Origin of the sequence: Bradyrhizobium sp. WSM3983 (genome assembly GCF_000473045.1) — a bacterium.
GTDB lineage: Bacteria > Pseudomonadota > Alphaproteobacteria > Rhizobiales > Xanthobacteraceae > Bradyrhizobium.
Map to the genome: position 1 here is coordinate 1 of NZ_AXAY01000004.1, position 230686 is coordinate 230686.

A 230686-nucleotide genomic window follows, 5' to 3' on the forward strand; every position below is an offset into this window, starting at 1 on the left:
GTCCAAACTGGCGGTGTGATCTGCCACGCGCCGACGAACGATCTTCGTCACCTTCGCCACGCCCTCGGTCAGGAACCAACATTTGTGGTGCCCGTCCATTCGGTAGACCCAATGCTGGCTATCGGGAGTCGAGTTGCCGGGGCGTCCCAAGCATTCCGCTTGCGGCGGAGAGGTCACCGTAGGTTGTGGGGCAGCAGTATTGAAGATATCCGCAAGAGGATTGGCGGACGCGTGCTCCGTCGAAAGAGTTTCAACAACAAGAACCAAACTGACGAAGCACAATCGCAAATAACCGGACATCGAAAACTCCCGGTGTCGCGCCCCCCGGCATGACCCTTCGTACCGACATAGGCGGCCATGCGGCTCAAATCTGGCGGCGCCATGGATTCATTGTGCTCCTGACGTGAGCCACGGGCCCGAATGCAAATCCGGTCCGTCCGCTCAAGGTTGCAAAACAGGGCCCCACCGTCATGGGGTCGAGTCCCGGCGGCCGCCGGACATCACTCCTTCGGTTTTCTGCGCGATCAACCGCTGTCATATTCGTGCTGGGGTGCATCGGTCGTTAAGGGTTGGTTTAGTTCCCGGCATGATCATTGGGGACCACAAGGGACCCGAGCATGCAATTGCACCATGCCAATACCTTGGACGTGATCGAGACGGTCGTGTGGCCCGTCACGCTCGACCGATCGGATTTCTCGACCTCCAATCGAGATGAGGTCCTGGCGCTATTGGCGCCAAGCGGTCATTCAAAACCCACTATTTGGCTCGTCGCGCTCGCATTGGCTGGAGGTTTTGGATTGGGATGGGCTGGTGCCCGGTATGCTGCTCCTGCAACCATCTCGGCTCTCAATCCAAATGCTCGGATAGAACCGGCTTCGCGCCGCATGCCGGACACAAAGTCAGGCGGTAAGGCCGAAAGCGCCCGAAAGATAGCATCAGTATCAAGCTCGCGAACACCGCCCGGTTTAGGTCAGCCGTCCACAGTCGCGAGCCTTGCTCCGAAGCTTCTGGCCAAAGCGTCGAGTGGGGTGCAATCGGCGGAAGCTTCGAACCCAGTCTCTTCGGTTATCGAGGCGGACATGTCTGTGACCGGCTCGCTCGAGCCTGCGGGGCCGCTCCTGTCCGTCCCGGAGACAAGACCAACGACTATTGGGGGGTGGGCAGTCCTTGACGTTCGCGGCGGAACGGCGGTGCTCGAAGGGCCCGATGGGATTCGAATGGCAGCACGGGGGGACGTGGTCCCCGGCATCGGGCGAATCGATTCTATCGTGCGTTGGGGCAACCGCTGGATAGTTGCAACAGCTCGTGGATTGATCTCGACGCCGTAGGCGGAAACGCTTGCGACGAAGAGGCATGCATTCGTGTTGTTCCTCGCCGCGGTTGGCGGGCCCAGGTCTTTGCAACTCAATTTCCCCGTGCATCTAGCCAAGCTTCGCACGAGGCACGCGGTTTCGGCGCGAATGCCATCGCTTCATGGGTCAGAACAGCGACAAGACGACCGCGCCGGCAAAAATATATCTCTGAAACTAACTGGCGGGAAGGAGATTCCATGTGAGCGTCCGTGGGGGCTGAAATGCAAACGTATCCCCCGACGCAGGGCCGCCCGAGTCCTGCTTTTGATTAAACAGGAAAGCGACAGCCAATCGCACTCTTTCGTCCGCCGATGCTTAGTCCCGGGCACGCCGCAGCGAGGCATGCAGCCGCTCCCTTACCTTGTCCCACCGGTCGTCCTCGGCGCGCGAACGCTTCTCGAGAGCCTCGGCCTCGTCCTGGATGGCGGCGGCCCTCTTCCGCGTGCTCGCGCTCGGCCTTGTCCAGAGCAGCTTGCGCTTTGGCCATCGGCTTCTCGCGCCGTTCCCGCCCCCTTTGCCTGGCGGCCTCTTCGCGCCGGCGCTCGGCGTCGCGGCGCTGCTGCTCCTTCCGAAATCGGCGGCGGACTTTCGGGCATCCCGCTCGCTGATCTCGGGCGCGCATCGCTTCGCCCGCTTGCGCCACGAAAACTGTGCAGGCGGCGAGTCCGGCAATCGGACGATGACTTTGCCCCCTTCGGGCGGCTGGACGAGACGCCGGCCGCAGCAAATCATGCGGCCACCGTCATTATTCACCTCTCCAGCGGACGCATTCAAGGATGTGCGTACGACAGCCGCAGCAACGTCAGCATAGCGTCGTCGAAGGCGGGACGCGGACAGACCGCCCCCGGCGAGCGAGTCAAGAGCGACTTCGGCGACGCGTTGGTATCAGTTTTGCATTTGTGATATCGTCTCAGCGTTGCGCAAGTCGATGCACGGCGTGCGCACGTTCACTGAGTCGGTTTTTTTACAGAGGACGACATGGCCAAGAAAGCGAAGAAGGCAAAGAAGACCGCGAAGGCAGCCACCAAGAAAGTGGCAAAGAAGACCTCAAAGAAAAAGAAGTAGTCGCGACCCGCGACTGAGACATTGCCACCTCGGGGTTACAACCCGGGCGCAAAGCGAAACCTCTCCAAAGGATCTGAAGTGTCCTTTGCAACCGTTCGGCATCGCGGCAAGTAAGATAAGGCCGGGCCTTTGTGCAGGTGGCTGCTGCATAACGGCCCGGTCTTTGTTTCTACCCCGGCCAAAGGCATGAGCTGCTCGCACCCCAGCGGCTCGGTTCGCGAGAGCCTGGACGGCGAACGCCGACGCGCATTATCCTCACACAAGCTCCGCATTGCTGTACCGTAGATGACGCGAGAAGCGAACCCTTGACCCGCACGACCGGGTTCATCGGTCGTTGCAATCCCGCAGTGGTGCGAGGCCCTTCCGAGATGACTAGTCGAGGACGTCAGCCGCCACGGGCCCCTCCTCGTAGACCTGCCCTTCTTTTTCGAGGGTTCTCCGACGAGCGTCCGCAACGGCAACAAAGGAACTGAGCTTGTCGAGGTCGGCCTTAATATCCGCGAATTTTGGAAGACCAGCCGGCACTCCGGCTGACTGGTCATGGCCCGAAAACTTCGAGCATCGCGTCATTCCAGCGAGCACTGTCTCGTAGTCGGCCTTGTTCACATGGGCAGCCCTCAGTCTCAGAGTAGCAATGTTTGGGCGAAACCGTCCTACCACCCCGGCGAAGAGGATTTCCTCTACAGTATGCTCCCACGTCTCGCGCATCTTTGTATAGGCGTCCGTCACAAAGGAGCGCTTTGCTTCGTCAGTTTCGGAATATATCTCCTTCTCCCTCTGAAGCAGGCCATCAATGATTGATATCCGCTTGGTGACACGCATGGAAATCCACGGTTGCTGCTTGTCATCGACAATACCGAATCGCCCATCACCGTGCTTGGCGATCCATTCCTCCCGCACTGCGACCTTCATTTCCCGCGCCGCTTCAAGCACGGCGTAGTGAAAGAACAGATTGTGAGTGAAGATAATAACCTGGCGCCCCGCCGCGGCCTCCTTCACCAGACGTTTCGCGACCGCCTCCATCCGGGCATGATCCAGCGACGATACCGGATCATCGACGACGATCCCGTGCTTCGAGCCGAGCTCCTTCAGTTCAGCAAGGAAGCCTGCCAAAGCTAAAGCCCGCTTCTCGCCCTCACTCAGGATATCGCTGTTTTTTGCGATCTTCTGCTGGGCCTCTAGCCCGATATGAACCTTGCTTTTGCCGACCTCACCCCGATCAGCAAGCTTTAAGGGCAGATGCCCGAGGTCAAGAGCGATGATTTCGTCCTGAAGACTAGCTTGCAGCGAAGGCGTGAGAACCTTCCTTCTCAAGCGCGTAATCTGGGCTGTAATGCCGGCGAGAGAGCAGGCGGCCGTGCACGCCTTGGTCTTCATCAGCAGTTCCAACGAGTTTCGCCGTGCCACAAATATTTCGACATCGGCCGAAAGCTTCTTCTGCGCCTCCAGTTCGCAGACCTGCCGCTGACGCTGCAGACGCTTATCAGCCTCGCCTGCTGTCGCCTTTAGCTGTTCGATCTCCATCTGAAGAGCAGGCACTTCGCACCCAAGCTCGTCGACCACAGACCTGTCGAGATCCACCAGGTTGTCGAGGCTCTCGTAGTCGAGGGCCTGGATGGCCCTTACCAGCACAGCGTGGCGCTCGCGGCAGGACTCGTAGAACGCCTTCAATTTTTCGGCCAAAGCTTGGCGGTCGCCGTGTCCTTCTACAAAGTTGACAAGCCTCGTCGTAATTTCCTGAGCATCGACGACCTTGAGATCGAGGATGGCCCGAGCAATCTCCGCAAAACGGTGTTTTGCTTTCTCGGCGTCCGCACTGGCGCGACCTTCGACATATTCATCGAACGCAGCCAGGCGGGCACGCGCCTGCGCATCGAGAGGCTGGTGGCACAGCACACAGGTACCCGCGGTAACCAACTGGGGCGGGTTCAGAGCCGGATACGCTTCCGCAGCGAAGTCGCGCGCGTACATCAGCATCTGGCGCCAGGTCTCACTGCCTAGCTGCGGGACTGCTGAATCCTCTGCCAGGCCGGTAGCGGCCGCCTTGGCAGCATCGCGTGATGCAGTCGCCTGCCGCCGAGCTTCTTTCAGTGTCTCTATGCCGGCGTTTCCGATGAAATCGAAGATCGTGTTTGCGTCGCCAACCAATGTGTCGACCGTTGATCTGGTCGCTTCCTTCACTTTCGACAGGAGGATCGGGTCCTTGCTGAGCTCCAGCTTAAGCCCAAGCAATTCGGCCTCGTCCTCTTCGTCCCAGATCGCCTGCGCTCGCATGCTGGTTTCGCTAGGGAGAGGTTGATTCGCTTTTAACGTGGCGATCATGGCCGATACTTCGGTGTCTTCCACATAGCCCAGCGGTAGAGCCGCTTGGTGCGATTTGTTGAGGTGCGCCTCTTCCGCCCGAAAGCGAGCGTCCAGCGTACGTAGAGCTTCAGCCAAATTCGTCAGCAGCGCGAGTTCGAAAGGTAAGAACTCGATGTTACGCTCGGCATCCACATACAGGCCGGCCGCATCGCTATCGAACACCGAAATTCTTCCCAGTTCGGGTGGAGGTGCGCTTTGATCGTTCCAGACTACTGTACGCTTCTCCTTGTCACCATCGACTTTGAAGGTAAGCGTGATCTCCCGCGGGTCGAGCGATTGGGGCTCAAATATATTTCCTCGCAGGGTCACATCGTGCAGACAGTGGCAGATCTTTTTGGCAATACGACAATAACCGCTTTTGCCTGAACCGTTCGGGCCGTAGATGAGCGTCAGGCCATTGATCGCAAACTTAAGTGGCGGCTGATCTGTAGCCAATCGATCAATGTTGCGAAGCGGTCCGATCGAGCCGAGAACAGTGACGGGCGCAAACTTGTTGCCCGCTTTTAGGCTGGCCTTGGTGAGGTCGGCCCACGTCGGAGGTGTGCCGTCGAGGTCTCCCGCTTCGATTCTGATAGCGGCCTCGAGTGCGCCAAGTTCGTCCTCGTCCAACTTCGGCTTGGCAGTCAGAAGACGTATGGCCTCTTGCTGCCAGCGGGGACGTGTGAGGCACCATTTAAACAGATCGCTATCGCCAGTCATTCGTACTCCAGGGCAATTGTATATCAGGCAATGCAAAAACTATTGATTGCAGCAATGGAAGGGGGCCGTTTGGGTTGTCAAGAAGCCCTTGCCGCTCTCCGATGAAAGTCGTTGATACGCTTCCTATGGGAGTATGGTGGCCTGATGATCTGACGCGCAGCTATTACCCCAAGGTTTGCGGCTTCGAGCAAGAAGGGCCCCTGCCGGCTTTTTCTGCGACCGTCCGAAGCGAGATCGGAGATCCTTTGTTTGAAGCGCGCGTGGCGAATGTTCGATTCGCGACAATCTTGACCTTGATGCCTACCGCGCTGTCTGGACAAAGGGCCTAGAGGTCGTTCTGTACGTCGCCCACGCATTCCAGAAGACTCCAGCAGCGAGATTGCCTCCCGCAGCGACACATTGCGTCGGTCGATGGCGCTCGCGCGACGCCGAGCCCATCCACAACGCAAAAAAGCGAGAGTGTAATGAGCATAACGAAGGTACTGAAACCATAGCATGGGCTCCGGCACCGTTTTTCGCCGATCTAGGCCTATCACGCGCCGAAAAACATCGACTGAAAGCGGCCCTCGTTGTCCAACTGTAGCCGCTAGTGGCGGGGCGAGAGATAACGCGGGCTGAGGGCGTCAAGCTGATTGAGATGGAGCAACCTCGCCTGTCAAAGCTGCTTCGAGCGGATTTCAAGTTGGTTTCAGTGGAAAAGCCGCCGCACATGCCGACGGCGTTCGACCGGAGCGTTGAAATAGCGCTAAGGCATATCGCAAGGCTAAGGAAGCTGGCCGGATCACGGCTATCGCGGCTTGGTGCCACGGAATGGGAGAGTTCATGACATTCAACGCGACCGCGGCTGGTGCGGCACATGAACCCACCCTTCATTGCCCGAATTGCAATCACGAGATTCGGTTGACGGAATCGCTTGCCGCGCCCCTTCTTGCGGAAACACGTCAGAAGTTTCAGGAACAGCTGGCCAACAAGGATGCGGAAATCGCACGTAAAGCGGAAGCCCTCCGAGCGGATCGCGAACAGCTCGAAAAGGATCGCGAGCAGGTCGAAGACCAAGTGATGCAAAGATTGGCCCCCGAACGCAGCCGGCTCGTCGCCGCGGAAGCCAAGAAAGCCCGGGACGCTGCGGCGGCAGAGTTGCAGGCGCGAACAGATGAAGCGACGGAGCTTCGGCTGGCGCTTGAGGCCAATAACGTCAAGCTGGCTGAGGCGCAACAGGCACAGGCTGAACTCATGCGCAGGCAGCGGGCTCTCGACGAGGAGAAGCGAGAGTTGGACTTAACAGTTGAGAAGCGGGTCCAGGCCTCGGTCGATCAGATACAGATAAAGGCCAAGCAAGAGGCTGACGAGGCGGCCCGGCTGCGGGTCGCGGAGAAAGATCAGACGATTGAATCGATGTCCCGAACGATCGAGGAGCTGAAGCGTAAGGCCGAGCAGGGATCACAGCAATCACAGGGCGAGGTCCTGGAACTTGAACTCGAAGGGCTTCTGCGCGGTCGTTTTCCGACTGATTTGGTCGAGCCCGTGGGAAAAGGTGAGCTTGGCGCTGACGTGATTCAGCAAGTCAATGGGTCGCTTGGACAGCCGGCGGGCATTATTCTCTGGGAATCGAAGCGTACCAAAGCATGGAGCGACGGATGGCTCGGCAAGCTTCGGGACGATCAACGCCGGTGTGGGGCTGATGTTGCTCTCATAGTATCGCAGACACTTCCCAAGCAAGTTGAGCACTTCGACCTCGTCGACGGCGTATGGGTGACGCACCCCCGCTGTGCACTGCCGGTTGCCGTTGCTCTCCGTCAGGCGCTCATTGACATCAGCGGTTCGCGACTCGTCCAGCAGGGCCAGAAAACCAAAATGGAGGAGGTTTATCACTATCTGACGGGCACAAAGTTCAGGCAGCGGGTGGAAGCCGTGGTCGAGAAGTTCAACGACATGCGGGAAGATCTCGACAAAGAACGCAAGTTCCTGGGCCGACAGTGGGCCAAGCGGGAAACCCAGATATTGGCTGTCATCGACTCCACCGTGGGAATGGTGGGAGATCTTCAGGCCATTGCCGGCAAGGCGATGCCGGACATCCCAAGTCTGGACATGCCGCTGTTGGAGAATGGGGGCGACCCTGGTCGCAAGGCGGGGTGAGAAATGACAGCCAGTCTCGCAGGGCTCATCCCTATCTGTGGCTGGCCAGTCCGGAGCACGGAAGACCCTACTTTACATCCATCGATTTGACCGTCACACCAGCTCGGTATCAATCGTGACCTTATGCTTTTGGATAGAGAGGTACATGTAAGTGAGCCAGCTTCTTCGGACTGCTGAAGCTCCCGGCACCCTCGATCTAAGCTCCAACATTATTCGATCTTCCCAGAGATTAGCTTGTAAATATGCTCGAACTGGGCGAGCAATCCACTTATAATAGCGTCAAAAGAGTGCGTGGGGGCATTTGGTTTTGAGCGGCCGGTAGGGGCCAGATCGCTGTACGATATAATGCAATCGGGTTCTTTGACCTATCCATTTGATCCGTCGTGTAGAATATCCGGCGCCTCCCATACACGAAACAGCTCATGATCGGACCACACCAGCGATGCTCTCAAGCACGTCAGGTGCCGGGCGGGCACGAGTTGCATGGGGCTTTCTGAGGGCGAATCATGCTGGAGCGGATCCAATCAGAGAACACGGTGAGCGGAGCCGTAAAAATCGCTTGCTCCGCCGCTGATAACGTCAACGTCGCGTTCTATCAGAACGCCGTGCCCATCATCCGGGATCTCGCGGTCGAAAACGCGCTAGGCAGTGATCTAACGGAAGTTGCGGTCCATCTTACATCGGAGCCGCCATTTCTTACCCCCGGGGTATGGCGCATCGATCGTATTGCGGACCAAACTGTCCACCATATTCGCAGTCTTGATCCGAAGCTTGATCCTGCCTTTCTCGCCGGCATCAACGCCTCACGGCGCGGCGAACTTCGCATCCGGGTCGAAGCGGCGGGGACTGTGCTCGGCGATCACGCTGTCGAAATCAATCTGCTGCCGCCTTCGCACTGGGGCGGCCTCAATTCAGCGCCGGAACTGCTGGCGGCCTTCGTCCGGCCGACCGATCCCAGCATCGATGTCATCCTGCGCGAAGCCTCCAACAAGCTTGCATCCGCCGGTCGCGACGAGGCCCTGGATGGCTACCGCAAGGGGACCAAGGCTCGCGCCTGGGAGATCGCCGAGGCGATCTGGGCGGCGCTGGTGTCACATTCGATCGCCTACGTCTTGCCGCCGAAAAGCTTCGAACGTTCTGGCCAGATGGTCCGTGGCCCTAGCGAAATTCTTTCACGCAAGGTCGGCACCTGCCTCGACCTGACGCTGCTGTACGCGTCGTGCCTCGAACAATCGGGCCTTAACCCCGTCGTTGCCCTCACCGACGGCCATGCATTTGTCGGCATCTGGCTGGTGGACGAGGATTTCTCTGGCCTCGTCGTCGACGATCCCCAGATGTTGCGCAAGCGCGTGCAACTGGAAGAAATGGTCGTGGTCGAGACAACCCTGCTCACGGGTGCGCACCCGGCGCGCTTTAAGCAGGCCGTCGAAGCGGCCAAGAAATTGATTGCTGAGGACGCCGCCTCGCCCTTCGAACTCGCCGTCGACGTCCGTCGGGCGCGAAGTGCCAAGATCCGTCCTCTCGACCTGTCGGGCTTGGCCGAACCGGCAATCCGGCCCGTCACCGACACTGCGACGATCGCGCAGGAAGTCGGCGAAGTTCCACATTTCGAAGAGGATCTCGACAAGCGTCGTGAGCCTGCACCCGAAAAGAACCTCGACAGGCTCGAGATCTGGAAGCGCAACCTACTCGACCTCTCGCTGAAGAACCGGCTGCTCAATTTCAAGGATGCAAAATCGACCATCGCAATCGAGTGCCCTGATTGCGCGTTTCTCGAGGACAGGCTCTCCGATGGAGAACGCTTCAAACTGCTGGGCAAGACCACGGTGCTCGACGGCAGCGACGGGCGCGATACGACGCTACTCGCTGACCGCCAGAATGAGGACGCACGCAAGGACTTCATCCTGGACGCGATGAAACGGGGCGATCTGCACACAAACGTTGCCGACACCGAACTGGAAAGCCGGCTCACCGATCTCTACCGGGCATCGCGACTCGCCTTCGAGGAAGGGGGCGCGAACATCCTCTATCTGTGCCTCGGCTTCCTGAAATGGACGCCGCAGGACGGGGCCGGGCCCTACAGAGCGCCGCTGATCCTGGTACCCGTGCAGCTCGAGCGCAAAAGCGTGCGCTCTGGTTTCCGCCTCGCGCTGCACGAAGACGAAGCGCGCTTCAATCCGACACTCCTGCAGATGCTAAAGCAGGATTTCGATCTGTCGATGCCGGAGTTCGATGGCGAACTGCCGCAGGACGCCTCCGGCATCGATGTCGGTGGGATCTGGAAATCCGTCCGCCGCCACATCAAGAGCATCAAGGGCTGGGAGGTCACCGAGCAGGTTACGCTCTCGACCCTCTCCTTCACCAAGTATCTGATGTGGAAAGACCTCGTCGACCGTACCGATCTGCTGAAGCGCAACCCGGTGGTGCGCCACCTGATCGATACCCCGACCCACAGCTACGAGGGATCCGGAGCGGGCTTCATCGACGCGCGAACCATCGACGAAACCATCGAGCCGGCTGAACTGTTCGCGCCGCTCTCGGCCGATTCCTCGCAGATCGCCGCCGTCGTCGCCGCCCAACGAGGCGCGGACTACGTTCTGTTCGGCCCTCCCGGCACTGGCAAGAGCCAGACCATCGCCAACGCCATCACGAACTGCCTTGCCCACCAGAAGACGGTGCTGTTCGTCTCACAGAAAACTGCAGCGCTCGAAGTCGTCAGGCAGCGCATGCAGGCGATCGGACTCGGCAACTATTGTCTCGAGGTGCACTCGACCAAGGCCCAAAAATCCAGCGTGCTGGAGCAACTCGCGACCGCCTGGCGCGAGCGCAATCACGTCACCGAAGAGCACTGGTCGACGGCCGCTGGCGACCTGAAGACGAAGCGCGATCAGTTGAACAGGCTGGTCTCGGCGCTGCACCGCAGGCGCGCGAACGGCATGACGGCCTACGAGGCTTTCGGACGCGTGGTCGCGGATCGCGGCCGCCTCGCCGACATCGAACTCACATGGCCGGCTGGAACGGTGCATTCCCCGGAGCAGCTTGCCAGGATGCGTGAGAGCTGCGCGGACATCCGCATTGCATTGGAGGCGGTCGGAGACCCGTCCGTCCATCCGTTGCAGGGCATCGAGCAAACCCGCTGGAATCCGGCCTGGGCGCAAGCCTTGCAGCAGGCGATCGATCGGCTGCAGAACACGCTGCAGCAAATGCGCGAGGCGGCGGACGCGCTCGTCACCTCCCTTGGACTGACCGAGGTCGCCGACGACAGCTCGTTGCCGCAACTCGTCAAGTTGGTTGCGCTGATGATGAACCCGGCCGCCGCAGACGGTGCGCTGCTGCTCGGCGAAGAAGCTCACCATCGTATCCGAGCGCTGACCGCCCTGGCCGACGTGGCCCTCCGCATCCGCGACAAGGCGTCCGAACTGTCGGCCGAATATGATCTCAAGGCGGCGCTGCTCGACCTGCCGACCCTGCAACGGGAATGGACCGAGGCTTGCGCATCCAACGTGCTGGTGCGCGGCGGCCGCAAGAAAAAGATACGTATCCATCTGCAGCCGTACTGCCCGAGCGAGGTGCCAGACGAGATCGGGCGTGACCTCATCGTCTTGCAAGATCTTTGCGATCTGATTCGCGGACTGGAAGCACTGAGACCGCATTTCAGCGGTATCGAGCGGTTGTGGCGGGGATTGGATAGCGACCCGGCGCGCATCGCAACTCTCATCAAATGGGCTCACGACCTGCAAGCTGCCGTCGACGCCTTCCAGATCGACGACGTGCCGCCAGAACAGATAACCGCGCACGTCACCGCCCTCCTCACCCAGGACATCTCACGCTTTCGTCCCGGGGGTCAGGTACGCAGGGCGTTTGACACCATGCAGCAGGCTTTCCCGGCCATGCATCAGGCGGCTAAGGATGTTGGCACGTGTATCGGCCTCGACCACCCCGAAGAGATCATCCAGCTGGAGCCCGGCTGGATCAACGAGTTGCAGGAACGGACGGCAAGGTGGAAGGCCAACATCATCAAGGCGCCGCAATGGGCGACATGGCGGGCGGCTGCAAAAACTGCGCGCGCCGCCGGACTATCGCCGCTCGTGGATGCCGTCGAGGACGGCCGAGTTACTCGCGACGAACTTGCCGGCGCGTTCGATTTTTCTTACGCGCGTTGGGTCGCGGAGACCATCGTGAACGAGGACGAGGTGCTGAGCAGCTTCCTGGCCGAAAGGCATGAGGCCCTCATCGAGGCCTTCGTCGCCGCCGACCAGAAGGTCTGCGAGCTCGCCAGGCAGATCGTCAAGGCGCGGATCGGGGCCTCGGTGCCGACACAGACCAATTTCGGCAAGGATCCGGAATGGGGGACGCTAGCGCGTGAGATCAACAAGAAGGCGCGCCACATACCGCTGCGCCAGCTCTTTGGGCGGATCCCGAACGTCATGACCCAGCTCGCACCTTGCATCATGATGAGCCCGCTTTCGATCGCGCAATACCTTCCGGCGCAAGCGAAACCGTTCGACGTCGTGATCTTTGACGAAGCATCGCAAATTCCCGTTTGGGACGCCATCGGCGCCATCGCTCGCGGCAGCCAAGTGATCATCGTCGGCGACCCTGAGCAGCTTCCGCCAACCAGCGTCGGCCAGCGCGGGGTCGAGGATGAGGACGATGACGGTTCAACAGTTCAGAGCCAGCAGAGCATACTGGACGAATGTCTCGCCTCGAATATCCCGAGCATGCGACTGTCGTGGCACTACCGCAGCCGCCACGAGAGCTTGATCGCGTTTTCGAACGCAAAATACTACCGCGGCGAACTGATGACCTTTCCGTCACCGGTAACCCGCGACACCGCGGTTCGCTACGTGCATGTCGAGGGCGGCATCTACGAACGCGGCGGTGCCAAGGTAAACCGGAAGGAAGCCGAAGCGGTCGTCGCCGAGGTTCTCCGACGGCTAAAGACATCGTCAAAATCGATCGGAGTGGTCACATTCAACGGCGACCAACAGCGCCTGATCGAAAATATGCTCGATCAGGCCCGACGCAGCGATCCCGCCCTGGAGCCACATTTCGACAAGAACCAAGCTCGCGAGCCGATTTTCGTCAAGAACATCGAGAACGTGCAGGGGGACGAGCGTGACGTCATCATCTTTTCGGTCGCCGTCGGTCCCGATAAGACCGGTCGAGTTACTGCGCAAATCTCCTCGCTCAACGGCGAGGGCGGCCACCGCCGACTCAATGTCGCAATCACCCGTGCACGCAGCGAGCTTTTGGTCTTCGCGACACTCCGCCCCGAGCAGATTGACCTAGGGCGCACCAGAGCCAAAGGCGTGGTCGACTTCAAGCACTTTCTGGAATTCGCCGAGTACGGCGCACGCGCGATCGCCGAGGCGTTCTCACCGACCGGTCGCGGGACGGATTCGCCGTTTGAGGATGCCGTGATGGACGCGCTGCAAAAGCGGGGGTGGGAAGTCCATCCACAAATAGGCGTTTCGTGCTTCCGGGTCGACCTTGGCGTCGTGGACCCGGACTTTCCGGGCCGCTATCTCGCCGGGATCGAATGCGACGGCGCCACCTATCACCGCTCGGCTACCGCCCGCGATCGGGACCGCCTCCGCGAGCTGGTCCTGACGGACCTCGGTTGGCGTATCTTGCGTATCTGGAGCACCGAGTGGTGGATGGACAGCTCCTCGGCTGCAGAAAAGATCCATACGCGGCTGACATCCGATCTTGAAGCGGACCGCGCGTCACGCCCATCTGCCACCTCCCCGGAAGAGGTCATCGATATTGGTGCGCTTCCGTTCATGGGGGAGATGTCGGTCAGTGCTCAGGATGCCTCGGAAACAGCGGAGGCTGCACCTTCTGATGAACAGACGGAACCGGCTCCTACCGGCAAGAACGATCTTCCGAACTCGCAGCCGCTTCTCCCTGTTCCCGCAAACGGCAGCAAGCCTGACGAGGAGCCGAGGGTCTACGCGCGCGGACCAGGGTCGGCTGCCGCCGATCCTGCCGTGATGCCGAGGCTGTACACGAAAGCTGACCCCAGCATAGTCGCGGCCCCCGACCGAGAGCGCTTCTACGACGTTGGCTACCGGGGCAATCTCCGCAACATGATTGACCATGTGATCGAAATCGAAGGTCCGATCTATTTCGATGTTTTGATCGACCGCGTCGCACGCGCACACGGCTTCCAACGTTCGGGCGAGACGGTGCAGCGAATCATCCGAGCAGCACTTGGTCGAGACCGCTTCCCCACAAGCCGAGACGGCGATCGAGAGATCATTTGGCCGCAAAACACGGCGCCCAGCGCTAGGTCGCCCTACCGCGGCGGCGGCGGCCGCGAGCACGGCGATGTGCCGCTGCCCGAACTGGCGGGCCTTGGCGATGTTCTTCGTGCCCAGGGCCTCGAGGAGGATGAAGACTTGATCCGCGGCATGCAGGAACACTTTGGACTTGGCCGGCTCGCGATCTCCACGCGTCAACGCTTCGAGGCGGCTATAATGTTTGATGAGAACTGACCAAGAGCCGAGGCACGTTTGGAACAACACGCGGACAAAGCGGCGTCGGTCCAGCTTCCTCCAGCGTCGAGGTGACAAAAATGATCGGTTTAGTTTGGAAGTCCCAGGCTCACATAGGTAACCAGAACCGCTTGAGATGTGCTTGAAACGATCACCGTGAGATGCGGACGCATACCCTGATCTGAAGCATGGGAAGATGCTTCTTTAGTGCTTCTCCACCCGCTTTGGCGCCGTCTCTGGTTGCAAACCCGGATTCCGCTGGCGCATTACGGTCGACTTGAAGCCAGTCAGGTGCTTCCTGGCTGTTTTGCGGAATTGTCTCGCTGCGGATCATTAGGTAGACGTGTTCTTTGTCTGGACTTTCACTCGCGTTCTGGTTGCGAAATCATACGATCGCGACTCGGGACGTCCGCTGCTCCGTCCGTTTCAAGCGTAACCAGAGGCAGCAATCCACGACTGGCTGCAACCATTTCATTCCCATTGTGCGGTGAAGGTGGTTGGGAATGATGGGTAGCGTGAGTCGCCAGATCCGCGATCCCTATCAACACGACTCAGCAAAATTCGGATACTCATTGACGAATCGGGGAGCGCCGAACCGCAGGTGGAAAATGACCTCATCGAAATTCAGAGCCGAAGTTAAAGAACGGGAGGCTGGTGAGCCCTGCTTTGTCGTACTCAACATGGATCAATCTATCGGCCTTGATCCCAAGCAGATCGTTTTCGATCTCCCTAGTGGTACGGGCCTTCCGGAAGCTCGCCAACTTGCAACTGCTCTGAGTGGCCTAACCGTTTCCGTCCGATAGCACGGATAACCTACCCAAGTTCGAGTTAGGCCTCGATGCGTATGATTCGGAGACGCGCCGCCCAACTGCGATCGTCTCAGCCCTTCTCGGGTGAATCGCGCGCTTGCCTAGGGATTCAAGAGATTCTTGAACTCCACGTAGATGACGGCGGCGATAATCAGCACCGCAGCCTGGGTGAAGTGATCGCCAAACAGCGGAAGGCCCCAGCCCTCAGGCAAGACCTTCTCGAGCAAAAGCAGAACAAGCTCCATGGCCAAAGCCAACCGCAACGCAAAGGGCATCATCGCGCTCCATAGACGAACCTAAGATGGTTCGTTCTGGACGACTGCGTGCCGCTCGAAAATTGGTTTGATGTTGCGTGCTGCGGCGGCGATCTCATTGCAGCTGCTGCTCGCCGCCAACAGCTTTTGCGGGCAACGGCACATGCGGGCAATTTCAGATTAGGCGCAGTCGGCGAAGGAGCCCCCTCGGCAGCCTCAACCCCGGTCGAATACCTTTATCTATATTCAGCCACAGATTGCCACTGGTAACCACTTGTCACTGGGGGTTGACCATGATAGCAAGTGAGGTTTGCTTCTTACAGGCAATTTCCACACAAGAAGCGTTGCGGGGGTCGAAGTGCCGGACTGGGCTGATGTATACGAGCCGGATCTAGATGCTCGCCTGGATCTTCAACCGAATGCGCTATTCTTCATTCCGACGGGCCGGACGGTGCTCAATGGCGAGAGCGTTGCAAGTCTTTCTACCCACTCCGGTACCTTGAAGCGGGCGAATCGCACGGGCCTGGCGGGAAAGGCCGCCATCAAGAAGGTCTGGAATTGCGAACCCGTCGTCTATGCGTCGGCGCTGGGATTTATCGCCTTAGCGAACAACCTCACGGAGGCAGCAACCTTTTCAACCGCCGACATCGTAGCGTGCATCTTCAAAATTCCCACGCTTAAGGCGGCCGCAACCACCAAGAACCTGCTGACAGCAGCCGCTATCGCGACTGCATCCGGTGTTCCTGAAAGGATCGTAACCTCTGCGCTTGAGGGTTACCGCATGAGCTTCAATCACGCGGAAGCATTGTTCAAAGTCTGCGCCGATCCGGCCACCAGATTGGACGATTTCCTGGTAACACAAGCGCGAAATGACAGCCGCACTAGCATCAAACAAGACGCAAGCGGGTATGTTTATCGACGCACCGACCTAATGCCATCGGCGCCGCCGGCAAGGCACCACTGGGCGATACAATAATTGGAAAAGCCGGCTTTCGCCGGCTCATCCCTTTACGTTGTCAGATCATACACGCTTCCGCCGATTTCCGCTGCCCGAGGTATCCGGCGAACGGACGTACCGAAGAGATAGATATCGCCGCGCACAACTAATCGTTCCGGCAATTCCTTGAGATTCGAACACAGTTCCAAATCCAAGTCGCCGCCGACGACGATATCTTCGGCGAGCCTCTGCAATGACGTGCATCCCTCTAACTCGACGGCACCACCAACCCGAAGCTGCGTTGGCAAAGCGCGAATCCGAGTCCCTCGCAATAGCAGCCGCCCTTCGACGGTGAGCGCTGCCGGCAAGTCGGTGAGTGCAGATACGCCCTCCGCGTTCAGATCGCCCTCGATGACGGCGTTGAGAAGGAACGGGAGCGTTCCGTTGGATACACGAAGTGAAAGGCTCAGGACACCAGATGATCCGGACATTCGACCGTCCTCCTTGCCTCCACCCATCGCCGGAAGGCCATGGCGAGGCGGGTCTGAAGAGACGCGTTCCTTCGACTACTATGCAACCCAAACGCCAGGCAACGAAATGACCTGCTGCACAATTGAGCAACTGATCGATGTCTGATTCGTTTTAACAATTCCTCTTTGCCGCACTGAGGGTCTCTCCCGCCTTTTCCACTGGTTTGAGGTTGGGAGGAGAGGCGATGGCAGCAGCCGTGCCGCAGAGTTGAGCGGCATTCCCGTCCCTGAAAGGCAGGACGCGTCGGGAAGCCCTTGATTTCTATTTCCGCTCTCAAGGACATAGGGCATATCGCGGCGGTACCTTCGATCTTGCTCTCGCAGCCGGTGGTGACCTGACAACCCCTCAAGACGCCCGTTGGTCCCAACGTGGAAATACGAGGTCTCCTGACTATCGGCCCAGGCAATGGTAACTGTCGCAACGAACCGCTCAACGCTCTGAATTGTCAGCGTCTGATCCGCTTCCAGCGTCTCGACCACACCAACCCCGTCCTTCTTGAAGCCTTTTCGCACCGTTCGTCGGCTGCATGGCTGCAACCGGTCACGATTCCTAGTCGAGCTCGCGGGGATCCGCCTGGAGTGTGGGAAGCCGGCCCTGGAGCTGCTCGATCGCTTTTCGGCATCAGAGATCGAAGGCATTCGCGATGCCATGAGGATCATTGGCCCCGAGGATTGTACTGGCCTGTCGTGGGTCGGACGAATGCAAGACCGACGGCTCCGGCGGACTGACATCGGGGGCGGAACGAGGACGGTCGCGCTCCAGCCGGCGAACTTAGATCTTCGGCAACACGCCCGAATGATTCGACGCCGTGATCGGCGAGACGCGCGGGGTCTCAAATGCCAAGGGGTACGGACCTTGGATGCCGCAGCGGCGCACCTGGGACAACATCGCTTAACTTCATCATCGAGATCTGAGCGAGAAAGGCTCGTTAGCTTGCTTGCGCTGCCCAAGCCTAACCTTCCATGACTCTTTCGGCCGGGTCGTTCTGAACGACATCACCTCCAATGGGGGGCGGTGGGCGGCGGCGATCAAGGTGAGACGTTAGCGACGATCGGATGTCGTGGAATCAGAAGCCCAGCACCTTGGAGATGATCGTAACCGCACCGGACGCAATCAGATTTCCGGCCGCGCCAGAAAGCGCGTTTCTCAAATCGGTCAAAGCGCCCCGGATCGCAGATTGCTTCGGCTCCCTGGCGGTCGATTGCGCAGATAACCTCGCAAGGGCCTTGTCCAGCTCTGCGCCATCTGCGCCAGCCTTCTTGATTTCGCTCAGGTGGGGCTGAAGCTGAGTCAACAGATCGTGCAGTTGTTGACTGGAAATGTCGGACGCTATGATGTCGCCCGAGGTGTTATGCGAACCGAGATTTCCTACCATGGAGCCGATCGAGCCGATATTTATCGTCGTCGAGGCTTCCTTTGCCAATTCCTTCTCCCGATTGTTGAAACTTATTCCGGACCCATGAATACCCGCTCGTTCGAGCTTAAGGGCCCAATCCAGCACCAGGTTCCTGACGGCGTCGAGCAGCCCGTGAACTTGGCTGGGCGAAATGTGAACCGCCATAGTGCCGAATTGAATACCCATCAGCCGGTTGATATCCATGATCATCGCTGGCGGAAGCGGAAATTGAAGATGATCACTTTCGCCGTTCGCAACCAGAGCTTCCAAAGATGCAATGGATTGGGCAACAGGACACCTGGCAAGCGTCTGATTGAGTTCGTCCTCTTGGAAAATGATGGGAATCCAACCGCGAACGGGATTCAACGCCTTTGGTTTGCCGAACAGGATACGATACTCGGGTGGGTTTCCCTTGTCGTAACCGTTCAACTCGTGTTCGACCCATTTTTCGGTCGGCGGCAGATTCAGCTTCGAAGCAGCCGCTTTCACTTTCCGGAGCAATACCGAAACTGGCAGATTCTGCTCGAACGCGTCGTTTTGGATCTCTTCTATAAGACCGGCCATTTCATCAAACCGGTGTCGAACTGACCGAACTGCGGAAGACCGTAGTCTCTCTGGTGTCACATGTGAGATGCCGCAACGCAAGATGATGGTTGGTAGGCACGTCCACCTAGGTCTCCTCTTCGAAGCGTTCGGCCCATTCTCTGTCGGCCTCCGACCGTTTGAGACGATCAAACTCGTCGGTCAGCTTCTTTAGCGTCGCGGCCTTGGCAGTCATGTCGTACTCGTCGGAAGCGAGTTGTTCCGGATCGAAGAAGATGAATTTGTCGGGTAGTTCCGACATCCCGATGCCGAGCCGCTGGCACGTCGAACGCATCTCCTCGCGTTGCGCGTAGCCGACCCGACTCGTACCGAGCGCCTTGTGCATTCCAGCCTTGCTGATGCTGAAAAACCGCTTATCGGTCGAGCGGCGGGCCTGAACGTAGAAGCCTTGTAGCGCGTATTCGACGAATGTCTTGGCCTTGGACATGGCTTGCCTCGTAAATCCTGTCCTTTAAGCCGAAACCCCTTGTTTGTAAACAAGGGATTTCAACTGAATTGGGTCGGGTGCGCTAAAACCCGTAGACGATTGCGGAAATTTGATCTCGGATTAACGAAAGTGCTCGTCTTCGAGCGGGTGTGCAGGTCGCCTGGCATCCACCGCTGGCTGCCACCACGAACGATTGCCGGGGTTGCCGCATCTCGGCGTTCGTTGAGCGTCACCCACACGTGGGGTGCGCTAACGCAATCTTCGGAAAGAGGAAGACAATCAAGAAAGCGAGGGCGATTCGATCCGGTTTAATCGCAGCCGAACGGGAAGCGTGCACCCCAGATGTGTTCCCCGGCTATGTAGGTCCTATATACCGGATCCCGATAGGATCACAGCGTCCCTGATCGAGAAAACTACGTCGCTTAGCGACGAGGGTGGTAATGGCGCCAAGGCTGAGATCCGGCAGGGTCCATCGAGAAGCAGGACGCCTGAACATTGAAATCATGCTCCAGGCGTTTTGCTACGGCTCCGTCGGCTTATGCCGCGCAGCCTGATATCTTCTGACCATTCGCTCGAAGATGTCCTTGGATACCTTTAGTTCGTCCTCAGCGCTTCCAAGGACATATGCATCCTTCAATCGTCGGAACGCCGCGTTGCCTCCGCTCTTCCACGGAACGCGCACACCGAGGTTCAGCGTCATGTTGGGCATATAGAGAACTTCTTCACCCAAACGCTGCTTTGCCGCACTGGTACCTACGATCACCATCGCGCGAACATCTGCCGAAGGATACCTGGCACACACAAACTGCCGAACCTCGGAAATCGCTTCGCCGCTTCGTGCGATGTCGTCGACGATGACTATTCGCGCCGGCCTGGCCTTGCTGTTTCTAGTTTCGGAGAACTGCAAGCCATCGAAGCGACTGACAAGAGCGTGGCCAAATTTTAGATCTTGTCCGAACTCGGCATCCAGGAGCTTACCAACGACTTGCCCTCCTCGGTCCAGGCTCACTAGCAAGTCCGGCTTGTAATCGAGCAACCGACTTCCAAGGAGCGCGAGTCCATCAATCGCGCGCGTCTCGATGACTACGTCTTCGTGCTCCGCCAAAAGGTGAGGATCATAGACGGACGGTTTGTGCGCGATCTCATTGCGAGCCTCCCGCATGACGGCTTCGAACTGAGCCTCAAGCAGTAGAGATTCCGCGTCGCCGTCTTTGAGGCGGCGCTCCAAAAGCAAATCCCAGGACTCCAACAGCATGGATGTCGTGCGCGCCTTCAGAAACTGATTCATAAAGTTAGTGTCGAAAGCGGATTGCAAGAAGTCGCGAAATCGTACGCCGATGAAACCCGTGTTACCGAGCGTGACTTCTATCTCGGCCAAGCAGTCGACGAGCAGGCCACCCAGCTTCAAGGCGGCCTTCTCCAAAAGCTGCTCGGACAACCGGGCGCTGGCAAAATGCGCGCTTGCCGTTTCGATGGTTGGAGCAAAGGGTACTTCCCAACCTTTGTGAACAACAGGTCGGACCAGCGGAGCTTTATCCAACTGTTCAGAAGCCTTTCGGGCTTGCAATCGACTGTTCGCCTCCGCGAGCAGTGTCCTAGCCTCCCGAATACGCGCCGTACCATTGGTTAAAGCGGCTTTGGCGGTGGTTTCCGACACCTCCTCGCGCAGCAACTTGCGGGCATGCGCCGCGGCGTCCGCGACCCCCTCCGCCAGAGAAGTGAGTTGTCCTTCCGACAGGCGCTCGAGATTTTCGCGAGCCTTGTCGTCGAGGCGGCGCGTTGCCGGCACAAAAGTAAGAATGGTATCTATCAGGTCGGACTTGGACATTAGTTAGTGCCTCACGTCCTCGGCTGCTGAAAACAGCCCGTCAATCATATCATTCAGAGCGGCTGCCGTCAGTGAGGCGCCTTGCAACACGAGATCTCGTTCATTCTGATCGAGCATAATGCCCGCAAACCCTAATTTTATCCTATCTATTTCGTCCAAGGCGGCCTTCCTAATTGCCGCATCCGCATCCCGGGCCAGCTCCGAAAGTTCACCCAAGCGCTTTTCCACGACGATCCCCTCGACGGCGGGGCTGACCAAATCGTCGATTAAGCCTTCGAGCTCACTATGCAATTCCTGGTCCTGCTCGGCACCTATCAGGAGTAGCAGTGACAGAGCCCGCTTCATCGCTTTAAGCGAATCCGCGGAGCCTCCAGCGGTGCCGCTCACGACGAACTTGGCTATGTCCTTCTTCAAGAACTTAAGATAGCGGGAAATTTCCGGGATCCCAAACAGGTTGCGGGGAGGACCGGCCGCGGATATGACGGCCTCCTGATGAACGTGGCTCCGTTGAAGCGCGCGTCCAGAGAAATTCTTGTTTACTTTCAATATCATAGTCGTTGTCGGCATCATCCCGTATTTGGGAACCGACCACAGGAAGTCAAGCTTCACATAGGTCACAGTCTCGTTGGCGAGCTGTCCTAAGGCTCCCTCGAGGTCCGTAAAAGGCGCAGTGAAACGGGTGCCATTCCAATTCACTCGAACCAGCAGTTTGTCCAACGGCGCGCCAAGACGAGCAGCAATGAGCGCCGGCATCGAGGCAATCGCCGAGGGGAAATACTCGCAAAAGTCCAAATCGGAAATCGGGACGGATTTACCTAGAAACGTCGCACTACCGCTAAGGCAGATCGGATGGGTTTCGCAAAGCAGAACCTGTCTTGCAGTCGCGACTAGATCCTCCAAACGCTCTGTACCAGGGAAGACGCTCACCAGGTTGAAAGGTACATAGATCTCGACTTCGCCGACAGAGCGCTTGAGATAGCCTACATTGTTAGGGTCCGTCAGAAACGCCTTATCGACGTCCGTGCCTTGGGCCAGCGTCGCCCGAACGTTCACGATCGACGCGACGAGATCGCGATCGTTGGGAGATGGACTGGACTTCAGCGCCGCGCGAAGGAATGCGACTGGAGAAATTGGAGCAGGATTGTGATCGCTGGAAGGCACGTTGCTCTCTCCGGATGGCAGGTTGATACGGCTACCGATCGGTTGCCCGGTCGATATTGATCCCGGACGACGTGACGGAGCGCCACTAGTGATATCCCTAGTAGAGAAACCAGAAAAGGCTGGACGGCGTCCTCGGAGCCCCAGGCCGCCAATGCTGGCCGGGGCAAGCATACCCTCAGCCTCGCGTTATCTTCGGGCCAACTGGATAATCTCATATTCTGACTGAGGGGCGAACCTGGAATAGGCCATCCGACGATCTGACCACCTTCGCAGTCGCACTGCGGGCTCCCGGTCTTGACGGAGATACCTGTGGCCACAATCGTTCTCGTACACGGCATCAACCAGCAATTTGAATCCGCGGACCAGCTTGAAGCGGCCTGGCGCCCAGCGATCGCGGGTGGCGTACGGGAGGCAGGCGGTGCCCAGCTTGCCGATGCGATATTGCGGGGCGAGCTAAGCATGCGCATGGCGTTTTACGGAGGTCGTTTCCGTCTGCGTGCCCAAGGTGGCGGATCTCAACTCTCGGAATTCGAAGGAGATCCGTTGGCTGAAGCCATCGCAAAGGAATGGCTGAACCGCGCGACCCAATCCGATCGAGAGAACGTCCGACTGGTTGCCGAACGAGAACTCGGAGCGATGTCGGCACATGAGGCCGGCCAACAGGGCACCGGGAGCCTAATCAGGTCGGCAATCGCCGCTCTATCGCAGGTCCCTCTACTTGCCGACACCGGTTTGGCCTTCGCAAGCAGCTTCCTATGGAGCGCCCTCGACCAAGTCACCTCCTACTTCAAGAAACCCGAGCTGCGCGACTCGATCATCCGCGATGTCCTCTCCCTCGTGACGACCGAAACGCGGGTCATAATCGGACACCCCCCAGCTCGGGACGGACGAGATGAACGAGAATGCAGATGACTTCCTTCTCTTTTCCGGCACTCGCCAGAGCGATCCGGCTGCGGTAGACGTCGTCGAGAGTCGGGAATAGAGTCGTCGCACTACCGCTTGAGCGGGAAGGATGCGACGCAGTCGACGGCTGACTGCGGCAATGGACGGCTGAAAGAACCACGACGCTTGACAGTGACTATCTCTGCTGGAATCGATCATAGGTAGATTTACGCGCGGAGGTTATTATGCCTGCGAAAACGCCGTGTTTTATTTCGTTCATTTCGTTCGTCCTGACAACTGCAGCGGCAGCACAGGGCCTTCAGGTCATAGGAAACGGTCCACTCGGTCCGATATGCGCGGGTCCATTGGGGCCAGGCCCGTGCGCGCAGGTCCAGCAATGGATCATGACGCATCCCGTGCCTCCGCCGGCCATCATGCCTCTTCCCGGCCCAGCGGTTGCGCCGCTCCCTCCCCCGCCGCCCATGCTTCCGCCGGTCGCTCCCGCTCAATCCGTCGGCGGTTCCGGCTTCACGCCGCCTCAACCAGGCGCATCATCACAACAGATCGCCGTCGCCTGCGCCCGCGCTCGGGGTGCCGATGTCGCCGGCTTCGTAGAATGCACGGGGGCCGAGGTCATACTACAGCAACGCGATCACTCGGTCCTCGATTGCGCGGTTTCGTCGAGAACGAATGCGGATTTCGCCCAGTGCGCCGCCACTAGGGCGGGTATCACTCTAAACAGAGACCAACGCATTTTGGCAAGCTGTGCAATGAAATCGGGCGGAGAGGACGACGATTTCATTTCGTGTGCGAGCTCGATCGGCGGAAATCATATCACGCCTCAGCAAAGGCAACTTTTGGACTGCGCTGCCGACGCCAACGACACGTCCGATTTCGCATCTTGTGCCGCCCGAAATTTCATCGGTTCAAGACTGACAAAGGAACAAGCCGTCGCGGTCGAGTGCGCGGCGGACTCAGGGGCGGACTTTCAGCAATTCGCCACGTGCGCCGGCACCAAATATCTCAAGATGAACCTCAATCCCGAGCAGCAGATAGCTCTCCAATGCGTTGCTACGACGGGTGGCCAGCCGTATGCAGCGGGCGGTTGCATGGTCAGTAGGTGGACCGCCAGAGAATTGCAAAAATGCTTCCAGCACGGCTTCGGCGGCAGCGACGGTTGCTTCGGAGACAACAACGACCTGGTTGGCAGGAACGGTTGGATCGCGCGCACATTCGGTGAGATCGCAGGCGGCCCCAATTCAGTAATTCACAACCCTTCTCAAATTTTTGGAGGTCCGAACTCGGTCTTCAACAATCCGTCCCAACTCGCCGGTGGTCCGAACTCCATCATCAACAACCCGAGGCAGATCTTCGGTGGACCAAACTCGGTCATCAACAATCCAGGGCAGATTACGGGTGGTCCGAACTCCGTGATCAACAATCCGGGACAGATCACAGGGGGCCCCAACTCGATCATCAACAATCCGGGTCAAATCACGGGCGGCCCCAACTCCGTGATCAACAATCCTGGTCAATTGCTACCCAAGATAAAGTTCTAAGACACTAAACTGACTCGATCGTCGTCCGGCAATCCATGTGGCGCGACCGAGGACCGCTTGCGGCTGGCTACTCGCAACCAGCCAGCGCCGAGGTGGGTGCGGCGGCAACGCGCCTCTGTCGGGTACCGACAATCATGTCGATCCAGCCGCGTCTCTGATCGAATATCGGGCCGCTAAGAAGGCTGTAGTCGAAACTCATCGACTTCTTATCCGGCGAAATGACCGGCGTCGGAAACTGGAGGCTCGGCGGATTCAGGCTTTCGCGCCCAACCCCCTCGATCGCCTCGATGACGAACCCGTCACGCGCCGGAATGACGTCGTGGTAAGACTTCACGGTATCGTTCAGCAGGTCGTGATCCGTTTGTGTCCGGGATAGAGCATCCGAGACATGGATGATATCGGACGCCTGCGCGTGCTCCTGAACGCCTGTAGTAGATACGTCCGGGGGAAGAATCCCACTTATCGAAAGCACCGGCACCGCGAATTTGATCCCGTTGACGGGTTGTCCTTCCCGGCTTGTGATCGCGCCGTAGACAATTCCGATCACGCATCCACGCGCATCGACGACCGGACCGCCACTATTGCCCTTATCGACGAGGGCGTTCGTGGTTATGGCATCTTTCGCGACGGATCCGACCCGTCCATCCAAGAAATGCGCATCCGGAAGACCCAACGGATAACCGAGCACGAAAAGCAACTCGCCCACCTTGGCTGGGCTGCGTCTCAAGGGGAGAACCGTGAGGGCCGGAGGCGGCGTCACGAACCGCAACAGGGCGACGTCGTAGGAATCGCTTCGCTTGACCAGTTCGAGACGGGAAGGCTTCGCATCCGCGGTCGCCGGACCCAACGTCCCACCCAGGATCAGCGTCTTGTATTTGGCATCGTCCGGGATCACGTGGCTCGCCGTCAGCACGTAGCCGCTTCGGCTGATGACGAAGCCCGTTCCGTCCTCACCGCCCATGGACCCGTCTTCGGTCACCCCGACAGCATGAATGCGGACGACTCCGGGAGCCTCTGTCGCGTAAATCACCGGTCCCGTGTCGCCGTTCTGCTGCGCCCATGCAGGCTGCGTCAGGCAGATAGCCGCAGCGGCAATAAAGCCGATCCGAATCAATCGAGGAGTCCTGCGTCCCTCACTCACCTGCTCCGACATGGTCGCGCCTACTTTAGCGAACTGGCGAAAGACGCGGCGTCCCCAGCGAAAACATCGGCATCGACCGCATGCCCTGGGGGCAGCCCTCCTTTTTCGGCCGTCGCCGTGAAGCTGAACTGCCAGAGATGCCAGTTGCCCTTGTAGTTATATGGTTCTTCGACCTTCAGCCCCTTCGAGGATAAGTCGCTGATCCACACCCGGTATTGAGACAGCGATTGCTCGATCGTACCCGCCTTGCCAATGCGCTCTTTCCACCAGAGAGGGTTCGTGTAAACGATCGGCACTTTCTTCGTTTGCGTCTGAACGACCTTCAGCCATGCCTGGACGCGGCTGAGTATCACGCTCCCGTCGGTGCCTTCCCAAAAGTCCTTCGACTTTCCATCGGCTCCGACGATGACTTTCCCCGACGCGTCGGTGCGGACATCCCACTCCACGTCGAGTGAAGGCGTGAGATCGTCCTTGCCCAATTTCGAACCGACCACATCAAGGAAGTTCTTCGCCTGATCCTCGCCGGACCCGTCCGCCGAAAGGAAGTGAAAAGCGCCCACGTCAATCTTCTTCCCGGCCGGAAGCGCTCGAATGCCTTCGAGGTTGGGGTCGAAGGATCGGTCGTAGTAGCTAACGCCCTGCGTGGCCTTGAGGTAGGCAAACGCGACCTTCTGATCGGCAAGCGAGGTCCAATCGACCTTGCACTTACATTTGTCGGTCAAGTGATGCGAGATGTCGATGCCGAAGATCTGATTGGAGCGGGGGTCTTCGTCGAGCACCGGGCTGCGCCAGATGGCATCGTGAGCGAAGCGGAAATTCGCCCGAAAGGCGAACTGGCTGAACTCTCCAGACGGGATCTGTCCTTCGACGATCTGTCCCATGAGCTCAAAGAGCTCTCCGCGCGACGCGTCGTTGGTCAGCGGCGTCTTGCCGTCCTGAGCCGAAGCGGACAGCGCGCTCGCGCCGGCGAAAGAAATTGCAACGATGAACGTACGGATCGGGCTACCCCGACGATGAAAATTATCAAACACGATCGCCTCCTGAAATAAGGTTGCATCGTACTGAAACTGCAATGTCTGGGCAACAAGCGGATTGATTTTTTTGCTAGAGCGCCGAGTGCGATGACCGGTCGGCCCAGGAAGCCGCCTATTCAGCTTTGAAGGTCAAGACCTTACCGTCATCGACATTTTTGCCGCCGGCCAAGAACACCTCGTCCGTGCTGAGATGGGCACCGCTGCCGACTTCGTCCGTTGGGCCGCGTCTATAGTAAAATAGCGCGTCGCGTCCGAAGACTTGGTCGTTACAGTTGCTTATGAGCAAACTGTTGATCCCCGCGACCGTTTCTCTGTCCGCTTCGATCGCATTCTCCTCGCCATCGAAACGGCCATGGAGCGCGAGCTTTGGCGAAAGCGGGAAAATAACTTCCGTGCCCGGCAAACTGAAACCGGGCGAAACGTTGCCGTGATCTTGACCATCGGCCCACCGCAAGCAGACGGGATGATCGCTTGTGACGAAGCCTCCCGAATCGTCATCGGCGACAAGCATCTGCCATTTCCTGCCGTCGTATAGCTTCACCAGCGGATCGTGCCACTGGAGTTCGACGAGAATGTTGAACTCCTTCGGCGGCGCTGGAGGCTTGAACAATTCCGGTTCGTTCTTGAACCATCCCTTCATTTCCTCGTATGCGGGCGCCGCAAGTCCGTCCGCTGCCATCGCCGCGACGAACTCGGCGTACTTGTCCTTCGTCTCCAGCCCAGCACCTGCGACGAGTTGTCCCGCGCCACGATATATCTCGCCGACCGCGGCCCGCTGCTTCGGATTGCGCAGCGTAACGGATGCGATGAGGTTCAGTATCGCGTTGCGGTCTTTCTCGTCTCCCAGCGACCGGGTCGACTTCACCTTATCGAGGACAGGTGCCATTTGGCCTTCCATTTCGGAAAGCGCTTCTTCGACGGCGAACGGATTAATATCCTTGATCGCGACCAAATTGAAATAAAGTTCACCGCCGACTTTGTTCGCGGGCACACGGAAGAATTTGGCACGCTGCCGATCAACAACATAGAGTTGCTTTCTCTGGTTCACAAATCCGCGCAAATAATACTGGGGCACGTAGTGCTGTATCTTTGCGTTCGCCTTCCTCGCCATAGCGCTAGTCTTTCATTCCATGCGCGCGACCCAATAGACGCTCGCCGGGTGTTTGCGGGAAGTATCAGGCCGGACGTCTTCAAGGCAGCTCCACGGCGTCGCGGCCGGGCCGTGACGCCAGGTTGCGCGTACTCGATATAGGGTGCTGGACGGCCTACGCCACGTGCTAAGGCCTAGTCGTCGTCGATGCAATCCATGCGCAACCGGACCACCTTGGTCGGACCGCGTGCGTTCACGCACGGAACCGTCGACATCGCGAAGGCCGATCCCGACCGTAAGGCGGACTGGAAGCTGCTCAACAAGCTGCGTAATGATCTGACGCACTGCTTGGCCGACGAGAACATCGTGGCACCAAAGCGTCCACCCATCGCATGCCGGTGAATAGACGGCCGAAGCGAAGCGGAGGCGGAAGGATGGCACCCGCTTTCGAGGCAGTGATAACGACGCCGGAACGCGAGACCCGACAGCGAGTGCAGTTGCGAGACCGCGGCTGGTTAAGCTCGGGCATAGGTCAGGCGGGTTTGGGCTGGTTGCAAAGGCGCTATTGAACGTTTTACGAGGTAATCTGACTAACAAGGGCAGTCATCCCGCAATCGCGGAATTTCTCGATGCCCCTTCCGCCGCTATATAAGTACCTGGATGTTGACGGAGCGAAGAAAACGCTTGGCGGCCAGTGTTTCAAGCATGCAAAGCCGTCCACGTTCAATGACAAAGAAGACTTGACCGTAGCCGGCGTGTTTCCTGGAAACCTCGCCGATGCGCTCAAGAGCATCCAAGCGAACCTTGGAGAGATGATCCTGACGAATATCGACAGGCCAGTGGCGTGTTCGAGCCCGTCCATGCGGCAGACCGTGACCAAGCTGCAAGATATCTTTCGGGCCAATCCGAAGGCCGCGCCGATTTTCGTTCAAGAACTCAAGAAAACGCCGGAGCTGCTAAAGCTGGATGTAAGCAACGTCGAGCAGCTCGCACAGAGCACCATCGACGGCATAAATGAAATGATGCAGAGGCATCGCGTGTTCTGCGTCACCACCGAAAAGGATGCGGAGAAAATGTGGTCCGGGTATGCACAGGACCATATGGGTATTGCGTTGCGTGTCCTGGCCGGGCCCGGCAGGGACTCAAAGTTTGAGCTGTTTCGGCCTGTGTCATACCAAGAGAAGCGCCCGACAATATATCGCGATGGCGGGCACTTTATGTCCTGGACCTTGTTCGAGGATCAAGAGGCTTCGGCTCGTGCAGCTATGCACGACATAATCTACACAAAGACATTGGACTGGCAGCACGAGAAGGAGTACCGGCTCGTCATTCCGCTCGATAAGAACGAAGAAGATTGGAGCCTGCTCAAATTTCATCCCGAGGAAATCACCGAGTTATATCTCGGCCTTGCGATTGACGAAACAGACAGAGCTGAAATCGTAGAGAAAGCTGTTGCCATCAACCCAGCTATCGCCACGTTTCAAATGAACCGTGATGCGGAAGGGCGGCTGGTGCCTGAAGTTGTGACGTGACACCCGAATGTATATTCGCGTGCTCGAGGTCCAGCAGTAGGGCGCTTTGAAGTGTGCTTCGCTTCAAATGACCAGGGGTTGCGGTATCTCGCAGTCTCGCGCAGAATGACCCTGAAATTCCTGCCGGGGGCTATTAATGCGTTTGCCGCAGCCTACTCACCTCAATTATTCGGCTTTGACTGCTGACATCGAGCGGGGCCGGATCAAGATTCCGCAGTTCCAGCGGGATTTCGTATGGTCGGTCGAGCGCTCGGCCAAGCTCTTGGACAGCGTCGTCAAAGGGTATCCGATCGGCACCATGATATTCTGGGCGACGCGGGACCGACTGCGCAGCGTTAAGAATATCGGCGGCATCGATCTGCCTCCTCCGAGCGAGGGCGAGGTTGTTAAATACGTTCTCGACGGGCAGCAGCGACTGACGAGCCTGTTTGCGGCCTTGAAAGGACTGTCGGTTGCGCGGGCGTCCGGCGCACTCGATGACTTCTCGGCGATCTATCTCGATTTGGCCGCATCGGAGGATCAGCAAATCGTTGTCACCGACCTCACGGGCCGGGACGCCGCTTTGTGCATTCAGCTTCGCGATTTGCTGGGCGGCTCGCTGAAAAAGCTCGCCTCGTATCCGGAGCATACGCACGCGAGGCTCGATGAATATAAGCGCCGGATCGAAGCCTACGATTTCGCGATCATCGAAGTTCAAGACGTGCCGATTGACGTAGCAACGGAGATATTTACCCGGCTGAACGTCGGCGGACAGGCCCTCTCCCTGTTCGAGATTATGGTAGCCAAGACCTACGACGAAGCCAGGCAGTTCGACCTCGCGGAGAGATTCGAAGAGCTTGTCGGCCGGCTGCAGACAATCGATTACGAGACGGTCTCGGCGGCGACGCTTTTGCAGCTGGTGTCGCTGCTGCTCAAGAAAGATTGCAAACGCCAGACCGTGCTGAATCTCGCCAAGGGCGAATTTATCGATACGTGGCCCCGCGCGGCGGATGCGGTTGAGCGGGCGGCAGAGTATTTGCGAAACACCTATCGCATTCCTGTGTCCAAACTTCTCCCCTATAGCGCCTTGCTCGTGCCGTTCGGGTATTTCTTTTTTCATCACCAGGACAAACCTGCCGGAGAGCAAAAGAAGGAGCTTGAGGATTTCTTCTGGCGATGCTCGCTTGCGGGGCGGTATTCGTCTTCGGTCGAGAGCAAGCTTGCGCGGGACGTTCAGCGCATCGATGATATTCTCGCGAACAAATTGCCCGAGTACGACTGGGCAGTCGATCCGTCGCCTGCGTTTCTCTTGAAGAACGGTTGGTTCAGCACCAACCGCAGCTTCGTGAAGGCGCTTCTTTGCCTTTACGCATATCACGAGCCTAAATCGTTCAGCGACGGCGCGGCCGTTCGGATCAGCAACGATTGGCTAAAGCAGGCCAACAGCCGCAACTACCACCACTTCTTTCCGAGAGCCTACTTGGGCCGAAAGGGCATCGAAGAGATAGAAGCCAACAACGTCTTGAATATCACGATCGTGGATGACTACTTGAACAAGCGCCGCATCAGGGACAAGCCGCCGTCTGAATACATGCAGGAATTCAAGGACGAGAATCCGGCTCTCCCGGCCACGATGGCGACCCATCTCATCCACGACATGTCCGCGTTCGGCGTGTGGAGCGACGAGTACCGAGTGTTTCTTCAAAAGCGCGCCGACGCTGTGAGTCAGGAGCTTTCCAAGAGGATCATTCCCCGAGAATCCGATAAGCAGGGACAAGCCTTCCGAAGCGATGACGTCGAGGAAGAGACGGCGGGATTTGAATAGCTGCCGCCTCATCTCGGTTCAGAGTGAGCCTTCGGTTTCGATGATACGTGTTCCGTCACCAACGCCAGAACCGCACGCTGTCACATGCGCGCCGCTACTGCAAAGCAGACTCCAAGCTGCATATACGCAAACTGGCGCCGTTTCCTTGAGGGCAGAGCCGGCCGGAGACCACCGAGGCCACGCTGTTTACGGACACGTGGATTACCGGCGAGGTGCCCGACCTCGGGCCATATGCGCTGATCAACACGATCGCCCATGCGGGACAGCACGGCGGCCGCGCTCTTCGCCCAGCGGTCGTGCTGCGGGTTGTTCATCATTACGATCCGGCGAAAGACCCTGCGTATCAGTCGCCCATGCAGAATGATTTCGATCATTATCATGGTGGCGATTCCACGGACGAGATTGCGGCGCTTGCGGCGCTATTCCTTGGCATCAGGCTCAAGGCAGGCGGAGTAAATCGAGAGTTCCGCGGCGAAGACGACCGATTTGGGCGTCCAACTCAGTTTGGCGGAAAGCCCGATCCGCTGCTCTTGTTGGAAGGCCGGCCGCAGATTCCCCGGTTAGCGCTTCCGGCAAATCTGAATGAAGGGCTCGCGCCGCTCCATGGCTTTCAAGACCGCAGCATCGAGCATACAAACGCTCTGATCAAAGCGGCCCGGCAGTACCAGCAGGCGGTATGGATCGCAGACTCCGATCCCTCGCTTGCGTGGCTGATGCTGGTCTCCGCTATCGAGACGGCTTCTCTGAGTTGGTCTTCTGCAGTATCTGCCGTCGATCAGCTTGAAACGGCCTTTCCGGATTTAGTGGAGCTTATCGCAAGCAGCAATCCGGAGCTGATTGGCCCCATCGCGGATGCCTTGAAGCAGCTGACGGGTTCGACGAAGCGCTTTGTGAAATTTATCGAGGCCTTCGCGCCGCCGCCTCCTGCAGCGCGGCCGGAGACTTATTTGCGCTTTCCGTTTGAGCCCGGCGACCTGCGCAAGGCCACGAGCTTGATTTATGGACACCGGTCGAAGAGCCTGCACCAAGGCACAGCGTTTCCTTTGCCTATGTGTGAAGCGCCGCAAATCACACGGGTATCGGAAACCGAGTTGCAGGTTCAAGAGAAGCCGCAGGGCGTTGCGATGTATTCCCGCAACGCGCGCTGGAAGGCAGACCAGACGCCTATGCTGCTCAATACCTTCGAACACATCGCCCGCGGCGCATTGCTGAACTGGTGGAAATCGCTCGCGGTGGGCGCCGATGAGCGGCCCGTTGCAGTCTAATGCCGAACGCGCCGCCGCGCTGCTTTGCGCCTGGTACCGCTGGATTTGGATTTGGCTTTCCTTCGGCGGCTTTCAATATGGGAAAGCGCAGCCGTGCCTACGGCGCGCGCGACAGGAACCGGCACTGCGTTTCCTACCTGCGTGTAGTGGGCGCCCAAGCTCGAGCCCGCAAAAATGAAACTGTCGGAAAATCCCTGCAGGCGCGCGGCCTCGCGCACCGAAATTGTGCGCTGCTGCGTGGGATGGATGTAGGCTCCCCAATGCGGATCGCACTTGGTGAGCAGTGTGGAGGCATGGCCTTTGCGGGACAGCCGGCCATAGCGCTTCGTATGATCGTTCGGCTCCGCGCGCTGCATGCCCGCTGGCAGAAGCCTAAAAGGAATGTTGCGCCAGTTTCCGCCCTCCGGCACATGGCTGATTCTGGCAAGCATGGGCTCTGTTAGGGCGTGGCAAATGTGATTGTGAATGGATCTGATGCGACCGCGTGCCTTCCGCTGGTAGCTGCTCTTGGCTTTTCTCTTGAGCGGTACGCCGGGAATCTTGCCGCCTCCGCTTCGAAGCACGGGCAGGTCGCCGATCGCTTGTTCGACTGTCACCGTGTGCGCACGGCCCCGCTGCTGTTCTTTGTCGTCAGCCTCGGGACGCCTCACGCCAGGCGCCGGGCGGTGCGACGGTTTGGGCAGCAGTGCAGCGGCTTTGCCGACGCGGCTCGCAACGATGAATACGCGGCGCCGAACTTGGGGGGTGCCAAATTCCTCAGCGGACAGCACGCGAACGGCGATGTCGTACCCCAGGCGCGAAAGCTTCTTCGCGATTTCCGCGATGACGCTGTTGTTTCCAATCGTGAGGATGCCGGGGACGTTTTCCATCACGAGCATTTTCGGCTTCAGCTCTTTCACTAGCCGAAGGTAATGCCTGAAGAGGCCGGCGCGCTCGTCGTCCGCCGATCGCTGGTGGTTGTTGTAGCTGAAGCTCTGGCAGGGCGGTCCGCCGATAAGGCAATCAAGCTGGCCCTTTCGGAGGCCGCACTCATTCAAGATGTCTTTTGCCTTCAGCTTGGAAATTGGGCCGTGAAAGAAGGACGCTTCAGGGAAATTGAGCCGGAAGGTTTCGGCCGCGTCAGCATCAGCATCGTTCGCGGCCAGGATCGCCCAGCCCGCGTCGCGGAACCCGGCGGCTAGGCCGCCAGCGCCAGCAAACAGGTCAACGCAAGTCGAGCCACCCGCCTTCTTAGCAGTGCGCTTATGGAGGACGATTTTAGGGACAACAGGCGGCATTGGCGATCCCGGCAGGCAGCAATGCCCAAAAGATAGGACCGATTCGCCAACGCTTGCTGAAGGATAGCACGAATCCCCCAAACAAATAACGGCTACCCGGGCAGACATTGACTCCTGAGCTCTCTTGCTTCATCTTGCTACGAGTTGCTGGAGCAAGATTTTGGAGAACATATCATGATCAATAGCACAGATGCAAACGGAAAGCGCACATATTTTGAACGGATCGGCAGCCAGGACTGGGAACTGACCGAGGAACTACTCAACGTCCATGACGAGGTGTCGCTCTGGCCGGACAACCCCCGCCTGCAAACTTGGCTCCCGGTGGCCGGGGTGCGTTCCGAGCCGGATCTGGAAGCGGCGCTGGAGGAAACCAACGGCTACGACACGCTCAAGAAGTCGATCCTCGACCTCGGGCAGATGGAGCCGATCTACGTCTGGCGGCCGAACCCGCAGTCGAAGTTCCTGGTTCTTGAAGGCGCAACCCGCGTGTCGATTTTGCGTCAGCTCGACCGCAAATACACGACCGGCCTGAAGGAAGGCACCTTCCGCCGGGTGAAGGCCAAGGTGCTTCCGCCGAACTTCGGCGAGAAGGAGCGCGCGATCCTGCTCGCGCGCATCCACGTCCGAGGCTCGGGCGTGCGGGAATGGGGCCGCTACATCGAGGCCAAGTTCATCTATGAAACCGTCGTCGGAAAGAACGGTCAGGCGCCCCTGATGAATCAGGCGCAGATGGCGCAGTACATGGAGAAGTCGGAATCGTGGGTGAACCGGCTCAAGAACGCCTATGAGTTCTCGCTGCAGTTCATCGAACACATCGACGACGAAAACGGCCCGAAGATCGCGGCCAAATCCTTCAGCATTCTGGAAGAGCTCAGCAAGGCGAAGGTGATCGGCTCCCAGCTCCGCGAATACGACAATGCCCAGCATGACACTCTCCGGCATGACGTCTTCGAAATGGTGCGGAACGACGTCTTCAAGGAATACCGCGAAGCGCGCTTCCTGAAGGAGTTCTATGACGACCACGACAAGTGGGAACAGCTCAAGGGCGGCGAGCGGCACATCGCCAGCCGGCTTGCCACCGAAGTGAAGTCGAACGCGAGCAGTCCCAAGGCGAAGATTTCGACCATCCCGCAGATGATCAAGCGCTCCATCGAGCGCGGCGAAACGGAATTCGGTGAGGACGATGTCGAGGCGCTGCAGCAGGCTCTCGACCAGATCACTGACCAGATTCACCCGGGTGTGCGACCGTTCCGTGTCGCGCTGAAGAAGATGACACGGACGCTGACGGAGGCAAGCCTTGCCGACGTCAAGGCGCTGCCGGCTGACGAAGTGTCTGAATTCCGGGAGGCGCTCGATTACTTCAACGACCTCATCGGCAAGCACTCGAAGGCCGCTTGATGCCTGTGGAGCTTATGCAGCATCAGCGCGACGGGTCCGCGTTCCTGGCCGATGCCAGGAACGGCTTGCTCGCCTTCGAGCAAGGGCTTGGAAAGACACTCGTATCAATCGACGCCTTCAGGACGGTCTTCAAGGCTACCCGTGCGGATAGGCTGCTGATCATATGCCCCAACTCGCTGAAGCGGAACTGGGTTGCTGAGTTCGAGAAATTCGCGCCAGAGTTCGAGGTTGCAATCGCGGAAGGATTGCCCCGGCAGCGAAAGAGCGTTTTTTTAAGCTCCAGGGCCCCTGTGGTGATCACCAGCTACGAGACGGCGCGGTCGGAGGTAACGGCTCTGCTCGCCTTCGTGCAGCGTCAAAAGACGGCGCTTGTGCTGGACGAGTCGCATGCTGCCAAGAATTGGAAATCCCTTACCTCGGCGGCTGCGCGGCAAATTGCGCCGCACTGCGCGTTCCGGTGGCTTCTTTCCGGCACGCCGGTGACCAACTCGCCGAGCGATCTCTTCACCCAGATCGAAATCTTGGCGCCAGGTGAGCGGCTCTTGGGATCGCAAGAAACTTTTCTAGCCCGGATGGAGGAAGATCCGAAGGCCGGCTTCGCAAAGCCGATCTTCGACAAGATGATCTTGCGGCGGACGAAAGAAGACTGCCTCGATCTGCCCGAAAAAACCTTCGTCGACATCCGTGTCGAGCTGCCCCGTTGGCAGCGCAAGCTGTACGACGATATGCGGCATGAAATGATTTGCGAAATTCAGGCCATGACCGGAGAGCAGTACAAGGTGTTCGCGTCGACGGCCTTAGCGCAGCTCACGCGGCTGATTCAAATCGCAAGCAACCCCGCGCTGCTCGTGGAGGGGATGGAAGGCGTCCCGGGCAAGTTTGAGGTACTGGATGGAATTGCCGCCGACATCCTGTCGGTCCCTGGGCGGAAGATTATTGTTTGGTCGAATTACGTTAAGTCGGTTGAATCCTTGCTGGACCGGCTTGGCAAGTTCGGCGCCGTCGCGATTTATGGGGGCACGCCGAACAACGAACGGCAGGCGATCGCCGGGCAATTCCAGAATGATCCGGCGACAAGGATCATGGTCGCCAATCCCGCGGCCGCCGGCACCGGATTTACGCTGACTTCTGCCGCCTACACCATCTATGAGACCCTCTCTTGGCGATACGATCACTATGCGCAAAGCCAGGACCGCAATCACCGTATCGGCCAGACAAATCCAGTCACCTATCTTCGCTTGCTGGCTGCCGACACAATTGAAGATGCAATCGTCAGAGCGTTGGACCGAAAATCAGCCATGGCGCGAAGCCTGCTCGGCGACCGCGATGACGAGCCGGCGGTGTCGAAACTGACGAAGGAAGAGATGTGCGAGCTTTTGCTGTCCAATAAGGTGCCGGAGCGAAACCACTAGCAGGAATTGCCGAATGGATATCTTTACGCCAGCCAGGCGCTCGGAAATTATGTCCCGGATACGCTCAGTTGATACTTCGCCGGAAGTCAGGCTTCGAACCCAGCTTTATCGGCTCGGTCTGCGCTACCGGAACAACGTGCGCGAGCTTCCAGGCAAACCCGACATTGTTTTTCGCAAGTACAAGTACGCCGTTCAGGTTCGCGGCTGCTTTTGGCACGCCCACAAGGATTGCGGGCGCTCGAACCGGCCGGCAACGAACAAAAGCTATTGGCTTCCCAAGCTCGCCCGCAATGTTGCTAGAGACAAGAAGAACGACGCGGCCCTTCGTGCATTGGGCTGGAAGGTTAAAGTTGTGTGGGAGTGCGACATCGCTTCGGCGTCGTCGCTCGAAAAGGTCGCTCGAAAGATTTCAGACGAGGTAATTTCGCGCGCATCCAAGCAATGAGGTGGAGACGCAAAAGATATTGTTATAACTGCGCCGCCTATCGCCGTTTTCGCGCCGCCCAGAGTCTCATAGGACTTCCGGCAGGCAGGGACTTCGCAGCAAGAGCCTCATCCGATGGAAGCATTACTCCGAATCATTCCGGAGACGGAACAACCGATGAACGCGTTCGGTCGAATGGCGGGAAGGGCCCCTCAAAATTCACGATAGAGGAAGTTAACGTTGGGCTCTGGTCCCTCGCCCCTCCGCGGCTGCAAGTATAACAACAGAGCGCGAGGGAATTTGCTTAGCTCAGCAACGTCGGTAAGACCAATTCGCTTCGTATACTTCTGTCGCACGGCAAGTTGTCGTTCGCCAGGCGGCTGAAAGCACGGCATCGTGAAATCTTGCGTCGCTTGCACCATATCCGTAACAACTTGTCTTAATCACGACTTTGTCTTTCTTTTTCGAATTCCAGATTTCTTGACGCGCTTCTTCTTAACCTTGGGCTTCTTAGTTTCCGCGCCAGGCCTTAGGACAAGGTCGCAGAGCGCTGGCAATTTCTTCTCCCACTTTTCGTATTCGGGATCGGTAAGGCCATCATGCGCAAGGATGGCAAGCCGTGCACGATCAAATACCAATCCTGCCAAACGCTGCGCATCCCGCAACATACCTTCTGACATTTGAAAGGGCGTGGTGAAAGACCTCACGGGCGTCACATGCGACAGCGGCCTCATCCACTTCTTGAGACGCTCGAGGTCCAAATCATTGAACTTATTCGGCCAATCATTTCCACACGCGCATTGGCCTAGAACGAAAAGATGCCCCCGTCTCGCGTCCATCGCATCTGCCCAGACGATGAAATCCACGCCCTCATCCCCGCCAACCGACGTGTCAACGGGCATGCCCTGCTCGGGGTCCCATATCCACTCCCCCGTTTCCTTCTGCACGCTTTCCATCGCCTGTTGGAAAGTCTTACCGACAACATCATCACGCGGTGCGCCAACGTGTATCGCCTTGGCGTGCTTGCCCAAGTACGTCCGCACAAGCACCGCACAAATTCGCTCGAAGCTTCGAGGTAATTGGGTGTATTCACCCGTCGTGATGTCCTTCGCCAGGGTTATAAGAAGGCAGAACTCGTAGAACCGACTCTTGCGCGGCTGATACACAAGCCGACCATCTTTTATGTCGAAAGGATAAGCGCCTTTCAACATCGCTGACCGTTCACTTAGAACATTGCTTACGTCGCCAACAGCCGTATCAAGCTTCAGATCACGGCTTTGCCACGCAGATAGATGGGTTAGTGCAGGGTCGTAATCGTCCAAGGCATCCGCAATACGATCATCTTGAATGCCCGAGTCGATTACCACGGATCCAAATTTAATCGCACTCAGCTCCGTCTGATCCGCGTTACTTATTATGCTTTGATGAAAGTTGCGGTTTGTATGAATATCTCTACTCATCGTCGCCGTTGCTTATCTCTTGGAGCCGCTTTTCTAACGCTCCTGCCGACTGTCGATTCATACCGGCAGGCCGGAGAAATCCTGTTGCAACCGAAACAGGAATCGTTTGCTCGCTTAGTCCGGTGATCAAGTCGGATTGTATCTCTCGAATCGTCGCTAAGCCTCGCCTCAATCGTTCTTCTAAAGGCTGAGTTACACGATCAATTTGCGCGATAGTCTTCCCTTGCTCTAGGAGGGTCACCTTTTCTGGATCAGCCAGAGCGGCCGCCAAATTCCCTAGCTCGCGCGAGTCGTCGATGGCCGCACTTTGCCCTTTGCTCTTGTCGCCAAACATCGCACTGGCTACGAGCGCCGCCTTCGCAAGGTTCTTTTTTGCTACGGGCTTAGATCGATCTTTCGATGCGTCCAAGTCGAGAAAGGAGCGAGTGGCAGAATACCCAAGGAGCGTGTAGATCCAAGAAAATGGGTATTCCGAAACGCTGCCACGGCCTCGACGCTGACTGTTCTCAGGAATGAACTTTCCTTCGTCGATCAGTTGATTGACGAAGTAATATCCTTCCAAGAGGCGCTCCGTAGTCCGATACTGATCTCCAATCATTGCCGTCACGTCTTCTAGGCTGAGTTGACCGTCACCAACCACCTTCGCAATCCATGCGGCCTTGGCGTAAGAATCCCAAGGTTGAGAGCCGGCGATATGCCGAACTCCCAAGTAGGAGAGAAGCTCGGTTGAACTTGCCTTCGCGGCAAACTCAATTACGGGTACCGGATCAATCGACTTTTGGCCGTGCTCATTCCAAACCTTCTGCGCTTCCTGAGTCCGGTTCGCATGACGAGATGCACGGGGGTCGCCAGCTAAGATGAGACACGCGGCGAGCCGCCGATTCCCTTCGATTACAACCGCCTTGCCCTTGTCCCCGGTCCTGCAAACCATCGGCTCGGCCTCAAAGTAGCCGTTCACCGAAAGCGAGCTCAGAACGTCATCGATTCCAAACTTATCGACAATGTGGTCAAGCACTGCGCTCTGAGTACGGAGTTTCCCCTCTGGAAATCCAAAACGGGGGTTCAACGCATCGAGCTGGAGGTCGGCCAGAGGCCTCTCCGTCGAGACGCCCCCCGCCATCGGGGCTGATACTGGCTTCTTTGACATTACGGACGTCCCAGTGGATGCAGCATTTTATAGCTAACACCTTACTGGACAACTACCCTGGAGGAAATCGAACAGCCGGCCCAGTAAGGCGCGAGCCACCATCGACCACAGATGCGGATGAGGAGGCCAGCAGCCTTCCCCGGGACGCCGGTATGCGTTTGGAGGTTTCGCAGTCTCACGACGCCGTCGACCGCCCCGGCCGATAAAGGTCTCGGGGTCGCAAATGCAAGAGGTGACCTCGTGACGGCGGCTGTAAGGTTTCCCCGTCCCCCAAAGCCGATTCACGACGTGGGGCCACTGTGCTCGGGTGTTTGCAGATGCCGCCGGTCATCGCCATCCGTCCGCTTCGGCCTCATACACCGGAAGTTGCCCAGTGGGAGCAGTTGAGTACCTGGCGGCAGGCTACGAGCTTGCAAATAGCGCTTCCGGTCCGTCGATTTGCACGCTACAGCGCGCGGGAGTCAGCGGGAGCGTCACAATCGCTGGATAAATGGCCGACTATAGTTTAATGCCAATGTCGAACACCGCAGCATGAAGGCGAACAATCCAGATTGGACCGCGCCGCGCGACAACCAGGATTGGCGCGATGACGAATTACTGCTGGCAGTTGCCTGGCTGAAGTCGTTCGTTCCCCGCAAGGAGATGGAGCAGAGGCTAGACGTCGCGAGGACCAATCTTCTTGCTGCCCAAAACCGCATGCGCGCCGGCGCAATGGGACCATTGTTTGACCCGGTGGATACGGCCGCTTGGTACATACTGTAAGCAGAGACCTTTGCCACCGACCGGGCTCTGTGGACGCCTGACGGCACAATGCGAGTTGTGCCCTTGCCGCCCAGCGGCTGATGGAGCTGGAGGTCGAAGGCCAGACCGGAGCGGCCTACGGCGAGAAGAACCCCGAGCGTCTGGCCCAGCGCAACGGCTACCGCGACCGGATCTGGGAGAACCCGTGCCGGCGCGGTCGAGCTGCGCATCCCCAAGCTGCGCAAGGGCTCCTACTTCCCCGGCTTCCTGGAGCCGCGCCGCATGGCCGAGAAGGCGCTCACCGCAGTGGTGCAGGAAGCCTATGTGCAGGGCGTCTCGACCCGCTCGGTGGACGATCTGGTGCAGGCGATGGGCATGACCGGCATCTCCAAGAGCCAGGTGAGCCGGCTGTGCGGTGAGATCGACGACAAGGTGAAGGCGTTCCTCGCCCGGCCGATCGAGGGCGACTGGCCGTATCTGTGGATCGGCGCCACCTACGTGAAGGTGCGCCAGCAGGGGCGCATCGTTTCGGTCGCGGTGATTGTCGCAGTCGGCGTCAACAGCGATGGCCGGCGCGAGGTTCTCGGCATGGACATTGGTCCCTCCGAAGCCGAGACGTTCTGGACCGCGTTCCTGCGCAAGCTCGCCCGACGCGGCCTGCGCGGCGTCAAGCTGGTCGTCTCCGACGCCCACGAGGGCATCAAGGCCACCGTGGCCAAGATGCTCAACGCCACCTGGCAGCGCTGTCGCGTGCACTTCATGCGCAATGCGCTGGCGCATGCCGGCAAGAGCGGCCGGCGCGTCGTCTCCGCCTTCATCGCCACCGCGTTTGCCCAGGACGACGCCGAGGCTGCGAAGACGCAGTGGCGCAAGGTTGCCGACCAGCTCCGCCCCAAGCTGCCCAAGCTCTCTGGCTTCCTCGATGATGCCGACACCGACGTGCTGGCCTACATGACCTTCCCGCCCCAGCATCGAACCAAGCTGCACTCGACCAACCCGATCGAGCGCCTCAACGGCGAGATCAAGCGGCGCACCGAGGTGGTCGGCATCTTTCCCAACGAGGATGCCATCGTCCGCCTCATCGGTGCGATCCTGCTCGAGCAGAACGATGAATGGGCCTTCCAGCGTGCCCGCTACATGACGCTGGAAACCATCGCGCCGTTGAGCGATGATCCAATCGTCAGCCTTCCGGCTATCGCCAGCTGACCAGTCCGGCCCTTGCCGGCGAACGCGGTGTCCCACCGCCAGCTACACCACTCTCTGGGACACGATCCCTACGAGCCCAACGGCACTCTTGAACGCCGTTTTGACCGAGCTTACAGGCCTTCGGTTGTACTCGACAAAATGCTTCGCTTCGATCAATCCGGTGCCGGCGCCGCAGATGACCAAGCAATCGGAAGGGAATCGGGACCGTCGGTTGCCGCTTGTTGGTTTTCGCGCTGCCCTATTTCAGACGGTAGGAGCGGCCGCGCTCTATCTAGGTGTGGAAGCGGGGATCGGGTGTAATTTTAGGTTGCGTACGATCTGCCATCGACGCTCTTCGGATCTGTAGAGGCAGAGGCTCTTGTGAGCGGTGTGGCGAGGGTGGCAAAAGACTGCGCTTGGCACCTTCTGATCGAACGATTGGAAATGTAATCGTCACTCGCGCACGTATGGACGTTCTTCAAGCCGGTTTTGTTGGCTTCGGTGCCTTTTACATCCCTGCGCCAAGAGGATCCGGGGGATGAGACATCTGCATCCGTCGTCAATCCTCGGATGGGACCTCAACTGGAACGGCAAAGCCCGCCTTTACACGATCCATTATGACCATCGTCTTGAAGCCCTTAATGTCCGGGTTCTGATAGAAGAATCGCCGGGTGAACTGCTCATAATCGTCCATGGTGCACGCGGTAATGTAGAGGACAAAGTCAGCGTCGCCCGTGACGTAGAATCCATTGACGACTTCAACCGACGATTTGATGGCCTTCTTAAACCTATCAATTATACCCGAACTTTCCCGCTCCAGGCTCACTAACGCAAGCACTTGAATAGGTCTTCCTACCGCCTTCGGCGAAACGATTGAGATATCGGCTTAGATGATGCCTTCCGAGCGGAGCCTCTTCAGTCGTCGTTGACATGCGGTCGCAGAAAGCCCGGCTAATTCGCCGATCGCCTCGGAAGTTAGACGGTTGTTCTTTTGCACAATTTCGAGAATGCGGGCGTCCGTTCGGTCGTATCGCACAATCGGCTCCTCCCTTTGAGGTGGATTCCGACGCCAGATGCGCATGCGATGCAGAAACTCCTCCGAATGACAGGAAAATGCAACGAAAACAGTTGTACGACCCCAGTATGCTGAATGACAGTTTTACGACAGTTCTGCTGCTGAATGATGGCAATTAGGACATCAACCCAACCACCCGGCGGTCGCCACTTTGCAGATTCGACCCCACAGCAAACCGGGAAACCAAAAGCCATGACAACCACCGTGCTTTCAGATCCTCGAGAAATCCTTGCAGAGGACGTGAAGGAAGCCCTTCTGAGATACTATTCTGGGCGGCGCAAGGTCGCGATTTCTATCAGCAAGCCAACCAGCGACTGCCCACAGCTATCTATCTTGCTGGAGGGTGGGCAGAGGCTTCATCTCAGCGTGACGGGGGCGCGGTCATGATCCTGTTTCCGCGGCGACCCGAGCGTGACTTGCGTATCCCTCCAGCGGCGACGCCTTGTCGAGGGTATTTCATGGGCAATCATGACCTTGTCTCCGACAGCTTCCTGGCACTGACCGGAGTCGGTCTCGTGCTGCTCAGCTCAAGCCTGCTCGCCTTTGCCTTTACTTAAGGCGAACGCGTTGGTGCGTTTCGCGCTCTTGTCATTCACGCTTCCGTTTGAGGATGAGATGCTCGGCAACTCGGAACGATGATCATGCTCAAATTTTTTCGCGAGCGGTCACAATGAGCAATTTCAACCAGGAAAGCGTGCTGAGCGTTCATCACTGGACCGACAATCTCTTCAGCTTCACCACCACGCGGAATCCATCATTCTGCTTCCGCAGCGGCGAATTCACGATGATCGGGCTCAAGGTCGACGAGAAGCCGTTGTTACGTGCCTACAGCCTCGCCAGCGCCCATTACGAGGACCGGCTCGAATTCTTCTCGACTAAGGTACCGGATGGTGCCTTAACCTCGCGTCTGCAGCATCTGAAGAAGGGTGACGAGATCATCGTCAGCCGCAAGGCGACAGGGACGCTGGTCATCGATAATCTCGAGGACGGGCGCAATCTCTATCTGATCGGCACCGGGACCGGGCTTGCGCCGTTCCTGAGTGTGATCAAGAATCCCGAAACCTATCTGCGATTCGAGAATGTCGTGCTGCTGCATGGCTGCCGCCGGATCGCCGAGCTCGCCTATGGCGAGATGATCACGGAAAAACTGCCGAGCGATGAGCTGGTCGGCGACTTCGTGCGGTACCAGCTGATCTATTATCCGACCGTGACGCGCGATCCCTTCCACAACCGCGGTAGGATCACCGATCTGATCGCGTCAGGCAAGCTGTTTACGGACATCGAGCTGCCGGAACTCGAGCCGCAGCATGACCGCGTCATGATTTGCGGCAGTCCTGCACTGGTGCGCGATGCCCGCGAGCTGTTGGTGGCGAGGGGCTTTGTCGAAGGCAATCACGGCGAGCCCGCGCAATTCGCGGTCGAAAAGGCGTCTGCCGAACGCAATAGTTTGAGCCCTTCGCGGACAAATGGTTCTACATGAATCATGATGCAAGGAGGAATCGCCATGAAGCACCGGCGATGACAGACGAACAGCGCGAGCTGGAGCGCTGCAAGCAAGAGATTGCGCATCTCAGACAGCTGGTTGTGCAGCTTTCTGAAATTGTCTTGCGCAACGTCGTAGAGAGCGACGAGGGGCGACAATCGGCACGCCCGTGGGTCTCTGAGTGACCCCGAAGAGACGCGCTGTTTCCCAGCAGCGCGGCTTCCCGTCTTGGGGGCATGGGAAGCGGCTCCGCCCTTGTGCTCCAGGAGGCCGGGCTCCTAATTTTTAGTTGGAAGCGCGGGATAGGTCAGGAGACGCATTGATGACCGGCTGGACAGAGAAAACGCGCCTTGTTGTAGGCGATGGCAGCAATGGCTTCTGAGCTTCAGTGGCGCGCCAATGTTCAGCCGTGACGGTGAATTCTGGTCTCAACTTGCAGCCTATCTCTACGCTGTGATTGTTGCGTTGTCGGTGTTGTACGGCATTGGTCAACTTCTAACAGGGGACACTCTTGACCTATCTCTTAAACTCGGATGAGCGAGCATCGGATATCTTTTTTTGGATGGATTGCATGCGGCCGAATGAGTGGGGCAGCGGTCGAACGCCAATGTTCCATCCGACAAAATCGCGTTCTTTATCGACGGCACCAGCCTGTACCTGGAACGCGCGGTCCCGTCGCGAGATTGGTTGGAATTGAAGGTGGCGTAGTTTCCGAGGTAATCAACCTCGAATCATCCGCCGTTGGAGCGCCGGATCGGAGACCACGCCATGAGCAGCAATATCACGAAGACACATTCTCCGCAGTGTGAAGGGAGACGGCTCCCAGCTTTTCGACGATTGGTTCGATCCGATTGAAAGTGCGGTGCGCGAACGAGCGTGGGAATTCATCGACAAGGCCGGAAACGGATGGTGCGACCATCGGTCCGCCATCGAGAATTGCATCTCACTAAACGGATTTCCCAAGTTCCGTCAAATGCTCCCGCACACGTTCCAGCGCAGCTTCCGCCGCGAGCCGCTCGCCGGCCATTCCAGCACCCGCAAAAAGGGCCTCGATCTTCCACAACGTCTCGCGCAACCGGGATTCGATAGACATCGGCAGGGTTCGGTTGACTCGAGATCCACGCCAATCCCTCCCCGCGGCAAACGATCGCTATCCCCAAACGGTCTCAGCTCGACGCTACGGCTCGCGCGCGACTACGAGAAGGGCATCGATGTCGTTCACGCCATGATTCTCGTCGCAATGAGTCGAAAACGGCTTTGATCGCGTAGCACCACACCTAGCCGCTGTTGGACTGGGTGACGTAGAGCCCGGTTGGGGCACAGATCGACGCTTGGTGGAGCACCCATGGTACGCGGCGCGATCATGACCTCGCCATGCCCCGTCAACAGTGCGTGCGATTCCGAGTATGATCAACTCGCCCCATAGAAATGGTCACGACCTAAGGCCTGGTCAGACAACCTGCGCTGACGAAGTCATCCCCGGAATCGCAAGCATTGTTGGCTCGGCGGTGCGCCCCGAAGATTCCATACCGGGCCGTTCAAGGCAGCACGTCAGGCCGAACCGAAAGGTGCAGCGTCCGGAATTGTACCCCACCAAAACAAGGAGGCGACGGCATGTTTGGTGTGTGGCAAACTTCTTTACCAACATTTGGAAGGACAATTCGTCAAACAGAGCCGCTCGCAGCGCTACGCTTAGGAGCAGTCGGATGATCACGCCGCTTCGACGGAACTGGAGTCCAAAAGAATTGTTCAATGCTCTTACGCCGGCGATGTTCAGCGGCGAACCGTCGGTTGTGCGCGCCCGTTGGAATAAATTGTGGCCTGACCTGTACACGGAATATGACGCCAGACATTTGAAAGCCGAGTTATCCGTCCGCAATCTGATTGCCACCGATGAAGCTCGGGCATTTTTTACTGTCTGGGCCGCGGACGAAGAGCGTCACACCGATGGCTTTGTCCGCATCATTGAACTTGTCGCCGATGGATCCGAGAGGAACCTCCGAGAGAGATTGGAGGCTCGACCGCATGATTTCGGTACGATCAATGACTACCTCACCGACGAATTCTCTGTGATGGTTATGATCGCATTTGATGAGATGTGCACCTGCCATGCCTATGCCGCAGAGAAGCCGTTCTATACCGAACTTCGCAACGACATCTTCCTTCATTGGCTGCGAGAGGTGGTTGCCGACGAGGCGGTTCACTCGATGAACGCCGTTAACGTGATCCGCGCACGCTATCGCGACCGCGTTGGAGAAATTGGTGCAATGCTCGATAGGATAATCAGCCACCTTGACGATCTGAGCTACGCTGGCACCTTCCTGCTGGACTATTTCGGCGCCGTATACACGAAGGAGTTGCTCGACAAATGCCGCGTCGCGATCCTGAGAAATGTCGAAAAACCTCTCCAGGCCGAAGAGCGAGACAGATGGAGTCACCGCCCGAATTCAGGTCGACGCCGTGACCGCGTTGCGGAGTGATTCCGGCACCGAGCGCCCAGGGGTGCCTTTCGAGTCGCACACGATTGGTGCGAGCGATCAGGCACGTCGGCAATGGTCACGCCTTGCTCTGACGAGAATGCCTTGTGATTTGTGTCTACCGTCACGATATCGCGGAACGTAGCGATGGATGCCGAATCCGAACGAGAGATGTTGCCGCACATTCTTGCGGTCGATGGGTGAACCAGAACGAATTGCGCCTAACTTTGTGGCGGTTATTTCGCACTCCCAGTGCAGATTGCAGCTTAAGCTGTGGTGTTCTGACTTGGGCTGGAGCCGGCACGATGAACTGGAGTCTCGGGATCAACGCGGCGCAACTCCTTTCTAGGAGCGATCTCGTCGTTATAGAGCACTTTCAAACAATGGATATCCTTGATCGCGCGGTTGTGAGCTGGGTTGGCACAGCAGCTGGAACTTCTGTCGAGATGATTGGAGATGCGCTGGTCGACGATTCGCAGAGAGCCGGGCGCTGCACGGGATACGATGATCGGCCGGTAACGGCTCGACCTTGACTGCCTTTCGTGCGCTGCAGCTCTAAGCCCACCCGCAGCAAGCCTCGAGAGCCGCGGCATGGCCACGAGTCACTCGAGCACGATGATGTCCTGATCATGCTGCCTAACGCCCACAATTGCGCTCTTAAGCGTCGACCATTGGACGGAGATTGCAACTTCGAGCAGCTTCCAATTCCGGCTGGAGGACGTTGAGAGCAATGCGATGGCTTCCGCAATGATATTGAACTCCAGTTGTAAGAGGCAGCCCTGGATAAAATTTTAATATTGGAAGGTACCTTTCACCTTGCGAGTCAGGCGATGAGCTCAACATTGATAATTGTGGCGGTGGGGGCGATTTTCTTTGGAGAAGCCCTTTCGATAATCGCCGAGTTGATTGCCTCAAGGTAATTTGGGAAAGCTGGCGGGCATCTCACAACGCTTCTGCCGATGTTCCTGCTGGTATCAGTCGGCGGTATTCTGCTCGTCTGCGGATACGCACTCGGCTACATGTATCTCAAGAGTATCTGGATCATTGCCGCAATATCGGTGGGAGCAATTTTAGTGATGGAACCGATTCTGGCGCTTCTGCTCTTTCGAGACGTACCGACAGCCGGTTCGCTGATCGGGCTGGTATTCGGCGCGCTTGGCACGCTAGCTGCGATAATTTTGTGAGACGCGTTCAGCTCTCTTCTCATACCTAAGGAACGCACACGACGAAGACCGCCTGATTGACGCGTGCACGCGGGCACGGCGAGCTCTATGAGAGCTATGCGTGAAGGTCAGGCGGCTTGCTGATCGGCGGGCTTGTTGGCTTGACGCAGAAGCTTCCATTCCCAGGACAGCAGTTCGTGCAGACGCGAAGCGGGAAGATCGCGATACGGGGAGGACGTCGGCGGGCCAGGCCTTGGACAGAAGCAGTGAGGACAGCGCCACTCTGATGGTCGTCACCAACCTTGTCATGCTCTTCCCCTTCTTTAAGCAGCCATCACCTTCAGACTACAACTGCAGACTAATGGGATCGGAGGGCGCTTTCCATGTAGCTTATTGGTGACCAGCGGCCCTCCTGTGCGCGGGGTGATGGCATGCCCCAGCGCATCAGTGTCATCTCAGTCCCGGCTTCCGTGTTGCGGATCACGGGAGCTGGATAGTCCGGGAAGACGCCGGGCATTGGCTGCAAGTTGCCGACGTAGCGGTTGACCACGCGGAAGAGTGCGAAGATGGCGGCTTGGTTGGTGGTGATTGAATAGAGGTTGCACAACGTCCAGCCTCAAAACGATTTGTCCGGTTCTAGTGAACCGAGGATGGTGCTAATGTTCGTCGCGACAATTGTTCTCTCTTGACGTCGACGTTCGAACAAGATCCCGGCCAGCTTTGGCGGGTCTGTCCAATCGGGCGAGACAGCGATCATTCTGCCGAGGTCGAAGATGGCGCCACCGCTGATGCCTCTTGGATCAATCGAATTGACAATATCGCCATCCCTCGTTCGCGAATGTCTTTCATACTTGATACGCAAGAGGTGATCTCCGAGAGCGGTAGACCCGTTGTTGGTTGCCTGATCAGGCACGAAGAGCGCTCCACCGTAAGCAAACCGCTTCGAGACTACTTTTCGTATCTGGTGATCGATCTTTTTGTTCTGAGAGTTTGGATATCCAAACGCCATATACGGGCGTCCAGCGATAACGTCACTTTGCAGTTCGTTTTCCTGGACGTAGCGGATCGGACCAAGAGCGTTCACGAGGTGGGGCGGAAGTTCGATGATCGAAAAATCGAACTTGTCGCGGTCCCGTATGCCAGAAGGCGCAACGGTCGCGAGACCCGCTCCTTCTAGTTTTCGCTCCAGTCTCCCCCGGACGGGAATATAAAGCGAGCTTACCTTGTTGGCATCGATAACGTGTGCGGCTGTAAGGAGCAGATGACGCGATTTATATTTCACGAGAACGCACGATCCGAGGTGATGCGCTCTGCCGTCGTCTTTGGCGAAATAGATGGGCTGCACTGCCCTTGCAATATCCTCCGCTGCGGCACTACTCATAAGTCCGTTGAGAGTGTTTCGCGTAAATTCACTTATCGTCACAATCATGATTGCCTATCGCTCCCCCGGCCACCAATGCGGCGGCGGGTCGCTCGCCGAAATCTTCGTCGGCCGCAGCGCGACGAGATGGCTCCGCTTGTACGGATGGCCGCGCATATCCGAGCAGTCCTTGCACCGCATGTAGCGCTCCAACTCGTGTATCGGCGTCGTCTTTGGTCGCCGCACAATATCGAGCGCGACAGTCTGATGGGTGTCGCAGCCGGGGCATTTCATCTCCAGATAACAAATACCCGGCGTTGAGGGCGTCCCGGAGCGGGCTTGCCGCAGGCCCCTTGGACTACTGCCTGCAAGATTGGGGCATTGCCGCATCGTCCCGCAAGCTGTCTTACAATGGTAATAGTTACAGCTGCAGACGTCCATGCATTCGGAGTAAGCTCTTAGCAGGAGGTTCTTGCAAGCTGATGCACAGGTATCGGAAACCTTCTGACAGGTTCGCCCTTGCTCGATCGTGCACGCCACATATTGCAGGAGGTTAGGCTTGTGATTAAGGCGGCCGTTAATTAGATGCGCTTGCTTCCATCCTTCGATAGGCCCGTTGGCGCCGCCAGTCGTGGAAACGCTAAGTGCGAGCAAGAATGCGAGAGTAAATGCTCCGGGCCTCGTCATCGGCTGCTCCAGAATTGGCGCTTGAGGTTTGCAGGTCGAGTTGTGCCGGGTTAGGCAACTATCGGATGCCACGCCAGCGTGCCTGCTCCGGCGGCAAGCACGCCGCACGTACGTGAACCCTAACCTAGTATACTCGGCGATTGTCTAAAGCGGCGCGAGCTACTGCCATAGCAATCCTACGGTAGGACATTCAGGGCTCTACACGTGATCGTTCCACGTCCAACAAATCCTGCATTGTTAATTACGGGGTTCGAATAGCCCGTCGCGTACATGCCTGGAGGGCATTGCTCACCGCCAGTGTGTACATTGCCGGACCAAGTCGCGAGACCGGCCATATTCTTTTTCAAAGCAGCAATTTCCGATTTTGCGGCTTCCTTTGCGCTCTCGATCTCTCTTTTAATCTGATCAAGGGCAGACGAGGTATATCCGGCAAGTGTTATCGGAAATGAACCCTCCGCTACTCGCAAGATGAGCGTGGCCTCCGGAGCTGAGGTGAACGTCACACCATCGACAACTTGTGCAGTCGGTTTTCGCGAGCAGGACATCGCAACCACATCCGTCGAGGTGATCCTGGCCGGAAAAGATTTTGGCTTATCGGTGCAATTGAGAGAGTTTGCGTCAGGCAGTATGTCAATGCCAAGTAGGTTATTCCCTCCGCCGCTCTGGTTACTGATATTGATGCTCACCACGTCCTTACTGACCGGACGCATGTCGATTATCCATTGCCGTCCCGCTAGTGATAGACATTGATTGATTGTGTTCAGCGCCGGCGCAAATATGTTCTTAGAGAAACTGTAATCAGTACTTTCAATGTCGTAGTCAGCAAACGATTTTGAGCAAAACTGTTTCCTCTGCGCTTCGTCCATTGAGATCCCGAGACTAAACGCGCTGTAGCCGATATTAAAAGCAGTTTTGTCCGCCGACTGCGATGCCTCGCAGAGAGCGTAGTATTGCATTGCTTTGAATTGCTTATTTGAGAAGTTGGACGTGTAACTAACCGCCACGGTTTGTGCGAGCCCCTGACAAGTTTGCCCGGTTACCCCTGGAGCTTGACCAAAGGCATTCTCATTCAGCAACACGGCCGCCATGCTGGCTAACAGCACACGCTTTACTCTCCTTATCGTCATCGCAATCTCCCTTGGTTGCTATTCTAAAAACTCAATCAAGACATGCTTGGAAAAAAAAGACAACTCCCGAGAAAGAAGAAAGTCTTCCGTTAAGGCCCCCCATGGGGTAGCCCGGCAAAACACTTGGCGGAGGGGGCCGCTAATTCGCCCGAAGGCGACGGGGTTCGGAAGGCGGCAGAGGTCCGCTGATCAGCTAGGCCCGGACATCGGTATGGCCCCTCTTTGAACCTTGGAGTCCCTGGCACCGTTTAGGGACCTAGCCGCACCACGCGATTTGCGCCGCGGGCGACATCACGCCCGGCTACCGATAGCGCTCGATCATAAAGAGGCTCATCATCCGATTTGCTGTATTGGCCCACGAAGTGCCGCTTCCAACCGAACAAGCGTATCAAGTATCGCATCCTGCATCGCGGGCCATTCAGCTTCAGGCGTCCGCCATCCTCCATTGAGGTCTTTGCAAATTCTGCAACCCTTGCGGCCAGGCAGTTCCTGCCAATCAAGCGGTTCTCCAAATTTCGCTTCTAGCATTTCTCGCTGGTCGTAAAGTTTCTTGAATGCAGCGAGGCTGGCCTGCTCGCCCTCCTTCACACTTATGTAGCACTCCACCCGGGAGCGATCTTCCGTAAGGGAAATGCTCAGCCAGAAGCCGGCTCGGCCGATCCCTGCAGAAATCCAATGATCGGTCGATGTACTACGATTTGCTAATAACGGGATTTTCTTGGCAATGGATCGCTCAATTATCTGCGACCAGAACTTCTTAAATATCTCCTGCCGTGCCGTTTTGACCTTGCTCTTCTCTCTGCTCTGCTCACGAATTTTGATCGTGTAGTCTATTGCCTCGGGCAGCGGCACAATCTGAGTGGCGTCAATCAAGACCTTTCCGTCCAACTTATATGGCTTCAAGCGAATGCAAGCGATGTCCAGACCGCTCTTGTTCAGCCACATGACCGACGTGATGAGTTCGGCTGAAAAATTCGACGCGGCAAGAATGATCTTAACATCCCCGGAAAGTTCGACTTCCTCGATGGTATCAAATTCTAAAAATTCCAAGATTTCTTTTCGTGCTCGCTCGGGATCATCCTTCAGATAATGAGAATGCGCGATCACAGCCTGTTCAAGGGTCATGCTGGATACCATCGCGGCGTAGCGGATAGCCTGAAGCTCCATATGCCCGCCATCCTCGCTGCGCTTGAGTTCGATCACCGCCAACTCAGCATCCTTAGTAAGACAAAGGATATCGATGCGACGCGAACTATCCTGCCAATTTGAGAACTCCTCACACAGAACCATCAAGTCGTCACCGAGCGGCGCGATATGTTGCTTTAAGAGGCTCTGAAGATGCTTCCGCTCCAGAATGGCCTCGTCCGCGTAGGTGGTCTCAGAGACCGGCTCAAGCTGATTTTGATTTACAGCAAACAGGGCCATCGAAAAGCGCTCCGTCCCGCCCCAGCAGTTGCGCTGCATGCGAAGCGCTCAACCTAAACGGTAAGCCAGCAAGCTCAAAGGCTTTTCGATTTTGTTCGAGGATACCGGCGGGCAAACTGGAGGTAACTCTTGAGGCGGATTTCGGCGAATGGCCCCGACGATACTTCACGTCGGGCCATCGCGATCATCGGGCCGGTTACCTCCCGCCGTGCTTTCAGATCACAACGTCGCTGATCACTGCATCCAAAGTCTGTTTCGACCGCACGACATCGAGTTGATCGCACTCCGCACGAAAGCGCGCAGCCGCCAACTCCGACTTGCGCCACTCAGCTCGCCGCCGCTGCTCCATCGCGAACGCCTTGCGCGTCTCCATGTCGCAAATGATCTTGTCGATTTCGGCACCATCCAGCGTCCGCTTGATCCGCAACACGATGGACAATGTCATCAGCACGTCGCCATAGGGCATCAGCAGATCGCACGCTGCGATGTCGCAATGCGCAATGAAGCTCTCGACTGTTTCCTCGCTCTTGCAGATGAGCAGCGCCAGTTCGCGGGCCTGCCGCAAATCATCGACGGCGGACCGGACATTATCATCACCTAACAGCATACGTTCGGCAGCATGACCGGCTGCCAGTTCGATGCAATGGCCGTACACGTTGGCGAATACGTCAGAGACCGAACTGACGTCCTCGCCCGGCTTTGATCGTGTTGTCCAAAGCCGCTTGCGCTGCCGCGCGTTTGGCAGAGAGCTGTTCGCCGCGCTTCGCAAGCGAGGCAATCGTGGTTTCGAGTTGCTGCACGGGAGCTTTTCGGAAGGGGTTGCGCATCATGATTTCAGTTTATGCCGCAGCAGCATGATTGCGTAGACCGGACACGTGGTGCGCTCCACATTCGGGCGCATTTTCGAGCGCTAGCGCGGCAGCTTTGCTCTCAGCAGCTGCCCTTCCGAGAGCAAAGCGAGACGTCCGCCATTGCGCCAAAATCGCAGATGTTTTGCTCGCTACCTCGCTCAACGGCGAGGCTCGCCCCGTTAAATAAAACCGATAGCTCGAATGTGGGCCTTGGCAAGGAAGCGTACTAGATGAGACCAGCGACGGCACCGGGCATCGACTTACACAAGTCGTTCGGCCCGTCGACTTGCGTCACCGACGCGCGGAACTTCGACATTAGGCCCACTTGGCGTTCTGCCGAGGGCATGGTTTCGTTCGAGTAGAAGTCAATCACATTGACCCGCTTCTTCTTAAAGAGATATGAGACGCAAACGACCATTTTTCCTGTTCCAAAGGGGGCCTTCATGAAATCGGAACCTGAATATCCGCCTTTCGCCATATAGGGCGTTCTGCGCTCGTCGAGCTGGACAAGCCTTCCGTTCGTCCATGCCCAGAGCGAGTATTCGACGTTGGTCATATCGTCGGCCCATCCAAGATTGCTCACAGAATATTTGACCTGCCCAACAAAGGACTGCAAAAATACCTGTGTCTGAGCGGCGGTTGTCACGTCGGGCGTCAAATCGACCACGGGCGGAGGAATTGCGGGCAAAAGAGGTCTGCGGAATTCCTGGATAAGCTTGATCTTATCGACAGCACTCAATTTGCGGTCGTCCATGAGAGCCACACAAAAGATGTAAGCAAGATACGCGTCGGATCGAGCCGCTTCGGCGGCGTCGGATGATTTATACAACTCACGACGTTCGCTCTCGATCTTCCCGGACAATTCTACCGATCCGAGCAGTCGGACCAATGCTTGCGCCTTGCCCGTAAGATCACCTTTCAATGTTTCGACGTTTTGCAGCCGGTTGTCGAATTCCGGGGGCTTTCCGCACGTCAGATGCTGTGCTTGTGCTGTCGTCGAGACGAATACGGCGAGAAGTGTAAAGTAATATCGATGCATGATTACCCCCCTGCAAGAACTGCACTTATCCGTGATCGCTTCACTCTCTCGCTGTTCGCTTTCGAAGAGCAGCCCCCTTGCGGAGAGTGAGATAGTCATCCCTCAAGGAGCCAATTCCCGAAGCCTTGCACACGCGTCGTCGACCACCGCGTTCTGATAAACGGAGCAAAGTAACTCTCAATCTGGCGATGCGGGCGGTGGAACCTTATCTCAGTAATAGAGACCTTTGAAGCTAGGACTTTGGCATCTCTCCCTCTCATCCGAGCGGAGGCTCTTGCGGCTCAGACCACATCGGCCAGAATTCCCGTAGGCGGGCCTGCGCCTTCGCGCGCGTGGACGGTCCACCACGATGCTTCTCGACGTATGCGAAGAGCCGTGCTGTATCAACGATCCACACATTTGCGCGCTTCTCCGCTAACCGAATTCGAGTTTGGCAGCGCGGGAAATCACGGGCAAGTCGTGACCGATCGAGGCTGTTTTCCCACGGAAAAGCCGCAGCGCGGTCCAGCCCCACTGCGGCCATCCCGGACCAACTAAAAATTGGTGCTCAAATCTCTCCGGTGTTCTCACAGTAGAACACCCCGTTCCGAAAATGGATTCCGTATAACTACCGCAACTCGACGTCACACTATTGTAACTCAAGCCCTAAGATGACACGGATCGCTCTCCAGCCCCAATGCTCCCGGCTGCCGATTCAATTGCGGATCAGAGCGCCGGGAGTTCTAGGCCGCGCAGGCTTGGTGCAGACCTTAACGGGCCCGGACATTTCCGTCGACGTTGAGCTTTTCTTGAGTTCCTCGACATTGAGTATCCCCAATGATTTAAGCCGGGAGCCGGAACGTGTTCATTTCGATATCCCAGGCTGTGGCTGGCCCCGAGCGGGCGATGCGCCCGCCGAATCTACCCTCCTTTGTTTAGCAAATCCCCGCCCGCCCACGATCATCTTCGCAGCAACACCCTGGCGCCTGACATTTGAAAAGTCTCATTTTCATTCACTACCGCAGCAGTCAACATGAACGGACTCGCCATCGCAGATCGAGACTTTTATGAGCGGTTCAAAAGCAAAAGTGATTTGTAGCTTTGTCGTGATTCTTGTCGGGTCACGGCGCTTGCCGAGTGAAGCCGCCGCTGAAGGGCGATCTAGATCTGGCGAGCCACTTAAAATCACAGAGGAGCTTCGATCGAATCTTCGACTGGAGGATGCGAACGCCGCACTCGATCCCTGCGACCTGTCGGTAGCGCAAGACAGAAATTTCCGCTAGCTTCTGAAGGCTTTGCTGTGATGCGTACCCGAATGCGATTGCCTCGGGGCCAAAAGGCGATCATCCGACCGCTTGATCCTTCCCACCCTCAAAGTTGGGACAATCCCGACAATGAGGAAGTTTGGCTTGAGCTGGCGCGTGCCATCGGACGGCAGCTTGCGCGGGATGAAAAAGGCGGTTTGGAGCAGCGGATAGGGGAACGGGATGGCGATAGCGTCACCAAAAAAGAGGGCCGTGATATACGCGCGCTATTCGAGCGACATGCAAAAAGTGACCTCGATTGACGGTCAGCTATTACTCTGCCGGAAGGTCGCCGCACGCAATGACCTAGATGTCGTCGGTGAATTTGTCGACGCTGCAAAGTCTGGCCTTACCGAGGATACCCGCGATGGCTATCAGCGATTGCTCAATGGTGTGCGGAAGCAAGACTTTGACGTGATCATCGTCGAGCATTTCGACCGCCTGTCGCGCGATCCCGCCACCATCCAGCGTCTCAAGCAGGTGTTTGAGTTCAACCGCGTTGAGCTGATGGATCAGAAAGGCGTTTATGCGACCGCAACTGACATCAGCATCGCGAGTCTCTACAATACGATCTACAAGCCGCAGCTTGCTGACAAGGTTCGGCGCGGGCATGATAACGCCGTCAACAGCGGAAGAATTCCTGGCTCGTACGCCTATGGTTATCGGCCAAGGCCGGGCGTGCCTGGCGAGCGGATGATCGATGAGAGCGAAGCAAAGATCGTGCGCCGCATCTTCATCGAGTATACGGCAGGCCGTTCAACGCGAGATATCGCCGCCGATCTTACCCGTGAAGGCGTACCCTCGCCTGGGGCTACCCGTCACAAGAACAAGGCTGGTCGCACCACCTGGAATCATCAGTGCTTCACTGGCGGTCGCCATGGTCGCGGCATTATCGGCAACGAGCTGTATATCGGCGAGATACATTGGAATGTTCGCTCAACAATTCTCAATCCGGAAACGCAGAAGAAGCAGAAGCGCCGCAATCCCGAAGAACGCCACATCATCGTCAAAAACGCCGAGCTGCGGATTATTCCGCAAGCGCTCTGGGATAGCGCGCAGAAGGTTCGCAATGAACGCGCTATCCATATGTTCGGGCCGTCCGGCAAGCCGCGGCGCCGACCTGTGGTCCCGCGCAACAACGAGCACCCGCTTGCGGGAGTCCTTCGGTGCGGTGTCTGCAACGGCCGCATGCGAATCGCTCAATCGTCCCGGAATGGAGGGCCGCGTGCCGCATGCGCCAACGCGCATCAGCGAGGCACCTGCGAGCATACCCGCAGCTTTGACATGGACGTTCTACTGAAGGATGTTGCCGAAAAAATGGAAGTAAGATTGCTTTCGCCGAAAGCCATTGAAGAGGCGATGCGTGCCTGGAAGGAGGAGCGGAAGAGCGATCAGCGAAAGGACAGCGAACGCTCTAGCCTGGAGCGTCGGCGCCGTGTGCTGAATGCCGAGATCGAACGCCTGTCATATGCGATCGCAAACAGCCGTCGCAAACCGAATGAGTTGATCAAGCGGATAGATGACTGCGATGTGGAACGGGAAACTGTCGAGGAACGCTTGCGCTTGCTCGGCAATGGTGGCGAAAACGTGATCTCGTTCGACCACCCGAAGTTCGGTGACCGATACCGTTCGGAAGCTAAGAGACTGGTCACCGGGCTCAAGATAAATCCGAAGGCGATCGAAACTCGCATCGCTTTCCGTAACTTGGTCGACTGCATTATAGTGCATCCCGTGCGCAAGCGGATGCCCTACGAATACACACCGTACCTGAACGCCGCTGCCCTTTTCAGCATGAAACTCTTAGAAGATCGTGAGAAATCAGGAACGATCAGCACTGCCTATTACGACACCGTCCAGTCAGGGAAATCCGTGTCCTCGTAATAGACGCGGACCTGCATGTGATGGCGGCCATCGCGGATCTCGCCGTCGAGATGAGCTGTCACGTCGCGAGCCTCTTCGCTTGTCGCTACCAGCCCGTTTTGCGCAAAAACGGCCGGCCGCGCAAGCGTGGCTAGGACACAGTTGTCACCGGCGTCCGCCCCAGCGTCACCTCGACGATCTCCGGCGGCATGCCGACGCGGACCGGCATGATGCTGCAACCGAGGCCGCCGGAGATGATGACGTCGCACTTCAGCCGCAGATGGCCGTAGACGAGCGGAACGCCGTGCTGCGGCGGAAGCGCCGGCGACCAGCCGAACAGGCGGACCTGACCGCCATGGGTGTGGCCGGAAAGCTGGAGAGCGACACGCGCGGGCACGCGCGTCGCGATATAGGGCTCATGCGCGAGCAGGATGATTGGCGCGTCGTCGGCGACCTTTGCGAGCGTCGCGGTGAGATCGTCGGCACCGAAGCGCTGAGCGCGGCCGTAGCGCTGCGACGGCGCATAGGCGAGTTGATCGCCGAGGCCGGCGAGCCAGAACGGGCGACCATCCTTGGTGAGACGCACGACGTCGTTCTCGTAGACGGGAACGCCGGCCGCTTCCAGCGCACGGTGGGCGACCGTCGGCCCGCGCCCGGCCCGCTGCACGACCTTGTCGTCCCAATAGTCGTGGTTGCCCATGACGGCATGAACGCCGAGCGGCGCCCTGAGGCCGGTCAGAACCCCCGCCCATTCATCGGCCGGGATGATGCGCGTGACATGGTGGTGACCGGCGACATAGTCGCCGAGCAGGACGACGAGGTCGGCGTTCAGCGCGTTGGTGCGCTCAACGATGGCCTCGATCCGATCCAGCGACATCCAGGGATCGCAGGCATGGATGTCGGCGATGACGGCGATCTTCAGCGGAAAATCCATTGGCCATTGCCGCGGCATCGGATGATATCGGGTGATGCGCGGCCGCAGCTCCGGCTCGACGCCAACGCCATAGGCGGCCGTCGAGATGCCGAGCGCGGAAAGTCCGCCGACAGTACGAATGAGATGACGCCGAGAGATCATGGGAGCCCGCTGCTGATGCGCTTCCGTGATGCGGCCCGATTGGAGCGGAATTGGGGTGCGCTTGTGCAGATCATCTGCACGGAGATTACCGGAAGTTCATGACAACAGAGCAATGCGCGCTGGCGCGGATCACTCGTCGCTTTCGTCGGTGCCGAACAGGCCGAACTGGGCCGCCGCATCGCGCGACGGTTCGGCGATGCCGAGATGGCGGAAGGCGTGCGAGGTGAGCAGACGGCCGCGCGGCGTGCGCTGGAGATAGCCGCACTGAATGAGATAGGGCTCGATGATGTCCTCGATCGCATCGCGCGGCTCTGACAGCGCGGCCGCCATCGTCTCCACGCCGACCGGGCCGCCGCCGTAGTTTTGCGCGATAGTCGTGAGGTAGCGGCGGTCCATGGCGTCGAGACCGGCGGCGTCGACCTCGAGCGCACTGAGCGCGTGGTCGGCGATCTTGCGGTCGATCTTGTCGGCATCGGCCGCCGAAGCGAAGTCGCGCACGCGGCGCAACAGGCGGCCGGCGATGCGCGGCGTGCCGCGGGCGCGGCGCGCGATCTCGTTGGCGCCATCCGCACTCATGCCGACATTGAGCACGCGCGCGCCGCGGGTGACGATGCTCTCCAGCTCCTCGATCGTATAGAAGTTGAGGCGAACCGGAATGCCGAACCGATCGCGCAGGGGATTGGTGAGCAGGCCGGCGCGCGTGGTGGCGCCGACGAGGGTGAATTTCGACAGCTCGATCTTGACCGAGCGCGCCGCCGGCCCCTCGCCGATGATGAGGTCGAGCTGAAAATCCTCCATCGCGGGATAGAGCACCTCTTCCACCGCGGGACTGAGGCGATGGATCTCGTCGATGAAGAGCACATCGCGCTCTTCGAGATTGGTCAGCAAAGCGGCGAGATCGCCGGCCTTGGCGATCACCGGCCCCGACGTGGCGCGAAAGCCGACGCCGAGCTCCTTGGCCACGATCTGCGCCAGCGTGGTCTTGCCGAGGCCAGGCGGACCGACGAACAGCACGTGATCCAGCGCCTCGCCGCGCTTGCGTGCCGCCTCGATGAAGATCGAGAGGTTCTTGCGCGCCTGCTGCTGGCCGACGAAGTCGGACAGCGATTGCGGACGCAGCGCGGTGTCGCCGACATCGTCGCTGCGACGCTCGGGTGTGACCATGCGGTTGGCCCTGGGATCGCTCACTCAGCGAACTCCTCGTAGGGTGGGCAAAGGCGCCCTTCGCGCCGTGCCCACCACGTCTCCGATCGTTCCACAGATGGTGGGCACGCTTCGCTTTGCCCACGCTACGAGACTGACCATTGACGCGCTCACTTCGCGAGCTCCTTCAGGCCGAGGCGAATGAGCTGAGCCGTCTCCGCATTCTCACCCGCGCTGCGTGAGGCCGAGGCGATCGCCGCGGCGGCCTGCGGCTGGCCGTAGCCGAGATTGACCAGCGCCGAGATCGCGTCCGCCACCGGTCGCGGCGCGCGCTGCTCGTCGACGGCGCCGGCGAGATGCACGACGGCGGGATCGACATTGGCGAAGGCCGGCGCCTTGTCCTTCAATTCGGTGACGATGCGCTCGGCGACCTTGGGGCCGACGCCGGGAGTGCGCGCCACCGCGGCCTTGTCGCGGAGGGCAATCGCATTGGCGAGATCGGCCGGCGCCAGCGTGCCGAGCACCGCGAGAGCGACCTTGGCACCGACGCCCTGCACGGTCTGGAGCAGGCGAAACCATTCGCGCTCCTGGTCGGTGCGGAAGCCGAACAGCTTGATCTGGTCCTCGCGGACATAGGTCTCGATCGACAGCACGGCGGCCTCGCCGGGCGCCGGCAGATGCTGCAACGTGCGCGCCGAGCAATGCACCTGATAACCGACGCCACCGACTTCGAGGAGGACATAATCCTCTCCGTAGGAATCGATCAGACCCTTGAGCTTGCCGATCATAGTCCGGCTACCTTCAGCCGAAGCGCCGTGCTCTGGCGGTGATGGGCGTGGGTGATGGCGATGGCGAGCGCGTCCGCCGCGTCCGCCGACGGCGGCTCGGCCTTGGGCAGCAAGATCTTCAGCATCATCGCGATCTGTTGCTTGTCGGCGTGACCGGCGCCGACCACCGTCTTCTTCACCTGGTTCGGCGCGTATTCGGCGACAGAGATGCCGAACATTGCGGGCGCCAGCATGGCGACACCGCGGGCCTGGCCGAGCTTCAGCGTCGCGACGCCGTCCTTGTTCACGAAGGTCTGTTCGACCGCCGCTTCCATCGGCTGATGGTTGGAGAGAATGGCCGCGAGCCCCTCATGGATCGCCAGCAGCCGGCTCGACAGCGGCAAATCGTCCGGCGGTTCCACCGAACCGCAGGCGACGTAGATCAGGCGATTGCCGTCGGCCTCGATCACCCCCCAGCCGGTGCGGCGCAGGCCGGGGTCGATACCGATGATGCGAACAGGTTGGCGAATCGGGAGCGCGGTCATGGGCCAGTGATAGCGGTTGGCCCATGATAGCGAAACAGAAACAGAACAGAAGTCCCCGGAGAAAGGCGGTCGCGCGGCCCTAGCCGCCCATCTTCGCGACCAGCGCGTCCGAAATCTCGAAATTGGCGTAGACGTTCTGGACGTCGTCGTGCTCGTTGAGCAGGTCCATCAGCTTCAAGAGCCTCTCGCCGGTCTCGTCGTCGACCGCGACGGTGTTTTGCGGCTTCCAGATCAGCGCAGCCTTCCGCGGCTCGCCGAACTTGGCTTCCAGCGCCTTGGCGACATCGCGATAGCCTTCGGTCGAGGCGTAGATTTCGTGACCGCCCTCGCCTGAGACCACATCGTCGGCGCCGGCCTCGATCGCGGCATCCAGCACCGAATCGTCATCGGCGACGCTGCGGTCGTATTCGATGATGCCGGTGCGGTCGAACATGAAGGACACCGAGCCGGTTTCGCCGAGATTGCCGCCGGATTTGGTGAAGAAGGAGCGGATGTCGGAGGCGGCGCGGTTGCGGTTGTCGGTCAGGGCCTCGACAATGACCGCGACGCCACCGGGGCCGTAGCCCTCGTAGCGGATCTCGTCATAGTTCTCGCCCTCATTGCCGAGCGCTTTCTTGACGGCGCGCTCGATATTATCCTTCGGCATGTTCTCCTGGCGTGCCGCGATGATGGCCGCGCGCAGGCGAGGGTTCATGTTGGGGTCGGGCGTCCCGAGCTTGGCCGCGACGGTGATTTCCCGCGCCAGCTTGCCGAACAGCTTCGACTTCTGGGCATCCTGCCGCCCCTTGCGGTGCATGATGTTCTTGAATTGGGAATGTCCGGCCATGCGTATCTTCTCTAGGGATTCGTGCGCCAAAGGTGAGCGTGGGGAAGCGCGGCCTTATAGGCCGCCAACCCACCGGAATGAAAGAGCCTCTCATACTTTAAGGTAATACCGTAGTGAGCCCGTGCCCAGAAGTCAGGCATCGTTAACCCTGATTTCATTCCGGCCTGCGAAAATAGCGTCCGCCCATCTGTCCACAAGAGTAGACCCAATGGCGTTCGCATTATTTCGGAAGCGCCGGCCGGACATGGCCGCACCAGCGGCAGCCCCGCGGGCCGCGCAGCCGGCGGCCGCGCCCGCTCCGGCCGCCGAGGTCGATTCGGCCCGGGAAATCCTGGAACTGCTGGAACTCGAGCTCGGCGCCATGATCCGCCAGCTCGAGCGCGCCGCCAATTCGGTGGCCGGCGGCGCCGAGGCAACGGCGGCGACGCTCGCCGATATCCGCCAGCGGACCGACGCGCTGACCGGGCGGACCAATGCCGCCCAGTCGAACGCTTCGAGCTTTGCCCATGCCGCCGACAAGTTTACCCAATCCGCGCAAGGCATCGGCGCGCAGGTCCGTGAGGCCGGCAAGCTCGCCGACCAGGCCAGCGCCGCCGCGCAAGAGGCGCGCGCCAATGTCGACCGTCTGCGAGAGTCCTCCGCTGCGATCGGCAATGTCGTCAATCTGATCGCCCAGATCGCGCGGCAGACCACGCTGCTCGCGCTCAACTCCACCATCGAGGCCGCGCGCGCCGGTGCCGCCGGCAAGGGCTTTGCGGTCGTTGCCACCGAGGTCAAGGCGCTCGCGGTGCAGACCCAGGGCGCGACCGAGGAGATCTCCAAAAAGATCGACGCCCTCCAGCGCGATGCCGCAGGCTCCGCCGACGCCGTGCACCGGATCTCGCAGGCGATCGAGGCGATCCGCCCGGTGTTCGACACCGTCAACGGCGCGGTGGCCGAGCAGAACGCCACCACCAGCGAGGTCTCCGGCAACGCGACCAGCGCATCGCAATTCATCGTCTCGGTCGGCGAAAGCGCGGCCGAGATCGACGCCGCGACCAAGGCGGCCGAGACCCATGGCGAGAACGTCGCCAGCGCCGGCAAGGCCGTGACGACTTTTGCCCAGAAGCTGAAATCGCGCTGCGCCGTACTGCTCCGCCAGAGCGAGCACGACGATCGCCGCAAGACCGAACGGTTGCCCTGCCATCTCAAATTCGAAACCCCGCGCGGCGTGCTGCCCGTCTACGAGATCGCGATGGACGGCGTGCTGATCGGCGGCACGGAGGCGAGCCGGCTCGCATTGCAGGCGATCATCGACGGCACCCTCGATGACGTCGGCGCCTGCCGCCTGCGCGTGATCGAGCAATCCAGGGCCGGCGCCCGCACGCAATTCGTCAACCCCAATGCCGCGCAACGCGAGAAGGTCGAAGACAAGCTCTGGTCGATTCACGAGGAGAACACGGAGTTCGTCACCCGCGCGATGGAGGCGGGCACCGCGCTGACCCGGATTTTCGAGCAGGCGGTCGCGCGCGGCGAGGTCAGGATCGATGACCTCTTCGACACCGACTACGCGGAGATCGCCGGCACCAATCCGCAGCAATACCGCACAAAATATCTGGACTGGGCCGACCGCGCGCTGCCGCCGTTCCAGGAAGCCTTTCTCGCCAAGGAGCCGCGCATGGCGTTCTGCGCCATGGTGGATCGCAATGGCTTCCTGCCGGTCCACAACAAGATCTATTCGCATCCGCAGCGGCCGGGCGACACCGCCTGGAACATGGCCAACAGCCGCAACCGCCGCATCTTCAACGATCCGGCGGGGTTGGCCGCGGCGCACAATTTGCGCTCGTACCTGATCCAGAGCTATGCGCGCGACATGGGCAATGGCAACACGGTAATGATGCGTGAGATTGACGTCCCGATCCGCGTGCAGGGCCGGCACTGGGGCGGATTTCGCACGGCTTACAAGCTGTAGTGCACGCTCAGGCAAGACGCCGGGCGCGAATCACGCCTTTAGGTGAAGTTGGAATGGGAATGCCGCGGAGGGCCGGCGAACGGCTCCGACTGGAGAAAGCCCGTAAATGTCCCTCGCCCAGCTAGCAGTCATGGACACTGGATCCAACCGGACGCTCGCCGAACGGCTGATCGACCAGCTTGCCGACCGCATCGGCGGCCTCGGCGTCGAGCTCGCCGACATCGCCGGCAACGTCCAGGAGGTCGCCAACCGCGTCGCCAACCAGTCGGAGCGATTCCATCACCTTCAGAAGACGGCGGAGACCATGGTCTCCGCCAACCACGACATCGCCAACGCATCGCAGGCGGTGCAATCGACCACATCAGCGGCAGTCGGCGAGATCGCACAGTCGCGCAACGCGGTCGACACCGCGGTCAGTCACATCTCCGAGCTCGTCGCGGCGGTGGAGCGGATCGAGGCGCGGCTGAGCGCCGTCGGCTCGGCGCTGGCGCAGGTCGCAAAGGTCTCCGGCTCGATTGAAGCAATCGCCAAGCAGACCAATCTGCTTGCGCTGAACGCAACGATCGAAGCAGCGCGTGCCGGCAATGCCGGACGCGGGTTCGCCGTGGTCGCAAGCGAGGTCAAGAATCTCGCGGAGGCCACCCGGCAGGCCACGCACCAGATCTCCGACACCGTGCGCGATCTCGACGGCCAGATCGAGGGCCTGATCAGCGAGAGCAGCGATGCATCCCAGCGCGCGAAGACCGCCGGCGAAGGCGCCCAGCAGATCTCCGGCATCATCTCGCGCGTCCAGCAGGGCTTTGCCTCGGTGGAAGCCGAGATCGACAGCGTCACGCGCGCGGCGACCTCCAATCTCGGCCATTGCGACACCGTCATCAACGAGCTCAACGAGCTCGCCAGGGGCGTCGACCTCTCCTCGCGCGATCTCAAGAACGCCGATCAGCGCGTGACGAAACTGCTCGACACGTCCGAAGCGCTGATCGCACTGATTGCCGACAGCGGCGTGGAGACGTCGGATGCGCCGCTGATCCGCGTCGTCGTCGACACCGCCAAGCGGATCTCGGCCGAGTTCGAGGCCGCGGTCGATCGCGGCGAGATCACGCTCGACCAGCTCATGGACGAGAACTACCGGGAGATCGCCGGCACCGATCCCAAGCAGTACAACACCGCTTATGTCGACTTCACCGACCGCGTGCTGCCCGCCATCCAGGACCCGATCCAGAAGTCCGATCCCCGCATCGTATTTTGCGTCGCCTGGGCCAAGGGCGGCTACCTGCCGACCCACAATCCGAACTACCGGCTGCCGCAGGGCAAAGACCCCGTCTGGAATAACGCCAATTGCCGCAATCGCCGCCTGTTCACCGATCGCGCGGTGAAGAAGGTCGCGGCCAACACAAAGCCCTTCCTGTTGCAGACCTATCGCCGCGACATGGGCGGTGGGCAGTTCGTGCTGATGAAGGATCTGTCGTCGCCGATCATGGTCCGCGGCAAGCGCTGGGGCGCGTTCCGGATGGGTTTTCGGCAGGGCTGAATCAAAAACCTCGAAAACAACCCCATGCACAGTAGCCGGGGCGCGTGGAATCAATGGCTTATCGCGCATGATGCGATGAGACTCGCCTAGCACCCCTGAGGAACGGAGAGAGTCGTGCGATCGGCCAAACTCGATCCCGTTCAGCGCATCTCGCTTCAAGGCACTGAATGTAGCCGTTGACCCGTCGGGCAAAACAGGGGCACGATGCCATCATCGCACTTGTTGGTTATCCGGCGGCTGGCCGTTGCGATTGATCCCGTCAGCAGCGCTGCGGTGCTCGCATCACCCGACTTTCGCAATCGCACGACTTTCGTCTTTGCACGGTTTTGCGCAATCGCACGATCGTCTGCGGCGATCAATGACGTACGTGATGAAAATGCGTCAGAAAATGACGCTTATCATATCAAATAACCCAAAAGCGCCACGCTGATCGTCGCACAAATTCGTGAACGTCATGGCCTGACGCGTGGCCAGCGCAAATATGCATCGCCAGAAATTTCGACGCTTCATCGTTTGCCATCGGTATGACTATTGTCGCGCGCGAGTTCGCCAACTAGATCGCCGTAAGCGATCTGGCGAAGAAGGGGATGCATATGGCAACTAACCTCACCATCAATGGCGAAACGAAATCCTTCGACGCGCCACCCGAAATGCCGCTGCTGTGGGTGCTGCGCGACATCCTCGGAATGACCGGCACCAAATTCGGCTGCGGCATCGCGCAATGCGGCGCCTGCACCGTGCATGTCGACGGCAAGGCGGTGCGCTCCTGCGTGCTGCCGGTCAGCGCGGTCGCGAACCGCGCCATCACCACCATCGAACATGTGGGCAGCACGCCGTCAGGCGCGAAGGTGCAGAAAGCCTGGCTCGAAGCCGAGGTGATCCAGTGCGGCTATTGCCAGTCCGGCCAGATCATGTCGGCCGCAGCACTTCTGGCGACAACGCCGAACCCCGATGATGCCGACATCGACGCCGCCATGGCCGGCAACATCTGCCGCTGCGGCACCTATGTGCGCATTCGCGAGGCCATCAAGCAGGCCGCCAGCGGCCGTCAGTCGTGAGGTCCGCCATGATCACCGAGAAGATTCTTCCAAACGTCTCCCGCCGCGCGCTTCTGACCGGCGGCCTCGCCACGGGCTTTCTGCTCGCCTTCCATCTGCCGCTGCGCGCCGCCGTCAACGAACCGGAGCAGCCGAAGGACACGACCGACGGCAAGTTCGCGCCCAACGCCTTCATCCGCATCGACGAGACCGGCCGCACCGTCCTGATGATGCCGCAGGTGGAGATGGGCCAGGGAGTCTACACCTCGATTGCGATGATCCTGGCCGAAGAGCTGGATGCCGATTGGGCAAAGGTCTCCGTGCTGCATGCGCCGCCCAACGACGAGCTCTACGCTAATCCTGTGTTCGGCTTGCAGGCCACAGGCGGCTCGACCTCGATTCGCGCCTGGTGGAAGCCGCTGCGCGCAGCGGGCGCCAGCGCGCGCGCGATGCTGATACAGGCTGCCGCCGCGCAGTGGCAGGTCGAGCCCGCGAGCTGCACGGCGTCGAAAGGCGAGGTCGTGCACGCTGCAAGCGGCCGCAGGCTCGGCTATGGCGGACTGGCACTGGCCGCACAGAGCCAAACGCCGCCGAAGGATGTCCCGGTCAAGGACCCCAAGGATTTCGTCTATATCGGCCAACCTCTGAAGCGTCTCGACACGCCGGACAAGGTCAACGGCAAGGTCGTCTACGGCATCGATGCGATCCTGCCGAACATGAAGATTGCGACAGTCGCGACATGCCCCGTGTTCGGCGGCAAGGTCGGCAAGGTCGACGACAGTGCGGCGACGAAAATCCCGGGCGTGCGCAAGATCGTGGTGCTCGATGACACGGTTGCGGTCATCGGCGACCACATGTGGGCGGCCAAGAAGGGGCTCGAAGCGCTCAAGATCGAGTGGAACGAGGGACCAAACGCTGAGATCAGCACCAAGGACATCTGGCAGGATCTGCGCGCCGCCAGCGCGAAGGACGGAGCGATCGCAAAATCGATCGGCGACATCGCCAAGGGGCTCGCGAGCGGCGACAAATTCGAAGCGAGCTTCGAATTGCCGTTCCTGGCGCATGCCTCGATGGAACCGGTCAACGCCACCGTTCACGTCAGGCCGGATGCCTGCGAAATCTGGACCGGCACGCAGATCATGACGCGCGTGCAGGCCGAAGCGGCGAACGCCGCCGGCGTTCCCGTCGACAAGGTGATCGTCAACAACCACCTGCTCGGCGGCGGTTTCGGCCGCAAGCTCGAGCCGGACATGGTCGTCACCGCGGTGAAGATCGCCAAGCAGGTCGACTATCCCGTCAAGGTGATCTGGACTCGCGAAGAGGACATCCAGCACGACGTCTACCGCCCGGTCTATCGCGACCAGGTCACCGCGACATTGGTCGATGGCAAGGTGTCGGCCTGGAAATACAAGATCGCCGGCTCGGCCGTGATTGCACGCTGGCTGCCGCCGGCATTCCAGAAGGGCATCGATATCGACGCAGTCGATGCCGCGGCGGACATGCCCTACGACTTTCCCAACTTCCACGTCGAATACGTCCGCGCCGAACCGCCAGCGGTGCCGACCGGCTTCTGGCGCGGCGTCGGCCCGAACAACAACGTGTTCGCGTTCGAATGCGCGATGGACGAGCTGGCGCGCAAGGCCGGAAAGGACCCAGTCGAATTCCGCCGCGCCAATCTGACAAAGAACCCACGCGCGCTGGCTGTGCTGAATCTTGTCGCGGAAAGATCCGGATGGGGCGAGCCGTTGCCGCCGCGCGTCGGCCGCGGGGTCTGCGTGCAGCCGTCGTTTGGGAGCTATCTCGCGACCGTGGTGGAAGCAGAGATCGACGACATCGGCGAGATCGTGCTGCGCCGCGTCACTTCGGTGGTCGATACCGGCATCGCGGTCAACCCCGATACGGTGAAGGCACAGATCGAAGGCGGGCTGATCTTCGGCCTGACCGCAGCGCTCTACGGCGAGATCACCATCGACAAGGGCCGCGTGCAGCAGTCGAATTTCCACGATTATCGCATGATGCGTATCAACGAGACCCCGAAGATCGAGGTCATCGTCGTCAAGAGCGGCGAGGCGCCCGGCGGCATCGGCGAGGCCGGCGTCAATGCCGGACCGCCGGCACTACGCAACGCGATTTACGCCGCAACCGGCGTGGCGCTGCGGCGCCTGCCGATCGATCGGAAACTGCTGGCTGCCGGGAGGAAAGCATGAGCAGGGCAATGCGTATCCTCGCAAGCCTCGTCGTGATCGCCATCGTCGCGGTGGCGCTCGGCGTCTTTATCATCCGCGGACCTGGTCCGCTCGATTTCGCCGGCGGCACCAAGGTGGCGCTGGCCGATTACCGCGCCGGCAAGCCTACGGGCGTGCCGGCCAAGCTCGAGAAGGCAAGCCTGGTCGAACGCGGCGAATATCTGGCGAAGGCGGCCGACTGCATGGTCTGCCACACCAAGCCCGGCGAGAAGGATTATTCCGGCGGGCTCGGGTTCAAGCTGCCGTTCGGCACGCTCTATTCCACCAACATCACGCCGGACAAGGACACCGGCATCGGCAATTACAGCGACCAGGACTTCCTCAACGCCGTCCAGCGCGGCAAGCGTCATGACGGTGCCCGGCTCTATCCGGCGATGCCCTACACGTCCTACACCTACATGAGCGACGAGGACGTGCTGGCGGTGAAGGCCTATCTGTTCAGCCTGCCGGCGGTGCGCGCCAAGGCACCTGAGAACACGCTGTCGTTCCCGTTCAACCAGCGCTGGGCGATGATGTTCTGGTCGGCCGTGTTCAACCCGGACACGCGCTTTGCACCTGATGCGTCGAAGAGCCCGGAGTGGAATCGCGGCGCGTATCTGGCCGAAGCGCTGGCGCATTGCGGCGAATGCCACACGCCACGTAATCTCGGCTTTGCGCTCGACAACCGCAAGAAGTTCGCCGGCGCCATCACCGCCGGCTGGCACGCCTTCAACATCTCCTCCGACAAGGCCACTGGCCTCGGCAATTGGCGTGATGAGGATCTGATCGCGTATCTGTCGCTCGGCCACGCGCCGGGCCATGGCTCGGCCTCGGGTCCCATGGGCGAAGCGGTCGACCACAGCTTCAGCCAGTTTGCGCCGGAGGACATCCGCTCCATCGTTGCGTATTTGCGTAGCGTGCCACAGGTCGCCTCGCCCGACCTGCCGGCCACCACGGCGCCCGTCGCGCCCGCCTCGCACAAGGACGGCGTCACGGCGGACGCCCGCGGCAAGAAGGTGTTCGCCAGCGCCTGCGCCAGCTGCCACGGCTGGAGCGGCGAAAGCCCGGTGTCGCCGACGGCGACGCTGACCGGCACCTGGGCCGTCAACGACCCCGCCGCCACCAACGTCGCGCAGATCGTGCTGTCAGGCACCAAGCGCCACACACCCGACGGCGCGCTGTCGATGCCGGCGTTCGGCGAGGCCTACACCGACGACGAGATCGCAGCGGTGGCGAACTACGTCACGGCGCGGTTCGGCACGAAGGGCTCGAAGCTCACGGCGAAGGATGTGGCCGAGTTGCGGGAGCAGACGGCGGAGTAGTGTACGACGAGATTGACGCGTAATCGTGCGCGTCGTTCTCTCTGGGTCGTCCCGGCGAAGGCCGGGACCCATAGCCACAGGCAGCCGTTTGGCGAAGACTGGTCGTTAGGGACTGGCACCATCCGCGATCGATGGATCACGCGGTATGGGTCCCGGCCTTCGCCGGGACGACACTGAGTTTTTGGGCTAGCTCAACCAGAACCTCGGCGTCGCCGGCTCGAGCCGGCCGCCTATGCGCACAGGCGCAACCCGTAGCGCAAGCCCAGTTGCATCATCAGTCTCCACCGCGACGCCGCTCAGTGTCGCGACGCCCGCGGCCGGCTCGAAGCGGCCCGACGGAATCCCCGACGTGAACCGCCGCAGCGGCTCTTCCTTCTGCATGCCGATGATGGAGTCGTAGTCGCCGGTCATGCCGGCGTCGGTCATGTAGGCGGTGCCGCCGGTGAGAATCTGATGATCGGCGGTCGGCACATGCGTGTGCGTGCCGACGACGAGGCTGGCGCGGCCGTCGCAGAAGAAGCCGATGCCCTGCTTCTCGCTGCTCGCCTCGCAATGGAAGTCGACGACGATGGCGTCCGCAGCAACGCCGAGCGGACAGGCGCCGAGCTCACGCTCAAGCGCGGCAAAGGGATCGTCGAACGGGGTCATGAAGACGCGCCCCAAAGCGTTGACGACGAGCGCATGCTTGCCGTTCTTGGTCTCGACCAAGGCGGCGCCCCGGCCGGGCGTGCCGCGCGGATAGTTCGCCGGCCGCACCAGGCGCTCGGCGCGCTCGATGAATACGAGCGCCTCGCGCTGGTCCCAGGAGTGATTGCCGAGCGTCACCGCATCGGCGCCGGCATCGAGAAATTCCTGATAGATCGCCTCGGTGATGCCGAAGCCTGCGGCCGAATTCTCGCCGTTGACGACGACGAAATCCAGCGACCAGTCCTTGACCATGCCGGGCAGATATTCGGCGATGGCGTTGCGGCCGCTACGGCCGACGACATCACCCACGAAGAGAATGCGCAACTTCAGAACTCCGGAAATCGAAAACGTCCGATTCCGTTAGCACATAATCCAGCGCCACGTCGTGGGCTAGTGCCGGAACCGCCTTGATCTCTTGCGCGGCAAAAGCGAGCCCGATGCCGACGATATTCTTGGCCTTGCGCAGATGCGCGAAGGTGAAGTCGTAGTGCCCCGCGCCATAGCCGATGCGATGGCCGAGACGGTCAAACGCCGCGAGCGGCGTCAGCATGATGTCGGGAATGACTTCGGCGGCGGCCGGCGAGGGCTCGGGAATGCCGAGGGGGCCGAGCATCAGGCGGTCGTTCGGATGGAAGATGCGGAAGATCAGCGCCTGGCCGCGCGCGGTGATGCAGGGCAGCGCCAGCCTGGCGCCCTCTTCGGCGAGCTTCTTCATCAGCGGGATCGGATCGATCTCGCTGCGGATCGGGGAGTAGCCGGAGACGATGCTGCCGGGCAACAGCTCGAATGGCAGCCCGCGCTTGGCGAGTTTTGTCGCGGCCGTGGTGCGCTTCTTCTCGCTCAGCGCGTCGCGCGCCGCGAGGGCCTTGGCACGGAGTTCGGATTTCGAATTGGACATGCGCGCTTGCTCCGAAGGCGGAGCCTTGCTCCGCTGTCATCGCCCGCCTTGTGCGCAATTGCGCACTGGGGCGAGCCGATCCAGTATTCCAGAGACGCCAGTGCTTAGACCTCGACGCCGCGGCGTACTGGATGCCCCGGTCAAGCCGGGGCATGACACCGAACCTTGAGCTGAACCGCAAGCGTATCAGGGACGCAATTCGACGGCCACGAACCAGAAGCAAACAGAAGCGCGAAGCCGCAGACGCCGTTGAAGCACTCGATCCCGGAGTTCCCTACGAAAGTAGGTGGGCACCATATGTCCGGGCCCACGGGCCCGGCCAGGGACAGTTCCCTAAAGGATCGATAAGGCCCCGGGGATATATGGCTCCGGACGCGCGTCGCAGCCTCGCTTGCGCAATGTAACAACGATACTGACGAATCGCCAGCACGATCGCAAAGGCGGAGCTTCGCAATGAGATCAGACTTCCCTGCCGCCGCGGCGGAAGTGCGCTCCCTCCCCCGCTTGCGGGGGAGGGTTGGGGAGAGGGTGTCTCCTCGGGCGAGAACCCCCAAGAGGTGAGAGCCCTCACCCGGCGCTCTGCGCCGACCTCTCCCGCAAGCGGGAGAGGTTGAGCCCGCAGCTCCATCGAGGACCACAATTGATCGCGTCTTGGCGGCGCTTACCCGATGGCGATTCCGTTGCCGACGGTGCGGTTCAAGACCTGGGTCGACTTCTCGATGCGTTCGGCGGCTGCGTTCAGCGCGTTGACCACCGCGGTCTGGGTCATCCGGGCACGCTCGACGGCGGCGTTGCGGAAATCCCGCAGCTCGGTCAGCTCCTGCTCCATGGTGCGGATGCGGTTGCCGGCGTCGACCAGCTCGTCGCAGACGGTGAGCGCCGCCATTACGGTGAGGCGCGCATCGCCGATCTCGCCGAATTTTCCGCGCAACGACTGAATCCGGGTCTCCAGGCTTTCGGCGAGCTTCAACAACCGTACTTCCTGGCCTTCCTCGCAGGCCATGCGGTATTGCCGGGCGTTGATGGTGACGTTGATGTGGCTCATCCGTCCTCTCCGGTATCGAGCACCGAACGTATCGTGACGATTGCGGAATCCAGCCGGTCGGAGATCTCGCGATTGGTGCGCTCGAGCTTGCGCGCCTTCACCAGCGCGCCGTCGAGCTCATCGGCAAGCCGCGAACGGTCTGCGCCCAACGCCTGAATCCGAGTCGCGAGCTCATTCTCGTCGCGGTCGGCATCGCGTCGTCGCTCGACCGCGCTCTCGAGCGCATCGAGCGCCGCCGTGAGCCTGCGGGTCGCGATCTCGATCTCGACTGCAGAGGACTCCGTCATGGCAGAGCTGTTGGAAACGCGATCGTTCATGCAGTCAGCGGCGGAACCTGTGGCCTTGCCCGTGGGGCTTTTCCTGGAGCTTGCCGCCCGGCAAAAGACTCGGTTCGGCAAGCGGTTAGAAGCAGAAATTTACGTGGCAAGCTAGCCGAGCGCAACGCCGCCGCGAAACTATGCACTGCTAAGCAACTTTTACGGCGAAACCGGCGTTTGATTGCCTTGGACTCCCGGAACCGAGGTGCTATCCCAGCCCCGATCTTCAGCGGCCGCCAGCCTTCCCCGCGCGGCCCGCACCACCGCCAAGCGCCTCATTTCAGACGGATTTCAGACATGACGCAAGTCGACCCCAACCGCATGGCCAACGCGATCCGTGGCCTCTCGATGGACGCTGTCGAGAAGGCGAAATCGGGCCACCCCGGCCTGCCGATGGGCGCCGCGGACGTCGCTACCGTGCTGTTCACGCAATTCCTGAAATTCGACGCCACTGCCATCGACTGGCCCGACCGCGACCGCTTCGTGCTCTCGGCCGGCCACGGCTCGATGCTGCTCTACTCGCTGCTGTACTTGACCGGCAACGCCGACATGACGCTGGACCAGCTCAAGCAGTTCCGCCAGCTCGGCGGACTGACGCCGGGCCATCCCGAGAACTTCCACACCAAGGGCATCGAGACCACCACCGGCCCACTCGGCCAGGGCATCTCGACCGCAGTCGGCATGGCGCTCGCCGAGAAGATGCTTGCCGCCGAGTTCGGCAAGAAGATCGTCGACCACCACACCTACGTGCTCGCCTCCGACGGCGACCTGATGGAGGGCGTGTCGCAGGAAGCGATCGCGATGGCCGGCCACTGGAAGCTCGGCAAGCTGATCGTGCTCTACGACGACAACGGCATCTCGATCGACGGCCCGACCTCGATCGCCGACTCGGTCGATCAGGTGAAGCGCTTCAAGGCGTGCGGCTGGGCTGCGGAGAAGATCGACGGCCATGACCAGGCCGCGATTGCCGCTGCGATCACCCGCGCGCAAAAATCCAACAAGCCGACGCTGATCGCCTGCCGCACCACGATCGGCTTCGGCGCGCCGCATAAGGCCGGCACCGCGAAGGCGCATGGCGAAGCGCTCGGCGCCGATGAGCTCAAGGCCGCCAAGGAAAACCTCGGGATCTCGCTCGAGCCGTTCTCGGTGCCTGATGACGTGCTGAAGGCCTGGCGCGCAGCCGGCTCGCGCGGCGCCGCGGCACGCCAGGAATGGGAGGGCCGGCTCGGGGAGCTCGGCAGCCGCAAGCGCGCCGAATTCGAGCGCCGCCTGCGCCATGAGCGTCCGGCTTCGCTGGCAAAGGCCGTGCGCGCGTACAAGAAGGAGCTGCTGGAAAAGCCGATGATTGCGGCCACCCGCAAATCCTCGGAAGCGGTGATCGAAGTCATCGCCGGCGCAATGCCGATGGAATTCCTCGCAGGCTCCGCCGACCTCACCGGCTCCAACAACAACAAGGCGAAGTCGGCGACTGCCTTCTCCGCCAAGACGCCGAAGGGCCGCTTCGTCCATTACGGCATCCGCGAGCACGGCATGTGTGCTGCGATGAACGGCATCTTCCTGCACGGCGGCTTCGCGCCGAACGGCGCGACCTTCCTGGTGTTCACCGACTATGCGCGTCCCGCGATGCGCCTTGCCGCGCTGATGGGCGCCGGCGTCGTCTATGTGATGACGCACGATTCCATCGGCCTCGGCGAAGACGGTCCGACCCATCAGCCGGTCGAGCACCTCGCAGCGCTTCGCGCCATTCCGAACATGCGCGTGTTCCGTCCCTGCGATTCCATCGAAGTCGCCGAGTGCTGGGAGCTCGCGCTCAACCGCATCGACGGTCCGACGGTGCTGGCGTTGACGCGGCAGAACCTGCCGCAGCTCCGCACCACCGCCAATGAGAACGCCTGCCAAACCGGCGCCTACGAGCTGGTCGCAGCCCAAGGCGAAGCCAAGGCGACGCTGTTCGCGTCCGGCTCCGAGGTCGAGATCGCGGTGGCCGCCCAAAAGCAGCTCGCCGAGCGCGGCATCCCGTCGCGGGTGGTCTCGGTGCCCTCGCTCGAGCTGTTGTTAGCGCAACCAGAGGCCAAGCGTGCCGCCATCATCGGCAACGCGCCGGTGAAGGTCGCGATCGAAGCCGCGGTGCGCTGGGGCTGGGATGCCGTGATCGGCCAGGATGGCGAATTTATCGGCATGCATTCCTTCGGCGCGAGCGCGCCGGCGAAGGACCTTTACAAGCATTTCGGCATTACCGCCGAGGCTGCGGTTAACGCTGTGCTGAGGCGCGTTTCCTAAGAGTTGAGCTTGCCAAAAAAAAGGACTACCTAACGTCTCATATGATCAAGCACCGCCCGGCCGAACCGGGCGTCCGCCCTAAAAAACCCTCGCAGGCGCGCTAAGCGCGTTGTGCGGGATCGTCGGGGTTATTGAACACATCATTGAACGGTCATAAGGAGACGAAACATGGCAGTCCGCGTCGGAATTAACGGTTTTGGCCGCATCGGCCGCAACGTCCTGCGGGCTATCGCCGAGTCCGGCCGCAAGGACATCGAGGTCGTCGGCATCAACGATCTCGGCCCGGTCGAGACCAATGCTCATCTCCTCCGCTTCGACAGCGTCCATGGCCGCTTCCCCGGCACCGTGACCGTCGATGGTGACTCGATCAGCCTCGGCAACGGCAAGATCAAGGTGACCGCCGAGCGCGATCCCTCGAAGCTGCCCTGGAAGGAACTCGGCGTCGACATCGCGCTGGAATGCACCGGCATCTTCACCGCCAAGGACAAGGCCTCCGCGCATCTGACCGCCGGCGCCAAGCGCGTGCTGGTCTCCGCGCCGGCTGACGGCGCCGATGCCACCATCGTCTACGGCGTCAACCACGAGACGCTGACCAAGGATCATCTGATCATCTCCAACGGCTCCTGCACCACCAACTGCCTTGCGCCGGTGGCCAAGGTGCTGAACGACCTCGTCGGCATCGAGACCGGCTTCATGACCACGATCCACGCCTATACCGGCGACCAGCCGACGCTCGATACGATGCACAAGGATCTCTATCGCGGCCGCGCGGCTGCGATGTCGATGATCCCGACCTCGACCGGCGCCGCCAAGGCGATCGGCCTCGTGCTGCCCGAGCTGAAGGGCAAGCTCGACGGCGTCGCGATCCGCGTGCCGACCCCGAACGTCTCGGTCATCGACCTCAAGATCATCGCCAAGCGCGCCACCGACGCCAAGGAAATCAACGCTGCGATGAAGCGCGCCTCCGAGCAGCAGCTCAAGGGCATCCTGGGCTACACCACGGCGCCGAACGTCTCGATCGACTTCAACCATGACCCGCACTCCTCGACCTTCCACGAGGACCAGACCAAGGTGCAGAACGGCACGCTGGTGCGCGTGATGTCCTGGTACGACAACGAGTGGGGCTTCTCGAACCGCATGGCGGACACCGCCGTTGCGATCGCGAAGGTGATCTAAGAACGCTCTCGTGTCCCGGACGCGATGCAGCGTGAAACGCTGCGTCGCAGAGCCGGGACCCATTTAACCGCGGGACTCGCCGCAACGTGGGTCCCGGTTCTGCACAGCGGCACTGCGCGCCGCAGTGCGCCCGGGACAAGGGCCTCCAATGACGAAATCATTCCGCACCCTCGACGACGTCGACGTGAAGGGCAAGCGCGTACTTCTGCGCGTCGATCTCAACGTGCCCATGGACAATGGTCGCGTCAGTGACGCGACCCGGCTCGAGCGCGTCGCGCCGACCATCACGGAAATCTCGGACAAGGGCGGCAAGGTCATCCTGCTTGCGCATTTCGGCCGGCCGAAGGGGCGCGACGCGAAGGATTCGCTCAGGCCGGTCGCCGAGGCGCTGTCGAAGGTCGTGAATAAGCCCGTCGCCTTCGCCGATGATTGCATCGGTGAGCCCGCAGCCAGGGCTGTGGCGGACTTAAAGGATGGCGACATCCTCTGTCTGGAAAACACCCGCTTCCACAAGGAAGAGGAAAAGAACGATCCGGCTTTCGTCGCGGAGCTGGCGAAGCTCGGCGACATCTGGGTCAGCGACGCGTTCTCCGCGGCACACCGCGCCCACGCCTCGACCGAAGGCCTCGGCCACAAGCTGCCGGCCTATGCCGGCCGCACCATGCAGGCCGAACTCGATGCGCTGGAGAAGGCGCTGGGTTCGCCGACCAAGCCGGTTATCGCGATCATCGGCGGCGCAAAGGTCTCGACCAAGATCGACCTGCTCGAAAACCTCGTGAACAAGGTCGACGCGCTCGTGATCGGCGGCGGCATGGCCAACACCTTCCTGCACGCCCAGGGCGTCGGCGTCGGCAAGTCGCTGGCCGAGAAGGATCTCGCGCCCACGGCGCTGCGCATCATGGAGAAGGCGGAAGCCGCCAACTGCGCCATCATCCTGCCGGTCGACGCCACGGTCGCCTATCATTTCGCCGCCAACGCGCCCTCGCACGCCTACGGCCTCGATGCGATCCCGGCCGACGGCATGATCCTGGACGTCGGTCCGCAATCGATCGCGCGCATCCACGCCGCCATCGACGATGCCGCGACGCTGGTCTGGAACGGGCCGCTCGGCGCCTTCGAAATGCAGCCGTTCGACCGCGGCACGATGGCGGCCGCCAAGCATGCCGCCGAGCGTACCAAGGCGAAACAGCTGATCTCGATCGCCGGCGGCGGCGACACCGTTGCGGCCCTCAACCAGGCCCATGTGGCCGGTCAGTTCACCTATGTCTCGACCGCCGGTGGCGCATTTCTTGAATGGATGGAGGGCAAGCCCCTGCCCGGCGTCGAAGTTCTGCGCACGAAGTAATTGGACCGGCAAGAAACAAGCGGCCCTTAGGCCCAAACGGAGGTAAAGACAGATGGCTCGGATCACGTTGCGTCAATTGCTCGACCATGCGGCGGAGAACGATTACGGCGTACCGGCCTTCAACATCAACAACATGGAGCAGGCGCTGGCGATCATGGACGCGGCCAATCAGGTCGACGCGCCGGTCATCATCCAGGCCTCGCGCGGTGCGCGCTCCTACGCCAACGACGTCATGCTCAAGCATATGATGGACGCGGTCACCGAGATCTACCCGCACATCCCGGTCTGCGTGCATCTCGACCACGGCAACGAGGCCGCGACCTGCATGACCGCGATCCAGGCCGGCTTCACCTCGGTGATGATGGACGGCTCGCTCAAGGCCGACGGCAAGACCCCCGGCGACTGGGGCTACAATGTCGGCGTCACCAAGACCGTGACCGACATGGCCCATCTCGGCGGCATCTCGGTCGAGGGTGAGCTCGGCGTGCTCGGCTCGCTCGAGACCGGCATGGGCGACAAGGAGGACGGCCACGGCGCCGAAGGCAAGCTGAGCCACGACCAGCTCCTGACCAATCCGGACGAGGCCGTGAAGTTCGTCCAGGAGACCAAGGTCGACGCGCTCGCGATCGCGATGGGGACCTCGCACGGCGCCTACAAATTTACCCGCAAGCCGGACGGCGACATCCTCGCCATGAACGTGATCGAGGAGATCCACCGCAAGCTGCCGAACACGCATCTCGTGATGCACGGTTCGTCGTCGGTACCGCAGGACCTGCAAGACATCATCAACGCCTATGGCGGCAAGATGAAGCCGACCTGGGGCGTGCCGGTTGCCGAGATCCAGCGCGGCATCAAGCACGGCGTGCGCAAGATCAACATCGACACCGACAACCGCATGGCCATGACCGGCCAGATCCGCAAGGTCCTGAACGATAATCCGGAAGAGTTCGATCCGCGCAAGTATCTGAAACCGGCGATGGAAGCCATGACCAAGCTGTGCAAGCAGCGGCTCCAGGAGTTCAATACCGCCGGCCAGGCCTCCAAGTTCAAGAAGATCCTGACCCCCGCCGACATGGCCAAGCGCTACGCCAAGGGCGAGCTCGACCCCCGCGTCGCGTAGCGATCGCGCGGTGGCTTGAGGCCGCAGGCACCTTCTTCCGTCATTCCGGGGCGCGCGGAGCGCGAGCCCGGAATCCATAGTGCCACCGTCGACGCGGATCAATGGATTCCGGGCTCGCGCCACGGGGCGCGCCCCGGAATGACCGATAGCCCCCCTTTACCCTGCGACGAACGTTAACTCGGCAATTGCCCGAGAACCGTCTATTTTCACAGGCAAGGGCAGAATCGTTTTGGGAGGACCTCTCGATGAATCTGACTGAGCTCAACAGGATCGCGACCGCCATGGTCGCGCCCGGCAAGGGCATCCTTGCCGCCGACGAATCCTCCGGCACCATCAAGAAGCGGTTTGACGCGATCGGCGTGGAATCGACGGAAGGCAACCGCCGCGACTATCGCGAAATGCTGTTCCGCTCGAAGGAGGCCATGAACCGGTACATCTCGGGCGTGATCCTCTATGACGAGACCATCTGGCAGGACGCGAAAGACGGAACGCCGCTGGTCAAGCTGATCGAACAGAGCGGCGCCATTCCCGGCATCAAGGTCGACGAAGGCACGCAAGGCTTGCCGATGTGCCCGGGCGAAACAGTCACCGTCGGGCTCGACAAGCTCGCCGAGCGGCTGAAGAAATATTACGAGCGCGGCGCACGCTTCGCCAAATGGCGCGCGGTGATCGATATCGGCAGCGGAATTCCCTCGATGACCGCGATCAGCGTCAATGCGCACGCGCTGGCACGTTACGCCGCGCTGTGCCAGGCCGCGCAGATCGTGCCGATCGTCGAGCCGGAGGTGCTGATGGACGGCGATCACGACCTCGATCGCTGCTATGAGGTCACCGAGCGCGTGCTCAACAAGACATTCCAGGAATTGCGCGTGCAGCGCGTCGCGCTCGAAGGCATGGTGCTGAAGCCGAACATGGCGATCTCAGGCAAGAAATGCGCAAAGCAGGCCTCTGTCGAGGAGGTCGCGGAGAAGACAATCCGGCTGCTGAAGGCTTGCGTGCCGGCGGCAGTGCCCGGCGTCGCCTTCCTCTCCGGCGGCCAGTCGGACGAAGAGGCAACTGCGCACCTGAACGCCATGCACAAGCTTGGCCCGCTACCCTGGGGCCTGACCTTCTCCTACGGCCGCGCGCTGCAGGCCGCGCCGCAGAAGGCCTGGTCGGGCAAGGCCGAAAATGTCGTGGCCGGACAAAACGCATTCAGTCATCGTGCGCGCATGAATGGCCTCGCCTCCAAGGGCGAATGGCAAAGCAGCCTGGAAAAGAAGGCAGCCTAGATCTTGTCGAACAAATCGCCTCCGCCGCGCCCGGCGCCGCGCCTCTATCTCGCGACGCCTGTTGTCGATGATCCCGCGTCGATTCTCGCCGAATTGCCGGCTCTGCTCGCGACAGTCGATGTCGCCGCCGTGCTGGTGCGGCTGAAGGAGACCGATCAGCGCACCATGATCTCGCGGATCAAGGCCCTGGCGCCGGTCGTGCAGAATGCGGGGGCGGCCCTGCTCGTCGATGGCCATCCTGAGATCGTCGCACGCGGCGGCGCCGATGGCGCGCACCTCGCGAACATCGCCGCGCTCGAAGAGGCGATGCCGTCGCTCAAGCCTGATCGTATCGCCGGCGTCGGCGGGCTCGAGACGCGGCACGAGTCCATGAGCGCGGGCGAGATGGGCGCGGATTACGTGCTGTTCGGCGAACCCGACGCGAAAGGCCAGCGACCGTCATCCCAGGCGATTGCCGAACGGCTGGACTGGTGGGCCGAGCTGTTCGAGCCGCCTTGCGTCGGCTTCGCCATATCGTTCGAGGAGGCCCACGACTTTGCCGCCAGCGGCGCCGATTTCGTGCTGGTCGGCGACCTCGTCTGGGCCGATTCTCGCGGGCCGAAGGCCGCGCTGATCGAGGCCGACGCCGCGATCAAGAAGGCCTACACGGCTGCTGTTGCCCTGGGCCAGGGCTAGCGCCCGCCATGACACTCCCGCGCATCACCCTTCTGGCCACGCTGCTGCTGGCGACGCCTGCGGCCGCGCAGCTCCAGATCACGCCGCCGGGCACGATCCCGAGCCCTGCGCCCGAAAAACAGAGGCCCAAGGAAGCTGCAAAGGAAGCTGCAAAGGAAAAGCCGAAGGTCGCGCCGCACGCGATCACCAAGAAGAAGGAGACCAAGCCGTCGGCCTCGCCGAGCCCGACGTTGCCGGCAACCGTGATCCCGGCGCCGGCGACCGACAATTCCAACGTCGACCTGGTGTTCGGCGCCTATCAGCGCGGCCAGTACAAGACCGCCTTCGACCTCGCCAGCGCGCGCGCCAAGAGCGGCGATGCCAAAGCCATGACCATGCTGGGCGAGCTCTATTCCAACGCCATGGGCATCCGGCGCGACTACGCCAAGGCAGTCGAGTGGTACAAGCGCGCCTCCGACGCCGGCGACCGTGAGGCGATGTTTGCGCTCGCGATGCTGCGCATCTCCGGCCGCGGCGGTCCGGTCGACAAGGGCGAGGCGGTCAAGCTGATGGCCTCTGCCGCCAAGCTCGGCGAACCCAAGGCGGCCTATAACCTCGCTCTGCTCTATCTGGACGGCCAGACCCTGCCGCAGGACGTCAAGCGCTCCGCCGAGCTGTTGCGCCAGGCGGCCGATGCCGGACTGCCCGAGGCGCAATACGCGCTCGCGACCTTCTACAAGGAAGGCACCGGCGTGCCGAAGGACCCCGAAAGGTCGGTGCGGCTGCTGCAGGCGGCATCGCTGGCGGACAATGTCGATGCCGAGGTCGAATATGCCATCGCCATGTTCAACGGTACCGGCACGCCGAAGAACCAGCCCGCGGCCGTGGCGTTGCTGCGCAAGGCATCCCGCCAGGGCAGTGCGATCGCGCAGAACCGCCTCGCCTGGGTCCTGATCAACGGCATGGGCACATCCGTGGACAAGGTCGAGGGCTTCAAATGGCATCTGGTGGCCAAAACCGCCGGCAAGGGCGATCCCGAACTCGACAAGCAGCTGGCCGATCTGCCCGCGGACGACCGCGCCAAGGCGGAGGCCGCCGCCAAGAAATGGCTCGGAAACAAATGACCTGACGCCAAATGGCGTGAATGACTTGACGTTTGGCCCCTCGCGGGGCACCCAATCCCCTCAAATGGCGCGGTTCTGCGCCCCTCCCCCAATCAAGACTGATCTCATGCTGTATTCCGCTACTATCAACGTCATGGTCAAAGCCGCGCGCCGCGCCGGCCGCAGCCTCAAGCGCGATCTCGGCGAGATCGAGCATCTCCAGGTCTCCCTGAAGGGGCCGGCCAATTTCGTCTCGCTCGCCGACAAGCGCGCCGAGGAGATCCTCTACCAGGACCTCTCCAAGGCGCGGCCCGGTTACGGCTTCATCGGCGAGGAAGGCGGCACGCGGGAAGGCTCGGACAAGAGCCACACCTGGATCGTCGACCCGCTCGACGGCACCACCAACTTCCTGCACGGCATCCCGCAATTCGCGATCTCGATCGGTCTCGTGCGCGAGAGCACCATCATCGCCGGCGTGATCTACAATCCCGCCAATGACGAGCTCTACATCGCCGAGCGCGGCAAGGGCGTCTTCCTCAACGACCAGCGCCTGCGCGTCGCCGGCCGCCGCCAGCTCAACGAATGCGTGGTGGCCTGCGGCCTGCCCCATATCGGCCGCGGCGACCACGAGGAATTCCGCCGCGAGATGACCGCGATCCAGGACCGCGTCGCAGGCCTCCGCCGCTTCGGCGCCGCCTCCCTCGACTTAGCCTTCGTCGCTGCCGGCCGTCTCGACGGCTACTGGGAGCGCAATCTGCAATCCTGGGACCTGGCCGCCGGCATGCTGATGGTGCGCGAGGCCGGCGGCACGGTGAGCGACATCAACACGCCCGGCGATGCGCTGGTCACGGGCGACGTCGTGTGCGGCAACGAGTTCGTGCACAGCGAACTGGTGAAGATTTTGCGGAAGTAGGAATCGCGATCCACTCATAATCGGCGCGTTTGTAGCGCATGATTCGAGCCCCAGTTTGGGAGCTGGAATCAAAAGGGTCTGGCAAGACGCAACGCTTCCGGGGCAGGTCCCCGGTTGGACGCTTACGGGATAGAAGCGGACATCAGCCAGCCGACATCTCCGCTGAAACCGTCGGAAATGACCCGTTGCCGACACCGCAAGTCTCGTCGATGCAATCCCTGAGAGAGTGGACAAGGTCGATCTCTTCAATCTAGACTTGAGGCATTTGATTGGAGGGTCGTTTTATGAATTTTGCTCTTGGAGCCGCTTGGCTAGCCTTCACCACTGCGCTGCTAGTGACCCTGGGCAGCACAAGCGCGCATGCGGAAGATTGTTCGCAATACCCACCCAGCTCATACCGCGCTCATTGCGTCTCTGCTCAAAATCCGAAATTCGCAGCAAAGATAGAACGATGTAGAGATGAAGCTCGCGCAATGGGTCTCCGTGGAGGCAGAGGTGACGCAAGGGCTTTCAATGGCTATGTGGAGGCGTGTGTAAAACGTCGATAGCAACTGCGAACGCGAGGGCAGCGAACCGATAGCCCTGACGGAGTGGACGGTAACCTTGCCTTGTTAGGTTAATTCCTACGCACGTTTGCAACTTGCCGGCGTCCAGCAGCAGTATCACTGCCGCCAGTCGTCTGACTACGAAGGCCAGAATTTTCAGGATTGGCACGGACCGCCAGTGGAGACTGGCTGGAAAGCTGGCGGTCCACAATCCTGATAGGGTGAAGGCGAGTGAACGTCGGCTTGTGGCCCATCGCGACATACTGCAATGCCGCACAAACTTGGTCGCGATAGGAGCAAAGCGGACGTGCATGACGCCGCCGGCTTTGTAGGCACACGGCCTCGCACGGCGGCTCGACCTGCAACGACTAAGAATCGTCTTCGTCGGATTCCTCGTCCCGATATTCACCGCCAATGGTCAGGCCCTCGATGGTCGTGGCGCCTTTTGGCTTGATCACCCGGCGAAGCGGGACCGAACTCTCGCTTCGCAATGCCTCCATCAGTTGTTCCGAATGGGTGACAATCCAGATGTCGGCACGGCGTGATGCCTTGGCGATCAGCCGGGCCAATGGTGCCAGCAGCGACGGATGCAGGCTGGTCTCGGGTTCGTTCAGCGCGATGAACGGCGGTAGTCGATAGCCCATGAACACCGCGAGCAGGCAAATGTATTTCAGCGTCCCATCGGATAATTCGTGAGCCTTGAACGGCCGCGGCATATCCATCAGTTGCAGATCAAATTCGCACAAACCGCTTTCTTCCCATGCGCGGAGCTCAGCGCCGGGGAATGCGTCCTGGATTGCTTCCTGGATGTCGGTGGCGTCTTCCCGAATGGTATAGAGTGTCGCCAGGGCCGCAGCCAAATCGCTTCCATCGGCACTGAGCGAGGGCGTCGTGATCGCCAGACAGGGCTTTCGTATCGGTGACGCCGGATCGGTGCGAAAGTCGTGATAGAATCGCCAGCCCAGCATTGCGTTTCTGATCAAATCGATTTCGGGGCATTGTTTGCCGTCGGAAAAACCTGCAAGCGCTGTCTCGGACGGCAGCACCGCATCCTTGTGGCTGCTCCATGCACCGCTCTCGCCGCGAACACTGACGAGCGAATTTTTCCGCTCCATGAGTTGAACCGCTCGTTTGCCCTGCGTCGCCTCGATGCTTTCGGCCTTGATCATCGGCTCGCCGGAAAACGCCGCCTCAAGCGGGCCAGGAAATCCGAGCTCGATGGAATATCTCATACGGTCGAATTTGGCCGACAAGCGCAGTCGCCCATCTTCGCCGCGTTTACGAATGCCGGACCAGCAGACCGAATTCAATCCGCCTTCGTCGGCGATTGTGCGCGTGATCCGCCCGGTTGCCGCGTCGCGCAACAGCGACAACGACTTGTAGAGATTGGATTTGCCGACACCATTCTCGCCCACAAATACCGACAAGGGGTGGATTGGTATAGAGAGCCGCCGAATGGAGCGATAGTTCGAGATCGCAATTTCGGTCGGCCGCATCACATGCTCTCAATCGGCAGGCTCTGTGTGCATTCGCGGGGCAGAGCAAATACACATTTCTTCAATCCAGGGATGCAGTCTGGATCGATGCCTCCGAGAAAGCAAGCCGGATGCCTGTTTGACGTCGCACCGAGTGGCATCAGTTCTGAAGCAATCAGGACCGATCCGGCATTCAGTGGCCGGCTCTTGCCGGCGCGGGTGGCCCGTACCTCTCGGCCTTCTCCTCTGCCTTCTCCCGATCTCCCGCCAGCACGCGTTGCACGGAGACGAAGAACACCGGCACCATCAGCAGCGCCAGGATCACCACCGCGATCATGCCGCCCATCACGACGGTGCCGAGCGATTGCTGGCTGGCGCCGCCGGCGCCATGGGCGATGGCCATCGGCAGCACGCCGCAGATGAAGGCAAGGCCGGTCATCAGGATGGGGCGGAAGCGCAGACGGCAGGCCTCGATGGTGGCCTCCACCAGCGGCTTGCCTTCCTTGCGCAGATCCTTGGCGAACTCGATGATCAGGATGGCGTCCTTGGCCGCGAGCCCGATGATGGTGATCAGGCCGACGGTGAAATAGACGTCGTTGGGCAGACCGCGCAGCATGGCGGCCACTACCGCGCCGACGATGCCGAGCGGCACGGTGAGCAGCACCGCGAGCGGAATGGTCCAGCTCTCGTAAAGTGCGGCAAGACACAGGAACACCACGAACACGGAGAGCGCGAGCAGGAACGGCGCCTGCGAGCCCGACAGCTTTTCCTGGAGCGACTGTCCGGTCCATTCATAGCCGAAGCCGCGCGGCAGTTTGCCCGCGAGCCGCTCCATCTCCGCGATGGCGTCGCCCGAGGTGAAGCCGGACCTGGCTTCGCCCGATATGCGCACGGCGGGATAATAGTTGAAGCCGGCGATCTGCGTCGGGCCGCGCGCCCATTCGACCGTGGCGAAGGACGAGAACGGCACCAGCTGGCCGCGGCTGTTCTTGACGTTGTAGTTGAGGATGTCCTCGGTCCGCATGCGGTCGCGGGCATCGGCCTGCACCACGACGCGCTGCATGCGGCCACGGTTCGGGAAGTCGTTGATGTAGTTCGAGCCGAGATCGGTCGAGATGGTGTTGTTGATGTCCTCGAAGGTGACACCGAAGGCGCCGGCCTTTTCGCGGTCGATCACGAGATTGACCACGCCAGCCTCGGGCAGGCCCTCGACATAGACCTTCTGCAACACCGGGCTCGCATTGGCGTCCGCGATCAACTGGTCGGCGGCGCGTATCAGGGCCGGATAGCCCTTCTGGCCGCGGTCCTGGAGCCGGAACGAGAAGCCCGAGGAGTTGCCGAGATTGTCGATCGGCGGCGGCTGCAGCGCCGAGATTTTTGCGTCGCGGATCGACGACGACAGATCGCGATTGATGTCATTGACGATCGCGGCAGCAGATTCCTTCGGCCCGCGCTCCGACCAGTCCTTCAGCGTGATAAAGGCCTGCGCGGTGTTCATGCCCTGCCCGGAGAAGCTGAAGCCGGTGAGGAAGGTGACATCCTTAACGCCGGGGCGTTCGGCGAGATATTTCTCGACCTTCTCGATCACGGCTTCGGTGCGAGGATAGGACGAATCCGACGGCGTCTGCACGTCGGTGGTGACAAAGCCCTGGTCGTCGACCGGCAGGAAGCCGCCGGGCAGGTTGACGAAGGCCCAGGAGAGGCCGGCCAGCAGCGCGACGTAGACCAGCATCAGTCGGCCGGTGCGCTTCAACGAGAAGCCGACGGTGCGGGAATAGCCCTCCTTGCCGCCTTCGAGCATCCGGTTGAACCAGCCGAACACGCCCTTCTTCGCGTGGCCGTGACCAGCCGCAACCGGCTTCAGAATCGTCGCGCACAGTGCCGGCGTCAGCGAGAGCGCCAGGAAGGCGGAGAAGCCGATCGCCGCGACCATGGTCACCGAGAACTGGCGGTAGATGATGCCGACTGAACCGGGGAAGAACGCCATCGGCACGAACACCGCCATCAGCACCAGCGTAATGCCGATGATGGCGCCTGATATCTGCGACATCGCTTTCCGCGTCGCTTCCTTCGGCGGCAAGCCCTCCTCGGTCATGATGCGCTCAACGTTCTCGACAACGACGATGGCGTCGTCAACGAGGATGCCGACCGCGAGCACCATGCCGAACATCGAGAGCATGTTGATGGAGTAGCCGGCGAGCAGCAGCGTGGTACAGGCGCCCAGCAGCGCCACCGGCACCACGATGGTCGGAATGATGGTGTAGCGGATGTTCTGGAGAAACAGGAACATCACCACGAACACCAGCACCACGGCTTCGACAAGCGTTGTCAGCACCTTCTTGATCGAGGCCTCGACCACCGGCGTGATGTTGTAGGGGATTTCGTAGGAGATGTTGGCCGGGAAGAAGCGCGACAGCTCCTTCATCTTCTCCTCGACCGCGCTCGCAGTCGCCAGCGCATTGCCGGTCGGCGACATCAGCACGGAGAGACCGGCAGTCGGCTTGCCGTTCAGGCGCGTATTGAACTGGTAGCTGAGACCGCCGACCTCGACCCGCGCGACGTCGCGCAGCCGCACGGTCGAGCCGTCGGCATTGGCGCGCAAGATGATGGCGCCGAATTCATCCGGCGAAGACAGCTGGCCCTTGACCAGCACCAGCGCCGAGGTGCGCTGGCTGTCCGTCGACGGCTCGGCACCGATGCTGCCCGAGGCCACCTGCGCGTTCTGAGCGGCAATCGCCTTGTTGACGTCGTCGGCCGTCAGCCCGTAGCCGACGAGCTTTGCGGGATCGACCCACACACGAAGACTGCGCTCGGTCGAATAGAGCGTGGCGCGGCCGACGCCCGGAATGCGGCGGATCTCGCCGAGCACGTTGCGGATCATGAAATCGCCCAGCCCAACCTCGTCGAGGCTGCCGTCGGTCGAGTTCAGCGTGATGATCTGGAGCACGGCACTGGAGGCTTCCTCGATCAGGATGCCCTGCTGCATTACCGCGCGCGGCAGGCGCGCCTCGACGCGCTTGATGCGGTTCTGCACCTCGACCGAGGCCGCGCTGGTGTCGGTGCCCGGCTGGAAATTGGCGATGATCTCGACCTGGCCAAGCGAGTCGCTGGTCGATTCGAAGTTGAGGATGCCGGAGGCGCCGTTGAGCTCCTCCTCGATCAGCCGGGTGACGCTGTTGTAGAGGTTTTCCGGCGACGCGCCCGGGTAACTCGTCGAGATCGAGATCGAGGGCGGCGCGATGATCGGATATTGCGCGATCGGCAATAGCGGGACCGAGATCGCGCCGATCAGACAGATGAACAGCGCGACGACCCAGGCGAAGATCGGCCTGTCGATGAAGAAGCTGGCCATGACGCGTTACCGCGTAACCTTAAGGGCGTGCCGGTTGTCCGCGCTCGCCTCTGCCTCGGACCAGGATTGCGGCTTGACCTTGTCGCCGGCCGCAAACTTCTGGAAGCCTTCGACCACGACCTTGTCGCCGGCCTTCAGGCCGTCAGTGACGAACCAGACGCCGTCCTGCACCGAGCCGGTGCGCACCGGCTGCACGGCGATGCGGTTGTCGTCCTTAACGACGAACACCTCGCTGCTGCCGCCGCCATTGCGCTGGACCGCCTGCTGCGGCACCGCGATCGCGTCGGAGTCGAGGCCCTGATCGATGCGGACGCGGACATACATGCCCGGCAGCAGCTCGCGCTTGGGATTGCGGAACTCGCCGCGCAGCGTCACCTGGCCGGTATGGGCGTCGACCTTGGCATCGGAGAACAGCAGCTTGCCGTCGAGTCCATAAATGGTGTTGTCATCGAGCACGAGCCGCACCTTGACGGCATCGGCCTCGATGCGATCGAGATCGCCGCTTTCGAAGGCGCGGCGCAGCTGATTGAGCTCGGTCACCGACTGGGTGAAGTCGGCATAAATCGGATCGAGCTGCTGCACGGTGGCGAGATTGGTCTCGTTCTGCACGACGAGCGCGCCCTCGCTGACCAGGGCCGCGCCGACCACGCCGTCGATCGGCGCACGCACGGTGGCATAATCGAGATTGAGCTTTGCCCGCGCGAGCTCGGCCTTGCGGCCCTCGACTTCGGCCTTGGCCTGAAGCTCGGCGGCGATGGTCTTTTCGTTCTCGGCTTCGGGAGCAGCGCGCTGGCTGGTCAGCGTCGCGATTCGGCGCGCCTGCTGCCTGGCCTGCATCAGGGCGGCGTCGGCCTTGGCGAGCGCGGCCTCATTGGCCATCACCTCGACCTCGAACGGACGCGGATCAATCCGATAGAGCGGATCGCCCGCCTTCACTTCACTGCCCTGGCGGAACAGGCGCTCGACCACGATGCCGGAGACGCGCGGGCGCACTTCGGCCACGCGTGTCGGTGATATCCGGCCGGGCAGCTCACGCACCACGGCGCGGGCTTGCTGCTTGACGATGACGACGCTGACATCGGGTTCGATGGGCTGGGCAGCCGAAACGGCAGAACTGGATTCATCGCAAGCGCCTAGCAGCGGCGCAAAGGCCGCGAGCATCATTGCAACGCATGCCGATCGCGCTCGAAGTCCTGACATGAAGTGGGGTGCCCCAAAATTGTTGAAACGGATCACGCTTCTCGCGCAACGCCTGTCCTGGGCGATCCGCGCGGCTGGTGCGGTCAAAATAGAAGGGACTTGCTGCGACGCAACGCATCGCGCGGGCGGCTCAATGTCACATGAGCTATCGCGCTGAGTTCATGCTGATTTTTTGGACTCACCAGATTGTGAGTCCAGTTCCATCGTCTCGCTCTGCGACAGAACATCGCAATTAGTCCGCGGCTTTCATCCGAAAATGGCTCACGCCCCACTCGGTCTCGGGCATACGCAAACAGACCTGCGGTCGCGAGACGAGGCCGGCGACCAGCCATTGCCGCTCATTAGGCCGCTCGCCCCGCTCCGACCAGCCCGACCGCGAAGATCCAGATCGTATCGATCCAGCCGGAATTGCCGGTGCGTTGCTGCACAACCCAGGCGAACGCCATCAGAACCGCGAGCGAGAGCGCGATGACCGCCAGTCCCCAAGAAACATCGCCATGCAAAAAATCCGACCTAAGCCTGTGGAATGCCGAAGTTTTGCAAAATACGTCTGCAACCAAGCCCGGTTTCAGCTTTGGGTTCCCGCCCGTTCCCGAAATCCGCACATCCGGCGCTTTTTTTGGGCGAGCGCTGTGCCATAGTGCGCGCTGCAAGCAAGCTTTCGTAACGGATGATCCCGCCCATGCCGTCAGGCGCCTCGCCCCGCTCCCCCATGGATATCGAATACACCAAGCTCTCCTCGCCCAGCGTCTTCCTGGTGCGGATGCTGGTGTTTCTTGTGCTCTGCACCCTGGTGGGCGTGGTGCTCTACAAGCAGATCATCCAGGCCTTCTTTGCCAATCCGGGGCTCAATGCCCTGATCGGCGGCGTGATGTTCATCGGCATCATCCTGGCCTTCCGCCAGGTGATCCGGCTCTATCCTGAGGTGTCCTGGGTCAACAATTTCCGAATCGCCGACCCCGGCCTGGCGCCGGCCCGGCACCCGAAGCTGCTGGCGCCGATGGCGATGATCCTGGGCGGCGAGCGCACCGGGCGGATGTCGATCACGCAAACGACCATGCGGCATCTGCTCGATTCGATCGCGACCCGCCTCGACGAGGCCCGCGACATCTCCCGCTACATGACCGGCCTGCTGGTCTTCCTCGGCCTGCTCGGCACCTTCTGGGGCCTGATCGAGACGGTCGGCTCGGTCGGCAAGGTGATCGACGGGCTCAAGGTCGGCGGCGATGCCGGCGCGCTGTTCGACACTCTGAAGGAGGGCCTGGCTGCCCCGCTCGGCGGCATGGGCATCTCGTTCTCCAGCTCGCTGTTCGGCCTCGCCGGCTCGCTGATCCTCGGCTTCCTCGACCTGCAATCGAGCCAGGCCCAGAACCGCTTCTACACCGATCTCGAAGACTGGCTCGCCACCACCGTGCGCGAATATGGCACCGGCGAGGCCGCCGCCGTCGCGAGCAGTGGCGGCGGGGTTGCCAGCGGCGAGCTCCAGGCGGCCGTCGAGCGCTTGCGCTCCGCGCTCGATGAAGGCAGCGCCAGCCGCGGCACCACGGCGGCGATGGCGAGCCTCGCCGAAGCGATCCAGGCCCTGGTCTCGCACATGCGGACCGAGCAGCAGATGATCCGCGAATGGGCCGACGGCCAGGGCGAGCAGAACCGCGAGATCCGCCGCCTGCTGGAGCGCATCGCGCGCCAGCCCGAGAAGAGTTAAGCAATCTAACGTGTGAGAGGCGAGCATGGCTCTAGCCCGCGGCCGCCGCAGCGAAGGCGCCTTCAACTACTGGCCCGGATTCGTCGACGCCCTGTCGACGCTGGTGCTGTCGATCGTATTCCTGCTCTCGGTGTTCCTGGTCGTGCAGTTCTTCCTGTCGCAGGAGGTGACCGGCAAGGACAAGGCGCTGGAACAGCTCAACGCCAAGATCGCGCAGCTCAACGAACTGCTCTCGCTGGAGAAGCTTGGCAAGCTATCGCTCGACGACCAGGTCTCGTCGCTCAAAGCCGGCCTCGCTTCGGCCGAGAGCGAACGTGACCGCATCAAGGGCCTCTATGAGGGGCTCGCCGCCGCCGGCAACGACGCGCAGGGCAAGACCTCCGAGCTCGGCAAGGCGCTCGACTCCGAGAAGGCAGTCTCGGCGCGGGCGCTGGCGCAGATCGAAGTGCTGAACCAGCAGATCAGCGCGCTGCGCCGGCAATTGGCAGCACTCGAAGAGGCGCTCGACGCCTCCGAGAAGCGCGACAAGGAATCGCAGAACCGCATCGCCGATCTCGGCTCACGCCTGAACGTCGCGCTGGCGCAGCGCGTGCAGGAATTGTCGCGGTACCGCTCGGAGTTCTTTGGTCGTCTGCGCGCCATTCTCGGCAACCGTCCTGACATCCGCGTGGTCGGCGACCGCTTCGTGTTCCAGTCCGAAGTGTTCTTCGACACCGGACAGGCAACGCTGCTGCCCGAGGGCCGCGCCGAGCTCGACACGGTCGCGGCCGCGCTGATCGAGCTCGACAAGAAGATCCCGCCCGAGATCGCCTGGGTGCTGCGCGTCGACGGCCACACCGACGTGCGACCGGTGAATGGCCCGAACTTCAAGTCGAACTGGGACCTGTCCGCGGCGCGCGCGATCTCGGTGGTGCAGTACCTGATCTCGATCGGCGTGCCGGCCCAGCGCCTGGTGGCCGCCGGCTTCGGTGAATTCCAGCCGCTTGACACCGCCAACACCGAAGACGCCTACAAGCGAAACCGCCGCATCGAGCTGAAGCTGACGGAGCGGTAGTGAGCGCGCTCCACCTCCGCCCCTACGTGGCCGCCGACGAAGCGGCGGCGATCGACCTCTGGCATCGCACCTGGCAGCAGGCCTATCCGCAGATCGACTTCGCTGGGCGGCTGGACTGGTGGCGCGAGCGCTGGCGCAACGAGCTGGTGCCGAAAGCCGCGATCGTGGTCGCCGAACAGGACGGCGCCCTGACCGGCTTCGTCACCATCGACGGCGACGGCTATCTCGACCAGCTCGTGGTTGATCCCAACCATTGGGGCTCGGACGCGGCAAGGCTTCTGGTCGGCGAAGCGAAGCGCCTGTCACCATCGGGCGTCACGCTGCTCGTCAACAAGGACAACAGCCGCGCCATCCGCTTCTACGAGCGCAACGGTTTTGCCCATGCCGGTGACGATGTGAATCCGACGTCGGGTCGGTCGGTGCTGAAGATGGATTGGCGGCCGTGACAGACGTCACGGAGAAGCCCGACGCGGTTTGCTAGCGTGGCAACCAGCAAGCGGATGGAGAGGATCGATGCGGCTGAGCGATCTGGCCAAGGGGTCTTCGGTCTTTCTCGGCGTCATCGTCGCCGGCTATGTGTCAACGATCTATGTCGACCAGCGCCTCGCGCCGCCCAAGACGGCGGATGAGACGACGGGTTTGCCTGCGCCAACTGGCACCCCTGCTCCGACAGACAGCCCGGCTCCGGCCAACGGTGGCTCGGCCTGTATCGGCGAGGGCGGCAGCTGGAAGAACTGGCCGTGGCCGAACGTGCCGATGGGCTCGCCGAAATGCCCGTGAGCGCGCGAAGCGCCACCTCACGCCCCCTCGAACTGCAGCCTCGCCAGCCTGGCATAAAGCCCATTCACAGCCACAAGCTCCGCATGCGTGCCCTGCTCGACGATCTTGCCCTGGTCCATCACCAGGATGCGGTCGCAGGAGAGAACGGTGGCGAGGCGGTGCGCGATCACCAGGGTGGTGCGGTGGCGCATCAGCTCCTCGAGCGCGGTCTGCACCAGCGTCTCGCTTTCGGCGTCGAGCGCGGAAGTCGCCTCATCGAGCAGCAAGAGCGGCGCATCGCGCAGGATCGCGCGCGCGATCGCGATGCGCTGGCGCTGGCCGCCGGAGAGCGTCACGCCGCGCTCGCCGAGCGGGGTCTCGAAACCTTCGGGCAGACGGCGGATGAACTCGGTGGCATGCGCGAGCTCGGCGGCGCGCTCGACCTCGGCGTCGGTCGCATCGGGCCGGCCGAAGCGGATGTTTTCGCGGGCGCTCGCGGCGAACACATTGGATTCCTGTGGCACCAGCGCGATGCGCGAGCGGAAATCGCGGGGGTCGGCAGATTTCACCGGCACGCCGTCGAGCGAGATTGCGCCGCTGCGCGGATCGTAGAAGCGCAAGAGGAGATGGAAGATCGTGCTCTTGCCGGCGCCGGACGGGCCGACGATCGCAACCTTCTCGCCGGGCCGCACGGTGAACGATACGGCGTCGAGCACGTTGACGTCGGGCCGGGCGGGGTAAGAGAAGCTGACGCGGTCGAAGCCGACCTCGCCGCGCCCCGGCACCGGCAGCGCGCGAGGCGACGCGGGTGCTGCGATCTCAGGCTTCACATGCAAAATCTCGAACAGGCGTTCGGCAGCGCCGGACGCAGCCGACACCTCGCCCCAGACCTCGCTGAGCTGGCCGAGGCCTGCGGCCGCGAAAGCCGCGTAGAGCACGAACTGACCGAGCCGGCCCGGCGTGATCGCGCCGGTGAGCACGTCATGCGAGCCGATCCAGAGGATTGCGACCACGCTGGCGAACACGATGAAGATGACGATGGCGGTCAGCACCGAGCGGGCCTGGGTCGAGGTGCGCGCGGCCTCGTAGGCCTGCTCGACCTCGCCGCCAAAGCGCTTCGCAGCCAAGCCCTCGCTGGTATAGGCCTGCACGGTGCGGATCGCGCCGATCAGCTCGCCGGCATAGGCGGACGCATCGGCAAGCGTGTCCTGTGCATTGCGCGACAGACGTCGCACCCAGCGCCCGAAGGCGACCAGAGGCAGCACGATCAGGGGAATGGCCAGCAGCACGAAGCCGGAGAGACGGGGACTCGTAATCACCATCATGGCTGCCGCGCCAAAAAACATCATCAGATTGCGCAGCGCGATCGAGACGGAGGCGCCGACCGCGGATTTGATTTGCGTGGTGTCGGCGGTGAGGCGCGACACCAGCTCGCCGCTGCGCGCGGAATCGAAGAAGGCCGGCGAGAGCGAGAGCAGATGCGCGAAGACGTCGCGCCTGAGATCGGCGACGATGCGCTCGCCGATCGTCATCACGAGGTAGTAGCGCGAGGCGCTCGCGAGCGCGAGCACGGCGACGACAGCAATCATCACCGAGAAGTAGCTGTTGATCAGCGCGATGCCTTCCGGCGTCAGGCCGAAATCGATCATCCTGCGCACCGCGACCGGCACCAGCAGCGTGGTCAACGCCGCGACCGTCAGCGCGACGAAGGCGAGCGCCGCCCGGCCGCGATAGCGGGCCACGTAAGGCGCGAGCGCCATCAGCGGCCGCAGCTTGGCGCGGCCTTTCTCAGGCTGCTCGATCAGTTCGACCTCAATCGACGGGGCCTCTGCGGGCCCAGTTTCAAGCCGTTCTACTGCGCTCATTAGAATCCGACCAAAAGAGAGACGTTGACTCCACATAGGCCGCGGCAGGGGGCGAGGCAAATCCGGGATGTCCCTTAGGGGCCAGCCCGGTTCTCCTTTGCCCACAATGGCTTGTTTTGAAGGGGCCTCTGGGGTATAGACCCCGCCAAATCCGTCATTCGATAGTCACTCGAGCGAGGCGCCGGGCGCCCTAGGAATTGCCATGAAAGCCGAAATTCATCCGGATTATCATACGATTAAGGTCGTCATGACCGACGGAACCGAGTACCTGACCCGCTCCACCTGGGGCAAGGAAGGCGATACGCTGAACCTCGACATCGACCCGAAGTCGCACCCGGCCTGGACCGGCGGCAACGCCCAGCTGATGGATCGCGGCGGCCGCGTCTCGCGCTTCCAGAAGAAGTTTTCGGGCTTCCTCAAAAAGGATTGATCCGGCCGCAAGGCTGGAGACGAAAAACGCCCCCGGAGGACCGGGGGCGTTTTTGTTTTTGGACCCGTCATCGGCGGCGATAGCGCTTACCGCTCGAACGCGGCCTTCAGCGCGTTGAGATGCGGCACCAGCGGATTGCCGATCGCGGGGAGCTCGGCCGGCGGGGTATGGATGGTGGTGTCGAGGCGGCGGACACGGGTTTGCAGGCTCATCGAGCGATGGATCAGCTCCTGGAGCAGCGACGGCAGCTTCTCGATGGTATCGGCGGGGCCGGGATCGGCGGCGGAGAGCTTGACCTTGGTCTTCTCGCGATTGGCCTGGACCAGCGTCATCTCGCCTTCCTTCACCGCTCGGTGCAGCAACAGCCACGAGGCGAGCTGCATCAGGCGTGTGGTGAGGCGCATGCTTTCGGTCGCGTAGGTGAGGCTGACGGCGCGATCCAGCGCCTTGGCCTCGTTGCGGCCGGCGCCGTCGAGATAGGCTGCGGTCTCCTCGACGAGATCCATGCCCTCGCGGAACAGGGCGCCGAACGCCGCAGAATTGGTGAACCGCTCGCTGAGTTGAACGAGAGCGCCGTCGGCTTGCAAACGTTCCATGGTTAACGCCCCTTACGCAACTGTTTATCCGTCCGGCTTTGGCGCCGGCTTATGATGAACAAATCATTGCGCGCTGGGACCGCGGAGTCCAGCGACAAGCGCAGATATGGTTTCCGCGGGTCATTCCTCGGAATTCAACCGGGACGAGACGCAAAAAGCAGGAATGAGACGAAAAAAGAGCCGCCGGAAAACCGGCGGCTTTGAAAGTTGATAACAGGGAGGCGTCAAACAGAGTGGACAGGAGCCACTCGGTGTCCAAACGAGGACAGTTCCAGTCATAAACCCGAAAGCTTAATGTGGAGTAAACGAACGATTATTTTGAGGGTTCGTTAGCCATGTCGGTCAGTGGCCGAGGGGGGAACAACCTCTTCGTCGTCGCCCCCAGCGAGAGCTCAAACCAGACCCTCATGGTGAGGAGCGCGCCCTTCGCGCGCGTCTCGAACCATGAAGGCCCCGCTCTCGTCCGCGGCCATCCTTCGAGACGCGCGCAAGAGCGCGCTCCTCAGGATGAGGACTGTGCATACGGCCAGCTCCGCTCCAGCACCGGTCCCTACGACTTGAACACGCTGTTCGCCGCGTCGCGCGAGGCGCGCTTCCTGGTGGCGGCTTCTTCCAGTCTGCCGATCTCGGTCTTCAGCAGGGCGACGCGCTCGGTCAGTTCCTCGACTGACAACAGTGAGAGATCCTGTCCGATCTCGTGGGTGACCTTCTTGCGCGGGCGGTCGTCGTCTTCCATCGGCATCGTCGTTCCTCCGATCAGGTCCGCTAGGCGGTCAAACCAAGTTGAAGCGGTTGCCAGCGCCAGGCGCTCTGGTTAATCAACTGGCCTGTTCAATCCTGCCCTCTTCTCCAAGGACAAATCATGGAAAAGCTGCCCGCGCAAATGACCGTGGTCGCCATCTCCAAGCCCGGCGGACCGGAGGTGCTGGTGCCGGAACAACGGCCCCTGCCGCAGCCCGGTCCCGACGAGATCCTGGTCAGGGTGCAGGCCGCGGGCGTCAACCGGCCCGACGTGGCGCAGCGCTCCGGCGCCTATCCGCCGCCGCCCGGCGCCAGCGACCTGCCGGGTCTCGAGATCGCCGGCGAAGTGGTCGCCGTCGGCAGCAACGCCAAGCGGCACAAGATCGGCGACAAGGTGATGTCGCTCGTCGCCGGCGGCGGCTATGCGCAGTATTGCATCGCGCAGGACGCCCAGGCGATGAGCGTGCCGCCGGCGCTGTCGATCGCGGAAGCCGGCGCGCTGCCGGAAACCCTGATGACGGTCTGGCACAATGTGTTCGAGCGCGGCGGGCTGAAAGCCGGCGAGACGCTGCTGATCCATGGCGGCTCCTCCGGCATCGGCACCATGGCGATCCAGCTCGCCAAGGCGTTCGGCGCAAAAGTGTTCGTCACCGTCGGCTCGCAGGACAAGATCGATGCCTGCCTCAAGCTCGGTGCCGACCGCGCCGTCAACTACAAGACCGAAGACTTCGTCGCCGTAGTGAAGGAAGAGACCGACAAGGTCGGCGTCAACCTGATCCTCGACATGGTCGCGGGCGAATATGTCGACCGCAACTATGACGCCGCCGCGGTCGACGGACGCATCGTGCAGATCGCAACCCTCAACGGCCCCAAGGTCAGCGTTAACATCGCCAAGGTGATGGTGAAGCGGTTGACCCATACCGGCTCGACCTTGCGCCCCCGTAGTAATGCGGACAAGGCGGCGATGGTGGCTGCGATCGAGGCTAAAGTGATGCCGCTTTTGCGGGAAGGCCGCGTCAAACCGCTGATGGACAGCGCTTTCCCGCTGGAAAAGGCATCCGACGCACACCGGCGCATGGAGACCTCCGCACATATTGGCAAAATTGTGTTGGAGGTCTAGGCCGCTGGCCCACCAGACGAGGCGGAAACCCTTTGATTTTCTTGGGTTTCGTGGCATCTATCGCCACCTGCCGAACCACTTCTGTTCGGTCTGAAATCGTCTTTACAGAGTTTGCGTCGAACGCGGAGAACTGACCTTGCGTCTGATCAGGTGCCTCGCGCCCATCGCGCTGGGCCTCATGATTCTTGTCGCCGCGTCCCCTGCACGCGCGCTTGACGCTGTCAGCGTCCGTGGCGATGCGCCCGCGATCGACCTCACCGGCGTGCTCGAGCATCAGCGCAGCGACGCCGACCGCATCCAGGTCTCCACCGCGCCCGGCACCGACGGCATCGTCCGCCGCATCGAGGTGCGCGCCCGCGAAGGCGGCCAGAACTGGGTGGTGTTCGCGCTCGCCAACAATACCGACGACCAGCTCGACCGCCTGATCGTTGCCCCACATTACCGCATCGTGTCGTCAGGCCTGCTGTGGCCCGACCTCGGGCTGTCGCGCATCGCGACCATCACGCCCTCGACCGGCGACCGGCCGGAACGGCAGGAAAGCCCGACCGCCGACGTCTTCCGTATCACGCTCGATCCCGGCGCCGTCGTCACCTTCGTCGCGGAGTTGCGCACCGACAAGCTGCCGCAGCTCTATCTGTGGGAGCCGGAAGCCTACAAGGACAAGGTCAACTCCTTCACGCTGTACCAGGGCATCGTGATCGGCATCTCCGGCCTGCTGGCGCTGGTGCTGACCATCCTGTTCGTGGTGAAGGGCAGCATCATGTTCCCGGCGGCGGCGGCGCTGGCCTGGGCGGTGCTCGTTTATATCGGTGTCGATTTCGGCTTCTGGGGCAAGGTGCTCGACATGTCGAACAACGCCGAGCGCATCTGGCGCGCGGCGGGTGAAGCGATATTGGCGGCGACGCTGCTGGTGTTCCTGTTCGCCTATCTCAATCTCAGTCGATGGCATGTGCGCTACTCCCACATCACGGTGGGCTGGCTTGCATTCCTTGGCTCGCTGGTTGCGCTCGCGCTGTTCGACCCGGCCGTCGCCTCCGGCATCGCGCGCATCTCGCTGGTGCTGATCGCCTTCGCCGGCTTTGCGCTGATCGTCTATCTCTCGACCCACGGCTTCGACCGGGCGGTGTTGCTGATCCCGACCTGGTTCCTCCTGGTGGTCTGGGTGGTTGCAGCCGGCATGACGGTGGCCGGTTCCGTTACCAACGACATCGTCGGCCCGGCGCTGCTCGGCGGCCTCGTGCTGATCGTGATGCTGATCGGCTTCACGGTGATGCAGCACGCCTTTGCCGGCGGCGGCGCCACCACCGGCGTCGTCTCAGATATCGAGCGGCGGGCCCTGGCGCTGGCCGGTTCCGGCGATCTGATCTGGGATTGGGACGTCTCCGCCGATAAGGTTTTCACAAGCCCCGAGACCGAGGCCCTGCTCGGCCTCAAGCGCGGCACGCTGGAAGGTCCGGCAGCCTCCTGGCTCGAAGTGCTGCATCCGCTCGACCAGGACCGTTTCCGCGCTGCGCTGGACAGCGTGCTCGACCAGCGCCGCGGCCGGCTGGTGCAGGATTTCCGGCTGCGCACTCCCGACGGCCACTTCATGTGGTTCGCGCTGAAGGCGCGCCCGGTGGTCGGCTCCGACGGCGAGGTCTCGCGCGTGGTCGGCACGCTTACCGATGTCACCGAGCTGCGCAACGCCGAGGAACGCCTGCTGCACGATTCCGTGCACGACAATCTCACCGGCCTGCCCAACCGCAAGCTGTTCATGGACCGGCTGGGTGCGGTCGCGCATTTCGCAAAATCGATGCCGACGCTGCGCCCGACGCTGATGGTGATCGACCTCGACCGCTTCAAGCAGGTCAACGATTCCGTCGGCATCGCGGTCGGCGATTCCATCCTGCTGACGCTGGCCCGCCGCCTCACCCGCATCCTGAAGCCGCAGGACACGCTGGCCCGGCTTGCCGGCGACCAGTTCGGCCTGATCCTGCTGTCGGAGCAGGACCCGGCCCGCATCACCGCCTTCGCGGAAACCATCCGCAAGACCATCCGCGCCCCGATCGCCTTCAACGATCGCGAGATTTTCCTGACTGCCTCGATCGGGCTCGCCCTTTCAGATCCTCAGACGCAACTGACCGACGAGATCATCAAGGACGCCGAGCTTGCGATGTATCATTCCAAGCGCATCGGCGGCGACCGCATCGATGTCTACAAGCCGGCGATGCGCGCGCGAAAGACCGATCGCCTGACGCTGGAGAGCGAACTGCGCCGCGCCATCGAGCGGCAGGAGCTCACCATCCTGTACCAGCCGATCGTGCGGCTGGAGGATCGTTCGGTCGCCGGCTTCGAGGCGCTGGTGCGCTGGGATCATCCGAAGCTCGGGCGCATGGCGCCGTCGGAATTCATCACCATCGCGGAAGAGACCGGCCTGATCGTCGACCTCGGCATGTTCGTGCTCGACCAGACCGCAAAACAGCTCTCGATCTGGCAGCGCGCGATGCGCTCGCGCGAGCCGATCTTCGCGAGCGTCAACGTCTCCTCGCGGCAATTGCTGCGCCATGACCTGATCCACGACATCCGCACGGTGCTGTCGCGCTCCTCGGTGGCGCGCGGCACGCTGAAGCTGGAATTGACCGAATCGCTGGTGATGGAGAATCCGGAGCACGCGGCGCAAATGCTGACGCGGATTCGCGAGCTCGGTACCGGGCTGTCGCTCGACGATTTCGGCACCGGCCATTCGTCGCTGGCCTATCTGCAACGCTTCCCGTTCGACACCATCAAGATCGACCAGTCCTTTGTCCGCACCACCAATCGCGGCACGCGGCCGGTGATCCTGAAGTCGATCATCGCGCTCGCGCATGATCTCGGCATGGACGTGGTGGCGGAAGGCGCCGAGACCGATTCCGACGCGGTCGAGCTGTATCAACTGGGCTGCGAATACGCGCAGGGCTTTGCCTTCGGCGAGCCGATGGACGCGGACGCCGCGATGCGGCTGCTGACGGAAGTGCGGCTGGAAGCGGCGAGCTAGACTGCACGTCTTACCCTCCCCTGGAGGGGGAGGGTCGATCGCGCGTAGCGCGAGCGGGGTGGGGTGATCTCTCCACTCGGGCACTGTTGGATGTGGAGAGACCGTCACCCCACCCCGTCGCACATTTCGCTGCGCTCAATGTGCGCCGACCCTCCCCCTCCAGGGGAGGGTAAGCATCATAGCCGGCCGCGCTACCGCCTCCGGTCGCTCTTCATCTTCGTGAACCGCACGGTCTGCCCGTCCGGCATCCGCATGGCCTTAAAACCCGCAGCGAGGCAGGCTTCGCGCTGCGGCATCTGGATGTCGGGGCTGCGCGAGGTATCCCACCATGAGGCACGATTCGCCGCACGCGGGAGTGCCGCGCCGATGATCTCCTCGATCTCTTCAAAGCTCAGCACGAATTCCATCTGCTTCTGCCGCAGCAGGTAATCGCGTAGCGCGTCGTAATCGTTCACCGCCGTCCTCTATCGCTTCGTCCGCGGCATGATCTGCGTAAAAACGAGGCTCGCGGAAACCAATCCTTAACTGATTGCGGCAGCGTCGTCGCGGCTTAAACACTACGCAAGATTTCAGGCGCATCCATCAGGGTCGGGAGCAAAGGATGCTGTCTGGATCGCGCGACACCACGGCCCGCCGGCCGTGGCGTATTTCGGCGAAGCTGCTGATCATCTCGTCCGTCGTGACGGTGATCGGCTTTTCCGCCATTTGCGTCAACGTCATGCTGGACATGCGCCACGGCGAGGAGGCGCTTGCCCGCCAGACGCTGGAAAACCTGGCCACGTCGATCGACGCAGACATCAGCCGCAATATCGAGATCTACGACCTGTCGCTGAAGGCGGTCGCCAGCAACATGATGCTGCCCGAGCTCGCCACGGTCTCGAAGCCGATCCGCCACCTCATCCTGTTCGATCATGCGACGACGGCGCGGCATTTCGGCGCCATCCAGGTGTTCGATGCCGACGGCAGGCTGACCATCGACGCCTCCACGCTCGATCCACAGCCGGAGAACCGCGCCGACGAGGACTATTTCAGGATTCACCGCGACAACCCCGAGGCCGCGCTGTTCATCAGCCGGCCGATGCTGTTCCGCGGCGCTTATTCAATCGTGCTGAGCCGGCGCATCAGCGACACCGACGGCGGCTTCCTGGGGGTCGTCGCCGGCTCGATCCGCTTCGGCTATTTCCACGAGCTATTCGAGCGACTGAGCCTCGGTCCCAACGACACCATCACCGTGCTGAAGCGCGACCGCACCATCATGATGCGGCGACCGTTCGACCTCGACGTCATCGGCAGGAACCTGGGAACGCAGCAGGAGTGGAAGCCCGACAATCTCAAGGCCGGCGGATCCTACACCGGCAAGGGGCCGGTGGACGTTACGCCGCGCCTCTACGTGCGCAGCAGCGGCTCTGGTCCGCTGTTTGTCGTGGCGGGCAAACCGCTGGATACCGTGTTCGAGCTCTGGCAAAAGGAGGCGCTCCGCATCGGCGCCGTGGTCCTGGTGCTCTCCCTGTTCGTGCTGGGCTCGGCCATCGTGCTCGCTCGCGAGATCGGCCGCCGTGCGGATGCCGAAAGCAAGCTCGAGGAGATGGCGACGACGGACGCGCTCACGGGCCTGCGCAACCGCCGCAAGTTCGACCAAGTCATCGACATGGAATGGCGCCGCGCCATGCGTCAGAGGATGCAGGTCGCGCTGTTGATGATCGATGCCGATCACTTCAAAGCTTACAACGACACCTTCGGCCACCAGGCCGGCGACCAGGTGCTGGTCGGCATCGCCATCTGCATCTCCGATTCGGTGGGCCGCGCCGGCGACTGCGCCGCGCGCTATGGCGGCGAGGAGTTCGCCGTGCTGCTGCCGAACACGTCCGCCGCCGATGCCTTCAAGATCGCCGAGACCATCCGGACCAAGGTGCTTGGCTGGTCCGAGGGCGGGACGGGATCGACCGTCTCCTGCGGCATCGCCAGCCTTGCGCCCACGGCCGGCATGGACTGGGCCATCCTGGTCGCCGCCGCCGACAAGGCGCTCTATGCGGCGAAAGCCGGCGGCCGCAACCAGTCGGTGGTGGCGAGCTTGCCGAAGCTGTCGCTGGTGGCGTGAGGCGCGGCTGCGGTACTGCGCACCACAACCACGGAGTCGTCCCGGCGAAGGCCGGGACCCATAACCACAGGGAGTGGTTTGGCGAAGATTAGTAGTTCGGTACGCTTACCGATCGCACTTGATAGATTCCGCGGTATGGGTCCCGGCCTTCGCCGGGACGACATTGGGGGCCTACTGCCCCAGATACTTCTTCATCTCCGCGATCAGCCCCTCACGCAATTCCGGGCGCTTCAGCGCGTAGGCGATGTTGGCGCGGAGGAAGCCGGGCTTGGAGCCGCAATCATGGCGCTCGCCCTCGAACTCAACGCCGTAGAATTTTTGCGATTTGGCAAGGCCGATCATGGCGTCGGTGAGCTGGATCTCGCCGCCGGCGCCGCGCTCCTGGGTCTCCAGGATCTTGAAGATCTCGGGCTGGAGAATGTAGCGGCCGGTGATCGAGAGGTTGGAGGGCGCGGTGCCCTTGGCCGGCTTCTCGACCATGCCGTCGACCTCGAACATCTTGCCGGTGCGTTTTCCGACGCCGCAGATGCCGTATTGATGGGTGAGATGGTCGGGCACCGCCTCGACCGCGATGACGTTGGATTTTTCGCCGAGCTTGCTGGCCGTCTCGATCATCTGCTTCAGGCAGCCGGGCGTGTTGAGCACGAGCTCGTCGGGCAGCACCACCGCGAACGGCTCGTCGCCGACGATGTCGCGCGCGCACCAGACCGCGTGACCGAGGCCGAGCGGCGCCTGCTGGCGGGTGAAGCTGACGGCGCCGGCTTCCGGCTGGTTCTGTGCCAAAATCTCCTGCTCGGCCTTCTTGCCGCGCGCAGCGAGCGTCGAATCGAGCTCGAACATCTTGTCGAAATGATCTTCTATGACATTTTTGTTGCGGCCGGTGACGAAGATGAAGTGCTCGATGCCGGCTTCCCTCGCCTCGTCATAGACGTACTGGATCAGCGGCTTGTCGACGATGGTGAGCATTTCCTTCGGCATCGCCTTCGTGGCGGGCAAGACGCGGGTGCCGAGGCCGGCGACGGGGAATACGGCTTTGCGGATTTTCATGTGATTGATCGAATACCTTGGGACACATGTGACGAGAGCAATGGCATCTTGCTAGCCGGTTTGCAGCCGGTAACAAAGGCGGATGTGGGGCCTCGTCCGCATAGAGTTAAGAAAAAAGCAGCCAATAAAATTTCACCTTTGTTAAGTTATTGGCAACCGTAACAGGGCCTCCTGATGGCGGATTTTCGGCCGGACAGGTGGGACATGATGCAATCGGTGGCAGGGTTGGCAAGACGCACTGGATCGCTGACCAGCACAACATTGATTGCGGCCACCTTGCTGTTCCCTGTCTCGGCGCAGGCCCAGACGCAAAACGGCCTGTCGAACCTGTTCGGCGGGATTTTCTCCGGCCCGAATCCGGCACCCTCGCAAGCCCCGCCCGGCCCCGGCGGCGCCCAAACGGGAGCTCAGCCTTGGAGCGGCGAGGACGGCGCCTCCGGCCATCCGCTGATGACCGCGGCCGCGATCCGCGAAGCCGCCGGCAATTTTGACAATTGCGTCGCGGGGATGTGGCCTGATGCCGCACGGCGCAACATCACGCAGGACAATTTCCAGCGCTTCACCGCGGGCCTGTCTCCCGATCTGCGCATCATGGACCTGATGGATTCGCAGCCCGAATTCACCAAGTCGATCTGGGACTATCTCGACATTCTCGTGAACGACAACCGCCTCGCCAAGGGCAAGGAAGTCCTCGCCAAGTACAAGGCGCAGTTCGATGCGACCGAAAAGGCCACTGGCGTCGATCGCTATATTATCGCGGCGATCTGGGGCATCGAGTCCAACTATTCGACGCAGATGGGCGACCGCAGCGTGCTGCAATCGACCGCGACGCTCGCCTGCGTCGGGCGCCGCCAGGCCTATTTCAGGGACGAGTTCCTCTCCGCGCTGGAAATCCTCAACCGCGGCGATCTCAGGCCTGAGCAGATGCGCGGCTCCTGGGCCGGCGCGTTCGGCCCGACCCAGTTCATGCCGACCGCGTTCAAGCGCTTTGCCGTGGACGGCGACGGCGACGGACGGCGCGACGTCGTCGACAATCCCACCGACCTGATCGCCTCCACCGCCAACAATCTGAAAAAGGACGGCTGGCAGAGCGGCCAGACCTGGGGCTACGAGGTCGTGGTGCCTCAGGGCTTCAACTACATGCTGGCCGACCGCGCCAAGGCGATGACGGTCGCGCAATGGGAGAAGCTCGGGCTCAAGCGACCAACCAACCAGCCCTTCCCGCATCCGGCGGAAAAGGCCTATCTGCTGGCGCCGGCCGGCGCGCAGGGCCCGGGCTTCCTGATGCTGCAGAACTTCCGGGTCATCATGAAATACAATCCGGCCGAGGCCTATGCGATGGCGATCGGCCATTTCGCCGACCGCCTGCGCGGCGGCCAGCCCTTCGTGCAGCCCTGGCCGCGGCAGGAGCGGGAATTGTCCCGGGGCGAGCGGCTGGAACTCCAGCAGCTTTTGGCCCAGCGGGGCTTCTACAAGGGCACCCCGGACGGCCAATTTGGCGGCCAGACCCGGGACGCGCTGCGCAATTTCCAGGCCTCGATCGGGGTGCCTGCGGACGGGTTTGCCTCCTCCGACGCGCTGGACCGGCTGCGCGGGCGGTAAAAAGTGCCGAAAGTAACCCTGAGCTGGGATTTTGGCCGATCCCCGGTATTGCCCCAAGAATCTGCAAGAGAATTTGCCCGTTTGGCGCCCAATTCCGTTATTATATTCTGGCAATCCCAGACCCCGTTGCGCGCGCCCGAGATCGCATGTCGAAGCCCAAATCCTTTTTCAAGGCGCTCACCGAGACCGGCCCGCTGATCGCGCTGGGGACGGCGCTCGCGATCCTGGTCTCGATCGCGGGTCCGGCTTCGGCGCAGTTCTTCAACTTCCCTAGCTTCGGCGGTCCGCCGCAGCGCCAGGCTCCGCCACCACGAAATGGCGGCGGTGGCGGCTGGTTCGGCGGCGATTTCTTTGCGCCCTTCCAGCAGCCACAGCAGCAAGCGCCGCGTCAGGATTTTTCGCGCGCGCCGGCGCCCGCCAAGCGCGACACCATTCCCGACAAGAACGTGCTGGTGATCGGCGACGCCATGGCCGACTGGCTCGCCTACGGCCTGGAAGACGCCTATACCGAGCAGCCCGACATGGGCGTGATCCGCAAGCACAAGACCACATCCGGCCTGATCAAGTACCAGCCGAAGGGCGAGCCCTCGGATTGGGTGGCCGCCGCGAAGGGCATTTTGGAGACCGAGAAGCCTGACGTCATCGTCGTCATGCTCGGCCTCAACGACCGCATCGCGATCCGCGAGCCCGTCGCCGACAAATCCGACAAGCCGGCCGACAAGGACAAGAAGAACGACAAGGGCGCGCGCGCGAAGCCGCAAGGAAAAGGTGACGCCAAGCCCGGCGATGCCAAGCCCGACACGGCCGCGAAGCCCGACGACAAGCCGGTTGACACCGACCTGCCGCAGGACGACGCCGACAACGCCGATACGCCCGCCGCTGCGCCGGAAAAGACCGCGCGCAACCCGAACGGCCTCTACGAATTCCGCGACGACCGCTGGGTCGAGCTCTACAGCAAGAAGATCGAGGAGCTCGCCAACGTCCTCAAAGCCAAGGGCGTGCCGGTGCTCTGGGTCGGCCTGCCTGCGATCCGCGGACCGAAGGGCACCGCGGACATGCTGTTCCTGGATTCGCTCTATCGCGAAGGCGCGGCCAAGGCCGGCATCACCTATGTCGACGTCTGGGACGGCTTCGTCGACGAAGCCGGCCGCTTCCTGCAGAAGGGTCCGGATTTCGAAGGCCAGATCCGTCAACTCCGCAGCTATGACGGCGTCTATTTCACCAAGCCGGGCGCGCGAAAACTCGCGCATTATGTCGAGCGCGAGATCACGCGCCTGCTGGCGGGCCGCTCCGGCCCGATCGCGCTGCCGAGCGAACCGGCGACGCCCGACACCAGCGCCGAGCCCGGCAAGCCGGCGCCGCGGCCGCTGGCGGGTCCGATCGTGCCGCTGGTTGCGGCCTCGATCTCGACCGATCAGTTGCTGGGTGGACCGGGCACACGCCCCGCCGCCGTCGATGCGCTCGCCGCCCGGACGCTGGTGAAGGGCGAGCCGCTCGCTGCGCCTGCAGGCCGTGCCGATGATTATTCCTGGCCGCGTCGCGAAGTTGGTCGCGAGCAGGCCAAGGGCGATACGCCGGTGGCGGCGACGACGCCCGATGGTGGCACCACGGCTCCCGGTGTGGCCGGCCCGCCCGGTGCTGCCGCCGCGATCACGCCGCCCAAGCCGCTCGCGCCGAAGAAGCCGACGCCGCCGCAGCAGCCGGCACAGGCCACGCCGTCATTGCGCGATTTCTTCGGCTTCGGCTCGCCGCAAGCACCGCCGCGTCAACTGGCGCCGGCGCCGCGCAGCCCGTATCCCAATCCCGCGATCCCGCGTCCGCCCGGCAATGTCGGGCGCTCGGCGGAAATGGCGCGGTAGTCGCTGCTCTGAATTAAGGTGTCATTCCGGGGCGCGCAGAGCGCGAGCCCGGAATCCATCGCGCCACGATCAATGTTGATAAATGGATTCCGGGCTCGCGCCAAGAGGCGCGCCCCGGGATGACGACCTAGCGGTAATAGCGCCAGCGCGGCGGTGGACGGCGTGCGGGGCGGGACATCAGAAGCGCGAGCGCGAAGCCGATGCCGCCGGCGACCAGAAGCGCGCCGAGCGGATTGTCCTGCACCTTCTTCGAAATCGCCTGCGTGCCATCGCGAAAAGTGTCGCCGCTGTTGTCGTAAGCGTCCTTGGCGTAGCTGGTGGCGGTGTCCGTGGCGTCGCGCACGGCATCCTTGGCCTGGCCGTAGAGATTTTGCACGGTGCCGGCGGCTTCGCGCGCCTTGCCCGACGCCTGTGTCTGCGCATCGCCTGCGAGATCGCCGACCGCGCCTTCCGCGCGTCCAGCGAATTCCTTGGCCGATCCGACAATCCTGTCGTTGTCCATGATGCTCCTCCTCGGGGTCTGCCGGAGTAACCGATCAGGAGCAGCGCAGTTCCAATGCGGCTCAGAGTTTGGCCTAGAGAATGAGCCCGCCATCGACGACCAGCGTTTGCCCAATGATGTAGGACGACAACGGCGAGGCCAGGAACAGCGCCGCACCCGCCATATCGGCCGGCGTGCCCAATCGCCGCAGCGGAATGCGTGACAATGCACCTTCGAGCCGCTTCGGATTGTCGGTCGTCACCTTCGTCATCTTGGTGTCGACGAGACCGGGCGCGATGCCATTGACGCGGATGCCGTCTTCCGCCCAGGCCTCGCCCAGCGTCCGCGTCAATCCGACCGCGCCGGTCTTCGACGCATTATACGCGGGATTGCCCATGGTGGAATGATAGGCCGCAGTCGAGGACACCATGATCAGCGCGCCCTTGGAATCCCGCAACATGGAATGAAACCGCGTCGCGCACGCCATCAGGCTCATCAGATTGACCTCGACGACCTTGCGAAAGCCCGCCATCTCGAACTCGCCGCGGCGATAGATCACCGCGCCCTGCGCGAGCACCAGGATATCGAGCTTATCACAGGAAGGCTTGAACGCTTCGATGGCACCGGGGTTGCTGACGTCGAGCTGCGCGTAAGCAAGACCGGTGAGATCGGAGCCCTGCTCCGCTGAATATTCCGTTGCAAGAGCACGCGTGCCGCACACCGCAACATGCGCGCCTCTGGCGCGAAAAGCTTGCGCGATGCCGTTGCCGATGCCGCTGGAACCACCGACGACCAGCACCTGCTTGCCAGAGAAATCGAGCTCGTTCGCCATCGCGGCCTCCTTTTTGTTTTGCTTGTTTGATGTCTGCGGATCGATTCCAGCCTTGTCAATCTCAGCGCTTAAGAGATATGCGCACCGAGCGTTGACAACGAGGAGTGCAGGAGTAGCTTTTTCACCGGCAGGGCGGGACCAACCGCTCGCGGTTCGCGGGAGATGCGCCATGACGATCGCCATCCGGCAGCTTCAGAAGCATTTTGTCGGCGAGGTCTCCGGCCTCGATCTGCGAAAGGCTCTCACACCGGATGAAGCCCGCGAGGTCGAGGCCGCCATGGACAAATACGCGGTGCTGATCTTCCACGACCAGGACATCACCGACGAGCAGCAGATGGCCTTCGCGCTGAATTTCGGTCAGCGCGAGGATGCGCGCGGCGGCACCGTCACGCAGGCGAAAGACTACCGGCTCCAGTCCGGCCTCAACGACGTCTCCAATCTCGGCAAGGACGGCAAGCCGCTCGCCAAGGACAGCCGCACGCACCTGTTCAATCTCGGCAACTGCCTGTGGCATTCCGACAGCTCGTTCCGCCCGATCCCGGCAAAATTCTCGCTGCTGTCGGCGCGCGTGGTGAATCCGAAGGGCGGCAACACCGAATTCGCCGACATGCGCGCGGCCTATGACGCGCTCGACGACGAGACCAAGGCCGAGATCGAGGATCTCGTCTGCGAGCACTCGTTGATGTATTCGCGGGGATCGCTCGGCTTCACCGAATACACCGACGAAGAGAAGGCGATGTTCAAGCCGGTGCTGCAGCGACTAGTGCGCATCCATCCCGTGCATCGCCGCAAGTCGCTGTATCTCTCATCGCACGCCGGCAAGATCGTCAGCATGAGCGTGCCGGAGGGACGGCTGCTGCTGCGCGATCTCAATGAGCACGCGACGAACGCAGAATTCGTCTATGTCCACAAGTGGAAGCTGCATGATCTCGTGATGTGGGACAACCGCCAGACCATGCACCGCGTCCGCCGCTACGACCAGTCGCAGCCCCGCGACATGCGCCGCGCGACGGTGGCGGGGACCGAGCCGACGGTGCAGCAGCAAGCGGCGGAGTAGCTTGCTGTCGTCCCGGCCCCCGTGCGCAATTGCGCACTAGGCCGGGACGACATGGGAGAGCGTCGCACCAAACTACGCGTGCCCCGCGTCGTTCGACAGCATCCCGGGATCGATGCCGATCTTGCGCAGGGCGCGGCCGTATTTCTCGTCGACATCGTCGCCGAAGATCAGATCCGCATCCGCGTCGCAATGCAGCCAGCCGTTGCTCTGGATCTCAGTCTCGAGCTGACCCGGCGCCCAGCCGGCATAGCCGAGCGCGAGGATGGCGTGCTTGGGGCCGGAGCCGTTCGCGATCGCGCGCAGGATGTCGACCGTCGCGGTGAGGCAGACGCCGTCGTCGATCCGCAATGTCGCGTGCTCGATGTAGAAGTCGCTGGAATGCAGCACGAAGCCACGGCCGGTGTCGACCGGGCCGCCGGCCAGCACTTTCATGCTTTCGGCATTTTGCGGCAGCTTGATGTGCTCGCCCTTCTTGACGATGCCGAGCTGCTCCAGCAGTTCCGGGAAATCGATGCTGCCGGCCGGATGATTGACGATGATGCCCATCGCGCCCTCGGCCGAATGCGCACAAAGATAAATCACCGAGCGCTCGAAGCGGGAGTCCCCCATGACAGGCATCGCGATCAGGAGCCGGCCGTCGAGATAACCGGCCGAATTGGGGAGCCCAGCGCCCGCGCTGCGGGTGCTTTCGCCCGTCCTCTTGCCTGTGGGAGCCATGGATGAAGCACTCCGGTTTCCATTCCTATCCTGATGTCGGGCCGGGCTGCTGTCAAATCAAGGCTTGCAGAGACTTGATTCAAGTGCATCCATCACAAGCAATTCAATGGTTTGCCCCGGGGGTACCCTGTAAAGACGTACCATGCTGACAAGAGTTCCCCTGCATGCGGCGATTGGCGTCGCGACCACCTTGCTTACGTCGCCGCTGACGATGGTGGCCCATGCCGACGATGCTTCATTGTGGCAGCGCGACGGCCATTCCGCGGTGCGGCTGCTCGCGGGATCGCGCACCGGCGCGGTGCTGCTCGGCGGTATCGCTTTCCAGCTCCAGCCCGGCTGGAAGACCTATTGGCGCATGCCCGGCGATTCCGGTGTGCCGCCGCGGTTCGACTTCTCCAAGTCGGACAATGTCGAAACGGTGACGGTGATGTGGCCGGCGCCGCTGAAATTCGACGACGGCGCGGGCGGCCATTCGATCGGCTATCACGACCAGATCGTGCTGCCCTTGCGTATCGTCGCCAAGGCCGCCGACAAGCCGGTGACATTGCGCGCCGAGATCAATTACGCCGTCTGCGAAAAGCTCTGCATTCCCGTCGAGGCCAATGTCGAGCTCGGTTTCAACAACGTCGCCTCGACCGAAGATGCCAATCTGCGCGCGGCGCTCGACACCGTGCCGAAGCCCGCCACCATCGGCGATCCCAATCCGCTGACCATCCGCGACGTCAAGCGCGACGGGCCCAAGAACGTGGTGGTGGATGTCGTTGCGCCCGAGAACAGCAAGGTCAATCTGTTCGTGGAGGGGCCGACACTGGAGTGGTCGCTGCCGATCCCGGCGCCGGTAGAGCACAGCCCGCCCGGCGTGAAGCGATTTTCATTCGAGCTCGACGGATTGCCGCCGGGCGTCAAGCCCGATGGTGCAGCGCTAAAGTTCACGCTGGTGGGGCCGGAGAAATCGTACGAGTTCAATACGAATTTGGAGTAGTTCGTCGTCCTGGACAAGCGCAGCGAAGCGGAGCGCAGATCCAGGACCCATTACCCCGAGAGGTACTGGCGGCGCGCAACTGGTAACCCCGAGTCTTCGTCAAACTTCTTCCAGGGATAGTAGGTCCTGGCTTTCGCCAGGACGACGGATAGCCACCCAACTGAATCTTAACGAATGGTTGCTAATCCCGACCTACCGCTGCATGCGGGATGCCCGGGGATTCTTCGAATTGGCCGTGATGGATGCAGAACCCGCAACGACCGGACCGGCCGGGCTGATCGCGCGGCTGCGTGCCAGGCTGACGGGCGGATCGAGCGAAGCGTCGCTGACGCGGCGGCTGGCCGGCACCATCTTCGTCATCCGCGTCATTAGCGCGGGCCTTGCGTATTTTTCGCAAGTGCTCCTCGCGCGCTGGATTGGGACATCCGACTACGGCATTTATGTTTATGTCTGGACCTGGGTGCTGCTGCTCGGCAGCATGATGGATTTTGGCATCTCGGCCTCCGCGCAAAAGATCATTCCGGAATATCGCGCCAGCGGTGATCACGCGCTATTGCGCGGCTTTCTCTCCGGCAGTCGCTGGCTCACCTTCGCAATCTCCACGCTGGTCTCTCTGGCGCTTGCCGGCATCGTCAAACTGCTGTCGCCCTGGATCGACCCGGCCGAGGAGCTGCCGCTCTATATCGGCTGCATGACGCTGCCCGCCTTCGTCGTCGCCAACACCCAGGACGGCATCGCGCGCTCGCATGACTGGATGCGGCTCGGCCTGATGCCGCAATTCATCATCCGCCAAGCCTTGATCATCGGCATCACCGCTAGCGCCTTCCTGCTCGGTTATCATCTCGGCGCGATCGCCGCGATGGTCGCGAGCGCCGGCGCGGTGTGGATCGCGATGACCGGGCAGATGGTGGTGCTGAACCGTAAGCTCGCCGATCACATCGAGCCAGGCCCCAAGGCCTATGACATCAGTGGCTGGCTCGCCGTCTCGCTGCCGATCCTGCTGGTCGAAAGCTTCTACCTGCTCTTGTCCTACACTGACGTGCTGGTACTGCAGCAGTTCCGCCCCTCCGACGAAGTCGGCGTCTATTTCGCTGTCGTGAAGACGCTGGCTCTGGTGTCCTTCATCCACTACGCGATGTCGGCAACGACGGCGCATCGCTTTGCCGAATACAACGCGCTCGGCGACAAGACGCGCTTGTCCGCCTATGTCGCGCACGCCATCAACTGGACGTTCTGGCCGTCGCTGGCGGCGACCGCCGTTCTGCTCACGCTGGGCAAGCCGCTGCTCTGGCTGTTCGGACCGCAATTCGTTGTCGGCTACGACATCATGTTCGTCGCCGCGGTCGGCCTCGTGGTGCGCTCTGCGATCGGGCCCGTCGAACGCCTGCTCAACATGCTCGGCCAACAGAAGATCTGCGCGCTGGCCTATGCGCTCGCCTTCGTGATGAATCTCGTGCTCTGCATCGCGCTGGTGCCGCGCTTCGGCGGCCACGGCGCCGCGGCCGCGACCTCGATCTCGCTCACCTTCGAGACGGTGCTGCTGTTCTGGATCGTGCGGCAACGGCTGGGGCTGCACGTGCTGGCGTTTGGTAAATAGGTCTAGGGACCCATCCTTGCTCGCCCCCTCGGGGAACGACTGTTTCCCAACGAGCCTGAGGACAAGGCGAAACGCCTCCCTGGTCCCGCCTTGAAGCACAATTTTTCTTATTCCACCCAAGCGGTTGCGCTCCAGGGGAAATTTATTCTACGTCGTATTGCCCAAATGACGAGATAAACCTAGATTTTCCCAACCATGATTGATCCGCTTTACGTCGCCTCGGGATTCGGCGTCGGCCTGCTTGTCGGGCTGACCGGCGTGGGAGGCGGCTCCTTGATGACGCCGCTGCTGATCCTGCTGTTCGGAATCCACCCGACCACCGCCGTCGGCACCGACCTGCTGTATGCCGCCGCTACCAAGACCGGCGGCAGCATCGTGCATGGCTGGTCGCGCAGTGTGCACTGGCCGGCGGTGCTGCGGCTTGCCTGCGGCAGCATCCCGGCGAGCGCGCTGACGCTGCTGGTGCTGTGGAAGCTCGACCTCAGGGGCGATGCCGAGCGCAACCTGGTCAATCTGGTGCTATGCTTCGCGCTGATCCTGACCGCAACATCGCTGATCTTCCGCAAATCGATCATGGAGCGCTATCGCCGGCGCATGGAGCAGGTCAGCGAGCGCACCACGGTGATTGCGACTGTCATCACCGGCATCATGCTCGGCGTGCTGGTCTCGATTTCGTCGGTCGGCGCCGGTGCGGTCGGCGTGACCGTGCTGCTACTGCTCTACCCACGCCTGCCGATGGCGACCATCGTCGGCTCCGACATCGCGCACGCGGTGCCGCTGACGCTGGTGGCCGGCATCGGACACTGGATGCTCGGCTCGGTCGACTGGGCCCTGATGGGCGTGCTGCTGCTAGGCTCGCTGCCGGGCATCATCCTCGGCAGCTACAGCGCGACGCGCGTGCCGGAGACGGTGCTGCGCGTGGCGCTCGCCAGCGTCCTCATCGTGGTCGCCGGCAAGATCATGTTCGCGGAGCTGAACCTGCAATCCGCGATCGTGACGGCGTTGGCCTGGAGCCATTGAGCGGGAAGAGGCCGCCGCGGCCTCGGTGTCGTAAAGGTAGGCAAAGCGGAGCGTGCCCACCACTTTTTTTTCGATCAGGGAGAGATGGTGGGCACTGGGCTGACGCGCCTTTGCCCACCCTACGGCATCGTAGCCGTTACTCCGCGGTCCAGCCGCCGTCGATCGACAGGTTCGTGCCCGTGATCTGCGCGGCATCGTCGCTGCACAGGAACAGTGCGAGTGCTGCGACCTGCTCGGAAGTCACGAACTCCTTGGTCGGCTGCGCGTCGAGCAGCACGTCGTTGATGACCTGCTCGCGGGTGAGGTTGCGCGCCTTCATCGTATCGGGGATCTGCTTCTCCACCAGCGGTGTCCAGACATAGCCGGGGCTGATGCAGTTGGCGGTGATCTTGTGAGTTGCGACTTCCAGCGCCACGGTCTTGGTCAGGCCGGCAATGCCATGCTTGGCTGAAACGTAAGCCGACTTGAAGGGCGAGGCGACCAGCGAGTGCGCGGACGCGGTGTTGATGATGCGGCCCCAGCCCTTCTTCTTCATGCCGGGGACGGCGGCGCGGATGGCATGGAAGGCCGAGGACAGGTTGATCGCGATGATCTGGTCCCACTTCTCCGGCGGGAATTCCTCGATCGGCGAGACGAACTGGATGCCGGCATTGTTGACGAGGATGTCGACCGAGCCGAACGACTTCTCGCCCAGCGCAATCATCCCGGCGATCTCGGCCGGCTTGGTCATGTCGGCGGGCGAGTAGACTGCCTTGACGCCGAAATCGGACTCGATCTTGGCGCGTTCCTTCTCGATATCCTCGGGTGAACCGAAACCGTTGATCACGACATTGGCGCCGGCAGCCGCAAAGGCGCGCGCATAGGCGAGCCCGATGCCGCTGGTCGAACCGGTCACGACGGCGTTCTTGCCTGACAGAGTACCCATATTATTCGCTCCTTTTTGGCGGGGGCGCGGTGACGTCCCCGGTGAGATCGTAGGTCACCATGGTCTCGCCGGACTGCGGCCTCTCGAGCCAGTCCTTGTGGCGCATCGACAAATGCACATCGCGCACGCCGCTTTCCCAGTGCTCGACCATGGCGACATGCGAGAAGTCGTAGTCCTTGGACGAGGATTCGTAGTTCTTGCTGCGATAGATCAGGTGCACCACGGTGACCGTGCTTTCGCGCGAGATCTTCGCGAGGAATTCGACTGACGGGTCGTTCTTCAGATAGTCCGGCAATTTGCCGATCAGGTCGCGCACGGCACGGCGCGCGTTGTGGATCTGCTTGTTCTTGTCGGTGTTCATCCGCGTGCGGCTGGAGAAGCGGATGTCCTTCTCGCGCTCGGTGGCCTCGAGCAGCGAATTCGGCAGGTCACCGCGGGCGCTGAACAGATCGACCTGGAAGATCAGCATGTCGCGATTGACCTCGGCATCGAGCACGAAGTCGAGCGGCGTGTTGGAGGCGATGCCGCCGTCCCAATAATGCTCGCCGTCGATCACGACCGACGGAAAGCCCGGCGGCAGCGCGCCGGAGGCCATGATGTGCTCGGGACCGATTTTCTTGCCGAGCTTCTTGAACTCGTAATTGTCGAAATATTTGAAGTTGCCGGAGGTAACGCCGACGGCCCCGACCGACAGGCGCGTCTTCAAATCATTGATGCGGTCGAAGTCGACCAGATGCTCCAGCGTCTTCTTCAGCGGCGCGGTGTCGTAATAGCTCTCGGCCTGGGGGCTGCCCGGCGGCCAGAGCGGCGCAGGCGGAATGCGCGGCGTGAAGAAACCCGGCACGCCGAAGGTGGCGATCAGCGCAGCGCTGGTGGAATTGAACAGCTCCCGGCTGTGGTCACTCTTGCCGAGCGGCTTCCATGGCACCGGCTTGGAGACCATCTCCCAGAATTCCTTGAGCCGCTTGACGCGGGTCTGGCCCTCATTGCCGGCGATGATGGCGGCATTGACGGCGCCGATCGAGATGCCGGCAACCCATTCCGGCTCGAAGTCGAAATGGCACAGCGACTGATAGGCGCCTGCCTGATAGGAGCCGAGCGCACCGCCGCCCTGGAGAACCAGGACGCGCTGAGCCTTCGCGGGGACTGTTGCGACTTCCGGGCTGTGATCTGTCATGCAGGAACAATAGCAAAAGGCGAGCCACCGTGGCGACAGTCTGCCGCGGCGTCAATGCATTCCGGGATCAAGTCTGGCTTATCGGGGGTCCGTCGAAGCCAGGATCATGGTCCAGAACACCTTGTACTTGGTGCCTGGAGCATAGCCCGCCGCTATGCCCAATTTTGTGACACCGCTCTTGAGCATATTGGCGCGGTGGGGCGGCGAGTCGCGCCAGCCGGAAAACGCTTCCGCCAGCGTATGATAGCCGGCCGAGACGTTCTCGACCGCCACCGTCGCAGGGTAGCCGCCGGAAGCAAGGCGCTTGGCGAGCGGCGCGCGGACGTCGTGGTCCATCTTGTTGGCCGCCGCCATGGCTTGGGACTGGGATTCGGCGAGCCGCATCAGATCGGAGTCGATGACGACGGTGCCGAGCCCGTTGTTCTGGCGGTATTGCGAGATCATGATCGCGGCCGCCGGCGCATCAAGCTTGGCGCCCGGGACCGACATGTCGGCATACATCGACGGCTGCTGGACCGGCGCTTCGTTGCCGGCACAGCCGGCGAGAAGCAAAGTGATGAGAATTGCGGCCGCAGCGCGCATGAATCGAGGCCCCCAGAGGAAGGGCCGTTGTTGCATACCAACCGTGGCTGAAAGGTGAATTTTGAGGAAAATTCGACCCGATAAGGCCGCTCAGGCGTTCGCAAAAATGCGGTAGCGGCGGGGCTCGAGGCCAATGGTGTCGCCGGCGCGCAGTTCCCGGTCGCGGGGGGCGTCGATCTCGATGGTCTCGCCGCCGGACAATGCGACCTCGGTCCGCTGCACGGGGCCGAAATTCCGGACGTGCTGGACCGCGCCCTCGAAGGCGCCCGAGCCGGGCGGACCGACCAGCATGTCGTGTCGCCGTACGAACAGTTTTGACGCGCCAGACGCCAGGCCGTCTGCTGCAAGATTGAGCTGGCGGTCGCCGAGCCTGATCACGCCGCCCTCGACCTGAACCGCAAGCTCGACGGATTCGCCGATGAAGCCGTGGACGAAGGCGGTCGCCGGGGTCTCGTAGACCTCGTCGGGCGAGCCGATCTGCTCGATCCTGCCCTTGTCCATCACGACGACACGGTTGGCGACTTCGAGCGCCTCCTCCTGGTCGTGGGTGACGAAGATCGAGGTGACATGGATCTCATGGTGCAGCGAGCGCAGCCATTTGCGCAGCTCTTTGCGCACCTTGGCATCGAGCGCGCCGAAGGGCTCGTCGAGCAGCAGGATGCGCGGCTCAATCGCGAGCGCGCGGGCGAGCGCGATGCGCTGGCGCTGGCCGCCGGAGAGTTGACTCGGATAGCGGTCGGCGAGCCAGTCGAGCTGCACGAGGTCGAGCAGCTCCTTGACCCGCCTGCGGATTGTCGCCTCGTCCTTGCGGACCGCACGCGGCTGCACGCGCAGGCCGAAGGCGACGTTCTCGAACACGCTCATGTGGCGGAACAGCGCGTAGTGCTGGAACACGAAGCCGACATGACGTTCGCGCGCGCCCTGCGCCAGTGCGTCCTCGCCGTTGAAGGCGACCTCGCCGGAATCGGGCCAGTCGAGCCCGGCGATGATCCGCAGGAGCGTGGTCTTGCCGGAGCCGGAGGGACCGAGCAGCGCGAGCAGCTCGCCGTCATTGACTTTGAGGTCAACGCCGTCGAGCGCGGCAAAACTACCGAACTTCTTGACGAGATTTCTGACTTCAATCGTCATTGATGTCGTGTCCTTCGTCGAGGTGACGTTCGAGAATTGTCTTGGCGATCAGCGTGATCAGCGCCAGCATTGCGAGCAGCGAGGCGATCGCAAACGCCGCGACGAACTGGTATTCGTTGTAGAGTATCTCGACCAGCAGCGGCATGGTATTGGTCTCGCCGCGGATGTGGCCGGAGACGACGGAGACCGCACCGAACTCGCCCATCGCGCGCGCGTTGCAGAGCAGGACGCCGTAGAGCACGCCCCATTTGATGTTGGGCAGCGTGACGCGGAAGAAGGTTTGCAGGCCGGAGGCGCCGAGCGAGATCGCGGCCTCCTCCTCCTGCGTGCCCTGCTCCTGCATCAAGGGGATCAGCGCGCGCGCCACGAAGGGGAAGGTCACGAAGGTGGTGGCGAGCGCGATGCCCGGCACCGCGAACAGGATCTGGATGTCGTGATCCCTCAGCCAGCCGCCGAAATAACCCTGTGCGCCGAACAGCAGCACAAAGACCAGGCCCGAGATCACCGGACTGACGGAGAACGGCAGGTCAATCAGCGTGATCAGGAAAGTCTTGCCTGTGAATTCGAACTTGGCGATCGCCCAGGCGGCGACGAGACCGAAGATGAGATTGAGGCTCACCGAGATTGTGGCGACCACCAGCGTCAGCTTGATCGCAGCCAGCGCCTCCGGTTCTGCGAGCGCGGCGAGATAGGCCAGAATGCCTTTCGAGAAGGCTTGCGCGAACACCAGAACCAGCGGCAGCACGATGAAGACCGATAGGAACACGATCGCCAGCGCGATGATGGCGATGCGCACCGCCTTGGGCTCGGTGCGGAGATTGTTGCGCGCGGCGGCGGCATGCGCGCGCGCCTTTGCGGCGGATTGTGAGAGCGAGACTGGCTCTGCAATCTGCATTGTCATGCTTCGCCCTCAGCGCGCCGGGACCCGGTTCTGCGCCCAGCGCTGCAACCGGTTGACCGCGAAGATGATGACGAAGGAGACGACGAGCATGACCGCCGCGATGGCGGTCGCATCGGCACAGCGGAATTCGGAGAGCCGGATCACGATCAGCAACGGCGCGATCTCTGAGACATTTGGCAGATTGCCGGCGATGAAGATCACCGAGCCGTATTCGCCGACCGCGCGCGCAAAGGCGAGCGCGAGCCCGGTGAGCAGCGCCGGCGCGAGTGAGGGGAGGATCACGCGGATGATGGTCTGCCAGCGGCTGGCGCCAAGGCTGCCCGCAGCCTCCTCGATCTCGGGGTCAAGATCCTGCAGCACCGGCTGCACGGTGCGCACCACGAAGGGAATGCCGATGAAGATCATCGCGACGAAGATGCCGACCGGCGTGAACGCCACCTTGATGCCGAGCGCCGCAAGCGGCGCACCTAGCCAGCCCTTCTCGGCGAACAGCGCGGTCAGCGCGACGCCCGCAACCGCCGTCGGCAGCGCAAAGGGCACATCGACGATGGCATCGAACAGCCGCCGGCCCGGGAAGCGGTAGCGCACCAGCGCCCAGACGATGATGCTGCCCATGACGAGATTGACGCAGGCTGCAGCAAAAGCGAGGCCGAAGGAGACACGGAGCGCGTTCAGGGTGCGGCGGCTGGAGAGGATGTTCCAGAACTGCTCGGGGCTGAGCTCGAGCGATTTCAGGAACAGCCCGGCGAGCGGAAGCAGGATGATGACGGACAGCCATGTCAGCGTCAGTCCCATCGTGAGACTGAAGCCCGGCAATGTCCGTCGTCGTGCTGCGATTACGCTCACCCGGCCCCCTACTGCCCCTCCGACAGCGCCAGATCAGTTCTTGTAGATCTGATCAAAGACGCCGCCGTCGGCAAAATGTTCCTTCTGCGCCTTGGTCCAGCCGCCGAACAATTCGTCGATCGTGAACAGCTCGACCTTCGCGAAGGCGTTTTCATACTTTTTTGCGATCTCGGCATCGCGCGGACGGTAGAAGTTGCGCGCGGCAATCTCCTGCCCTTCCTTGGTGTACCAGTACTGGAGATAGGCATCGGCAACATTGCGGGTGCCTTTCTTATCGGCAACCTTGTCGACGATCGCGACGGGCGGTTCCGCGAGGATCGAGAGCGGCGGTGCCACGATCTCGAATTTCTCCGGGCCGAATTCCTTCAGCGCGAGATAGGCCTCGTTCTCCCAGGCGAGCAGCACGTCGCCGACGCCGCGCTCGACGAAGGTCACGGTCGCACCGCGCGCGCCGGTGTCGAGCACCGGTACCTGCTGATAGAGTTTTCCGATGAAATCCTTGGCCTTGTCGGCCGAGCCGTATTTCTTCTGCGCAAAGCCCCAGGCCGCCAGGTAATTCCAGCGCGCACCACCCGAGGTCTTCGGGTTCGGCGTGATCACGGCGACGCCCGGCTTGAGCAGGTCGTCCCAGTCCTTGATGCCCTTGGGATTGCCCTTGCGCACCAGGAAGACGATGGTCGACGTGTAGGGTGATGAATTCTGCGGCAGCCGCTTCTGCCAATCTGCCGCGATAAGGCCCTTGCCGGCGATGGCGTCGATGTCATAGGCGAGCGCGAGCGTCACCACATCGGCCTGCAATCCGTCGATCACCGCCCTCGCCTGCGAGCCGCTGCCGCCATGCGACTGCTTGATCTCGACGCTCTTGCCGGTCTCCTTCTGATAGGCGTTCGCGAACGCCTTGTTGAACTCGACATAGAGCTCACGCGTCGGATCATACGACACGTTCAAGAGGTTGATATCAGCAGCGAGAGCCGCGCTCGCCAAGAATCCCGTCGCGAGAAGCGCTGTTGCGAGAAGTCCTGCAGCGAGCGGAACGATACGACGCATCATGTCCATCTCCATTCACTTCGACGACGTCAATGTCAGCGAAGGCATGCAGGCGAAACTCGCGGCGAAAGGCTCTCAAGTCAACGGAACCGGATTTCCTTGTTCGTAGCCGCGCAACTCGACTGTGCTACGAAGTCTTCATCGTGTGGATGCCGCATTCTGTCTTGGCGCGGCCGCGCCAGCGACCGGCGCGCTCATCCTCGCCCTCAGTCGTTCTGCTCGTGCAAGGCATACACCCAACCGAGCGAAAACCGGACGCCGCAAGTGGATGACGCGGCAATTTGGCGCGGACGAAGATCGCTTCGAGTTCCTCACGCGAGACATTGGCGAACGGGTTGAACTTCAGCCGCGCACCATCGTCCTCGACGACCGGAATGTCGGTGCGCGCATTGCCCTGGAAGCGCTTGCGGCCGTTGAGCCAGGCCGAAAACGGCTTCAGCGCACGCGCCAGTGGCTCGACTTTACGAATACGGCAGCAGGCGTCGGGATCGGAGAACCAGAGGTCGCGGTCGGGATCTTCGCGCGACAGCGTCTGCTCAGCCGGCTTGACCGAACGAACGTCCTTCAGCCCCAGCATTGCGACGAGCGTGTCGCGATAGGCCAGCGTCTCCTCGAACAGCCAGCCGGTGTCGAGAAAGATCACCGGGATTGCCGGATCGACATCGGCCACCACCTTGAGCAGCGTCGCCGATTCCGTGCCGAAGGACGACAACAGCGCGAGATTGTCGCGCCCGACAGCCTTCAACGCGGCCGCGACGACCTCCGCGGGAGACGCATCGCGCAAGGTGCGATCGAGCTCTGCCGCGGAAGGCAGTGTGGAAACAGACGAGATCTGAGGCGCGATGGCGTTCACGTGCCGACCCCCTCGGAGTGACGCAGCTGCATGCGCCGGTGCAGCGCCGTGATGCGGCCGTCGCCGGTCGGCTGGTAGAACACCGAATAGCGCTTCGCGGTCTGCATGAAGGCTTCCGCGTCGGCCTGCTTCTTTACCTCGAAAGAATCGAAGCCGGCACGCAGCATGAACACGAACTGGTCGCGCAGGATCTGGCCGGTCGCGCGCAAATCGCCCCGATAATTGTAGCGCTCGCGCAGCAGCCGCGCCTGGCTATAGGCACGTCCGTCACGGAAGGTCGGGAACACCAGCGCAACCGTGGCGACCTTGCCGAGATAGGGCACGAGCCCGTCGATATCGCGGTTGTTCGGCCAGATCACGCCGACTTTGCCGGCGCGCTTGAGCAACGCCTCCGCCTCGCCGACGAAACGCTCCGCGGGAACCAGGATGTCGCCAGCTTCAGGCAGCGGCGTGTCGACCGCGAGTTTGACAAAACTGTCGTCGACGATTTTCCCGCCGTTAACGAGTGGCATAGACGCGCTCCTTGAAGGGTTCGACGCCGAGGCGCTTCACCGTGTCGATGAACAGCTCCTCCGGCCGCTCGCGCAGCGCCAGATAGGCTTCCACGACGTCCTCGATGACGTCGGCGACTTCGTCGAACTTGACGCCGGGGCCGATCAGATTGCCCAGCGCAGCACCCTCATCGGCGCGACCCCCGATGGTGATCTGGTAGACCTCCTCGCCGTTCTTCTCGACGCCGAGAATGCCGATATGGCCGACATGGTGATGGCCGCAGGCGTTGATGCAGCCGGAGATGTTGATGTGGAGCCGGCCGATCAGATTGGCGAGCTCATGGTTGGCGAAGCGCCGCGTCAGCTCCTGCGCGATCGGGATCGAGCGCGCATTCGCCAGCGAGCAATAATCGAGCCCCGGGCAGGCGATGATGTCGGTGATCAGGTTGACGTTCGGTGTCGCCAGCCCAAGCTTGTCGAGCGCCTTCCACAACGCCGGCAGATCGCGCTTGGCAACATGCGGCAGCACCAGGTTCTGTTCGTGGCCGACGCGGATCTCACCAAAGGAATATTTGTCGGCGAGATCGGCCAGCGCATCCATCTGCTCGGCCGTGGCGTCGCCTGGAGGCGCGCCGATCGGCTTCAACGAGATCGTGACGATGGAGTAGCCCTGCACCTTGTGCGGCGACACCGAATTCTTGCGCCACGCCTCGAAGTCCGCGTCCGCCGCGGCCTGACGCAGCTCGTCCGGCATGTGCGGCAGCTTCTCGTAGTTCGGATAGGTGAAGCGCGAGCGGATGTCCTCGATCACCTCGTCATCGATCTGGAGCGAGGAATTGCGGATGTGCTGCCACTCGTCCTCGACCTCGCGCGAGAATTTTTCGATGCCGAGCTCGTGCACCAGGATCTTGATGCGCGCCTTGTAGATGTTGTCGCGGCGGCCGTACTGATTGTAGACGCGCAGGATCGCCTCGATATAGCTGAGGATATCGCGGCCGTGGACGAAGTGCTTGATGGTCTTGCCGATGAATGGCGTGCGGCCGAGACCGCCGCCGACCAGCACCTCGAAACCGGTCTCGCCCTTCTCGTTCTTAATCAGCTTCAACCCGATGTCGTGGATCTTGATCGCGGCGCGATCATGATCCGACGCGGTGATCGCGATCTTGAACTTGCGCGGCAGGAACGAGAATTCCGGATGCAGCGTGGTGTGCTGACGGATCAGCTCCGACCAGATGCGCGGATCCTCGATCTCGCCGGGCGCGACTCCCGCCCACTGGTCCGAGGTGACGTTGCGCATGTTGTTGCCGGACGTCTGCATCGCATGGATGCCGACCTCGGCGAGATCGGCGAGCGCATCCGGCAGCTCGGCGAGCTTGATCCAGTTGAACTGGATGTTCTGCCGCGTAGTGAAGTGGCCGTAGCCGCGGTCGTATTTGCGCGCGACATGGGCGAGCGCCCGCAACTGGTTCGAGGCCAGCGTCCCATAGGGGATCGCGACGCGGAACATGTAGGCGTGCAGCTGCAGATAGACGCCGTTCTGAAGCCGCAGGATCTTGAACTCGTCCTCGGTCAGCTCGCCCGAGAGGCGGCGCTTCACCTGGTCGCGGAACTCCGAGACGCGCTCGTTGACGAGCGTGCGGTCGATTTCGTCGTAAGCGTACATAAGTGAATGCCTTAAACTTGGGCCGGCTGTCCGATGGTGACGCCCGTTTGGCGTATCTGTTCACGCAGATTGCCGGGTTCGATCTTGCCGTCCGCGCCAACCTGCACCGGGGCGATATAGGGACCGATCGCGCCGACGTCATCGGCCACGGACTCCGCGAGCAAGGCCTTTGCCTCGTCGGAGTTGCGCACGATCGCGGCTTCCGACAGGTCCGCGGACCAGCTCTTGGCGGCGGTGCGATACACCACGATACCGTCCCAGGTGCGGTTGGCGGTCACGACCGAAGGGCCGGCGATTTTGATCTTCTTCTGTTCAAGCGGGGAGGTCATTCGGCTGCATCCAATAGGTCAGAGATGATTTGCTTTGGGGATTGACGGCGCAGAGACCCGGCATGCCGGACCACATCGCCGATGATGAGAATGGCGGGACCACCATTGGTCCGCTTTACGAGCTCGGGCAGGTCTCGCAGCGTGCCGATCGCGCCCTGCGCGTCCGGCCGCGTGACGCGGGCGAACACGCCGACCGACGTCTCCGGCGAACGGCCCGCGGCAAACAGGCCGGCGCGAACGGCGGGCGCAGCGCTCATGCCCATGTAGACCACGACAGTCATCTTGGTGTCGGTCAGTGTCGACCAATCCACCGTCTCCGCGTCGCGCGCCTTGTGCGCTGTGAGGAAGGTGATGCGGGTTGCTTCGTGACGATAGGTGAGCGGCACCTCGAAATCGGCGGCGCCGCCGAGTCCCGCTGTAATGCCGGGGATGATCGAATAGGCAACGCCTGCCGCGCGGAGGGCTTCCATCTCTTCGCCGCCGCGGCCGAACACGAAGGGATCGCCGCCCTTCAGCCGCACCACGCGCTGGCCAGCTTGCGCGGCCTCGATCATGCGCTTGTTGATGGCGTCCTGGCCGATGCCGGGCTTGCCAACGCGGCGGCCGACGGCAACGCGCGTGGTGTCGCGACGGATGCGGTCGAGAATTTCCGGAGAGACCAGCTCGTCATGGAAGACGATGTCGGCATCCTGCAATGCGCGCAGCGCCTTGATGGTCAGAAGATCGGGATCGCCGGGGCCGGCACCGACCAGCGCGACCGAGCCTTCCGGCTTCTCGGCGCGCGCGAAATCGGACGGATCTGAGATCGCCTTGAGCGCTGCGTCCGCTTCGCCTTTGCGGCCGGCCAACACGGCAGCGCCGATCGGACCGTCGATCACGAGCTCCCAGAAGCGGCGGCGCAGCGGAAATTCGGCAATGCGCTCATTGATGGACTTGCGGAAGCCGCCGATGAACTCGGCAAGCTCGCCGATGCGCGCCGGCAGCAGCGCCTCGATCTTCTCGCGCACGCGCCGCGCGACCACCGGCGAGGTGCCGCCGGTGCCGACCGCGACCACGACATCGCCGCGATCGACGATCGCCGGGAAGATGAAGCTGGAATGTTCGAGATCGTCCATGACGTTGACCGGCAGGCCAAGCGACTTCGCCCGCGCCGACATCGCCACGCCGACATCACCCGCGCCCGCACAGACAATAGCGATGACACCGGCAAGATCGGCCGTCAGTGGATCGCCCGTCGCAAACTCAATACGCGCCGCATCATCGGAGCTCAGGCCCAGCTCATGATTGCCGTCGATCGCATGCACGCGGATGCGCGCACCGGCAGCGGCGAGCACGCGCAGTTTTGCGCGCAAAAGCTCACCCCCGCCGATGAGCACCACCGGACCGTTACTGAGATCGAGGAACACCGGCAAGAACCGCATACGATACTCGCTTGCCCCACATTCGGGGTTGACTGGAATTATTTTCTATATATGTGTCGTTTCGAGCGCGCAAAGAGAAAATTTTTTCTTCTCTTCTGCATCGCAACTATAGAAAATTCGCCTCCAAACGCAAAGTGGCAGAGATGCATCTTCTCAGGACCGATTCTGGTGCAGATGGCCGGGACTCCCGCGCCGCCGTTTCCGAGCAAATTCCCGTCGCGCTGACCGCCCCCAGCATGGACCATCTCGACCAGCTGGAAGCGCAGAGCGTCTACATATTCCGGGAGGCCTTCGCCCGCCTGAAGAAGATCGCCCTGCTGTGGTCGCTCGGCAAGGACTCCAACGTCATGATCTGGCTGGCGCGCAAGGCGTTCTTCGGCCGCCTGCCGTTCCCCGCCCTCCATGTCGATACCGGCAAGAAGTTTCCGGAGATGTATCGGTTCCGCGATCACTACGGGAAAGAGTGGGAGCTCGATCTGCGCGTCGAGCCCTGCCCGCCCATCGATGCCGTCGACCCAACGCTGCCGCCTGCCGCCCGTTCCGCCGCGCGCAAGACCGAAGGCCTCAAGATGGCGCTGGCCAAGTACGGCTTCGACGGCCTGATCGCCGGCATCCGCCGCGACGAGGAAGCCACCCGCGCCAAGGAGCGCGTGTTCTCGCCGCGCGGTCTCGAAGGCAATTGGGACGTGCGCGACCAGCCGCCGGAGTTCTGGGATCATTTCAACGCGTCGCCGCCGCAGGGCGCTCACTTGCGCATTCACCCGATCCTGCATTGGACCGAGGCGGACATCTGGGCCTACACCAAGCGCGAGAACATCCCGATCATCCCGCTATATCTCGCCAAGGACGGCAAGCGCTATCGCTCGCTGGGTGATCAAGACATCACCAATCCGGTCTCATCGACCGCGACGAACATCGACGAGATCCTGATCGAGCTCGAACAGACCAAGGTGCCGGAGCGCGCCGGCCGCGCGCTCGACCACGAGACCGAGGACGCTTTCGAGCGCCTGCGCGTCGCCGGTTATCTCTGATCCAAGGACGCATCGCGGCTATGAACATGCTCGTCACCCCCGCTTCGCCTGCCACGCCGAATGGCACCACGTCGATGCCAAATGGCACGACGCGACCGCAGGTCCGCATCGTCATCGTCGGCCATGTCGACCACGGCAAGTCGACGCTGGTCGGCCGCCTCTTGCACGAGACCGGCAGCCTGCCTGACGGCAAGCTGGAAATGCTCAAAGCCGTCAGCGCGCGGCGCGGCATGCCGTTCGAGTGGTCGTTCCTGCTCGACGCGCTGCAGACCGAGCGCGATCAGGGCATCACCATCGACACCACGCAGATCCGCTTCCGCACCAATTCACGCGACATCGTGCTGATCGACGCGCCCGGCCATGCCGAATTTTTGCGCAACATGATCACCGGCGCCTCGCAGGCCGACGGCGCGGTGCTGATCATCGACGCGCTCGAGGGCGTGCGCGACCAGACCAGGCGGCACGGCTATCTCCTGCATCTGCTCGGCGTGAAGCAGGTCGCTGTCGTCGTCAACAAGATGGACCGTGTCGATTTCTCCGCCGATCGCTTCAAGGAAATCAGCGACGAGATCTCCGCGCATCTCAACGGCCTCGGCGTGACGCCGACTGCGATCATCCCGATCTCCGCACGCGACGGCGACGGCGTCGCCGACCGCACCGACCGCATCGGCTGGTACAAAGGTCCGACCGTGGTCGACGCGCTTGATCGGCTCGAGCCAGCGCGGCCGCTGGAAGCGTTGGCGCTGCGCCTGCCGGTGCAGGCGATCTACAAGTTCGACGACCGCCGCATCGTGGCGGGCCGTATCGAATCCGGCAATCTCATTGCAGGCGACGAGATCGTGATCATGCCGGCCGGCAAGATCGCGAAGATCAAGACAGTCGAGAGCTGGCCGGTGACGCCGATCGCGGGACGGCAGGGCGCCGGCCGCTCGGTCGGCATCACGCTGGACCGCGAATTGTTCGTCGAGCGCGGCGACATCATCGCGCATGCCAGCGCCGCCCCGCGCGAGACGCGCCGTCTGCGCGCACGCATCTTCTGGCTGCACGACAAGCCGCTCGCCAAGGGCGATCAGCTTCTGGTCCGCTGCGGGCCGAAGGAAAGCCGCGCCACTGTCGTCGCGATCGAGAAGGCCGTCGACCCCGGCGAGCTCGAGAGCCGCGAGAACAAGGCGATCGGCCGCAACCATGTCGGCGAGATCGACATCTCCCTGTCCAATCCGATCGCGACCGATCCCTGCACCGAGAATCCGCGCACCGGCCGCCTCGTGATCGAGGTCTCCGGGCGCATCGCCGGCGGCGGCCTGGTGCTATCGGTAGATGCCGGCCAGCGCGCCGTGCCGGTCGACATCGTGCCCGTGGAATCGGCGCTGCGGCCCGACGAGCGCTCCGCGCGATATCGCCACAACGGGGCCGTGGTCTGGCTCACCGGCCTGCCGGCGTCCGGCAAGTCAACACTGGCGAAGGCGCTGGAGCGGCGACTGTTCACCAATGGCGGCTCGCCGATCCTGCTCGACGGCGACACAGTGCGGGCCGGGCTCAACAGCGATCTCGGCTTCTCCGCCTCCGACCGCAGCGAGAACATCCGCAGGCTTGCCGAGGTCGCGACGCATCTCGCCCGCAACGGCCATATCGCCATCGTCGCCGCCGTCTCGCCCGCCCGCGAGGACCGCGCCACCGCACGCCGCATCGCCGACACCGCGTTCCGCGAAATCCATGTCGCGACACCGGCCGAGATCTGTGAGGAGCGTGACCCCAAGGGCCATTACAAGAAGGCCCGCGCCGGAGCGCTTGCCTCCTTTACGGGCATCGGCAACGACTACGAGGTGCCACAAGCGGCAGAGCTCGTGATCGATACGTCGACGCGGACGGTTGCGGACGCGGTCGATGAGATCGAGCAAATGCTGAAGACGACCGGCGTATTGTTCGACGAGCTCGTGGATCTCGCGGCGAATATTTGAATCCGCCTATTCCCCCGCTGTCGTCGCCCGGCTTGACCGGGCGACCCAGTATTCCAGAGACGGCGTTGGGATACGGAGAAGCTGCGGCGTACTGGATTCCCCGCCTTCGCGGGGAATGACAGCGGTGCGCTGGGCCGCCACCCTTCTTGACATTTTGACAAATCCTAGGGGTCTTCTCACCGCCCCGATTTTGGGGCTAATAGGTCTCGAAAGCCGTCCCTCGTGGCCGCATTTTGCTGCTGTCGGGTCAAAAGCAGCCAAAAACAGCCATTTCCAACAAGAAAGACCATCATGAAACGCGTCGACGCCCACGGATTGAAGATCGCCCCCGTCCTTTTCGATTTCATCGCCAAGGAAGCGGCCCCGAAAACGGGGATCGCGCCGGATGCGTTCTGGGCCGGGGTTGCCGCCATCATCAGGGAGTTGGGGCCGAAGAACCGGTCGCTGCTCGCGTTGCGCGACTCGCTGCAGGCCAAGATCGACGACTGGCATCGCGCCAACAAGGGCAAGACGTTCGACCTCAACGCCTATACCGCCTTCCTGAGGGAGATCGGCTATCTCGTCCCTGAACCGGCGACGCAGAAGGTCGAAACCGCCAACGTCGATGAGGAGATCGGCACGATCTGCGGCCCGCAGCTCGTCGTGCCCCTCACCAATGCGCGCTACGCGCTGAACGCGGCGAATGCGCGCTGGGGCTCGCTCTATGACGCCTTCTACGGCACCGACGCGATCCCGCACGATCCGTCCGAGAGCGGCAAGGGCTACAACAAGGCACGCGGCGACAAGGTCATCGCCAAGGCCAAGACTTTCCTCGACGCCGCCGTGCCGCTCGCAACCGGCAGCCACACCGACGTCACCGCCTATAGCGTCGTCGCGGGGCAGCTCGCAGTGAAGCTCAAGAGCGGCAACGCCACCGCACTGAAGAACGCCGCGCAGTTCGCCGGCTTCCAGGGCGATGCGGCCGCGCCAAGCGCGGTGCTGCTCGTCAACAACGGCCTGCATGTCGAGGTGAGGATCGACCGCAGCAGCACGATTGGCAAGGACGATCCGGCCGGCGTCGCCGACATGATCATGGAATCTGCCGTGTCGACCATCCTCGACATGGAGGACTCGGTCGCGGCCGTCGACGCCGAGGACAAGGTGTTGGTCTATCGCAACACGCTGGGCCTGATGAACGGCACGCTGTCGGCGGACTTCGAAAAAGGCGGCAAGACGTTGACGCGTTCGCTCAACGCCGACCGCTCCTACAAGACGCCGGACGGCAACGGCGAGGTCAAGCTGCACGGCCGCAGCCTGCTCTTGATGCGCAATTGCGGTCACCACATGTTCACCGATGCGGTGCTGGACGAGACCGGCGAGGAAGTTCCGGAAGGCCTGCTCGATGCCGCCGTCTCCGGGCTTCTTGCCATTCATGACTTGAAAGGCAACTCCAAGGTCAAGAACAGCCGCACGGGATCTGCCTATATCGTCAAGCCGAAGATGCACGGCCCGGACGAGGTGTCGCTCACCTGCGAGATCTTCGATCGCGTCGAGAAGATGCTGAGCCTGCCCGAGAACACGCTCAAGGTCGGCATCATGGACGAGGAGCGGCGCACCACGGTCAATCTCAAGGCCTGCATCCAGCGCGCCTCCAAGCGCATCATGTTCATCAATACCGGCTTCCTCGACCGCACCGGCGACGAGATCCACACCTCGATGGAAGCGGGTCCGATGATCCGCAAGAACGAGATGAAGGCGCAGGCCTGGATCAAGGCCTATGAGGACTGGAACGTCGACATGGGCCTGATCGACGGCCTGCCGGGTCACGCCCAGATCGGCAAGGGCATGTGGGCTGCCCCCGACAAGATGGCGGACATGCTGCAACAGAAGCTCGCCCATCCGCAGGCCGGCGCCACCACGGCATGGGTCCCCTCGCCGACCGCCGCGACTTTGCACGCCCTGCACTATCACCAGGTCAACGTGACCGCGCGCCAGCAAGAGCTGACCAAGGGCGGTCCGCGCGCGAAACTCTCCGACATCCTCACCATTCCGGTGTCGAAGTCGAACTGGGCGCCCGACGACGTCAAGCAGGAGATCGACAACAACTGCCAGGGCATTCTGGGCTACGTGGTGCGCTGGATCGACCAGGGCGTCGGCTGCTCCAAGGTACCGGACATTCATGACGTCGGCCTGATGGAAGACCGCGCGACCTTGCGCATCTCCAGCCAGCATCTCGCCAACTGGCTGCACCAGGGCGTGATCACCGAGGCGCAGGTGATGGAATCGCTCAAGCGCATGGCCGTCGTCGTGGACAAGCAGAATGCGGGCGACGCCATCTACAAGCCGATGGCGCCCGCCTTCGACGGCACGGCCTTCAAGGCCGCCTGCGACCTGATTTTCAAGGGCCGTGAGCAGCCGAACGGCTACACCGAATACATCCTCACCGCCCGCCGCCGCGAGGCGAAAGCGGCCAGCTGAGCTCGATCAATCCAATGCCAAAAGCCCCGGCGCAAGCCGGGGCTTTTTTGCTGGGGATCAGATCGCCCGCTAGAACACCGCGAGGTATTTCAGCAGCGACACGATGCCGATGATGATGACGACGACGCGCGCGATCTGCTTGGCGCGGCCGTCCATCGGCAGCATGTTGATGAGATAAAGTACGAGGATGATGACGAGAAAGGTGACGAGTACGCCGACCAGCATCGCAGGGCCCCCTTCAGGCAAATTGCTAACGAAGTCCTAACGCCTGCCTCGCGCGTCGGTTCCATTCGCGCAACCCCTTACAACTTCTGGTAAATGCGTAATTCTACCGGCGGCCCCTCAGCCTAAAACTTTACCCTTTTCGTTTCAGATATCGAAACCGTACGGCCTGCGCGCCGCGATCGGCATGCGATTGCCGATGCTGCCGTCCCCCGTTTCTCGATTTTGCCGGGGCGTTTTTGACGAGCTTTTGAAATGGGAATTTGGGGGGACTTCGATGCTCAATCGTCTGACCGTGTCCGCGCTGTTGAAGACAGTGATCGCGATCACGTCGATCTGCGTGGTGATCGCACTCTCGCTCACCGCCTACGAGTCCTGGGATCGCCTCAAGACCGCCAACCGCATCTCGGCGATCGCCGACGCCTCCGCCGATCTGTTCAAGGCGATGCACAATCTGCGCACCGATCGCTCGACCACCTCGCGGCTGCTGAACGCCACCGAGCCGATGGATTCCGAGATCGAGAAGTACCTCCGTGCGCTACGTGATGCGCAGATGCCGGCAATGGCACGCGCGCTCGAGCTGCTGCCGAGCATGGACTTCCCGCGATCCGGCACGCTGGTACCGGAGCTCGCGCGCCTCAACAAATTGCTGATCGAGGAGCAAAAGGAGTTCTGGGAGAACGTGGCCAAGCCCAAGGACCAGCGCCGTGCCGGCCTGACCAAGGAATACATGGAGACGACGCAGGGCCTGCTCGACGTGCTCGACAATCTCTCGAACGCGCTGGCCGCGACCGTCAACCACCTGGATGCCGAAATCGACCAGCTGCTGTCGATCAAGCAGAACGCCTGGCTGCTGCGCAACACCGCTGGCGAAGCCTCGCTGATCGTCTCGACCGGACTTGCCGCCGGCAAGATCACGCTGGAGGGGCGCTACAACTATACCCAATATGTCGGCGGAACGAGCGCGATGTGGAAGGCGCTGGAATTGTCGACCTCGGGCATGCAATTGCCGCCCGCGCTCGCCTCCGCCATGGCCGGCGCCAAGACCGCCTATTTCGAGCCGCAATATCTGAGCCTGCGTGATCGCCTCGCGGACACGCTGGCCAAGGGCGAGAAGGCCGAGCTGACCGCCAACCAGTGGAGCCCGCTCACGGTCGGCCGCATGGCGAGCGCGGTCGCGGTGGCCGAAGGCGCCCTCGACGCGGCACGAGCCCATACGCTGGAGCAGCGCGGCGCCGCTCAGCGCGCGCTGATCGTCCAGCTGGTGCTGCTGGCACTCGCCATCGGGCTTGCCGTCGGCGCGATCATGCTGGTCAGCCGCCGGGTCATCACTCCGCTCAACATAATCCGTGATGCCATGATGAAGGTCGCCGGTGGCGACCTTGCGATCGACAGCGGCTATCTCGACCGTCAGGACGAGATCGGCTCGCTCGCCGGTGCACTGGAAACCTTCAAGCAGCAGGCCACCGACAAGTTCAAGATTGAGGAACACGAGCGCGAGCGCAATGCGGGCGCCGCCGCGCGCCAGCGCGCAGTGGAAGCCTATGTCGGGGAGTTTGAGGGCGCGGTGCGCAAGACGCTGGGCGAGCTGAATGACGCCTCCGGCCGCATGCGCAAGACCTCGGGCGATCTATCCGCCGTCTCGCGCCAGACCAACGATCGCGTCCAGGTCGCCGGCAATGCCTCCAACGACGCCTCCATGAGCGTCGACAGCGTCGCGGCGGCAGCGGAGGAGCTCTCGGCCTCGATCAACGACATCAGCCAGCAGGCCGCGCACGCCGCCGGCATTGCCAGCCGGGCCGTGACGCAGGCGCGCGAGACCGACGGCACCGTGCAGGGCTTGCAGAAGTCCGCAGGCCGCATCGGCGAGGTCGTCGGCCTCATCAACACCATCGCCGCGCAGACCAATCTGCTCGCGCTCAACGCCACCATCGAAGCCGCACGCGCCGGCGAAGCCGGGCGCGGCTTTGCTGTCGTCGCCTCCGAAGTGAAATCGCTGGCGAGCCAGACGGCGAAAGCGACCGAAGAAATCTCCGAGCAGATCGCAGACATCCAGAAGGTCGCCGGCGATGCCATCCACGCGATCCAGACCATCGGCGGCATCATCGGCGAGGTCAACGAGGTCGCGACCGCGATTGCGGCCGCCGTGCAGGAGCAGGGCGCGGCGACGCAGGAGATCACGCGCAGCACCCAATATGCGGCGCAGGGCACCAAGAACGTCTCGGACAACATCACCGGCGTGAAATCGGACGCGGACGCCGCAGCCGCGGCCGCGGACAATGTGAAGAGCGCCTCGGAGATGCTCGAGACCCAGAGCAACCAGCTCGGCCACGAGGTCACCGATTTCCTCGGCAAGATCCGCGCGGCATAAGGCACGCTGCCACTGTCGTCCTGGCGAAAGCCAGGATGACGTGGAGATGCAGTGGATCCCTGCCTACGTAATTTTACGGCAGAAACACTGTCTAAGTTTTTACCCTTTTCAGGCCAAATGCGATCGGAGCGCCTGCCGGAGGCAGGTGCGCCTGATTGCGCGCATCCCTCTGGTTTCGAAGTTCGTGGGGCTGCCGTTCTGGGGCCATGAACTTCGAAACGCGTACCGGGGTGTCCGATGCTCAACCGCTTGACCGTATCCACGCTGCTGAAAGCGGTAATCCTCTCCACCGCCCTGGTCGTCGTCATCGGCTTCTCGATCAACGCATGGAGCTCGCGGGGCCGGCTGCAGCAGGCCAACCGGATCGTCGCGGTTTCGGCGGCTTCGGCCGAGGTGTTCAAGGCGATGGCCAACATCCGGGCCGACCGCTCGACCAGCAATCGGCAGCTCACCTCCGACGTCCCGATGGACAAGGACATCGAAAAATACATCCGCGATATCCGCAAAGCGCTGATGCCCGCGCTGGCCCGCACGCTCGAGATCCTGCCGACCACCGATCTCGCCCAGCGCGATTCGTTCCTCGCCGATCTCGGCGGGCTGAACAGGACGCTGCTCGCAGAGCAGGTCGAGTTCTGGACCGAGGCCGTCAAGCCGCGCGCCGATCGCCGCGCAGCCCTTGCCAAGGAATATGTCGCGACCGAAGACGCGCTGATGGCGCAGCTCGAAAAGCTGGCCGGTGCGCTCGCCGCAAGCGTCAACCATCAGGACGCCACCATCGACCAGCTCCTGACCATCAAGCAGATGGCCTGGCTGTTGCGCAGCAACGCGGGCGAATCCTCGCAGATCGTCGGCAACGCGCTCGGCAGCGGCAAGATCACGCCGGAATTGCAGCTGGCCTACACCAAATTCGTCGGCGGCACCGACGCCGCCTGGACCGCGATCGAGCTTGCCGCCTTGAGCATGCAGCTGCCGCCGGCACTGGCGTCCGCGATCTCCGAGACCAAGTCGACCTATTTCGACCCGCAATATGCCGGCACGCGCGACGGCGTCATCGCGGCGATCGCCAAGGGCGAGAAGGCGTCGATGACCGCCAACCAGTGGAGCCCCTATTCGGTGCCCCGCATGATGACAGCGGTGAAACTCGCCGATGCCGCCCTGCAAGCCGCCAAGGATCATTCCGCGGCCCAGCGCGCCAACGCGGTTCAGTCGCTGATCATCAACTCCGCCCTGCTCATCGCGGCCATCGTCCTGACCAGCGCCGCGATGCTCGCGGTCAGCCGCCGCGTGATCTCGCCGCTGCATCGGATTCGCGACGCCATGCTCAAGGTCGCCGGCGGCGACCTTGGCGTCGACAGCGGCTATCTCGACCGTCACGACGAGATCGGCTCGCTCGCCGGTGCGCTGGAGACCTTCAAGCAGCAGGCGATCGACAAGCTCAAGATCGAGGAGCAGGAGCGCGAGCGGAATGCGGGCGCGGCTGCACGGCAGCGCGCGATGGAGACGTATGTCGGCGAGTTCGAAGGCGTGGTGCGCAAGTCGCTCGGCGAGCTGAGCGATGCTTCGGCCGAGATGCGCAAGACTTCAGGCGATCTCTCGGCGGTGTCGCGCCAGACCAACGAGCGCGTCGAGGTCGCCGGCAAGGCCTCCAACGACGCCTCCACCAGCGTCGAGAGTGTCGCGGCGGCCGCCGAGGAGCTCTCGGCCTCGATCAACGACATCAGCCAGCAGGCAGCGCATGCCGCGGGCATCGCGAGCCGCGCCGTCAACCAGGCTCGCGAGACCGACGGCACCGTGCAAGGTTTGGCGCAATCCGCAGGCCGCATCGGCGAGGTCGTCGGCCTGATCAACACCATCGCGGCGCAGACCAATCTGCTCGCGCTCAACGCCACGATCGAGGCCGCCCGCGCCGGCGAGGCCGGCCGTGGTTTTGCGGTCGTTGCATCCGAAGTGAAGTCGCTGGCCAGCCAGACCGCGAAGGCGACGGAAGAGATCTCGGAACAGATCGCCGACATCCAGAGGGTCGCGGGCGATGCCATCAACGCGATCCAGGCGATCGGCGGCATCATCGGCGAGGTGAACGAGGTCGCCACCGCGATTGCCGCCGCCGTGCAGGAGCAGGGCGCGGCCACGCAGGAAATCACCCGCAGCACGCAATACGCCGCGCAGGGCACCAAGAACGTGTCCGAGAACATCACGGGTGTGAAGGCCGACGCCGACACCGCAGCCGGTGCCGCCGACAACGTCAAGCAGGCCTCGCAGATGCTGGAGACCCAGAGCCGCCAGCTCGGCGATCAGGTCAGCGATTTCCTCGGCAAGATCCGCGCGGCGTAGGGGCCCTACTCCTTCGCCACCACCGGCATCTGCCGGAATTTTGCGCGGATCTTGTCCGGCAACGGCGAGAAGTTCATCGCGACACCGCGGCGATCGTCGGCGTTGCGGTTGGCGACGACGAGGCCATCGCTACCTGCAACGATATCGCCCTTGCGCAAGGTCGGATCGTCCTCGGCCTTGAGCGAAGCGAGGCCGGCCGGATCCTTGCCGTTGCAGGTACACCCTGAAACGATCTCGTTGCGATAGCGGAAGGCATTCGGCAGGTCGGAATAGGACTTGCCGCTGTCGGTCGTGGCGTCGTCGATATTGCTGCCATAGACCAGAGAGGTCTCTGACGCCGGGCAGAAGCTCTTGCAGGATTGCGCCTTGCTCTCGGCGTCATTGCCTTGCGCGGGGAAATAACGCCCGTCACAGCCGCGCACGCAATAGGCCGGGCCGCCACCATAGGACGCGCGCTGGCGCGGGGCGTCGTAGCGCGGCATGTCGTCGTTGGGGAACGGCATCCGGATCTCCGGCGGCGGCCGCATGCGGAAGCCACCGAACAGCGCCGAGAAGAAATCCTCCGCATGCGCCGCAGGGGTCAGCGTGAGGCCGAGGCAAGCGATCGTGACGAACGCGGCCGTTCCGCCCACAAGCTTGCTGATCGAACGTCTCATCATGTAACCTCACCTAAATCTCTTAGTCCACCGACGCCGCCGCCGAAATGTTCAACGCCTGGCGGCCCGTGGGCAGCGTCGTCACCGTCGGCCGCTTGCGCACGGGATCACCGCCGCGCGCCATCAGCGGCGCATTCTTCGGCAGCACCACAACCCTGGCGCCGACACTGACGCGGCTGAAGAGGTCGCTGACATCTTCATTGGTCAGACGGATGCAGCCGGAGGAGACGAACTTGCCGATCGTGGTCGGATCGTTGGTACCGTGGATGCGGTATTGGCTGGAGCCGAGATACATCGCGCGCGCACCCAGCGGATTGCCGGGGCCACCGGCGACGAAGCGCGGCAGATAGGGCTGACGCGCGATCATCTCTGCCGGCGGATGCCAATCCGGCCATTCCGCCTTGCGGGTGATGCTCTGCACGCCCGACCAGGTGAATCCCTCGCGACCGACACCGACGCCGTAGCGAATGGCGCGCCCGTTACCAAGCACATAGTAAAGATAGGTGTTGGCGGTATCGATGACGATGGTGCCGGCAGGCTCGTTGCGATCGAAGCTCACGATCTGCCGGCGCAGCCGATCCGGCAGCGCCGCATCCTCGTCAGCCGCCTGCGGCGCCGCGCTCGCATAGCCCTGCGAAGAGTAGGTCGGGTCCTGGGGATAGGCCTGCGGCTGCATCGGCGCGAAGCCAAGCGTTTGCGCCTGAGCCGCGAACGGCACGGTCAGCAAAGCTGCCGCAAAGGCACAAGCGGAGACGACGCGCGGCGAGAAGCTGCGACGGATTACGGAGAACTTGATCATGTGCTGCCCCGTTGGATGTGTGCATCTGGGTGATGCTGCAGTCCCGTAAACGCAGCATTCTCGACTCAAGTTCCGCCCTCGCGCGCGGCCGTGATGTCACAGTCAAGCGAGCGCAACTTCACGAAGGCGCGATGGAACCGCCGCGCCATTGGGACGTTTTCCCGATCAACAATGGGCACTGGGCGTACGGGTAGGGCCTCCGTGCGGGGAGAGAGATTGTGCGCGTCCTTCCCAGTGAACGCCTGATTTCCGGCAACAGCGAAGGCGTCCCGCTTCCCGAAAGCCGCAGCGAGCTGCCACCAGTCATCCGGCGCACCGAGTTCGTTGCCTTTGCGCTTGCCGGTCTGCTCCTGATCGCCGTCGTCGCGGTGCTCTATGTCGCCAAGGCGTTCTTCCTGCCGGTCGTGATGGCCATCGTCGCCGGCACCATGCTGTCGCCGGCCGCGACGTTCCTGGAAAAGCGGGGGGTGCCGCGCGCCGTCGGCGCCGTGCTCATCGTGATCGCGGTGACCGCGCTGGTCGCGTTCGTGTTCGCGCTGATCGCTGCGCCGGTCATGGAGTGGAGCTCGCGCCTGCCGGAGCTGGGCGCGCAGCTCAAGGAAAAGATGCACGTCTTCGACCGGCCTCTGGCGCTGTGGCAGGAGCTTCAGACCATGGTCGGCGGCTCCGACGGGCTGCCAAGCGTCCAGCTTCCCAAGATTGAATGGGTGCAACCGACGCTGGAATTCCTGTCGCCGACCTTCGCTGAATTCCTGCTGTTCTTCGCCACCCTGATCCTGTTCATTGCGAGCTGGCGCGATTTGCGGCGCGCGCTGATCATGACGTTCGGCGAGCGCGATGCGCGGCTGCGCACATTGCGGATTCTGAACGAGATCGAAGTCCATCTCGGCAACTACCTGCTGACGGTGACCATCATCAATGTCGGTGTAGGCGTCGCGGCCGGCCTCGTCTGCGCGGTCACCGGCATGCCCAATCCAGCCGGCCTCGGCGCGCTCGCGGCGACCCTCAACTTCATCCCGATCATCGGGCCGGTCGCCATGTTCGTCGTGCTGGTCGTGGTGGGGCTGGTCGCCTTCCCGACAATCGGCGGCGGCCTGATGGCGGCGCTCGCCTTCGGCGGCATCACCTTCCTGGAGGGGCACTTCGTCACGCCGACCATCATCGGCCGCAAGCTGGCGCTGAATGCGCTCGCCGTGTTCATCGCTCTCGCTTTCTGGACCTGGCTGTGGGGGCCGCTGGGCGCGTTCCTGTCGTCTCCGCTGCTGATCGTCGGGCTGATCCTGAAGGAGCACCTGTTGCCGGAGAATTGGCCGCAGCTACCGCAGGAGTGACCGGTTTCCACGGACGGAACTTACCCGATGACGAAACGTTTTCCGGCTATCTCAGCCGCCAACAGTTCGGAGCTCCTGATGTCAATAGCCGATGGCGAAGCCAAGATGAGAGACTGGCCCGACAAAGCCACCGCAGAACGCCTCGAGAAGGATGTAGCAGCCGTGAAAAGCGATATCGCAGCCCTCACCGACCAGATCACCGACGCGCTCAACACGTTCGCCAGTTCCACGGGCAAGCAGGCCCGGCGTGGGTACAAGCAGGCGCGCGACAACATGGATTCGACGCTCGACGACTTTTCGGAGCGCGGCAACGCCATGATGGACGCGGCGCAGGATGCCTATGGCTCAATCGAGGAGACGCTGGAAGACGCGATCACCCAACGGCCGCTCGCGACCGTCGGTGTTGCGCTCGGCATCGGCTTCCTGATCGGCTTCGCCTGGCGCCGCTAGGACAAGCGATGGGTTTCGAGGTCACGACGGCCTCCGCCGCCGTGACCGGCACGTGACGATTGGCCTGTGGGGATCTGAGGAGCAAGACCGTGTTTCAGCGCATCATCGACGGCATCAGCGCATCGACGGGCACGACAATGCGGCTGACATCGCTGGCGGCAGGTGCGGCGTTCGCCCTGTTCATCACCACATGCTTCCTCTGCGCCGCCGCCTTCATCTCGGTGCTGGAAAAATACGGCCCCGTGCAGGCCTGCCTGACAGGTGCCGGCATCTTCTTCCTACTGACGCTTGCCGCAGCAGGAAGCTATTGGGGCTACAAGCGGGAAATGCGGACGCGCGCGCGCATTGCCGCCGAGCGCGCCGCAAGGGCGGCGCCGAGCTTGCTCGCCGATCCCATGCTGCTCGCGACAGGTTTGCAGCTCGTCCGCGCCATCGGCATCAAGCGGCTCTTGCCGATCCTGGCCATCGGCGGCGTCGCGCTCGGAATCATGGCAAGCCGAGCCGGCACTGCGGATGAGACTTCGGCCGAGCCGGCCGAATAAGAGGCGCGACCGCATTAAGAAAGTTGCGCTGCCGACCGGACGAACAAGCTGGCAGGAATTCAACGGCCCATCTCTGCGCATTTTTTCATCAGGCGCGGTAAATTCAACCTCCTTCACGCAATCGCTACTCGGATAGGCAGGCGGTTGCCGCTAAAAGCATCGCCCTGATTCCAAATGAAATAATTAGCAATGAAGCCGTCTGTTAAGGCGAATCTCGCCGCATTCCACCACGACGCAAGGCTGTATTTGACGCTCGGCATTGCGACCTGGTCGGTCTTCGTCGACCACATCCCGAACAATGTCGTGAACCTGCTGACGCTGCGCAATTTCGGCTTCAGCGGCGCTGCCGACCTGTTTGTGTTCGTGGTGGGCTATGGCGTCGCCATCATCCACGGCAAGATGGCGCTGGAGCGCGGTTATGTCGTCGCCGCGACGCGCATCTTTCGCCGTGTCTGGCGGCTCTATGCCGCCTATGTCGTGCTGTTCGTGATCTACATCGACACCATCGCCTATGTCGCCTCGCAATCGATGGCGCCGGAGATCATCAGCGACTACAACATCTCGGGGATACTCGAGCATCCGCTGCGCATCCTGGTCCGCGGCCTCGTGCTGCAGGAGGAGCCGCTGAACCTCGACCTGCTGCAATTGATGATCCCGCTGATGGCGTTCTTTCCGTTTGCCTTGTGGGGGCTGTTGCGGCGGCCGAACGTGACGCTGGCGCTCTCTGTCGCATTCTACTTCGCGGCACGCTGGTTCGACTGGAATTTCCGGACCTATCCGGACCAGGAGTGGGCGTTCAATCCGTTCTGCTGGCAGATGATGATGGTGCTGGGCGGCTGGTTCGCCGTCACCGGCGCGTCAGGCCACGCCTTGCGTAACCTGTCCTGGCTCCGCGTGCTGGCGGGCGCCTATCTCGTGTCGGCGATGTCCATCACCTTGATGCGCCATTCGCCAACGCTATCGGTCTACCTACCGGATGTCGTGCTCAACGGCATCTCCCCGACCGACAAGGAAAACCTCGCGCCCTATCGCGTGATCCACTTCCTCGCGCTCGCTTTCATCGCGACCCACCTCATTCCGCCCGACCATCCGGGCCTGCAATGGAGGTCGCTCCAGATGGTGATCAAATGCGGCGAGGAATGGCTCGCCGTGTTCTGCGTCGGCGTATTCCTGTCCTTCGCCGGTCATCTCATCCTGATCACCGGCGCCAATCTGGTCGTGATGCAGATCGGGGTGAGCCTCGCCGGTTTCGCGGCCATGACCGCGGTGGCCTACTATATTTCCTGGTCGAAGCGTCAGGACGAGCCGGCGGCTGTGCGGCAGCGAGCCTAGCCGGGACGACCACACGCGATTCCACTAGGCCGGACGCCGCACCTGCGCTAAGCGGGACGGAGCGGCCTACGGGAATGGCGGCCTCTGCGCAGGGAGAGACCGGCTTGGTCATGGCGAAAGGCACGAACGATGCGGCTGCCCCCCGGCGCGGCCGGCCGCGCTCGATCGAGACGACCAACGCCATCCTCGAAAGCGCCTATGCGCTGATGGCGACGACCGGCCTCGCCGCGACCACCATCGATGCCGTCGCACGGCACTCCAACGTCTCCAAGATGACGATCTACAAATGGTGGCCGTCGCGCGAGGCGCTGCTGATCGATGCCTTCCTCCATCATGCCGCGCAAATGCTGCCACTGCCGCCGGTGAGTGCGGGCACGCCCGCTGCGCGCGCGCGCCGCCATGCCGCGGCCTATGCCGAAGCCCTCCAAGGCGAGTTCGGCAAGGTGCAGCTTGCGGTCATCTCCGAATGCATCTCCAAGACCGGCTCGGCGGAATTGTTCTATGCCCGCTATCTCCAGTTCCGCCGCGATGCGCTGGTGGAGATGATTGCGACCGGCCAGCGTGACGGCAGCATCCAGGCTGAAGGGCCGGCGGAGGATCTCTACGACGCCATCTATGGCAGCCTGTTCTACCGCTACGTCTTCGGCATCGCGCCGATCACGCCGGCCTATGCACGGAATCTCGTCGACCTGGTGTTGCGGCCAAAGGGTTAACGCACCGGCTTCACCGGTTGCGACAGCTTTTCGGTGCGGTCGCGCTCGGTCATGTCCACGACCGTCTCCATCGGCGCCGTCAGCTCGTAGACATAGGAGACATCGGTGAAGTAGCGCTTGGCTGTGCCACCGAGCGCTTCGGGCGCGACGCGGTCGAGCAGGATCAGGCCGAAATCCGAATCCGGCCGGCGCGTCGCCTCGCTGGTGTTGAACTCCTCCCAGCGGAAATGAAACACCGTCTCGGGCTCCTCGCCCGTGACCGTCCAGTTTGCCGTGATGTGCGGATGCTTGCCGACCAGCGACAGGCCTTCGTCCGAGTGCGAGGCAAGCTCGAAGAACAACAGCGACAGGCTCTGCGCGGCGCGTGCACTCACCGCGATGTCCGGGCCGCTGACGGCGATGCGATCGGCGTGCGGAATGGCGCGCGCCTCGAACAGGCCCTTCAGCTTGACGCCCTGCCACTGGCTCTCGCTGAGCAGCGAGACCACGTTGGACATGGCGTGGATACGGCCGATCAGGAGCTCGCGCGCGACGTCGATGTCCGAACCGTGGCGCAGCGTGCGCGTCACGATCGACTGGATCACCGCAAGGATGTTCTTGACCCGGTGGTTGAGCTCGTCGATGACAGCCGTCAGCCGCCGCTCGAAGCCGATCCGCACCTGGATTTCGCGGCTGAGCCTCAAATTATTGTAGGCGACGTAGCCGAACAGGCCGCACACCATCGCGGTGATGGCGAAGCCGATCGCCGCAACGATGATCGCGGTCTGCTCGGCGCGCCGTGCCGAATTGGTCTTGGCGTAATAGCCGAGATGCCAGTCGCGGCCACCAAAGCTCACGGTGCGCGTCGCCGACGGGGCCGGCCCATCCGGCGTCGTCATGCGCGTGGACACGACGCCCTGATCGTTGGCAACGAGCTCGCTGCCTTCCTTGCGCGGGTCTTTGAGCGCGACCGAGAACAACGACAGATCGTCATTGGTCAACATCAGCGACGCCAGCTCGTAGGAAAAGGTGACGAAGCCGACCGGCTCCGTCGCGCCCTCGGGAATGACGGGGGCGGCCACGATAACGCCGATCGGCCCGTCCCCGCGCAGGAGCGGCACCGGGTCGGAGGCAACCGACCGCTTCTCGACCCTGGCCCGCGTCAGCATCGCGTTGCGAACAGGGTCGTTATCGTAGCTGCGGCCCGGCAGCGCCTTGGTCTCGTCGCTGCGCGGCTCGAGGTCCATCAGCACGTCGATCGGCTGGGTCAGGCTCGCCGGGTCGATCGGCTTGTCGCTGTAGTCGCGGATCTGCGGTTTCGGGAAGCCGGCGGCCGCAATCGCGGTCTGCGCCGCGGCGAGCTCGCTCGGCTGCAACCGGGCGACCCAGCCGGCCACCACGAAATCGGTCTTGAAGGCGTAGATCGCCGAGCGCAGCGGCTCCAGCATGTTGGGCTTCAGCACCGACGGCGCGCGGAACAGGCCTGAGGCGACACGGGCCAGCAACTCGCGCTCGGTCGACCTGTCCTGGACGAGGCTCGCATGAACGTCGATCGCGCGCGCCAGCGCGATCCGGTCCAGCGCCAGCTCCTGATCGTGGACGCGATAGGCCGCAAGCCCGGAGAGCAAGGCTCCGAGCAGAGCGATGAAGCCGATGATGAAACCCAGCCGGACCACGCGACTACTCAGGCGAAGGCAGGAGGTCGGCAATAAACACGGAGCATATCAACGCCGCTCGAACGGCCATGTGCCGAAACAGGGTGGACCCCAGTGGCAGAGATAATGACGGAGGAGGCATCTGTACGCAACTTCGGTCGCCCAAAAAGCTTAATCCGCCCGGCCGATCGTCCGGCCAACGAGGGCTTTGCTCCGGGCACCGGAGGTAGATAATCGCCGTGTCCAAAATTTGTTCCGCTGATGCGGATTTGCCTCAGACGTTAACGGCGGAAGATGCCTGCGCCACGTCGCCGCGGCCGGTCAGCCCGCCCGTTTCAATCCGCACGTTTCAGTCCACCTTTGGTCTCGATGAAGCCGACGATGCGGTCCAGCCCCTCGCTCTTCTTCAGATTGGTCATGACGAAGGGGCGCTCGCCGCGCATGCGCCTGGCATCCGTGTCCATCTTCTCGAGGGACGCGCCGACATGGGGCGCGAGGTCGATCTTGTTGATGACCAGAAGATCGGAACGGGTGATGCCGGGGCCGCCCTTGGACGGAATCTTGTCGCCGGCGGCAACGTCAATGACGTAGATGGTGAGGTCGGCCAACTCTGGGGAAAAAGTGGCAGCCAGATTGTCGCCGCCGGATTCGATCAGCACGAGGTCGAGCCCGGGGAATTTCGCGCGCATGTCTGCCACCGCCGCCAGGTTCATCGAAGCGTCCTCGCGGATCGCGGTGTGCGGGCAGCCGCCGGTCTCGACGCCGGCGATGCGGTCCGGCGTCAGCGAGCCCGACCGCACAAGGAATTCCGCATCCCATTTGGTGTAGATGTCGTTAGTGATCGCGGCGATGTCATAACGCTCGCGCATGGTCTTGCAGAGCAGGTCCATCAACGCCGTCTTGCCCGATCCGACGGGGCCGCCGACGCCGACACGCAAGGGGCCGTGAGATTTCGACATTGAATCTTTCCTATCGTCGTCCTGGCGAAAGCCAGGACCCATTGCCACCGAAGCTCGTTGTCGCGCCAAACTGGAGCCACAGCCATGCATGACCACAGGCACTCGTGGTTATGGGTCCTGGCTTTCGCCAGGACGACGGCGGAGGGCGACGCAACGCCCTCATGACCTGAACAGCCGCGTATATTGTGTCTCGTGCCGCAGGCTGGCGAGATCGGCGCGGAAGGTCGCGCTGCCGAGATCATCCAGTGTCGCGTTCAGCGCCCGATTGGCTGTTATGGCGACGGCGGCTTCCAATCTCACCAGCACGCGCTGGCTGTCGGTCTGGCCGAGCGGAATGAGCCGACTCGCCGCCGAGATCCAGTTCGAGACCAGCGCATGCAGGAAGGCGTGAAGTGTCGGCGCCAGCGGCACGCCGTGCAGCGCGGCGACGACGCCGACGGCAACGGGATAGACCAGTGGCGTGCGGCATGCCGCGACCACGGCGTCCAGGCCCTCGGCATCCCACGCCGCGCGGGAGATGTCGATGAAGGCGCGGCCCTGCGAGGTCGTCTCGAGCTGCCGTTCGCGCGACGGCACGAAGGCCGCGGCAAGCTCGGCGATATCATTCAAGGCGGCGTCTTCGCCGGCCTCGGCGGCGCGGTAAGCATGGACCAGAAACGTCGCATCGCAAAAGCCCGAGCCGTCGCCGAGCATCGCATCGAGCCAATCGGCGAGCGTCGCGATGTCGGTGATGTCGCCCGCCTCGACCGCCCACTCGATGCCGCTGGAATAGGAGAAACCGCCAACAGGAAACGCTGGCGACAGCCACGTCATCAGCCGGTACAGCGCCGCCGCCTCGCGCTCAGCGAGGTCGCAGACCGTGACCGGCTCATTTGTGGTCATGAGCATGCTTGTGGCCGTGGCGATGGTCGGGATGGTCGCAATGCCCGTCGTGATGATGGTGATGATCATGCCCGTGGCCATGGTCATGGGCATGATCATGCTGGTGGTCGTGGCCGTGATGATCATGGTGATCGTGGCCATGATCATGATGACCATGATCGTGATGACCGTGATCGTGATGCGCGTGGTCGTCATGCCCATGCGCATGGCCGGCCTCGGCATAGGCCCCGCCTTCGGGATCGAACGGCGCCTCGATCTCGACCACCCGCGCGCCAAGCCCTTTCACCATGGCTTCGATGACGTGGTCGCGGCGAATCCGCAAGGCTTTGGCCATGAGCTGCGTCGGCAGATGGCGGTTGCCGAGATGCCAGGCGACGCGGATGAGATGCTGCGGATCGCGGCCGCGGATCTCGAGCAGCGGCTCGGGCGCCGCGACCACCTCGACCAGCCTGCCGTCCTCCAGCACCAGCGCATCGCCGCCGCGCAGCGCGACGGCGTTCTCCAAGTCGAGCAGGAATTCGAGGCCCCGCGTCCCGTTCATCGCCATGCGGCGTCGGTGCCGATCGTCGAAATCGAGCACGACGGTATCCGCCGGCGTTTCCGTAAAGCGGTGCTGTCCCTTAACCTGCGTCGCCCGGATCATGCGCTGTTACCTCGTCTCGACCTTCTCGGGCGTGATGACTTCGATCTTCGGCGGCGCTGTGAAGCATTTCACCGCGACGCGGCCGAACGTCTTCATGTGCTCCTGGCCGCGATGGGGCACCAGCGCCTCGGCGTTCTCCCACTGCTCGACGAACACCATCTTGGAGGGATCGGTGACGCTCTCGTGCAAATCGTAGGCGATATTGCCGGGCTCTTTCCGCGTCTCCTTGATGCAGGCCGTGGCGGCTGCAATGAATTCGGCTCGCGTTTCGGGCTTGATGGTCAGGGTGGCAACGACGTAGATCACGAGAAATCCTCCAGGCTTTTCTTCTAAAGGTTAGATACCGGGCGGGACATTAGACCAGCCGGGATCGAACGCAAAACCGGAAAAGCCGCCCCCGGGCATGCTGTGAGACATGCGCCGGGAGCATGCGTTGAGGCGCTATTTCAGTACATGAAATATCGCTGCGCCATCGGCAGCACCTCGGCGGGGGGACAGGTGAGCAGCTCCCCGTCGGCGCGCACCTCATAGGTCTCCGGATCGACCTCGATATTGGGCGTGGCGTCGTTATGGATCATGCTCTTCTTCGAGATCTTGCTGCGGGTGTTCTGGACCGCATAGAGCTTCTTCTCGATACCGAGCTTTCGCGCGAGACCGCCGGTGATGGCTGCCTTTGAACTAAACACCACCGAGGACGCCGTCCGCGCCCTGCCGAAGGCGCCGAACATCGGTTGATAATGCACCGGTTGCGGCGTCGGGATCGAGGCGTTGGGATCACCCATCGGCGCTGCCACGATCATGCCGCCCTTGACGATGCAGTCCGGCTTAATGCCGAAGAAGGCCGGCGACCACAGCACGAGATCGGCGAGCTTGCCCTTCTCCACCGAACCGATCAGCTTCGACACGCCATGCGCGATCGCCGGATTGATCGTGTACTTGGCGATGTAGCGCTTGACGCGAAAATTGTCGTTGTCCTTGCCCTTGTCCTGCGGCAACGACCCGCGCTGCTTCTTCATCTTGTCGGCGGTCTGCCAGGTCCGGATGATGACCTCGCCGAGCCGGCCCATGGCCTGGGAGTCCGAGGACATCATCGAGAGCGCGCCGAGATCGTGCAGGATGTCTTCGGCCGCGATGGTCTCCTTGCGGATGCGGCTTTCGGCGAACGCCAGATCTTCCGCGATCGAGGGATCGAGGTGGTGACACACCATCAGCATGTCCAGATGCTCGTCGATGGTGTTGCGGGTGAAGGGCCGCGTCGGATTGGTCGAGGACGGCAGCACGTTCTTCAGGCTCGCGACCTTGATGATATCAGGGGCGTGACCACCGCCCGCGCCTTCGGTGTGGAAGGCGTGGATGGTGCGGCCCTTGAACGCCTTGATCGTGTCCTCGACAAAGCCGGACTCGTTCAGCGTGTCGGAATGCAGCATGACCTGGACGTCGTAGTCGTCGGCAACCGACAGACAATTGTCGATCGACGCCGGCGTGGTGCCCCAGTCCTCGTGCAGCTTCAGCGCGCAGGCACCGCCCTTGATCATCTCGACCAGCGCGGCGGGGCGCGATGCGTTGCCCTTGCCGGAAATGCCGAGATTGACCGGGAAGGCGTCGAACGACTGGATCATCCGTCCCATGTGCCAGGGGCCGGGCGTGCAGGTGGTGGCGAAGGTGCCGTGCGAGGGACCGGTGCCGCCGCCCAGCATCGAGGTGACACCGGACATCAACGCGTGCTCGATCTGCTGCGGGCAGATGAAATGGATGTGGCTGTCGAAGCCGCCGGCGGTGAGGATTTTTCCCTCGCCCGCGATCACGTCGGTGCCGGGGCCGATGATGATGGTGACGCCCGGCTGGATGTCGGGATTGCCCGCCTTGCCAATGCCGGCGATCATGCCGTCCTTGATGGCGACGTCGGCCTTGACGATGCCCCAATGGTCGACGATCAGCGCATTGGTGATAACGGTATCGGCCGCGCCCTGCTTGTTGGTGACCTGCGACTGCCCCATGCCGTCGCGGATCACCTTGCCGCCGCCGAACTTCACCTCCTCGCCATAAATGGTGAAATCCTTCTCGACTTCGATGATGAGGTCGGTGTCGGCCAGCCGTACCTTGTCGCCGGTGGTCGGGCCGAACATGTCGGCATAGACGGAACGCTTCATCTTGACGGACATCACAAGCCCCGTTTGCGTTTGAATTTCTGATCGGCGTTCACAGCGAGGCCCTCGCTTTTCGCGCCATGTCGTCGAATGTCGTGTCGAGCCAGGCATTGCCGCCGCGGCAGCCCGCGACGACCTGCTCGGCCCAGCCGGTGTAGTCGGCGAGGTCGTCGCGCTCCTCAGTGGTCGGATCGGAATGAATGCGCGCGCCGATATTGCTGATCTTGTCGGCCATCTTGATCAGTTTTGCGCTTGCCGATTTCTTCGGCGCCTCGACCACCTGCAGGCGTCGTCGCTCCGCCTTCGGCAAGCTCATATCGTCGGTACATTCGACGACGAGAGAGGCAACGCGTTCGGAGAGTCTTTGCACGAGCTCCTCCCGTGTGGTCTCGGTGTCCTCGATCACATCATGCAGCCACCCGGCCGCGACCAGCTCGGCATCGGCCCCATCGGTCGCGGTCGCGAGCAGGTTCGCGACCTCCGCGAGATGGTTGATGTAAGGCTCCCTCCCCCGCCCCTTGCGCGCCATGCCATTGTGCCGGCGCGCGGCCAGTTCAGCAGCTTCGGAGATGAGGCGGACGGGCAGCAGCATGACGGTCACAGCGCTCCTCGATGACGACATCCGCGATCTGCGCAGCCTCGCAAAATTACTCGCCTCTGAGTTCGCGGCCCACCCCTCTCCCCAACCCTCCCCCGCAAGGGGGGAGGGAGCCTGACCAATGTGCTCACCTGACGATGTATCATGGCTGCTCCGGTGCGTCGGTATCAGAGGTAAGGGACGCACTGGCAGTAGGGTTCCCTCCCCCCTTGCGGGGGAGGGTTAGGGAGAGGGGGGCCGCTTGCTCCGCTGCCTCGACAATAGAGAGAACAACGCCCTCAAGATTCTTCATCACGTCGTCATTGGTAAAACGCAGCACGCGATAACCGCGGGATGCGAACCATTGGTCGCGCCGTTCATCGTGGCGGATACGCTCTTCGAAATCGTGGCTCTCGCCATCGAGCTCAACGATGAGCTTGCAGGAATGCGCGACGAAGTCGGCGATGTAATGGCCCATCGGAGTCTGGCGGCGAAAGGCCAAGCCCGCGAGACGATCGGCCTTCAGGTAGCGCCACAGCAACGTCTCCGCACGAGTCATCTCGCGCCTCAATCGTTTGGCGCGATGGCGCTGAATCTCGCTGACCTCGTCGTGTGGCATACCCCTCTCCCCAACCCTCCCCCGCAAGGGGTGAGGGAGACCGACCGGCGTGCTCACCTCACTGTAGATCACGGCACTCATCTCGGCTTACGTCACAGCTTGCCCTGTACCTCACCGCGAAAACCGTAGATCGTCTTCTTCCCGGCCATGGCGACAAGCTGGACGTCGCGGGTCTGGCCGGGTTCGAAGCGGACGGCGGTGCCCGCAGCGATGTCGAGGCGCATGCCGCGGGCTTTCTTGCGATCGAACTTCAGCGCCGGATTGGTCTCGAAGAAATGATAGTGCGAACCGACCTGGATCGGGCGGTCGCCGGTATTGGCCACCGTCAGCGTCACGGTCTTGCGGCCGGCATTGAGCTCGATCTCGCCGTCCTGGATGAAGAGTTCGCCGGGGATCATATGCGCTCCTATCGGATCGGTTCGTGCACGGTGACGAGCTTGGTGCCATCAGGAAACGTCGCTTCGACCTGAATGTCGTGGATCATCTCGGGGATACCGGACATCACCTGGTCGCGGGTGAGGACCTGTGCGCCGGATTGCATCAGCTCGGCGACGGTGCGGCCATCGCGCGCGCCTTCGAGGATGAAATCGGAAATGATGGCGATCGCCTCCGGATGATTGAGCTTGACGCCGCGGTCGAGCCGGCGGCGCGCCACGATCGCCGCCATCGAGATCAGAAGCTTGTCCTTTTCGCGGGGAGACAGGTTCATGCGAAATCTCTTCCGTTCAACGCGTCAATTCAGCCACAACCGCGGCAAGGCCGCACCGGTGCGCGCCAGCACGGCCATCATGTCGGCCCGCAAACGCGCCGCATCTTGGGCACAGAACCGCGCCATTGCAAAGCCGTTCCAGGCCGAGATTCCGACCTCGCCCCTGAAAGATTCCGATGCCTCGCGAATACGCTCGACGAGCGCCTCATCGCCGGGCACGATCAGGGCCGTGCCGATCGCAGCACCCGCCTTGGCGACTGCCGATCGCGCGAGTTTGGCGCCGATATTGCCGTCGAGCCTGATCGTCTCGGCAAAGACCAGCCTGCCGCCACGGCGCAACCGCCAGCGGTCGACGAATTCGCCCCGCTCCATGCGCTCGCCCATGGCGGTGCGACCGAATACGACAATTTCACAAAGCAGGAGCGAGGCGGCATCATCGAGTTCGATGTCGAAGCGGCGGTGAACCCGGGCGCGGTCGAACAGGATCGTCTCCTGAGGCAGCCAGCCGAGATGCGCGCCAGCGGCGACCTTCAAGGAAATGTTGAGCTGCGCCGCGGCCCCCGCCGCGCGATAGACCTTTTCGGCGGCCGCCGTTGTCAGCGTCAAACGCGCAGCGTCGGCGGCCGCGATCTCGATGTCGAAGCGATCGCCGCCGGCGACGCCGCCAGCCGTGTTGACGAACACGCCGGACAGGCCATCGTCCTCCGGCGAGGGAAAGCGCACGCGGAGCGAGCCGGATTCATGCAAAGCCCCCCGTCGCGTCACACCGTCGCGGGCGTGCACGTCGAAGCGCACCGCGCCGCGGGCGCGATTGGCTTCGAACACCGAAGATGTCGCCAAAGAGGTCACCAAGGCGTCGCTGCGCATCCGTCTCCCCTAGCCAGCCGCGGCGGGATTTTTTCGAGCCTACAATTTCACGGCTTACAGCGCCATCTGGCGGCTGATCTCGCTGGCGTCGAGATTGGCGCGGTCGCAGGTGAACTTCACCGCGCCGCGATCCATCACCGCGAAACTGTCGCCGAGCTCGCAGGCAAAGTCGAGATATTGTTCGACCAGCACGATGGCGATGTTGCCGAGGTTGCGCAAGTAAGAGATGGCCCGGCCGATATCCTTGATGATCGAGGGCTGGATGCCTTCGGTCGGCTCGTCGAGCAGCAACAGTTTCGGCCGCATCACCAGCGCACGCCCGATCGCCAGTTGCTGTTGCTGGCCGCCGGAGAGATCGCCGCCGCGCCGGCCGAGCATGGACTCCAGCACCGGAAACAACGAGAACACGTCGTCCGGGATATGCTTGTCCTCGCGCTTGAGCGGGCCGAAGCCGGTCTTGAGGTTCTCCTCGACCGTCAGCAGCGGAAAGATCTCGCGGCCTTGCGGCACGAAGCCGATGCCCTTGCGCGCCCGCTCATAGGGCTTGAGGCCCGTGATGTCGTTGCCGTCGAACACGATCGCGCCCGAGGAGATCGGATATTGCCCGACCATGGCGCGCAACAGCGAGGTCTTGCCGACGCCGTTACGCCCGAGCACGCACGTCACCTTGCCGGGCTCGGCCGCGATCGACACACCGCGCAGCGCCTGCGCCGCACCGTAGAACAGGTTGATGTCCTTGACCTCAAGCATCGCTCAGCGTCCCAGATAGACTTCGATGACCCGCTCGTTGGACGAGACCTGGTCGATGGTTCCCTCCGCAAGCACCGTGCCTTCATGCAGGCAAGTGACCTTGACCCCCAGCTCGCGCACGAACGTCATGTCGTGCTCGACCACCATCACGGTGTGGGTCTTGTTGATCTCTTTCAGCAACTCGGCGGTGAGATGCGTCTCGACGTCGGTCATCCCTGCGACGGGCTCGTCGACGAGGAGCAATTTTGGATCCTGCGCCAGCAGCATGCCGATCTCCAGCCACTGCTTCTGGCCGTGGCTGAGGCTGCCGGCGAGGCGGTTGCGGGCGTCGGTGAGGCGGATCGTCTCCAGCACCCTGTCGATACGCTCCGACTCCGCCCTGCTGCCGCGCCAGAACAGCGTGCCCTTGACGCTGTGATCGACGTTGAGCGCCAGCAGAAGATTGTCCTGCACGGTCTGGCTTTCGAACACCGTCGGCTTCTGGAACTTGCGGCCGATGCCAAGCTCGGCGATGCGAGTCTCGTCCAGCCGCGTCAAATCGGTGACGCCGTCGAACAGCACCGTTCCCTCGTCCGGCTTGGTCTTGCCGGTGATGATGTCCATCATCGTGGTCTTGCCGGCGCCGTTCGGACCGATGATGGCGCGCATCTCGCCGGGTTCGAGAGTCAACGACAGATTATTGATGGCGTGGAAGCCGTCGAACGAGACGTGCACGCCGTCGAGATAGAGCATCGCGGAGGTCGCGCGGGTGTCCATGACGTTCATGACCGCTTCTCCGCCATTTTCGATTCGGTGACGCCGTCGTCGGCCGCCGCACTCGCGTGGGCCTGCGCAGGACGCCTCTCTCTCGAAGCCTCCCGCCATGCATTGAAGGTGCCGACGATGCCCTTGGGCAGCAGCAGCGTCACCAGGATGAACAGGGCACCCAGCATGAACAGCCAGTACGGCGCCAGCACGCCGGACGTGAAGAAGGTCTTGGCGTAGTTGACGACGATGGCGCCGAGCGCCGCGCCGACCAGCGTGCCGCGGCCGCCGACCGCGACCCAGATCACCGCCTCGATCGAATTGCCCGGCGCGAATTCGGACGGGTTGATGATGCCGACCTGCGGCACATAGAGCGCGCCGGCGACGCCGGCCATGCAGGCCGACAGCGTGAACACGAACAGCTTGTAGGATTCGACACGGTAGCCGAGGAAGCGGCTGCGCGATTCCGCATCGCGGATTGCGATCAGCACCTTGCCGAGCTTGGAGGACACGACGGAGCGGCAGATCAGGAAGCTGAGGATCAGCGCCAAACAACTCAACGCGAACAGCGCCGCGCGCGTTGCCTCGGCCTGGACGTTGAAGCCCAGAATGTCCTTGAAGTCGGTCAGGCCGTTGTTGCCGCCGAAGCCGAAATCGTTGCGGAAGAACGCGAGCAGCAGCGCGTAGGTCATCGCCTGCGTGATGATCGAGAGATACACGCCGGTGACGCGGGAGCGGAAGGCAAGCCAGCCAAAGCAGAAGGCGAGCAGCCCGGGCACGAGCAGCACCATCAGCGCCGCGAACCAGAACATGTCGAAGCCGTACCAGGACCAGGGCAGCTTCGAATAATTCAGGAACACCATGAAGTCCGGCAGGATCGGATTTCCGTAGACGCCGCGGGTGCCGATCTGCCGCATCAAATACATGCCCATGGCGTAGCCGCCGAGCGCGAAGAAGGCGCCGTGGCCGAGCGAGAGAATGCCGCAATAGCCCCAGATCAGGTCGATCGACAGCGCCAGGACGGCGTAGCAGACATATTTGCCCCAGAGCGCGACCAGATAAGTCGGCACCTGCAGGAACGAGCCCGCCGGCAGCAGCAGGTTGGAGAGCGGAATGAGGATGCCGCAGGCAGCGACGACGGCGAGGAAGATCGCCGCGCCGCGGTCCAGCGATCGCGTCAGCATGTGAGGGGTCATGCTTCCACCGCACGGCCCTTGAGCGCGAACAGGCCGCGCGGCCGCTTTTGAATGAACAGGATGATCAGAACCAGGATCGCGATCTTGCCGAGCACGGCGCCGGCGACCGGCTCCAGGAATTTGTTGGCGATGCCGAGCGTGAAGGCGCCCACAAGGGTCCCCCATAGATTGCCCACCCCGCCGAACACCACCACCATGAAACTGTCGATGATGTAGCTCTGGCCGAGATTGGGGCTGACATTGTCGATCTGCGACAGTGCCACGCCGGCGATGCCGGCAATGCCCGAGCCGAGCCCGAAGGTCAGCGCGTCGACGCGCGAGGTGGCGATGCCCATCGAGGCTGCCATGCGACGGTTCTGCGTCACTGCGCGCATCTCGAGGCCGAGCGCCGTATAGCGCAGCATCGCGAGCAGGATCATGAACACCGCAAGCGTGAAGACGAGAATCCAGAGCCGATTATATGTGATGGTGATCTGGCCGAGGTCGAATGCACCGCTCATCCAGGAAGGATTGCCGACTTCACGGTTGGTCGGACCGAACATGGTGCGCACCGCCTGCTGCAACACCAGAGACAGGCCCCAGGTCGCGAGCAGCGTCTCCAGCGGCCGGCCATAGAGGAAGCGGATGATGCTGCGCTCGATCAGCACGCCGATGGCGCCGGCGACGAGGAAGGCGAGCGGCACCGCGATCAGCAGCGAATAATCGAACAGAGCGGGATAGCGGGTGCGGATCACCTCCTGCACCACGAAGGTGGTGTAGGCCCCGATCATCACCATCTCGCCATGGGCCATGTTGATGACGCCCATCACGCCGAAGGTGATGGCGAGCCCGATCGCGGCGAGCAGCAGCACTGAACCGAGCGACAGGCCGTACCAGGCGTTCTGCACCATGGACCAGACCGCAAGCGAGCTCTGGATCGAGCCGATCGCGCTCGTCGCGGCCTTCGCGACGGAGGCAGGCTGGTCGGAGCCAATGTCGGACAGCAGCGCCAGCGCTTCCTGATCGCCGCGCGCCTTGATGGTGGCGACAGCCTCGAGCTTCTGCACTTCCGTGGCGTCGGACTTGAACAGCAGGATCGCGGCGCGCGCATCACCGAGCGCGGTCTTGACGGATCTGTTGGTTTCCTTGGCGAGCGCGCTTTCGACGGGCTCGAGCGCGGTCTCCTCATGCGACTTGAAGACGGACTGCGCGGCCTGGAGGCGCGCACCGAGATCGGGCGATTGCAGCGTCAGGCTGCCGAGCGCAGCGTCGACGCTGCGGCGCAGGCGGTTGTTGAGGCGAACGGCGCTGGCGCTATCGGGCACGCTGGCCACCGGCTGGCCGGTCGCGGCATCAATCGACTTGCCGTCGGTGCCGGTGACGTAGACCTTCTTGCTATCGAGGTCGGCCATCAGGCGGCCGTCCTGGAGTGCGCTGATGATCGGAAAAGCCAGCGCATTGCCGCTGCTTGCGACCACGCCGATCGCTTCGTCCGTATCGGAATAATCGTCGTTGGCAAATTTGGCGACCGCATCCTCGAACGGACCGGCAAAGGCCGGCAGTGCGAACGCGAGCAGGAATAGCGAGAGGACAAAGGTGCAGAGACGAGCGGATAAATTGGTTGGCACTGTGGATCACCCCGGCAGAAGTGGGGAGAAGACGGCGGAATAGCCGTCTTCTCCCATTGTGCAGTCGAACGTCAGATCCGGATCAGGAGCCGGAGCCGAGGCACTTGTTGGTCTTGGTGTTGAAGTTGCCGCACTTCTTGCCGACCCAGTCGCCGATCAGGTCCTTGGAGCCGTCGAGCTCCTTCGACCAGGCGTCGCCAGCGACGAGACCCGGGGTCTTCCAGACCACGTCGAACTGGCCGTTGCCCTTGATCTCGCCGATGAACACCGGCTTGGTGATGTGGTGGTTCGGCAGCATCTTCGAGGTGCCACCGGTCAGGTTCGCAGCCTCGATGCCGGGAAGCGCGTCGATCACCTTGTCAGGATCGGTCGACTTCACCTTCTCGACGGCCTTGATCCACATGTTGAAGCCGATCACGTGCGCTTCCATCGGATCATTGGTCGTGCGCTTCGGGTTCTTGGTGTAGGCCTGCCAGTCCTTGATGAACTTCTCGTTCGCCGGGGTCTTGATCGACTCGAAGTAGTTCCAGGCGGCGAGATGGCCGACCAGCGGCTTGGTGTCGATGCCGGCGAGTTCTTCCTCACCCACCGAGAACGCGACCACCGGGATGTCCTTCGCCTTGATGCCCTGGTTGCCGAGTTCCTTGTAGAAGGGGACGTTGGCGTCGCCGTTGATGGTCGAGACCACCGCCGTCTTCTTGCCGGCCGAACCGAACTTCTTGATGTCGGCCACGATCGTCTGCCAGTCGGAGTGACCGAACGGCGTGTAGTTGATCATGATGTCTTCCTGGGCGACACCCTTGGACTTCAGATAGGCTTCCAGGATCTTGTTGGTGGTGCGCGGGTAGACGTAGTCGGTGCCCGCGAGCACCCAGCGCTTCACCTTCTCGTCCTTCATCAGATAGTCGACGGCCGGGATCGCCTGCTGGTTCGGCGCCGCGCCGGTGTAGAACACGTTACGCTCGGACTCTTCACCCTCGTACTGCACGGGGTAGAACAGGATGTTGTTGAGCTCCTTGAACACCGGGAGCACCGACTTGCGCGACACCGAGGTCCAGCAGCCGAACACGACCGAGACCTTGTCCTTGGTGATCAGCTCGCGCGCCTTTTCGGCGAACAGCGGCCAATTCGAGGCGGGGTCGACGACAACGGCCTCGAGCTTCTTGCCGAGCACACCGCCCTTCTTGTTCTGCTCGTCGATCAGGAAAAGGATGGTGTCCTTCAGCGTGGTTTCGCTGATGGCCATGGTGCCGGAGAGGGAGTGCAGGACGCCGACCTTGATGGTGTCGTCCGCGGCCTTGGCACCGGAAATGGACGCCAGACCGAGCATCAGTCCAGCGGTCGCGGCGAGAACGCCGCGGCGGCTAAATGACGCCGCTATATCGTGAATGGATTTGGTAGGCATGGATGTATCATCTCCCTGACGCAGACGTGAAAAACGCTGCGAAACGGCCCCACGGCCGCCTGCGATTAACGGAATCGCAAGAACCATGCCATGGGCTGGGCACCTGCCAAGTGATTGGTCAATCTAGATAATTTTGCCACAATCAAAGTTTGGCCGCAGTCAAACTGCTCAAAACTTATGCGGATAAAATGTATGCTTATGCGGCAGTCAGTCTATTTTGTGAGCAAATCGTCATCTCTGGCTAAAAATCCGGCATAACTTTTTTTGCACCGCAATCGACGCCAGGTGAACACCTGCCTTGAAAGCGCCGCGTCAATGTTCCATATGGAGGCGGAGATCGCTTGCGAATCGAGCGATCGTTGCGAGCCGCGTGTTCTTAAGCCCGTACGGGCCTCTGGCTTGCCCCATATCTCCCAAGCCAACCGACACCCCAAACACGCAGGTGTCTTCTCGACACCCTTATGCGCGTGCCCCGCTGATTGCGCCGGGCGCCCGCTTTCGACATGGAAAGAACCCATCTTTTGACTTCCTTTCAGGACTTCGGCCTTGCCGAACCCATCGCGCGCGCTCTTCAAGAAGAGAATTACGTCACCCCCACCCCCATCCAGGCCCAGACGATTCCCACGGCGCTGACCGGCCGCGATGTCGTCGGCATCGCCCAGACCGGCACCGGCAAGACCGCGTCCTTCGCGCTGCCGATCCTGCACCGCCTGCTCGAAAACCGCATCAAGCCGCAGCCCAAGACCTGCCGCGTGCTGGTGCTGTCGCCCACCCGCGAGCTCTCGGGGCAGATCCTCGACAGCTTCAACGCCTATGGCCGCCACATCCGCCTGGCCTCAACCCTCGCCATCGGCGGCGTGCCGATGGGCCGTCAGGTCCGCGCCCTGATGCAGGGCGTTGACGTGCTGGTCGCCACCCCCGGTCGTCTGCTCGACCTCGTGCAGAGCAACGGACTGAAGCTTGGCAGCGTCGAATTCCTCGTGCTCGACGAAGCCGACCGCATGCTCGACATGGGCTTCATCAACGACATCCGTAAAATCGTAGCCAAGCTGCCGATCAAGCGGCAGACGCTGTTCTTCTCGGCCACCATGCCGAAGGACATCGCCGAGCTCGCCGATTCCATGCTGCGTGACCCCGCCCGCGTCGCGGTGACCCCGGTCTCCTCGACCGCCGAGCGCATCAATCAGCGCATCATCCAGGTCGATTTCTCGGCCAAGGCCACCTTCCTGACCAAGCTGCTGAAGGACGAGCCGATCAACCGCGCGCTGGTGTTCACCCGCACCAAGCACGGCGCCGACAAGGTCGTGAAGACGCTCGAGAGGGCCGGCATCGCTGCCAGCGCCATTCACGGCAACAAGTCGCAGAACCATCGCGAGCGCACGCTCGCCCAGTTCCGCTCCGGTGAAATCCGCACCCTGGTCGCCACCGACATCGCTGCCCGCGGCATCGACGTCGATGGCATCACCCACGTCATCAACTACGACCTGCCGAACGTGCCCGAGACCTATGTCCACCGGATCGGCCGCACTGCGCGCGCCGGCGCCGAAGGCACCGCGATCTCGCTGGTCGCAGGCGGCGAGGAGCTCAGCTACCTCCGCGACATCGAGAAGCTGATCCGCGTGGCGCTGCCGCGCGAAGACCTCCGCACCGATGCCGGCCGCCGCGATGCGGGGGCTCCCCCGGCGCAGCAACGGCAGGGCCGGCCGGGTGGCCGCCCGGGCCAGCGTCCGCAAGGCGCACGGCATGGTGAGGGACGGCGCAACGATGAACGGCATGGCGATGGACGCCACCACAGCGCCGGCAAGCAGGGCGACGGACGTCCCGGGGAAGGCCGGCATGGCGACGCGCGGCATGCTGACGGGAGGCGTGTTGACGGAAGGCCTGGCAACGGCCCAAAGGCCTCGAACTCGAAAGGGTCTCGCAGCCGTCGCTCCGGTGGAAAGATGCATTCTTCGTCGACCGACCGCCCGGAACAGCGTTCCGCGCATAGCGCGGGGGCGTCTGATGGGATACAAGGCGTGGCCTTTTTGCGCCGTGAGAGTCGGCCGAACGGCCACCCGAACCGCAAACCCCATTCGCACTAGCCGTCCACGACCTGGAGAAATTCATGGCTAAGGAAGAGCTGATCCAGTTCGAAGGACTGGTCACCGAAATCCTCCCCGACGCACGCTACCGCGTGCAACTCGACGCCGGACACGAGATCGTCGCCTACACCGCCGGCAAGATGAAGAAGAACCGCATCAAGACGCTGGCGGGAGACCGCGTGACGGTGGAGATGTCGCCCTACGACCTCGAAAAGGGCCGGCTGATTTTCCGTCACAAGGACGAACGCCCCAGCGGGATGGGCGGACCTCCCCGTCCCGGCCAGCGCGGCGGCCAGTTCCGCCGCCGCTGATCTGCTTCAAGCACGCGAGCGTGAAGTAAAATGCTGACCTGTATGCTGATCCGCCGTGACATCACGGCGGATCAAAAAATCGTGCGCCTCAGGATTGTTTTGGGGCCCTATTTCCAATAAAATGAATTAATCGATTTTCGGCCGGACGACATTAGCATCCACCGGTACAGCCGGTTCAGACACGCTGACGACCCTTCCAAAAATTCGATCTAACCGGTCCGCGCGAGCGGACTCTTACATTGTGTTATCTGAGAAGGGACTACCCCATGAGCATGGGAACCGTGAAGTGGTTTAACGCGACCAAGGGCTTCGGCTTCATCCAGCCCGACGACGGCGGCCAGGACGTTTTCGTTCACATCAGCGCCGTCGAACGCGCCGGCCTCGGCTCGCTGCGTGAAGGCCAGAAGATCTCCTACGAGATCGTCGCCGATCGCCGCTCCGGCAAGTCGGCTGCCGACAACCTCCGCGACGCAGGCTGATCTCCAGCGCGCGCACCAAACAACGAAAAAGGCCGTGCGTGATGCACGGCCTTTTTTTGTGCGGTACCGACGACGCCCGACCCTCTCGGCTGATCTTGCTAGTTTGTCTTGTTAGTTTGTCTTGGCAGCCGCGGCGCCGTTGCCGCTGGCACTGCTGCTCAGCGAGCCGGCCTGACCCATCGTGGTGCTGAAGTAATTGTCGCTGTCGCCGAGCGTGACGCGGCGCTGGCAGATCGGCAGGCAGCTATAGGACTCCCGCTCGATCCCGCGAAAGACGGTGACGAGCCGGTCGCTCGGGCCTTCGACCTGGATCTGCCGATCGACCAGGATCTCGCCGCCGCGGTCGAGCGCGATGAAGTTGGTGGCGCCGTAACCCTTGCCGGTGACGACGATCATCCCGCCGGGCTGCAACGTCACGTCGGCGATCAGCGGATTCCCGACCACAATCGTTGCCACCTTGCCCGGCAGCCGCACGAGCTTGGCCTGGTCGACATTGACCGCGATGGTATCGGCGGTGGGCTCGGCAAGGCCAATGGCCGGCGACGCCAGCATGGCAGCCGCAGCCAGGAGACAGATGCGCGCATGACGGCGCAGGAACTCTTTACGCATACTCTTACCCCGGGACGTCACAAACCGGCAGAATCGATCAGCAGACGGAGCCGGCGCCCGACCCGGTTAACCTGCCTGTAATTCGTGAACGTTCCGCAAACTCGGCAAGTATTGTTTGAACGGACTGCGTTTTTGTCGCCCGTGCCGGATGCAATCCTATTGGCGGAACGGATAGGCGAGCTGGCCGCCGATCTCCTTCGGCATGGTCGCTTCATCCTTGCCGTAATCCTGCGGCAGCTCGCCCTTCGGCATGCGGAAGGTCCCGAACAGCAGGTCCCAGATCGGAAAGGTGCCGGCAAAATTGGTGTCGCCGCCCTCTTCGAGCGAGGTGTGGTGCCAGCGGTGGAACACCGGCGTCGCCAGCAAATATCTGAATGGCCCGAAGGTCCAGTTCAGGTTGGCGTGCACGAAGGCCGAATGGAAGGTCGTGAACGGGCCGACCCAGATCATCACGTTCGGCGAAATGCCGGCCATCAGCAGCACGACGTCGACGCCGATGGTACCGAGCATCAGATTGACCGGATGGAAACGGGCCGCCGAAATCCAGCTGATCTCCTCGGACGAGTGATGGATCGCATGGTACTTCCAGAACCCGCCGCCGTGAAACAGCCGATGTAGCCAGTACAGCATGAAATCGGCCAGGACCAGGAACAGCACGCCCTGCACCCACAGCGGCAGTTGCGACAGCGGGCCGTGGCCATTGTCGTAGAAGGCGATCAGCTGGTCGGCGTCGTGGATGTTGAAGACGACGCCGGCGGTGACGATCAGGAGTCCAATCCGCATGGTGCGGGCGAACACCGGAACGAAGAACCAGTAGCAGATGTCGGTGACGATCTCGCGCTTGCGCCACCATGACGGACCGGCATTGCAGGCCCAGAAATGCTCAAGCACGGTGAAAACCACCGCGAGCATGAGAGTGACGGGGATCACCTTCTCGATGGTATCGCCGAGCATCAGGGCGACTTGCATGGGTAGGCTCGACATCATCGCTACTGTTCCAGTCTGCTGATCCCCCTTACGCCTACTCCGCGAAATTTAAGGGAGGGTGAAGTTGACGGCGCGTTCGGAGCGGGGCCGAATTGAGACGGCCGCCTTAAGGCGAAATTCACTCTGGCCAAAAGCATCGCGCGAGGCGCGGGTTTGACCGATCGAATTAACTCTACCGAAAGAGCTCGGCTCACATGGTCGTCGTGTCAAGTCAGCGCCGATCGAGGCGACCTCACCCAGATGGAGTTTAGTTCATGAAGAACCTGATTGCGCGTTTCGCGAACGATGAGTCCGGCGCCACCGCCATCGAATACGGTCTGATCGCCGCCGGCATCGCGCTGGCCATCATCACCGTCGTCAACAACCTCGGCACCACGCTGAACGCCAAGTTCGGCTCGATCAGCTCCTCGCTGAAGTAAGCCGACCGGCAGGCGATGGCAAAAGCCCCGGACCTCCGGGGCCTTTGTTTTTCGGGACAGTGCGAGCTCCAGTGGCGTTGCGTAAACACACAACCGATGCCGCGGTTGCGGCGAACGAGGCGGACACGGCGCGAGGCGACGCGTCGGCCTATTGGGTCTGCCTTGCGCTGCTGCTCGCCATGGCCACGCTCGCGATGCGCATCGCCAGCATGTGGTGAGGCTGCCGCACCGGATTGCCAGCCCCCGGGGCTGCTGCGACCGTTGTCGGTTTGTTTAGCACTGCCCCCTAGCATGCGCCGACGCCCCGATCCGTGCGACAGACCCAGGCCTCAAGACGCAGCCCATGATCCTCGACCTCGCGCGCCTTCTGCTCTTCCCGGCCCTGATGGCGTTCGCAGCCGCAAGCGATCTCTTCACGATGACGATCTCGAACCGCGTGTCGCTGGCGCTGCTGGCAGGCTTCTTCGTGCTCGCCTTTGCCGGTGGCATGGCACCTTACGAGGTGCTGAGCCATGTCGGTGCCGGCGCGCTGCTCCTCCTCGTGGCCTTCACGTGCTTTGCGATGGGCTGGATGGGCGGCGGCGACGCCAAGGTCGCGGCTTCCGTGGCGCTCTGGTTCGGCTTCGCCCCATTGATGGACTTCCTGCTCTACGCTTCGCTGTTCGGCGGCGCACTGACCCTGCTCCTGCTCCAATTCCGGCAATGGCCGTTGCCTTACGGGCTTGCCGGCCAGGCCTGGCTCGCACGGCTTCATGCCAAGGAGAGCGGCATTCCCTACGGCATCGCGCTCGCACTTGGCGCACTGATGGTCTACCCCGAGACCGAATGGGTGAAAGCGATCGACCTCGCTCGCCTCGCACTGCGCTGATCGCCCCGGATAACCCTGCGTTAACGCGATTTAGATACGCCTCATTAACCATGCTTTGACGAATAGCTGGTCAACTGCCGATTACGGCGGCGTCAGCGTCGCGGCGTTCTGTGGAAAGTGAAGCGTATGAATAGGGCACGCATAGTCGTCCTGACGGTCGCCATCTGCGCCGGCGGCGTCGCCGCGTATCTGGCGAGCGGCTCTGACTCTGCGCCGCCTCCAGCGGCTCCGGTCGCGCAGCTCCCCACCACCGACGTACTGGTCGCCAAGAACGACATCGGCCTCGGACAGACCGTGAAGCCGGAAGACGTGCAGTGGCAAACCTGGCCGACCGCGACCGCCAGCGCCGCCTTTATCCGCCGCAGCGAGCGCCCCGATGGCGCAACCCAGGTCACCGGCTCGATTGCGCGCGCCCCCTTCATCCAAGGTGAGCCGATCCGCGACCAGAAGCTGGTCAAGGCCGATGGGTCCGGCTTCATGGCTGCGATCCTGCCGACCGGCATGCGCGCCATCTCCACCGAAATCTCGCCGGAGACCGGCGCGGGCGGCTTCATCCTGCCGAACGACCGCGTCGATGTGCTGCTGACGCGCCGCCTCAAGAACCCGGACCAGAGCGCCGGCGCCCAGGATATCGTCACCTCCGAGGTCATTCTGGTCAATGTCCGCGTGCTCGCCATCGACCAGGCGCCGAAGGAGAAGGACGGCCAGAACGCGGTGGTCGGCAAGACCGTGACGTTGGAGCTCAATTCCGCACAAACCCAGCTGCTGTCCTCGTCCCGCCAGGCTGGAACGCTGTCGCTGGCGCTGCGCAGCATTGCCGACGTCAAGATGAGCGAGATCACGCTCGATGAATCCGCGCAGAAGCGCGATGGCGTTTCGATCATTCGCTACGGCATTCCGACCCAGGCGGCGAAGGCACGATGAGGACAGTCGAAATGAAATGCAGGGCAGATCTGGCGACGATGCGGACCTCGATGGTTCGCGCCCTGTCGTTCTCGGCCGCTCTCGCGCTGACGCTCAACCCCGCGCTCACGCCCGTGATCGCAGCAGATTACCGTCCCGCGGCGCCGGTTGCAGCCGACGGCCAGATGAACGCACGCTTCCTCTCGCTCGGCATCGGCAAGTCGATCGTGATCGACCTGCCGCGCGACATCAAGGATGTGCTGGTTGCCGATCCCAAGATCGCCAACGCGGTGGTCCGCTCGTCCCAGCGTGCCTACATCATCGGCGCCTCGGTCGGCCAGACCAACATCGTGTTCTTCGATTCCGCCGGCCAGCAGATCGCGGCTTATGACATCGCGGTCAAGCGCGACCTCAACGGCGTGCGTGCGGCGCTGAAGCAGATACTGCCCAATTCCGACATCCAGATCGACGGTCTCGGCGACGGCGTCGTCCTGACCGGGAGCGCGGCCAACCCGCTCGAAGCACAGCAGGCCAACGACCTCGCCGCACGCCTTGCCGGCGGCCCCGACAAGGTGGTGAATTCGATCGTGGTCCGCGGCCGCGACCAGGTGATGCTGAAGGTGACGGTCGCCGAAGTCGCGCGCAGCGTCATCAAGCAGCTCGGCATCGACCTTACCGCGAACCTGAACTACGGCACCTCGGTGGTGACCTTCAGCAACTCCAACCCGTTCTCGGCGCTTGGCAAGAATCTCGTAGACGGCAACGCCCTGACCACCAAGTTCGGAGCGACGCCGTCGGTGCAGGCCACCCTGCGTGCGATGGAAACCGCAGGCGTGATCCGGACGCTGGCCGAACCGAACCTGACCGCGATCTCCGGCGAGGCCGCGACCTTCATCGCCGGCGGCGAATTCCCGGTGCCGGCGGGCTATGCCTGCGATCCCACCACGCATGTCTGTACCACCCAGATCAGCTTCAAGAAGTTCGGCATCTCGCTCAACTTCACCCCCGTGGTGCTGAGCGAGGGCAAGATCAGCCTGCACGTGATGACCGAGGTCTCGGAACTGTCGAACGAGAATGCGATCACGCTGTCGCAGGCCGTGACCTCGACCTCGGTCAACTCGCTGACGGTGCCCTCGATCAAGACCCGCCGCGCCGAGACCTCGCTGGAAATTCCCTCCGGCGGCGCGATGGCGATGGCCGGCCTGATCCAGCAGCAGACCAAGCAGGCGATCAGCGGGTTGCCGGGGCTGATGCAGCTCCCGGTCCTCGGCACGCTGTTCCGCAGCCGCGACTTCGTCAACAACACGACCGAGCTGGTCGTGATCGTAACGCCCTATGTCGTTCGCGCCGCGGCGCCAAAGGACCTGTCGCGGCCGGATGACGGCTTCGCGGCGCCCGCGGATCCCCAGGCCGAACTGATCGGCAACATCAATCGCATCTATGGCGTGCCGGGCCGGACCGAGCCGGCAAAGAACTACCGCGGCACCTACGGCTTCATCACGGACTGATGGCGGAACGGGGACATAGTATGATCACAACACGACCCCAGACCCGCTACCGCGCCGGCCTCGGTGGCGCGCTGGTCGGTATCGCGCTCGCGCTCGGCGGCTGTCAGCACGACGAGGTGGCCACCGCGTCCATTCCCGACGACTACAAGCAGCGTCATCCGATCGCTATCGAGGAACAGAACCGTTCGATCGTCGTGTTCGTCGGTCACGCCCGCGGCGGCCTGACCGCAGCCCAGCGCGCCGACGTAATGGGCGTGGCCTCGACCTGGATGCATGAGGGCACCGGCGCCATCCACATCGACGTGCCGTCCGGAACGCCCAATGCGCGTCCGGTGGCAGAATCGATGCGCGAGATTCAGGCGATGCTGGCGGCGGCGGGCGTTCCCCCGCGCGGCATCATCGCCCGTCCCTACCAGCCAGAAGACAAGCGCTTCCTGCCGCCGATCCGGCTGACCTACTCCAGGATCGCCGCGGTCGCGGGCCCCTGCGGCCTGTGGCCGGAGGACCTCGGCCCATCGATGAAGAACAAGAGCTGGTTCGAGAACAAGGACTACTACAATTACGGCTGCGCCTATCAGCGCAATATCGCGGCCATGGTCGACAATCCGTCGGACCTCGAGCAGCCGCGGTCCGAAACTCCGGCCTACACGGCGCGCCGAACTACCGCCTTCGAGAAGTATCGCAAGGGAACTCCGACGGCGGTTGCCTATCCCGAGGCCGATAAGGCCAAACTCAGCGACACGGGCAAATGATCAACTACGCGCGCCAGACTCAAGAAGAGCAGCCGGAGGCCCCTGGGCCGGTCGAGGAGCATATTGCGCCCGCGCCGCGCGTCTCGGTTCAGGCCTTCTGCGAAACCGTGGAGACTGCGGCCGCCGTACAATCGGCCGGCGAAGATCGCCGTCTCGGCAAGGCCCATCTGAAGATCCAGATGGGCGGCATGGCGGCTGCGATCGAAGCCTATCGCTCCGCACCGACGCCGAACGTGATCGTGCTCGAGAGCGACGCCCGCCATGACCTGTTGGCCGGGCTCGACCAGCTTGCCACCGTCTGCGACGCCGGTACCCGGGTGGTCGTGATCGGCCGCATCAACGACGTCATGCTCTATCGCGAGCTGGTGCGCCGCGGCGTCAGCGACTACGTGCTCGCGCCGGTTGGTGCGATCGACGTCGTCCGCTCGATCTGCAACCTGTTCTCGGCACCGGAAGCCAAGGCGGTTGGCCGCATCATTGCCGTGGTCGGCGCCAAGGGCGGCGTCGGCGCCTCCACCATCTCCCACAACGTCGCCTGGGCGATCGCACGGGACCTCGCGATGGACGCGGTGGTTGCCGATCTCGACCTCGCCTTCGGCACCGCCGGGCTCGACTACAACCAGGACCCTCCGCAGGGCATCGCCGACGCCGTGTTCTCGCCGGATCGCGTCGATACCGCCTTCATCGATCGCCTGCTGTCGAAATGCACGGATCACCTCAGCCTGCTGGCGGCGCCAGCGACGCTCGACCGGGTCTATGATTTCGGCAGCGACGCCTTCGATTCGGTGTTCGACACGCTGCGCGCGACCATGCCCTGCATCGTGCTCGACATCCCGCATCAATGGTCGGGCTGGACCAAGCGCGCTTTGATCGGCGCCGACGACATCCTGATCGTGGCGGCGCCGGACCTCGCCAATTTGCGCAACACCAAAAACCTGTTCGATCTGCTGAAAGCCGCGCGTCCCAACGACCGTCCGCCGCTGTACTGCCTGAACCAGGTCGGCGTTCCCAAGCGGCCGGAGATCGCGGCGACCGAATTCGCCAAGGCGATCGAGAGCCAACCGGTCGTCTCGATCCCGTTCGAGCCTCAGATCTTCGGCGCGGCCGCCAACAACGGCCAGATGATCGCCGAGATCTCCGCCAACCACAAGTCGATCGAAATGTTTCTCCAGATCGCCCAGCGCCTGACCGGCCGCAGCGAGACGAAGAAACAAAAGTCGTCCTTGCTTTCACCGCTGATTGAGAAGTTGCGGGGAAAATAGGTCGCCGCATGGAGTTGTTAAGTGTTCGGTAAGCGTAGCGGAACAGACACCGACCTTCGGGCTCCCAAGCCCGGCGCCGTGTCGCCAGAGCCTGCCCAGGCTCCGGCGCCGACGATGTCGCGCGCGCCGCCCCCGCCGGCCGTGGCCTCCCCGCCGCTCGCTCCCTCCCGGCCCGCGCCGGCCATGGAGACCCGCCGCTCGGACAATTATTACGAGGTCAAGGCGACCATCTTCGGCGCGCTGATCGAGGCCATCGACCTCGCCCAGCTCGCCAAGCTCGATTCCGAGTCCGCGCGCGAGGAAATCCGCGACATCGTCAACGAGATCATCGCGATCAAGAACATCGTGATGTCGATCGCCGAGCAGGAAGAGCTGCTCGACGACATCTGCAACGACGTGCTCGGCTATGGTCCGCTCGAGCCGCTACTCGCCCGCGACGACATCGCTGACATCATGGTGAACGGCGCCGGCACCGTCTTCATCGAAGTCGGCGGCAAGATCCAGCGGACCGGAATCCGCTTCCGCGACAACCAGCAGCTCCTCAATATCTGCCAACGCATCGTCAGCCAGGTCGGCCGGCGCGTCGACGAATCCTCGCCGATCTGCGACGCGCGCCTCGCCGACGGCTCCCGCGTCAACGCCATCGTACCGCCGCTCGCGATCGACGGCCCCGCGCTCACCATTCGTAAGTTCAAAAAGGACAAGCTGACGCTGGATCAGCTGGTCAAGTTCGGCGCGATCTCGCCGGAAGGCGCGGAAATCCTCCAGATTATCGGGCGTGTCCGTTGCAACGTGCTGATCTCCGGCGGTACCGGTTCGGGCAAGACCACGCTGCTCAACTGCCTGACCAACTACATCGAGCACGACGAGCGCGTCATCACCTGCGAAGACGCCGCCGAACTCCAGCTCCAGCAGCCCCACGTGGTGCGGCTCGAAACCCGGCCGCCCAACATCGAGGGCGAAGGCCAGGTCACCATGCGCGAGCTGGTGCGCAACTGTCTGCGTATGCGTCCTGAACGCATCATCGTCGGCGAAGTCCGCGGTCCGGAGGCCTTCGACCTCCTCCAGGCCATGAACACCGGCCACGACGGCTCGATGGGAACGCTGCACGCCAACAATCCCCGTGAAGCGCTGTCACGCTGCGAATCCATGATCACGATGGGCGGCTTCTCGCTGCCCTCGCGCACCATTCGCGAAATGATCTGCGCCTCGATCGACGTTATCGTCCAGGCCGCGCGCCTGCGCGACGGTTCGCGGCGCATCACCCACATCACCGAGGTGATGGGCATGGAAGGCGATACCATCATCACCCAGGACATCTTCCTTTACGACCTGGTCGGCGAGGACGCCAACGGCAAGATCATCGGCAAGCACCGCTCGACCGGTATCGGCCGCCCGAAATTCTGGGAACGCGCCCGCTATTACGGCGAAGAGAAACGCCTTGCCGCTGCGCTCGACGCCGCGGAATCGACACCGAAGGCATGAGCAGGTCGGCGCAGTCATGAACATTCAGGTCCTCGCCCTCGGCTTCCTCGCCACCGCCGCTGTCGGCGGCATCGCCTGGGTCTTCCTCTATCCGCTGCTGTCCGGCGAACGGAAGGCCGAGAACCGCCGCGCCTCGATTGCGCGCGCCGAAGCGCCCACGACCAAGCAGGCCGAGAAGACGCAGCGTTCGCGCCGCGAGCAGGTCGAGAGCTCGCTCAAGGATCTCGAGGCGAGGCGAACGCAGGAAAAGAGCGTTCCGCTTCACATCCGCATTTCGCAGGCGGGGCTCGACTGGACGCCGCAGAAATTCTGGATCGCATCCGCCGTCGTGGCGGGCGTGTTTTTCTTCGGCGCACTGTTCGGTGGCGGCGGCCTGATCGGCGCGGTCGGTCTTGCCTTTGCCGGCGGCTTCGGCCTGCCGCGCTGGGCGTTGGGCTTCCTGAAGAAGCGCCGCGAGAACAAGTTCCTGGCGGCGCTGCCCGACGCCGTCGACGTCATCGTCCGCGGCATCAAGGCCGGCTTGCCATTGTTCGAATCCATCAAGGTCGTCGCGGCCGACGCGCCCGAGCCGCTGCGCAGCGAATTCCTCCAGATCATCGAGACGCAGGCAATCGGCATGCCGCTCGGCGAGGCTTGCACGCGGCTCTACGATCGCATGCCGCTGCCGGAGGCCAATTTCTTCGGCATCGTGATATCGATCCAGCAGAAGTCGGGCGGCAACCTCTCCGAAGCGCTGGGCAACCTCTCCAAGGTGCTGCGCGACCGCAAGAAGATGAAGGAAAAGATCCAGGCAATGTCGATGGAGGCCAAGGCTTCGGCCGGCATCATAGGCTCGTTGCCGCCGATCGTGATGTTCCTCGTCTATCTCACGACGCCCGGCTACATCTCGCTGCTGTGGACCCATCCCACCGGCCAGCTCATGCTGGTCGGCTGCCTCGTCTGGATGTCGATCGGCATCATGGTGATGAAGAAGATGATCAACTTCGATTTCTGACGGTGCCGTATGGTCGATTTCCTCGTTACGAAACTGCATGACCCACACTTCATGACCATGCTGCTGGCGGCCATCGCCGCCAGTGCCACGGTGTATACGCTGGTGATGCCGCTGTTCGCCGGCGAGGGCCTCTCCAAGCGCATGAAGGCGGTGGCGAGCGAACGCGAGCGGATCCGGCAGCGCGAGCGCGAACGACTGAACAAGAGCGAAAAGGTCTCGCTGCGCCAGACGCCCAAGCAACTCGTCTCCAGGGTTGTCGAGGACTTCAACCTCACCAAATGGCTGGCGCAGGAAGCTGCGCGCGACAAGCTGATCATGGCGGGCTATCGCGGCCAGGCGCCCTACATCACATTCCTGTTCGCCCGCATGGTGGCGCCGCTCGTGCTGTTCGTCGGCTCGGTCGTCTACGTGTTCCTGATCGCGCACATGGAGAAGTCGATGCCGATCAAGATCGGCATGTGCGTCGGCGCCGCCTATGCCGGGCTTCAGGCGCCGATGCTGTTCCTCAAAAACGCGATCTCCAAGCGCCAGCTCTCGATCAAGCGCGCGTTTCCCGATGCGCTCGACCTGCTGCTGATCTGTATCGAATCCGGCATGTCGGTGGAAATGGCGTTCCGCAAGGTCGCGACCGAAATCGTGGGCCAGTCGATCGCGCTGTCCGAGGAGTTCACCCTGACCACCGCCGAGCTGTCCTATCTGCAGGACCGCAAAGTGGCGTACGAAAACCTGGCAAAGCGCACCGGCCTCGAAGGCGTCAAATCGGTGTGTCTGGCGCTTCAGCAGGCGGAACGCTACGGCACCCCGCTCGGCCAATCCTTGCGCGTCATGGCGCAGGAAAACCGCGACATGCGCATGAACGAAGCCGAGAAGAAGGCCGCCGCACTGCCGCCGAAGCTGACGGTGCCGATGATCCTGTTCTTCCTGCCGGTGCTGTTCGTCGTCATTCTCGGACCGACCGGCATCAAGATCTCCGAGCTGCACTGACGCCGGAGATTGCGGACCGCACGCGGTCCGCAGCCAATTTCAGGATCAGAAGATCGGGTCTGATCAGTCGGGCTGGCTGAGCGAGGCGACCGGCGTTCGCTTCGACGCGCCGCGCGGGCCGTCGTTGCGGTTCAGCATTTCCTTGAGATACGCGACATTGGCCGCAGCCTGGTCCGGCGGCAGGTCCGCCTTCACGATGGTCTCGGCCTCGGCGAAGCGACCCTGGAGGCCGACCACCAGGCCGAGATTCTGCCGCACCCGGGAGCTTGCACGCGGTGAAGCATAGGCTTGCCGCAGCGCCTCTTCCGCCTTCGGCAGGTCTCTCGACAGCATATAGGACAGGCCGAGATTGGAGAGCACGCCGGGATCGCCCGGCGCGATCTTCAGCGCGCTCGCATAGTAGGCGCGCGCTTCGTCGTGACGGCCCATCTGGTCGAGCGCGGTGCCCTGCACGGAGAGCAGGCGCCAGTCCGGATTGTCCGGCGAATGCGCCTTCGACAGCACGTCGAAGGCCTGCTGGAAATTACCATTGTCGGCGAGCGCGCGGCCGTATTGGGCAAGCAGCGGCTTGTTGCCGGGATTGGCGATGGTCGCCTGTTCGAGCACGGCGGCGGCCTGGGCGCGCTGGCCGTTGGCGCGCAGGGCCTGGCCATAGGCCAGCGCCACGTCGGGATCCTTGGGATTGGCGCGGTAGCGCTCGCTATAGGTCTCGATGGCGCGCGCCGGATCGGCCGGGGTGGCTTCCGCCTTCGGACCGATCGAGCCGGTCACATCGGAGAGTTTTGACATTGCCGTGCAGCCGCCGAGGCTCGCGGACGCCAGCGCGATCAGCGAGGCGGAGGCAAGAAGCCGGGCAGGACGGGACCATTGACGCATGACGCTTTGACTCTCGAGCCGATTGATCGAGCCGAACGCGCCAGCAATAGACTGTTAACCCTAATGGCCGGTTAACGCGGAGGATCGCCGCCTTGTGGCGCCATCTCACCGCCGAGGTGCGAGGCAGATGCGGATAGTCGTACGCGTCGTGCCGGCATCAACCGAGATTCAAGCGGCGCTCCTGCGCTCGATACGTGCAGCCGCGCGCAAAACGACCTAAAAGTATCCAACAATAATGCCACAACCGCAGCGCTAGGAAAGCCCTGCGACAACGCGCTCGTGAACGGCAGTTCGCAAACGAGATACGAGCGCAATCAGCAGATGGTTTCGCGAGCCCGATCAATATTCGATGGCGAGACGCTTGCGGATTTCGTCAATGCGCTTGTCGAGCGCATCGAACCGCGCATGAATCGAACGGTCATGGAGATAGAAGACGTATCCGCCGGCGAGGAACGCGAAGACCCAGTGGTGATGCTCGACATAGCCAAAGACAGCCTCGATCGCCTGGCCGATGAATGTGATCACGCCCCACACAAATTCCATTGCAATTCCTCCCGGCACGCTTCGTCTTCGGTCACCGGCGTTCTCTGCGCAACCTGGCAACCGCTGCCGGAACCTAGCATGGCTGCTTCTCTGCGAGTAGCGGCTCCCTGAGCGGTGACCGCAAAGCCGATTGCAGCCACCGCAAAACTCTGCGAAGTCTCCTCCAGCCGAATGATCTTGCGGACCCGCCAATGCCTTCCGTCTTCGAGACGTCCACGACTGCCACCCCGATCACCTTCGTCACCAAATCGAGCTGGGATACCGTGCGCGAGACGCTGCCGCCGGCGCAACGCCAGTTCGCCATCGCGAGCGCCTTTGCCGCCAAGCCGGGCGGCTATCTCGCGCTGCCCGCGCCCGACGGCGCCATCGCACGAGTGCTGTTCGGGCTCGATGACGACGGCGCCAGATCGCGCGATCCGTTCCGGCCGGGTGCCCTGCCCGGCCTGCTGCCGCCCGGCACCTATCGCTTCGCCAATGCACCGCACGATGCACGACTGGCGGCGCTCGCCTTCGCGCTCGGCAGCTACCGCTTCGCCCGTTACCGCAAAGCTGACCGCCCCGACGTCCGGCTGGTGCCGCCTGACGGCGTCGACCCCGCCGAGATCAACAGCATGGCGGATGCCGCAATGCTGGCGCGCGACCTCATCAACACGCCGTCCAACGACATGGGGCCGGAGGAGCTGGCCGCGGCCGCGCAAGAGCTCGCCGCTGAGTTCGGCGCAAGCTACGCATGCACCATCGGCGAAGATCTCAAAGCGAACTTTCCGCTGATCCACGCCGTCGGCATGGCGTCAGACCGTGCACCGCGGCTGATCGACGTCGTCTGGGGTGATCCCAGCCATCCCAAGGTGACGCTGGTCGGCAAGGGTGTCTGCTTCGACACCGGAGGGCTCGATCTGAAGCCGTCGAGCGGCATGCTGATCATGAAGAAGGACATGGGCGGCGCCGCCAACGTGCTGGCGCTGGCGCGCATGGTGATGGATGCGAAGCTGAAGGTCCGGCTGCGCGTGCTGATTCCGGCCGTCGAGAATGCGGTTTCCGGCAATGCTTTCCGCCCGCTCGACATCTTCACCTCCCGCAAGGGCATCACCGTCGAGATCGGCAACACCGACGCGGAAGGCCGGCTGGTGCTCGCCGACGCGCTGGCGCTGGCCGATGAGGAGAAGCCCGAGCTGCTGATCGATCTGGGCACGCTGACCGGCGCCGCGCGCGTCGCGCTGGGACCGGATTTACCGCCCTTTTACACCAATGATGAGACGCTGGCCGCCGACGTCGCGCGCTGTGCGGTGAAGGAGAACGATCCGTTGTGGCGCATGCCGCTGTGGCCGCCTTACGATGCGTGGCTGGACTCGAAGACCGCCACCATCACCAACGCACCGTCCGGCGGCTTCGCCGGCTCGATCACCTGCGCACTGTTCCTGCAGCGCTTCGTCGAGCAGGCCAAAAGCTGGCTGCATGTCGACATCTATGGCTGGACGCCGTCGGCCAAGCCGGCGCGGCCCGAGGGCGGCGAATGCCAGGCCGCGCGCGCCATCTACAAGGTGCTGAGCGAGCGCTATGCCTGATCCAAAACACGATCCAAGACACGATCCAAGGCTGACACCGGCGCGCGGCGACCTCGCCGCGACATATCTCAAGGGCGAGGTGCAGGCCGATCGCTTCGTCACCGGCGAGGAATTCGAGGTGGTCGCACCGATCGCGCCGGTGCGTGAGCAGCCCTCTTCGAACGCGATGCTGATGACGGAAGCGCTACGCGGCGAGCGGGTCATTGTCTACGACCGCGACGGCGAGGGCTGGACCTGGGGCCAGCTCGGCGGCGATGGCTATGTCGGCTGGCTGCCTGACGCGACGCTGATGAAGCCGACGACCGTCCCGACGCACAAGGTCAGCGCGCTGCGGACACTCGCCTTCCCCGGTCCCTCGATCAAGCTGCCGCCGGCCGACACGCTGGTGCTGGGATCGAAGCTCACGATCGTGCGCGAGGATGGCAGTTTCGCCGTCACGCACGAGGGTACCTTCCTGCCGAAAGCCCACCTCGCGCCGCTCGACCATCGCGAGCCGGACTTCGTCGCAGTCGCCGAGCGCTTCGTCGGCACGCCCTATCTCTGGGGCGGCAAGAGCAGTCTTGGCATCGACTGCTCCGGCCTGGTCCAGGTCTCGCTGACATCAGCCGGCACCGGCTGCCCGCGTGACAGCGACATGCAGCAGGCGGGACTTGGCCGCGCGTTGGAGCCGCATGAACGAAGCAGACTGCAACGCGGCGATCTGATCTTCTGGAAGGGCCACGTCGCCATCGTTCGCGACGGAAGCACGATGGTTCATGCCAACGCGCATCACATGACAACGGTGACCGAGCCGATCGAGCCCGCCATTGCGCGGATCAAGGCAGCCGGTAGCGACGTCGTCGCGATCAAGCGACTCTGACGGGATTTACGTCGCCACCGAGCCGTTGCCCGCTGTCTCCAGGCGGAAGGCTGCTGCAAACAGCGCGCGGGTGTAGTCCGTCTTGGGATTCTTGAACAGCTCTGCCGCCTGACCTTCCTCCACCACCTTGCCGCCGCGCATCACGATGAGATGGCTGGCGAGCGAGGCGACGACACGCAGATCGTGCGAGATGAACATGTAGGTGAGATCGCGCCTGCGCTGCAATTCACGCAGCAGGTCGACCATCTGCGCCTGGATGAGCATGTCGAGCGCGCTGGTCGGCTCGTCGAGCACGACGAAATCCGGCTCCAGCACCACCGCGCGCGCGATGCTGATGCGCTGGCGCTGGCCGCCGGAGAATTCGTGCGGATAGCGGAAACGCGTGTCCGGCTTCAGCCCGACGTCCTCCAGCGCCTTGACGACGCGTGCCTCGCGCTCCTCGCGCGACAGCCTTGGCTGATGCACGGTGAGGCCCTCGGCGATGATGTCGTCGATCGACATGCGCGGGCTGAGCGAGCCGAACGGGTCCTGGAACACGATCTGCATGTCGCGCCGGAAAGGCCGCATCTCCTTGAAGCGCAGGCCCTGGATGTCCTTACCCAGGAACACGATGCGTCCATTCGACGAGATCAGCCGCATCAGCGCCAGCCCGAGCGTGGTCTTGCCCGAGCCGGATTCGCCGACCACGCCGAGTGTCTCTCCCTTGCGCACGGCAACGCTGACGCCATCGACGGCCTTGATGTGGCCGACCGTCTTGCGCATCAAGCCGCGCTTGATCGGAAACCACACCTTGAGATCATCGGCCGACATCACCACCGGCGCATCCGGCTGCGGCGGCGCCGGATCGGGCTTCGGCTCCGCCGCGAGCAGATCGCGCGTATAGGGATGTTTCGGAGTCTTGAAGACCTGCTCGACCGGCCCCTGCTCGACGATCTCGCCGCCCTTCATGACACAGACGGTGTCGGCGATGCGGCGCACAATGCCGAGATCGTGGGTAATGAAGAGCAGGCTCATGCCGAGCCGGGCGCGGATCTCAGCGAGCAGCGTCAGGATCTGCGCCTGCACGGTGACGTCGAGTGCCGTGGTCGGCTCGTCCGCGATCAACAAATCCGGCTCGTTGGCGAGCGCCATCGCGATCATCACGCGCTGACGCTGACCGCCGGAGAGCTGGTGCGGATAGCTGCTCAGCCGCGTCTCCGGCTCGGGAATGCCGACCTGCGTCAGCAGCTCGAGCGTCCGCTTGCGCGCCTGCGCGTTGCTGGTCGGATTGTGCAGCTGGATGATCTCGCCGATCTGCGCCTCGATCGTATGCAGCGGATTGAGCGAGGTCATCGGCTCCTGGAAGATGATGGAGATGTCGCTGCCGCGAATTTCCCGCATCTGCCGTTCGGACTGGTCGATCAGCTCTTGTCCCTTGAAGCGGATGCTGCCCGAGGGATGCGAAGCGCTGGGATAAGGCAGCAACTTGAGGATCGAGAGCGCGCTGACCGACTTGCCGGAACCGGATTCGCCGACCAGTGCGACGCATTCGCCGCGCTTGATCTGGAACGAGATCTTGTCGACCGCAAGCGTCGTGTTGCCGCCCTGGTGGAAGGCGACCGAAAGGTCGCGCACGGCAAGCAGGGGCTGGTTGATCGCGTCCATTACGCCCTCACTTGAACGTCTTGCGCGGATCGAAGGCGTCACGCACGGCTTCGCCGATGAAAATCAACAGCGACAGCATGATCGCGACCGAGAAGAAGCCGGAGAAACCAAGCCAAGGTGCCTGCACGTTGGACTTGCCCTGCGACAGCAGCTCGCCGAGCGACGGCGAGCCGGGCGGCAGGCCGAAGCCGAGGAAATCCAGCGCGGTCAGCGTCATCACCGAGGACGACACAATGAACGGCAGGAACGTCATGGTTGCGACCATCGCGTTCGGCAACAGATGCCGGAACATGATCACTTTATTCGACACACCAAGCGCCCGCGCCGCCTGGATGTATTCGAAATTTCGTCCGCGCAAAAATTCCGCGCGCACGAGACCGACCAGCGACACCCATGAGAACAGCAGCAATATCCCGAGCAGCACGAAGAAGCCGGGCACCAGCACCGATGACAGGATCAGCAGCAGATAGAGCGAGGGGATCGCGGTCCATATCTCGATGAAACGCTGGAACAACAGGTCGACCCACCCCCCGAAATAGCCCTGAACCGCTCCGGCCGCGACGCCGATAACGGAGGAGATGATGGTCAGGGACAGGCCGAACAGCACCGAGATGCGGAAGCCGTAGATCAGCCGCGCAACCACGTCGCGGCCCTGATCGTCAGTCCCGAGCCAGTTGTATTCGAGATCACGGCAGCTTTTGAGGCCTTTCTTCTCGACGACAGGCTTACATTGCGCCTCCGTCAACATCCAGGTTGGCGGCGACGGCGCCGGCGTCGGCAGATCGAGATTGTGGGTGTCGTAGGAGTAGCGGATCAGAGGCCAGACGATGCTGCCACCTTTGTCCTTGATCAGCTTCTGCAAATAGGGATCGCGGTAGTCGGCCGCGGTTTCGAAGTCGCCTCCGAAGGTCGTCTCGGAATAGGTGACGAAGGCCGGCCAGTAGAGATGACCGTCATATTTGACGAGGAACGGCCGATCATTGGCGATCAGCTCGGCGAACAGCGACACCACGAACAGGATCATGAAGATCCAGAACGACCAGTAACCGCGTCGGTTCGCCTTGAAATTCTGCCAGCGCCGCCTGTTGAGCGGTGATGGCGCAAACGACTTGCGCGTGATCGGCACGACATCGCCGAGCGGCGACTTTGCGGTGGTTTCGATCGGAGTGGGGGCGGTCAGTGTCATCAGACCTCCCGCGCCTCGAAATCGATCCGCGGATCGATCCACATATAGGCCAGGTCGGAGATGAGGTTGACCACGAGGCCGACGAGCGAAAAGATGAAGAGCGTGCCGAACACCACAGGGTAGTCGCGGTTGAGAACGCTCTCGAAACTGAGAAGCCCCAGCCCGTCCAGTGAGAAAATGGTCTCGATCAGAAGCGAGCCCGAGAAGAAGGCGTGAATGAAGGTGCTGGGAAAGCCTGCGATGACGATGAGCATCGCGTTGCGGAAGACGTGGCCATAGAGCACTCGGTTCTCGCTGCAGCCCTTCGCGCGCGCGGTCATCACATATTGCTTGCGAATTTCGTCGAGAAACGAGTTCTTGGTCAGGAACGTCATGGTGGTGAACGCGCCGAGCCCCATGGCGATCAGCGGCAGCGTCAAATGCCAGAAGTAATCGATGATCTTCCAGTACCATGGAAATTGCGACCAGCCGTCTGACGTCAGTCCACGCAGCGGGAACCAGTTGAAGAACGAGCCCCCGGCAAACAGGATGATCAGGAGGATCGCGAACAAGAAGCCGGGAATCGCATAGCCGAGCACGAGCACGGTCGACGTCCAGGTGTCGAAGCGCGTTCCGTCCTTGACCGCCTTGCGGATGCCGAGCGGAATCGAGATCATGTAGGTCAGGAACGTCAGCCAGATGCCGAGCGAGATCGAGACCGGCAGCTTTTCCTTGACCAGCCGGAGCACGCTGACATCACGAAAATAGCTGTTGCCGAAATCGAAGCGGGCGAAATTCCACACCATCAGCGCGAAGCGTTCCGGTGCCGGCTTGTCGAAGCCGAATTGCTTCTCCAGCTTCTTGATGAAGTCGGGGTCGAGGCCCTGCGCGCCGCGATATTTCGAATTGATGGCGTCGCCGCCGGCGCCGAGCTGCCCGGGCGCGCGTTGCGCAAAATCGCCGCCGCCCGAGATGCGCGAACTGCCGCCGGTGTCGGCGCCCGAAAGCTGCGCGATCACGCGCTCGACCGGACCGCCCGGCGCGAACTGCACGACGACAAAGGACACGAAGAGGATTCCGAGCAATGTCGGGATCATCAGGAGGATGCGGCGGGCGATATAGGCGCTCATGCTATTTCGCCTGCTCGAGCTTGGTCGCCTTGGCGGGGTCATACCACCAGTTTTCGGGGGCCCCGACGCCTTGCGCGTATTTGGGCGGCTTTCGGGGGTGACTAAACTGATCCCAATAAGCCACACGATGGAAGTTGGCGTACCACTGCGGCACCCAATAGCGCCCGGCCCGGAACACGCGATCAAACGCCCGGCAGGCCGTAGTCAGCTCCGCCCGGGTCTGGGCGGCGATGATCTTGTCGACGAGCGCGTCGATGATTGGATTGGAGATACCAGCGAGATTGTACGACCCCTTGGTTTTGGCCGCCTGGGAGGAGAAGAACGCTCGCATGGCATCGCCGGGCGTCGCTGACATCGAGAAGCGTTCGATCGTCATGTCGAAATCGAAATCCTCGAGTCGCGCGCGGTACTGCACGGCATCGACCAGGCGGAAGGTCGCGTCGATGCCGAGCGTCGCGAGGTTCTTCAAGTAAGGCCCGTGATGCGGCTGGATCGACTGCTCGTCGTTCAGGAACTCGATCGTGAAGGGCTCGCCATTGGGCAATACCCGCTTGCGATCCTTGATGACATAGCCGGCTTCATTGAGCAGTTCGCCGGCCTTGCGCAGCAGACTGCGATCCTGCCCCGATCCATCGGACACCGGCGGCACGAAGGGCATGCCGAACACCTCGTCCGGGACCTGGCCACGGAAGGGCTCGAGAAGAGCCAGTTCCTCGGGCGTCGGCGGACCGGAGACCATCATGTCCGAATTCTGGAACGGCGAATGGGTGCGCGCATAGGCGCCATACATGATGGATTTGTTTGTCCACTCGAAATCGAACGCGTAGATCAGGGCCTCGCGCACACGAGGATCCCTGAACTTGTCCCTGCGCAGGTTGATGAACCAACCTTGCGCGCCGGAAGGAGTCTCATCCGGCAATTGTTCACGCTTGACGCGGCCATCCTTCACCGCGGGAAAGTCATAGCGCGTGGCCCAGATGCGTGCCGTGAGCTCTTCGCGGAAAAGATAGTTCTTGCCGGTGAAGCCTTCGAAGGCGACGTCGCGATCCCTGTAGTATTCGTAGCGCACGGTATCGAAATTATAGCTGCCGCGGCACACCGGCAGATCGGCGCCCCACCAATCCCGGACACGCTCGTATTCGATGTAGCGGTTGACCTCGAACTTGCCGACCTTGTAAGGGCCGGAGCCCAGCGGCGTATCGAGCGTCGATTCATCGAAGGCGCGCGTGGCATAATACGTCTTCGAGAAGATCGGCAGGCTCGCGACATAGAGCGGCACGTCGCGCGCGCGGTTCGGCGCAAAGGTGACGGCCACCGTGGCGTCGTCGAGCGCTTCGGCCTTCACGAAATCGCGGAGCTGCACGACGATCAGGGGGTGGCCCTTCTCCTTCAGCGTATTGAGCGAGAACGCGACGTCATGCGCGGTGAGCCTGGAACCGTCATGGAAGCGGGCCTCGGGGCGCATCGTGAAGGTGTAGGTCAGCTTGTCCGGCGAGATCCGCACCGATTTCGCCGCAAGCCCGTACATCGCGTCGGGTTCGTCATTGGCGCGCGCCATCAACGGCGCAAACGTCATGTCCATGCCCTGCGCGCCCTCGCCCTTCAGGATGTAGGCGTTGAGCGAAGAGAACGTGAAATAGGACTGATTGTAGGCCCGTACCGAGGGGATGAGCGAGAACGCGCCCCCCTTCGGGGCGTCGACATTGACATAGCCGAAATGGTGGAAGTCGGCCGGATATTTGAGATCGCCAAAGGCCGACATGCCGTGAGCCTCGGTGACCACCTCCGACGCCCGCGCGCCGCGCAACAGCGGCGCGCTCAAGGCGCCGACACCCAGAGCCAAGACATGCCGGCGTGAAAGCTGCGCCATGCGCAATCGCTTCCTCAAGAGCGTCTTCCGATGCGCGCCGCCTTTTCAGCGTCGTACCACCACAGCGTCGGCAGGCCGGAGCGGCCATATTTCGGCAGCGGCTCGGCATGGCCAAAGCGGTCCCAGCGGGCATAGCGCGAGAAGCCGTAGGTGAATTGGGGCACGAGGTAGAAATTCCACAGCAGCACGCGGTCGAGCGCGTGGGTCGCGGCAACCAGCTCGCCGCGGTCCTTGGCGTAGATCACCTTCTCGATCAGAGCGTCGACCGCGGGATTCTTGATGCCGATGGTGTTGCGCGCACCCGGTATGTCGGCAGCCTGCGAGCCCCAGAACTCGCGCTGCTCGTTGCCGGGCGAGAGCGACTCGCCCCATTGATCGATGATCATGTCGAAGTCGAAGCTGCGCAGCCGGTTCTGGTATTGTGCATCGTCGACGACGCGGATCGAGGCGCTGACGCCGATGCGCTCCAGCGACGGCTTGTAGAACAGCGCGATGCGCTCCGATGACGGATCCTGCACCAGGATCTCGACCGAGAGCGGCTTGCCGGAGGCGGCATCGACCAGCTTGTGGTCGCGCACCTCGAAGCCGGCCTCTTTCAGCAGCTTTGCCGCCTCACGCAAATTGGCGCGCACGGCCTCCGGATTGCCGCTGACCGGATTCTGGTAGGCCGTGGTGAAGACCTCCGGAGGCACCTTGTCCTTCACGGCTTGAAGGATCGCCAGCTCCTGTCCCTCCGGCAAACCGGAAGAGGCCAGCTCGGTGCCCTCGAAGTAGCTGTTGATGCGCTTGTACTGGCCGTAGAACAGTTGCTTGTTCATCTCCTCGAAGTCGAAGGCGTAGTTGAAGGCCCGGCGCAGCCGCGCGTCCTTGAACTGGTCGCGGCGGATGTTGAAGGCGAAGGCCTGCATGCGGCCGGAATCGTTGATAGGGAATTCTTCCTTGACCACCCGCTTCTCGGTCACCGCCGGGAAATCGTAGGCCGTGGCCCACTGCTTGGCGGAGTTTTCCGCGATCCAGTCGGCCTGGTCGGCCTTGAAGGCTTCCAGCGCGACGAGGTTGTCGCGGAAGAACTCGAAGCGCAGCTCGTCGAAATTGTTGGTGCCGATCTGGCTCGGGACGTTGGCGCCCCAATAAACCTTCACCCGTTCGAGCTTGATCGAGCGTCCGGCCACGAATTCCTTGATCTTGTATGGCCCGGAGCCGAGCGGCGGCTCCAGGGTGGTCGCGCCGATGTCGCGCTTGCGGCCCTGCGCGTCGGTGCCCTCCCACCAATGCTTCGGCAGCACGGTGAGCTCGCCAACGATGGTGGGCAATTCGCGGTTGCCGGGCGCGTCGAAGGTGAACTTGACGTCGCGCTCGCCGCTCTTCTCCACCTTCGCGACGTGGCGATAGTAGGAAGCGTACATCGGGCTCAGCTTCTTCAGGGACTCCAGCGAGAAGATCACGTCCTCTGGCGTCACCGGCTTGCCATCGTGCCAGCGCGCCTCTTTCCGCAAGCGGTAGGTCACCCAGGAAAAATCGTCCGGGTGCTGCGCGGATTCGGCGAGCTCGCCATATTCGGTGGCGACCTCGTCCTGGGCACGCGTCATCAGCGTTTCGTAGATCAATGCCGCGGCCGGCGCGAGCGAGCCCTTGATGCCGGCGACCGCGATGTTGAAATTGTCGAAAGTGCCGAGCGAAATCAGCCGCGCCACGCCGCCCTTGGGCGCATCCGGATTGACATAGTCGAAGCGCTTGAAGTCGGCGGGGTATTTGATGTCGCCAAACAGCGACAGCGCGTGGCGCCAGGGTAGCTCACCGGCCGATTCCGCCTCTGCCGTGCGGACGACGGGCAGACCCGCCACGGAACCGAGGGCGGGGAGCGCAGCAATGGCCGCGCCAGTGAGCAGGAGATCGCGTCGGGTAATGGCCAAATCAACATCCCAGTCTTGAAGGAGGTTACCCCTTTAAGTGCTCAATATAGGCGAGGTTTCGACGGAATATGTTGCTTTTTCCTCATCTTGGAAGGCCGGACGGCCTGTCAGATGCGGCCAAACGCCCCGATAACAACGCCGCGAGGCCCGAATACGGAAACGGCCAGGCTTTGAAGCCTGGCCGTACATCCAAGATCGAGACCAAAGAGCCTTATTTCGCCGCGGTCGGCAGCGGCTTTGGGCTATCGGAGAGGCTGTTCAGGTAGGCGATGACGTCGGCGCGCTCGCTATCCTTCGGGATGCCGGCGAAACCCATCGCGGTGCCCGGAATGGCGCCCTTCGGATTGGCGATGAACTTGTTCAGCTCGTCGATGGTCCAGGTGCCGCCCTTGGCCTTCATGGCTGCCGAGAAGTTGAAGCCGTTGCGGCCTTCGCCGCGGTGGTCGTCAACAATGCCAAAGAGATTTGGACCGACGCGATTCGGGCCGCCCTTCTCGAAGGTGTGGCAGGCGGCGCACTTCTTGGCGGCGGCGGCGCCCTTCTCGACGGACGCGGTCTGGAGCAGCTTTTCGATCGGCTCGGAGGGCGCAGCAGCAGCAGCGCCACCTTCCTTGTCGCCAGCCACTTCCTTCACGGCGATCTCGAAGCCCGGCTTTTCCGGCATCTTGGGCGAGAACAGCGCGCTCGCGGTGAAACTCGTCACCAGCAGAATGAGACAGGTGCCAAGCACGGCACCGAGGATCTTGTTGAGTTCGAAAGAGTCCATTTCCGGCCAGGCCCCACACCGCAAGAAGGATTAGCGGCCGTGTCGACCGCCAGGACGAGCCTCGGGAGAATCAAACGTTCCTTATTGTTTCCCCGAGTTTTGCCATTCAGATATCGGTTTGCCCAGGGTCTGGCAACCCGTATAAGCGATGCGGCTTTCAGCCCATCCCCACCCCATTTCTCGGTGCGGAAAACACCCCATTTCCAGGCTCTTGAACCGATGATCGATCCCCGCATCCTGGTGCTGATACCGGCCCGCATGGCCGCCACCCGCCTGCCCGGCAAGCCGCTCGCCGATATCGCCGGCCTGCCGATGATCGTGCACGTGATGCGGCGGGCAGAGGCCGCCGGCATCGGCCGGGTCGCGGTCGCAACCGATACGGCGGAAATCGCGTCCGTCGTGACCGCCCACGGCGGTGAGGCCGTGATGACCGGCTCCGAGCACCCCTCCGGCTCCGACCGCATCCACGAGGCCATGCAGAAGCTCGATCCGGATGGCAAGGCCGAGATCGTGGTCAATCTCCAGGGTGATTTCCCGACCATCACGCCGCAGACCATACGCCAGGTGCTGCCGCCCTTTGACGATCCTGCCGTCGATATCGTGACGCTGGCGTCACAGATCCACACCGAGGAGGAGGACCTCGCCCCGAGCGTCGTGAAGGCCATCGGCTCGCCGATCGGGCCGCGACGGATGCGGGCTCTCTATTTTACCCGCGCAACCGCCCCCTACGGCGACGGACCGCGCTACCACCATATCGGCCTCTATGCGTACCGCCGCGCGGCACTGGAACGATTTGTGTCGCTGCCACGGTCTCCCCTGGAAGTTCAGGAAAATCTTGAGCAGCTCCGGGCGGTAGAAGCCGGCATGCGCATCGACATCATGATCGTCGACAGCGTGCCCCGCGGCGTCGACACGCCGCCCGATCTCGAAACCGCCCGCAGCATCCTTTCCAAATCCTGAGCCGCTGCTACAAGGCCCGTCATGAGCAAGCTAAAAATTGCATTCCAGGGCGAACCTGGCGCCAATTCCCATATCGCCATTGTCGAGGCCTATCCCGACGCCGAGCCGATGCCTTGCGCCACCTTCGAGGACGCGCTGTCGGCAATCTCCTCGGGCGAAGCCGATCTCGGCATGATCCCGATCGAGAATTCGGTCGCCGGCCGCGTCGCCGACATCCACCATTTGCTGCCGGCCTCTGGCCTCTTCATCATCGGCGAATGGTTCCTGCCGGTCCGGCACCAATTGATGGCGATCAAGGGCACGAAACTGTCCGACATCAAGTCCGTCGAGAGCCATGTGCATGCGCTCGGCCAGTGCCGCCGCATCATCCGCAAGCTCGGCATCAAGGGCATCGTGCACGCTGACACCGCCGGCAGCGCCCGCGACATCTCGGAGCGCAAGGACAAGACGGTCGCCGCGATCGCCTCGCGCCTTGCCGCGCAGATCTATGGGCTCGACATCCTTGCCGAGGACATCGAGGACGAGGCCCACAACACCACACGCTTCGTAGTGCTGGCCCGCGAGCCGAAATGGGCCGTGCAAGGTTCGGGCCCGCTGGTCACGACTTTTGTCTTCCGGGTGCGCAACCTTCCCGCCGCGCTCTACAAGGCGCTCGGCGGCTTCGCCACCAACGGCGTCAACATGACCAAGCTCGAAAGCTATATGGTCGACGGAAATTTCTTCGCCACGCAGTTTTATGCTGACGTCGACGGCCATCCTGAAGACAAGGGTCTTGCGTTTGCGATCGAGGAGCTAAAGTTCTTCTCGCGCGAATTCCGCATCGTCGGCGTGTATCCGGGGCACCCGTTCCGCGCGACGTTCAGCGAGACGCAGCAGGATTGATGGTCGCCCCGGCGAAGGCCGGGGCCCATAACCACCGATGCATGCTGTTGCGAAAGGTCTTTGACACCGAGTTTCCCTGGAGAGATTCCGCGGTATGGGTCCCGGCCTTCGCCGGGACGACGATCTACGCTACGCTTTTCGCCAGCCCAAACGCTTCCGCCAGCAGCGAATATGATTTCTTTCGCGCCTCGTGGTCGTACACGGCCGTGATCACCATCAACTCGTCCGGCTTGCTCGCATCCATCAACGGCTGCAGCTTCTCCTGCACCGTCGCTAGATTGCCGACGAACAATCGCGAGCGGTTGCGCGCGATCGAGACGCGCTCCGAGTCTGTATAGGGATAAGCCAGCGCCTCCTCGACGCTCGGCAGCGGCAGATATTGACCGCGGTCGCGGCGCAGCCGATTGAGGTCGAAAGACGTGGCGAGCTTTTCGGCCTCTTCGTCGGTATCCGCCGTGATGACGGCGACCGCAAGGATCGCGTGCGGGCTCGCATTCCAGGTTGAGGGCTGGAAGCGATTGCGGTAGCGCACCATCGCATCGATCGCGTCATGAGACGCGAAATGATGGGCGAAGGCGAAGCCCATGCCGACTTGCGCGGCAAGCTCCGACGAATAATCGCTGGAGCCGAGCAGCCAGATCGGTGGCAGCTTCGTATCGTCGGGCATCGCGACGACGTTGTGGTAGGGATGGCCTGCAGGGAATTCGCGGGTCTCCCACAGGATCAATTCGTGCAGCCGCTCCAGAAAATCATCGCCCTCGCGGCGATCGAGCCGGCCGCGCAGCGCATAGGCCGTGGCTCCGTCGGTGCCGGGCGCGCGACCGAGGCCAAGGTCGATGCGGCCGGGAAACAGCGCCTCCAGCATCTTGAAGCGCTCGGCCACGACCAGCGGCGCGTGGTTGGGCAGCATCACGCCGCCGGAGCCGACGCGGATGTGCTTCGTCACCGCCGCGATCTGCCCGATCATCACGTCGGGCGCCGGGCTTGCGACCGAGGCGAGGTTGTGATGCTCGGCAAGCCAGTAGCGGACATAGCCGAGCCCATCGACTTGGCGCGCCAGGTCGATGCTGTTGCGCAGCGCCGCGGCGGGCTTTGTGCCTGTGGTGACGACGGAGAGGTCGAGAACTGAAAGCGGGATCATGGCGCGCTAACCTAGTGGAGGGCCGCGCCGCGGCAATGGGCCAACAGCGCAGGTCTGGCGTGCGCGGGCGGAGAGGTCGCGCGGCGGCAAGAGGGGCGTTGGGACGCTTGCAGGTCATGTAACACCAAATTCATCTTGCCCACCCAACACGAATCGACTCTATCGGCCACCTAAAAATAGCTATATTGCTGATATTATTTGAATATATATCTCCTTAAGCCACTTCCCACCCTCATCCTCCACATCGCAATATTCGATGTTATTCTACAAAAAGTGGGCGATTTCCCATCCTCGATGGGCTGTCGAGAAACCCGCTTTTGCCCTATCTTAGCCTCTCCGAAGCTAGATCCGACCGCCGGCCACCAGACTGCTGACGGCCCCCTGGAGTGAGTGGTGCCATGACCGATTTGACGACGCCTGCCCACACTGACGGGCAACACGGGCACCTCCAAAACGGCCTCTCCTCAAAGCGGCCAGCGATCTCCTTCGAGTTCTTCCCGCCTAAGACGGAAGATATGGAGCGGAATCTCTGGGAAACCATTAACCGGCTCGCCCCGCTCGACCCGAAATTCGTCTCGGTGACCTACGGCGCCGGCGGCTCAACGCGTGAGCGCACCCACTCCACCATCTCCCGCATCCTCAAGGAGACTGCGCTGCTGCCGGCCGCGCATCTAACCTGCGTCGGCGCCTCGCGCGGAGAGATCGACGAGATCGTCGACCGCTACCACGAGGTCGGCGTCCGCCACATCGTCGGCCTGCGCGGCGACCCCGCCGGCGGCATCGGCACGCCGTACTCTGCTCATCCCGACGGCTATCAGACGTCTGATGCGCTCGTCGCGGGAATCAAGAAGCGGCATGCGGATATAGAGATCTCGGTCTCGGCCTACCCCGAAAAGCATCCCGAGGCGCGCGACTTCGACGCCGATATCGATACGCTGAAGGCCAAAGTCGACGCTGGCGCGACGCGCGCGATTACGCAGGTGTTCTTCGATAACGACCTCTACTTCCGTTATCTCGATCGCGTCCGCGCCCGCGGCATCAACATCCCGATCGTGCCGGGCATCATGCCCATGCACAATTTCAAGCAGGCCCGCAATTTCGTCACCCGCGCCGGCACCACCGTGCCGGACTGGTTCGCCGCGAAGTTCGAGGGCCTCGATGACGATGCCGAGACCCGCAAGCTGGTCGCCGCAACCGTCGCGGCCGGCCAGGTGCAGAAGCTCGCCAAGCACGGCGTCGACACCTTCCATTTCTACACCATGAACCGCGCCGATCTCGTGTTCGCGATCAGCCATTTGCTCGGCATTCGCGCCAAGAGCGCGCAGAAGGCGGCTTAAGACAACATGACCGTGTCCACCTCTCCCAAGCGAACCGCCCTCATCAACGCCGCGCGCGAGCGCATCCTCGTGCTCGACGGCGCCATGGGCACGATGATCCAGAACCTGCAGTTCGACGAAGCCGCCTTCCGGGGCGAGCGCTTCAAGAACTTCCATCGCGACCTGCGCGGCAACAATGACCTCCTGATCCTGACCCAGCCGCAGGCGATCGAGGACATCCACGCCGCGTACTTGCGCGCCGGCGCCGACATCGTCGCGACCAACACCTTCTCAACGACCTCGATCGCGCAGGCCGATTACGACCTCACCGACATCGTCTACGAGATGGCGCGCGAAGGCGCCCGCCTCGCCGGCAATGCCGCCAAGCGTGTCGCGGCAGAGGACGGCAAGCCGCGCTTCGTTGCCGGCGCCATTGGACCGACCAACCGCACCGCCTCGATCTCGCCCGACGTTTCCAACCCCGGCTATCGCGCGGTCACTTTCGACGATCTGCGCAAATCCTACGGCGAACAGATCAACGGCCTGCTCGACGGCGGCGTCGATTTGCTGCTGGTCGAGACCATCTTCGATACGCTGAACGCCAAGGCGGCGCTCTATGCGATCGCGGAAATCACCGAACAGCGCGGCATCGATATGCCGGTGATGGTGTCGGGTACCATCACCGACAAATCCGGCCGCCTGCTGTCGGGCCAGATGCCGGAAGCGTTCTGGAATTCGGTGCGGCACGCAAAGCCCGTGACTATCGGCTTCAACTGCGCGCTCGGCGCCGAAGACCTGCGCGCGCACATCGCAGATATCGGCCGCGTCGCCGAGACGCTTGTTTGCGCTTATCCCAACGCCGGCCTGCCTAACGAATTCGGCCAGTATGACGAGACGCCGGAATACATGGCGCGCCTGATCGGCGAGTTCGCGCGTGATGGCTTGGTCAACATCGTCGGCGGCTGCTGTGGCACCACGCCGGACCATATCGCGGCGATCGCGGCCGCCGTCGCCCCGCACAAGCCGCGCATCGTGCCGGAGATCGAGCCGCGGCTGCGGCTCTCGGGCCTCGAGCCCTTCATTCTGACGGATGCGATTCCGTTCGTGAACGTCGGCGAGCGCACCAACGTCACGGGCTCGGCGCGGTTCCGCAAGCTGATCACCAATGGTGACTACGCCGCCGCTCTCCAGGTCGCGCGCGACCAGGTCGAGAACGGCGCGCAGATCATCGACGTCAACATGGACGAGGGGCTTCTGGATTCCGAAGCCGCGATGGTGACCTTCCTCAACCTCGTCGCCGCCGAGCCCGACATCGCCCGCGTCCCCGTGATGGTCGATTCGTCGAAATTCTCGGTGATCGAGGCCGGCCTGAAATGCGTGCAGGGCAAGCCGGTCGTCAATTCGATCTCGATGAAGGAAGGCGAGGACAAGTTCATTCACGAGGCCAGGATCGCCCGCCGTCACGGCGCCGCGGTCGTGGTGATGGCGTTCGACGAGGTCGGCCAGGCCGACACGTTCACGCGCAAGACCGAGATCTGCAAGCGCGCCTACGACATCCTGGTGAACCGCGTCGGCTTCCCGCCGGAAGACATCATCTTCGATCCGAATATATTTGCGATCGCGACCGGCATCGAGGAGCACAACAATTACGGCGTCGACTTCATCGAGGCGACGCGCTGGATCCGCAAGAACCTGCCGGGCGCGCACATCTCGGGCGGCGTCTCCAACCTCTCCTTCTCGTTCCGCGGCAACGAGCCGGTGCGCGAGGCCATGCACTCGGTGTTTCTGTACCACGCCATCAAGGCCGGCATGGACATGGGCATCGTCAATGCCGGCCAGATGATCGTCTATGACGACATCGATGCCGAGCTGCGCCAGGTCTGCGAGGACGTCGTTCTCAACCGCGATCCGGGGGCGTCCGAGCGCCTGCTGGCGCTCGCGGAGAAATTCCGCGGCAGCAAGACCCAGACCAAGGAAGCCGATCTCGCCTGGCGCGAATGGCCGGTGGCGAAGCGGCTGTCGCACTCGCTGGTGCATGGCATCACCGAATTCATCGAGCAGGACACCGAGGAAGCCCGCAAAACCTCCTCACGCCCGCTCGACGTCATCGAGGGGCCGTTGATGGCCGGCATGAACGTGGTCGGCGATCTCTTCGGCGACGGCAAGATGTTTCTGCCGCAGGTGGTGAAATCCGCGCGCGTGATGAAGCAGGCGGTGGCCTGGCTGATGCCGTTCATGGAAGAGGAAAAGGCGCGCAACCTCGCCAACGGCATCGGCACCGAAGGCTCCTCGTCCGCCGGCAAGATCGTGCTCGCGACCGTGAAGGGCGACGTCCACGACATCGGCAAGAACATCGTCGGCATCGTGCTCCAGTGCAACAATTACGAGGTCATCGACCTCGGCGTGATGGTGCCGGCGGCCAGGATCGTCGAGACCGTGAAGGCGGAGAAAGCCGACATCGTCGGCCTGTCCGGCCTGATCACGCCGTCGCTTGACGAGATGGCGTTCTTCGCCGGCGAATTGCAGCGCGAAGGCTTGAAGCTGCCGCTCTTGATCGGCGGCGCCACGACGAGCCGCGTGCATACCGCGGTGAAGATCGACCCGAGCTATCGCGCCGGTCCGGTCGTGCATGTCAACGACGCCAGCCGCGCCGTCGGTGTCGCGTCCTCGCTGCTCTCGCCCGAGAAGCGCGAAGCCTATGCCGCCGAGGTGCGCGCCGAATACGCCAAGATCTCGGACGCGCATCTGCGCGCGCAGGCCGACAAGAAGCGGCTGAAGCTGGAGGCTGCACGCAAGAACCGCGTGCCGGTCGATTTCGCCGCCAACAAGCCGGTGAAGCCGACCTTCCTCGGCACCAGGAGCTTTGACGAATACGACCTCGCCGAGCTCGTACCCTATATCGACTGGACGCCGTTCTTCCAGACCTGGGAGCTCGCCGGCCGCTTCCCCGCAATTCTCGACGATGCCAAGGTCGGCGAGGTCGCGCGCTCGCTCTATGACGATGCGCGCAAGATGCTCGACACCATCGTCAAGGAAAAATGGTTCCGGGCGCGCGCCACGGTCGGCTTCTGGCCGGCGAACGCGCAAGGCGACGACATCGTGCTCTATGCCGACGAGAGCCGCACCAGGAGCATCGCGACGCTGCACACGCTGCGCCAGCAGCTCGAGAAGCGCGAGGGCCGTTTCAACGCGGCGCTCGCCGACTTTATCGCGCCGGCGGGCGTGCCCGACTATGTCGGCGGCTTCGTCGTCACCGCAGGGATCGGCGAGGATGCGGTCGCCGACCGCTTTAAGATGGCGAACGACGACTACTCCTCGATCCTGTGCAAGGCGCTGGCTGACCGGCTGGCCGAAGCCTTCGCCGAGCGCATGCATGCTCGCGTGCGCCGTGAGTTCTGGGCCTATGCGCCGGACGAGGCGCTTTCACATGACGATCTGATCCTCGAGAAGTATCAGGGCATCCGCCCCGCGCCCGGCTATCCCGCGCAGCCCGATCACACCGAGAAGGCAACGCTGTTCGAGCTGCTCGATGCCGAGAACACCGCGGGCGTGAAGCTGACCGAGAGCTTTGCGATGTGGCCGGGCTCATCCGTATCAGGGCTCTATTTCGCGAACCCCGAGAGCTATTATTTCGGCGTCGGCAAGATCGAGCGCGACCAGGTCGAGGACTATGCCGCGCGCAAGGGCATGAGTGTCGCGGAGACCGAGCGCTGGCTCGCGCCGGTGCTGAACTACATTCCGTCGCGCGAGGAGACCGACAAGGCTCTTGCGGTGACGCCCGCGAACGACGAGATCCCAAAGGATCTCGCCTCGCATCCGCCGGGCTGCACCTGCGCGGTGCATCTGGTCTGGCAAAAGAAGCGCGCGGGGGCGGGGTAGGTTTCTCACTGTCGTCCCGGCGAAGGCCGGGACCCATACCGCGTGATCCATCGATCCCATTCGGACGTAGTACCGGCGAACAAGCCGCAACTGACAGTTTTCGCCAAACCCCTCCCTGTGGTTATGGGTCCCGGCCTTCGCCGGGACGACGACGGGAAGAGCGGGCGCAATTGCAAAAAGCGAAAACAACCCCATGCACAGTAGGGATGGGGTTGAAGGGCCTGAATAATTTTCGGTGTTGCCGAAATCGCTTGCTCCGTCGGGCAAAACACCTGTATCAGTGCATGATCGCGTGTCGTGCCTAATCCATTGAGCGGCATCTCATGCGGACAAACGGATTCCGGGCTCGCGCTTCGCGCGCCACGGAATGACAGAGTCACCCCTTCGGCGGCGCCAGCGGCTGCACGATCTCCTTGAACGGCGCCAGCGCCTCGCAATGTTCGGCGTGGGCCGCGAGCGCCGGATAACGCGCCGTCTCGAACAGCTGCGGATGCGCCTCGCGGGTGAAGCGGGTGACGCAGGCGACCGCGATGTCGGCATGGCCGATGCGGTCACCGAGCCAGTACGGCGTCGCGACCTTGGCGCGCTCGGCCTCCAGCGCGGCGAGCACGTCGCCGATCTGGGCCTGGCAACGCTCGACCCACAGCGCGAGCTGCTCCCTCCGCAGCACGCGCTCGTAGAGCAGGCTGACCGCCTTGTCGCCGAGGCCGGAGGCGAGCGCGCAGATGCGCAGGTGCCGGCGACGCTCGACGCCGCTTCGCGGCAGCATCGCCTTCTCAGCGCCGACGAGCTCGTCGAGGTAGTCCAGGATGATCGTGCTCTCGATCAGCGGCTCGCCGTCGTCGAGCACCAGGGTCGGCACGCGGCGCAGCGGATTGTACGGCGCGATCTTGTCGGCATCGCCAAAAGTCGACCACGGCCTGTGCTCGAAGGCGAGCCCGTAGAGCCGCAGCGCAATCGCGACGCGACGGACGAAGGGGGAATCATATTGGCCGATCAGGAACATGGTTCTCGCTCTTCTCTGGCGTTGGACAAGGCAGGGCCGACCAGTTTCCACGATGAGATCGCAGCGGCGCAAGGATAATCCTGGACATGGAGCATTGCGCCGAATGCAACGACGCCGCGACAATAGCTCCCGGATGCGCTATCAAGGACGGCATCATGACAGCGACATCAGACATCAATCGGGAGCGGATCGCGGCGACCGAGTGTCGCAAATCCAGCGAACCCACCAATTAAGCTAAGAATCTTTATCGTATGATCAAAGTCCATCGATCAATCTCTAAGGTTGAACTTCTTCGGCTCGCGATTGTATCTTTTCGACATCCAGAGCGTTTGTCACGATACTGAACCGATAGCCCGTTCCCTCAAAGTCAAGATATCGACTTACGCTTGTCTCGCTTCCATCGTGAAAGACAATTCGAGCTTCACAGAGTGTCGGACCATAGGCGTTTGTTTTAACCGCGAAATTGTCCGTCCCATTCTTGACAACAAACGTTGTCCCATACTCATTTTTCTTAAGACCGAAGTGTTGACCGAAGTAGTACTGAACTTCCCTAACGTCATTCAAATGACCAAAGTTCTTATGTGAAAGAAGGTAGACGGTAATGTCGTAGGTCGGCAACTTGTTGAACGGATGAAATTGTCCAGATGGCCGGGATCTATGCACTAAAAAGAGATTCTTATTTTCTCTGTAGCTCTTGTGCCGCTTCTCGAACAGCATCTTATCTGCGGGGATCTGCGTGTATTCGTTGCATCCAACAGCAAAACAATCCTCCGCAGCCTGGATTGCTTCGTCGCAAGAGCTCCTCGCAATGACGGTGGAAGGAGCCGGCGCTAATCGATGATCGGCACATGCCTCGCCGCAGTCCGCGACAACGTGCCGTCGAGGCGCGGATCGTCGGCCACCTCGATCTGCCGCCGAAACGGACGAAAGCCGGAGCGCTGATAGAACGCAACGGCTGACGGATGATCGAAAGTGCAGGTGTGCACCCAGACGCGACGCACGTCGCCCAGCCAAGCACGCTCCAGCGCGCGGTTCATCAGGAAGCGGGCGGCGCCGGTGCCGATCAGGCTTGCGGTGACGCCGAAATAGACCAGCTCGCACTGGCCGGGGTCGCGGAAGTCCAGCTCCAGCAGGCCTTCGTCGCGGCCGTCTACGACGAGCGCGTAGACCTCGATGCCTGCGGCATGGATGATCGCGGCGAGCTCAGTGTCGGTCATGCGCGCCCGCGAAAACCACAGCCATTCCTCGCCGACGCGGCTGTGGAGGTCGCGATACCAGTCGAGCGCGGGGGCGTCGGCCTTGCGCAGGGTCCAGGTGTCGCGTGGATCGTCACGGCGCGGGGGGCGTGTGGTCATTTCGAGATGGGTGACGACTGCGGCGATCTTGCCAGCGGGGATGTCGGAATAACCGTCGGGGAGGATCATGGGGCTGGCTCGTTCAGTTTGGGCCAAGTGCAAACTACACATTCAGTGTCGTCCCGGCGGAGGCCGGGACCCATAGCCACGAATATAAATTGCTTTACGATCTTGGAACGACGAGTCCAATTCCCAACATCTGCTGCGGAGTATGGGTCCCGGCCTTCGCCGGGACGACGGTGTGCTTGTGGAGGCGCGACGCGCGCCCGCTATTCCCCCTCGTCGCTCGCCAGCACGCCCTTTACCGCGCGGGCCCAGCCGGCGAGCTTTCGATCGCGCGTGGCCTCGCTCATGTTCGGCTTGAAGCGGTGCTCGAGCCGCCAATTGTCGGCGAATTTCGTCGGTTCGGGATAGACGCCGGCCTGGAGGCCGGCGAGATAGGCGGCGCCGAGCGCGGTGGTTTCCTGAATCACGGGGCGGTCGACCGGCGCGTCGAGGAGATCGGCGAGGCGCTGCATGGTCCAGTCCGACGCGGTCATCCCGCCGTCGACGCGGAGCACGACGCTTGCGGTTTCCGAGCTCGGCCAGTCCGCGCGCATCGCGGCCCAGAGGTCAAAAGTCTGGTAGCAGACGCTTTCGAGTGCGGCATGCGCGAGCTCGGCGGGGCCGGTGTTGCGGGTGAGGCCGAACAGCGCGCCGCGAACCCGCGGATTCCAATAGGGCGCGCCCATACCGACGAAGGCGGGGACGAGATAGACGCTCTGCATCGAGTCCGACTGATCAGCAAGAGGTCCGGTTTCAGCCGCGTGCTTGATGATGCCGAGGCCGTCGCGCAGCCATTGCACCGCGCTGCCTGCGACGAAGATCGAGCCTTCGAGCGCGTAGGTGCGTTTTCCCGCGAGCTGGTAGGCAATGGTGGTGAGCAGCTTGTTCTTGGAGACGACAGGCGTGGAGCCGGTGTTGAGCAGGGCAAAACAGCCGGTGCCGTAGGTGGACTTCATCATGCCCGGACGGAAACAGGCTTGTCCAATGGTTGCGGCCTGCTGGTCGCCGGCGATGCCGGAGATCGCGATCGCACCGCCGAACAAATCCGGCGTGCTCTCGCCGAAGCGGGCCGAAGAGTCCTTCACCTCGGGCAGCATCGAGCGCGGCACGCCGATGATCTCCAGCAGCTCGTCGTCCCACTGGCCGGTGTGGATGTTGAACAGCAGCGTGCGCGAGGCGTTGGTGGCATCGGTGGCGTGCACCTTGCCGCCGGTGAGGCGCCAGAGCAGGTAGCAATCGACGGTGCCGAACATCAGCTCGCCGCGCGCGGCGCGCGCCCGTGCGCCGGGGACGTGGTCGAGGATCCAGGCGACCTTGGTGCCGGAGAAATAGGGATCGATGATCAGGCCGGTCTTCTGCGAGATCACGGGCTCGCGGCCTTCGTGCTTGAGCTTGGCGCAGACATCCGCGGTGCGGCGGTCCTGCCAGACGATGGCGCGGTGCACGGCCTGGCCCGTCGCGCGATCCCACACCACGGTGGTCTCGCGCTGGTTGGTGATGCCGATCGCGGCGATGTCCTTGGCGGTGATGCCCGCCCGTTCGATCGCGTCGCGGCAGACCATCACGGTCGAGGTCCAGATGTCCTCCGGCTCGTGCTCGACCCAGCCCGAGGCCGGAAAATGCTGCGGAAACTCCTGCTGCGCGCGGGCTGCAATCGAGATGTCGCTGCGAAACACGATCGCACGCGATGAGGTGGTGCCCTGGTCGATGGCAAGGACGAAAGACATGGAAGCTTACCTTCGCGTTTTCTTTGGCGTTTTCTTTGGCGTTTCCCGGTGACGGGTGATTGTGTCGCGCCAAAAGGAGCGGATTAGGGCGGCAAGGTCAAGCTGGCTTGCGGGCCGCGATTCTTACTCTCCCCTGGAGGGGGAGGGCAATCGCATATGAAAACTTGTCCCTGCGGCCATCCTTCGAGACGCCCGCTTTGGGCGGGCTCCTCAGGATGAGGGCGGAGTATGCGGCAGCAGTTTCAAAGGGGCACTGACGCTGGTTAGCCTCATCCTGAGGAGGCGCGTAAGCGCCGTCTCGAAGGACGAGGCGTGCGCGCAGGTCGCCGCAACGAGTCATATGCGATTACCCTCCCCTGGAGGGGAGGGTTAGAGAAGAGCGCCCCGCCGCTATGCCCTACGATGTTTCGACAGTGCCGTTTCTGCTTCGCTAGATGGATCCCGGGCTCATCGCTTCGCGATGCCCCGGGATGACAGTCGTTAGACCAACCCACCCGCATCCGCGACGCGGCGCTGGTGGTAGTCGGTGTCGCCGAAGGTGTTCTCGATCATGGTCAGGCGCTTGAAGTAGTGACCGATCTTCGCCTCCATCGTCATGCCGATGCCGCCGTGGAGCTGGATCGCCTGCTGGCCGACGAATTTCAGCGACTTGCCGATCTGCACCTTGGCGGCGGCGATGGCGTTGGAGCGCTCCTTGGCGTCCGTGAAGTCGCTCGCCATGGTCGCGAACATCGACATCGAACGCGCCTGCTCGGCGGCGACGAACATGTCGGAGGCGCGGTGCTGCAGCGACTGGAACGAGCCGATCGCGACGCCGAACTGTTTTCGCGTTTTGATGTACTCGACCGTGGTCTTCAGCGATTCATCCATCAGGCCTACCGCCTCGGCGCAGAGCGCGACGCGGGCTTCGTCCACCACGCGCTCGATCAGCGCGAGCGAGTCATCGGGATTGCCGATCGCAGCACTCCCGTCGACCTCGACACCGGTGAAAGTGATGTCGGCGGCGTGCAGGCCGTCCTGGGTCGGGTACGATTTTTTGGTGACGCCCTTGGCGCTCGCCGGCACCAGGAACACGCCGATGCCGGTCGTGTCGCGGCGGTTGCCCTTGGTGCGCGCGGTGACAATGAGGGTATCGGCGTTCTCGCCGTTGAGCACGACGAATTTCTCGCCGTCGATCACCCAGCCGTCGCCCTTCTTCTTCGCCGTCGTGGCGACGTCGAACAGGTCGTAGCGCGAATTCTTCTCGAGCTGGGCGAACGCCAGCGTCTTGCTGCCGTCGACGATTCCCGGCACATGCGCGGCCTTCTGCGCATCGGTCCCGGCATGGCGCAGGAAGCCGCCGCCGATCACGACGGTTGGGAGATACGGTTCGAGCACCAGCGCCTTGCCGAGCGCTTCCATCACGATCATGGTCTCGACGCCGCCGCCGCCGAAGCCGCCATCGGGCTCCGCGAAGGGCAGACCGAGCAGGCCCTGCTCGGCGAGCTTGCCCCAGACGGCCTGGCTCCAGCCGCCCTTCTCCTTCATGTACTTCTTGCGGCTTTCGAAATCGTAGGAATCGGTCAGCAGGCCGTCGATGCTGTCCTTCAGGAGCCGCTGCTCCTCGGTCAAATCAAAATCCATGGTTCTCTCCAAATCGGCGGGAATTGCCCTGCCGTCGCCTTATCCCTCAGACGTCATCCCCGCCTTGTGCGCAATTGCGCACTGGGGCGGGGATCCAGTAAACGCAGCCGTCCGTTCGTACTCACGACCGCCGCGGCGTACTGGGTCCCCCGCCTTCGCGGAGGACGACACCGTCATTGTTGCATCACAATCCCAGCACCGCCTTGGCGATGATGTTGCGCTGGATCTCGTTGGAGCCGCCGTAGATCGAGACCTTGCGGTTGTTGAAGTAGCTCGGCGCGATCTGGGCGGTCCAGTCCATGGCTTCGTTCGAGCCGTCGTCGCCGTGCACGTCGTAGGGCGCAGCGAACGGGCCGATCACTTCCATGAGCAACTCGGTGGTGGTCTGCTGGATCTCGGAGCCCTTGATCTTCAGCACTGACGACGCCGGATTGGGCTTGCCCTTGCCGTGCTTGCCCTCGTCGGCGACGACGCGGAGCTGCGTCAGCTCGAGCGCCTTCAGCTCGATCTCGCAGGCGGCCAGTTTCTCGCGGAACGCGGCGTCCTGGATGATCGGCTTGCCGCCGGATTCGACCTTGGAGGCCAAATCGCGGATGCGGCGCAGCCGTTCCTTGGAGACGCCCACGCGCGCGATGCCGGTGCGCTCATTGCCGAGCAGGAATTTTGCGTAATCCCAGCCCTTGTTCTCCTCGCCGATCAGGTTCTCGTAGGGAACCTCGACGTCGTCGAAGAACACCTCGTTGACCTCGACGCCGCCGTCGATGGTCTGGATCGGTCGCACGGTGACGCCCTTCGACTTCATCGGGAACACGATGAAGGAGATGCCCATCTGCTTCTTGGCGGACGCGTCGGTGCGGCAGAGGCAGAAGATCATGTCGGCGTGCTGGGCGAGCGTCGTCCAGGTCTTCTGGCCGTTGATGATCCATTTGTCGCCCTTGCGCTCGGCTTTCGTCTTGAGCGAGGCAAGGTCAGAGCCGGAACCGGGCTCCGAAAAACCCTGGCACCACCAGTCGTCGACATTCGCGATGCGCGGCAAATACTTCTTCTTCTGCTCTTCGTTACCGAAGGTGTAGATGACGGGGCCGACCATGCTGACGCCGAACGCGAGCGGCTGCGGCGCCGGATAGGACTGCAGCTCCTCGTTGAAGATGTAGTGCTGTACCGAGGTCCAGCCGGTGCCGCCATACTGCGTCGGCCAGTGGCTGGTACCCCAGCCCTTCTTGTTGAGGATGCGCCACCACGTCACCATCTCGTCCTTCGAGAGGTGGCGGCCCTCGACCAGCTTGCGCCGCGTATCCGGCGGCACGTTGTCGCGGAAGAATGACCGCACTTCCTCGCGAAACGCCTGCTCTTCCCTCGTGAATGCGAGATCCATCGGATCCTCCTACCCTTGTCGTCCCGGCGAAGGCCGGGACCCATAACCACGAATTTTCATTGTCTTGCACAGGCCACTATCGTCTGCGTCCCACACGCCTGCTGCGGCGTATGGGTCCCGGCCTACGCCGGGACGACAGAAAACTACTGCAAAACCTCGAACAAGCCGGCTGCGCCCATGCCGCCGCCGACGCACATGGTGACGACCGCGTATTTCGCCTTGCGGCGGCGGCCTTCGATCAGAGCGTGACCGGTCAGGCGCGCGCCCGACATGCCGTAGGGATGGCCGACCGCGATCGCGCCGCCGTCGACGTTGATCTTCTCGGGGTCGATGCCGAGCTTGTCGCGGCAATAGAGCACCTGCACCGCGAAGGCTTCGTTCAGCTCCCACAGGCCGATGTCGTCGACCGTCAAGCCATGACGCTTGAGCAGGCGCGGCACGGCGAAGACCGGGCCGATGCCCATCTCGTCCGGCTCGCAGCCGGCGGAGACGAAGCCGCGGAAAATGCCGAGCGGCTTGAGGCCGCGCCTGGCCGCTTCCTTGTCGCTCATGATGACGGAGGCGCTGGCGCCGTCGGAGAGCTGGCTGGCATTGCCGGCGGTGACGGAGAACCCCTCGCCGCGCACGGGCTTGAGGCCGGCAAGCCCTTCGGCCGTGGTCTCCGGGCGCGGGCCCTCGTCCTGCGACAGCGTCACCTCCTTGAACGAGACGGCGCCGGTTGCCTTGTCGGTGACCGCCATCTGCGTGGTGATCGGCGCGAGCTCGTCCTTGAACTTGCCGCCCTGCTGGGCAGCGGCGGTACGGCGCTGGCTCTCCAGCGAATATTCGTCCTGCTTCTCGCGCGAGATGCCGTAGCGCTTGGCGACGATTTCGGCGGTGTCGATCATGGGCATGTAGACCTCGCCCTTGATCTTGAGCAGCGCCGGATCCTGGGCGTGGAAGCCGTTCATCTTGTCGTTCTGCACCAGCGAGATCGACTCGCCGCCGCCGCCGACAGCGATCTCGACACCGTCGAAGATCACCGAGCGTGCGGCCAGCGCGATCGCCTGCAGGCCCGAGGCGCACTGCCGGTCGATGGTGGTGCCGGCGACGGTGACGGGCAGACCTGCCCGGAGCAGCGCCTTGCGCGCGATGTTGCCGCCGGTCGAACCCTGCTGGAGAGCCGCACCCATCACGACATCCTCGATCTCCTTCGGATCGACCTTGGCGCGCGCGACGGCTTCGCCGATGGCGTGGCCGAGCAGCGTGGCGCCTTCGGTGGCGTTGAGCATGCCGCGATAGGCCTTGCCGATCGGCGTACGGGCGGTGGAAACGATGACGGCGTCGGTCAAGAGCGACCTCCTGGTTGCTTGGATTGTGATGGTTTTTGCTGCTGGCGCAATTCGTGGCGTGACAGCTTTCCGACCGGCGTGCGCGGAAGGTCGTCGACGAACTCGACCTCCGCCGGCAATTCGTGCTTGCCGACCTTGCCGGTGAGCTGCGCACGCAGCTCGTCGAGCGAAAACGGCTTGACGTCCGGCTTCAGCTTGATGAAGGCTTTTGCGGCCTCACCGCGATACTGGTCGGGAATGCCGAGCACGATCACCTCGTGCACACCTGATATGGTGTAGATCGCCTGCTCGATCATCTGCGGATAGACGTTAAAGCCGCCGGAGATGATCATGTCCTTCTTGCGATCGACCAGGAAGAAATAGCCGTCGGTATCGACATAGCCGATGTCGCCGGTGAGGAAGCGGCCGTCAGAGAAATACTCCGCGGACTCCTTCTGCTTGTTCCAATAGCCCTTGGTGACATTCGGGCCCTTGATGCGGATCTCGCCGACTTCGCCCGGTGGCAGCACCTTGGTCGGATCGTCCAGCGACACGACGTCGAGCTCGATGCCCGGCAGCATCAGGCCGATCGAGCCAGGCTTGTCGGGACCGACAGGCGGATGGCCGGTACCGGGCGAGCAGGTTTCGGTCATGCCCCAGCCGCTCTTGAGCTTCTTGCCGACCTTGCGCTCGAAGAAGCTCGCGACCTCCACCGGCAGCGGCGCGCCGCCGGAGCCGATGGCGTTGAGCGAGGAGAAATCGCGTTTGTCGAGATCGGGGAGCGCGGCGATCGCGATCCACATCGTCGGCACACCCGGGAAATAGGTCGCGCGCTTGACCTCGATGTCGCGCATCACCGCCTCGACGTCGAAACGCTGATGGAGCGAGATCAGATTGCCGCGGCTGAGCGAGGACAGCAGCACGACGGTGAGCGCATAGATGTGGAACAGCGGCAGCACGCAGATCACGCGCTCGACGACGTCGCCGCGCGCCGCGCGCGTCGGCAGACCCCAGACCTCGTAGATCGACACCGCGGAGGTGAGATTGCCGTGCGTGAGCATGGCGCCCTTCGGCAGGCCGGTGGTGCCGCCGGTATATTGCAGCAGCGCGACGTCATCGACCGCAACGGCCGGCCATTGCGCCGGCAGCGGCGCGCCCTCGACGAATGCCTTGAAGGTGACGATGCGGGGATAATCAGGGATTGGAGCCTGCGGCGTGCCGACCTTGCCCCAAGTGTCGTCCTCGCAGACGACCAGGCGATCGATCAGCCCCTTCTCCAGAAACTTCAGCGCGGTCGGCAACAAGGCCTGGAGGTTCGAGGTGACCAGCAACCGCGAGCCGGAATCGGAAACCTTGTGCGTCAGCGCAATCTCGCCGTCGAGCGGCGAGAGATGCGCGACGCGGCTGCCTGCCTTCAGCGCGCCGAAGAAATTGACGGGATGATCCGGCGTATTGCCGAGGAACAGCGCGACAGAGGTGTTCTTGCCGCAGCCCGCGCGCAGGAACGCAGCCGCCGCGCGCTCGGCCATCGCGGCGAGCTCGGTATAGGTGATCGGCCGATCGCGAAATTCCAGCGCGGTGCGCGGACCGTAATTTGCGGCGGCCGTCGAGAGCAGGTCAGGCAGCGTGCCCTGGACGATGGTGTCGTCCCAATGCACGCCCTCGGGGTAAAACTGTTCGCCGGGATGGGTCATTGCTTCCTTAAACCACAGACCGTCATTCCGGGGCGATGCGAAGCATCGAACCCGGAATCTCGAGATTCCGGGTTCGCCCTGTGGGCGCCCCGGAATGACTGAGAATTGGAGCGCAAGGCACCATCACGCCGCCTTCGACGCCGCAGCCAGCGACGCGAACGTCTTGCCTTCGGCCGCGAGCTTCTTCAGCAGCGGGGCGGGCTCGAGGCTCGGATCGCTGGTCTCCTTGGCGTAGAAGGCGAGGCGATCGGCGATGTGCTTGAGGCCGACGGTGTCGGCCCAGAACATCGGGCCGCCGCGATAGATCGGCCAGCCATAGCCGTAGAGCCAGACCACGTCGATGTCGGAGGGCCGCGCCGCGATGCCTTCTTCGAGGATCTTCGCGCCCTCATTGATCATCGGATACATCATGCGCTCGAGGATCTCGTCGTCGCTGACGATTCGCTTCTTGCGGCCGAGACGGAGCAGCGTCTCGTCGATCAGCTTCTCGACCTCCGGATCCGGCAGCGGCGCGCGGGAGCCTGCCTCGTACTTGTAGTAGCCCTTGCCGGTCTTCTGGCCGAAGCGGCCGGCTTCGCACAGCGCGTCCGCGATCTCCGACTTGATGCCGCGATCCTTGCGCGAACGCCAGCCGATGTCGAGACCGGCGAGATCGCCCATCGCGAACGGCCCCATCGGCATGCCGAACTTGGTGACGACCGCATCGACCTGCTGCGGCAAGGCACCTTCGAACAGCAGCTTTTCCGACTGCTTGCCGCGCTGGGCCAGCATGCGGTTGCCTACAAAGCCGTCGCAGACGCCGACCACGGCCGGCACCTTGGCGATCTTGCGCGCGATGGTGACGGCGGTCACCAGCGCATCCGGCGCGGTCTTGTCGGCGCGCACGATCTCGCACAGCTTCATGACGTTCGCGGGCGAAAAGAAGTGCATGCCGAGCACGTCCTGCGGACGCTTGGTCGATTTTGCGATCTCGTCGATGTTGAGATACGAGGTGTTGGAGGCGAGCACCGCGCCCGGCTTGACGTATTGGTCGAGCTTGCCGAACACTTCCTTCTTCACCGCCATGGTCTCGAACACGGCCTCGATGACGAGGTCGGCATCGCCGACGTTCTCGATGCCGACCACGCCGTTGATCAGCGCCATGCGCTTGGCGGGCGCGTCAGCGGGGATGCCGCCGCGCGCCGCGGTCGCTTCCCAGTTCTTCTGCATGATGCCGAGGCCGCGCTTGAGCTGCTCCTCGCCGGTCTCGATCAGGGTGACGGGAACACCCGCATTGGCAAAGGACATCGCGATGCCGCCGCCCATGGTGCCGGCGCCGAGAATGGCAACACGGTTAACGGGGCGCGACTTGGTGCCCTCAGGCACGCCCGCGATCTTGGAGGCTTCGCGCTCGGCGAAGAAGGCATAGCGCTGCGCCTTGGACTGGTCGCTGGCGACGAGCTTGAGGAACCCCTCGCGCTCCTTCTTCAGACCTTCGTCGAACGGCAGGTCGATGGCGTAGCCGACCGCATCGGCCGCCGCGAACGGCGCTTCCAGGCCGCGCGACTTCTTGGTCATGGCAGCAACCGCATTGGTGAAGATCGAGCGGTCCGCCTTGGCAGCTGCGATCTTGGAATCGTCGTCGCGCAGACGGCGCAGCGGACGCTTCTCGGCCAGCAGCTTGCGGACAAAGGCTTCGCCGCCGGAGGCCGGGCCTTCGACGATCTCCTCGATCAGGCCGTGCTTGAGGGCCTCGGCCGCACCGATCGGATCACCACCGACGATCATCTTGACCGCGAGCTCGGGACCAACCGCGCGCGGCAGGCGTTGCGTGCCGCCGGCGCCCGGCAGCAGGCCGAGCTTCACCTCGGGCAGGCCGAGCTTTGCCTCCTTAACAGCCACGCGGAAATGACAGGCAAGCGCGACCTCGAGGCCGCCGCCGAGTGCGGTGCCGTGGATCGCGGCCACGATCGGCTTCGGCGAATTCTCCATTTCGGCCAGCACCTCGTTGAGGCCCGGCGGCTTCGGCGGCTTGCCGAATTCGGTGATGTCGGCTCCAGCAATGAAGGTGCGGCCGGCGCAGGTCAGCACGATGCCCTTGATCGCGGGATCGGCGATTGCGGCCTTGATGCACTCCAGAATACCACTGCGGACTGCGGCACTCAGCGCATTGACCGGAGGGCTATTGACCGTGACGATCCCGACTTCGTCATGACGCTCAAGCTTGACCACTTCGCTCACGGTTTCCCTCCTTGGTGGGGATTTACTTTTGTTCGATTTCGCGGTGCGGAATTTAATTCCGCATCTTGACGGCAGGGTTATTTTGAAGCACGTGGCTTGTCAACGACTCCGCGCAAGAGCAGATCAGGGATGAAGCGTACAGGAAAGAAGACAGCGACCGATCGGAATTTCGTCGTCGCGCTTTCCCGCGGACTGGATGTATTGCGCGCATTCCAACCCAATGACGGCCTTCTCGGCAATCAGGAGATTGCGGCCCGCACCAATCTGCCGAAGCCGACCGTGTCCCGGCTGACCTACACGTTGACCAAGCTTGGCTATCTTGCGCCGGTTCCCCGGTTCGAAAAGTACCAGCTCACACCTGCCGCGATGTCGCTTGGCTATGCCGCGCTGGCCAATCTCGGTGTTCGGCATTTGTCCGAGCCATTCCGCGAGGAATTGATGCGCGCGACCGGCGGCGCCGTCGCCGTCGGCGGCCGCGACCGTCACAGCATGATCTATTTCGGGCAGAGCCGCGGCAGCGAGACGGTTGGCGTTCAACTTGACGTCGGCTCTCGCGTGCCGATTGCAACCAGCGCGATGGGCCGCGCCTATTTCTGGGCGCTAGACGACGAGAACCGCGCTGAAGTCACGCGCATCCTGCGCGAACATTACGGCAGCCGCTGGCCCAAGATGCGCGACGGACTGGAACGTTCGGGCGAGACGGTCGCGAAATACGGCTTCGCGATGTCGGTCGGCGATTGGCACGATGACATCGGCGCCGCTGGCGTCGCGCTCAAGCTCAACGACGGAACCGGACCTTACGCCTTCAATTGCGGTGCACCCGCATTCCGTTTTACGGAAGAGCGCTTGATCAACGACATTGGACCGCGACTGCTGGCGATGGTAAGGAACATCGAAGCGGCACTTGGGGGTCTGATGCCGCAATCCAAAAAAGAAGTCAGCAAAAAGCTGAAATCAGGAGGAAAAGTTGCGCGTGTGGCCGAGGGGATCAGATAGCCTTTGTCATCATCGGGAGCGGTTTGCATCGCCCCATCGCCCACCGACGTGTGTGGGCGAGACGACATGACGCAGGCACAGCTCGCGCAGGGGACATCGCCCCTGCTCGCCGTTCGCGACGTCAGCGTCGTGTTCGGCGGCATTGTCGCGCTCAACGGCGTGTCGTTCGACATGCACCAGGGCCAGATCCTCGGGCTGATCGGCCCCAACGGTGCCGGCAAGACCACGCTCTTCAACTGTCTCTCCCGTCTCTACCAGCCGTCGTCCGGCGACATCCTGATGGAAGGCGCGAGCATCCTGAGGCGCCCGCCCCACCGGATCGCCGAGATCGGCATCGGCCGCACCTTCCAGAACGTGGCGCTGTTTCCGAACCTCTCGGTGATGGACAATGTCCGCGTCGGCGCTCATTCGAAGACCTCCAGCGACATCATCAGCGACTCCCTGAGGCTGGCCTGGGTCCGGCGCAGCGAGACCAGCGTCAACAAGAAGGTGCACGAGATCCTCGCCTATCTCGATCTCGAGGACGTCGCCCACACCACCGTCTCCGGCCTCCCCTTCGGCACCCAGAAGCGCGTCGAACTGGCGCGGGCGCTGGCGGCGGACCCGAAGATCCTGCTGCTCGACGAGCCGGCCGGCGGCCTCAACCACGAAGAAGTCCACGTCCTCGGCGACCTCATCCGACGCATCCGCGACGACCGCGGCATGACCGTGCTGCTGGTCGAGCACCACATGGGCCTCGTGATGTCGATCGCCGACCACGTCGTCGCGCTGAATTTCGGCAAGAAGCTCGCGGAAGGCACGCCCGCCCAGGTGCAGGTGGACCCCGACGTCATCAAGGCCTATCTCGGGAGCAAGGACCAATGACGACGCTGCTCAACGTCAAGGACCTGCGCGCCTATTACGGCCAGGTCCAGGCGCTCCATGGCCTCTCGTTCTCGCTCAGCGAGGGCTCGCTCGTGACGCTGCTCGGGGCCAACGGCGCCGGCAAGACCACGACGCTGCGCGCGATCTGCAACATGGTGCGCTCCACCGGTGGTATCGAGTTCGACGGCAAGCCGCTCAACAACCGCTCCACCGAGAGCATCGTGCGGTTTGGCATTGCGCACGTGCCGCAGGGCCGCGGCACCTTCACCACCATGACGGTGGAGGAAAACCTTCAGCTCGGTGCCATCACGCGCAAGGACAATGCCGGCATTGTCTCCGACATCGAGCGCATGTATGCGCATTTCCCGGTGCTGAAGCAGCGGCACACCCAGCAGGCCGGCACGCTCTCCGGCGGCGAGCAGCAGATGCTCGCGGTCGCGCGTGCGCTGATGCTGCGGCCGCGGCTGATGCTGCTCGACGAGCCGTCCTTTGGCCTTGCGCCGCTCGTCGTGCGCGACCTGTTCGGCATCCTCGGCAAGATCAACCGCGAGGACAAGGTGTCGATCCTTGTGGTCGAGCAAAACGCCCAGCTCGCGCTCGAGCTCGCCGACCAGGCCTATGTGATCGAGACCGGCCGTATCGTGATGTCGGGCAATGCCAAGGACATCGCGAACAACGAAGAAATCCGCAAATCCTATTTGGGTTACTGAGGTGGGTGCATCGATGGCATCGATCTATCCGCGTGCTCGGTCCACCTCTCCCGAAGGGAGAGGTGGATTTGCGAAAGCAAATCGGGTGAGGGGTTACGGTCTCTCGTTGGAGCGGCGCCCCCTCACCCGGATTGCTTCGCAATCCGACCTCTCCCCGTTGGGGAGAGGTGTGGTCGCCGACGCCGTACCCGCTCAACTCGCAGTGTTCTAGGGGAGCCCGAGGTCCATGGAGCTTTTCACCAACCAGGTCCTGGCCGGGATTGCCACCGGCGCCATCTACGCCTGCATGGCGCTCGCCGTGGTCATGATCTACCAGGCGATCGACCATCTCAACTTCGCGCAGGGCGAGATGGCGATGTTCTCGACCTTCATCTCCTGGCAGCTGATGCAGTGGGGCGTGCCCTATTGGGCCGCCTTCGTGATCACGCTGGCGCTCTCCTTCGTTGGCGGCATCGCGATCGAGCGCATCCTGTTCAAGCCGCTGGCGAAAGCGCCGATCCTGACCAACGTCGCCGGCTTCATCGCGCTGTTTGCGATCATCAACTCCTCGGCCGGGCTGATCTGGGACTTCACCATCAAGCAGTACCCGACCCCGTTCGGCTCGGCGCCGTTCCTCGGCAGCCAGCTGATCTCGACCCACCAGGCCGGCATGATCGGCGTCACCGTGCTGCTGCTGCTCGGCCTCTATTTCTTCTTCCAGTACACCAGGATCGGCCTCGCCATGCGGGCCGCCGCCTCCGTGCCGGAGTCAGCCCGGCTGGTCGGCATCAACACCTCCTGGATGATCGCGCTGGGCTGGGGCATGGCGACCGCGATCGGCGCCATCGCGGGCATGCTGATCGCGCCGGTCGTGTTCCTCGAGCCCAACATGATGGGCGGCGTGCTGATCTACGGCTTCGCCGCCGCGGTGCTCGGCGGCCTGACCAGCCCGTTCGGCGCCGTGGTCGGCGGCTTCCTGGTCGGCATCTTCGAGAACCTCGCCGGTACCTACATTCCCGGCGTCGGCAACGAGCTGAAACTCCCGATCGCGCTCGCGCTGATCATCTCCGTCCTGGTCGTCAAACCCGCTGGTCTGTTCGGCCGGCACATCGTCAAGCGAGTTTGATCATGAGCGCAGCAGAAGACGTCGTCGCCGAAGGCCACGAGGCGGTCGAGGCCGTTCCGAAGCGGGCCATGACACTGGGCATGGGCACCTCGCTGGTGGTGCTGCTGCTTCTCGTCGCCGTTCCGCTGTTCGCGAAGAACTTCGTGATCTTCCAGCTGACCCAGCTGCTGTATCTGGGTCTCGCCGTGCTGGCGCTGAACATCCTGACCGGCGGCTCGGGCCAGTTCTCGCTCGGCCAAAGCGCGTTCTACGGCATCGGCGCCTACGTCACCGCGGTGATGATGGAGCAGTTCAACATCCCGTACTTCCTCTGCCTGCCGGTCGCGGGCGTGGTTTGCTTCGGTGCCGGCTTCCTGTTCGGACAGCCGGCGTTGCGTCTCTCCGGCGTGTATCTTGCGCTTGCGACCTTCGCGCTCGCCACCGCGATGCCGCAGCTCCTCAAGCTGAACTTCCTCGAGCACTGGACCGGCGGCGTGCAGGGCCTTGTCGTCACCAAGCCCGACGCGCCGTTCGGCCTGCCGATGTCGCAGGACATGTGGCTTTATTATTTCACGCTCGTCGTCGTGCTCGCGATCTACATCTTCTCGGTCAATTTGCTGCGCTCCCGCTCGGGCCGCGCCTTCATGGCGATCCGCGACAACGAGATCGCGGCCTCCGCCATGGGCGTCAACGTCGCGCTGTACAAGACGCTGGCCTTCGGCGTCTCCGCCGGCATCACCGGCGTTGCCGGCGGCTTGAGCGCGATCGCGGTGCAATTCGTCGCGCCTGACAGCTTCACCATCACGCTCGCGATCCAGCTGTTCCTCGGCATGGTCGTCGGCGGCGTCGGCTGGCTGCCCGGCTCGATCGTCGGTGCCGCCTTCATCATCTTCGTGCCGAACATCGCGGAGGGCATCTCCAAGGGCCTCTCCGGCGCCGTGTTCGGCGTGCTGCTGTTCCTGGTCATCTACCTCGTGCCGCATGGCGCAAGGCAAGTCGCGATCCTGGGCCAGCAACTCGCCGGACGGCTCAGAAGAAACTAAAACTCTTGGATTAATGAAGGAGACCAAATTGCTTTTCGGAAGAACACTGCGAACCACCGCGCTCGTAACGGCGGTCGCGACTCTCACCTCCGGCGCAGCACTCGCCCAGAAGAAATACGACACCGGCGCGTCCGACACCGAGATCAAGATCGGCAACATCATGCCGTACAGCGGTCCGGCGTCGGCCTATGGCATCATCGGCAAGACCGAAGAAGCCTATCTCAAGATGATCAACGACAAGGGCGGCATCAACGGCCGCAAGATCGTCTACGTCACCTATGACGACGGCTATTCGCCACCCAAGGCGGTCGAGCAGGTCCGCAAGCTGGTCGAGAGCGACGAGGTGCTCGCCGTGTTCAACCCGCTCGGCACACCCTCGAACACCGCGATCCAGAAATATCTCAACGCCAAGAAGATCCCGCAGCTTTTCGTCGCCACCGGCGCCACCAAGTGGAACGATCCGAAGAGCTTCCCCTGGACCATAGGCTGGCAGCCCTCCTACCAGAGCGAAGCGCAGATCTACGCGAAATGGCTGATGAAGGAAAAGCCGAACGCCAAGGTCGCGATCCTCTATCAGAACGACGATTTCGGCAAAGACTACCTCAAGGGCACCAAGGATGGTTTTGGCGCCAAGGCTTCGTCGGCGATCATCATGGAGGAGAGCTATGAGGTCTCCGAGCCGTCGATCGACGGCCACATCGTCAAGATCAAGGCCGCCAATCCCGACGTGCTGCTGATCTACGCGACGCCGAAGTTCGCGGCCCAGACCATCAAGAAGACCGCCGAGCTCAGCTGGAAGCCGCTCCAGATCCTCACCAACGTATCGATCTCGGTGGGCAGCGTGATGAAGCCGGCCGGCTTCGAGGCCTCGCAGGACGTGCTGTCGGCGGCCTATGCCAAGGACTCGACGGACCCGCAGTGGAACAGCGACACCGGCATGAAGAAGTGGAACGAGTTCGTCGACAAGTACATGCCGGGCGCCGACAAGTCCGACACCGGCATGGTCTACGGCTATGGTGCCGCGTCGACCCTCGTCAAGACGCTGGAAATGTGCGGTGACGACCTCACCCGCGCCAACCTGATGAAGCAGGCCGCGAGCCTGAAGGACTTTGCACCGGACACGCTGCTGCCCGGCGTCAAGATCAACACCAGCGCCACCGACTTCGCCCCGATCTCGCAGCTCCAGATGCAGCGCTTCAAGGGCGAGAAGTGGGAACTCTTCGGCGAGATCATCAGCGGCGACGTCGCCACCGAGTGACGCGCTGACGCCAGAGTCCAAGCCTGAAAAGCCCCCGCGAATGATCGCGGGGGCTTTTTGTTGACGTCGTGCATCAATCTTGTTCAATGCGGCGCCGATCCAGGTGGGGTGGGAGAGCAATGACTGTCGTTCGATTTCAGGTTGCGGCGCTTTCGGCCGCATTCGCGTTGTGCACTGCGATGAGCAATCCCGCGTTGGCACAGGAGTCCTACGACAGCGGCGCCTCCGATACCGAGATCAAGATCGGCAACATCATGCCCTATAGCGGCCCGGCCTCGGCCTACGCCGTGATCGGCAAGGCCGAGGAGGCCTATTTCAACAAGATCAATGCCGAGGGCGGCATCAACGGCCGCAAGATCAAGTTCATCTCGTATGACGATGCTTATTCGCCGCCGAAGACGGTGGAACAGGCGCGCAAGCTGGTCGAGAGCGACAACGTGCTGCTGATTTTCGGCTCGCTCGGCACCTCCACCAACGGCGCCATCCGCAAATACATGAACGAGAAGAAGGTGCCGCAATTGTTCGTGGCGAGCGGCGCCTCGAAGTGGAACGACCCCCAGCAATATCCCTGGACCATGGGCTGGCAGCCGAGCTACGCGAGCGAAGCCAGGATCTACGCCAAGTACATCATGAAGGAGAAGCCGGACGGCAAGATCGGCGTGCTCTACCAGAACGACGATTTCGGCAAGGACTATCTGAAGGGGCTGAAGGACGGGCTCGGCGCCAAGGCCTCGATGATCGTGATGGCGGAACCCTACGACACCTCGGAGCCGGCGATCGACGAGCACGTCGTGAAGCTGAAGGCCGCGGGCGCCGACGTTTTCATCAGCATCACCACGCCGAAATTCGCGGCGCAAGCGATCAAGAAGGCGGCCGAGATCGGCTGGCATCCGGTCCACATCATCTCCAACGTCTCGACTTCGGTCGGCGGCGTCATCGAGCCCGCCGGCTACGAGATCTCGCAAGGCATCCTGTCGGCGAGCTACATCAAGGATGGCTCCGACCCGCAATGGAACGCCGATGACGGCATGAAGAGGTTCTATAGCTTCATCGCGCAGTACAATCCGAAGGCCAACAAGCTCGATGCCGGCGTGGTGTTCGGCTATGCCGCCGCGCAGACGATGGTGAAGGTGCTGCAGATGTGCGGCGACAACCTCACCCGCGACAACATCATGAAGCAGGCGGCGTCCTTGAAGGATTTCGAGCCGGACACGCTGCTGCCCGGCATCAAGATCAACACCGCGCCCGACAATTTCGCGCCAATCGAGCAGCTCCAGATGATGCGGTTCAAGGGCAAGACCTGGGAATTGTTCGGCGATATCATCTCGAGTGACCTCGGTCACTGATCGCAACTCAGAATAGCTTTGCGCCTCCAAAGCAACTCAAGACCGTCCCACCTTCTCGCAGTTGCACAGCGCGCCTGACTACTAAAGACGCAGCCCCTGCGACGTTGTCGCGAGGGCTTTCTGTTGAAGGGCTAAGGCAAATCGTATTGAATTGCGACCGCGTCGCCAAAAACAATTACGGCAAGAAAAGGAGCGCACACACACCAAGAAAATAGGGAGACTGGAATGCCCGCTGTCACCGGCAAGCTTGCGACCGCCTCACTGGCGCTCGCGCTCATTGCGGCCTCGACCTCGATCGCATCGGCCCAGAAGAAATACGATACCGGCGCGACCGATACCGAGATCAAGATCGGCAACATCATGCCCTACAGCGGACCGGCTTCCGCCTACGGCATCATCGGGCGGACCGAAGCCGCCTATTTCAAGAAGATCAACGACGAAGGCGGCATCAACGGCCGCAAGATCAACTTCATCTCCTATGACGACGCCTACTCGCCGCCGAAGACCGTGGAGCAGGCGCGCAAGCTGGTGGAGAGCGACGAGGTGCTGTTGATCTTCAACTCGCTCGGCACGCCGCCGAACTCGGCGATCCATAAATACATGAACTCGAAAAAGGTGCCGCAGCTCTTCGTCGCCACCGGTGCCACCAAGTGGAACGACCCGCAGAACTTCCCCTGGACCATGGGCTGGCAGCCCAACTATCAGAGCGAGACGCAGATCTACGCAAAGTGGCTGCTCAAGAACAAGCCGGACGCCAAGATCGCCGTGCTGTTCCAGAACGACGACTACGGCAAGGATTATCTCAAGGGCCTGAAGGACGGCCTCGGCGCCAAGGCCGCGTCGATGATCGTCATGGAAGAAAGCTACGAGACCTCCGAGCCGACCATCGACAGCCATATCGTCAAAATGAAGTCCACCGGCGCCGACGTCTTCATGAACATCACGACTCCGAAATTCGCGGCGCAGGCGATCAAGAAAGTTGCCGAGATCGGCTGGAAGCCGCTGCACTTCCTCAACAACGTCTCCGCCAACGTCGGCAGCGTGATGAAGCCCGCCGGCTTCGAGAACGGGCAGGACATCATCTCCGCCGACTACCTGAAGGACGTCTCGGATCCGGCATGGGCGAACGACGCCGGCATGAAGGAGTTCCTGGCGTTCATGACCAAGTACTTCCCCGAAGGCGACAAGCTCGATAAGGGCACCATCGTCGGCTACGGTGTCGCACAGACCCTTGTTCAGGTCCTCAAGCAGTGCGGCGACGATCTCACGCGCGAGAACGTCATGAAGCATGCCGCCAGCCTGAAGAACTTCCGCACCGAGGTGCTGCTGCCGGGCGTGCAGATCAACACCTCCCCGACCGACTTTGCGCCGATCAGCCAGCTCCAGCTCGAGAAGTTCAAGGGCGAGAGATGGGAGCTGTTCGGTGACGTGATCAGCGCCGACGTCGGCGGCTAAACCCCCTGGGTGTGCGACAATAAAAAGCCCCCTGCGAGATGATCGCAGGGGGTTTTTGCTGCGCCGATTATGATCACGCGATTGCACAATCGAATGATGGTAAAGCCTGCTTACCCTTTTGCGCCCGATGCGCTAGGCAGGGGCATGGCGACGTCCTCGCCGTCGCTTTAGTCTGCTCACGAGTTTGCTGAAGGCCATCGTCATGACCGACCGACGTCCCCTGCTCCGCGCGCTCTATGACGCCGCCGTTGCCGCCGCCCATCCCGACACGATTCTGGCGCCGCATTTACGCCCCGCACCGAAGGGGCGCGTGATCTGCCTCGCCGCCGGCAAGGGTGCGGCCGCAATGGCTGCGGCTGCGGAGCGGCACTATCTCGACACGCTCAAGCTCGCGCCGGAGCGGCTCGTCGGCATCGCCACCACGCGCCACGGCTATGGTGTGCCGACGCGCCGCATCCGCGTCGTCGAGGCCGGCCATCCCGTTCCGGATGAGGCCGGCCTCAAGGGCGCAGCCGACACGCTCGCGCTCGCGGGCGAGGCTGGGCCTGACGATCTGCTGCTGGTGCTGCTCACCGGCGGCGGCTCGGCGAACTGGATCGCGCCGGTGGACGGGATCAGTTTTGCGCAGAAGCAGGCGGTCAACAAGGCGCTGCTGCGCTCGGGCGCGCCGATCGGCGAGATGAATACCGTTCGCAAACATCTCTCGCGCATCAAGGGCGGGCGGCTGGCGCGCGCCGGCCAAAACGCCGCCGAAATCGTGACGCTCGCGATCTCCGATGTGCCGCATGACGACGCTTCCGCGATTGCCTCGGGCCCGACCGTACCCGATCCGACCACGTTGGCAGATGCGCGCGCGATCGTCGCGAAGTACAAGCTCGCCATCGACGATGCCGTGCGCCGCGCGCTGGACGATCCCGCCAATGAAAGCTGCAAGCCGGGCGACGCCGCCTTCGCGCGCGCGTGTTTCGAATTGATTGCACGTCCGAAGCAGTCGCTTGACGCCGCGGTGAAGCTCGCGAAGGAAGCCGGCTACGAGACCATCGATCTCGGCGCCGATCTCGAAGGCGAGGCGCGCGAGGTCGCCGCCGATCACGCCAGGCTCGCTCTCGCGGCCCGCGCGCAAGGCAAGCGCGTCGCGATCCTCTCCGGCGGCGAGCTCACGGTGACCGTGCACGGCAATGGCCGCGGCGGCCCGAACCAGGAATATGCGCTGGCGCTGGCGTCTCTGCTGAAGGACACGCCTGAGATCTCGGCGCTTGCCGGTGACACCGACGGCGCCGACGGCGGCGCCGGCCATCCCACCGACCCCGCCGGCGCACTGATCGACGCGGCGACCTTTGCCAAGATGAAGGCACAGGGGCTCGCGCCGCAGCAATACCTCGACAACAACGACGCGACGACGTTCTTCGAGGCGACGGGCGACCTGTTGACGCCCGGTCCGACGCTGACCAACGTGAACGATATCAGGGTGATCCTGGTCGACTGAGGCGCCCAGTGCGCAAAAGCGCGCAAGGCGGGCGATGTCAGCCGGGCCTCAAAACTCGTTGGCGATTTTCGAGAGCATCTCGAGCAGGGCTTCGCGGTTGGCCTGCCCGAGCAGCTCGTTGAGGCGCGACTCGTGCTTGGTGGCGACGAGTTTTTTGGCGCGCGTCAGCACCGCCTTGCCCTTGTCGGTCAAAACCAGGATGTGCGAGCGGCGGTCGTTGGTGGAGCGGATCCGGGCGCAGAGGTCGCGGCTCTCGAGATTGTCGAGCATGGCGACGAAGTTCGGCCTGAGGATGCCGAGGGTAGAGGCGATCTCGGTCTGGTTACGGCCCGGGTTCTTCTCAACCAGCAGCAGCACCGAAAATTGCGCCGGCGTCAGCTGCAGCGAGGCCATGCAGCGCAAAAAGTTCTCGAACACCTTGAGCTGCGCCCGCTTCAGCACGTAGCCGAGCTGTTCCGAGAGCTCGCCGAGCTGGAGGGCTTCGGTAGAACCCTGCACCTGCCCCTCGGCGGCATCCTTGCGGCCCTTGGCCGCGTCGGACGGCTTTTCCGAGGACTTTTCAGCGGTTTTGGAAACGGTCATCGCCTCATGCTCATAATCCCGCTAAATTCGGGACGGGTCGTTCGCCGCGCTTGAGATTATATTTGATAATTGTTATGGACCATATCAAATATCGCCAGCGTATTTCAATGGCTGTGAACGGACCATCCACCGCAACCGCGGAGACCGGTCCGGATCGTTGAGGGGGAGCGTCCGGTCTTGAACACCACCATCATGCTGTTCCTGCTGCAGGACGGCATTACCAATGGCGCAATTTATGCGCTGCTCGGCCTGGCGCTGGTGCTGGTGTTCGCCGTCACCCGCGTCATCCTCATCCCCCAGGGCGAATTCGTCACCTATGGCGCGCTGACCTATGCCTCGCTGGCCTCGGGCCAGATGCCGGGCACGGCCAAGCTGGCGCTGGCCATGGGCATCGGCGCCTGCGCCTTCGACCTGTTCGCGGCCCGCAAGGCGCTGCATGGCCGGCTGATCCTGCGCAGCGTCCTCGCCAACATCGTGCTGCCTGCCATCGTGCTGGCGGTCACGCTCTATTTCGCCGGTCAGAAGCCGCCGGTCGCGGTCTGCATCGCGCTGTCGCTGGTGATCGTGGCCATGATCGGCCTCTACCTCTACCGCATCGCGTTCCAGCCGCTGGCGCACACTTCGGTGCTCGTGCTGCTGATCGCCTCGGTCGGTGTGCACCTGGCGCTTCAGGGATTGGGCCTGCTGTTCTTCGGCGCCGAAGGCCAGCGCGGTCCGGCGGTGCTCTCCGGCGCCTTCACCGCGGGCTCGCTGCGCTTCACGGGCCAGAGCCTCACGGTCTACGGCATCACCATCGCCTTCATCGTCGGTCTTTGGCTGTTCTTCGGCCTGACGCTCTACGGCAAGGCGCTGCGCGCCACCGCCGTCAACCGGCTCGGGGCGCGGCTCGCCGGCATCCGCACCTCCCTGTCGGGCCAGATCGCCTTCCTGCTGGCCTCCATCATCGGCGCGCTGTCGGGCATCATGATCGTGCCGATCACGACGCTCTACTACGACTCGGGCTTCCTGATCGGCCTTAAGGGCTTCGTCGCCGCGATCATCGGCGGCCTCGTCAGCTATCCCCTCACGGCGGTCGCAGCCCTCCTCGTCGGCATCGTCGAGGCGTTCTCGTCCTTTTATGCCTCCAACTACAAGGAGGTGATCGTGTTCATGCTCCTGATCCCCGTGCTGCTGCTGCGGTCGCTCGCAGCACCTGCCGTCGAGGAAGAGAAGGACTGACGCCAAGATGCAGAGCCGGCTTCCCATCCTCATCTTCGCAATTTTGATGGCAGCGATCCCGTTCGTCCCCGGCATGCCGCCGTTCTGGATCGTGCTGCTCGACAATATCGGCCTCGCCGCGCTGGTCGCGATGGGCCTCGTGCTGCTCACCGGTGTCGGTGGCCTGACCTCGTTCGGCCAGGCGGCCTTCGTCGGTTTCGGCGCCTACACCACGGCGCTGCTGACGACGGCTTATGGCCTGTCGCCCTGGCTGACCTTGCCGCTGTCGCTGGTGGTCAGCGGCCTGCTCGCAGTGCTGCTTGGCCTGGTTACGGTCCGCCTCTCCGGCCATTATCTGCCGCTCGGCACGCTGGCCTGGGGGCTCGGCCTGTTCTACCTCTTCAGCAAGCTCGAATTCCTCGGGCGTAACGACGGCATTTCGGCGATCCCGCCATTGTCGATCGGCTCGTTCAGGATGCTCGATCCCGGCTCGATCTACTTTGCGATCTGGGTCGCGGTCATCCTCTCGGCCCTGCTCACGATGAACCTGCTGGATTCCCGCACCGGCCGCGCCATCCGCGCGCTGCGGCGCGGCCATGTCGCGGCCGAAGCGTTCGGCGTGCACACGCCACGCGCAAAGCTCCTGGTGTTCATCCACGCCGCCGTGCTCGCCGGCCTCTCCGGCTGGCTCTACGCCCATCTCCAGCGCGCGGTGAACCCGACGCCGTTCGGGGCGCAGGCCGGCATCGAATATCTCTTCATCGCGGTGGTCGGCGGCGCCGGTTATGTCTGGGGCGGCGTGCTCGGCGCGGCGATCGTCGTGATCCTGAAAGAGGTGCTGCAAAGCTACCTGCCGCTGATCCTGCCCGGCTCCGGCCAGGTCGAAACCATCGTGTTCGGCATCATGCTGGTGGCGCTGCTCCAGCTCGCGCCCGGCGGCGTCTGGCCCTGGCTGATGTCGCTCCTGCCCGAGCGCACCAGTGGCAGGAAGCCGGACACGTCGCTGAAGCTCGAGGCGCGCCCCCGCTTACCTGGCCAGTCCGGCATCCTTCTTCACGTCGAAAAAGCGCGAAAGCAATTTGGTGGCGTGATCGCTGTCAACAACGTCTCCTTCGACGTCCAGGCCCGCGAGATCGTCGCTTTGATCGGACCGAACGGCGCGGGAAAAAGCACCACCTTCAACCTGATCACCGGCGTGCTGTCGGCGACCTCAGGCTCGATCTCTGTGCTCGGCAGGAAGGTCGATCGCGCGCCGCCGCAGGAGATCGTCAAGCTCGGCATCAGCAGGACTTTCCAGCATGTGAAGCTCGTGCCCGACATGACCGTGCTGGAGAATGTCGCGATCGGCGCGCATCTGCGCGGCCAGTCCGGCCCGCTCGCCTCGATGCTGCGTCTCGACCGCGCCGATGAAGCAAAACTGCTCGCGGAATCCGCCCGCCAGATCGAGCGCGTTGGGCTTGCCGACCAGATGCATCAGCTTGCAGGATCGCTCTCGCTCGGCCAGCAGCGCATCGTCGAGATCGCCCGCGCGCTGTGCGTCGATCCGATGCTGCTGCTGCTCGACGAGCCCGCCGCCGGCCTGCGCCACATGGAGAAGCAGCAGCTCGCGAAACTGCTGCGCGACCTGCGCGACGGTGGCATGAGCGTGCTGCTGGTCGAGCACGACATGGGCTTTGTGATGAACCTGGCCGACCGCATCGTCGTGCTTGATTTCGGCACCAAGATCGCAGAGGGCACGCCCGCCACGATCAAGACCAATCCCGAAGTGATCAAGGCCTATCTCGGAGTGGCGGCATGAGCGCGCTGTTGTCCGTCACCGATGCGCATGTCGCCTATGGCAAGGTCGAGGCGGTGCGTTCGGTTGCGCTCGAAGTCGGCGAGAACCAGATCGTCACCATCGTCGGCGCCAACGGCGCCGGCAAGACCACGCTGCTCTCGGCCATCATGGGCATCCTGCCGCTGAAGGGCCGCGTTGCCTTTGCCGGCCAGGACCTCGCCCGGCTCGACATCGAGGACCGCGTCGCGATGGGGCTCGGCCTCGTGCCTGAGCACCGCGAATTGTTCGTGACCATGAATGTCGAGGACAATCTCGAGCTGGGTGCCTTCCGCATCGAGAGAAGCAGGGCCAAGGCCTCGATGGAGCAGGTCTATGCGCTGTTTCCGCGGCTGAAGGAGCGGCGCAAGCAGTTCGCCGGCACGCTCTCCGGCGGCGAGCAGCAGATGCTCGCGATGGGCCGCGCGCTGATGGGTGAGCCGAAGCTGCTGATGCTGGACGAGCCGAGCCTGGGCCTCGCCCCGATCATCGTCGCCGACATTTTCCGCATCATCACCGAACTGCGGGCCAGCGGTGTGTCCGTGCTGCTGGTCGAGCAGAACGCGCAGGCCGCGCTGAAGATCGCCGACCAGGCCTATGTGATGGAGCTCGGCGAGTTCGTGCTGAGCGGCAAGGCCAGCGACATCGCAGCGAATGAGCGGGTGGCGGCCAGCTATCTCGGCTTCCAGCACGAAGGCACGAGCGCGATCTAGCTACCTACGGTTCGCCGTCCGCGCAAAACCCCAGGCGGCGATCGCGGCCATCAGCAGCGAGATCAGCACGTTGTAGCCGGCGAGGGAGAGGCCGAGGAAGCGCCACTGCACCTCGTCGCAGCGCACCACCTTGACGGTGTCGAGCCGCGACAGGAGATCGCCGGCGCTGCCGAGGTTGACGACCGGACCGGTGCAATCGGTCGGCCCCTGCCAAAACCCCCATTCGACGCCGGAATGGTAGGTGCCAAGACCGGCATTGGCGAGCGCCGCCAGCGCGAGGATCGCGAGCCCTGCCAGCAGCAGCGGCCGCGGCGCACCGCCCCTCGCCGCCAGCGCCGTGAGCGCACCGAGCGGGATCGCGAGATAGTAAGCGTAGCGCTGCTCGAGGCAGAGCGGACAGGGCAAGATCTCCAGGACGAGCTGGAAGAACCAGGCACCCGCAATCGTCGCCGCCGCGATCAGGGTGACAGCCAGCGAGGCGGCCAGCGCAGGCGCACTGGCGGCCGGTCGAAACGCAGGTACTGCAGCACTCTGGGTCGTCACGGCGGCCTCTTTCGGATCAGGCTTGGCTTCAAGGCTCTAACCCCCGCCCAAGCCCCTGTCGAGAACGCCCGGGATCACTTTGGCGCGGGTTGACCTCGGTTTGTCCATGGCTATAGTCCGCCGGCTTCGCGACGCCCTCCATCGGAGGGGCCGACCGAGGGCCCCTGTGGCGGAACTGGTAGACGCGCTCGACTCAAAATCGAGTTCCGCAAGGAGTGCTGGTTCGATTCCGGCCAGGGGCACCACGCTTCGCCCTTTCGGGCTTCGCGTGGCGCGGCCATGCGAAGCCGATAGGGCGAAGCGTGTCCGGCGAAGCCTCTTGGCGAAGACGGACTGTCACAGCATGACACCATCTCGTCCTCCTCCCTCCCAATCGTCACATCCCCACTGCATAAACCCGTAGCTTCTTCTCTCACTCGAAGGAGCTCAGATGAACGACCTGCACGCGTGGCTTTCCGAACAGCACCTTCCGGATCTTTCAGCAAAAACTCGAAACGCTCGGCCGGGACGATCCCGCGCTGCGCGGCCTGTGCCGACCCACCAAATTCCGATCAGGCCTCACGCCACCCGCCTGTAGGTCGTCGTCATCGTGTAATCCTTGCGCGGACCTGACACGACGTGACGAATGACAAAGCCACCATCGTCGTGGAACGTGTACGTCGACCGATAATGATCGAGATTGCAGAGATGGCCGGCGCTTCCGCTCAAGGTGCCGCCATCGGATGCAGCGAGTTCGATCGCGTGGAAGAGCCGCGGCGGACTTTCCTTGAAGAAGACGTCGAATCCCCGGCCGCGCACGCGGAAGACGTACTCACGCTCTGCTTCGAGCTCGGTGCCGCTTTGGAGTGTCAGCCGTCCCCGCTCGCGATAGGCCAGGCGCTCCGCGTCCAATGGCGTGAAGGTCGCAAGGCCCTGCATGCTTGCTTGACCTTCGATGACCCGGCTGAACGACCACGAGCCGGTCAGCCACGCCATCACCTGCGACGCGTCACGCCAAGCATCGATCACAGTTTCGTTCATCTGCTCTGGATCCAATCGCCCGGCCGCTCCGTGGTTTCGCAAAATCCGCGCGCCGCGCGTTCGACTTTTGCCGCGCCGCTACCTATATCCCAGCGAGCATGCGTGTCGAGACAGCGAGCAAGTGATGGCCCGGAGACCCACGACGGACACCGACGCCGACGACGTGCCCCGCTATTTCGTCTGGGTCCGCGGCCTCGACGGGCCCGAGCCGCAGAAATGGGTCGACATGGAGTTCGGCGTCGGGGACTGGAAACGGTCACTGGTGCTGGCCTGGCTGGAGCTGCCGGTGGACGAGCGGCGCCTGCCGCTGTCGATGCTGGCGCGGCGATATCCGCCGCCGAAGGTGGAGACGCTTTAGGTTCGCCTCACTTGCCCCGTGCCGCGGTCGGGGTCAGGCCGAACCTGCGGCGAAAGCAGCGGTTGAAATAAGAGAGATCGTTGAAGCCGCAGGTGAATGCGATGTCGCTGATGCGGCCTTCGCGATGGGCGAGCAGGTCGGCCGCCTTGCGCAGGCGCAATTCGATCAGGCGGGTGGTGAAGCTGGCGCCGGCCTCGAACAAGAGTTCGTTGACGTAGCGCTCGGAGAGACTGGCCGCAGCGGCGAGCTTCTGCGCGGAAAAGTCCGGCTCATGGAAGCGCGCTTCGAGGGTCGACAGCACGGCTTTCAGCCGCACCGCGCGCAGGCCCCGGCGCCGTGCCGCGACCGCTATGTCGCTGCGGGCGCCCAAGCCGATCGCGGCGAGATCGAGCAAATGGGATGCGATCGCCATGCCGGCCTCGTCGGCGGCCGTCGGATGACGAAGCAATAGATCGCTGTAATCCATCACCAGCGACAGCGCGCCGCCGGGCTCGAGCTCGCAGCCGACGAGGTCGTCCACATCAGCGACCATCGCGCGCAGTGAATCGACTGGCAGATGCACATTGGTGAAACGCTTCTGGCTGGCGCCGTCGGCGGCGAAGAACGGCTCGTCGAGCTTGAGCAGCACCATCGATCCCGGCCGCATGGTGAATTCGCGGCCGCGATGGACCACCTGCGAGGAACGATCGCCGGTGTTGCGCGCGAGGCAAAAGCGGTCATCGCCGGTCTCGATCACCTGGCGCTTTTCCCGCCGCACCGTGACGAAGCTGCCGTCACAGCGGCCGAGCATGGTGGTGCCGATATGGATCGAGTTCATCGTGGCGCGAAACGGCACGTCGGAGGCCGGGTCGAGTTCGCCAGTGTTGGAAAAATGCTCGAACAGCTCGGCGAAACGGATGAAGCGCTGCCGGTCGGACAGATCCTGCGGCAACATCTCGGTCGAGAGCGACTTCCTGATGACGGACATCGAGAACGACTTTTTGAGAATGACTTTTCTAAGTTTCTTCAAAAAAGGCAGCGACCGACCGAACTTCGCAGGCTGGAAATGAACGCCCACTGAAATCCGGCGCGCGCAAGCTATCAGCAGGCCGACATGAATCAAGCTGCGCCGGTCAGTCCAAGCCGGCTGGCCGCCGGCGCCGGACAGTCCAAGACGACCCGCACACCCCCATTCTATTCAGGCTGCGGATGCGACATCCCGCCACACGCGAATCGCGTCCGGGCAACCGGGCGGCCCCGGCCTGACGCCCGCTGGAGGAGACAACGACATGCGAACCTCTCTACCCCGCAGCCTCGTACTCGGCGGCGCCATCGCAACCAGCCTCTGCGTCGGCTACGCGCTCGGCGCGCAACCACACATGGACGAGGCCATCGCGATCCTGCAATCGGCCCGCGCCGAGCTCGCCAAGGCCGAGCCCAACAAGGGCGGCCATCGCGAGAAGGCGCTGGGGCTGATCGACCAGGTGGTCGCCGAAGTACGCGCCGGCATCGCTTTCGCAGCCACCCACTGACCCCCGACATCAGGGAGCAAGGCATGATACGAACCGTTTTTGCCGCAGCACTCGCGCTCGGCGCAATCGTCAGTTCGGCCCAGGCGATGCCGCAGGCGCCGTTCGGCGCACAAGACAATGGCGATGTCATCGCGGTGGCCGGTGGCTGCGCCGCCGGCTGGCACCGTGGCCCCTATGGCGGCTGCCTGAGAAACTACGCCAACCCTGCTGCGCATGCCTGTCCGCGCGGCTACCATATCGGCCCCGGCGGCGCCTGCCGCGGCAACGGCAAATGAGAGCTGGCCGCACGGCCGTTTCGCAATAGCGGCCGCTTCGCAAATAGGAGTCATGCCCGGGCTTACTTGCCCGGGCATTTCTTTTGCCGATTGTGGCGAGGATCATAGACAGCCAGAGCAAGACGGCGCAATCCTTCTTGCTACCTCAGCGCGATTGTGGGCGGAATACATCCATTACTTCCATGATGCAATCACTGATTGAAGTTGAACGATGCCGCCCCAGCGGGGCTTAAAGCATCCCCAACTGAATTTTCGGAGGAGTCCATGACGCACCAGGACGGGGCGCTGCATGGCGGTCCTGCAAGGCCGGACCATACGCACGATGATCCAAATGCCGTGCCGAATGCAGCCGACGCACGTCCGCCGCGAAAGCTGGTGCTGTTCGCCGACGGCACCGGCAACGCCTTCAGCACCCAGGAATCCAGCGTCTGGCGTCTCTACGAGGCGCTCGACCATACCAAGCCCGATCAGATCGCCTATTACATCAAGGGCGTCGGCACCGCCGGCTGGGCGCCGCTCGCCGCACTCGACGGCGCCACCGGCATCGGCGTGCCCGCCAACGTCCGCAAGCTCTATCGCTTCCTGTGCTGGAACTGGCGCGAGGGCGACGAGATCTACATCTTCGGCTTCAGCCGCGGCGCCTTCACCGCGCGCACGCTGGCGGCCCTGATCGCAAGCCAGGGGCTGGTGCCGGCCGTGATCGACAAGGTCGCCGTGTCGCATGCGGAGATGCAGCGCAACACGATGGCCGCATGGCGGGAGTATCGCAAGGAGTCGGTCGGCTATCGCAGCCTGCCGACGATCTGGGTCGTACGCTGGATCCGCGACGTGCTGATCTATCTCTATGATCTCGTTTTCCGACATCGCTCCTATGCCAGCGTGCGCGAGGCCATGGACGGCCGCAAGGAGGTCAAGATCGAATTCCTCGGACTGTTCGACACGGTCGAGGCATTCGGCGTACCGATCGAGGAGCTCCGTGTCGCGATCGACTGGGCGATCTGGCCGATCTCGTTCCGAAACTACCGGCTCTCCGACAAGGTGAAGCACGCCTGCCATGCGCTCGCGCTCGACGACGAACGCACCACCTTCCATCCGCTGCGCATCGACCAGGCCGGGCTCGCCGAGGGGCAGATCGTCAAGGAGGTGTGGTTCGCGGGCGTCCACTCCGACATCGGCGGCGGCTATCCGGAATCCACGTTGTCCTTCGTGCCGTTGGTGTGGATGGCCGAGCAGCTGGGCAACCAGCTCCGTTTCCAGGACGGCACGATCGCGCATTTCCGCGAGTACCAGTCGGCGATCGGGCCGATGCACGATTCGCGCAGCGGCACCGGGGTGCTGTACCGCTACGGTCCGCGGCCGATCCATGACCGCGCCGAGGATGGCGGACCGCCGGTGGTGCATTTCGGCGTGGTCGAGCGCATGCTGCACGGATGCGACAATTACGCGCCGCTGATGCTTCCCGCCAATGCCAGGGTGCTGCTGCCGGATGGACAGGTGCTGCCGCTGACGCGGGACGAAACGCGCAAGGCCATGAGGTCTGCCTACGCAAAGAGGGAAAGCGACGGCCACAGGGCGGCCGAAGCCGACGCCTTCATGGCGATGAGCCCGCCGAATCCCGAGATGGCGCGGCAGGTCCTCGACACCGTGTGGTGGCGCCGCTTCGCCTATTTCTCGCTGCTGATCGCGCTCGGCATCCTGGCCGCATGGCCATGGATTGCGCGCTCCGTCGTCGGATCGTCCAAGGAGCACGGTCTCGAAGACACCACCCTGCTCAAATGGATCACGGCGATCGACAACGGCACGGGCACGGTAGTCAAGCCGTTCGCCGATCTGCTCGCGAGCGTGCTGCCGTCCTACGCGGCACCATGGCTTGCGATCGCGCTCTATTATCCCTTCCTCACCACGGTCCTCGTCATCATCATCCTGATCGCGTGGAACAGGAATGCGGCGCTGCGCGACAGCATCCAGGAACGCGCCCGGCTGGCCTGGTACCGGCCCGACCGGATGGCATCGCGAAGCCGGGTCAGCAAATCAGGCTGGCTGCTCGCGATCGGCCGCTGGATGCGGCTGCACGCCTGGCCGGTGCGCATGGCCTTCACCAACGTCCTGTTGCCGGCGGTTTTCCTCATCGCCATTTTCGGCTCCGCTCTGCTGTTGCTGTCCCGCGGCTATCTCGACTGGCGCGCGGGCGTTGGCGACTTCTGCAAGAGCAGCGCATCGACGCATGCCGTCGGCGACACGCCGGTGACTGCGCGCGACGGCGAATTGTTCGACGTCAGCCATTTCTGCTGGCCAAGCCGCCTCTCGGTCGAGAAGGGCCGCAAATACCGCGTCTGGATTGAGATGGCCGATCCGTGGTTCGACCGCACCATCATGACCGGCCTGAACGGATTCAAGACCCCGCCGGATCCGACCCACCACCTCGCCGTCCCGATCCTGCGGCTGCAGCGCGCAGACTGGTTCCAGCCCGTCGTGCGGGTGGGCGCGCGCGGATCGTACGATCTGCCGCTGCAGGCCATCAACGGACTGCCCGCGAACGAGCTGCCGCGGCGGGTCAATGCGACCGTGCCGGCCTATGAGGACGACAGCAAGAACAACTACCCCATCCACGTCGAAGACTCCCCGGAATTCAAGACACAAGGCAGCGAATTGAATCGGGTCTGGAAGCCGTTCGGAGATTTCGAGCAGATCCCGGCCGCGGCACTGCCGGCGGCGCGCGCGCTCTGGCGCAAACAGGGATTGTCCGAGCTGTTCGTCGCGGAATTCGAGGCGCCCGAGGCCGGCGAGCTGTTCTTCTACGTCAACGACGCCGTCCAGCTTTTCCCACGCCTCATCCCCACACGGGTCGCGCCGCGCTGGCTCGTGCCGGTTCAGGGGCGGCGCGTCCAGTTCTACAAAAACAACAGCGGAACGGCGACGATCCGGGTCCAGCGGTTGCCGGCGGCCCCGCCCCCATGATTATGGGTGTCGCGCCCGCGGCGCCGCGGCTAAGCTTGCAGCGCGCGCCGCGGGGGACACGCGGCCGGGACCATGATCATGACGGACCAGGGCGAGACCGGTGAGGCCATCACCATCCTCCTCGTCGAAGACGACGCACCGACCTGCTGGCGTCTTCAGGACGCGCTGGTGAAGGCTGCTTACGAGGTGCGCACGGCCGGCTCGCTCGGCGAAGCCCGCAATGCGCTTGCCGGCGGCGCGCCACGCGTGCTGCTGACCGACCTGCGGCTGCCCGACGGCCATGGCGTCGAGCTGATCCGCGAGACCAGGCGGCGCTTTCCGGACACCGAGATCATGGTGATCTCGGCGCTGGGCGACGAGGAAAGCGTGATCTCCGCGATCACCGTCGGCGCCACCGGCTATCTGCTCAAGGACGCCTTCCCGACCGACATCGCCACCACCGTGCGCGATCTGGTTGCTGGACATTCGCCGATCTCGGCCTCGATCGCGCGCTTCATCGTGCGGCGAACACAAAACTCCGCAGAGCCGCCGCCCGGCCCCGTGCTCAACACCGCAAAGCTGACGCCGCGCGAGATCGACATCCTCTGGGGCATCGCCAAGGGTTTCAGCTACGCCGAGATCGCGAGCCATCTCGGCCTGTCCAGGCAGACCGTGCCCGGCCACATCAAGAACATCTATCGCAAGCTCGAGGTGCACACGCGGAGCGAAGCGGTGTTCGAGGCGGTGCAGCAGGGCCTGATCAAGCTGTGAGCGAGATTGCCGCGAAAGCTGCGACCACGCGCACGCGGCGCCGGCCGCAGCTGGTGCGACTCCTCCCTTACGTGTTGCTCCAGGCGCTGATCGTGATCGCCACCATGCTGGTGCTGCGGCTGGTGCCGCCCGACGATCCCGACGATTACGCCGTCTCGAAGTTCGCGCTGCGGGAGAACGGTGCTACGCGGACGGTAACGCTACCGCATTTCACCTCCTCGCGTTACTCGCTGGGCGATCCGCCGCTCTACACCGGCGTGTTCAACTGGGCCTCGCGTGACGTCAACGCTGCGTGGTCGGTGTTCCTGCCGCGCTTCAGCAACGGCGTGGAAGTCGCGATCAACGGCGTCGCGATCCTGGATTCCAGGCGCGACGACACTGCCAACCGGCCGGACCGCAACACGCCGGAGATCGCGGTGATCCCGTCATCGCTGCTGCGCGATGGCTCCAACCAGATCACCGTGCGGCTGTTCGTCTGGGGACCGCTGAAAGGCTTTCTCGATACCGTCTATGTCGGGCCCGATGAAGCATTGCGCCCGGCCTACGAGACGCGCACGCTCCTGTTCGTCACGCTGCCGGTGGTGTTCTCCGCCTGGCAGTCGCTGCTGGCCGTGATCCTCGCGATCATGTGGCTGATGCGCCGTCGCGAGCCGGTCTATGGCGTGCTCGCTGCCGGAATGCTGGTTGGCGCGGTGCAGGCCTTTGTGCCACCGCCGGTGCCGCCCGCGCCCTATCCGCATATCTCCGCCATTCTGCTTGCATCCGCTCCGATCGAGAGCGCGCTGGTCGTGGTGTTCGCGGTGCTGTTCTTCGGCTGGCGCTGGCCGCGCTACGGCCTGCTGCTATTCGTGCCGGGGCTGATCATCCTGGCCGCCGGACTGCTCGCCAGCCAGCCGGTGCCGCGCATCGTTTTCCTGTTTCTCGGCGTGCCGACAGTCGGCCTGTGCCTGATGCTGCTCGCCGTCATCGTCACCATGGCGGTGATCAAGCGGCAGGATGCGGCGAGCTTCACCTTCGGTTGCGCGGTCACCATCGTGCTGACCTGCTGGTTTCACGACATGCTCTCGGTGTTCGAGTTCGTGCCGGACGAGCGCACCTTCGTCACGCGGCTGTCCTATTCGGCGATGCTGGTCGCGATCGGAGCCGGGCTGACCTGGCGCTTCGCCCGCGCGCTGAACCAGGTCGACAGCTTTGCGGGCCGGCTCGTCGCCCGCGTGCGCGAGGCCGAGGAGCGGCTGAAGGCGAGCTTCGCCCGCGAGGAGGCACGCGCGCGGGCCGCAGCGCTCGCCAACGAACGCACACGGCTGATGCGCGACCTGCATGACGGCCTCGGCGGCCAGCTGATCAGCATCGTCGCGCTCTCCGAGCGCGGGCAGGAGGGCGCGACCATCATCGATGCAGCGCGCGCGGCGCTGAAGGATCTGCGCCTCGTCATCGATTCCATGGACGATATCGGCGGCGACCTCATGCTCGCGCTCGGCTCCTGGCGCGAGCGCGCGGCGATGCAATTGCGGCCGCATGACATCGCGCTCGACTGGCGCGTGGCGACGCCGCAGGGCCTGCCGCTGCACCCTGAACTCAGGCCATGGCACGTCATCCAGATCGTGCGCATCCTGGACGAGGCGGTGACCAATGCGGTCAAGCACGCGACCGCGCGCCACATCACCGTAACCATCGAGACGCACGATGATGGCCAAGGACCGTACGGCGTGATCAGCGTCGCTGACGACGGAAGCGGCTTTGCGCTTGATAATGACGGCGACGTCGCAGGCGCGAGCCAGACCGCGCGCGGCCTGCGCAACATGACAAACCGCGCGACGCGCTGCGGCGCGGTGCTCGGTCTGAGCTCGGATACTTCCGGCACGCGCGTACGGCTGCAATTGCCCCAAGTTTTTCCCGACAGCGACGCGGCCGCGGGCTGAAAAGCCCCCTCCCCGGACGCATGGGACGTGCGGGGAGAGGGATCGGGCCGGAATGTTGGCTTTGCGAAGGACGGGGGGTTCGTTCGCAGGCTCGCTTGCATAGCTCCCTTGGCCCGAAAGCAATCAACTCAATCCAAAGACATTTCAGCGCACGCCGACGCGATTGACCGGGCCGCCGCGATTCATCGGCGTGCCGGCGCGGACGCCGACACCGGGCGCACCGACACCGGGCGTTGCCGCGACGGCGGCCGCAACCGGCGCGCCCGGCGCAACCACCACCGCTCCGACCGGCCGCACCACGCAGCCCTTGGGCACGCCGACCGTCTTGCAATAGACCACCGCCTGCGCCGGGCTCGTGCCCAGTGATACCATCGCCGCACCCGCCAGCATCATCACCGTCAGCCCGGCGCTCAGCGCTCCCGCTTTTTTCGACATCTTGCTCTCCTGCTTCCCGTTCGGCGCCCGGTGCAATCACCGGGTCTCGCAGCCGACGTGCACCCTCAATGGCAAAAGACGATGCGCCAAGACATGCCATGAAGATGGGGGTGCGGCAGGCAAGCCTCCGAGCCGATGCCATGAACATGGCATGGACCGGTCATGGATCTCCGCGAGATGGTCCGGCGCGCCCGATCCCGAGCGGGACTAAATCACAATTCCAACGAGGTGCTTCATGAAGATTTCAATTCTTGCCGCGCTGCTGCTCGCCGCCGCTGCCCTGCCCGCCGCGGCGCAATCCGGCCCCACGCCGCAGGAGCAGATGGCCTGCCGCGGCGACGCCGGAAAATTCTGCGCCGAGCACATCGGCAAGCCGCCGCAGATGAATGCCTGCCTGCGCGAGAACAAGGCCAAGCTTTCGGACAGCTGCCGCAAGGTGGTGGAATCGCACGGCGGGTGAGGCATGATCTTTCCACAGGAGCAGTATCGTAAGGTGGGCAAAGCGAAGCGTGCCCACCACTTCTGTTGGTGGGCACGGCGCTTTGCGCCTTTGCCCACCCTACGATTTCGGACTCGCGGATAGAGCCACCCGCTCCCAGAGGAGGCTAGTTCGTCAGCCCATAGACGTCGAGCTGTCCGTTATAGGTCGGGCGATAGATGCGCCCCTTCCAGACGATCGGACGGTTGAACTTCGGATGCATGAAGGCGTGCTCAGGACCCCAGTTCTCGCTATCCCAGATCACCTGGAGCCGCTTCGAGCCGTCCGGATTGGTCGCGAAATTCTGCGCGTCGTAGACCAGAAAGCGGCCGGGGCTGAGCACCATGTTGCTGTCCTTGTAAGGGACCATCGCGACGATGATGGCATCAGTGCCGTTATTGGCGGCAAGCGTGATGCTCCAGCCGGGCATGCCGCCTGATGGCCGCGGCGATTGCGGCGAGGCGATCTCGTTGGATCCGGCGAGATAGGTCGAGGTCCCGTCGGCTGCAATCGACCATGCCCTCAGCGCGCTATTCTCGCCGCCGACGATGTGCATCACACCATGGGTGGCCGATGAGAACAGCAGCGGCGTGCCGTGCAGATGCCGCGTCGCGCCGCCTGGATACAGATTCAATTGCGTTGGCGAGCCCGGTGCCGGCGGCACGGCAGGATCGAAGAACGTGTAGAGGATCGGCGGCATCTTGAGCTTGGCATAGTTGGCGGCGAAGTGGCCGGCCTGAAGATCGCCCGGTTGCGTGTCGCCAAGCGCCGTGGCATTGCCGGTGTAGAGAATGCCGTCCTTGCCCGACGCGAGGACGGCGTGGGCCGATGCGACATAGACCGGGCCACCCGATCCAAAGTCCTGGTCGCTCCATGCCGATTCCTTCATCGCCGCCAAATGATGCGCCACGACCGGCGCGATCTGGGCATCCATTGCGTCGGGCCCGGACGTTACCGCGATATGCGCCGTCTCGCGCGCATGAAGCGGCGTGAGCGCCATTCCCATCCGCTTGGCATGGCCGATCACCGCGGTCAGCGAGACGTTCGACGGCAGCGCGTGCGCATCGTCATCGCCGTCATCGAGCAGCGCCGCAGCCGCGGCGCCGACCCGGTTGGCGTCTGTCCACGGCGTCCACCACGACAACACCTCGAAATGCGCGAGAGGTCCGGTGTGCAGGGCCAGCCGTACCACGCTCTCGCCGAAATCGCCTTGCTGCGGCGAGAACGCGCCGTTGCCGGTAATGACATAGATTGAACCATCGGGGGCGATGGCGGGGCCGGCCCCGCTGTGCCACAGCCCGCCGCCGGAGCGGGTCACGGTGGAGCACCATGCGGCCGCGAGATGCCAGGCATGGACATCGACCGCGATCAGCCAGCCCCGCGCTGCCGCCGAGGTCTCCTTGACCGTGCCGAAGGGAATCAGCACGTGGTTCCGCGTCAGCGTCAGCGCGCTGCGTTGCTTGCGCTGGATCGAGACGAATTTCTGCACGGGCAGGCCGCCGGGCGGGGTGTAGACCGCGCCCTCCAGATTGAGCAGGTCGTGCACCTTGGAGCCGTCGCTGATCCGCAACGCCCCGAGAAAATGCTGGGCCCTGGCGACGCTGCCATCGTCGCTGATCCAGGCGCAGGCGTAGAGAATGCCTGTGGTCTCGTCGATCACGGGGGTCGAGAGGATTCCCCAATTGACGTTGGTCAAGTGACCGTCGATGTCCGGCGTTCCGACGATGGGACGGCCGAGCTTCGTCGCCCAGATTTTTTCGCCGGTCAGCGCATCGAAGGCGTAGACCCAATTGCCCATGGTGGCCTGGAAGATCAGGTCGCGGGTCTTGCCATCAGGTGTGTGCACGCCGCCGACAGCCAACGGCTGCGCCTCGAGCCGGGGATCGTCGGGAATGGGAATGCTGAAGAGCTTGACGATGCCTTTGGTGCGGACGGCGGTTGCCGTCAGCACCGTCTCGGCATTGTTCGCGCCGGTCCTGGCGAGGTCATAGCTGCGGGTGGTAACGGAGATGGCCATGATCAGGCTCCCCAGACGAGCAGGCTTCCGGCCGCGATCAGGCAGGCCGCAGCCAGTGGTCGCGCATCGCGCAGGCCTGCGCGCCACCAGCTCAGCGCGATGGCCCCGCAGGCAAAGCCGAGCCCGGCCATGATCGCGCTCGACAGCGCCGCAAGCGCCGGCGCATCGCTCGTCCGCGACACGACATTGTCGATCGCCAAGAGCGGCGGCAATACGTAGAGCCAGCCTGACGCCTTCAACAGGCGTTGCGCAATGGGCAAGCCGACGAGAAGCGCCGCACCGCTCGCCATCAGCAGCATCGCGGCAAGCCCACCCGCAAGCGGCAGGCCGACGCTGAGTGCCGAGCCGAGCCCGTCGCACAGGCCGAACATCAGCGCGAGCGGCAGCACGTGCCGCCCCGGCAGAATGAAGGACAGCGCGAAAGCGGCAATGAGACTGTCGGTGGACGTCCACAACAGATGGAATGACATGGAATCCTCTCAAACGATTTGTGGGGCAAGGTAGGTAATGTCGATCGCAAACGCCGCGCCGTGCTCCGGCAGCTGCCGGCCCGCGACGCGAATATGATGCTCGCCGGTCGCACCGGCCGTTCCTTCCGCGCTGACATGGTCGCCGCTGCAGGCGGCCTCGACCACGTTATGCCCGTGCGCATCGGTGACAGTGACCTTGAGCGTGCCATCTGCCGGCACGCCGCGACGATCGAGGCTGACCTTCAAGGCGATCCTGCTCCCCTGCTCCACCCAGATCCGTGCCGTCTCGGTCTCGGCATTGGTTGCCGGCAGCGTATCGAGATCGGCGGCGCCGAAGATCGTCTGCGTGGTGTGGCGCGGATGGCGGATAGACGCGATATTCAGGCCGGCGCGCGAGAAGCACAGATAGCTCTGGCCCTTGCTGAAGCCATTGCTCGGAATCGTGAAACGGGCGACGCCGTTTCCGTCGGTCCGGATATCGTCATGATGGCCGCTATAGTCGTGCAATTGGACATTGGCGCCGAACGCGGTCTGGCAGCTGATCGTGCGCGCATTCATGGTGTCGAAGTTCAGTGCGGTCAGCAGGCCGGGCGCGCCTGTCCTGTTGAGCACGATCACCTTGTCATCGAGAAAGCGGCCGCTGGTTGGCCCGTTGGCGAGGTGCTCGTGGATCCAGACGAGATTGTCGATCCACGGTTTCAGCCCATAAGCGCCGGGCCAGACGCTCGGCGGGAAATAGTCCTTGCCGTAGACAAACGGGTAGCCCTCGATCGACAGCAGGAAGGCGTAGGCGAGCAGCTTGTTGCTGATGACCTGCTGGCCGGGCGAGGTATCGGTGTCGGGATTGTCGACGAAGGTGCAGGTGAGATCGGGACGCCAACTCGTGTAGCCGGCGCCATCCAGCACGCGCGCATTGCCGCCGTCGCAAGCCGCCTGCAGCGCCCAACGCATCGGGAAGTCGGCGACCAGCGACCGAC

Annotated in this window: 194 protein-coding genes, 1 tRNA gene, 1 other RNA gene and 8 pseudogenes (1 of these 204 cut by a window edge); 98 read left to right on the forward strand and 106 right to left on the reverse strand. The window is 62.6% G+C overall.

Going from position 1 to position 230686, the window contains the following annotated elements; genetic code table 11:
- Window positions 1-300, reverse strand: a pseudogene (locus tag YUA_RS43615) (hypothetical protein); the annotation flags it as partial.
- 1473 nt (window positions 301-1773) lie between these two features.
- On the opposite strand from YUA_RS43615, the gene YUA_RS49845 reads away from it, so the two are divergent.
- Window positions 1774-2163 carry a hypothetical protein gene (locus tag YUA_RS49845; protein WP_156947066.1) on the forward strand — a complete coding sequence of 130 codons (390 nt, stop codon included), beginning with the start codon at window positions 1774-1776 and terminating at the stop codon, window positions 2161-2163.
- A 626-nt stretch (window positions 2164-2789) separates the two neighbouring features.
- Here the strand turns inward: YUA_RS49845 and YUA_RS0107355 are convergent.
- The gene (locus YUA_RS0107355) at window positions 2790-5480 is read right to left on the reverse strand and encodes an AAA family ATPase (RefSeq protein WP_027530095.1); all 2691 of its coding nucleotides are present in this window, start codon (window positions 5478-5480) and stop codon (window positions 2790-2792) included.
- Between the two features lie 822 nt (window positions 5481-6302).
- Here YUA_RS0107355 and YUA_RS0107360 point away from each other — a divergent pair.
- Together YUA_RS0107360 and YUA_RS43625 are read left to right on the forward strand one after the other, a co-directional pair.
- Window positions 6303-7616, forward strand: coding sequence for a DUF2130 domain-containing protein (locus YUA_RS0107360; protein WP_027530096.1), 1314 nt, complete (start codon window positions 6303-6305; stop codon window positions 7614-7616).
- Window positions 7617-8122: 506 nt separating this feature from the next.
- The gene (locus YUA_RS43625) at window positions 8123-14116 is read left to right on the forward strand and encodes a DUF3320 domain-containing protein (RefSeq protein ID WP_051383121.1); all 5994 of its coding nucleotides are present in this window, start codon (window positions 8123-8125) and stop codon (window positions 14114-14116) included.
- A 910-nt stretch (window positions 14117-15026) separates the two neighbouring features.
- Here YUA_RS43625 and YUA_RS49850 read toward each other — a convergent pair.
- Window positions 15027-15200: a hypothetical protein gene (locus YUA_RS49850; RefSeq protein ID WP_156947067.1), complete on the reverse strand. Its 174-nt coding sequence runs from the start codon at window positions 15198-15200 to the stop codon at window positions 15027-15029.
- A 289-nt stretch (window positions 15201-15489) separates the two neighbouring features.
- On the opposite strand from YUA_RS49850, the gene YUA_RS0107380 reads away from it, so the two are divergent.
- Complete coding sequence (locus YUA_RS0107380) at window positions 15490-16155, forward strand: hypothetical protein (RefSeq protein ID WP_156947068.1); 666 nt, start codon at window positions 15490-15492, stop codon at window positions 16153-16155.
- Between the two features lie 32 nt (window positions 16156-16187).
- Here the strand turns inward: YUA_RS0107380 and YUA_RS0107385 are convergent, their stop codons facing one another.
- From YUA_RS0107385 to YUA_RS0107415, 5 genes are all read right to left on the reverse strand, one after another.
- Window positions 16188-16607 carry a hypothetical protein gene (locus tag YUA_RS0107385; RefSeq protein WP_156947069.1) on the reverse strand — a complete coding sequence of 140 codons (420 nt, stop codon included), beginning with the start codon at window positions 16605-16607 and terminating at the stop codon, window positions 16188-16190.
- Window positions 16608-17713: 1106 nt separating this feature from the next.
- On the reverse strand, window positions 17714-18607 hold the full coding sequence (locus YUA_RS49855) for a hypothetical protein (RefSeq protein WP_156947070.1): 894 nt from the start codon (window positions 18605-18607) through the stop codon (window positions 17714-17716).
- A gap of 106 nt (window positions 18608-18713) precedes the next feature.
- The gene (locus tag YUA_RS0107405; protein ID WP_027530101.1) at window positions 18714-19073 is read right to left on the reverse strand and encodes a hypothetical protein; all 360 of its coding nucleotides are present in this window, start codon (window positions 19071-19073) and stop codon (window positions 18714-18716) included.
- Between the two features lie 520 nt (window positions 19074-19593).
- The gene (locus YUA_RS0107410; protein WP_027530102.1) at window positions 19594-20901 is read right to left on the reverse strand and encodes a phosphoribosyltransferase; all 1308 of its coding nucleotides are present in this window, start codon (window positions 20899-20901) and stop codon (window positions 19594-19596) included.
- Between the two features lie 3 nt (window positions 20902-20904).
- The gene (locus YUA_RS0107415; protein ID WP_156947071.1) at window positions 20905-22062 is read right to left on the reverse strand and encodes a hypothetical protein; all 1158 of its coding nucleotides are present in this window, start codon (window positions 22060-22062) and stop codon (window positions 20905-20907) included.
- A 309-nt stretch (window positions 22063-22371) separates the two neighbouring features.
- Between YUA_RS0107415 and YUA_RS43630 the strand changes: the two genes are divergently transcribed.
- Together YUA_RS43630 and YUA_RS0107425 are read left to right on the forward strand one after the other, a co-directional pair.
- Window positions 22372-22974: a hypothetical protein gene (locus tag YUA_RS43630; protein WP_156947072.1), complete on the forward strand. Its 603-nt coding sequence runs from the start codon at window positions 22372-22374 to the stop codon at window positions 22972-22974.
- A gap of 374 nt (window positions 22975-23348) precedes the next feature.
- Entirely contained in the window at window positions 23349-24503 is a 1155-nt protein-coding gene (locus YUA_RS0107425) for a hypothetical protein (protein ID WP_156947073.1), read from the forward strand.
- A 67-nt stretch (window positions 24504-24570) separates the two neighbouring features.
- Here YUA_RS0107425 and YUA_RS0107430 read toward each other — a convergent pair whose 3' ends face one another.
- The 3 genes from YUA_RS0107430 to YUA_RS0107440 form a co-directional block, all read right to left on the reverse strand.
- The gene (locus YUA_RS0107430) at window positions 24571-25617 is read right to left on the reverse strand and encodes a serine protease (RefSeq protein ID WP_198029381.1); all 1047 of its coding nucleotides are present in this window, start codon (window positions 25615-25617) and stop codon (window positions 24571-24573) included.
- A 47-nt stretch (window positions 25618-25664) separates the two neighbouring features.
- The gene (locus YUA_RS46805; protein WP_156947074.1) at window positions 25665-26675 is read right to left on the reverse strand and encodes a GH25 family lysozyme; all 1011 of its coding nucleotides are present in this window, start codon (window positions 26673-26675) and stop codon (window positions 25665-25667) included.
- A 115-nt stretch (window positions 26676-26790) separates the two neighbouring features.
- Window positions 26791-27789 carry a DUF4238 domain-containing protein gene (locus tag YUA_RS0107440; protein ID WP_027530107.1) on the reverse strand — a complete coding sequence of 333 codons (999 nt, stop codon included), beginning with the start codon at window positions 27787-27789 and terminating at the stop codon, window positions 26791-26793.
- 195 nt (window positions 27790-27984) lie between these two features.
- On the opposite strand from YUA_RS0107440, the gene YUA_RS0107445 reads away from it, so the two are divergent.
- The 4 genes from YUA_RS0107445 (at window position 27985) to YUA_RS0107460 (ending at window position 32369) form a co-directional block, all read left to right on the forward strand.
- Window positions 27985-28170, forward strand: a complete 186-nt coding sequence (locus YUA_RS0107445; RefSeq protein WP_027530108.1) for a hypothetical protein — start codon at window positions 27985-27987, stop codon at window positions 28168-28170.
- A 227-nt stretch (window positions 28171-28397) separates the two neighbouring features.
- Window positions 28398-29300 (forward strand): DUF2971 domain-containing protein, encoded by a 903-nt coding sequence (locus YUA_RS46810; protein WP_051383123.1) that lies wholly within the window; start codon window positions 28398-28400, stop codon window positions 29298-29300.
- Window positions 29301-29436: 136 nt separating this feature from the next.
- The gene (locus YUA_RS0107455) at window positions 29437-31104 is read left to right on the forward strand and encodes a DUF262 domain-containing protein (RefSeq protein WP_027530109.1); all 1668 of its coding nucleotides are present in this window, start codon (window positions 29437-29439) and stop codon (window positions 31102-31104) included.
- A gap of 212 nt (window positions 31105-31316) precedes the next feature.
- Window positions 31317-32369 (forward strand): hypothetical protein, encoded by a 1053-nt coding sequence (locus tag YUA_RS0107460; protein ID WP_027530110.1) that lies wholly within the window; start codon window positions 31317-31319, stop codon window positions 32367-32369.
- On the opposite strand, the gene YUA_RS43645 is transcribed toward YUA_RS0107460, so the two are convergent.
- Window positions 32366-33646 (reverse strand): DNA cytosine methyltransferase, encoded by a 1281-nt coding sequence (locus YUA_RS43645; RefSeq protein ID WP_063627778.1) that lies wholly within the window; start codon window positions 33644-33646, stop codon window positions 32366-32368. The two genes, YUA_RS0107460 and YUA_RS43645, sit on opposite strands and share 4 nt — an antisense overlap.
- A 174-nt stretch (window positions 33647-33820) precedes the next feature.
- Between YUA_RS43645 and YUA_RS0107470 the strand changes: the two genes are divergently transcribed.
- From YUA_RS0107470 to YUA_RS0107480, 3 genes are read left to right on the forward strand one after another with little or no spacing between them, the layout of a single operon-like run.
- Window positions 33821-35044 carry a hypothetical protein gene (locus tag YUA_RS0107470; RefSeq protein WP_027530111.1) on the forward strand — a complete coding sequence of 408 codons (1224 nt, stop codon included), beginning with the start codon at window positions 33821-33823 and terminating at the stop codon, window positions 35042-35044.
- On the forward strand, window positions 35044-36456 hold the full coding sequence (locus YUA_RS0107475; protein WP_027530112.1) for a DEAD/DEAH box helicase: 1413 nt from the start codon (window positions 35044-35046) through the stop codon (window positions 36454-36456). The genes YUA_RS0107470 and YUA_RS0107475 overlap by 1 nt, the downstream gene beginning before the upstream one ends.
- Before the next feature lie 13 nt (window positions 36457-36469).
- On the forward strand, window positions 36470-36901 hold the full coding sequence (locus YUA_RS0107480) for a very short patch repair endonuclease (protein WP_027530113.1): 432 nt from the start codon (window positions 36470-36472) through the stop codon (window positions 36899-36901).
- Window positions 36902-37323: 422 nt separating this feature from the next.
- Here the strand turns inward: YUA_RS0107480 and YUA_RS0107485 are convergent, their stop codons facing one another.
- Window positions 37324-38340 carry a hypothetical protein gene (locus YUA_RS0107485; protein WP_027530114.1) on the reverse strand — a complete coding sequence of 339 codons (1017 nt, stop codon included), beginning with the start codon at window positions 38338-38340 and terminating at the stop codon, window positions 37324-37326.
- Entirely contained in the window at window positions 38333-39487 is a 1155-nt protein-coding gene (locus YUA_RS43650; protein ID WP_051383124.1) for a hypothetical protein, read from the reverse strand. The genes YUA_RS0107485 and YUA_RS43650 overlap by 8 nt, the downstream gene beginning before the upstream one ends.
- A 531-nt stretch (window positions 39488-40018) precedes the next feature.
- Here YUA_RS43650 and YUA_RS0107495 point away from each other — a divergent pair.
- Both YUA_RS0107495 and YUA_RS43655 read left to right on the forward strand, forming a co-directional pair.
- On the forward strand, window positions 40019-40249 hold the full coding sequence (locus YUA_RS0107495; RefSeq protein ID WP_027530115.1) for a hypothetical protein: 231 nt from the start codon (window positions 40019-40021) through the stop codon (window positions 40247-40249).
- Between the two features lie 65 nt (window positions 40250-40314).
- A pseudogene (locus tag YUA_RS43655) lies at window positions 40315-41434 on the forward strand (IS256 family transposase); the annotation flags it as partial.
- A gap of 538 nt (window positions 41435-41972) precedes the next feature.
- Here the strand turns inward: YUA_RS43655 and YUA_RS43660 are convergent.
- A pseudogene (locus tag YUA_RS43660) lies at window positions 41973-42449 on the reverse strand (Lrp/AsnC family transcriptional regulator).
- 709 nt (window positions 42450-43158) lie between these two features.
- On the opposite strand from YUA_RS43660, the gene YUA_RS43665 reads away from it, so the two are divergent.
- The 5 genes from YUA_RS43665 (at window position 43159) to YUA_RS51540 (ending at window position 47632) form a co-directional block, all read left to right on the forward strand.
- Entirely contained in the window at window positions 43159-43968 is an 810-nt protein-coding gene (locus tag YUA_RS43665) for a ferredoxin--NADP reductase (RefSeq protein WP_051383125.1), read from the forward strand.
- Entirely contained in the window at window positions 43965-44156 is a 192-nt protein-coding gene (locus tag YUA_RS0107525; protein ID WP_027530116.1) for a hypothetical protein, read from the forward strand. Before YUA_RS43665 ends, YUA_RS0107525 begins: the two co-directional genes overlap by 4 nt.
- A 620-nt stretch (window positions 44157-44776) precedes the next feature.
- A complete protein-coding gene (locus YUA_RS49860) occupies window positions 44777-45232 on the forward strand; it encodes a hypothetical protein (RefSeq protein ID WP_156947075.1) in 456 nt (151 codons plus the stop codon).
- 445 nt (window positions 45233-45677) lie between these two features.
- A complete protein-coding gene (locus YUA_RS43675; RefSeq protein ID WP_245285122.1) occupies window positions 45678-46451 on the forward strand; it encodes a hypothetical protein in 774 nt (257 codons plus the stop codon).
- A gap of 956 nt (window positions 46452-47407) precedes the next feature.
- Window positions 47408-47632 (forward strand): hypothetical protein, encoded by a 225-nt coding sequence (locus YUA_RS51540; protein WP_245285123.1) that lies wholly within the window; start codon window positions 47408-47410, stop codon window positions 47630-47632.
- A gap of 107 nt (window positions 47633-47739) precedes the next feature.
- Here YUA_RS51540 and YUA_RS50905 read toward each other — a convergent pair.
- From YUA_RS50905 to YUA_RS0107590, 9 genes and pseudogenes are all read right to left on the reverse strand, one after another.
- Window positions 47740-47920 (reverse strand): annotated as a pseudogene (locus YUA_RS50905) (IS66 family transposase); the annotation flags it as partial.
- A gap of 115 nt (window positions 47921-48035) precedes the next feature.
- Window positions 48036-48218 (reverse strand): annotated as a pseudogene (locus tag YUA_RS51545) (SOS response-associated peptidase); the annotation flags it as partial.
- A 9-nt stretch (window positions 48219-48227) separates the two neighbouring features.
- Window positions 48228-49040 carry a trypsin-like peptidase domain-containing protein gene (locus tag YUA_RS0107560; RefSeq protein WP_027530118.1) on the reverse strand — a complete coding sequence of 271 codons (813 nt, stop codon included), beginning with the start codon at window positions 49038-49040 and terminating at the stop codon, window positions 48228-48230.
- Between the two features lie 6 nt (window positions 49041-49046).
- Window positions 49047-49326 (reverse strand): annotated as a pseudogene (locus YUA_RS51550) (hypothetical protein); the annotation flags it as partial.
- 508 nt (window positions 49327-49834) lie between these two features.
- Window positions 49835-50761 carry a hypothetical protein gene (locus YUA_RS0107570; protein ID WP_156947076.1) on the reverse strand — a complete coding sequence of 309 codons (927 nt, stop codon included), beginning with the start codon at window positions 50759-50761 and terminating at the stop codon, window positions 49835-49837.
- A 357-nt stretch (window positions 50762-51118) separates the two neighbouring features.
- Entirely contained in the window at window positions 51119-52210 is a 1092-nt protein-coding gene (locus YUA_RS0107575) for a DUF4268 domain-containing protein (protein ID WP_027530120.1), read from the reverse strand.
- A gap of 214 nt (window positions 52211-52424) precedes the next feature.
- Window positions 52425-52817, reverse strand: a complete 393-nt coding sequence (locus YUA_RS0107580; RefSeq protein WP_027530121.1) for a hypothetical protein — start codon at window positions 52815-52817, stop codon at window positions 52425-52427.
- A gap of 61 nt (window positions 52818-52878) precedes the next feature.
- Window positions 52879-53040: a hypothetical protein gene (locus YUA_RS51465; RefSeq protein WP_156947077.1), complete on the reverse strand. Its 162-nt coding sequence runs from the start codon at window positions 53038-53040 to the stop codon at window positions 52879-52881.
- Between the two features lie 247 nt (window positions 53041-53287).
- A complete protein-coding gene (locus YUA_RS0107590) occupies window positions 53288-54100 on the reverse strand; it encodes a hypothetical protein (RefSeq protein ID WP_156947078.1) in 813 nt (270 codons plus the stop codon).
- A gap of 1466 nt (window positions 54101-55566) precedes the next feature.
- Here YUA_RS0107590 and YUA_RS0107595 point away from each other — a divergent pair.
- Window positions 55567-57264: a recombinase family protein gene (locus YUA_RS0107595; RefSeq protein WP_027530123.1), complete on the forward strand. Its 1698-nt coding sequence runs from the start codon at window positions 55567-55569 to the stop codon at window positions 57262-57264.
- On the opposite strand, the pseudogene YUA_RS51555 reads toward YUA_RS0107595, so the two are convergent.
- From YUA_RS51555 to YUA_RS0107625, 6 genes and pseudogenes are all read right to left on the reverse strand, one after another.
- A pseudogene (locus tag YUA_RS51555) lies at window positions 57246-57356 on the reverse strand (acyl-CoA thioester hydrolase); the annotation flags it as partial. The gene YUA_RS0107595 and the pseudogene YUA_RS51555 overlap by 19 nt on opposite strands.
- 38 nt (window positions 57357-57394) lie before the next feature.
- Complete coding sequence (locus YUA_RS0107605) at window positions 57395-58318, reverse strand: metallophosphoesterase (RefSeq protein ID WP_027530124.1); 924 nt, start codon at window positions 58316-58318, stop codon at window positions 57395-57397.
- Window positions 58319-58447: 129 nt separating this feature from the next.
- On the reverse strand, window positions 58448-59506 hold the full coding sequence (gene ruvB, locus YUA_RS0107610; protein WP_027530125.1) for a Holliday junction branch migration DNA helicase RuvB: 1059 nt from the start codon (window positions 59504-59506) through the stop codon (window positions 58448-58450).
- A 125-nt stretch (window positions 59507-59631) separates the two neighbouring features.
- A complete protein-coding gene (gene ruvA, locus YUA_RS0107615; RefSeq protein WP_027530126.1) occupies window positions 59632-60249 on the reverse strand; it encodes a Holliday junction branch migration protein RuvA in 618 nt (205 codons plus the stop codon).
- Window positions 60246-60773 carry a crossover junction endodeoxyribonuclease RuvC gene (gene ruvC, locus YUA_RS0107620; RefSeq protein WP_027530127.1) on the reverse strand — a complete coding sequence of 176 codons (528 nt, stop codon included), beginning with the start codon at window positions 60771-60773 and terminating at the stop codon, window positions 60246-60248. The genes ruvA and ruvC overlap by 4 nt, the downstream gene beginning before the upstream one ends.
- A gap of 79 nt (window positions 60774-60852) precedes the next feature.
- Window positions 60853-61599, reverse strand: a complete 747-nt coding sequence (locus YUA_RS0107625; protein WP_027530128.1) for a YebC/PmpR family DNA-binding transcriptional regulator — start codon at window positions 61597-61599, stop codon at window positions 60853-60855.
- A gap of 208 nt (window positions 61600-61807) precedes the next feature.
- Between YUA_RS0107625 and YUA_RS0107630 the strand changes: the two genes are divergently transcribed.
- The 5 genes from YUA_RS0107630 (at window position 61808) to YUA_RS0107650 (ending at window position 69665) form a co-directional block, all read left to right on the forward strand.
- Complete coding sequence (locus tag YUA_RS0107630) at window positions 61808-63550, forward strand: methyl-accepting chemotaxis protein (RefSeq protein ID WP_027530129.1); 1743 nt, start codon at window positions 61808-61810, stop codon at window positions 63548-63550.
- 106 nt (window positions 63551-63656) lie between these two features.
- Complete coding sequence (locus tag YUA_RS0107635) at window positions 63657-65081, forward strand: methyl-accepting chemotaxis protein (RefSeq protein WP_027530130.1); 1425 nt, start codon at window positions 63657-63659, stop codon at window positions 65079-65081.
- Between the two features lie 593 nt (window positions 65082-65674).
- Entirely contained in the window at window positions 65675-66139 is a 465-nt protein-coding gene (locus tag YUA_RS0107640; protein ID WP_027530131.1) for a (2Fe-2S)-binding protein, read from the forward strand.
- An 8-nt stretch (window positions 66140-66147) separates the two neighbouring features.
- Complete coding sequence (locus tag YUA_RS0107645; protein WP_027530132.1) at window positions 66148-68325, forward strand: xanthine dehydrogenase family protein molybdopterin-binding subunit; 2178 nt, start codon at window positions 66148-66150, stop codon at window positions 68323-68325.
- Window positions 68322-69665: a cytochrome c gene (locus tag YUA_RS0107650; RefSeq protein ID WP_027530133.1), complete on the forward strand. Its 1344-nt coding sequence runs from the start codon at window positions 68322-68324 to the stop codon at window positions 69663-69665. The genes YUA_RS0107645 and YUA_RS0107650 overlap by 4 nt, the downstream gene beginning before the upstream one ends.
- A 186-nt stretch (window positions 69666-69851) precedes the next feature.
- Here the strand turns inward: YUA_RS0107650 and YUA_RS0107655 are convergent, their stop codons facing one another.
- From YUA_RS0107655 to YUA_RS0107670, 5 genes are all read right to left on the reverse strand, one after another.
- Window positions 69852-70676 (reverse strand): TIGR00282 family metallophosphoesterase, encoded by an 825-nt coding sequence (locus YUA_RS0107655; RefSeq protein ID WP_027530134.1) that lies wholly within the window; start codon window positions 70674-70676, stop codon window positions 69852-69854.
- Window positions 70654-71250 (reverse strand): 5-formyltetrahydrofolate cyclo-ligase, encoded by a 597-nt coding sequence (locus YUA_RS0107660; RefSeq protein WP_027530135.1) that lies wholly within the window; start codon window positions 71248-71250, stop codon window positions 70654-70656. Before YUA_RS0107660 ends, YUA_RS0107655 begins: the two co-directional genes overlap by 23 nt.
- Window positions 71251-71480: 230 nt before the next feature.
- A non-coding RNA gene (ssrS, locus tag YUA_RS47420) (6S RNA) lies at window positions 71481-71641 on the reverse strand.
- Between the two features lie 270 nt (window positions 71642-71911).
- Complete coding sequence (locus YUA_RS0107665) at window positions 71912-72295, reverse strand: cell division protein ZapA (RefSeq protein ID WP_027530136.1); 384 nt, start codon at window positions 72293-72295, stop codon at window positions 71912-71914.
- On the reverse strand, window positions 72292-72612 hold the full coding sequence (locus YUA_RS0107670) for a DUF4164 domain-containing protein (RefSeq protein ID WP_027530137.1): 321 nt from the start codon (window positions 72610-72612) through the stop codon (window positions 72292-72294). The genes YUA_RS0107665 and YUA_RS0107670 overlap by 4 nt, the downstream gene beginning before the upstream one ends.
- Here YUA_RS0107670 and YUA_RS49870 point away from each other — a divergent pair.
- From YUA_RS49870 to YUA_RS0107715, 9 genes are all read left to right on the forward strand, one after another.
- Window positions 72581-72727 carry a hypothetical protein gene (locus YUA_RS49870; RefSeq protein WP_156947079.1) on the forward strand — a complete coding sequence of 49 codons (147 nt, stop codon included), beginning with the start codon at window positions 72581-72583 and terminating at the stop codon, window positions 72725-72727. The genes YUA_RS0107670 and YUA_RS49870 overlap by 32 nt on opposite strands.
- Before the next feature lie 182 nt (window positions 72728-72909).
- Window positions 72910-74892 carry a transketolase gene (gene tkt / locus YUA_RS0107680; RefSeq protein WP_027530138.1) on the forward strand — a complete coding sequence of 661 codons (1983 nt, stop codon included), beginning with the start codon at window positions 72910-72912 and terminating at the stop codon, window positions 74890-74892.
- A gap of 168 nt (window positions 74893-75060) precedes the next feature.
- Window positions 75061-76068, forward strand: a complete 1008-nt coding sequence (gap, locus tag YUA_RS0107685; RefSeq protein WP_027530139.1) for a type I glyceraldehyde-3-phosphate dehydrogenase — start codon at window positions 75061-75063, stop codon at window positions 76066-76068.
- 148 nt (window positions 76069-76216) lie between these two features.
- On the forward strand, window positions 76217-77413 hold the full coding sequence (gene pgk / locus YUA_RS0107690) for a phosphoglycerate kinase (RefSeq protein WP_027530140.1): 1197 nt from the start codon (window positions 76217-76219) through the stop codon (window positions 77411-77413).
- A gap of 52 nt (window positions 77414-77465) precedes the next feature.
- Window positions 77466-78533, forward strand: coding sequence for a class II fructose-bisphosphate aldolase (gene fba / locus YUA_RS0107695; RefSeq protein ID WP_027530141.1), 1068 nt, complete (start codon window positions 77466-77468; stop codon window positions 78531-78533).
- A gap of 245 nt (window positions 78534-78778) precedes the next feature.
- Window positions 78779-79804 carry a class I fructose-bisphosphate aldolase gene (locus tag YUA_RS0107700; RefSeq protein WP_027530142.1) on the forward strand — a complete coding sequence of 342 codons (1026 nt, stop codon included), beginning with the start codon at window positions 78779-78781 and terminating at the stop codon, window positions 79802-79804.
- 3 nt (window positions 79805-79807) lie between these two features.
- On the forward strand, window positions 79808-80479 hold the full coding sequence (locus YUA_RS0107705; RefSeq protein WP_027530143.1) for a thiamine phosphate synthase: 672 nt from the start codon (window positions 79808-79810) through the stop codon (window positions 80477-80479).
- 8 nt (window positions 80480-80487) lie between these two features.
- Window positions 80488-81582, forward strand: coding sequence for a tetratricopeptide repeat protein (locus YUA_RS0107710; protein ID WP_027530144.1), 1095 nt, complete (start codon window positions 80488-80490; stop codon window positions 81580-81582).
- 106 nt (window positions 81583-81688) lie between these two features.
- The gene (locus YUA_RS0107715) at window positions 81689-82474 is read left to right on the forward strand and encodes an inositol monophosphatase family protein (RefSeq protein ID WP_027530145.1); all 786 of its coding nucleotides are present in this window, start codon (window positions 81689-81691) and stop codon (window positions 82472-82474) included.
- Window positions 82475-83387: 913 nt separating this feature from the next.
- Here the strand turns inward: YUA_RS0107715 and YUA_RS0107720 are convergent.
- From YUA_RS0107720 to YUA_RS49875, 4 genes are all read right to left on the reverse strand, one after another.
- Entirely contained in the window at window positions 83388-84515 is a 1128-nt protein-coding gene (locus tag YUA_RS0107720; protein WP_027530146.1) for an AAA family ATPase, read from the reverse strand.
- A gap of 172 nt (window positions 84516-84687) precedes the next feature.
- Entirely contained in the window at window positions 84688-87846 is a 3159-nt protein-coding gene (locus YUA_RS0107725) for a multidrug efflux RND transporter permease subunit (protein WP_027530147.1), read from the reverse strand.
- A 6-nt stretch (window positions 87847-87852) separates the two neighbouring features.
- Window positions 87853-89046 (reverse strand): efflux RND transporter periplasmic adaptor subunit, encoded by a 1194-nt coding sequence (locus YUA_RS0107730; RefSeq protein WP_084292235.1) that lies wholly within the window; start codon window positions 89044-89046, stop codon window positions 87853-87855.
- 341 nt (window positions 89047-89387) lie between these two features.
- The gene (locus YUA_RS49875; RefSeq protein WP_198029391.1) at window positions 89388-89699 is read right to left on the reverse strand and encodes a hypothetical protein; all 312 of its coding nucleotides are present in this window, start codon (window positions 89697-89699) and stop codon (window positions 89388-89390) included.
- A 29-nt stretch (window positions 89700-89728) separates the two neighbouring features.
- On the opposite strand from YUA_RS49875, the gene YUA_RS0107740 reads away from it, so the two are divergent.
- The 4 genes from YUA_RS0107740 to YUA_RS0107755 all read left to right on the forward strand — a co-directional run bounded on the left by YUA_RS0107740 (window position 89729) and on the right by YUA_RS0107755 (window position 92585).
- On the forward strand, window positions 89729-90751 hold the full coding sequence (locus YUA_RS0107740) for a flagellar motor protein MotA (protein WP_027530149.1): 1023 nt from the start codon (window positions 89729-89731) through the stop codon (window positions 90749-90751).
- Between the two features lie 25 nt (window positions 90752-90776).
- On the forward strand, window positions 90777-91805 hold the full coding sequence (locus tag YUA_RS0107745) for a peptidoglycan -binding protein (protein ID WP_027530150.1): 1029 nt from the start codon (window positions 90777-90779) through the stop codon (window positions 91803-91805).
- Window positions 91805-92251, forward strand: a complete 447-nt coding sequence (locus YUA_RS0107750) for a GNAT family N-acetyltransferase (RefSeq protein WP_027530151.1) — start codon at window positions 91805-91807, stop codon at window positions 92249-92251. Before YUA_RS0107745 ends, YUA_RS0107750 begins: the two co-directional genes overlap by 1 nt.
- A gap of 67 nt (window positions 92252-92318) precedes the next feature.
- The gene (locus YUA_RS0107755; RefSeq protein WP_027530152.1) at window positions 92319-92585 is read left to right on the forward strand and encodes a hypothetical protein; all 267 of its coding nucleotides are present in this window, start codon (window positions 92319-92321) and stop codon (window positions 92583-92585) included.
- A 17-nt stretch (window positions 92586-92602) separates the two neighbouring features.
- Here the strand turns inward: YUA_RS0107755 and YUA_RS0107760 are convergent, their stop codons facing one another.
- A complete protein-coding gene (locus YUA_RS0107760; RefSeq protein ID WP_027530153.1) occupies window positions 92603-94429 on the reverse strand; it encodes an ABC transporter ATP-binding protein/permease in 1827 nt (608 codons plus the stop codon).
- A 202-nt stretch (window positions 94430-94631) separates the two neighbouring features.
- Between YUA_RS0107760 and rpmE the strand changes: the two genes are divergently transcribed.
- Window positions 94632-94859 carry a 50S ribosomal protein L31 gene (gene rpmE, locus YUA_RS0107765; RefSeq protein WP_027530154.1) on the forward strand — a complete coding sequence of 76 codons (228 nt, stop codon included), beginning with the start codon at window positions 94632-94634 and terminating at the stop codon, window positions 94857-94859.
- Between the two features lie 86 nt (window positions 94860-94945).
- On the opposite strand, the gene YUA_RS0107770 is transcribed toward rpmE, so the two are convergent.
- Both YUA_RS0107770 and YUA_RS0107775 read right to left on the reverse strand, forming a co-directional pair.
- Window positions 94946-95455: a DUF1465 family protein gene (locus YUA_RS0107770; protein ID WP_027530155.1), complete on the reverse strand. Its 510-nt coding sequence runs from the start codon at window positions 95453-95455 to the stop codon at window positions 94946-94948.
- Between the two features lie 550 nt (window positions 95456-96005).
- Complete coding sequence (locus tag YUA_RS0107775; protein WP_027530156.1) at window positions 96006-96197, reverse strand: DUF1192 domain-containing protein; 192 nt, start codon at window positions 96195-96197, stop codon at window positions 96006-96008.
- A 120-nt stretch (window positions 96198-96317) separates the two neighbouring features.
- Between YUA_RS0107775 and YUA_RS0107780 the strand changes: the two genes are divergently transcribed.
- Together YUA_RS0107780 and YUA_RS0107785 are read left to right on the forward strand one after the other, a co-directional pair.
- Window positions 96318-97316: an NAD(P)H-quinone oxidoreductase gene (locus YUA_RS0107780; protein ID WP_027530157.1), complete on the forward strand. Its 999-nt coding sequence runs from the start codon at window positions 96318-96320 to the stop codon at window positions 97314-97316.
- A gap of 136 nt (window positions 97317-97452) precedes the next feature.
- A complete protein-coding gene (locus tag YUA_RS0107785) occupies window positions 97453-100329 on the forward strand; it encodes an EAL domain-containing protein (protein ID WP_027530158.1) in 2877 nt (958 codons plus the stop codon).
- 191 nt (window positions 100330-100520) lie between these two features.
- On the opposite strand, the gene YUA_RS0107790 is transcribed toward YUA_RS0107785, so the two are convergent.
- Window positions 100521-100784 (reverse strand): hypothetical protein, encoded by a 264-nt coding sequence (locus YUA_RS0107790; RefSeq protein WP_027530159.1) that lies wholly within the window; start codon window positions 100782-100784, stop codon window positions 100521-100523.
- A gap of 146 nt (window positions 100785-100930) precedes the next feature.
- Here YUA_RS0107790 and YUA_RS0107795 point away from each other — a divergent pair, with 146 nt between their 5' ends.
- The gene (locus YUA_RS0107795) at window positions 100931-102427 is read left to right on the forward strand and encodes a diguanylate cyclase (RefSeq protein ID WP_027530160.1); all 1497 of its coding nucleotides are present in this window, start codon (window positions 100931-100933) and stop codon (window positions 102425-102427) included.
- A 171-nt stretch (window positions 102428-102598) separates the two neighbouring features.
- On the opposite strand, the gene galU is transcribed toward YUA_RS0107795, so the two are convergent.
- A complete protein-coding gene (gene galU, locus YUA_RS0107800) occupies window positions 102599-103474 on the reverse strand; it encodes a UTP--glucose-1-phosphate uridylyltransferase GalU (protein ID WP_027530161.1) in 876 nt (291 codons plus the stop codon).
- Window positions 103475-103678: 204 nt separating this feature from the next.
- Here galU and YUA_RS0107805 point away from each other — a divergent pair, with 204 nt between their 5' ends.
- Window positions 103679-105076, forward strand: a complete 1398-nt coding sequence (locus YUA_RS0107805; protein WP_198029382.1) for a lytic murein transglycosylase — start codon at window positions 103679-103681, stop codon at window positions 105074-105076.
- Between the two features lie 146 nt (window positions 105077-105222).
- Window positions 105223-106935: an SGNH family hydrolase gene (locus YUA_RS0107810; protein WP_027530163.1), complete on the forward strand. Its 1713-nt coding sequence runs from the start codon at window positions 105223-105225 to the stop codon at window positions 106933-106935.
- A gap of 127 nt (window positions 106936-107062) precedes the next feature.
- On the opposite strand, the gene YUA_RS0107815 is transcribed toward YUA_RS0107810, so the two are convergent.
- Both YUA_RS0107815 and YUA_RS0107820 read right to left on the reverse strand, forming a co-directional pair.
- Complete coding sequence (locus tag YUA_RS0107815; protein WP_027530164.1) at window positions 107063-107437, reverse strand: CsbD family protein; 375 nt, start codon at window positions 107435-107437, stop codon at window positions 107063-107065.
- A gap of 73 nt (window positions 107438-107510) precedes the next feature.
- A complete protein-coding gene (locus YUA_RS0107820; protein WP_027530165.1) occupies window positions 107511-108248 on the reverse strand; it encodes an SDR family NAD(P)-dependent oxidoreductase in 738 nt (245 codons plus the stop codon).
- A 169-nt stretch (window positions 108249-108417) separates the two neighbouring features.
- On the opposite strand from YUA_RS0107820, the gene YUA_RS0107825 reads away from it, so the two are divergent.
- A complete protein-coding gene (locus YUA_RS0107825; RefSeq protein WP_027530166.1) occupies window positions 108418-109305 on the forward strand; it encodes a TauD/TfdA family dioxygenase in 888 nt (295 codons plus the stop codon).
- Window positions 109306-109377: 72 nt separating this feature from the next.
- Here the strand turns inward: YUA_RS0107825 and YUA_RS0107830 are convergent, their stop codons facing one another.
- The gene (locus tag YUA_RS0107830) at window positions 109378-110022 is read right to left on the reverse strand and encodes a YqgE/AlgH family protein (RefSeq protein WP_027530167.1); all 645 of its coding nucleotides are present in this window, start codon (window positions 110020-110022) and stop codon (window positions 109378-109380) included.
- Between the two features lie 142 nt (window positions 110023-110164).
- Here YUA_RS0107830 and YUA_RS0107835 point away from each other — a divergent pair, with 142 nt between their 5' ends.
- The 3 genes from YUA_RS0107835 to YUA_RS0107845 all read left to right on the forward strand — a co-directional run bounded on the left by YUA_RS0107835 (window position 110165) and on the right by YUA_RS0107845 (window position 113621).
- A complete protein-coding gene (locus tag YUA_RS0107835; protein WP_027530168.1) occupies window positions 110165-111004 on the forward strand; it encodes a protein-disulfide reductase DsbD domain-containing protein in 840 nt (279 codons plus the stop codon).
- Between the two features lie 229 nt (window positions 111005-111233).
- Complete coding sequence (locus tag YUA_RS0107840) at window positions 111234-112601, forward strand: flippase (protein ID WP_027530169.1); 1368 nt, start codon at window positions 111234-111236, stop codon at window positions 112599-112601.
- Window positions 112602-112796: 195 nt separating this feature from the next.
- Window positions 112797-113621, forward strand: coding sequence for a sulfite exporter TauE/SafE family protein (locus tag YUA_RS0107845; RefSeq protein ID WP_027530170.1), 825 nt, complete (start codon window positions 112797-112799; stop codon window positions 113619-113621).
- 136 nt (window positions 113622-113757) lie between these two features.
- Here the strand turns inward: YUA_RS0107845 and YUA_RS0107850 are convergent, their stop codons facing one another.
- The 12 genes from YUA_RS0107850 to cysG all read right to left on the reverse strand — a co-directional run bounded on the left by YUA_RS0107850 (window position 113758) and on the right by cysG (window position 124984).
- Complete coding sequence (locus tag YUA_RS0107850) at window positions 113758-114546, reverse strand: 3-hydroxybutyrate dehydrogenase (protein WP_027530171.1); 789 nt, start codon at window positions 114544-114546, stop codon at window positions 113758-113760.
- A 1-nt stretch (window position 114547) separates the two neighbouring features.
- Entirely contained in the window at window positions 114548-115723 is a 1176-nt protein-coding gene (locus tag YUA_RS0107855) for a patatin-like phospholipase family protein (protein WP_027530172.1), read from the reverse strand.
- 78 nt (window positions 115724-115801) lie between these two features.
- The gene (locus YUA_RS0107860; protein ID WP_027530173.1) at window positions 115802-116305 is read right to left on the reverse strand and encodes a CAP domain-containing protein; all 504 of its coding nucleotides are present in this window, start codon (window positions 116303-116305) and stop codon (window positions 115802-115804) included.
- Window positions 116306-116395: 90 nt separating this feature from the next.
- On the reverse strand, window positions 116396-117433 hold the full coding sequence (locus YUA_RS0107865) for a sulfate/molybdate ABC transporter ATP-binding protein (RefSeq protein WP_027530174.1): 1038 nt from the start codon (window positions 117431-117433) through the stop codon (window positions 116396-116398).
- Window positions 117423-118334, reverse strand: a complete 912-nt coding sequence (gene cysW, locus YUA_RS0107870; RefSeq protein ID WP_027530175.1) for a sulfate ABC transporter permease subunit CysW — start codon at window positions 118332-118334, stop codon at window positions 117423-117425. Before cysW ends, YUA_RS0107865 begins: the two co-directional genes overlap by 11 nt.
- Before the next feature lie 9 nt (window positions 118335-118343).
- Window positions 118344-119180 (reverse strand): sulfate ABC transporter permease subunit CysT, encoded by an 837-nt coding sequence (gene cysT / locus YUA_RS0107875; RefSeq protein ID WP_084292241.1) that lies wholly within the window; start codon window positions 119178-119180, stop codon window positions 118344-118346.
- Between the two features lie 33 nt (window positions 119181-119213).
- Window positions 119214-120242 carry a sulfate ABC transporter substrate-binding protein gene (locus YUA_RS0107880; protein ID WP_084292243.1) on the reverse strand — a complete coding sequence of 343 codons (1029 nt, stop codon included), beginning with the start codon at window positions 120240-120242 and terminating at the stop codon, window positions 119214-119216.
- A gap of 112 nt (window positions 120243-120354) precedes the next feature.
- A complete protein-coding gene (locus YUA_RS0107885; RefSeq protein WP_027530178.1) occupies window positions 120355-121080 on the reverse strand; it encodes a phosphoadenylyl-sulfate reductase in 726 nt (241 codons plus the stop codon).
- Window positions 121077-121592, reverse strand: coding sequence for a DUF934 domain-containing protein (locus YUA_RS0107890; RefSeq protein ID WP_027530179.1), 516 nt, complete (start codon window positions 121590-121592; stop codon window positions 121077-121079). The genes YUA_RS0107885 and YUA_RS0107890 overlap by 4 nt, the downstream gene beginning before the upstream one ends.
- Window positions 121579-123234: a nitrite/sulfite reductase gene (locus YUA_RS0107895; protein WP_027530180.1), complete on the reverse strand. Its 1656-nt coding sequence runs from the start codon at window positions 123232-123234 to the stop codon at window positions 121579-121581. The genes YUA_RS0107890 and YUA_RS0107895 overlap by 14 nt, the downstream gene beginning before the upstream one ends.
- An 11-nt stretch (window positions 123235-123245) precedes the next feature.
- Window positions 123246-123563: a DUF2849 domain-containing protein gene (locus YUA_RS0107900; RefSeq protein WP_027530181.1), complete on the reverse strand. Its 318-nt coding sequence runs from the start codon at window positions 123561-123563 to the stop codon at window positions 123246-123248.
- A complete protein-coding gene (cysG, locus tag YUA_RS0107905) occupies window positions 123560-124984 on the reverse strand; it encodes a siroheme synthase CysG (RefSeq protein ID WP_027530182.1) in 1425 nt (474 codons plus the stop codon). The genes YUA_RS0107900 and cysG overlap by 4 nt, the downstream gene beginning before the upstream one ends.
- A gap of 236 nt (window positions 124985-125220) precedes the next feature.
- Between cysG and cysD the strand changes: the two genes are divergently transcribed.
- The 3 genes from cysD (at window position 125221) to YUA_RS0107920 (ending at window position 130430) form a co-directional block, all read left to right on the forward strand.
- Window positions 125221-126015 carry a sulfate adenylyltransferase subunit CysD gene (gene cysD / locus YUA_RS0107910; protein WP_027530183.1) on the forward strand — a complete coding sequence of 265 codons (795 nt, stop codon included), beginning with the start codon at window positions 125221-125223 and terminating at the stop codon, window positions 126013-126015.
- Window positions 126016-126035: 20 nt separating this feature from the next.
- Complete coding sequence (gene cysC, locus YUA_RS0107915; RefSeq protein WP_027530184.1) at window positions 126036-127973, forward strand: adenylyl-sulfate kinase; 1938 nt, start codon at window positions 126036-126038, stop codon at window positions 127971-127973.
- A gap of 291 nt (window positions 127974-128264) precedes the next feature.
- Entirely contained in the window at window positions 128265-130430 is a 2166-nt protein-coding gene (locus YUA_RS0107920; protein WP_027530185.1) for a malate synthase G, read from the forward strand.
- Between the two features lie 69 nt (window positions 130431-130499).
- Here the strand turns inward: YUA_RS0107920 and YUA_RS47970 are convergent, their stop codons facing one another.
- Window positions 130500-130655: a Thivi_2564 family membrane protein gene (locus YUA_RS47970; protein WP_084292245.1), complete on the reverse strand. Its 156-nt coding sequence runs from the start codon at window positions 130653-130655 to the stop codon at window positions 130500-130502.
- 274 nt (window positions 130656-130929) lie between these two features.
- On the opposite strand from YUA_RS47970, the gene YUA_RS0107930 reads away from it, so the two are divergent.
- The gene (locus tag YUA_RS0107930) at window positions 130930-133023 is read left to right on the forward strand and encodes a methyl-accepting chemotaxis protein (RefSeq protein WP_027530186.1); all 2094 of its coding nucleotides are present in this window, start codon (window positions 130930-130932) and stop codon (window positions 133021-133023) included.
- A gap of 237 nt (window positions 133024-133260) precedes the next feature.
- Complete coding sequence (locus YUA_RS0107935; protein ID WP_027530187.1) at window positions 133261-135354, forward strand: methyl-accepting chemotaxis protein; 2094 nt, start codon at window positions 133261-133263, stop codon at window positions 135352-135354.
- 5 nt (window positions 135355-135359) lie between these two features.
- On the opposite strand, the gene YUA_RS0107940 is transcribed toward YUA_RS0107935, so the two are convergent.
- Window positions 135360-136013 (reverse strand): DUF2865 domain-containing protein, encoded by a 654-nt coding sequence (locus tag YUA_RS0107940; RefSeq protein ID WP_027530188.1) that lies wholly within the window; start codon window positions 136011-136013, stop codon window positions 135360-135362.
- A 19-nt stretch (window positions 136014-136032) separates the two neighbouring features.
- Window positions 136033-136809 (reverse strand): L,D-transpeptidase, encoded by a 777-nt coding sequence (locus YUA_RS0107945; RefSeq protein ID WP_027530189.1) that lies wholly within the window; start codon window positions 136807-136809, stop codon window positions 136033-136035.
- Between the two features lie 218 nt (window positions 136810-137027).
- Between YUA_RS0107945 and YUA_RS0107955 the strand changes: the two genes are divergently transcribed.
- The 5 genes from YUA_RS0107955 (at window position 137028) to YUA_RS0107975 (ending at window position 141177) form a co-directional block, all read left to right on the forward strand.
- Window positions 137028-138140 (forward strand): AI-2E family transporter, encoded by a 1113-nt coding sequence (locus YUA_RS0107955; RefSeq protein ID WP_027530190.1) that lies wholly within the window; start codon window positions 137028-137030, stop codon window positions 138138-138140.
- Between the two features lie 78 nt (window positions 138141-138218).
- On the forward strand, window positions 138219-138590 hold the full coding sequence (locus tag YUA_RS0107960; RefSeq protein ID WP_027530191.1) for a YqjD family protein: 372 nt from the start codon (window positions 138219-138221) through the stop codon (window positions 138588-138590).
- A gap of 89 nt (window positions 138591-138679) precedes the next feature.
- Window positions 138680-139132, forward strand: a complete 453-nt coding sequence (locus YUA_RS0107965; protein ID WP_027530192.1) for a hypothetical protein — start codon at window positions 138680-138682, stop codon at window positions 139130-139132.
- 189 nt (window positions 139133-139321) lie between these two features.
- Window positions 139322-140464, forward strand: coding sequence for an OpgC domain-containing protein (locus YUA_RS0107970; RefSeq protein ID WP_027530193.1), 1143 nt, complete (start codon window positions 139322-139324; stop codon window positions 140462-140464).
- Window positions 140465-140574: 110 nt separating this feature from the next.
- The gene (locus YUA_RS0107975; RefSeq protein WP_027530194.1) at window positions 140575-141177 is read left to right on the forward strand and encodes a TetR/AcrR family transcriptional regulator; all 603 of its coding nucleotides are present in this window, start codon (window positions 140575-140577) and stop codon (window positions 141175-141177) included.
- Here the strand turns inward: YUA_RS0107975 and YUA_RS0107980 are convergent.
- The 16 genes from YUA_RS0107980 to urtA all read right to left on the reverse strand — a co-directional run bounded on the left by YUA_RS0107980 (window position 141174) and on the right by urtA (window position 155916).
- Window positions 141174-142832 (reverse strand): HWE histidine kinase domain-containing protein, encoded by a 1659-nt coding sequence (locus YUA_RS0107980; protein ID WP_027530195.1) that lies wholly within the window; start codon window positions 142830-142832, stop codon window positions 141174-141176. The genes YUA_RS0107975 and YUA_RS0107980 overlap by 4 nt on opposite strands.
- A 314-nt stretch (window positions 142833-143146) precedes the next feature.
- Window positions 143147-143770 carry an urease accessory protein UreG gene (gene ureG / locus YUA_RS0107985; protein ID WP_027530196.1) on the reverse strand — a complete coding sequence of 208 codons (624 nt, stop codon included), beginning with the start codon at window positions 143768-143770 and terminating at the stop codon, window positions 143147-143149.
- Window positions 143771-143929: 159 nt separating this feature from the next.
- A complete protein-coding gene (locus YUA_RS0107990; protein WP_084292251.1) occupies window positions 143930-144658 on the reverse strand; it encodes an urease accessory protein UreF in 729 nt (242 codons plus the stop codon).
- Window positions 144639-145295, reverse strand: a complete 657-nt coding sequence (locus YUA_RS0107995; protein WP_027530198.1) for an urease accessory protein UreE — start codon at window positions 145293-145295, stop codon at window positions 144639-144641. The genes YUA_RS0107990 and YUA_RS0107995 overlap by 20 nt, the downstream gene beginning before the upstream one ends.
- Window positions 145296-145301: 6 nt before the next feature.
- Window positions 145302-145601 carry a putative quinol monooxygenase gene (locus YUA_RS0108000; RefSeq protein WP_027530199.1) on the reverse strand — a complete coding sequence of 100 codons (300 nt, stop codon included), beginning with the start codon at window positions 145599-145601 and terminating at the stop codon, window positions 145302-145304.
- Between the two features lie 140 nt (window positions 145602-145741).
- Window positions 145742-147457, reverse strand: coding sequence for an urease subunit alpha (gene ureC / locus YUA_RS0108005; protein WP_027530200.1), 1716 nt, complete (start codon window positions 147455-147457; stop codon window positions 145742-145744).
- A gap of 37 nt (window positions 147458-147494) precedes the next feature.
- A complete protein-coding gene (locus YUA_RS0108010) occupies window positions 147495-148034 on the reverse strand; it encodes an HD domain-containing protein (RefSeq protein ID WP_027530201.1) in 540 nt (179 codons plus the stop codon).
- Between the two features lie 148 nt (window positions 148035-148182).
- A complete protein-coding gene (locus YUA_RS43685; RefSeq protein WP_035970664.1) occupies window positions 148183-148638 on the reverse strand; it encodes an endonuclease domain-containing protein in 456 nt (151 codons plus the stop codon).
- Window positions 148639-148730: 92 nt separating this feature from the next.
- Window positions 148731-149036: an urease subunit beta gene (locus YUA_RS0108020; RefSeq protein WP_027530202.1), complete on the reverse strand. Its 306-nt coding sequence runs from the start codon at window positions 149034-149036 to the stop codon at window positions 148731-148733.
- Window positions 149037-149044: 8 nt separating this feature from the next.
- Window positions 149045-149347 (reverse strand): urease subunit gamma, encoded by a 303-nt coding sequence (locus tag YUA_RS0108025; protein ID WP_027530203.1) that lies wholly within the window; start codon window positions 149345-149347, stop codon window positions 149045-149047.
- A 24-nt stretch (window positions 149348-149371) separates the two neighbouring features.
- Window positions 149372-150214: an urease accessory protein UreD gene (locus tag YUA_RS0108030; RefSeq protein WP_027530204.1), complete on the reverse strand. Its 843-nt coding sequence runs from the start codon at window positions 150212-150214 to the stop codon at window positions 149372-149374.
- A 54-nt stretch (window positions 150215-150268) separates the two neighbouring features.
- Window positions 150269-150964, reverse strand: coding sequence for an urea ABC transporter ATP-binding subunit UrtE (gene urtE / locus YUA_RS0108035; protein ID WP_027530205.1), 696 nt, complete (start codon window positions 150962-150964; stop codon window positions 150269-150271).
- 3 nt (window positions 150965-150967) lie between these two features.
- Window positions 150968-151729, reverse strand: a complete 762-nt coding sequence (gene urtD, locus YUA_RS0108040; RefSeq protein WP_027530206.1) for an urea ABC transporter ATP-binding protein UrtD — start codon at window positions 151727-151729, stop codon at window positions 150968-150970.
- Window positions 151726-152904 carry an urea ABC transporter permease subunit UrtC gene (gene urtC, locus YUA_RS0108045; RefSeq protein WP_027530207.1) on the reverse strand — a complete coding sequence of 393 codons (1179 nt, stop codon included), beginning with the start codon at window positions 152902-152904 and terminating at the stop codon, window positions 151726-151728. The genes urtD and urtC overlap by 4 nt, the downstream gene beginning before the upstream one ends.
- Window positions 152901-154511: an urea ABC transporter permease subunit UrtB gene (gene urtB, locus YUA_RS0108050; RefSeq protein ID WP_027530208.1), complete on the reverse strand. Its 1611-nt coding sequence runs from the start codon at window positions 154509-154511 to the stop codon at window positions 152901-152903. The genes urtC and urtB overlap by 4 nt, the downstream gene beginning before the upstream one ends.
- Before the next feature lie 82 nt (window positions 154512-154593).
- Window positions 154594-155916, reverse strand: a complete 1323-nt coding sequence (gene urtA, locus YUA_RS0108055) for an urea ABC transporter substrate-binding protein (RefSeq protein WP_027530209.1) — start codon at window positions 155914-155916, stop codon at window positions 154594-154596.
- Between the two features lie 503 nt (window positions 155917-156419).
- Between urtA and YUA_RS0108060 the strand changes: the two genes are divergently transcribed.
- The 3 genes from YUA_RS0108060 (at window position 156420) to YUA_RS0108075 (ending at window position 158790) form a co-directional block, all read left to right on the forward strand.
- A complete protein-coding gene (locus YUA_RS0108060; protein ID WP_027530210.1) occupies window positions 156420-158000 on the forward strand; it encodes a DEAD/DEAH box helicase in 1581 nt (526 codons plus the stop codon).
- Between the two features lie 23 nt (window positions 158001-158023).
- The gene (gene infA / locus YUA_RS0108065) at window positions 158024-158311 is read left to right on the forward strand and encodes a translation initiation factor IF-1 (protein WP_007599789.1); all 288 of its coding nucleotides are present in this window, start codon (window positions 158024-158026) and stop codon (window positions 158309-158311) included.
- A 266-nt stretch (window positions 158312-158577) separates the two neighbouring features.
- A complete protein-coding gene (locus YUA_RS0108075; protein WP_027530211.1) occupies window positions 158578-158790 on the forward strand; it encodes a cold-shock protein in 213 nt (70 codons plus the stop codon).
- Between the two features lie 111 nt (window positions 158791-158901).
- Here YUA_RS0108075 and YUA_RS0108080 read toward each other — a convergent pair whose 3' ends face one another.
- A complete protein-coding gene (locus tag YUA_RS0108080) occupies window positions 158902-159399 on the reverse strand; it encodes a pilus assembly protein N-terminal domain-containing protein (RefSeq protein ID WP_027530212.1) in 498 nt (165 codons plus the stop codon).
- 156 nt (window positions 159400-159555) lie between these two features.
- Complete coding sequence (locus YUA_RS0108085; RefSeq protein WP_027530213.1) at window positions 159556-160383, reverse strand: sterol desaturase family protein; 828 nt, start codon at window positions 160381-160383, stop codon at window positions 159556-159558.
- Window positions 160384-160640: 257 nt separating this feature from the next.
- On the opposite strand from YUA_RS0108085, the gene YUA_RS0108090 reads away from it, so the two are divergent.
- The 10 genes from YUA_RS0108090 to YUA_RS0108135 all read left to right on the forward strand — a co-directional run bounded on the left by YUA_RS0108090 (window position 160641) and on the right by YUA_RS0108135 (window position 169561).
- Complete coding sequence (locus YUA_RS0108090; RefSeq protein ID WP_027530214.1) at window positions 160641-160805, forward strand: Flp family type IVb pilin; 165 nt, start codon at window positions 160641-160643, stop codon at window positions 160803-160805.
- Between the two features lie 77 nt (window positions 160806-160882).
- Window positions 160883-161023, forward strand: a complete 141-nt coding sequence (locus tag YUA_RS50910; protein WP_198029392.1) for a hypothetical protein — start codon at window positions 160883-160885, stop codon at window positions 161021-161023.
- Between the two features lie 125 nt (window positions 161024-161148).
- Window positions 161149-161673, forward strand: a complete 525-nt coding sequence (locus YUA_RS0108100; RefSeq protein WP_027530215.1) for a prepilin peptidase — start codon at window positions 161149-161151, stop codon at window positions 161671-161673.
- Between the two features lie 126 nt (window positions 161674-161799).
- Window positions 161800-162597: a Flp pilus assembly protein CpaB gene (cpaB, locus tag YUA_RS0108105; protein WP_027530216.1), complete on the forward strand. Its 798-nt coding sequence runs from the start codon at window positions 161800-161802 to the stop codon at window positions 162595-162597.
- Window positions 162598-162608: 11 nt separating this feature from the next.
- Entirely contained in the window at window positions 162609-164084 is a 1476-nt protein-coding gene (locus YUA_RS0108110) for a type II and III secretion system protein family protein (protein WP_027530217.1), read from the forward strand.
- A 20-nt stretch (window positions 164085-164104) separates the two neighbouring features.
- A complete protein-coding gene (locus tag YUA_RS0108115) occupies window positions 164105-164836 on the forward strand; it encodes a CpaD family pilus assembly protein (protein WP_027530218.1) in 732 nt (243 codons plus the stop codon).
- A complete protein-coding gene (locus tag YUA_RS0108120; protein WP_027530219.1) occupies window positions 164833-166098 on the forward strand; it encodes an AAA family ATPase in 1266 nt (421 codons plus the stop codon). The genes YUA_RS0108115 and YUA_RS0108120 overlap by 4 nt, the downstream gene beginning before the upstream one ends.
- A 21-nt stretch (window positions 166099-166119) precedes the next feature.
- Window positions 166120-167583, forward strand: a complete 1464-nt coding sequence (locus tag YUA_RS0108125) for a CpaF family protein (RefSeq protein WP_027530220.1) — start codon at window positions 166120-166122, stop codon at window positions 167581-167583.
- A 16-nt stretch (window positions 167584-167599) separates the two neighbouring features.
- Window positions 167600-168577: a type II secretion system F family protein gene (locus YUA_RS0108130; protein ID WP_027530221.1), complete on the forward strand. Its 978-nt coding sequence runs from the start codon at window positions 167600-167602 to the stop codon at window positions 168575-168577.
- Window positions 168578-168586: 9 nt separating this feature from the next.
- Entirely contained in the window at window positions 168587-169561 is a 975-nt protein-coding gene (locus YUA_RS0108135) for a type II secretion system F family protein (protein WP_027530222.1), read from the forward strand.
- Window positions 169562-169624: 63 nt separating this feature from the next.
- On the opposite strand, the gene YUA_RS0108140 is transcribed toward YUA_RS0108135, so the two are convergent.
- Both YUA_RS0108140 and YUA_RS0108145 read right to left on the reverse strand, forming a co-directional pair.
- A complete protein-coding gene (locus YUA_RS0108140; protein ID WP_027530223.1) occupies window positions 169625-170437 on the reverse strand; it encodes a tetratricopeptide repeat protein in 813 nt (270 codons plus the stop codon).
- A 339-nt stretch (window positions 170438-170776) separates the two neighbouring features.
- Entirely contained in the window at window positions 170777-170980 is a 204-nt protein-coding gene (locus YUA_RS0108145) for a hypothetical protein (protein WP_027530224.1), read from the reverse strand.
- 191 nt (window positions 170981-171171) lie between these two features.
- Between YUA_RS0108145 and YUA_RS0108150 the strand changes: the two genes are divergently transcribed.
- Entirely contained in the window at window positions 171172-172545 is a 1374-nt protein-coding gene (locus tag YUA_RS0108150) for a M17 family metallopeptidase (protein WP_027530225.1), read from the forward strand.
- Entirely contained in the window at window positions 172538-173404 is an 867-nt protein-coding gene (locus YUA_RS0108155) for a C40 family peptidase (protein WP_027530226.1), read from the forward strand. The genes YUA_RS0108150 and YUA_RS0108155 overlap by 8 nt, the downstream gene beginning before the upstream one ends.
- Before the next feature lie 6 nt (window positions 173405-173410).
- Here the strand turns inward: YUA_RS0108155 and YUA_RS0108160 are convergent, their stop codons facing one another.
- The 6 genes from YUA_RS0108160 to YUA_RS0108185 all read right to left on the reverse strand — a co-directional run bounded on the left by YUA_RS0108160 (window position 173411) and on the right by YUA_RS0108185 (window position 181892).
- Entirely contained in the window at window positions 173411-175048 is a 1638-nt protein-coding gene (locus YUA_RS0108160; RefSeq protein WP_027530227.1) for an ABC transporter ATP-binding protein, read from the reverse strand.
- A 7-nt stretch (window positions 175049-175055) separates the two neighbouring features.
- Complete coding sequence (locus YUA_RS0108165) at window positions 175056-176234, reverse strand: ABC transporter permease (protein WP_027530228.1); 1179 nt, start codon at window positions 176232-176234, stop codon at window positions 175056-175058.
- Window positions 176234-177343, reverse strand: coding sequence for a microcin C ABC transporter permease YejB (locus YUA_RS0108170; RefSeq protein ID WP_027530229.1), 1110 nt, complete (start codon window positions 177341-177343; stop codon window positions 176234-176236). Before YUA_RS0108170 ends, YUA_RS0108165 begins: the two co-directional genes overlap by 1 nt.
- A gap of 1 nt (window position 177344) precedes the next feature.
- Window positions 177345-179213, reverse strand: coding sequence for an extracellular solute-binding protein (locus YUA_RS0108175; RefSeq protein ID WP_027530230.1), 1869 nt, complete (start codon window positions 179211-179213; stop codon window positions 177345-177347).
- A 14-nt stretch (window positions 179214-179227) separates the two neighbouring features.
- On the reverse strand, window positions 179228-181126 hold the full coding sequence (locus YUA_RS0108180) for an extracellular solute-binding protein (protein WP_027530231.1): 1899 nt from the start codon (window positions 181124-181126) through the stop codon (window positions 179228-179230).
- A 211-nt stretch (window positions 181127-181337) separates the two neighbouring features.
- Complete coding sequence (locus YUA_RS0108185) at window positions 181338-181892, reverse strand: cytochrome c family protein (RefSeq protein WP_027530232.1); 555 nt, start codon at window positions 181890-181892, stop codon at window positions 181338-181340.
- Window positions 181893-182111: 219 nt separating this feature from the next.
- On the opposite strand from YUA_RS0108185, the gene YUA_RS0108190 reads away from it, so the two are divergent.
- Both YUA_RS0108190 and YUA_RS0108195 read left to right on the forward strand, forming a co-directional pair.
- The gene (locus tag YUA_RS0108190; RefSeq protein ID WP_027530233.1) at window positions 182112-182852 is read left to right on the forward strand and encodes a 3-deoxy-manno-octulosonate cytidylyltransferase; all 741 of its coding nucleotides are present in this window, start codon (window positions 182112-182114) and stop codon (window positions 182850-182852) included.
- Between the two features lie 21 nt (window positions 182853-182873).
- On the forward strand, window positions 182874-183734 hold the full coding sequence (locus YUA_RS0108195; protein WP_027530234.1) for a prephenate dehydratase: 861 nt from the start codon (window positions 182874-182876) through the stop codon (window positions 183732-183734).
- 124 nt (window positions 183735-183858) lie between these two features.
- Here YUA_RS0108195 and YUA_RS0108200 read toward each other — a convergent pair whose 3' ends face one another.
- Window positions 183859-184875 carry an LLM class flavin-dependent oxidoreductase gene (locus YUA_RS0108200; RefSeq protein WP_027530235.1) on the reverse strand — a complete coding sequence of 339 codons (1017 nt, stop codon included), beginning with the start codon at window positions 184873-184875 and terminating at the stop codon, window positions 183859-183861.
- Window positions 184876-185273: 398 nt separating this feature from the next.
- Here YUA_RS0108200 and metF point away from each other — a divergent pair, with 398 nt between their 5' ends.
- Window positions 185274-186212, forward strand: coding sequence for a methylenetetrahydrofolate reductase [NAD(P)H] (gene metF / locus YUA_RS0108205; protein WP_027530236.1), 939 nt, complete (start codon window positions 185274-185276; stop codon window positions 186210-186212).
- Window positions 186213-186218: 6 nt separating this feature from the next.
- The gene (gene metH / locus YUA_RS0108210; protein WP_027530237.1) at window positions 186219-190070 is read left to right on the forward strand and encodes a methionine synthase; all 3852 of its coding nucleotides are present in this window, start codon (window positions 186219-186221) and stop codon (window positions 190068-190070) included.
- Between the two features lie 376 nt (window positions 190071-190446).
- Here the strand turns inward: metH and YUA_RS0108215 are convergent, their stop codons facing one another.
- From YUA_RS0108215 to YUA_RS0108250, 9 genes are all read right to left on the reverse strand, one after another.
- Window positions 190447-191076, reverse strand: coding sequence for a glutathione S-transferase family protein (locus YUA_RS0108215; RefSeq protein WP_027530238.1), 630 nt, complete (start codon window positions 191074-191076; stop codon window positions 190447-190449).
- Between the two features lie 276 nt (window positions 191077-191352).
- Window positions 191353-191793 (reverse strand): pYEATS domain-containing protein, encoded by a 441-nt coding sequence (locus YUA_RS52520; RefSeq protein ID WP_371259873.1) that lies wholly within the window; start codon window positions 191791-191793, stop codon window positions 191353-191355.
- Window positions 191794-191906: 113 nt separating this feature from the next.
- Window positions 191907-192500, reverse strand: coding sequence for an N-acetyltransferase (locus tag YUA_RS0108220; RefSeq protein ID WP_027530239.1), 594 nt, complete (start codon window positions 192498-192500; stop codon window positions 191907-191909).
- Between the two features lie 200 nt (window positions 192501-192700).
- Window positions 192701-194203, reverse strand: a complete 1503-nt coding sequence (gene glpK, locus YUA_RS0108225) for a glycerol kinase GlpK (protein WP_027530240.1) — start codon at window positions 194201-194203, stop codon at window positions 192701-192703.
- Window positions 194204-194683: 480 nt separating this feature from the next.
- A complete protein-coding gene (gene pimD, locus YUA_RS0108230; protein WP_027530241.1) occupies window positions 194684-195826 on the reverse strand; it encodes a pimeloyl-CoA dehydrogenase small subunit in 1143 nt (380 codons plus the stop codon).
- A gap of 184 nt (window positions 195827-196010) precedes the next feature.
- Window positions 196011-197201, reverse strand: coding sequence for a pimeloyl-CoA dehydrogenase large subunit (gene pimC, locus YUA_RS0108235; RefSeq protein WP_027530242.1), 1191 nt, complete (start codon window positions 197199-197201; stop codon window positions 196011-196013).
- A 143-nt stretch (window positions 197202-197344) separates the two neighbouring features.
- Window positions 197345-198532: an acetyl-CoA C-acyltransferase gene (locus YUA_RS0108240; protein ID WP_027530243.1), complete on the reverse strand. Its 1188-nt coding sequence runs from the start codon at window positions 198530-198532 to the stop codon at window positions 197345-197347.
- Window positions 198529-200205 (reverse strand): dicarboxylate--CoA ligase PimA, encoded by a 1677-nt coding sequence (gene pimA, locus YUA_RS0108245; protein WP_027530244.1) that lies wholly within the window; start codon window positions 200203-200205, stop codon window positions 198529-198531. The genes YUA_RS0108240 and pimA overlap by 4 nt, the downstream gene beginning before the upstream one ends.
- A gap of 123 nt (window positions 200206-200328) precedes the next feature.
- Entirely contained in the window at window positions 200329-202425 is a 2097-nt protein-coding gene (locus YUA_RS0108250; protein ID WP_027530245.1) for a 3-hydroxyacyl-CoA dehydrogenase NAD-binding domain-containing protein, read from the reverse strand.
- Between the two features lie 129 nt (window positions 202426-202554).
- Between YUA_RS0108250 and YUA_RS0108255 the strand changes: the two genes are divergently transcribed.
- The 9 genes from YUA_RS0108255 to YUA_RS0108295 all read left to right on the forward strand — a co-directional run bounded on the left by YUA_RS0108255 (window position 202555) and on the right by YUA_RS0108295 (window position 212667).
- Complete coding sequence (locus YUA_RS0108255) at window positions 202555-203421, forward strand: IclR family transcriptional regulator (protein ID WP_027530246.1); 867 nt, start codon at window positions 202555-202557, stop codon at window positions 203419-203421.
- A 66-nt stretch (window positions 203422-203487) separates the two neighbouring features.
- The gene (locus tag YUA_RS0108260) at window positions 203488-204285 is read left to right on the forward strand and encodes an ABC transporter ATP-binding protein (protein ID WP_027530247.1); all 798 of its coding nucleotides are present in this window, start codon (window positions 203488-203490) and stop codon (window positions 204283-204285) included.
- Complete coding sequence (locus YUA_RS0108265) at window positions 204282-204995, forward strand: ABC transporter ATP-binding protein (protein ID WP_027530248.1); 714 nt, start codon at window positions 204282-204284, stop codon at window positions 204993-204995. The genes YUA_RS0108260 and YUA_RS0108265 overlap by 4 nt, the downstream gene beginning before the upstream one ends.
- Window positions 204996-205221: 226 nt before the next feature.
- The gene (locus tag YUA_RS0108270) at window positions 205222-206100 is read left to right on the forward strand and encodes a branched-chain amino acid ABC transporter permease (protein ID WP_027530249.1); all 879 of its coding nucleotides are present in this window, start codon (window positions 205222-205224) and stop codon (window positions 206098-206100) included.
- A gap of 2 nt (window positions 206101-206102) precedes the next feature.
- The gene (locus YUA_RS0108275; protein WP_027530250.1) at window positions 206103-207122 is read left to right on the forward strand and encodes a branched-chain amino acid ABC transporter permease; all 1020 of its coding nucleotides are present in this window, start codon (window positions 206103-206105) and stop codon (window positions 207120-207122) included.
- Between the two features lie 28 nt (window positions 207123-207150).
- The gene (locus tag YUA_RS0108280; protein ID WP_027530251.1) at window positions 207151-208380 is read left to right on the forward strand and encodes an ABC transporter substrate-binding protein; all 1230 of its coding nucleotides are present in this window, start codon (window positions 207151-207153) and stop codon (window positions 208378-208380) included.
- 119 nt (window positions 208381-208499) lie between these two features.
- Entirely contained in the window at window positions 208500-209726 is a 1227-nt protein-coding gene (locus tag YUA_RS0108285) for an ABC transporter substrate-binding protein (protein WP_027530252.1), read from the forward strand.
- 225 nt (window positions 209727-209951) lie between these two features.
- Window positions 209952-211181, forward strand: a complete 1230-nt coding sequence (locus YUA_RS0108290) for an ABC transporter substrate-binding protein (protein WP_027530253.1) — start codon at window positions 209952-209954, stop codon at window positions 211179-211181.
- A 202-nt stretch (window positions 211182-211383) separates the two neighbouring features.
- Window positions 211384-212667: a glycerate kinase gene (locus tag YUA_RS0108295; RefSeq protein ID WP_027530254.1), complete on the forward strand. Its 1284-nt coding sequence runs from the start codon at window positions 211384-211386 to the stop codon at window positions 212665-212667.
- 48 nt (window positions 212668-212715) lie between these two features.
- Here YUA_RS0108295 and YUA_RS0108300 read toward each other — a convergent pair whose 3' ends face one another.
- Window positions 212716-213249: a MarR family winged helix-turn-helix transcriptional regulator gene (locus tag YUA_RS0108300; protein WP_027530255.1), complete on the reverse strand. Its 534-nt coding sequence runs from the start codon at window positions 213247-213249 to the stop codon at window positions 212716-212718.
- Between the two features lie 177 nt (window positions 213250-213426).
- Between YUA_RS0108300 and YUA_RS0108305 the strand changes: the two genes are divergently transcribed.
- From YUA_RS0108305 to YUA_RS0108315, 3 genes are read left to right on the forward strand one after another with little or no spacing between them, the layout of a single operon-like run.
- On the forward strand, window positions 213427-214467 hold the full coding sequence (locus tag YUA_RS0108305; protein WP_027530256.1) for a branched-chain amino acid ABC transporter permease: 1041 nt from the start codon (window positions 213427-213429) through the stop codon (window positions 214465-214467).
- A 7-nt stretch (window positions 214468-214474) separates the two neighbouring features.
- Window positions 214475-216244 carry an ATP-binding cassette domain-containing protein gene (locus tag YUA_RS0108310; protein WP_063627779.1) on the forward strand — a complete coding sequence of 590 codons (1770 nt, stop codon included), beginning with the start codon at window positions 214475-214477 and terminating at the stop codon, window positions 216242-216244.
- The gene (locus tag YUA_RS0108315) at window positions 216241-216972 is read left to right on the forward strand and encodes an ABC transporter ATP-binding protein (RefSeq protein WP_027530258.1); all 732 of its coding nucleotides are present in this window, start codon (window positions 216241-216243) and stop codon (window positions 216970-216972) included. The genes YUA_RS0108310 and YUA_RS0108315 overlap by 4 nt, the downstream gene beginning before the upstream one ends.
- Here the strand turns inward: YUA_RS0108315 and YUA_RS0108320 are convergent, their stop codons facing one another.
- On the reverse strand, window positions 216973-217515 hold the full coding sequence (locus YUA_RS0108320) for a disulfide bond formation protein B (RefSeq protein ID WP_027530259.1): 543 nt from the start codon (window positions 217513-217515) through the stop codon (window positions 216973-216975).
- Window positions 217516-217675: 160 nt separating this feature from the next.
- Here YUA_RS0108320 and YUA_RS0108325 point away from each other — a divergent pair.
- A tRNA-Leu gene (locus YUA_RS0108325) sits at window positions 217676-217760 on the forward strand.
- Between the two features lie 313 nt (window positions 217761-218073).
- Here the strand turns inward: YUA_RS0108325 and YUA_RS0108330 are convergent.
- A complete protein-coding gene (locus YUA_RS0108330; protein WP_027530260.1) occupies window positions 218074-218535 on the reverse strand; it encodes a DUF6314 family protein in 462 nt (153 codons plus the stop codon).
- Window positions 218536-218659: 124 nt separating this feature from the next.
- Here YUA_RS0108330 and YUA_RS0108335 point away from each other — a divergent pair, with 124 nt between their 5' ends.
- Entirely contained in the window at window positions 218660-218893 is a 234-nt protein-coding gene (locus tag YUA_RS0108335; protein ID WP_027530261.1) for a hypothetical protein, read from the forward strand.
- Window positions 218894-218900: 7 nt separating this feature from the next.
- Here the strand turns inward: YUA_RS0108335 and YUA_RS0108340 are convergent, their stop codons facing one another.
- Window positions 218901-219860 (reverse strand): AraC family transcriptional regulator, encoded by a 960-nt coding sequence (locus YUA_RS0108340; RefSeq protein WP_027530262.1) that lies wholly within the window; start codon window positions 219858-219860, stop codon window positions 218901-218903.
- Window positions 219861-220161: 301 nt separating this feature from the next.
- Between YUA_RS0108340 and YUA_RS0108345 the strand changes: the two genes are divergently transcribed.
- The 5 genes from YUA_RS0108345 to YUA_RS0108365 all read left to right on the forward strand — a co-directional run bounded on the left by YUA_RS0108345 (window position 220162) and on the right by YUA_RS0108365 (window position 226309).
- Window positions 220162-220404, forward strand: coding sequence for a hypothetical protein (locus YUA_RS0108345; RefSeq protein WP_027530263.1), 243 nt, complete (start codon window positions 220162-220164; stop codon window positions 220402-220404).
- Between the two features lie 23 nt (window positions 220405-220427).
- The gene (locus YUA_RS0108350; protein ID WP_027530264.1) at window positions 220428-220679 is read left to right on the forward strand and encodes a hypothetical protein; all 252 of its coding nucleotides are present in this window, start codon (window positions 220428-220430) and stop codon (window positions 220677-220679) included.
- Between the two features lie 264 nt (window positions 220680-220943).
- On the forward strand, window positions 220944-223637 hold the full coding sequence (locus YUA_RS0108355) for a DUF2235 domain-containing protein (protein WP_027530265.1): 2694 nt from the start codon (window positions 220944-220946) through the stop codon (window positions 223635-223637).
- Between the two features lie 78 nt (window positions 223638-223715).
- Window positions 223716-224387, forward strand: coding sequence for a response regulator transcription factor (locus YUA_RS0108360; protein WP_027530266.1), 672 nt, complete (start codon window positions 223716-223718; stop codon window positions 224385-224387).
- Window positions 224384-226309, forward strand: a complete 1926-nt coding sequence (locus YUA_RS0108365) for a sensor histidine kinase (protein WP_027530267.1) — start codon at window positions 224384-224386, stop codon at window positions 226307-226309. The genes YUA_RS0108360 and YUA_RS0108365 overlap by 4 nt, the downstream gene beginning before the upstream one ends.
- Window positions 226310-226453: 144 nt before the next feature.
- On the opposite strand, the gene YUA_RS0108370 is transcribed toward YUA_RS0108365, so the two are convergent.
- Window positions 226454-226744, reverse strand: a complete 291-nt coding sequence (locus YUA_RS0108370) for a hypothetical protein (RefSeq protein ID WP_027530268.1) — start codon at window positions 226742-226744, stop codon at window positions 226454-226456.
- Between the two features lie 235 nt (window positions 226745-226979).
- On the opposite strand from YUA_RS0108370, the gene YUA_RS0108375 reads away from it, so the two are divergent.
- Entirely contained in the window at window positions 226980-227204 is a 225-nt protein-coding gene (locus tag YUA_RS0108375; protein ID WP_027530269.1) for a hypothetical protein, read from the forward strand.
- Window positions 227205-228942: 1738 nt separating this feature from the next.
- Here the strand turns inward: YUA_RS0108375 and YUA_RS52285 are convergent.
- The 3 genes and pseudogenes from YUA_RS52285 to YUA_RS0108390 all read right to left on the reverse strand — a co-directional run.
- Window positions 228943-229239: pseudogene (locus tag YUA_RS52285) on the reverse strand (hypothetical protein); the annotation flags it as partial.
- Window positions 229240-229241: 2 nt separating this feature from the next.
- The gene (locus YUA_RS0108385) at window positions 229242-229709 is read right to left on the reverse strand and encodes a hypothetical protein (RefSeq protein ID WP_027530271.1); all 468 of its coding nucleotides are present in this window, start codon (window positions 229707-229709) and stop codon (window positions 229242-229244) included.
- A 9-nt stretch (window positions 229710-229718) separates the two neighbouring features.
- On the reverse strand, window positions 229719-230686 hold the 3' portion of the coding sequence (locus YUA_RS0108390; protein ID WP_027530272.1) for a hypothetical protein. Its footprint extends 775 nt past the window's final position; only the last 968 of its 1743 coding nucleotides appear in the window; its start codon lies beyond the right edge, outside the window — the gene reads right to left on this strand; the stop codon is at window positions 229719-229721.

Bases quoted from the DNA above. Each gene is read 5' to 3' on its own strand.
- YUA_RS49845 (WP_156947066.1), top strand. From the start codon at position 1,774: ATGGCGGCGGCCCTCTTCCGCGTGCTCGCGCTCGGCCTTGTCCAGAGC.
- YUA_RS0107355 (WP_027530095.1), bottom strand. From the start codon at position 5,480: ATGACTGGCGATAGCGATCTGTTTAAATGGTGCCTCACACGTCCCCGC.
- YUA_RS0107360 (WP_027530096.1), top strand. From the start codon at position 6,303: ATGACATTCAACGCGACCGCGGCTGGTGCGGCACATGAACCCACCCTT.
- YUA_RS43625 (WP_051383121.1), top strand. From the start codon at position 8,123: ATGCTGGAGCGGATCCAATCAGAGAACACGGTGAGCGGAGCCGTAAAA.
- YUA_RS49850 (WP_156947067.1), bottom strand. From the start codon at position 15,200: ATGCCCTTTGCGTTGCGGTTGGCTTTGGCCATGGAGCTTGTTCTGCTT.
- YUA_RS0107385 (WP_156947069.1), bottom strand. From the start codon at position 16,607: ATGTCCGGATCATCTGGTGTCCTGAGCCTTTCACTTCGTGTATCCAAC.
- YUA_RS49855 (WP_156947070.1), bottom strand. From the start codon at position 18,607: ATGGCCGGTCTTATAGAAGAGATCCAAAACGACGCGTTCGAGCAGAAT.
- YUA_RS0107405 (WP_027530101.1), bottom strand. From the start codon at position 19,073: ATGTCCAAGGCCAAGACATTCGTCGAATACGCGCTACAAGGCTTCTAC.
- YUA_RS0107410 (WP_027530102.1), bottom strand. From the start codon at position 20,901: ATGTCCAAGTCCGACCTGATAGATACCATTCTTACTTTTGTGCCGGCA.
- YUA_RS0107425 (WP_156947073.1), top strand. From the start codon at position 23,349: ATGACGCATCCCGTGCCTCCGCCGGCCATCATGCCTCTTCCCGGCCCA.
- YUA_RS0107440 (WP_027530107.1), bottom strand. From the start codon at position 27,789: ATGGCGAGGAAGGCGAACGCAAAGATACAGCACTACGTGCCCCAGTAT.
- YUA_RS0107445 (WP_027530108.1), top strand. From the start codon at position 27,985: ATGCGCAACCGGACCACCTTGGTCGGACCGCGTGCGTTCACGCACGGA.
- YUA_RS46810 (WP_051383123.1), top strand. From the start codon at position 28,398: ATGCCCCTTCCGCCGCTATATAAGTACCTGGATGTTGACGGAGCGAAG.
- YUA_RS0107455 (WP_027530109.1), top strand. From the start codon at position 29,437: ATGCGTTTGCCGCAGCCTACTCACCTCAATTATTCGGCTTTGACTGCT.
- YUA_RS43645 (WP_063627778.1), bottom strand. From the start codon at position 33,646: ATGCCGCCTGTTGTCCCTAAAATCGTCCTCCATAAGCGCACTGCTAAG.
- YUA_RS0107470 (WP_027530111.1), top strand. From the start codon at position 33,821: ATGATCAATAGCACAGATGCAAACGGAAAGCGCACATATTTTGAACGG.
- YUA_RS0107475 (WP_027530112.1), top strand. From the start codon at position 35,044: ATGCCTGTGGAGCTTATGCAGCATCAGCGCGACGGGTCCGCGTTCCTG.
- YUA_RS0107480 (WP_027530113.1), top strand. From the start codon at position 36,470: ATGGATATCTTTACGCCAGCCAGGCGCTCGGAAATTATGTCCCGGATA.
- YUA_RS0107485 (WP_027530114.1), bottom strand. From the start codon at position 38,340: ATGAGTAGAGATATTCATACAAACCGCAACTTTCATCAAAGCATAATA.
- YUA_RS43650 (WP_051383124.1), bottom strand. From the start codon at position 39,487: ATGTCAAAGAAGCCAGTATCAGCCCCGATGGCGGGGGGCGTCTCGACG.
- YUA_RS0107495 (WP_027530115.1), top strand. From the start codon at position 40,019: ATGAAGGCGAACAATCCAGATTGGACCGCGCCGCGCGACAACCAGGAT.
- YUA_RS43665 (WP_051383125.1), top strand. From the start codon at position 43,159: ATGAGCAATTTCAACCAGGAAAGCGTGCTGAGCGTTCATCACTGGACC.
- YUA_RS0107525 (WP_027530116.1), top strand. From the start codon at position 43,965: ATGAATCATGATGCAAGGAGGAATCGCCATGAAGCACCGGCGATGACA.
- YUA_RS43675 (WP_245285122.1), top strand. From the start codon at position 45,678: ATGATCACGCCGCTTCGACGGAACTGGAGTCCAAAAGAATTGTTCAAT.
- YUA_RS51540 (WP_245285123.1), top strand. From the start codon at position 47,408: ATGTTCCTGCTGGTATCAGTCGGCGGTATTCTGCTCGTCTGCGGATAC.
- YUA_RS0107560 (WP_027530118.1), bottom strand. From the start codon at position 49,040: ATGATTGTGACGATAAGTGAATTTACGCGAAACACTCTCAACGGACTT.
- YUA_RS0107575 (WP_027530120.1), bottom strand. From the start codon at position 52,210: ATGGCCCTGTTTGCTGTAAATCAAAATCAGCTTGAGCCGGTCTCTGAG.
- YUA_RS0107580 (WP_027530121.1), bottom strand. From the start codon at position 52,817: ATGCTGTTAGGTGATGATAATGTCCGGTCCGCCGTCGATGATTTGCGG.
- YUA_RS51465 (WP_156947077.1), bottom strand. From the start codon at position 53,040: ATGATGCGCAACCCCTTCCGAAAAGCTCCCGTGCAGCAACTCGAAACC.
- YUA_RS0107590 (WP_156947078.1), bottom strand. From the start codon at position 54,100: ATGCATCGATATTACTTTACACTTCTCGCCGTATTCGTCTCGACGACA.
- YUA_RS0107595 (WP_027530123.1), top strand. From the start codon at position 55,567: ATGGCGATAGCGTCACCAAAAAAGAGGGCCGTGATATACGCGCGCTAT.
- YUA_RS0107605 (WP_027530124.1), bottom strand. From the start codon at position 58,318: ATGATCTCTCGGCGTCATCTCATTCGTACTGTCGGCGGACTTTCCGCG.
- ruvA (WP_027530126.1), bottom strand. From the start codon at position 60,249: ATGATCGGCAAGCTCAAGGGTCTGATCGATTCCTACGGAGAGGATTAT.
- ruvC (WP_027530127.1), bottom strand. From the start codon at position 60,773: ATGACCGCGCTCCCGATTCGCCAACCTGTTCGCATCATCGGTATCGAC.
- YUA_RS0107625 (WP_027530128.1), bottom strand. From the start codon at position 61,599: ATGGCCGGACATTCCCAATTCAAGAACATCATGCACCGCAAGGGGCGG.
- YUA_RS0107630 (WP_027530129.1), top strand. From the start codon at position 61,808: ATGGCGTTCGCATTATTTCGGAAGCGCCGGCCGGACATGGCCGCACCA.
- YUA_RS0107635 (WP_027530130.1), top strand. From the start codon at position 63,657: ATGTCCCTCGCCCAGCTAGCAGTCATGGACACTGGATCCAACCGGACG.
- YUA_RS0107640 (WP_027530131.1), top strand. From the start codon at position 65,675: ATGGCAACTAACCTCACCATCAATGGCGAAACGAAATCCTTCGACGCG.
- YUA_RS0107645 (WP_027530132.1), top strand. From the start codon at position 66,148: ATGATCACCGAGAAGATTCTTCCAAACGTCTCCCGCCGCGCGCTTCTG.
- YUA_RS0107650 (WP_027530133.1), top strand. From the start codon at position 68,322: ATGAGCAGGGCAATGCGTATCCTCGCAAGCCTCGTCGTGATCGCCATC.
- YUA_RS0107660 (WP_027530135.1), bottom strand. From the start codon at position 71,250: ATGTCCAATTCGAAATCCGAACTCCGTGCCAAGGCCCTCGCGGCGCGC.
- YUA_RS0107665 (WP_027530136.1), bottom strand. From the start codon at position 72,295: ATGAGCCACATCAACGTCACCATCAACGCCCGGCAATACCGCATGGCC.
- YUA_RS49870 (WP_156947079.1), top strand. From the start codon at position 72,581: ATGGCAGAGCTGTTGGAAACGCGATCGTTCATGCAGTCAGCGGCGGAA.
- YUA_RS0107670 (WP_027530137.1), bottom strand. From the start codon at position 72,612: ATGAACGATCGCGTTTCCAACAGCTCTGCCATGACGGAGTCCTCTGCA.
- tkt (WP_027530138.1), top strand. From the start codon at position 72,910: ATGACGCAAGTCGACCCCAACCGCATGGCCAACGCGATCCGTGGCCTC.
- gap (WP_027530139.1), top strand. From the start codon at position 75,061: ATGGCAGTCCGCGTCGGAATTAACGGTTTTGGCCGCATCGGCCGCAAC.
- pgk (WP_027530140.1), top strand. From the start codon at position 76,217: ATGACGAAATCATTCCGCACCCTCGACGACGTCGACGTGAAGGGCAAG.
- fba (WP_027530141.1), top strand. From the start codon at position 77,466: ATGGCTCGGATCACGTTGCGTCAATTGCTCGACCATGCGGCGGAGAAC.
- YUA_RS0107700 (WP_027530142.1), top strand. From the start codon at position 78,779: ATGAATCTGACTGAGCTCAACAGGATCGCGACCGCCATGGTCGCGCCC.
- YUA_RS0107710 (WP_027530144.1), top strand. From the start codon at position 80,488: ATGACACTCCCGCGCATCACCCTTCTGGCCACGCTGCTGCTGGCGACG.
- YUA_RS0107715 (WP_027530145.1), top strand. From the start codon at position 81,689: ATGCTGTATTCCGCTACTATCAACGTCATGGTCAAAGCCGCGCGCCGC.
- YUA_RS0107720 (WP_027530146.1), bottom strand. From the start codon at position 84,515: ATGCGGCCGACCGAAATTGCGATCTCGAACTATCGCTCCATTCGGCGG.
- YUA_RS0107725 (WP_027530147.1), bottom strand. From the start codon at position 87,846: ATGGCCAGCTTCTTCATCGACAGGCCGATCTTCGCCTGGGTCGTCGCG.
- YUA_RS0107730 (WP_084292235.1), bottom strand. From the start codon at position 89,046: ATGTCAGGACTTCGAGCGCGATCGGCATGCGTTGCAATGATGCTCGCG.
- YUA_RS0107740 (WP_027530149.1), top strand. From the start codon at position 89,729: ATGCCGTCAGGCGCCTCGCCCCGCTCCCCCATGGATATCGAATACACC.
- YUA_RS0107745 (WP_027530150.1), top strand. From the start codon at position 90,777: ATGGCTCTAGCCCGCGGCCGCCGCAGCGAAGGCGCCTTCAACTACTGG.
- YUA_RS0107755 (WP_027530152.1), top strand. From the start codon at position 92,319: ATGCGGCTGAGCGATCTGGCCAAGGGGTCTTCGGTCTTTCTCGGCGTC.
- YUA_RS0107760 (WP_027530153.1), bottom strand. From the start codon at position 94,429: ATGAGCGCAGTAGAACGGCTTGAAACTGGGCCCGCAGAGGCCCCGTCG.
- rpmE (WP_027530154.1), top strand. From the start codon at position 94,632: ATGAAAGCCGAAATTCATCCGGATTATCATACGATTAAGGTCGTCATG.
- YUA_RS0107770 (WP_027530155.1), bottom strand. From the start codon at position 95,455: ATGGAACGTTTGCAAGCCGACGGCGCTCTCGTTCAACTCAGCGAGCGG.
- YUA_RS0107775 (WP_027530156.1), bottom strand. From the start codon at position 96,197: ATGCCGATGGAAGACGACGACCGCCCGCGCAAGAAGGTCACCCACGAG.
- YUA_RS0107780 (WP_027530157.1), top strand. From the start codon at position 96,318: ATGGAAAAGCTGCCCGCGCAAATGACCGTGGTCGCCATCTCCAAGCCC.
- YUA_RS0107795 (WP_027530160.1), top strand. From the start codon at position 100,931: ATGCTGTCTGGATCGCGCGACACCACGGCCCGCCGGCCGTGGCGTATT.
- galU (WP_027530161.1), bottom strand. From the start codon at position 103,474: ATGAAAATCCGCAAAGCCGTATTCCCCGTCGCCGGCCTCGGCACCCGC.
- YUA_RS0107805 (WP_198029382.1), top strand. From the start codon at position 103,679: ATGATGCAATCGGTGGCAGGGTTGGCAAGACGCACTGGATCGCTGACC.
- YUA_RS0107810 (WP_027530163.1), top strand. From the start codon at position 105,223: ATGTCGAAGCCCAAATCCTTTTTCAAGGCGCTCACCGAGACCGGCCCG.
- YUA_RS0107815 (WP_027530164.1), bottom strand. From the start codon at position 107,437: ATGGACAACGACAGGATTGTCGGATCGGCCAAGGAATTCGCTGGACGC.
- YUA_RS0107820 (WP_027530165.1), bottom strand. From the start codon at position 108,248: ATGGCGAACGAGCTCGATTTCTCTGGCAAGCAGGTGCTGGTCGTCGGT.
- YUA_RS0107825 (WP_027530166.1), top strand. From the start codon at position 108,418: ATGACGATCGCCATCCGGCAGCTTCAGAAGCATTTTGTCGGCGAGGTC.
- YUA_RS0107830 (WP_027530167.1), bottom strand. From the start codon at position 110,022: ATGGCTCCCACAGGCAAGAGGACGGGCGAAAGCACCCGCAGCGCGGGC.
- YUA_RS0107835 (WP_027530168.1), top strand. From the start codon at position 110,165: ATGCTGACAAGAGTTCCCCTGCATGCGGCGATTGGCGTCGCGACCACC.
- YUA_RS0107845 (WP_027530170.1), top strand. From the start codon at position 112,797: ATGATTGATCCGCTTTACGTCGCCTCGGGATTCGGCGTCGGCCTGCTT.
- YUA_RS0107850 (WP_027530171.1), bottom strand. From the start codon at position 114,546: ATGGGTACTCTGTCAGGCAAGAACGCCGTCGTGACCGGTTCGACCAGC.
- YUA_RS0107855 (WP_027530172.1), bottom strand. From the start codon at position 115,723: ATGACAGATCACAGCCCGGAAGTCGCAACAGTCCCCGCGAAGGCTCAG.
- YUA_RS0107860 (WP_027530173.1), bottom strand. From the start codon at position 116,305: ATGCGCGCTGCGGCCGCAATTCTCATCACTTTGCTTCTCGCCGGCTGT.
- YUA_RS0107865 (WP_027530174.1), bottom strand. From the start codon at position 117,433: ATGACGATTGAAGTCAGAAATCTCGTCAAGAAGTTCGGTAGTTTTGCC.
- cysW (WP_027530175.1), bottom strand. From the start codon at position 118,334: ATGACAATGCAGATTGCAGAGCCAGTCTCGCTCTCACAATCCGCCGCA.
- YUA_RS0107880 (WP_084292243.1), bottom strand. From the start codon at position 120,242: ATGGAGATGGACATGATGCGTCGTATCGTTCCGCTCGCTGCAGGACTT.
- YUA_RS0107890 (WP_027530179.1), bottom strand. From the start codon at position 121,592: ATGCCACTCGTTAACGGCGGGAAAATCGTCGACGACAGTTTTGTCAAA.
- YUA_RS0107895 (WP_027530180.1), bottom strand. From the start codon at position 123,234: ATGTACGCTTACGACGAAATCGACCGCACGCTCGTCAACGAGCGCGTC.
- YUA_RS0107900 (WP_027530181.1), bottom strand. From the start codon at position 123,563: ATGACCTCCCCGCTTGAACAGAAGAAGATCAAAATCGCCGGCCCTTCG.
- cysG (WP_027530182.1), bottom strand. From the start codon at position 124,984: ATGCGGTTCTTGCCGGTGTTCCTCGATCTCAGTAACGGTCCGGTGGTG.
- cysD (WP_027530183.1), top strand. From the start codon at position 125,221: ATGGACCATCTCGACCAGCTGGAAGCGCAGAGCGTCTACATATTCCGG.
- cysC (WP_027530184.1), top strand. From the start codon at position 126,036: ATGAACATGCTCGTCACCCCCGCTTCGCCTGCCACGCCGAATGGCACC.
- YUA_RS0107920 (WP_027530185.1), top strand. From the start codon at position 128,265: ATGAAACGCGTCGACGCCCACGGATTGAAGATCGCCCCCGTCCTTTTC.
- YUA_RS47970 (WP_084292245.1), bottom strand. From the start codon at position 130,655: ATGCTGGTCGGCGTACTCGTCACCTTTCTCGTCATCATCCTCGTACTT.
- YUA_RS0107930 (WP_027530186.1), top strand. From the start codon at position 130,930: ATGCTCAATCGTCTGACCGTGTCCGCGCTGTTGAAGACAGTGATCGCG.
- YUA_RS0107935 (WP_027530187.1), top strand. From the start codon at position 133,261: ATGCTCAACCGCTTGACCGTATCCACGCTGCTGAAAGCGGTAATCCTC.
- YUA_RS0107940 (WP_027530188.1), bottom strand. From the start codon at position 136,013: ATGATGAGACGTTCGATCAGCAAGCTTGTGGGCGGAACGGCCGCGTTC.
- YUA_RS0107945 (WP_027530189.1), bottom strand. From the start codon at position 136,809: ATGATCAAGTTCTCCGTAATCCGTCGCAGCTTCTCGCCGCGCGTCGTC.
- YUA_RS0107960 (WP_027530191.1), top strand. From the start codon at position 138,219: ATGTCAATAGCCGATGGCGAAGCCAAGATGAGAGACTGGCCCGACAAA.
- YUA_RS0107970 (WP_027530193.1), top strand. From the start codon at position 139,322: ATGAAGCCGTCTGTTAAGGCGAATCTCGCCGCATTCCACCACGACGCA.
- YUA_RS0107975 (WP_027530194.1), top strand. From the start codon at position 140,575: ATGGCGAAAGGCACGAACGATGCGGCTGCCCCCCGGCGCGGCCGGCCG.
- ureG (WP_027530196.1), bottom strand. From the start codon at position 143,770: ATGTCGAAATCTCACGGCCCCTTGCGTGTCGGCGTCGGCGGCCCCGTC.
- YUA_RS0107990 (WP_084292251.1), bottom strand. From the start codon at position 144,658: ATGCTCATGACCACAAATGAGCCGGTCACGGTCTGCGACCTCGCTGAG.
- YUA_RS0107995 (WP_027530198.1), bottom strand. From the start codon at position 145,295: ATGATCCGGGCGACGCAGGTTAAGGGACAGCACCGCTTTACGGAAACG.
- ureC (WP_027530200.1), bottom strand. From the start codon at position 147,457: ATGTCCGTCAAGATGAAGCGTTCCGTCTATGCCGACATGTTCGGCCCG.
- YUA_RS0108010 (WP_027530201.1), bottom strand. From the start codon at position 148,034: ATGCTGCTGCCCGTCCGCCTCATCTCCGAAGCTGCTGAACTGGCCGCG.
- YUA_RS43685 (WP_035970664.1), bottom strand. From the start codon at position 148,638: ATGCCACACGACGAGGTCAGCGAGATTCAGCGCCATCGCGCCAAACGA.
- YUA_RS0108020 (WP_027530202.1), bottom strand. From the start codon at position 149,036: ATGATCCCCGGCGAACTCTTCATCCAGGACGGCGAGATCGAGCTCAAT.
- YUA_RS0108025 (WP_027530203.1), bottom strand. From the start codon at position 149,347: ATGAACCTGTCTCCCCGCGAAAAGGACAAGCTTCTGATCTCGATGGCG.
- YUA_RS0108030 (WP_027530204.1), bottom strand. From the start codon at position 150,214: ATGCGCAGCGACGCCTTGGTGACCTCTTTGGCGACATCTTCGGTGTTC.
- urtE (WP_027530205.1), bottom strand. From the start codon at position 150,964: ATGCTTGAGGTCAAGGACATCAACCTGTTCTACGGTGCGGCGCAGGCG.
- urtD (WP_027530206.1), bottom strand. From the start codon at position 151,729: ATGAACGTCATGGACACCCGCGCGACCTCCGCGATGCTCTATCTCGAC.
- urtC (WP_027530207.1), bottom strand. From the start codon at position 152,904: ATGACCCCTCACATGCTGACGCGATCGCTGGACCGCGGCGCGGCGATC.
- urtA (WP_027530209.1), bottom strand. From the start codon at position 155,916: ATGCCTACCAAATCCATTCACGATATAGCGGCGTCATTTAGCCGCCGC.
- YUA_RS0108060 (WP_027530210.1), top strand. From the start codon at position 156,420: ATGGAAAGAACCCATCTTTTGACTTCCTTTCAGGACTTCGGCCTTGCC.
- infA (WP_007599789.1), top strand. From the start codon at position 158,024: ATGGCTAAGGAAGAGCTGATCCAGTTCGAAGGACTGGTCACCGAAATC.
- YUA_RS0108075 (WP_027530211.1), top strand. From the start codon at position 158,578: ATGAGCATGGGAACCGTGAAGTGGTTTAACGCGACCAAGGGCTTCGGC.
- YUA_RS0108080 (WP_027530212.1), bottom strand. From the start codon at position 159,399: ATGCGTAAAGAGTTCCTGCGCCGTCATGCGCGCATCTGTCTCCTGGCT.
- YUA_RS0108085 (WP_027530213.1), bottom strand. From the start codon at position 160,383: ATGTCGAGCCTACCCATGCAAGTCGCCCTGATGCTCGGCGATACCATC.
- YUA_RS0108090 (WP_027530214.1), top strand. From the start codon at position 160,641: ATGAAGAACCTGATTGCGCGTTTCGCGAACGATGAGTCCGGCGCCACC.
- YUA_RS0108100 (WP_027530215.1), top strand. From the start codon at position 161,149: ATGATCCTCGACCTCGCGCGCCTTCTGCTCTTCCCGGCCCTGATGGCG.
- cpaB (WP_027530216.1), top strand. From the start codon at position 161,800: ATGAATAGGGCACGCATAGTCGTCCTGACGGTCGCCATCTGCGCCGGC.
- YUA_RS0108110 (WP_027530217.1), top strand. From the start codon at position 162,609: ATGAAATGCAGGGCAGATCTGGCGACGATGCGGACCTCGATGGTTCGC.
- YUA_RS0108115 (WP_027530218.1), top strand. From the start codon at position 164,105: ATGATCACAACACGACCCCAGACCCGCTACCGCGCCGGCCTCGGTGGC.
- YUA_RS0108120 (WP_027530219.1), top strand. From the start codon at position 164,833: ATGATCAACTACGCGCGCCAGACTCAAGAAGAGCAGCCGGAGGCCCCT.
- YUA_RS0108130 (WP_027530221.1), top strand. From the start codon at position 167,600: ATGAACATTCAGGTCCTCGCCCTCGGCTTCCTCGCCACCGCCGCTGTC.
- YUA_RS0108135 (WP_027530222.1), top strand. From the start codon at position 168,587: ATGGTCGATTTCCTCGTTACGAAACTGCATGACCCACACTTCATGACC.
- YUA_RS0108140 (WP_027530223.1), bottom strand. From the start codon at position 170,437: ATGCGTCAATGGTCCCGTCCTGCCCGGCTTCTTGCCTCCGCCTCGCTG.
- YUA_RS0108145 (WP_027530224.1), bottom strand. From the start codon at position 170,980: ATGGAATTTGTGTGGGGCGTGATCACATTCATCGGCCAGGCGATCGAG.
- YUA_RS0108150 (WP_027530225.1), top strand. From the start codon at position 171,172: ATGCCTTCCGTCTTCGAGACGTCCACGACTGCCACCCCGATCACCTTC.
- YUA_RS0108155 (WP_027530226.1), top strand. From the start codon at position 172,538: ATGCCTGATCCAAAACACGATCCAAGACACGATCCAAGGCTGACACCG.
- YUA_RS0108160 (WP_027530227.1), bottom strand. From the start codon at position 175,048: ATGGACGCGATCAACCAGCCCCTGCTTGCCGTGCGCGACCTTTCGGTC.
- YUA_RS0108165 (WP_027530228.1), bottom strand. From the start codon at position 176,234: ATGACACTGACCGCCCCCACTCCGATCGAAACCACCGCAAAGTCGCCG.
- YUA_RS0108170 (WP_027530229.1), bottom strand. From the start codon at position 177,343: ATGAGCGCCTATATCGCCCGCCGCATCCTCCTGATGATCCCGACATTG.
- YUA_RS0108175 (WP_027530230.1), bottom strand. From the start codon at position 179,213: ATGGCGCAGCTTTCACGCCGGCATGTCTTGGCTCTGGGTGTCGGCGCC.
- YUA_RS0108185 (WP_027530232.1), bottom strand. From the start codon at position 181,892: ATGGACTCTTTCGAACTCAACAAGATCCTCGGTGCCGTGCTTGGCACC.
- YUA_RS0108190 (WP_027530233.1), top strand. From the start codon at position 182,112: ATGATCGATCCCCGCATCCTGGTGCTGATACCGGCCCGCATGGCCGCC.
- YUA_RS0108195 (WP_027530234.1), top strand. From the start codon at position 182,874: ATGAGCAAGCTAAAAATTGCATTCCAGGGCGAACCTGGCGCCAATTCC.
- YUA_RS0108200 (WP_027530235.1), bottom strand. From the start codon at position 184,875: ATGATCCCGCTTTCAGTTCTCGACCTCTCCGTCGTCACCACAGGCACA.
- metF (WP_027530236.1), top strand. From the start codon at position 185,274: ATGACCGATTTGACGACGCCTGCCCACACTGACGGGCAACACGGGCAC.
- metH (WP_027530237.1), top strand. From the start codon at position 186,219: ATGACCGTGTCCACCTCTCCCAAGCGAACCGCCCTCATCAACGCCGCG.
- YUA_RS0108215 (WP_027530238.1), bottom strand. From the start codon at position 191,076: ATGTTCCTGATCGGCCAATATGATTCCCCCTTCGTCCGTCGCGTCGCG.
- YUA_RS52520 (WP_371259873.1), bottom strand. From the start codon at position 191,793: ATGCTGTTCGAGAAGCGGCACAAGAGCTACAGAGAAAATAAGAATCTC.
- YUA_RS0108220 (WP_027530239.1), bottom strand. From the start codon at position 192,500: ATGATCCTCCCCGACGGTTATTCCGACATCCCCGCTGGCAAGATCGCC.
- glpK (WP_027530240.1), bottom strand. From the start codon at position 194,203: ATGTCTTTCGTCCTTGCCATCGACCAGGGCACCACCTCATCGCGTGCG.
- pimD (WP_027530241.1), bottom strand. From the start codon at position 195,826: ATGGATTTTGATTTGACCGAGGAGCAGCGGCTCCTGAAGGACAGCATC.
- pimC (WP_027530242.1), bottom strand. From the start codon at position 197,201: ATGGATCTCGCATTCACGAGGGAAGAGCAGGCGTTTCGCGAGGAAGTG.
- pimA (WP_027530244.1), bottom strand. From the start codon at position 200,205: ATGACCCATCCCGGCGAACAGTTTTACCCCGAGGGCGTGCATTGGGAC.
- YUA_RS0108255 (WP_027530246.1), top strand. From the start codon at position 202,555: ATGAAGCGTACAGGAAAGAAGACAGCGACCGATCGGAATTTCGTCGTC.
- YUA_RS0108260 (WP_027530247.1), top strand. From the start codon at position 203,488: ATGACGCAGGCACAGCTCGCGCAGGGGACATCGCCCCTGCTCGCCGTT.
- YUA_RS0108265 (WP_027530248.1), top strand. From the start codon at position 204,282: ATGACGACGCTGCTCAACGTCAAGGACCTGCGCGCCTATTACGGCCAG.
- YUA_RS0108270 (WP_027530249.1), top strand. From the start codon at position 205,222: ATGGAGCTTTTCACCAACCAGGTCCTGGCCGGGATTGCCACCGGCGCC.
- YUA_RS0108275 (WP_027530250.1), top strand. From the start codon at position 206,103: ATGAGCGCAGCAGAAGACGTCGTCGCCGAAGGCCACGAGGCGGTCGAG.
- YUA_RS0108285 (WP_027530252.1), top strand. From the start codon at position 208,500: ATGACTGTCGTTCGATTTCAGGTTGCGGCGCTTTCGGCCGCATTCGCG.
- YUA_RS0108290 (WP_027530253.1), top strand. From the start codon at position 209,952: ATGCCCGCTGTCACCGGCAAGCTTGCGACCGCCTCACTGGCGCTCGCG.
- YUA_RS0108295 (WP_027530254.1), top strand. From the start codon at position 211,384: ATGACCGACCGACGTCCCCTGCTCCGCGCGCTCTATGACGCCGCCGTT.
- YUA_RS0108300 (WP_027530255.1), bottom strand. From the start codon at position 213,249: ATGACCGTTTCCAAAACCGCTGAAAAGTCCTCGGAAAAGCCGTCCGAC.
- YUA_RS0108310 (WP_063627779.1), top strand. From the start codon at position 214,475: ATGCAGAGCCGGCTTCCCATCCTCATCTTCGCAATTTTGATGGCAGCG.
- YUA_RS0108315 (WP_027530258.1), top strand. From the start codon at position 216,241: ATGAGCGCGCTGTTGTCCGTCACCGATGCGCATGTCGCCTATGGCAAG.
- YUA_RS0108330 (WP_027530260.1), bottom strand. From the start codon at position 218,535: ATGAACGAAACTGTGATCGATGCTTGGCGTGACGCGTCGCAGGTGATG.
- YUA_RS0108335 (WP_027530261.1), top strand. From the start codon at position 218,660: ATGGCCCGGAGACCCACGACGGACACCGACGCCGACGACGTGCCCCGC.
- YUA_RS0108340 (WP_027530262.1), bottom strand. From the start codon at position 219,860: ATGTCCGTCATCAGGAAGTCGCTCTCGACCGAGATGTTGCCGCAGGAT.
- YUA_RS0108345 (WP_027530263.1), top strand. From the start codon at position 220,162: ATGCGAACCTCTCTACCCCGCAGCCTCGTACTCGGCGGCGCCATCGCA.
- YUA_RS0108350 (WP_027530264.1), top strand. From the start codon at position 220,428: ATGATACGAACCGTTTTTGCCGCAGCACTCGCGCTCGGCGCAATCGTC.
- YUA_RS0108355 (WP_027530265.1), top strand. From the start codon at position 220,944: ATGACGCACCAGGACGGGGCGCTGCATGGCGGTCCTGCAAGGCCGGAC.
- YUA_RS0108360 (WP_027530266.1), top strand. From the start codon at position 223,716: ATGACGGACCAGGGCGAGACCGGTGAGGCCATCACCATCCTCCTCGTC.
- YUA_RS0108370 (WP_027530268.1), bottom strand. From the start codon at position 226,744: ATGTCGAAAAAAGCGGGAGCGCTGAGCGCCGGGCTGACGGTGATGATG.
- YUA_RS0108375 (WP_027530269.1), top strand. From the start codon at position 226,980: ATGAAGATTTCAATTCTTGCCGCGCTGCTGCTCGCCGCCGCTGCCCTG.
- YUA_RS0108385 (WP_027530271.1), bottom strand. From the start codon at position 229,709: ATGTCATTCCATCTGTTGTGGACGTCCACCGACAGTCTCATTGCCGCT.